Consider the following 230,686-nt stretch of genomic DNA (forward strand, 5'->3'; position numbering starts at 1 on the left):
CGGTTCTACAACTATTAAGCATTGGTTGAACGATAACAATATACCAACTAGGTACAGTAAAAGAGATGGTACATTTAAAATCAAGAATGCAAATACTGGTAAGATAACCCACAAGAAAAAAAGTGATGTTATCTGGTCGGATAAACAAGTACAGGATATTTTAAAAAATCCAATGTATAAGGGTAAAAGAAGGTGGAAAGATAAGTTGATTGATTGCCCTAAAATATTCAATGAGTTTTATTGGGAAAAGGTACAGGTGCAGTATGAGAAAAATAAAGATTCAAATAATACAGGAAAGAAGGTAGACCACTTGTATTTGTTGAAGGGTTTGTTAGAATGTGGTGAATGTGGACGTAATTATTACGGGCGTACCAGAATAAGTAAAAAAGATAATTACTACATGTGTTCCTCTAAAAGGTACAAGCAAGAAAAATGTACCAATAGGAGCATTAACATTGATGTACTGGAAAGTTTTGTATGGACTACCATCTTTGAAAATAGAACCATATTTCAAAAGGTACAAACAGCCTTTAAAGATGGTGGACTGGATAAAAAGAAGGTTGAGTTAGAAAACAAGATTAAAGACTATCAGAAGACCTTAAAAGCCCTCGATAAAGAGTATAAGAAATCTATAGATTTAGTAGTTAGGGGTGTGGTAGAAGAAAGTGATATTACAGAAACTAAAAATAGGGTAGTTAGGGAAACCAATAAGATAAATGAACATCTTACCAATGATGAGAACGAACTAAAGAGCCTAGTCAATGAAACATTTATATTAACTCAAATAAAACATGACTTAGATTTTGGTGTTCAAACAGGTATCGACTGGGGTATAATTAACGAGATTGTCGGAAACGGGCAATTTGAAGATATTACAGACCTAAAAAGGAGAAAGTTGGCAAAAGATAGATACGACCAGTTAAACAAAGATGTTATTGATAATAGAGAAAAATCCGCAATTGTTGAACATACCCCATACAACAAGAAGAAAGAAGTATTAACCAAGTACCTAAAGAGAATATATATACAATACGATAAGGAAAGTAAGATATACACCTTAAAAATTGATTACGACCTACCAATTGAAGATGAGAGCTATTATATAGATAGTAACTACATAGCAGCGTATGCCCCACAACAACAAAAGATAGTGGACTGGCATTTTATAGGTAGACACTTTACCAATGAAAAGATTGAAGATACATACAATCAGCTCAAAAATTACGTAAGTAACTGATATTAAGTTATTTGTATTTACTAGGGTAGGGTCTCCATTAGTTTATATGACATACTTTCTATTGTCGAACCCACTTTATAAGGTATTTGTCGGGGGCTTTACCAATGAAAACAGGTATTCGCACCACCTTCACACCCTCTTGTTGATAAGAAAAATGACCTCATGCCAACATCCTTACACGTACACGGTAAATAAGACTTTTTGGATATTTAAGTAAAGTGAAGGAAGCACAGACCTAATAAGCTAAAGACTGTCAACCATAGCCCTATTTTACCAATACTTTTCCATAAAGTCCATTTAGAGCCTAAGCTCCTAGATTCTTTATAACTTTCAAATTCCATGTTACCACTTGAATTTCGTCGGTTGAACATTTCTTCTTCTGACTTGTAATTATATCTTCCTCCAATTACAAAAAGAGGAAATCCAATAAAAAATGCAATGCTGAAAATTCCATGACCTACAAAAAAATCCCAAATAACTCCCATAAATTAATTTTTTGTGTTGAGCGAACAATTTAAAAAAAAATTAAAAGCTAAATGTAATTTGTTGAAAATTTGTTGATTAAGTAAGGGAATAGTACTAAGAATACCTTTAATCGAATATAATTACAAAACAACAACGAACGTTCTAGTAATGTAAAATATAGTTCTATCTTAGCTATATGCAATACATAACCTACTACAGAGTATCGACCAAGAAACAGGATTTAGGCTTAGAAGCCCAACAAACGATTATCAGAAATTACTTAAAAGATGATGATGAGGTACTGGCATCTTATAGCGAGAAGGAAACTGGTACTAAGAAAAGGGTACAGTTGGAATTGGAAAAGGCTATAGAACATTGTAAGCAAACTGGTAGTACTCTTTTAATTGCCAAATTGGATAGGTTAGCCCGTAACGTGTCGTTTATATCCACTCTAATGGACAGTAATGTTGAATTTAAGGCATTGGATATGCCACACGCTAATAAATTAACTATACACATCTTTGCAGCTATTGCGGAACATGAAGCCGAACTAATAAGCCAAAGAACCAAAGCAGCTTTACAGGAACTTAAAAAGAAAGGTGTTGTACTGGGTAAGCCCGAAAACTTTAATCAAGTTGGCAGGGATAAAGGGGTACGGACTAATAAGGCTAAGGCATCCAACAATGAGAACAACCGAAAGGCTAAGGCGTATATCAAATCTTTACTTGTACAGGGGCTAAATCATTCGCAGATAGCAAAAGAACTCAATACAAATGGATTTACTACAAGTAGGGGTAAGAGGTTTCAAGCCGTACAGGTGCAGAGGTTGAGCTAATAAATGAATTCTCTACTTCTATTTTATTATAATTTAACTTAAATTGTAAGAATAATATAATTCAGGATAAGAATGAATACAAATGGATGGTTGGGAGTTGTTTTAGCAGTCACTGGTTTAGCTTTTGTAATTTTAAAAAAGAATTACGAGTTCAAAAATAGAACGGATAGTGGTGTTGTTCAGTATACAAGTTCTTTTGTTGCCTTTTTGTGGTACTTGTTAGGGATGTTGGGTGGATTTATGTTTATTGCTGGTTTAGTTATGGCTATTTTTAATTTTGGTTTGAGTGGTAGCAGATTAAGATACTGGTAAAAGGAGTAGTTACTAATAATTTTTTCATAAACTAAACTATTTAGATGCCAACATTAGTTACCGAACTAAAGGAAGGAGCTGTGTACATATGAAAGGAAACTTAGTTAAACAATGTCAGACTAGGAACTGTAATGAAGGTTAAAGGATTAATTAATTTTAAAGTTGTTTAGAATGAGTAAATATACTTATGGTTGGTTAGGCTTAGTGGTAGGTATTGTTGGAATTATTATCCTAATAATTAAATACAATTACGAATTTAAAAATCGTACTAGTGGGGGGTGTTAGGTTTAATAGTTTTTTTTAGTTCTTTTCTTTCATATTTTATAGGTGGAGTTGGATTATCCTAACTGTAGGTGGTGTGCTTATGGGAATATTTATCTTTTCATTTGGTAAATGATATATAAATAATCTTTAAATTTTTTTATAAAACAATGCCGAGAACCCAATAAAAGACTAACATACTAAATAATATAAATACTACTCCAACCATACCTAAACAACCATACCTTTTTTCTTTTCTTTCCCTCTTTAATTTATTGTCGTAAGTTTCATATGCATTGACCCCAGGATTGTCATGTAATTTTTTTTTACGTTTATAATCAGCTTTTCTGCTCTTGTTAAACAGAAGTAAGCCAATTATGAAAAAAACTATACAAATTGCAAATAGTATAGGTTTATACTTTACCATAAAATTATTGTGTTTAATTTATATTGGTACTAATATACTAATTTTAAGAAATAATAAATTCGCTTGTTGTGGTTATCAAAGGCACTACCAACCAAACTACAGCGAACAATAACCATTCATACCAAACCATAGAGCGTTTATACATGAATTTTGGTTAAGGGAATTATCATTATCGGTTTCTAGATTTTTTAAAATTTCAACCTAAACTTATGGTTCACTATCTTCAATTTTTGGTTTACTTTTTTCTTCCTTTTCCTTCTGCTTCTTTATTTTTTCTGCTTCCTTGACTAATTCTAAAAAAGTTTCACCTTTATACTTAGTTTCTGCATCAATATAAATTTGATTTTTGTGATACCATAGGAAGAATCCTATATTCATCATAATTAAACCAAATAGAAACAGAATTTTCATTTCCCATGAATCAGAACTATTAATTAAGTACTCAATTTTATTCTTTTCTTTCTCTAGTTTATATTGCACATTATCGGCTTCAACTTTTTCTATGGCTAATTCAGCTTGTCGCAACGATTTTATAATTTCTTTTAGCTCTGTTGAATCTTTGGCGGAAATAATTACATTTATAGAATCAGTATTACGTTCTATATGGTACTTTTCTAGAAGTTGGTTATACTCTTCCCAAACTTTATCGTACCTTCTATTGAAGTTAGAGTTTTCATGATTGTATTGAATTATTAAGTCATTGGCATTGCTTCTTAAAGAAGTGATTAAATAAAGCGAAAACACAAAAATAATTAAACCGAAAATAGCCATGAACTTGTAGAGGTTATCGGTAGGAAGGTTAGGTACATTCATATTATAAAGCTATCTAAAGTTCTGGTTGACAGTGGATAAATTGAATTTTGGTTATTCACATAAGTATCAACAATATATTAATCATTTTACTCTCAACATTTCCCATCCATGATGAGGTATAGCCCAATACCCTAGTGAATCAATAATAAATATGCTAATTCCTGACGGGTAACGATGATATAAAGAGATGTTACCTGTATTACACTCATATTCAATATAAAAGCCTTTCATGCTAAGTGGTTTTTGAATTATACCTGCATCCTTTAAAGCTCCTTCATACCTTTCTTTGCCTATTTCCTTTAATAGGTTTTTTATAGCTTTTAAATCGTAATTTCTAAATACTAATTTGGACATTTTCCAAAATTATGGAATAAATCCTAATTAGGTGATTAGATTTAATATATTATTTTAACAACTTTATTTTTTGACTAAAACGGATATGAATAGATATATAAAGGCAATGGAAATTGGAATGGCTAATGAACAGAATGGTATTAGTTATTTTGAATTGGTAAAACAAATTGAAAAATTTCAAGGTTATAGTTTTGGAAAAGAGTCGGAATTATCATTCTTATTTTGGTTTTCACAAAATTTCAGTCGAAGTGACCAAAAAATTAAATCGACTGATATTAAAAATTATCGGCTTGTTTTGGATAAGAAATATGGTAAAACGGTGGCAGATGTGAATAAGGGGCAGATGGAACTGGCTAAGAAATTTTTAAGATATAAGTATTGGTTGGATGGTACGGCTTCCAAGCAATATTTGGATTATTTAGAACTACAAGAATCTCGTATAGCATCCACACAAGCCCGTAAACAGTCTAACATTTCAATTTGGATAGCATTAGTGGCAATTATTTTGAGTACAGCTTTGGGAGCTTATTCTATCTATTCAAGCCCTAAAACACCCTATGACGTAAAAATTATAGAGGATAAAACAAAAAACATAAAATTTGAAAAGGAAAATAAGCAACTAAAGGAAAAACTATATAAAGCTGAATTGTTAATTAAGGTATTAGAGAAGAATGACAGTTTAAACTTAGGTTAGGTAATTGGCACTTGTTAATAACTAAATTACATTTCCAATTAAATTGTAAAACAGAGGTAAATATTACATTGATATTGGGTAATAGTGGTAAATTTTAGATTCGATACTTCTTGTAATCTGTTAATAAGTTTGTTTCCTCCTAAGTGTCTAAAGTTGTTACCTTTACAAAAGAGAAATGCACCCGTAAAAGGTGCATCTATTGTAAGGAGGGTTAAACCGTTTACTAAACACTATTAGAGTAGTGTTAACATTTTTAGAAAGATGTGTAATAGTCTAAAGATGATAATGTAAAAGGTTCTTAATCCTCTTTTTTATTTATTCTTTATTGAGACAAATATAAAAATTAAAGTGGTCTATTGTACCACATTTGTTTACTACTTGTAAACAATTTTTTACTTGACATTGTTTTAGGTGGGTTTCCTTGTCAATGACTTTAATTGTGGTTCTGGTGGTTTGCTTATTGAATGCTAAATAAGGGTAGGCGTATAGCTCTAAAATCGATTATCTTTTCTTTTAGGTACAAATACCCTGCTCGATATAGTTGAGCGGTTATTGGGGGTAATGCTACTAGAATTTGCTATTTGAGTCATTCAACATAAACACGACTTTTTAATTTAATCACTAAACTTTACTTTTTACTTTCTATAGGCTTACCAACCGACTTTAGGAGGTGGTATTTATAAATATTGACCTAGTGCAAGAAGTTGTCCAACAAGAAGATAATTTATAAGATTTTAAGTACACTTTTCTTTGTTTAACTCGATTTTAAAAATGCAAAACCTAGTCCAACAAATGGTTAGCATTTAGGGTTTATGGTTACGTTCGCTGCGCTCTCTTTCTATTGTTTAACTCGATAGGAAAATGCACAATTTAGATAATTAATGTACTATCTCTTGTTTTACATATTTAAGAATTCAAAGTATCGGTAAATATTTGATTTTAAGTAGTTTATTTTTTTTTAATTATTGTAGCAAGTAGCTCATTCTAGTATATATACATATAAGATTGCACATTCAAATTTTAACAATGTTAACAAAAAGTTAAAGAATAAATTTTAAATAAACTCATTTAAAACTAGTAGGGAAACAGCTATAAACTATTAGTATATAGTTTTGGATATATTATTGTAATTTTGTATTTTTGTAAACTAATTAGTTAATTATATAAATTATTTTTACCAAAACGTATTTTGTATTAACTAATATGTAATATTTTAACATAATAATCCAAGAGTAGGTTTAGAACCTCGCCAACCGAGAATTACGGTGGTACATTACTTTAGTTAGTATGGATTAGGCAACAGCAAAATTAAATACCAAAAGTATAATAACCTCGGCTGTTAATTCAGTTCGGGGTTTTTTTAAGCCCAATTTTCAAAATGTAACCAAACTATGGAAAAACTAAGAATATTTATACAAGAACGTAAAGCATTTAATCATAGCTATTTAGCTAGGGAGTCCCAATGGGACAAACTTGATTTTTCGAAATGGATAAGAAACAAAATAGATGTAGTGCCACAACGGGTACTAGATAACCTTAAAAAGGTTTTATCTCTTTACGGTTATGAGTAGTGCTAACTGGTGGGAACAAACCCCTGAACAAGATGCTGTACTTATAGTAAAAATAGACACAATAATATCTAAAGCAAAGTATAGAAACAACCTTAAAAGGAATGGCAAGAGTAAGGAAGCTAAGCAACAAGAAATAAAAAATAAGTATAGAAACCAATTTAAAAAAAATGATTTTGAACAGAAGTGGGCAAAGCTAAAAGATAGTGGGTTAATTCAGCTGGATAACTTAGAATCAGTTGCAAAAGAAAACTATCATTTGTTTAACGGAGAAGCAGCAATATATGACCCAAAAGGTATAAAGTATATAAAAGTTAATTTACCTATAGGTAAAGTTGATTACTTCATTTATGGTACTTTCTTAAAAAAAATAGGTTTTCAATTTAGGTTCTGTAATCCTGACATTACTATTCAAGATTTAAACGATTATTTAATTCACCTTTTTACCACATATGTAAAAGCCACACCTAAAAAGAACTTTGTTTATGATATTGATTTAATCGAAAAGATAGCACAATCAATATTTGATGAAAGAAGTTATCCAGTATATAGTAAAATTAAAGTTTTGTTCAACTCTGATTACAATTTAAACGAGAATGAAAAACAAGGAATTAGAAATAAACTAAGTGGAGCATATAAATCTAGTCAGGGCTTAGATAGGGTTGAAAAAATAAGTCAGCAATCCAATCTAACCCAACAACAAATGGCAGATAAAATAAAAATTAGCTTAGCCACTTTTAAAAGAAAATTAAAGCTTTTAAGAGAATTACAAAAAGAGCAATTTCAAGAAGCAGCCTAAACCAAAATTAACCTACTTATTAATATGAAGCAACCAAAAGAACTACCCAAAATCTTCACAAAAAGTTCTAAAACTTATACTCAAATATGTAAAACCGATAATGTTTACCAGTATGAGGTTGCCGACAATGACCCAAACCACGAAAACATTTATTTTGAGGTGTTTTATAGACGAATAGCTAACGCCAAAACCTTTCCTAATGGTAATACAATGCCAGAGAGAATACTGTACCCCAATAACGAAGCCTTTGGTAATTGGGCTTGGTGTATTTCAAGGGGTAACGATTATTTTTCTGCACTTAGAATAGCAAAAAAAAAGTTCAGCTTTATTGACGAGAAGAAAAGAATAAAACAATCAGCATAGGTGAATAGAAAATGATAAATATTTTAATATGTCATTCTGTGCTTCTGATTTTTAAACATTTACTCCTAATTTACTTAGAGCTATGTTAATAGGTATCCATATTATAAGCTTGTGTAATTCGTAGTATAAAAAATACAGTAGTATTGCTCCTAAAATGATTGAAATATAGTTTAAAATTCCTTTTTCAGTCTTAATTTGTTGATAGAATAACTTTATAAAAAAAATGTCCATTAGGCAGATAAAGCTTAATATCATTGCGTAAATAGGAACTCCGAAGATAATAGCAATGAGTTTTATTGTTAGACCTAAAACACCTTCTTTTGAATCAAATTTTATATTGATTAATGAGGGAATGAATAATAATAAAGAATAAGCAAAGAATATATAGGAAATTTTAGACTCTAAGAAGTCCTGTTTTACTTCTGATATTTTTTCTTTAAGATTCATTTATTGAAAATAATAGAAACAGGGATTTTGACAAATAGTTTTAAGTTTTTAAGGTTTATAATTAGGGGTAAGGCTATTGTTGTGGGGTATGGTATAACTTTTATAAAGGGCGTTGGTGAAGTTTGAGTATAGGATTCTTTTATTTTTACTATCAATATAGTGATAAAATGGTGTTTTTAGGTGTAGGTAAAAAAAAGTTTACTAAAAATTAAGCAAACAAATTTATCATTCTTGTTCAATTTTATTCATAAAATCAACCAAACTTAAACCTAGTGCATAAGCCAGATTCACAGGAACAGCATTGCCTATTTGCTTATACTGTTGACCTTTTGCGCCCTGAAATTCCCAACTATCAGGAAACGTTTGAATTCTAGCACTCTCCCTAACAGTTAAAGGTCTTGTTTCTTTAGGATGACACCTTTCTGTTTGTTTCATAGCAGGTGAGCAAACTATGGTCAATGCTGGTTTCTTCATAGATAACCTTCTGGCTAATCCAGTTTTTCCACCTCCTAGAAAATAACTACCATTCATATATTCTCTTTGCAAGTCATCCGTCAAATTCTTCCAGTTTCCACCTTCTGGAACTTTTTCCATTATTTCTTTTTTTCTTTTCGGATATTCTACTCCTTCACTTTTACCTACATTTTTATCATACAACTCTCCCTTTTTAAAAGCATCGGAAACAGTCAGAACCTTATGATATTTACTAGGAAACGTATACTTCTCGATATTCTTTGCCAAATCATTCCTTATTCCAACAAGTATTAATCTCTCCCTTTTTTGTGGGACTTTATAATACATTGCTTTTAAAACCCTAGGCTCAATTAAAGTGTAACCAATATCTTTTATTGATTGTTTTATAACTTCAAGTGTTTTTCCCTTATCATGAGTGAAAAGACCTTTGACATTCTCTCCTATAAATATTTTCGGCTTTACTTCATTTATACATCTTGCAAAATCAAAAAACAAAGTCCCTCTAGTGTCTTCAAATCCTAATTTCTTCCCTGCGTGTGAAAATGCCTGACAAGGGAAACCACCCGTAACTATATCGACTTTATCTTTATATTCTAAAAAATCAACATTTTGAATATCATCCTCCAAGACATTCCATTTTGGACGATTGTATCTTAATGTTTTACAAGCATTTTTTTCAAATTCGTTCAACAAAACATGCTCAACACCAGCCATTTCCATTCCTAATGCCATACCACCTGCTCCTGCAAATAATTCAATTGAAGTGTATTCCCTGTTCGGCTTTATCTTAATAAATTCATCCCATTCAGAATTAAAGACTTCTTTAGCTATCTCAAATCTTAATAAACTTTGTTTATCATATTGTTTTACTCCATTAGACTTTACAGGAATAAGCTTGCCATTATTAGCCCAAGCATTCAATCGATGAATAGAAACATCTAAAAGGTTGCTAACCTCATATTCATTAAATAACTCCATTAATTAAAACTTAAATTTATTAAATCCTTCATATTTCTTGAATGATAATAGGTATATACTAGTTAGTAGGTCAGAGGATAATTCCTTCAATTCCTTAAAAACTGTATTTTCTTTACTTCTTAATTTAATACTATCAACAGCGTCTTTAATTACTGTAGGAAGAACTGAACATAATTTTTGAAAAGCAAGTTCATCTCCTGTCACAATTTCATAAAATTTATCTATTGAGACTCTTCTGATATTTTTGTTTGAGGGTTGTTTGACTCCATCTAATGTAATTACCCAAGGGATATTTTGACTTTTTTTAGCAATTATTTCAACTAAATAGCACTCGGAATCTGGATTTTTGATAATTGTACCTTGAAACCTCATAAAAGTCTTTGCGCCTGATGAGGAATTCATTGTATTATGTTTATTCTTCATTTCCACATAAATGTTATCCGTTACATTTTCAACGTCATAACCAGATTTAGGAACTTCCCATTTGTCGGAAAAATATTCGAATATATTTTGGTGGAAGTATCCAATTAGGTTGGAGTTCGTCTTGTCCAACTGTCTTAGAACTTCATTTTCAATTGTCTCTTCATACTTTTGGTCATAAACAATGGAGTCAAATGTTAACTTAATCGGGTCTATTAAATTCTTATTAAATTTTTTTAAATCCATCTCAAAACTGTAAGCCTGAACAGTCACAAGAACGTGATTGAATAAATCATCATCTGAAATAAACTCTAAACCATATTTACTCATATTTACTCATATTGATTTATGAAAAGAGACAAATTTAATCAAATACTTCTGAAGTTATTTAGTTCAAATAGCTGTTTACCTTAATTAATCAGATTCTTTTTAGTTCATTTCAATTGTAGCCTACAAAACAGATTATTATAAATTTTAATGTAAGAAGGAAATTTTATAGCCAAATTCATTTCGAATACTATTGAATAAAATAAATCTCTTTTTATTTTGAGTTAGCCGTTATAATTAAATTACTTTAGGTAGGACTTGGTTAATTTGATAGGGGGTACGGGTAATTGGTGGGGGTGTATGGCAGTACTTTTTTAATGGACGGGGGTGTTATAGATAAATATTCATTTTTGTTCTATTCTGCTATAGTGTGTAGGATGTAATATAAAAAAAGGAGGGGGTAGTTTTGAATGAATTATTGAGGTTTGGGGGTAGGTAGATATATTTCTTTGTTTAACTTGTTTATGTAGATTTATTTCTCGTATTTGTCGGAATGAATAGAGTAAGTGTTAAACCCTTCAAAGCAATTATTACCATAGGCTTACAAGTAGGCTATACCGATAAGCTAATTTCTAAAGCTGAAATAGTTGGTGCTATTCAATCATATCAAAACAGCCTAATTAAAGATAAAAGTATCTATCTTAGTGTTGCATTGTCTGAATGTGATATAGTGTTAAGTGGTCAATTAGAACCACATCTACAGCTAAGTATTATAAACTATCCTAAGTTTCCAAATCATATTAGTATACTTAAAAAAGAGGTTGAAAACCTTACCACTTTTCTGATGGACAAGTACAATCAAAACAGAGTTGTTATTGAGTATTTAAATGATGAAACGGTTATGTTGGAAAAATCGAAGGAGATAGATTTACGTATTAATAGTTTATAATCAACTGTTTAAATAGTATTACATTCAAATACTATTACAGATGTTGCTTTAGTAGGTGGTGGCTCATACCCACAACCCGGTGAAATTTCTCTTTCGCATAACGGAGTATTATTTTTAGACGAATTACCTGAATTTAAGCGTGGCGTATTAGAGGTAATGCGTCAGCCTTTAGAAGATAGGGAGGTTACGATTTCTCGAGCTCGTTTTACGGTAACCTACCCAAGTAGTTTTATGTTGGTGGCTAGTATGAATCCTAGTCCGGGTGGGTATTTCAATGACCCAGATGCTCCAGTAACTTCATCACCTGCAGAAATGCAACGGTATTTAAGTAAAATATCTGGTCCGCTTTTGGATCGTATCGATATTCATATTGAGGTTACTCCGGTTCCGTTCGAAAAGTTATCCGAAGAAAGAAAGGGTGAGAGTAGTGTCGAAATACGAAAACGTGTTACTGCAGCGAGGGAATTACAGACTGTTAGATTTGAATCCATGGAAAATGTGCACTATAATGCACAAATGAATACGAAACAGATTCGCGAATATTGTAAGCTAGACGATAAGTCTAAGGCATTATTGAAAAATGCAATGGAGCGTTTAAATCTATCGGCACGTGCGTATGATAGAATTTTGAAGGTAGCAAGAACTATTGCTGATTTAGCCGGTGAGCAGGCACTGAACGGTAATCATATTTCAGAGGCCATTCAATACCGTTCACTCGACAGAGAGGGTTGGTTGGGGTAAAATTTTAATTCATAAAGAGTTGTTCATTTAAGAATATAGCTCCTCATTATTAGTATCGTCTTCGTTATTTTTTGGTGCCGTAAAAATATCTTTGAGTATGTAACTGGTTACAATGGTTAGACCAAGGGTAAGGGTCGGTATTGCGTAATCCCAACTTAATAATTTCATGAGACCACCACAGATTAGGGTGATAACACCTATCACCATTACAAAATTCCATATGATTTCGGTCGTGCTATTCTTAACACGATCTTCTTTAGACATGAAGTAAGAAGTACCTTCCATCGCAAACCATGCTACGAAAGTAAATGCGGTGCCGATTTGAAAAAACAGCGTATGGGTAAAATCTAAAATAGTTAGTAATCCATTGGTCGTCCAAAAAAGTACCAATGCCATTTTAATTAAATCGACGGTCTTTTTTTCTTCCTTTTTCAAAAAACGCAGTCCATAAAGAATAAGAATTGCTGCAAAGGAGATGAAAATTATTCCTTTAGAAAATGGCCAGTCAAGTATTCGCATCACCATACCTATTAAAAGGGTGGCTATTGCTGCTCTAATCGGATTTCTAAATGCTTTTTTAGAATTTTCCATATCTGGATTTTTAGTTAATAACTTTAATGTTGGCTTTTAGACCTTGCATTATTCCGATGATATTGTTTACGGTTTCATTTAGGTAATACCGTACTACGATATGCGGAATTCTAATGGTTGTAAAGCCATTTTTGAAGGAGTGCATCGCTTCTTCTAAATTGTTGATAGCCTCGTGTTCGGTCAGCTTATCATATTCAGAGTCAATTTCAATATTAAGTTTTACACGAGAAATGGCGATATCGATAGATTTTTTACCATCCCACCATTCTAACATGGGGTTTACACCAGCTTCTTTCAGCGCATAATAAAGCTGAATAGCTTCTAAAGGTGTATTGTGTTTATTGATCAATAACTTAATACGTTCATGGTGCTTCATGCAAAGCTCTACGCCAGCACTCTCCATTGCATTTTTGTGATCTAAATAACCGAGTTCTTTGTTACATTCTAAGCAAATCATTAATAGGTTAAGTTTAAGGTTTGGGGATAGCTATAACCCAGTTATTTTGGGATTAGTATGTAATCTCGATGAACGACATCCAAGTTTTAGACGAACTGCATTTTTTTAGATAAACGGCATTTTGAAATGTTAAAATTGTGGTGAAATTGATTCTGGGTATGGTGAGAAAACTCAGATTATCCAATTATATTTACAAGAACTATAATTTAACTACATGTTCAAGAAATTAGGTCCGGGTGTACTGGTAGCCGCAGCGTTTATTGGTCCTGGTACGGTTACGGCATGTACCTTGGCAGGAGTCAATTTTGGATTTAGTTTACTGTGGGCCATGTTGTTATCTATTATAGCTACCTACGTTCTTCAAGAAATGTCTGCCCGTTTAGGTATCGTAACACAGAAGGGATTGGCAAATATAATCAAACAAGAGCTGCATAATCCTTGGATGCGTAATAGCGTCATAGCACTTATTTTTTCTGCCATTATTATAGGTAATGCCTCTTATGAAGCGGGTAATATAGGGGGCGCTACATTGGGTATGGAAGCTTTATTTGGATTGACCTATAGTAATCTATATCCTTTTATATTAGGCGGATTGGCTTTTATACTATTGTATCTGGGCAGTTACAAGTCTTTGGAGAAGGTCTTTATCGTTCTTGTCCTCATTATGAGTTTATCTTTTGTAATGACGGCAATTTTGACAAAGCCAGATATGTGGCAACTTATTAAAGGATTGTTCATGCCTACTATCCCTGAAAAAGGTATTCTTACTATTATTGCTTTGGTTGGTACTACGGTAGTACCTTATAATCTTTTTCTACATGCAGCATTGGTAAGTGAGAAGTGGAAATCGAAAGCCGATATAAAATTAGCTAAGCGAGATACGCTTGTTTCCATTATTTTAGGTGGGCTCGTTTCTGTCAGTATAATTATATCTGCTGCAGCAATCAATTCTACAGAAATAAATAATGTAATGGATATGGCAAAAGCTTTAGAACCGTTATTTGGTTCTGCAGCTTTGTATTTTTTAGGTATTGGTATGTTTGCTGCCGGTATTACCTCTGCGATTACTGCACCTTTGGCTGCTGCCTATGTAGCAAATAGCTGTTTTGGGTGGAATGCAGGTTTTAAAGATGCCAAGTTTAGAATGATATGGATAATGATTCTAATATTGGGAGTTTTCTTTTTATCCTTTGGAATTAAACCTATTGAGATTATAAAATTTGCCCAGATTACTAATGGCTTGTTGCTACCTATAATTGCGATCTTTTTATTATGGGTTGTAAATAGAGTGGGAGTGATGGGGAAATATAAGAACAACATGATGCAGAATATATTCGGAGGATTGATTATTCTGCTTTCCATTTTATTGGGTGCTAAAAGTATTTTAACTGTAATAGGTTTTTTATAGATGACGAAAAGAACTATAGATATTAATTGTGATGTCGGGGAAGGTGTAGATAATGAAGAAGCGCTATTTCCGCTTATTAGTTCTTGTAATATTGCTTGTGGTGGTCATGCGGGTTCTAAAAAGAGTATACTATTCTGTTTAGAGTTGGCAAAGAAGTATGGTGTAAAGGTTGGTGCACATCCATCGTATCCTGATAGGGAAAATTTTGGTCGTGTTTCAATGAATATATCTAGTGATGCATTAATCCAAAGTATAAAAGAACAATTACAATTATTTACTTCTTTATGTGATCAGATGCATGTAGTGTTGCATCATATTAAACCTCATGGGGCTCTTTATAACGATATTGCAAAAGACGAACATCTAGCGAAAACGTTTTTAACTGGTATAGAAGAATTCAAAAAAGGGGTAGTATTATATGTTCCTTATGGTAGTGTCATTCAAATATTGGCAACCAATCAAGGCTTTAAAATAGCTATAGAGGCCTTTGCTGATAGAAATTATAATACTGATTTAAGTTTAGTGTCTAGAAAAGAAAGTAATGCCTTAATAACCGACGGTAAAGAGGTATTGGCTCATCTATTAAGAATGTATAACGAGAAGGAGGTTAAAACGGTTATTGGAGATAATATTCCCATAAAAGCAAATACCTATTGTATTCATGGCGATACACCATCTGCATTGCAAATTTTGGCGTATCTTACAAAGCATCTTTCTTAACATAATCTACAAGTAAAATCGTGAATTCCCCTAAAATACATATCAAACCATTTGGAGTACATTCCGTTTTAATTGAATGGTCAAATGAGGTAAGTGAAATCATATTAGAAAAAATATTACATTTCGAACGCTTTTTAAGTAGAGAGGTGTTTAGTAATAAAGAGTGGGAGTTAGTGCCCGCCTATAATTCTCTTTTATTAATTAATAGAACGAAACAGATTGATTTTGAGAAAATTTCAAATGATATCAATAATTGGTATACGCAATTAAAAGAGTCACCGAAGCCTGATCGATACTTATGGCGTTTGCCCGTATCTTATGATGCGGAGTATGCGTTAGATCTTGATGAAGTTGCGATTACATTACATAAAACAAAAGAAGAAATTATTGCCTTGCATACTGGAGTAACATATACGGTATATGGTATAGGTTTTTTACCAGGGTTTATGTATTTAGGTGGTATACATAAAGATTTAGAATTACCAAGAAAAGCAACACCTAGACCAAAAGTGGTAAAGGGTGCTGTTGGTATTGCAGGTAAGCAGGCAGGTATTTATCCACAAGAATCACCCGGTGGGTGGAATATTATAGGCAATTGCTCAGTGCCCATTTTTGATGCTACGAAAGAGAATCCATGTTTTGTAAGTGTTGGCGATAAAATTCAATTTTATCAAGTATCTAAAGCAGAGCATAATCTGCATAAAATTGAAGCAGAAGTTGGAATTTATAAACCTGAAAAAATTAAAATAGATGCTTAGAGTTCTAAAAGCAGGTTTTTATACCACCGTACAAGATTCGGGCAGATTTCATTATAGAAATAAGGGTGTACCTGTTTCTGGGGTAATGGACGAAATGTCTGTATTTAAAATAAACTCATTGTTAGAAAATAATGAGTCTGCTGCCGTGTTAGAAATTACCATGACGGGACCAACACTTATTTTTGAAGAAGAAACATATATGGCGCTTGGCGGTGCAAAAATGTCTGCGACTCTTAATAATCTACCTATAAAAAATTATAAGGTTTATGAAATTAACGTCGGCGACATCTTATCTTTTGGTCGATTAGAAAAGGGCTTTCGGGCTTATCTAGGGGTAAAGGACGGTTTTACTACAAAAGAGGTATTAGGTAGTAAATCATTTTATAAGCCAATAACAAAGGCAAATAGACTTGCAGATAATGATATGGTTCCTTTTGAAGTACAAAAGCTTTTTCGACCTAAAATATCAGAAATAAAGGTTTCCTCATTTTTGGATGATTCCGTTTTAGAAGTAGGTAAGGGTCCGGAGTTTGATATGTTAAATGATAAGCAACTAGAGGGTATTTTTTCTAAAACGTTTACCGTAGCCCACGAAAATAACAGAATGGCGTATCAGCTGACTGAAACGATTGAAACGCATTCAATTTCAATGTTGACATCGGCAACGATACCAGGTACCGTACAATTGACTCCTGCAGGTAAATTAATGGTGCTTATGAAAGACGGACAAACTACTGGTGGTTACCCTAGAGTAATTCAATTGACCGATAAAGCAATCTGTATTTTAGCTCAAAAAAAAGGTGGAGATTCTATAAGTTTCAAATTGTTGTAGTTTGATACTTTTTTGAGCCATTTTGTGAATGTATTTTTTGTGAGCTGTATTTTCACTATTATTGTAGTATGAAATTAACGAATTTATTTATTGATGTAGTCATTGTCATTCCTAATCAGGGATGATATAGCTTTTCATTATGTAGAAAAACCTGTGTCAGATATATTTGATGCAGGTTTTTTTGTGTTTTACAAGTAATTAAAGACTGTTTTGAAGTATTGAATATGGGATTAAACATTGCTTTAAATGCTTTAAAATCAATTATTTAAGTAGTTTTTTTAGAAAGTGAATTTGTATTGTCAATTATTGTTAAAATTAGAAATTTTTATAAACTTTTATCTTTGATTAACTAGTACACAAAAAATCAAGATAAGTATACGAGATTTAGATTATGGAATTAAATAAATACAGTAAAAACGTTACTCAAGATCCAACACAACCGGCAGCACAGGCAATGCTATATGCAATTGGTTTTAAAGATGAAGATTTTAATAAACCATTGGTTGGTATTGCAAGTACTGGTTATGAAGGTAACCCTTGTAATATGCACTTAAATGATTTGGCGAAATTGGTCAAAGAAGGGGTAAACTCTAAAGAGACTGTAGGCTTAATTTTCAATACTATTGGTGTTAGTGATGGTATTTCTATGGGCACACCAGGAATGCGTTTTTCATTACCATCTAGGGATATTATTGCAGATTCTATGGAAACTGTAGTACAAGGAATGTCTTATGATGCATTGGTAACAGTTGTAGGTTGTGATAAGAATATGCCAGGAGCATTAATGGCAATGTTACGATTAAACCGTCCTGCAATTTTAGTGTATGGAGGAACAATAGCCTCTGGTTGTCATGAAGATAGAAAATTGGACATTGTTTCTGCTTTCGAGGCATGGGGAGAAAAGGTAGCTGGTACCATGGATGAAAAAAACTATAGATCCATCATCAAAAAATCTATACCAGGAGCTGGTGCTTGTGGTGGTATGTATACAGCAAATACAATGGCTTCTGCAATAGAGGCGCTGGGAATGTCTATGCCTTATAATTCTTCTAACCCTGCAATCAGTAATAATAAAGAAGAAGAGTGTATTGCAGCAGGAAAGCAAATGCGTTTTCTTATAGAAAAAGATATTAAACCTTTAGATATTGTTACCCGTAAGTCTTTAGAGAATGCTATTCGTTTGGTAACCATTATGGGAGGTTCTACAAATGCAGTATTACATTTCTTGGCAATTGCAAGAGCTGCAGATATAGATTTTACGCTAAAAGATTTTCAGCATATAAGTGATACTACACCATTTATTGCAGATTTAAAACCTAGTGGTAAATATTTAATGGAAGATGTTCATAGAATAGGTGGGATACCAGCTGTTTTAAAATACTTATTAGCAAATGGTCTATTGCATGGAGATTGTTTAACCGTAACCGGGAAAACTTTAGCGGAGAATTTAAAAAATGTTCCGGATTTAGAAGAAGGTCAAGATGTTATTATGCCTTTAGATAAGCCAATTAAGGCAACTGGGCATTTAAGAATGTTATATGGTAATTTGGCAGAGAATGGTTCTGTAGCAAAAATTACGGGAAAAGAAGGTTTGTTGTTTAAAGGAACGGCAAAAGTATTTAATAGTGAGTATGATGCTAATGATGCGATAAGAGGTGGTAAAGTAGAAAAAGGAAATGTAGTTGTCATTAGATATGAAGGTCCTAAAGGAGGTCCAGGAATGCCCGAAATGCTGAAACCTACTGCTGCCATTATGGGGGCAGGATTAGGTAAAGAGGTGGCGTTAATTACAGATGGTCGTTTCTCAGGAGGTACACACGGATTTGTAGTAGGGCATATTTCGCCAGAAGCACAAGAAGGTGGTACTATTGCTTTGGTTGAAGATGGAGACACAATTATTATAGATGCAGAAACAAATGCTATTAATGTAGAAGTTTCTGATGAAGAGTTGGCTAAGCGTAAAGAAGCATGGGTAGAGCCAGCTTTAAAGTTTAAGAAAGGGGTATTATACAAATATGCTCGTTCCGTATCTTCTGCTGCACAAGGTTGTGTTACCGATGAATTTTAAATAACACCGGCTAGATTTTAATTAATTCTAGAAGGATTTAATGTCAGGTATTTGTAACTCTTGAATGCGATACTTGAATTTGATTATTAATTATGGAAACAGTAAAAGAGAAGAAAAAAAGTACAGATTCCAAGAAAGCTATAAAGATTTCTGGAGCAGAGGCAATAATTCATTGTTTGTTGGCCGAGGGGGTCGACACAATGTATGGTTACCCAGGTGGTGCTATTATGCCCGTCTATGACGAGCTATATAAATTTCAAGATAAACTAACGCATATTCTTACAAGACACGAACAGGGTGCTACGCACGCTGCTCAAGGGTATGCTCGTGTTTCTGGTAGAGTTGGTGTTGCTATAGCAACTTCTGGACCTGGAGCGACAAATTTAGTTACTGGTCTTGCCGATGCGCAGATAGACTCTACTCCTATGGTTTGCATTACAGGTCAAGTTACAAGGCAACTGCTAGGTACAGATGCTTTTCAAGAAACTGATATTATTGGTATTTCTACCCCGGTAACGAAATGGAACTACCAAATAACCGAAGCTTCTGAAATTCCAGAAGTAATGGCAAAGGCTTTTTATATTGCCAAATCTGGTAGACCCGGTCCCGTTTTAATTGATATCACTAAGAATGCTCAAATAGACAAGTTCGATTTCTCTTATAAGAAATGTACTGGTGTTCGAAGTTATAAGCCGGTTCCTAAACCAGAAATGAGTGCCATACAAGCAGCTGCCGATTTAATCAACAGTGCTAAAAAACCTTTTATCGTTTGGGGTCAAGGTGTAATTCTAGGTCAGGCTGAGAAAGAATTGAAAGAATTGGTTGAAAAAGCAAATATACCAGCGGCTTGGACTATTATGGGTGCTTCTGCCTTAGATACAGCTCACCCTTTAAATGTGGGTATGGTTGGTATGCACGGTAATTACGGTCCTAATCTAATGACCAACGAATGCGACTTATTGCTTGCCATAGGAATGCGTTTTGATGATCGTGTAACGGGTAGATTAGAAGATTACGCCAAACAGGCAAAGGTTATTCACTTTGAAATTGACCCTGCGGAGGTAAATAAAAATGTGCATGCTGATGTTGCCGTTTTGGGAAATTCAAAGGATACATTAGGCTTGATCTTGCCATTAATAAATGAAAATAAGCATGAAGCTTGGCACAACATATTCAAAGAGAAATATAAAATTGAGTACGATACGATTATAAAAAATGATATTCACCCAACTAAAGATGGTTTGACTATGGGTGAGGTAATCGAAGAAATCAATTTGGCTTCAAATAATAAGGCGGTTATTGTTTCTGATGTTGGTCAGCACCAAATGATTGCTTGTAGGTATGCTAAATTCTCTCAATCTAAAAGTAATATTACCTCTGGCGGATTAGGTACAATGGGCTTTGCTTTGCCAGCTGCAATAGGAGCAAAAATGGGTGCTATGGATAGGGAAGTAGTTGCTATTATTGGCGATGGTGGTTTTCAAATGACCATTCAAGAATTAGGAGTTATTTTTCAACATAAAGTACCTGTAAAGATTGTTGTATTAAACAATGAGCATTTAGGTATGGTACGCCAATGGCAAGAATTGTTCTTTGAGAAAAGATATGCGTCGACCGTAATGGTAAATCCTGATTTTGTAAAAATAGCTGAAGGTTATAGCATTGAAGCAAAACGAATTTCTGAACGTAAAGATTTAAAATCTACTATTCAAGAAATGATGGCTTCTAAAGAACCTTACTTTTTAGAAGTCAAGGTAGAACAAGAAGATAATGTTTTTCCAATGATCCCTTCTGGTGCTTCGGTTTCTGAGGTTAGATTGAAATAACGGTTACATATAATCTCATGAACGATACTAACATACAGGACATTCCTAAAATACATACGGAGATAGCCCGTAAATCTGAGGAAATCGGATTTACGATGCCGTCAGACTTGTACGTTGGTAGCTTTCTCAAAACATTGATTGCTTCAAAACCAAACGGTCGATTTTTAGAAATAGGAACTGGTATTGGTCTTAGCCTTTCTTGGATGATAGAAGGTATGGATGCTGATTCTAAATTAATATCCGTAGATAACGATCAAGAGCTAATTTCTATTGCTACTAGTTATTTCGGCAATGATGATAGGGTTGAGGTTATTTGTAAAGATGGTACTGACTGGATCAAGGAATATTCAGGTGCAAAATTTGATTTGATTTTTGCCGATGCCTGGCCAGGTAAGTATAGTGAGATCGATGAGGTTTTAGACTTGATTAAAGTTGGCGGATTTTACATTATTGATGATATGACAAAACAACCCAATTGGCCAGAAGGTCATGAGGATAATGTGATAGCTCTTACGGCATATTTAGAACAACGTGAAGATTTACAATTGACCAAAATGAATTGGTCTACAGGCTTGATAATGGCCGTTAAGAAATAGTATAGAATAATTATAATGACACCATAAAATCCTTTTGTAAAAAGGAATAGGTAATTAAAGCTTATGGAAAATAAATGGTTTACAATATCGGTATATTCAGAAAATAATGTTGGATTACTGAACAGAATATCAGGTATATTTTTAAAGAGACATATTAATATAGAGAGTTTAAATGTCTCTAAATCAGAAATCGATGATGTTTCTAAATTTACGATTGTAGCTCATACAACAGAGAAATGGGTGCATAATATCGTCGGTCAGATCGAGAAGCAAATTGAAGTTATTAAAGCATATTACCATACTGATGATGAAACTATTTATCAAGAATCTGCTTTGTTCAAAATAGCATCGGGTCTTCTTTTTGACGAGCGTCAAATTCAGAACATCATAAAAGATAATAATGCACAGATTGTCACGGTATCCAGAGACTTTTTTGTTATCGCCAAAAGCGGTAGAAGAAATGAAATTGATGATATGCACGATCAACTAAAACCGTACGGCATTATGCAGTTTGTTCGCTCTGGCCGTATTTCGGTTACAAAAGATGAAATGAAAATTTCAGCGATACTAAAAGAATTTTAATAAAGAATCTAAACAATAATCAAATAAAGTAAATACAAAATGGCCAATTATTTTAATACGCTATCATTAAGAGATAAATTAACGCAACTTGGAAAATGCCGCTTCATGGATTCGTCTGAGTTTGCAGATGGTGTAAATGCTTTAAAAGGCAAAAAGATTGTTATCGTAGGTTGTGGGGCACAAGGGTTGAATCAAGGTTTGAACATGAGAGATTCTGGTTTAGATATTTCTTACACACTACGTGATGCTGCCATAAAAGAGAAAAGACAATCTTTTGTAAATGCATCTGAAAACGGATTCACAGTGGGTACTTACCAAGAATTGATACCTACTGCCGATGTTGTAATTAATCTTACTCCAGACAAGCAACATACTGCTGTTGTTAGCACGGTTATGCCATTAATGAAAAAAGGTGCAACGCTTTCTTATTCTCACGGTTTTAATATCGTTGAAGAAGGTATGCAAATACGTGAAGATATTACGGTAATAATGGTTGCTCCAAAATGTCCGGGATCTGAGGTACGTGAAGAATATAAAAGAGGTTTTGGTGTACCAACATTAATTGCGGTTCACCCAGATAACGATCCTCAAGGTAAAGGTTTAGAACAGGCCAAAGCTTATGCAGTTGGTACTGGTGGTGATAGAGCAGGTGTGTTGATGTCTTCTTTTGTTGCTGAAGTAAAATCAGATTTAATGGGAGAGCAGACTATTCTTTGTGGTTTGTTACAAACAGGTTCTATTCTTTGTTTCGATAAAATGATCGAGAAGGGAATTGATGCAGGTTATGCTTCTAAATTGATACAGTACGGATGGGAAACTATTACAGAGGGTATGAAATATGGTGGAATCACTCACATGATGGATCGTCTTTCAAATCCTTCAAAAGTGAAGGCATTTGAACTTTCGGAAGAATTAAAAGATATTATGCGTCCATTGTTTCAAAAGCATATGGATGATATTATGACCGGTCATTTCTCAAAAACAATGATGGAAGATTGGGCAAATGATGATAAAAACTTATTAACGTGGAGAGCTGCAACGGGTGAAACTGCTTTCGAGAAAACTCCTGCAGGTAGTCAAGAAATTACCGAGCAAGAGTTTTATGACAACGGAGTTTTAATGGTAGCCATGGTTAGAGCTGGTGTTGAATTGGCTTTTGAGGCTATGACTGAGTCTGGTATTATTGCAGAATCTGCTTACTACGAGTCTTTACATGAAACTCCCTTAATTGCGAACACCATCGCTCGTAAGAAATTGTTTGAAATGAACCGTGTTATTTCTGATACTGCAGAATATGGTTGCTATTTGTTTGATCATGCATGTAAGCCTTTATTAACAGATTTCATGAAGGGTATAGATACAGATGTTATTGGTACAAACTTCTCTGGAGATATTGATAACGACGTTGATAATGCACAGCTAATTGCTATAAACAAAGCATTACGTACGCATCCGGTAGAGATTGTTGGTACACGTTTACGTGAGTCAATGACAGCTATGAAACCTATCGTATAGATTTATAATCTTTTATAGATATACCGATTGTCCGGTTGAGTGCCTCTTAAAATTTGTAATCCTTTGTGGTATTACAGTTTCTAAAGAGCTGCCCTTAAACGGACAATTTAGGTTTTATACTAGTTTTCAAAAAAATCAATAATAGAAATCAAATAATATGAAAGGGACAAAGCCAGTATATTTTCCTAAATTAGATGATGTACTACAAGCTGCTCTGACCATTTCTGAAATTTCAGAAGTAACTCCGCTAACAGATAGTATTAGACTATCAAAACAGTTTAATTGTCAAGTACGATTAAAACGAGAAGATTTACAAAGAGTACGTTCGTATAAAATTAGGGGAGCTTTCAATAAAATAAGCTCTTTAACTGGAGAAGAACGCGCTAAAGGTGTTATTTGTGCCAGTGCAGGAAACCATGCACAGGGTGTTGCTTTTGCATGTTTTCACTTAAAAATTAAAGGGACTATTTATATGCCATCGGTAACGCCAAAACAAAAGGTTGAACAGACAAAACTTTTTGGTGGCGAATGGGTAGAAATTGTTTTGGAAGGCGATACGTTTGATGATGCTTCTTTGGCTGCAAGATCCTATGGTGATAAACACGAAAAGATATTTGTGCATCCGTTCGATGATCCTAAAATTATAGAAGGTCAGGCTACTGTCGGACTTGAGTTAATTTCTCAATCAAAAGCACCCATAGATTACCTTTTTGTATGCATTGGCGGTGGAGGTCTAGCATCTGGACTCATTAGTGTTTTTAGTGAGCTTTCGCCGGATACAAAAATTATTGGCGTTGAACCTAAAGGTGCTCCATCTATGAAAACGTCTATAGAAGCAGGAGAGGTAGTTGCGCTTGATCATATTGATAAATTTATTGATGGCGCAGCGGTCAAAAAAGTAGGTAGCTTAACCTATGCCATCTGTAATTATTATTTAGATAATATGATTACGGTCGACGAAGGCAAAGCTTGCCAAACTATTCTAGATCTCTATAATAGAGATGCTATTGTGGTAGAACCTGCAGGTGCTTTATCGATTGCAGCTTTAGATGATTATAAAGAAGAAATTGCTGGTAAAAATGTAGTGTGTATTATTGGCGGAAGTAATAATGACATTACTAGAACGGCAGAAATAAAGGAAAGAGCATTGCTATATGGAAAATTAAAGCACTACTTTATCATTAGGTTCCCGCAAAGACCTGGAGCCTTAAAAGAGTTTGTGGTAGATATTTTAGGACCTACGGATGACATTACCCATTTTGAATATTCTAAGAAATCTAGCAGGGAAAATGCACCTGCAGTAGTAGGTATTGAGCTGAAAAACCCTGAAGATTTAAAGCCTTTGATTGAACGTATGAAAACAAACAATTTTTATGGCGATTATATAAATGATAAACCAGATTTGTTTGAATATTTGGTTTAAACTACTTTTAATATATTAGATTCAATTTCTAGTTATTTATAGAAATCAATCCTAAGTACGATTATCAATCATAGTGTAAAATATAAAAGAAATGAGTGATATTAAAATTCCAGAAGAATTTCAGATTACATCAACAATAGACCAAAAGCATTATTTGGTCAACGGAGAATTAAAGGAATGGAAGGGTGAAACTACAGAAGTATTTTCTACTATTTCTTCAACTAAAGAATACAAGCCAACATTATTAGGTAGTATTCCAGATCTACAAGAGGCAGAAGCATTAGATGCTTTAAACGGAGCATTAAAGGCCTATGATAAGGGAAAGGGAATTTGGCCAACCATGCATGTGAAAGACCGTATTGAATGTATGGAGGTTTTTGTTACAAAAATGAAGACCAAAAGAGAAGAAGTGGTTAATTTGCTCATGTGGGAAATTGGTAAGTCTTTACCAGACTCTCAAAAAGAATTTGATCGTACGGTAGAGTATATTGAAGATACCATTGAAGATTATAAGCAGCTAGATCGTGATGCTGCTAAGTTTACGAAACACGATGGTGTGTATGCGCATATTAAAAGAGGACCGTTAGGGGTTGTTTTATGTTTAGGACCTTATAACTACCCGTTGAACGAAACTTTTGCATTGTTGATTCCTGCAATTATCATGGGAAACACCACCATATTTAAGCCTGCAAAACATGGCGTTTTATTAATTACTCCGCTTTTAGAAGCTTTTCAAACTAGTTTTCCAAAAGGGGTAGTCAATGTAATTTTCGGTAGAGGTAGAACTGTTGCTGCGCCAATTATGCAAACAGGTAAAGTAGATGTACTTGCTTTAATTGGTAATAGTAAATCTGCAAATGCCCTACAAGATCAACACCCTAAAAGTAACAGACTGCGTTTGGTATTAGGTTTGGAAGCAAAAAACCCTGCAATCATTTTACCAGATGCTGATTTAGATTTAACCATAAATGAATGTTTAGCTGGTACGCTTTCTTTTAATGGTCAACGTTGCACGGCATTAAAAGTGGTGTATGTTCATGAAGAAATTAGGTCTAAATTCAATGAAAGCTTCGCTAGAAAGGTAGATGAGTTAAAATTTGGAAATCCGTGGGAAGATGGAGTGAAATTAACTCCACTGCCTGAACCAGATAAGGCCGCTTATATTCAAGGTTTAATTGATGATGCACTTTCTAAAGGAGCAAAGATTATCAATAAAAAAGGAGGGAAGCATTTTGATAATTTTATATGGCCTGCAGTCCTATATCCGGTAACGAAAGACATGCGTGTGTACCAAGAAGAGCAATTCGGACCCATTATACCCATCGTACCTTTTACAGATATCGAAGAGCCTTTAGATGATATGGCAGAAAGCAACTATGGCCAACAAGTAAGCTTGTTTGGTAAAGATGTGTATGCACTTTCTCCGTTAATAGATACTTTGGTGAATTTAGTTTGTCGTGTTAACTTAAACAGTTCTTGCCAGAGAGGACCAGATGTATATCCTTTCACCGGAAGAAAAGATTCTGCACAAGCAACCTTAAGTGTTCATGATGCGTTGCGTTCGTTCTCTATTAGAACTTTTGTAGCGTTCAAAGACAATGAATTGAATACCGAAATTATTCAGAATTTATTAGAAGCTAAGCTTTCTAATTTTGTAAGTACAGATTATATATTATAATAGTACATAGTTAAGACTATAAAAAACCTCTCCTATTAATTAGGGGAGGTTTCTTTTTTACAGTTGCTGCTGATCTCATTTGCTCTTTCTAAACCTGAGTAAGGGTAATATGGTATCGTTTGCTCTTCTTTATTGAATAATATAATGGCACGTTCAACATCTTCGCAATAGGGAGCGATAGATTTACCAAAGAATTTTGCTGTTCCCATATCCCATTCCGTTTTTCCTAATAATACTCTTGGGTTGTTTGGTGCTATATCTTGTGCTTTTTGATAGATAGCCACGTTTTCACCCGATAAGGTCATACCGTATTTTGCACCGTCAAAAGCAATGTATGCTGTATTTAAAAGGGCATAAGAAATCATTATTTCTGGGTTGTCTTGCGATATTACCGATGCGTTGTCTAGAAAGCCTTTTGCTCTGGTTAGTTTGGAAGTTAATAGTGCTTCATCTTTTAATCCAAAACTGCTTATTATTTCTATTAATCCGGCATAATATGATGGTAACCAGTTATCGGTTTCTGCAGCCGCTATTCTTTCAAATAGTTGTATGGCTTCTGTATTTTTTTGTTGCTCCCATAAGGCAAATGCCTCATTCATCCCTTTTTCATAAGGTGTTTGGGCATTTAAGCTAAATGTAAAAATAAACGTGGCAATTAATAGAAGTGATTTCATGATGTATAGTTTTTTGATGTTATTTATTGTTATTCAAATATCTTTTTATTCCCTCGTATTTGATAAAATAGATGACCCAGTTGTAGGTTTTTTGTAGTGAACTGTAATTTTTAAAGGTTATCTAGTTGATTGTCATCTTTATTGTCACTTATCGTCCAAAAGAAACCAATGAAAAAGAAACGGTCTGTTGCAGGTGTAATGGTTCTTCTATCAAACATTCCATCTATATTGGCTTGGCTGGCGTATTGATATCCGTTTACATTTTTAGTTCCTAATACGTTACTTACAGATAGATATAATATTTTCTGCGGACTGATTAAATAAGCATAGTTGGCATTCAACGAATTGAAGCTTTTTGCCTGTTCGGTTAAGAATCCTCCTTTATTTGGGTCGGTATAGCTGCGACCCGAAGCATAATTATAACTCAAACCTACTTGGCTTTTCCAATCTTCTATCCATCGCTTTAAAACTAAAGATGCATTGTGTTTTGAAGCAAAATCAGGCGTAGCAGATGTTGGGTAGTTCTGGTAGTCCCTTTCAGTATCTAAGTAAGAGTACGACATCCAATACTCTGTATTTTTGATTGATTTATTATCCCTCCAGAAAATATCCAATCCTTTTGCAAATCCACTTCCAGAGTTATTATAGGAAGAAGTTGGCAGTGCGAACGGAGTATCATATTTTACTAAGTCTCCGTAATTTTTGTAGTATGCTTCAGCTCTAAAAATCTGTTTGTTTTTTACATATTGATAGTTGGCAATGTAATGGGTAGTATTCTCGGCAGTAAAATCAGAATTATATTTCAAGTAATCATTCTTCGGGTTTTGAAAGAACTCACCATATGCTAATGAGAATTGCGAGTTTGAGCCGGCTTTGTATGCTAATGATAATCTTGGTGAAATATTAAGCTCTTGCAATAGCTCAGAGTATTCTCCTCTAATTCCAATTTTAGTGGCGAATTTTTTGGAGAAGAAAATATCAGTCTCAACAAAACTGCTGAAAATATTATTATCGAATTCAAAATCATTTTCAAAGATAACATCTTGGTAGTCTTCTGTAAAATTGGTTATGAAATATTCTGCACCAAAGTTTAATTTATAGCGACTAGAAAAAAACTTTTTGAAAGCGATTTTTAGATGTGCTGAGTTTTCAACATCTGTAATGTCAGAATTATTATATTTTATTTCAGAGCGGTCATTGGCGAAACTTACTCCTGTGGCAATGCTCCAGTCTTTTTCTAAGAAATCTTGGTAAGACGTGTTGATGTAGAGATTTCTATTTTTAAGTCCGAAGCGAATACCATCTACTTCATTAATATCTTCTTGTGTTAAGTCAAAATTTACTGAACTATAGGCTCCGTAAACCTTTAGTAACCCGTCGTTATTGAATTTATATCGATACACAGCTTCTCCACCGATAGATTCAATAGGCTTGTGCCATTCATTATTATCAGGATACAGATTTTGATAAGGCGCTAAATTTATATAAGATGTGTTTAAACTCAGAGAACTCTTCTTCCATTTTTGGGTATTCCCAAGTCCTAGTCCCACAGTCATTATAGAAATTTCAGTTTTTTCTTCTTGTGGTTCACTTATACTATTTAAAAGTAGAACACTTGATAATGCTTGCCCGTATTCAGCTGAGTAACCACCTGTTGAAAATGTTATCCCCTTAAATAAGAAAGGAGATAATCTACCTCTTGACGGAATGTTATTTGCAGAAGGGGAGTAGGGCGTAAATACGCGCATATCATCTACAAAAATCTGAGTTTCTTCGGCATCACCACCTCTTACGAATAATCTACCATCTTCTGCTACGTTCGAGGTTCCCGGCAAGGTTTGTAATGCTCCCACGAAATCTCCAAGTGCTCCTGCAGTAGTTACAATATCTAGGGGTTTTAATGCTGTTACTTTGGCATTATCTCCAGCATTGAAGGTTCCGGCATTTACGGTAACGGCATCTAAGGTATTTACATCATCTTTAAGTTTAATTGTAATGCCCTTAAAGCTAGTGATGTCGGCAGATTTGGAATAGGGCTCAAATGAAATTGATGATGCAATCAATGTTTGTGTACCAGCGGTAGTAGTTTCAAAAGAGAATAGCCCTTCATCATTTGTAGCAGTACCATCATAAGTACCGTTTAGATACACGTTGGCACCCATAATGGGTATGCCCTGTTGGTCAATGACTTTACCTGAAATAGTGGATTGAGCAAATAAATTATAACTGCAAAAGGTAAGTAATAAAAATAATAGCGTCTTCATTGTTGATTATATTTTGATTGATGCCACAAATATGAATCGTTCTTTAAGGTTTCAATAAATTGGTTTTCTCAATTGTAGATTTTCTCTACTGAATTGGTGAAATTCACTATGAAGGGAAATTTAAGGAGGTTAATTTTTTACAGATATATGGTAATTAATGAGAGTTGTTAACGACATATGCGTTCTAACTTTGCTTTTTTAATTGCGTGGGTTAAACAGATTAATGTAGAAGAATTAAAATTTGAAGTATGGAAAATTTAAAATCAAATAAAAAAGCATTATTTGCTTTAGCTATAGGAGGTTTTGGGATAGGGCTTACCGAGTTTGTTATTATGGGAATTTTGACCGAAGTGTCAGGTTCTTTGGGTATTACAATTCCGCAAGCGGGTCACTTTATTGCAGCCTATGCTTTGGGTGTAGTAGTGGGCGCGCCGCTATTAACGGGTTTAGGTTCTAAACTTACACCTAAGAAAATGCTGTTCCTTTTAATGATATGGTTTACGGTATTTAATACTCTATCTGGACTAGCCACCGGCTATACCAGTTTGTTGTTTATGAGATTTTTATCAGGTATTCCGCATGGTGCTTTTTTTGGTATTGGTGCTGTAGTAGCTACCAAATTAGCCAAAAAGGGAAAAGGGGCTCAAGCGATTTCAATAATGTTTTCAGGTCTTACGGTTGCCAATGTAATTGGAGTGCCGATTGGTACTTATTTAGGACAACAGTTTAGCTGGAGTGTTTCTTTTTACCTAGTAGGCTTTGTTGGTTTATTAGCTTTAGGAAGTATTTACCTTTGGATGCCAAAGATAGAAGTTGATGAGTCGGAAGAGAAACTAAGTGTTTCGCAAGGATTAAAAAATACAGAACTCTGGGCTTTAATTGCGCTGACTACAATCGGTACTGGCGGATTCTTTGCATGGTACAGTTATGTAGCTCCACTAATTACCGATGTTGCCGGGTTGCCAAACCATTTTGTGGGCTATGCTATGATGTTGGCCGGTTTAGGTATGGTAGTCGGTAACTTTTTAGGTGCGAAGATGGCGGAATTGTTTTCTCCTTTGAAAGCGGTAATCATAAGTTTATCTGTGATGTGTGGTATTCTTGTTTTAAACATGTTTATTGCCACTAACCCATATTTGCTAATGATAATGACCTTTGTTATTGGAGCAATCTCATTTACGGTAGCAACCCCAATTCAGATGGCTATAATTAATACTTCTAAAGGCTCTGAGATGTTGGGGTCTTCTATGAACCAAAGTGCTTTTAACATGGGTAATGCTTCTGGCGCTTATTTAGCCGGGTTGCCAATAGCTTTTGGGTATGGTATTATTTATTCTAGTTTGGTTGGTGCTGTACTAGCTTTTTCCGGTGTTGCCATTGCGGTTGCTATTTTAATTGTTAGAAAGAGAAAAGAAATAAAATATAGAAAAATGGCGATGAGCTGTTAATCTTAAATAGATTATAAATTTCAAAAAGGAATATCAAAGTGATCTTCCTTTTTTTTGTGTTCAATTTTTAAGTTGTGCATGGAAGGTAGATAATCTTCAAGTCCTAAAATCAAGTTGTTCGGATGTTAAATTTTTCATTTTGCGTAGTTCATCGATAATTTATTCCATTTTACCACGTTGTTAGAGAACCAAAACCTACAATGCTGTGTCACGTACAAAACTATTTCTTGGAGCCATAATTATGGTTCTTTTACTTTTTGTTCTTACCGCTTCTTCATTTAAGCCAGAACATTCTAAAGCAATCATCGCTAATCCTAATCCCGTTAAAACTCTTGCAGAGAAGAGGGAAATCAAACTATATAACATTCGCCAAAAAGCATTGAACGATGCCTTGACCGATTATTTCAATAAAGCTATTGCCTCTGGTGATATCGTTGGAGCGGGAGTAAGTATTGTTAGTGGAGATTCTGTTATACTTTCTGATGGATATGGTAAAAGAAGTTTCAACAGTAAAGAAACTGTTAACGGAGAAACCTTATTTAGACTAGGTTCTATCTCAAAAGGTTTTACAGGCATTTTAGCTGCCAACTTAGAAAGTGAAGGTAAGCTACATTTTAATGATAAAGTGGCTGATTATTTACCAAACTTCCATTTTGGAAATCAAAAGAATACTCAAAAAATTGAGGTTGCCCATTTGCTTTCGCATACAACAGGTACTCCGTATCATAGTTATACGGATTTAGTGGAAGCAGGACTTTCTATGTCATCCATTAGTGAGAAGTTCGATAAAATAAACCCAATTGCATCACCTGGTTCTCAATATAGCTATCAAAATGCTATGTTTTCTGTAGCACAAGAAGTGATGTTTAAGGCGACCGGTAAAGATATTCAAACGCTATTAACGGATAAATTCTTTACTCCGTTAGGTATGAGTTCTGTTTCTATGGATCATAAAACATTAATGAGCAATGAGAATATTGCGTTGCCACATGTAAGAAGAGGGCGTAGTTTTAGAACTGTTTTACCTAGAGATAATTATTATAACGCAATTGCGGCTGGTGGAATTAATGCCAATTCTACAGATATGGCAAAGTGGATGCGTTTCTTATTAGGTCACAATCCTGATGTGATGTCCAAAGATGCTATGGCACAAGTATTCAAACCTTTTGTAGAATTAAACGGACATCGCAAATATTATCAAAAATGGCCGGGACATGTGAAATCTGGTTACGGATTTGGATGGAGAATACACACTGTAAAAGAGAACGAAAAGGCAGCTGTAGAAACGATTTGGCATCATGGGGGTAGTGTAAATAACTACAGAAATGAAATTGCACTTTTTCCAGATTCTGATTTAGGAATTTGCGTTTTGATCAACGGACCATCGAAATTGGTTAAAACCGTAATTCCTGATCTACGAGCAATAGTAAAGAGTATTTATGAACAAGAAATTGCAATAGCCACTAGTATTTAAGTATACGTAACTATCGGATATAAAAAATCCCTTTAATCATCGATTAAAGGGATTTTAATTTTTAAATAGATTTCTTAAATGTTGCTAGCTAACCAATCGCCAACTTCACTTGTTTTATAACTTTTACCACCATCGGCAAGATCTTCGGTAACATAACCTTCAGCTAAAGATTTGTTTACTACACGTCTAATTTCCTCCGCTTCTTCTGTCATATTCATGTCTTCAAAAAGCATAGCTGCAGAAAGTACTGTAGCTAATGGATTAGCGATGTCTTTACCAGCTGCTTGTGGGTAAGAACCGTGTATTGGTTCGTACAATGAAACTTTGCTACCAACAGAAGATGAAGGCATAAGTCCCATAGAACCTGCAATTACAGAAGCTTCATCGGTTAAAATATCACCAAATAGGTTAGCTGTAATAATAACATCATATCCTTTTGGCCATTGAATTAATCGCATAGCAACGGCATCAATAAACTCATAAGAAACTTCCACTTCTGGATAATCTTTTTCCATCGCTTGTACGGTCTCTCTCCAAAGTCTAGAAGATTCTAAAACGTTGGCTTTATCAACACAACATAATTTTTTAGAACGCTTCATAGCGAATTCAAAACCTTTTTTAGCTAATCTTTCGATTTCAAAACGTTGGTAGGTCATAGTGTCAAATGCCGTATTACCGTCATCTTTTCTTCCACGCTCACCAAAATAGATACCACCAGTTAATTCTCTTAAGATAATTAAATCGGTACCTTCAATACGTTCTCTTTTTAAAGGAGATTTATCAATAAGTGATGGGAATGTGAATGTTGGTCTTACGTTGGCAAACAAACCTAATTTTTGTCTCATTTTCAACAATCCCTGCTCCGGACGAACTTTTGCAGATGGATCATTGTCAAAACGTGGGTGACCTATAGCGCCAAAAAGAACTGCATCTGCATTTGCACAAATTTCATGCGTTTCATCTGGATAAGGTTCTCCGACAGCATCAATTGCTGCAGCACCAGTTAAAGCTGGTTTCCAAATAATGTTATGATCGTATTTTTTTGCTACGGCATCGCAAACTTTTACTGCTTGGTCAATTACTTCAGGTCCGATACCATCACCGGCTAATAAGGCAATATTTAATTTCATGGGTTAATCGCTTTACGCTCTGCGCTATGCGCATCACGCAATACTTTAATTGTATTACGTTTAAGCTGTTTATATTTTATTTATTAAATTATTTAAACTTCTTCTTACTTTGTTTACTTTATCATGAATTATTAAAAACTCTTCTTCTTGAATATAGTTTAGATCTTTTGCTAAAATCGTAAAATATTCTAATTCACTTGCTGATCCTCGAGAAATGATTAAAAAACGTTTAAACTCTGCGTCAGATTCCCTTCCACATCCTTCAGCTATATTTGCTGGAATAGATGAAGAAGCTCTTCTCATTTGACTTGTTAATCCAAAATTTTCATCTTTAGGGAAGTGTTTAGTTAATTTATAGATCTCTAAAGTAACTTCATGCCCTAATTCCCAAACATTATATTTTTTATAATCTCTCATCAAAAGCGTTTAGCGCATAGCGCTCAGCGTCCTGCGTTTAGCGCTCAGCGCTTAAATAATATTCAACATCTTCTCGGTAGCTTTAATGGCACTAACCGTTTGGTCTGAATCTAAACCTCTTGATGTAAATTCTTTTCCATCCAATTCCCAGGTAATAACCGTTTCGCATAATGCATCAGATGTACTTCCTGGTGGTATTCTTACTGCGTAATCGGTTAACTTTGGTAAAGGAATTTTCTTTCCAATGTACACTTTTTTAAGGGCATTCATAAAAGCATCATACTGTCCGTCTCCCTGTGCATGTGCCTCAATTACTTTTCCATCTATTTCTACAGATAGGGTAGTGGAAGGCATTAATCCCATGGCATGGGTAAGTACGTACGATTTTATAAATACTTTCTGCTTATAATCTGCAGTATCTAGAACATCAGAAATAATAAAAGGAAGGTCATCTTTTGTAACACGTTCTTTTTTATCTCCTAATTCTATAATTCTGGCAGTAACTTTTTTTAGCTCATCATTGTTCAATGTTAAGCCAAGTTCTTGCAGGTTTTTTTGAATATTAGCCTTGCCCGACATTTTACCTAATGCATACTTACGTTTTCTTCCAAAACGTTCTGGCATTAGATCACTGAAATATAAGTTGTTTTTACTATCGCCATCGGCATGTATACCCGCGGTTTGGGTAAACACATTATCACCAACAATAGGTTTGTTTGCCGGTATGGTAAAGCCTGTAAAGGCAGATACCAACTTACTTACTTTATATAAAGAGGTCTCGTTTACATTAATCTCTACTTCTGGTAGAAAATCATTGATAACCGCTACGGCACTTGCCATAGGTGCGTTACCAGCTCTTTCGCCCATTCCGTTTACTGTAAGGTGTAAACCATGGCAGCCAGCTTTTACAGCTTCCATAATATTGGCTACGCCTAAGTCGTAATCATTATGTCCGTGAAAATCGAAATGTAAAGTTGGATATTTCTGTACTATTTCAGACAAAAACGCATATGTTTCGGTATGCGTTAAAATGCCTAATGTATCCGGTAATAATATTCTTTTTACATTCTGAGTGGATAGAAATTCTAAAAACTCAAAAACATATTCTTTTGAATTCCGCATTCCGTTACTCCAATCCTCCAAATAGACATTATTGATAATACCTCTTTCAGTAGCTTTTTTAAAAATTTCTGCGATTTCAGAAAAATGTTGCTCGGGAGTTTTCTTTAATTGATACTTTAGATGGTTCATTGAACCTTTTGTCAGCAAGTTTTGAGAAATCGCTCCAGATTTCTGCATCCAATCTAATGAAACACCACCATCAACAAAAGTTAATACTTCTACACGTTCTAAATACCCTTTTTCGGCTGCCCATTCGGTGATTTTCTGAACTGCTTCTAATTCACCATCAGAAACACGTGCCGAGGCAACTTCAATACGGTCTACCTTTAACTCATCTAATAAAAGTTTTGCCAAGGTTAGTTTTTCCGATGCAGAAAAGGATACGCCTGAGGTTTGTTCACCATCCCTTAGGGTGGTATCCATGATTTCTAACTTTCTTTTTTTCATGTGTTCTAAATGCCATTTTCCGAATCGAAAAATGGCATTGGGTTAGTTAACGTAAATACTTTGTATTGTTTGTATATATGAGTTTATAGCGGAGTACTCTCTGCGAATGTCTCAATATCTTTTTTGATGTTCAATAAATAATCGATATCGTCAAAACCGTTAAGCATGTTGTTTTTCTTGTAGTCGTTAATATCAAAAGACTCACTTTCGCCTGTTGATAGTAAAGTGATTTTTTGCTCTTTTAAGTTAACCTCTAACTCTGTAGTTGGATCTGCTTCTGTAGCATCAAAGATTTTCTGTAAAAATTCGGCACTTACTTGTACCGGTAATACACCAATATTTAAACAGTTACCTCTAAAGATATCTGCGAAGAAACTTGAAACTACACATCTAAAACCATAATCATAAACTGCCCAAGCAGCATGCTCACGAGATGATCCCGAACCAAAGTTCTTACCACCTACTAATATTTTTCCGCTGAACTTATCTTGGTTCAAAACAAAATCTTCTTTTAAAGTATTGTCTTGGTTGTAACGCCAATCTCTAAAAAGGTTGTCGCCAAAGCCTACACGCTCTGTTGCCTTTAAAAATCGTGCAGGTATAATTTGGTCTGTATCTACGTTTTCTATTGGTAAAGGAACCGCAGTTGAAGTTAATATGTCGAATTTATCGTATGCCATTTTAATTTAGTTTTTTGTTGATAGTTGTTCGTTGTTGGGGAGTTAGTTTATAATTGTGAAAATCTACAATCAACCAACAACCACTAACCAGCAACCATTTCTTCCATTAGTTCTCTTGGGTCAGTTACTTTACCGGTTACGGCAGCTGCAGCAGCAACTAACGGACTAGCCAATAAAGTTCTTGATCCAGGTCCTTGTCTACCTTCAAAGTTTCTGTTTGAGGTACTTACCGCTAATTTACCAGCTGGTACCTTATCATCGTTCATTGCTAAACAAGCAGAACAACCAGGCTCACGAAGTTCAAAACCAGATTCGATTAAAATATCAAGTATACCTTCTTCTTTTATTGCCGTTTCAACCTTGTGCGATCCAGGAACCAACCATGCCGTAACATTGTCAGCTTTTTTTCTTCCTTTTACAATAGATGCAAAGGCTCTAAAGTCTTCTATACGACCATTGGTACAGCTACCAAGGAAAACAAAATCAATAGGCTTGCCCATCATGCTATCACCTTCATTGAAATCCATATACTTCAATGATTTTTGATATGTTGTGGCGCCACCTTGTACATCATTTGCCATAGGAATGTCGTTAGAAATTCCCATACCCATACCTGGGTTGGTACCATATGTAATCATAGGTTCAATTAGTGAACCATCAAAAGTTAATTCTTTATCGAAAATAGCATCTTCATCGGTATACAATGTTTCCCAATATGCCATTGCTTTATCCCAATCTGCACCTTTTGGAGTAAACTCACGTCCTTTTACATATTCAAACGTCTTTTCATCAGGAGCGATCATACCTCCACGGGCACCCATTTCTATACTTAAGTTACAAACGGTCATACGACCTTCCATACTCATATCTCTAAAAATTTCACCGGCATATTCTACAAAGTATCCTGTGGCACCAGAAGTTGTCAATTGAGAGATGATAAATAGCGCAACATCTTTAGGAGTAACCCCTTTGCTCATTTTACCATTTATATTAATACGCATTCTCTTTGGCTTTGGCTGCATAATACATTGTGTAGCCAATACCATTTCAACTTCAGATGTACCAATACCGAAAGCAATTGCACCAAAAGCACCGTGTGTAGAAGTATGTGAATCTCCACAAACAATAGTAGCACCTGGTTGGGTAATACCATATTCAGGACCTACAACGTGTACAATACCGTTTTTTGCATGACCTAATCCCCAATAAGAAATACCATATTCATTGGCATTTTCTTCTAACATTTTTAATTGGTTTGCCGAAAGTGGATCAGCAACCGGTAAATGTTGGTTAATAGTTGGTGTGTTATGATCAGCCGTTGCAAAAGTTTTCTCAGGATGCATAACAGGAATACTTCTGTTCTTAATTCCTAGAAAAGCAACTGGACTTGTTACTTCATGAACCATGTGTCTGTCAATAAACAGAACATCTGGACCATCTTGTATTTTATGTACTACGTGGGAATCCCACACTTTGTCAAATAATGTTTTTGTTGCGCTCATATTCTATATAATCTAAGTTCACAAATCTATTAAAAACAGGGGTTTCTTGGAAATTAACACAATTGAAAATTACGATGTTCAACGTGAAATGTGTTAGAAATAAAACTAACTAATATGCGTCCAGATATTCTTGTGCTTCACTAATTGGGCATACATATGTCTAATAATTAGATTTTCTGGTTTGCTTAAAGATGGGTCTTCTTTTAGCAATTGTAGCGCATAGAAGCGAGCCGATTTTAAGATGTCGTTATCCTTAACGATATCGGCTATTTTAAGATTTAATAGTCCGCTTTGTTGCGTGCCCATAATATCTCCCGGTCCACGTAGTTTTAGATCCACTTCTGCAATTTCGAATCCGTCATTAGTGGCTACCATGGTTTCCAGTCTTGTTTTAGCTTCCGCAGATAATTTATGACTTGTCATTAGAATACAAAAACTTTGGTCAGCTCCACGCCCAACGCGACCACGTAATTGGTGCAATTGCGAAAGACCGAATCGTTCGGCACTTTCAATAATCATTACAGATGCATTTGGTACGTTAACCCCAACTTCAATAACTGTGGTGGCTACCATTATTTGTGTTTCGCCACGAACGAATCGGTTCATTTCAAACTCCTTGTCCGCCGGTTTCATTTGTCCATGAACTATAGAAATCTGATATTTTGGCTGTGGAAAATCACGCGCTATACTTTCATAGCCATCCATTAAATCTTTGTAGTCCATGGCTTCAGACTCTTGAATTAAGGGGTAGACAACGTATATCTGTCGCCCTTTTTCAATCTCATCTCGTATAAACCGAAAAACTTTTAACCGGTTAGCATCATATCTATGTACGGTTTTTATGGGCTTACGACCAGGTGGTAATTCATCTATGACAGAGATGTCTAAATCACCATACAAACTCATTGCCAATGTTCTAGGTATTGGTGTTGCCGTCATTACCAATATGTGTGGCGGAAACTCATTTTTATGCCAAAGCTTAGAGCGCTGGGCTACGCCAAAACGATGCTGCTCATCAATAATAGCGATACCTAAATTCTTGTATTTTACTTTATCTTCTAAGAGAGCGTGAGTACCAATTAAGATGTTTAGCTCTCCGTTTTCTAATTGTTCATGTATAGGTTTACGTGCCGATTTTTTTACGGAACCAGTAAGCAGAGCACAGGTTATTTCTGTGCCTTCCAGTAGCTCAGATATGCCTTGAAAATGCTGATTGGCGAGAATTTCTGTGGGTGCCATAAGGCAAGCTTGAAATCCGTTATCAATTGCCAAGAGCATTGTCATTACAGCTACTATCGTTTTACCTGAACCTACATCACCCTGTAATAACCTGTTCATTTGGGCGTTACTTCCTAAATCTGATCGTATTTCTTTTATTACTCGTTTTTGTGCTCCGGTAAGTTCAAAAGGTAATTTGTTGGAGTAGAAATCTTTAAAGTATTCGCCCACTTCATTAAAAGGAAATCCCTTTATCTTTTTCTTTCGAGAAACGTTTTTGCCAATAAGTTGTAATTGAATAAAAAAGAGTTCTTCAAACTTTAATCGCCATTGCGCTTTTGCCAATAATTCCTGACTTTTAGGAAAGTGAATATTGAACATTGCTTCACTCTTGTTTATGAGCTTAAGGTCATGCAGTAATTTATCCGATAGGCTTTCGGTAAATTTTCCGTTGATTTCAATAAATAGTTGCTGCATCAATTTACTGATGACTTTATTGGTAATGCCTTTATTACTTAGTTTTTCGGTGGATGGATAAACGGGTTGCATATACACTTTTGTGCCTTGTTCATGCGCAGACAAGGGTTCCATTTCCGGGTGTGGCATTGAAAACGTGCCGTTATACCAATTACATTTTCCGAAGATGACATAAGGTATGTTCAGCTTAAGATTTTCTCGCAACCATTTTTGTCCTCTAAACCAAACCAATTCTATTTCGCCGGTATCATCTTTAAAACGGGCTACTAAGCGCGAACCCTTCTTTTGCTCAACTGTTTTTAAGTGAACTACTTTACCTATTATTTGAACATCGGCACTGCTACGTTGTAGCTGACTTATTTTATAATATTGGGTTTTATCGATATATCTATTTGGGAATAGATTCAGCAAATCTTGACAAGTTTCTATCCCCAATTCAGACTTTAAGGTTTCGGCCCTATTGGGACCAACACCTTTTAGGTACACTACGGGAGTTTGCAAGAAATTTGCGTTCATGGCACTAAAATAGGAATAAGCCCTTTAATCCACAAAGTAGAAATATCAATACTGCCTTAACTCATTTTGTTCTAAGGGTAACTTGCAAAATAGGTGTAGTTTACGTTTTTTTCAATTTTAATAAAGGTTAGGCAGGTGCTATTAAAAATAGTATGTTTGGTCTGATATCTGTTTATTATTCTACATGAAGAAATTAGTTTTAACCTTTTGTTTAGTCTTATCAATTTTCTCTTTTGGTCAACATCAAGATAAGGTAGATTTTACAAAAGCCAAGATTTACTTAAGTCCATTACCTAAGGAGAAAAAGATTCAAGGCGGAGTGATCTATCGTTTTAATGTGTTACAAAATGTTGATTCCGTATTTTTTGATGCAAAGAATATGGATTTTTCAAAAGTAGAACTTGATGGGGAAAAGGTAGATTTTAATCCTACAGAAAAGACAATTTCCATTAAACATAAATTTAAAAAGGGAGCATCACATAAACTGTTTCTTGAATATGTGGCAAAACCCAAACAAACGGTCTATTTTATTGGTTGGGATGATGAGCTAGAAGGAAATGAACAAACCTTGCCGGCAGGCAAGCAAGTCTGGACTCAGGGCCAAGGAAAATATACTAGTCATTGGGTTCCAAGTTTTGATGACATGGAAGAAAAGGTGGAATTTGATCTTACAATTGAAGCTGATAAGAAATATCAAGTAATTGCGAATGGTAAACTACTTCTAAAAACTGACAATGAAGAGGAAGATGCTATTTGGATATTTGATATGGAAAAGCCAATGAGCAGCTATTTATTGGCATTTGCTATAGGTAATTATGACAAACAAGTATTGAAATCTAATAGTGGTGTAACGATTGAAAACTATTATTATCCTTCCGATAGTCTAAAAGTGGAACCAACTTACAGGTATACAAAAAAGATATTTGATTTTTTAGAAAATGAGATAGGTATAGCGTATCCTTGGCAAGAATATAAGCAGGTTCCTGTACATGATTTTTTATATGCCGGTATGGAAAATACAAGCGCTACTTTTTTCTCTGATGCTTACGTTATTGATTCTACATCTTTTATTGATAGAAATTATGTAAATATTAATGCCCATGAATTAGCGCATCAATGGTTTGGTAATTTGGTTACCGAAAAAAATAGCGAGCACCATTGGTTGCATGAGGGTTTTGCTACATACTATGCCTACCTGGCTGAGAAAGAAATTTTTGGAGATGATCATTTTTATTGGAAGTTATATGAAACTGCCAAAACTCTAGATAATATTTCAGAAAAAGGAGAAGGGGAGAGCTTATTAAACCCTAAAGCTAGTAGCCTTACTTTCTATGAAAAAGGAGCTTGGGCTTTAGCCGTCTTAAAAGATAAAATAGGAGAAGAGAATTTTAAAATCGGAATTCGAAATTACTTGAATACATATAAGTTCCAAAATGTGACTGTTGCAGAATTTATTACTGAAATGGAGGAAACTAGCAATTATGATTTAAGTAATTTTAAAGCTATTTGGTTAGACGGAGACGGATTCCCAATGGATGCTGCGAAAGATTATTTAATGAAAAATAGTGCATCATTAAGAATGTACTATGTTTTAAAACATGATGATGAGAATAGTTTTGATTCCCCTGAAATTTTAAAAGATTCAGAATTAGCTACGGAATTGAAGTTAGAATTGCTTCAACAAAAAGGTAATTTTCCTGAATTAGATCTTTTGCCTTTAATTACTATTGAAGATATTAGAATACGGCAATTTTCTGCTCAGAAAATGGGTGTAATTCCTGAGGGTTTAAAAGAGTATGCAGAGCCGTTGTTATTAGATGATAGTTATATTACCAATGAGCTAATGCTTTATAATCTATGGTCTAGCTTTGATTATGATCGAAGTGTTTACTTAGAAAAAACTAAAAATATAGTTGGTTTGCCAAATATGAATGTGCGACTATTATGGCTAACATTGGCATTGTTTACACCAGATTATAATCCAACACAACAAACATATTATCACAATGAACTTGTCGGTTATACGAGCGCCATTTATAACCCTGAAGTTCGACAAACTGCGTTTCAATATTTATTTGAAATAAGCGCTTTAAATGATGAAGCCTATATTAATTTGATAAAGGCAACGAATCATCATTCTTGGCAGTTTAGAAACTATGCGAGACGTTTATTTGATACTTTATGGACTGATGAAGAACAGAAAAAAGAAATTGAAAAGGTAGCAAATCAACTAAATTCATCAGATTTGCGTTATCTTAAAACGAAATTAAAGTAATAATGAAAGCATTAGTTATTTCTGGTGGTGGTAGTAAAGGTGCCTTTGCAGGTGGTGTTGCCCAATACCTAATACAAGAGGAAGGAAGAAAGTATGATATTTTTGTGGGTACTTCTACCGGAAGTCTTCTGATTTCTCATTTAGCGCTAGGAAAGCTAGATAAGATTAAAGAAATATATTCTAATGTAAATCAGAAGAGCATTTTCAATAACTGTCCGTTTTTGGTTAAAAATATACGTGGTAATGAGGAAATATCTATAGATCACTGGAGGGTTTTGAAAAACTTTCTTCGCGGTAAAAAAACCTTTGGAGAAAGTGAAAACCTTAGAAAACTTATTGAAAATAGCTTAACCATTGAAGAATTTGAAACGTTAAAAAACGGTGATTCTGATGTTGTTATTACGGTTTCTAATTTATCGCTAAATCAAGTGGAATATAAATCTATTAAAGATTGCACCTACGAAGATTATTGCGATTGGATATGGATATCGGCTAATTACGTTCCGTTTATGAGCTTGGTTCGCAAAAATTATTGCGAGTACGCAGATGGTGGCTTGGGTAGTATTGTACCTATTGAAGAAGCTATAAAAAGAGGAGCAACAGAAGTAGATGTTGTTGTTTTACATACCGAGGTAAATTATATGAATAGAGTAGCATCTCGTAATCCTTTTGAGCTGATTACTACAATGTTGAGCTTTATTTTAGATCGAATTGAAAATCAAAATATTAGAATAGGAAAATTGGTTGCCAACCAAAAAAATGCAATAATCAACCTGTTTTATACACCTACAATATTAACGACCAATTCTTTAATATTCGATAAGGCAAAAATGACGCTCTGGTGGAAAAGAGGTTATCTATATGCAAAAAATAAGAATGAAGAAACAAACCCAATTGAACCAAATGAACATGAATAATGTTCATTAAAAAGTAGGCTTTTTCATATGTTAACAAACAAAAAAAATGCTTTCCATTCGGAAAGCATTTTTTTTATTGTTATACTGTTATCTTTAATTTTCTACCACAAATCGCCAATCTCTTTTTTAACAAAAGATAGGGCTGTAGCCGATGGCGAAGTTTTATCCATAGTTTCGTTCAAAATATCTTCTCTTAATTTATCGGCAGAATCGGTCTGACTCATTGCTGCTTTTCTGATCATTTGAATAGTTGCGCTTTTGGCTGCTTTAATAATATTCCAACATTCATCGGTCAAATAAATTTGCTGTGTAAGATTGTGGTCAAATTCAGTTTCTATACTTTTAATAAGCAAATTCTCATATGCCGCTTTATCTTTTGATTGTGGTGCCACACGCACTACTAAACTTGGTATTGCTATGCGTTCTAAAAATAGTGCCATTCTTTCGTAAGCCTGTAAACGTATAGGTAAAGTGTCTTTTTGAGAATCTTTATGTAAAAGAAAACGTCTTCTTCCTTCTTCGTTGTTGGTATGCATTCTAAAAAAATAGAAGGCAATTGCGCCAGTAACTACCGAAGGAATCAAATAAGCGAAAAGTTGAAAAATTTGGTCAGAGTTCATTTTTTAATTAGTTATGATATATGAAATAAGAACGTCCAAATTTTTCAATTAGTATAGCACTTCATCGATGAAATGCAAGTTATTTAATTTTTAACGTCTCCCTTCGCCATATCATAAAATGCTTTATAATCTGGTTGAAACTTAACCTGCAGCGATTCACGTAAGCCGCCATCTTTACCAACGGCAACAATTCGTTCTCCGTCAACACCAAAATCTTTGATTAAAATACTGGCAATTGCGGTTGCTTGCTGTATGGCGATGTTCATTTCACCTGTAATATTTAAACTCGCAATAGTAATTATACTTTTAGGGTTCGCATTTGCAACTTTCGCTACATTCTCGATCCAAGCTCTAGATTCGCTAGAAGGCGTTATGCCAACTCCGTCAGTAAAGAAATAATCTAATTTCTCAGAAATAACCACAGAACCATCTGCAACACCAACTTTTGCGTTTTCACCCAAAACTTGTTTTGTATTGGTTAGTATAACAACCGCAGTAGAATCATTGCTAGCAACGGCATCTGTTACCCCTTTAAGTTGCTTTTCTTTACGCTCTAAGGCCGCCATTGTCTTATTGATATTCTCTGAATTCTGACTAGACAAGGCAGCAAAACTATTTAAGTTCTTCATCAAGGTGGCATTAGCGTCTTGCAGCTCTGCTACCTGAGATTGATATTCAGTTGAGCGTTGATCGGCTAACTTCTCATTTCGTTGAGATGTACTTACCATTCTAGAAATGGAATCTAACTTGTATTTTAAATTTTGATTTTGTTCTATTAGCTCACTTTTTTTCTGAGCTTGGATAGAAGTTAAACCAATTAAAAAAATAGCTGGACATAAAAATAATCGTGTCATATAAATTGAATAGGTTAATCTAAATTTTGCCGCCAAGGTACGAACAGTCTTTTAATTGTTGAACTCCTGCGAACGGTACTTTTGCTTTATTATAACCGTAGGTAGATGCTAAACTTTTATTTAGGTCGTGGTCATCTACATTTACTTGTACATCGTCCATTGTAAATTGACTAGGGTGCTCATAACCGGTCGCATGCGTAATTTCTAAAAATTCTTTTCTAAACGTATTAAAATATTGAGCCAATCGATCAGATTTTAATGGTACGTTGATTCCTTTCTGCAGCCATTTACTTTGCGTAGCAATACCTGTAGGGCAGGTATTGTTATGGCAAACCTGCGCTTGAATACACCCAATACTCATCATTGCTTCTCTGGCTACATTAATACAGTCAACGCCCATAGCAAATGCCATGGCTGCTTTTGCTGGGAAACCAAGCTTGCCAGAACCTATAAATACAATACGATCGGTAAGGTTTCTATTTAAGAAAACCCTATATAAACTTGAAAATCCATAAACCCAAGGTAGCGAAACGTGATCTGCAAATGATGGAGGAGCGGCACCTGTACCACCTTCACCACCATCTACGGTAATAAAATCTGGACCTTTACCGGTCTCTACCATTAAATCAGCCAATTCTTCCCATTGATCCAATTTTCCGATTGCCCCTTTAATTCCTACAGGTAAACCTGTTTCATTGGCAATATCTTCTATCAGTGTCATTAACTCCCTAACATTCGAAAATGCTTTGTGCGTAGCTGGTGAAAGTACATCTTTACCAACTTCAACACCTCTAATTTCAGCAAGTTCAGGGGTAATTTTTGCTCCAGGTAGTACTCCGCCTTTTCCTGGTTTGGCCCCTTGAGATAGTTTTATTTCAATTGCCTTTATACACGGATTGTCCTCTACCAATTTTTTCATTTTCTCCATAGAGAAATTCCCGTCCTCTGATCGGACACCAAAATAACCGGTACCAAAATGGAAAACAATATCACCACCATGTTTGTGGTAAGGTGATAGACCGCCCTCACCGGTATTATGATAAGCATGGGCTTTTTTAACCCCAATATTCATAGCTTCAACTGCAGCTGCAGATAATGAACCAAAGCTCATGGCAGATACATTTACTACACTTGCAGGTCGATAAGGTTTTCTTCTGTTATTGTGTTGTCCCATAACTTTTGCACAGGGTATAAAGTTCGGTTCTGCAGCATTTGGGTGCCCAACAGGTACTTCATACCCCATCATTCTGTTTTTGATGAATATATGCTGGTGTGCATATAAATCTCTATCAGAACCAAAACCTTCGTAGTTGTTTTCTTTTTTTGCAGATGCATAGATCCAACCTCTTTCAATTCTATTGAAAGGCAATTCCTCTCTGTTGTTAGCAACAAAATATTGACGCATTTCTGGACCAATACTTTCGAGCCAATAACGCAAATGACCTACCACGGGAAAGTTGTGTTTAATGGTATGCTTTTTCTGAATAAAAATATCCCAGATAGCAACTATGAGAAGAAACAAAAAAATCCAAGTCCACCATGGTGGACTTGGAATACTATTAAAGAAATCGTTCATCAAAATTATCCTTTTATTTTAATATCTAAAAGTGGCGTTTTGTCACTATTCAGGTAATCTAGACTCATTTCTGTAAGCGTACGAACACCTAAAAGTAAACCGCTATCGTCAATTAAAAAATCTGGTGTATGGTGCGGAAATGATTCTGTTGTACCGGGAGTCATTCCTCCTAAGAAAAAGAAGAACCCAGGGGCTTCTCTTTGAAAATAAGAGAAATCTTCAGCACCAGTAACCGCTTTTTGAAATTGAACATTAGCATCGCCAGCTACTCTTTTCATGGTAGGTAACATTTGTTCTACTAATTCAGGATTATTATAGGTAATATCTGTAGCGTCTGTTATTGTACAAGTAGCTTCACCTCCGTATGCTTTGGCAATATCACTTACCATTTCAACCATACGCTTATTAAGCTTGTCTTTCATGTCATAATCTAATGTTCTGATTGTACCTATCATTTCTGCAGATTCTGGTATAATATTAAAGCGAACACCACTTTTAATTTTACCAACGGTAATTACCGCAGCTTCATTGGTTAATTCTGTTTCTCTACTTATGATAGTTTGTAAACCGTCAATAATTTTAGCACTGATCAATATTGGGTCAACCCCTGACCATGGTTGAGAACCGTGTGATTGTTTTCCTTTTACATTGATAACGAATTGCTGAGCGGCTGCCATAGTACCACCAGATTTATACTTAATAACCCCTACAGGAGTTTGAGAGTTAATATGTAAACCGAAAATTGCGTCAACTTTTGGGCTATTCATAACACCTTCTTTTACCATTAAAAGTGCCCCACCTTCTTCTCCTGGTGGCGGTCCTTCTTCTGCTGGTTGAAAGATGAACTTTACGGTACCTTTTATTTTATCCTTGTTTTTAGACATTACTTCTGCAACGCCCATTAAAATAGCAGTATGCGTATCATGCCCACAAGCATGCATAACACCTACTTTTTCACCCATAAATTCCGAAGTAACGTTAGATTTATACGGCAAGTCATTACGCTCTGTAACTGGTAAAGCATCAATATCTGCTCTTAATGCAACTACTTTACCAGGTAAGTCTCCTTTTAAAATTCCAACTACACCAGTATGAGCAACGCCAGTCTGAACTTCAATCCCCAAAGATTTTAGGTGCTTAGCAATTTTTTCAGCTGTTTTGTATTCACGATTCCCTAATTCTGGATTCTGATGAATTTCTCTTCTCCAATCAACTACCTTGTTTTCTATTGCCTTATAGTCTTTTTCAAGATTTGGACCTTGTGCCTGAACGGTAAAACCGAAAAGAACAAGGGCTAACACTCCTAGTTTTCTCATAATCAGTATTTAATGTTAATTGGTTCTCTATATTTCGGATGGTCATTTAGCCTAAATGTATCAACCGGTAAGTTCTTTATGCGGAATTAAAGTTTAAATATATTCAAAATGAAAAGAAATACCATCCATTGTTCACAAATCTAAAACACTTCACTTTTTCTATCCCTCAATAATGGCTAAATTTACGTCATTAAAAAAAGAAAATTTGAGCTCATTTATAGATGAATTGAACGATGCCCAAAAAGCTCCTGTTTTGCATAAAGACGGACCTTTAATGGTTATTGCTGGTGCAGGATCGGGTAAAACCCGAGTACTTACCTATAGAATTGCACACCTAATGGCGCAAGGTGTAGATTCTTTTAATATTTTATCATTAACATTTACTAATAAGGCAGCACGTGAAATGAAAGCACGTATTTCTAATATCGTAGGTGCTAGTGAAGCAAAAAATCTTTGGATGGGAACATTCCACTCCGTTTTTGCAAAATTGTTACGTATTGATGGAGATAAACTCGGTTACCCGGCAAATTTCACTATTTATGATACCCAAGATTCTCAGCGGTTATTGGCTTCGATAATCAAGGAAATGGGACTCGATAAGGATATTTATAAGTACAAACAAATTCAGAATAGAATTTCGTCTTTTAAGAATAGTTTGATTACCGTAAAAGCTTATCGTAATGATCCAGATTTGGTAGAACAAGATGCCATGGCAAAAAAACCTAGAACTGGCGATATCTACGAAAATTATGTGGATCGTTGTTTTAAGGCAGGTGCGATGGATTTTGATGATTTACTGCTACGAACCAATGAACTGTTAACACGTTACCCAGATGTGTTGATGAAGTACCAAGATCGATTTAGATATATTTTGGTTGATGAGTACCAAGATACCAACCATTCGCAATATTTGATCGTAAAGGCTTTGGCCGATCGTTTTCAAAATATATGTGTGGTAGGTGATGATGCACAAAGTATTTACTCTTTTAGAGGGGCAAATATTAGCAACATCTTAAACTTTCAAAAAGATTATGATAATGTAGGCATGTATCGTTTAGAGCAGAATTACCGTTCTACCCGTAATATTGTTAATGCCGCAAATTCGGTTATAGGTAAAAACCAAAACCAAATAGAGAAAGTAGTCTGGACAGCAAATGACGATGGTGCAGCTATTAAGATTCATAGAAGTACTACAGATGCTGAAGAAGGTAGGTTCGTAGCCAATTCTATTTGGGAACATAGAATGCAGCAACAAATGACCAATGGTCAATTTTGTATATTATATAGAACAAACTCCCAATCTAGGGCGATGGAAGATGCCTTGCGTAAAAGAGATATTCCGTATCGTATTTATGGCGGACTCTCATTTTACCAACGTAAAGAAATTAAAGATGTGTTGTCTTATTTGCGTTTGGTCATTAATCCTAAAGATGAAGAAGCTTTAAAAAGGGTGATAAACTTCCCGGCTAGGGGAATTGGTGGTACTACTCTTGATAGATTAGTTGTTGCTGCCAATCATTACAACAGGTCTATTTTTGAGGTGATGGAAAATATCGACAGAATAGATTTGAAGATCAATTCTGGTACAAAACGAAAGCTTCAAGATTTCGTAACCATGATCAAAAGTTTTCAGGTGATGAACGAAACTACTGATGCTTTTGCCTTGTCTGAACATGTTGCCAAAAAAACGGGTATTCTTTTAGAGTTTAAGAAGGATGGAACTCCTGAAGGAATCGGTAAAATGGAAAACATCGAAGAGCTTTTAAACGGTATTAAAGATTTCGTAGAAGGTCAAAAAGAAATAGCTGATGCTACAGGTAATATTAGTGAGTTTCTAGAAGATGTTGCGCTTGCTACCGATTTAGATAATGATACCGGTGATGATGATAGGGTAGCCTTAATGACCATTCACTTGGCAAAGGGACTCGAGTTCCCGTACGTATATATTGTTGGTATGGAAGAAGACCTCTTCCCTTCAGGTATGAGTATGAGTACCCGTAGCGAGTTAGAAGAGGAGCGAAGGTTATTTTATGTTGCCTTGACAAGGGCTGAGAAACAAGCATATTTAACATATACACAGAATAGATATCGCTGGGGTAAATTAATAGATGCAGAACCTAGTCGTTTTTTAGAAGAAATCGATGAAAAATTTGTTGAAAATTTAACTCCCGTAGATGGGGGTTATCGCTACAAATCGCTTATTAATGCTAATATTTTTGGTGAAGTAGATAAAAGTAGATTACGTCAAGATAAGCCTGTTAGAGGAACACCGCCTATAGTTGGTCAACCTAATTCAGGTCAACTAAAGAAGTTACGTAAGTTAAAACCGCAATTAGGTGAACCTGTGGGTAACACAAATACCATTGATCCAAATCTTACCGAAGGTTCATTGATTAATCATACTCGTTTTGGTCGTGGTAAGGTCGTGAAAATTGAAGGTGCCGGTAATGATAGAAAGGCAGAAATAATGTTCGATAAAGGCGATATTAAAAAACTACTACTTCGCTTTGCTAAATTAGAAGTGTTGGGATAGTTATGTATATTTAATAACGAAATGGTTTTTAATCTTAAATGGAATGGCAGAATTCATTAAAATATACGAAGAGAACCCAAACCCTAGAGATATTAAAAGGGTAGTGGAGGTATTGTGTAAAGGTGGCTTGGTTATTTACCCTACCGATACGGTTTACGGCTTAGGTTGTGACATTACAAACTCAAGGGCGCTTGAGAAAATTGCACGTATTAAAGGTATTAAACTAGCGAAAGCCAATTGGTCTTTTATCTGTACTGACCTTAGTAATCTATCTGATTATGTACGCCAAATTGATACCGCCACGTTCAAGATTCTCAAAAGAGCTTTGCCAGGTCCGTATACTTTTATTCTACCAGGAAATAATAACCTGCCCAAGGAATTTAAAAAGAAAAAAACTGTTGGTATTCGTGTGCCAGATAACAGTATTATTAAAGCATTGGTTGAGCAGTTAGGCAACCCAATAGTATCAACTTCTATTCACGATGAAGATGATGTATTAGAATATACTACCGATCCAGAGTTGATTTTTGAAAAATGGAATAATCTTGTAGATATAGTTATTGATGGTGGTTATGGCGGTAATATTGGTTCTACGATTATTGATGTATCAAATGGTGCACCTGAAGTTATTCGTGAAGGAAAGGGAAGTTTAGATATTCTTTGAACACTTTATCAAATAAATTTAAAGTATAAAAAAAGCGGCTCAATTGAGCCGCTTTTATTTTATATGACAATCAAATATTATTTGTTGATTGCAGGATCTTTCATTCCTTCTTCAATCATGCTATAGAACTGATCGATTTTTGGAAGAACAACTATACGAGTTCTTCTGTTTTTAGATTTCTCGGTTGAAGAAACAGGAATATATTCTGATCTACCAGCCGCAGTCATACGCTTAGGGTCAACATTGAAATCGTTTTGTAAGATACGCACAACAGCAGTAGCACGCTTAACACTTAAATCCCAGTTATCCAATAAAGAACCGTTACCTCTGTAAGGTACATTATCTGTATGACCTTCTACCATGAATTCAAAATCTGGCTTGTTATTTACAACCTTAGCAACTTTACCAAGAACTTCTTTAGCTCTACTAGTAACGTTGTAGCTACCGCTGCTGAATAATAATTTATCAGAAATAGATACAAATACAACACCTTTTTCAACGCTGATTTCGATATCGTCATCATCCATATTTCCTAAAACACCTTTTAAGCTCTGTACCAATGAAAGGTTAACAGAATCTCTACGTGTAATAGCATCGTTTAATTTACGAATAGTTAAATCTTTTTCTTGTAAGCTTTCTAAAGATTTTTCTAAGTTCTCAGCACCTTTGGTAGTCAAAGTTGTTAAGTTACCCATATTGTTAATCAAATCTTGATTGTTAGCTTTTAAAAATGCATTTTGATCTTCTAAAGTTTGTAGTCTAGAGGAAGCAGTTGCTTTTTCTTCTAAACAATCGTTTAATTTAACTGTAGCTGAGTTCAATAAATCTTGTGCACTTTTATGCTTAGCTTCAAGATCTGCATACTTCTTTGAAGATACACAAGATGAAAGTAAAAGCGTTGCTGCAAGACATCCTAATAATACTTTTTTCATAATTTAATTCTATTATAATTATTTAGTTGTTTACTCTAATTTCGCATCTAAGCGACTCCAAAATTATATAATTACAAAGTCACTTATTTAACACGTTAGTTAATCTTTTACTAAAATGTTAAAATTACTTATTCTATGTACGAAATAAGACCATACTATGGACTTCGTAGCATAATAATTCCTTAGAAATTGAGTTTTTTCTCTTTTACGGTACATTTTTCTAAACTGCCTGTAAAAGCTTAAATGTGCCCTAAAAATAGCGAAAAAGTGCTTAAATCTTAACTGAAAAAGAAAACGTATTGCCGCAATACCATCTAATAGCAATCGCAAGAAAATAATTATAAACGCTTTTCTTCTTGGTAAGTTTTTGGTGATAGAGAATAATGTGTTCCTAAAATTCAAATATGTTTTTTTAGGATTCATGTTACTTAGCGTTGAGCCACCTAAGTGATACACGCTCGATGATCCTACATATAATATTTTGTATCCATGGTTTTTTGCACGCCAACACAAATCTACTTCTTCCTGATGAGCGAAATAGTCTGCATCAAAACCCTTAAGTTCATGAAACACTTCTTTTCTGATAAACATACACGCCCCTGTGGCCCAAAAAATTTCTCTGGTATCATTGTATTGACCATTGTCACGTTCTAGAGTCTGAAAAACTCGACCTCTACAAAATGGATACCCTAACTGATCAATAAAACCACCGGCAGCACCTGCATACTCGAAGTGGTCTTTTTTAAGTAAATCTAAAATTTTAGGTTGTATAATAGCGGCATCGGGTATGTTGGTAAAAGCATCTTTAATTGGGGTCAACCAATTAGGCGTTACTTCTACGTCTGAATTCAATAGACAATAAATATCAGCATCGACATTTACCATGGCGTCGTTATATCCCTTGGCAAATCCGCCGTTTTCTGTATTCTGTATAATTTTTACTGATGGATAGTTGGCTTTGACAAAAGTAACCGAGTCATCTGTAGATGCATTATCGGCAACATAAATATCTGTATCAGCAGAATAATTGATAACAGACGGTAAGTACCTTTCTAAAAGCACTTCACCATTCCAGTTTAATATGACTACGGCTATCTTCAAAACAATCGCAAATTAACGGCTAAAATCAGGAATCTCTTGCATAAATTCATATTTTTCCGCAACAAAGTCTGTTTGACAATAATAATGTGAGAGTCCGTTCGTGACCATCAAGTAGGTAGCGTTCAATTTAAAATTGTATTGAGCAATCTGGTCGAAGGTCATTTGAGATATAGTAATTTCTGGAGCTTTGCACTCCACTAGTATGTGCAATTCACCATTTGTTTTAAATACGACCACATCATATCTTTTCTTTAAACCATTAAGTGTTATTTGCTTTTCTACGTTAATATGGTTCAATGGATAGTTCTTTTCTTGTATAAGAAATTGAACGACATGTTGTCTTACCCATTCTTCTGGAGTAAGAACCACAAATTTTTTACGTATTTCGTCAAAAATCAAGGTTCTATTTTCGCTATTTTTGACCCTGAAAGTGTAGCTAGGGAAATTTAGTCGCTGCATTATACAAAGTTGATGAATTTTTCTGAATGGATGAAGCAATACAAATAGTCAATGCAATTAAGAAAGGGCAGATTAGCCCTATTTATTTCCTGTATGGGGAAGAAGCTTATTTTATTGATAAAATTTCCGATTATATAGCTGCTAATGTGTTGAACGAAGAAGAGAAGGGGTTCAACCAAATGGTGCTTTATGGTCGTGATGTATCTATTGAAGATATCGTAGGTAATGCCAAACGATACCCAATGATGGCCGAACGTCAAGTGGTTATCGTAAAAGAGGCACAACATCTTTCGCGTACTATAGAGAATCTTAGTTCGTATGCAGAGAATCCGCAGCAATCTACCGTACTTGTTATCTGTTATAAATACAAGAAGTTAGATAAGCGAAAGAAGCTACATAAGATCGTAAAAAAGAACGGAGTAATTTTTGAAAGTAAAAAACTTTACGAAAATCAGGTTAGCGATTGGCTAAGAAAGCATTTGGTAAGCCGAGGATACACCATATCTCACAAAGCTGCTTTATTGCTTGTGGAGTACTTAGGTACAGATTTAGGTAAGATTAGTAAAGAGCTTGATAAGCTAAAATTAGTTCTACCCAAACAGACCGAGATAAACCCTCAGCATATTGAAGAGCATATTGGTATCAGTAAAGATTATAATAATTTTGAATTGAAAAGGGCTATTGGTGATAGAGACATCGTTAAAGCGACTAAAATCATCAATTACTTTGCTCAGAATCCAAAAGACAATCCGTTCATATTAACGATTACCTTATTACATTCATTTTTTACACAGTTGTTGCAGTATCACGGACTTTCAGATCATAATCCAAAAAGTGTGGCTAGTGCATTACGTATCAATCCTTATTTTGTAAATGAGATACAAACTGCGGCACGTAACTACCCTATGAAGAAAGTAAGCGGAATTATTTCTAGTCTGCGTGAAATGGATTTAAAAGGAAAAGGAGTAGGGGCAACACCAATGAAGGAAGCCGATTTACTTAAAGAACTACTTTATAAAATAGTATAGCCATTACTTTTTGTCAACTCCGAATTTACCCGGACCTAATAATGAAACAGTAACAAAGGCTACTAAGTAAAACAAAGCTTTTTCTTTAGTTCCAAAATCATCTGCACCATGAGTTATAAATGCTGCTACTGCCATAGTGATGGCTACTGGTATAGCTGCTAAACGAGTTTTAAATCCAATGATGATTAATATTGGGCAAATAAACTCACCGATTACAGCTAAAAATAAAGAGGGAGTTTCACCAATACCGATTGGATCTGCAAATTGAAAATCACCTGAAATTAGCTTTTGAAATTTTGGAAGTCCATGGGTTAACATCATGGCTGAAATTGCTATTCTAAAAAAAGCTAAGCCAATATCTTTTAATATGGTATTTTTCATTTATACAGAATATTTACTCTAAAAGTATCATTTTTTTTTGGTTTTTCTAAAATATGATAGCGCTCATAATGTATTAATTATAAAAATTTTATACCTAAATACAGGGTGGCTTAGTTATCAGTATGTTAAGATTTTATACGCAGCAATTAAAATAATTATATTTTTTTGAGCGAGAAATTTGTACACAAAAAAATCCCAAAATATATGGGATTTTTCTTACTTAATTTTTGAACATTATCTCAATTTCGGATAGTCATCAGGATTTACTTCATGCATTATCGCATATACCTTTTCAAAAATATCTTCTCTGTTCGGTTTAGAGAAATAATCTCCATCAGTACCGTAAGCAGGTCTATGTGCTTTTGCACTTAGGGTTTGTGGTGTACTATCTAAATATTTAAATCCACCTTGTTTTTCTACAATTTCATTTAAGAGATAAGCAGAACATCCGCCAGGTACATCTTCATCTATTACCAATAAACGGTTTGTTTTCTTTACGCTTTCTAAAACCTCCATTTTAATATCAAAGGGTAGTAAGGTTTGCGCATCTATTACCTCAGCATTAATCCCAACTTCAATTAATTCTCTTGCAGCTTTTTCAACGATACGTAGTGTTGATCCATAGGAAACCAATGTGATATCGCTTCCTTCTTTTAGGGTTTCAACTTTACCAATCGGTGTGCAGAATTCACCAAGATTTTTGGGCTTCTTTTCTTTTAATCGATATCCGTTCAGACTTTCTATAACCAATGCAGGTTCATCACTCTTTAAAAGTGTGTTATAGAAACCGGCAGCTTGTGTCATATTTCTAGGTGCAAGAATATACATGCCTCTCAGTAAATGGATAAGTCCGCCCATTTCTGATCCAGAATGCCATATACCTTCAAGTCTGTGACCTCTTGTTCTAATGATTAAGGGTGCTTTTTGTTTTCCTGCTGTTCTGTATAATAATGTTGCTAAATCATCTGTAAGGGTAGATAGCGCGTAAAAAATATAATCTAAGTACTGAATTTCGGCAATTGGTCTAAGTCCTCTTAAGGCCATTCCTATACCTTGCCCAATGATCGTAGTTTCGCGAATACCCGTATCTGCAACACGTATTTTGCCATATTTTTCTTGCATACCCTCAAGGCCTTGGTTTACATCGCCAATAGCACCTGTATCTTCTCCGAAAATTAAAATATTCGGGTATTTTTCAAATAGCTTATCAAAATTATCTCTTAGAATAACTCTACCATCTACTTGTTCTTCATCGTCATTGTATTCAGGAGAGATAGCCGTAACATTTGTCGCTTTGTTATCATTTTCGCTATATAAATGCGAGCTATATTTATGTTGCGATTCTTTTAGAAAGTTGGCAGTCCACTGAATTAGATCTTGCTTTTCTTGCGAATTTTCCCCTAGTAAATAGCGTAAAGATTTTCTTGCTGAAATTGCCAGATCTTTGCGTAGAGGCTCTTCAACCGCAATTAAATCATTTTTTAATTTATTAAGGAAATTCTTGTTGGCACTTTTAGAGGCTGCTTTTTCTATTATATTAATTAAAACAGACTTCTCGGTAAGGTTGTCTTTCAGGTACTCATCCCAAGCCTGTTTTTTAGCTTCTCTAACGGTACGCTTAATTCTTTTTTCAATAGAGTCTAATTCTTCGGTAGTTGCAATCCCCGATTCTATAATCCATTCTTTAAAACGTTTATTACAATCATGGTCACGTTCCCATTCTAATCGAACATTATCTTTATAACGTTCATGTGATCCAGATGTAGAATGACCTTGTGGTTGTGTTAATTCGCTTACATGTATTAATACTGGTACATGTTCTTGTCTTGCAATATCTGCCGCATTTTCATAGGTATGCATTAACGCGGTGTAGTCCCAACCTTTTACTCTTAAGATTTCATATCCCTTTTCGTTTTCAGTTCGTTGAAAACCAGATAGAATTTCTGAAATATTTTCTTTTGTCGTATGGAATTTTGCAGGTACCGATATGCCGTATTCATCGTCCCAAACACTAATGACCATAGGTACTTGTAGTACACCTGCAGCATTTATAGTTTCAAAAAACATGCCTTCACTAGTACTTGCGTTACCAATGGTGCCCCAAGCGATTTCGTTTCCGTTTACTGAAAATTTCGCGCTGTCAAGACCTTCCTGATTTCTGTATACTTTTGATGCTTGTGCCAAACCTAAAAGACGTGGCATTTGCCCTGCTGTACATGAAATGTCTCCACTACTGTTTTTTTGTTTTGTTAAATCTTTCCAACTACCATCGGCATTTAAGCTATGCGTTAAAAAGTGACCACCCATTTGCCTACCGGCACTCATAGGTTCTTTTTCGATATCTGTGGTAGCGTAAAGGGCATGAAAGAATTCTTTTGGTTGTAGTAAACCTAAAGCCATCATAAATGTCTGATCTCTGTAATAGCCACTTCTAAAATCACCATTTTTAAATGACTTTGCCATGGCTAATTGCGGTAGTTCTTTACCGTCACCGAAAATACCGAACTTGGCTTTACCGGTTAGTACTTCTTTTCTTCCCAATAAACTACAGGTTCTACTTAAAAAAGCAATTTCGTAGTCATTGATAATTTGTTCTTTGAAATCTTCAAAAGAAATATCATTACTGGTTTTAGAAGAAACATCCATGTATTATATGTGTTTATACAAAATTACCGAATCAAGTACTTTTTAGCAACGCTGTAACCAGTTAATTTATTCCATATTTTTCAACAAATTTGATATTTTATTGAAAATATCTGAATTTAAGCTAAAAATATTACTATCCGTATTGAGATTTGATAGTTTAAAACCATTTTCTTGTGAATAGTCCTGTTAAGGTTTTAGGACTCACCGTAATGATGAATCTTATTTTTTCACCATAGTTTGGTTGCGATACTTCCCAGCCGTTGTTTGAGTGAACCGGTAGATACAATTCAAAGTAATCGGTTACAAGATTTAAACGTACACCAGAGTCGTATACGAACTTGCCGTTAATACCTCTGTTTTTAACTATTCCGGCATCACCATATAATTCGATCCATTTCCATAGGTTGAAACTACCGTTTACCGTTGCCATCCAATCATTTGAGAATCTATATTGTTGATCAAGAAAAGATTTGAATCCGCCTTCGGCTATAATAATCTGCTGACTGTAAATACCAGAATCTTCCGATCTTCCTAAGTAACCATAATCGAAAAGGTAATCTGTAGGGCGGTCAAGGGCAAAACTAAAGAAATCAGTTTGCGTATTATTACTTAAAAACTTACCTGCAAAAAATCGAAGGTTCAATTGTCTATTATTATCAAATAATTTTCGATATTCATATTCAAACGACAGCTTGCTAAAACTGCCTGCTAATTGAAAATCTGCAAACCAGGAATTATAATCTAATATGCCATTATTTCTACTGGTATAACGTGCGTTAAATACACTATAATCTGGATTTTCCGGGTCGTTAGCCAGAGATATTAGAGCTGGATCAAAATCTCTAAAAATATTTACATACCTGAAAGACAGAAAATCTCTTTTATTTGATAATAAGTCTGCGGGCCTAAAGCCAAAACTTAACGAGGGTGTTACAGATGAGTATCTGGAGTTTTCATTAAAGTGAGAAGTGCCGGCACCGATATTATATTGAGCAACATACAACCCGCTTTTACTTAGGTATTTTCTATAACTGAATTTTCCAGAACCTACAAAAGCTTTCTCTCTGAAGGAATAAGAGGGAGAGAAATCATATACAAATGGTCTTTCTAGTAAGGTCTTGTTATAAAGCCGCATACCTGGGGTCCAGCCATCATAAATATTAAAACTCAATACCGGAACATAGAAAACCTGATTATAATATGGGTTTTCAGCATCTTTAAAGAAAGTAAACTTTAGTTTTTTGTTACTAGATAGAAACCCCTTTAATGATTTCCAGTTGTCTCGTTGATTAAATTCTGGTATTTTTTTGTCGTAATTTAGAACCAGCCTATCTTCTTGGTTATTAGGTATCGCAAAGGTTTCTTCAAACTCAATATTGCTAAACCAATATTCAGAAACCACAGAATCTTTTTTGAGTCCGAATACCGAAATAGGCACGTTCGTACCTTCCTTATTTTTTATAGTAACCAATAGCGAATCGGTGTCTTTCTGTACTTTTTTTATTTTGAAATCGATTTTGCGATCTGTAGATACGTAATCTTTAAAAAACCAATTAATATCTTGTTCGGTAGAGCGTTTTAATATCGATTCAAAATCATGAACCTTGACAGTATTTAGTTTATAATACTCAAAAAATGTTTTTATACTTTCATCAACATGTTCTTTTCCAATATAATCTGCCAAATAAGCTAAGCCTAAACCTGCTTTATACTTATTGGCGATTTTCTGGTTGAACTTTATAAGCGAATCGTTCGAGGTTTGTAGCGCTTGGTCTAAATTTTTACGCGCTGTTAAATTATATAGAAAAGGATACTGGTCATTGAAATCCATCTTTGCCAATTCAAAACTTCTGAAGCCCCAAATATTTGATAGTTTACCCATCATCTTTTGATCAGGGTAATATTTGTCTATATAGGCAATCATTAAATAGTTGGCGATAGCACTGTTCAACCATTGCTCTTTTCGCGGATTCAAGAACATAGTTTCTCTTAAAATACTGTTGATTGCCGTTTTCAAGAATTTCATTTCGAATTGAAATTGTTCTTCGTACGGGCGTATAAAAGAGGGTAGTTGGTTTAGACCATAAAGTGGGTCTTTGTTATAATCTAACTCGCTTACTAATATTTTCTTATGAGGGTAATCTCCTAAGTTTTGGTGGATAAAATTGGCGACTTTATTGATTGATAATCCCTGCCCAATAACACTATATCTTGGTGCTCTGATATCTGTTAAAAAAGTCATGTAAGGTGTGCGGTGTGTAAAAAAGTCTTTTTGCGGACTAAGTATTATTTCTCCACCACGTTGTCGGTTTCCTTTTAGTTGCGCGAACTGCCCATTTGGAAATTTTGACTCTGAGTCAATATCAAAATTAGAAGCAAGATTTAAGCTATCGGGATATTTAAAGTTAATGATGGTATTGGTTTCGTTCATATAAAGATCCTCTAGATTTTTATTTGAATACAGATGCCATTTACCGTCATATACAGCAGGTGTTAAGTACCAGTCTTTTAGGTAGTAATCGCCTCGGTTGCCATACCCATAGGGCGTATATTTATTTGGTGGTAGTTTTACCTTATAGGTGATGAAAACTTTAGTAGATGTGTTGGGTAGCAATATATTGTTAAGCGTGACCTTTAAAATGTCTTTACCTTCGGTACGGCTCCATTCAAGTCCGTTATAAGAATCGTCGACTACACTTATAATGGTAGTTTTACCTCGCTCATCGGCTTTGGCCAAATGCAGCGATTTTTTAAATTCTTGTGCAAACCTTTTCGCTAGTCCTGTATTTTTATCTGAGTAGGCATTCGCCCAATCATTAAAATAAATGACACCTAAGTTGTAATTAGACTTATTATAATAGGTGAACTCTTGACGAATATCGAGCTCTTTAGTATACTCGTTTAAAGTTACACTAAGGTCAGTTTCGTATTGAGCAAAACAACTAGTCGCATTAACAACTAATAATAATATACAGGAATAGAGAAATGAATGAGAATTACGTATCAAGGCTAAGATTAAAAATTAGGACTCATACTATGCCCTTTATAAAAGGTATCTATGATCTCAACAACTTCTTCTTCAGTGTCTACAATTTGAATAAGGTTTAAATCTTCGGGACTAATAGTTCCCATTTTAAGCATGGTGCCTTTTACCCAGTCCATAAGTCCGGTCCAAAAATCACTGCCCACAAGAATAATCGGGAATTTTCCAATTTTATGTGTCTGTATCAACGTGATGGCTTCAAAAAGCTCATCTAATGTTCCAAAGCCGCCAGGCATTACTACAAAACCTTGAGAGTATTTTACGAACATTACCTTTCTTACGAAGAAGTAGTCGAAATCTAAACTCTTATCATTATCGATATACGGATTATCATGTTGCTCAAAAGGTAGGTCAATGTTTAAACCTACAGATGTACCACCGGCAAGGTTGGCACCTCTATTACCAGCTTCCATAATACCTGGTCCACCACCAGTAATAACTCCGTAACCTGCTTCTGCAATAGATTTTGCAATAGATACCGCTAGTTTGTAATATGGGTCTTCTTCTTTTGTTCTGGCAGAACCAAAAATAGATACACATGGTCCTATTTTACTCATGCGCTCAAAACCATTTACAAACTCGCCCATTATCTTAAAAATGGCCCAAGAGTCATTGGTTTTTATTTCGTTCCAGCCTTTATGATGTTTTTCTGATCTCATTCTTTATTTAATATACTTTTAGATAGATTTTTTATCTAATTATTATTTTAATTCTCTTTTTAAAAACTTTGCGGTGTAGCTTTTCTTGTCTTTTGCAACCTCTTCTGGCGTGCCTTTCGCTACTAACTGCCCACCTGAGCGTCCGCCTTCGTAACCGATATCTATGATATAATCTACCATTTTAATTACGTCCATATTATGTTCAATAACTAACACGGTATTTCCTTTATCAGCTAATTTATTCAAAACATCCATTAAAACCCTAATATCTTCAAAATGAAGTCCGGTTGTAGGCTCATCTAAAATATAGAAGGTATTACCCGTATCTCTCTTAGAAAGTTCTGTTGCCAATTTTATACGTTGCGCCTCACCACCTGATAAGGTAGTAGATTGCTGCCCTAAAGATATGTAACCTAAGCCCACATCTTGTATGGTCTTTAACTTACGATGTATTTTCGGAATAAGTTCAAAAAATGATACAGCTTCGTTAATTGTCATTTCTAAAACATCTGAAATGGACTTGCCTTTGTAACGAATTTCTAGCGTTTCTCTATTAAATCTCTTACCATTACAGGTTTCACATTCTACATAAACATCTGGTAAAAAATTCATTTCAATAACACGCAATCCTCCACCTTGACAAGTTTCACAACGACCACCTTTTACATTAAAACTAAATCTACCGGGTTTGTAGCCACGTATAGATGCTTCAGTAGTTTTTGCAAATAGCGAACGTATTTCGCCAAATACACCAGTATATGTCGCCGGGTTTGATCTTGGTGTTCTACCAATTGGCGATTGGTTGATGTCAATAACTTTATCGATATGCTCTAGCCCCGTAATTTTCTTATACGGCATCGGTTTTTTAACGCCATTGAAATAATGAGCGTTCATAATTGGATAAAGCGTTTCGTTGATCAAAGTTGATTTACCACTACCGGATACTCCTGTAACGCCAATCATTTTTCCTAAAGGAAATTTGACAGTAAGGTTCTTTAAATTATTTCCTGTGCAGCCAGATAATACAATTTCATTGCCATTACCGGGTCTTCTCTTTTTCGGGACTTCAATCTTCTTTACACCGGTCATATAATCGGCAGTAAGCGTATGAACATTTTTCAATTCTTCAGGCGTACCTTGAGATATGATTTCTCCACCGTTTTTACCTGCTTTCGGACCTATGTCAATTACATGATCAGCCCTTTCTATCATATCGCGGTCATGTTCGACTACGATAACAGAGTTGCCAATATCTCTAAGAGATTCTAAAGATTTAATCAATCGTTCATTATCTCGCTGGTGTAAACCGATGCTTGGCTCATCTAGAATATAAAGTACACCTACCAATTGGGATCCAATTTGGGTCGCTAATCGAATACGTTGTGCTTCGCCACCAGATAATGATTTAGAGCTTCTGTTCAATGATAAATAATCGAGACCTACATCTAGTAAAAATTGAATTCTAGTACTGATCTCTTTTATAATCTCTTCGGCTATCTTTAGCTGATTACCGCTAAGTTTTTTATCTAAACCATTAAAGAATGCTGCTAATTCAACAATATCTAAATTAGCTAACTCGGCAATATTCTTATCTTCAATTTTAAAGTAAAGCGATTCTTTTCTAAGTCGGAAACCTGTACATGACGGACAAGTAATTCTGTCCATATATTCTTTTGCCCATCGTTTTATAGATGTTGAGGCAGCTTCTTCGAACTGATTTTTTATGAAATTAGAAATTCCTTCATAATCAATTTTATAGGTTCGTTTTACGCCCAATGTTTTCGAATCTACCTCAAAACTTTCTTTACCACCGTTTAAAAGAATCTCGATGGCTTCAGCAGGAATGGTATCTATAGGGTCTGTTATTTTAAAATTATAGCGTTCTGCTATAGTCTCGATCTGTTTAAATGCCCAAGATTTTTTATAATCTCCTAATGGGGCTATTCCGCCACCTTTAATAGATAATTTTTTATTAGGGAAAATCTTCTTCTCATTTACTTCATATACATGACCTAAGCCGCTGCAATAGGGGCACATGCCTTTTGGCGAGTTAAATGAAAATGTATTAGGTTCAGGGGTAGGATAGGAGATACCCGTTGAAGGGCACATTAAATCTCTACTAAAATACCTCGGTAAATCTGTACCTTCTTCTAAAACCATTAATACATTCTCGCCACTATACATGGCTGTATTTATAGTTTCGGATAAACGTTTATGAAAATCTTCGCTTTCAACTACTTTTAAACGGTCAATGACAATCTCTATATCGTGCACCTTGTAACGGTCCACCTTCATGCCTTTAACGATATCTTTTACTTCACCATCAACGCGAACTTTTACGAAACCTTGCTTTGCAATTTGTTCAAATAGCTCACGATAGTGACCTTTTCTTGATTTAATTATCGGTGCAAGAATATTTATTTTCTTTCCGTTATACGATTCAATAATCAAGTTCTTAATTTGTTCATCGCTATAACTCACCATTTTTTCGCCTGTGTTATAACTATGTGCGTCTGCTGCACGGGCAAAAAGTAGTCTTAAGAAATCATATATTTCTGTAATGGTACCAACTGTAGATCTTGGCGATTTGGAAGTCGTCTTTTGTTCAATAGCAATTACAGGCGATAAACCATCAATTTTATCAACATCTGGGCGTTCTAATCCGCCTAAAAATTGTCTGGCATAGGCAGAAAAAGTTTCGATATAACGTCTTTGCCCTTCTGCGTAAATGGTGTCAAAAGCCAATGAAGATTTTCCACTACCAGATAAGCCAGTTATAACAACCAGTTTGTCTCGCGGTATGGTAACATCTATATTCTTAAGGTTATGAACGCGTGCGCCCTTAACTTCTATATTTTCTTCAAAATTAATCATGTATTCATAGCAAAGTTGCAAAAGTACGATTTTGAGTGCTAATTACACACGTTCTTAAGTTCTTTGAAAAGACTGAATGTCTTAAATTATTGATGCAATCGCTTTATTGAGGTGTAATAGTATTTTATACCCATCAGATTACAAATGGAATAAAAATAATAGTAAAGTTCACAAATTTTTATTCATGCATTACAAATAATGGTACTGAAGTTTGGTGGCTTAGTACTTCAACAGAGTTGTTGAAAAATACTTGTTGAAATAGGTTTAAATTTTTCGCAACCAATGTCAACATTTCAATTTCATTTTCTGCGATATAATTTAAAATTGAATCTCTAACACTTTTGCCTAAAATATGATTAAAGCTATGTTTATCGATAAATAACTCTTTTAAATAATCATTGAGATAGGCTTGGTTAATTACCTGAGAATTTGAAAAATTGGGTTTAGATTGTGTAACATGAATGACGTCTAACTTTGCATTTGAAATTTCTAGTATTTCTGTAATAGAATTTAAAATAGGGTAGGTGTAGAAAAGATTAAAGTCTGTAGGAAAAGCAATGTTACTTGGCTTTTTGGTAATCGTATTTTCAGGTATTACTAATACATTACAAGCTACTTTGGTAATCACATTACCTGTACTAGTGCCAATTATAGATGCTTTTATGCTAGAAGCCCCTTTCGTGCCCATTACAATTAAATCTATCTTTTTCTCGTCAACGGTCTTCCTTACTATATCAATAAGATTACCATACTCTTCAAGCGAAATAAATTTGTGATCAGGGTTTGGGAAACACATCGCTATACGGTCAATGGTTTCGTTCAGTTTATCTAAAGCACTAAATTTTTCTTTTGCATTTATTGTCAAAAATGAATTTGCGGCGATATCAGAATTACCTAAATCATCTACATGCAATACATAAAAGGTGCATTTTATGTTTTCAAAAAAACACGCAGCATATTCAAGGGCGTTCCAAGAATTATTAGAAAAATCAGTGGGTATTAAAATGTGTTTCATTCAATCGACTTACTTTACAAAAGTAAATGGTTGATGAAACGTGATAAATGATATTTATCAGATATCGTTTAATTTACATATTGTAATGCTTTAATTTCTAATATTTGAATATTTCTACCTTCGACGGCTATTAGACCTTCTTTTTTAAATCCAGACAATGTACGTATTAAGCTTTCGGTCGCTATACCTGCAACACTTGCTAGATCATTACGCGATATTCTAATGGGCTCATCTGGTTTTGTATTCATGACATCGGCAAATTGTAACAAGGTTTGTGCTGTTTTTCTGCGTACAGAACTATAGGCCATTTGTAATAATTGAGCTTTTATATTCGAAATGTTTGCAGATAAGAGTTCCATTAGCTCCATAGAAATGGTCTTATTTTCGTTCAGTATTTCTTTTAAATTTTCTTTCGAAATACCTGCTAATTCAACATCCTCTAATGCTGTAGCAGATTCTTGATAGGGTACATTGTTTAAAAAGGAGGTGAAGCCTAAAAAGTCATCTGCCTTTGCCAAAGATGTAATCAGCTCTTTTCCGTCAGGATCCATATTGTAGCATTTTACAAGTCCTTTTAAAACAAGATAAATTTTGTTAGAACGGCTATTTTCTTCATAAATATGTTCTCCTTGCTTGAAATTTACTACTTCGCCATTGTCATCAAAGAAATTTTTAAGTTCATGAATGGTGCGCATTTCATTTTCAGAAACTCCGTGTTCTTTAGACGTTTCATCTTGCATGCGCATTAGTAGTTCGGCTTTTGCCAACCTACTTTTTACAGCACTCATTAGTTCCTCTTCTTCAAAGGGTTTGGTTAGGTAGTCATCTGCCCCAAGATCCATTCCCTTCCGTATTTCTTTATGCTCAGTTTTTGCAGATAGAAAAATGAACGGTATGTGCTTCGTTTTTTCGTTACTAGAAAGATTTTCGAGTACACCATAGCCATCAACTTCGGGCATCATAATATCGCAAATGATAATGTCTGGTAAATTTTCAATGGCGGCTGAAATACCTATTTTTCCATTAGGTGCCGTCATAACTGTATAACCCGCTAATTCTAAAAGTTCTTCGGTATTTTCTCGCAAGGCTTTATCGTCCTCAATCAATAAAATTCTTTTCATCTTCTAGTTGGTTTTTAATTTAGGTATACTTAGCGTAAATGTTGACCCTATACTTTCTGTACTTGAAAACTCAAGACTTCCACCTAAGTTCTCTATATGTTGTTTTGCGATATTTAAACCAATGCCGGTGCCTTGTGTCAATAAAGCGTTCTCTGCCCTAAAATAACGATTAAATATGTGTTTTTGCTCTTCTACCGGTATACCAATGCCTTCATCAATGACACTAATGGTATAACCTGTATCTTTGATATCCACCTTTATATCAATGGTGGAATCTTCTGGAGAGTATTTGATAGCATTATGTACTAAATTGGATAGCGCCAATTCTAAGGTCTTTTCATCGAATTGAATATTTAATTCATCAATGTTTTCTGGGTAGTGAATCTGTTGGCCAGACTTGAGCAGCATGTTGGCATTATATACTACCTCGTTAACGGTTTTACTAAGCGGAAATTCTTCGATTTTATAATTCACCTTACCAGATTCTAACCGTTCTACAGATAGAAAATCATTAAGTATGGTATCTAAATATTTTACCTTATTTTTTATTGTAGTTACGTGTTTATCTCGCTTTGGTTGCTGTTCTGTTTCGGTATATTTACCGAGTAAGGTAATCGATGTTAGTATACTGCTTAAAGGTGTTTTAAATTCATGCGATACTAATGATAAGAAACGTGTTTTAAGTTCGTTCAGTTCTTTTTCAACAGCGAGCGCTTCTGTTAGTTGATGGGTACGTTCTTCTACTATTTTTTCTAAGTTTTCTGTATAATTTTTTCTCTCTGTGATATCTAGAATAAAGGCAACAAATACTTTTTCTTTTCCTAGTTTCGATAGTTGTAGATGTACTTCAACTGGGTACGAAGTTCCGTCTTTTCTTCCATGTCTGGTTTCGAACTTAACTTTGGCAGTTTCATCATTAACTAATGGAGCTATCAAGGTATTGAATTCAGAAATATCCATATCGGGTTTAATGTCAACGGGAGTCATTGTGTATAACTCTTCAAATGAATACCCTATATTTCTTTGCGCTTCTTTATTTATATTCAAAAACTTAAACGTATCGGCATCAAAAATGAAAATTTCATTCAGCGATTCATCAAAAATTCGTGCCCAGTGGCTTAGTTCTTCTTCTCTATTTTTACGTTCTGTAATATTAATTACCAAGGCCATTACATAGGTAGCGCCATAAAATTCAAACGGATTCAAACCTGCCTCAACAGGAAATTCTTTGCCGTCTTTACATATGCCATATAGATTTCTACCATGCCCCATTTGGCGTTTATCACTTTTTGCGATAAAATTATCTACATGTGCACCATGACCTGCATGGTACCTTCTGGGTATTAGTATGTCTAAAGGTTTGCCAACTAGTTCGCCTTTCTCGTAACCAAACATTTGCAGCGATGACGTATTAGTGGCTACAATAATTTGATCAGCATTTACAACGATAATGCCTTCTGAAACACCTTCTGATAATAAATTAAAAATGTCACTATTTTCTTGAAAATCCTGCATATATCAAATATATCGATTACTACTGATTTTTGTCATATTAAAACTACATCCTACTTCATATTTTTACTTGAAATCAACTAAGACAAGACAAAATGGAAAATACGCCGAAAACAATGAACGGACTCTATGAAAATTTAGGTAAGCTATTTTATGCCGTGGCTATAAGTGATGGAACCGTGCATAATAATGAATGGGCTAAAGTCAAGGAATACGTAAAAGAAGATTGGTTGTATGTAGATGATTTTACAGACCGGTATGGTACCGATGCTGCAAACCAAATTGAAATTGTTTTTGATGTTTTAATGGAGTCTGAAAAAAGTAGTGAAGAATGTTTTGATGATTTTAAGGAGTTTTATAAAATTCATCCGCATGCATTTTCAGATAAAATAAAAACCTTGACCAAAAAGACGGCCAAGGCTATTGCAAGTTCATTCTCAGGTAATAATAAGTCTGAGTTAATAGTGTTAGCAAAAATAGATCTATTGCTAGATTAAGCTTGTTTCATTAGTTTCTTAATATCAGCATCTTTGTAGATTTTCTGAACCATTTTGCTGTACAAACTGGTAAATTTATCTTCGTTGATTAAGTTACCAAATAATGATTCTTGTCTTATAAAAGCTAGTGGGTCAGTGTTTGTTTTGCTTGCCGCCGCATGCAGTTGATCTTGCATAGCGTCAATAATTTCAATCGGGTTACCGTTTTTATCTATTCCCTTATCGCTGTAATAGCACCATGCAGCAATTACTAAAGTCGCAAATTTAATGCTACCGCCATTCGCTAAATTATCTTGAATGGTTGCAATTAAGAATTTCGGCAATTTTGCTGAACTCTCTGAGCAAATTCTGCTTACGCTATCTTTTATATTTGGGTTCGCAAAACGTTCTTGTAAACTATCTTTATATGCAGTTAAATCGATGCCTTCTAGTTTGTCTAAAACAGGAGTAGCTTCTTCATCCATGAATGCTCTTAAATAGGTAACGAACAAATCATCTTCCATACAAGCGTTAATAGTTGGGTGACCATGAATAGCTCCAAGAATACCCAATACAGAATGCCCTGCATTCAAAAGGCGAAGCTTCATTTTTTCATATGGCTTTACATCTGGCACGAATTGCACTCCAACTTTTTCAAATTCTGGTCTACCGTTAGAGAAATTATCTTCAATTACCCATTGAATAAATGGCTCGCAAGTTACAGGCCATTCGTCTTTTAGATCATAAGTACTTTCTAAATATTCAATGTCTGCTTGAGTGGTAACTGGCGTAATACGGTCTACCATACTGTTTGGGAAACTTACTTCTTTGTCAATATATTCAGCCAATTCTTTATCTTGTCTGTTTGCAAAAGCAAGTAGCATTTCTCTGGTTACATCACCATTGTGCTGAATATTGTCACAAGACATTACCGTAAAAGCTGGTAAGCCTTCTTCTTTTCTTTTTTTAATGGCAGCCGTTAAAAATCCGTAGATGGTTTTAGGGTCTTTCGGATGTTGTAATTCGTGCTGTACATCTGCATTCTCAAAATCAAATTCTCCCGTTGACGAATTAAAATTATAGCCACCCTCTGTAATCGTTAAGGATACTATTTTTGTATCAGGATGTGCCATTTGGTCGATAACTACATCGGGAGTGTCATGACCAAGTTTAAAGTCGATAATAGAACCAATTACTTGTGAATCTATCTTACCATCAGGATGCTTTACAATCAATGTGTAAAGTCCGTCTTGTTTTTGTAGCACATCATGAATCTTCTGATCACCCTTTCGAAGACCAATTCCGCATATACCCCATGCAGCAGCATCTCCCTTTTCTTGTAACAAATGGGTATAAAAGGCTTGGTGCGCTCTATGAAAACCACCAACACCAACATGTACGATTCCAGATTTTAATGATGCTCTATCAAAAGTAGGAATAGGTATTTGCTTGTTTATAGTCGCTAAATTCTCTTTGTTCAACATGATTTCTTTATTCATTTTTAGCTTTGTTTATTGATTTGCCACGTATTAATACCCAGTATGCTGTAACGAAATAAGTTACTGTACATACAAATGCATACGTATAGAAAATTTCTCTATTATTAATATAGCTGTTCTCATTTGCACTGTCGAATAAAACTGTACCTGCTAATATTAGCGTTATTATTAGGGCAACGAGAGATACCAGTTTTAAAATTTTTGAGAATGGGGTAGCGTCTTTCTTTGGCGTTGTTTCTAATTTACTTTTTTCTTCTTGAAAAGCCACAATTTTCTCATTACGAATTTTTTCTTGTTCTTCTGCTTCTGGGTATTTCTCTTTTGCTCCGTAACGACCAGCTAAAAAAGTATAAACTGCGATAGTGAAAATCCATGTTGGTATGAATAAATAGAAGAAAGACATTACATTAAAAGCATTCAAGCCAAAGCCAAATACCAGACCTAATCCCCATGAAACAATGGCTGGTGTACTAAAGGTTAATTTGCGGTATTGAGACCAATAACGTGTGTACCCAATTTTTGGAAATATCTGATGCTCTGCAAATACTATAGCACCAACAGGTACAACCAATAAACCTGCATACGTCAATAGCGGTAAAATCTGTGAGAATACAAATGGGAAACAGGCTATAGCGATGGTAATTAGACCAACAACTATGGTAGTTTTCTTTCGTGAGTGATTATGAAAAATTGCCTGTGCAGCTAAACCTGCTCTATATAGATTGGTAATTGCTGTCGTCCAACCTGCTACGATTACAATAACGAAACCAGACCACCCTAAGGCATAAAAAGCAACATCTCCTGGATCTAATTCGACAATCGATTTCCCGATGATTACTGCTGCACCGGCTCCCATAATTCCGGCAGCTATCCACGCAACATAATGCCCGAACATCATACCTGTGCTGGTTGCTAGACCGTACGATTTCTTTTTGGCGAAACGTAATAACGCCATATCTATTAATCCGAAATGGGTAATAGTATTTGCTGCCCATGCGAACCCGATTACTTCAACAAGTCCGATACCAGGTTCTCCGGCACTATCAACTCCTGTCCAAATGGATTGATCTCCGAGTGATATCAAATCGTTCCATCCGCTAGGTAACGTTGTTCCTAGTACATCTAAAGACAAAGCTGGTAATAAAACCATTGCACCACTGGTGAACATTACAAAAAGCCATGGTGCGCATATTCCTGAAAATTCAGATACTGCATTAAATCCGTATAAAGCAATAGAAACTACTACTAAACCTACGCAGAAAACGATGACCACAAACCACATATTGGTAGGGTACCAGTTTAATTGTGCAGGTATATCGAAAGCAAAGCGGACTGCAGTTGCAGATACGGTAATCATGGCGGCAGATATGACCGAGAAAATAATGACGTTTGCCCAATTGTAAAGCTTGGTCATAGAATCTCCAGCAATTTTATTGAGATAGGTGTATAAACTTAATCTTGTTTCTACGGCAATGGGTGAGGTTATGAATGTCCAGCTGAGAACTGCCAAAATATTTCCGATCAATAGACCCAAAATAATATCCATTGTTTTAGCCCCTAATGCTACGAATGTAGCGCCGATTACAAACTCGGTTGCGGCAACGTGTTCAGCGGCGTAAAGACCAGCAAAATGGGTCCAATCATGTAACTTATGTTTTGCAACGGGTAATTGTTCTTCGTTTAGGTTTTCGAACGCGGCGTAGTCGTTGTTTGTAGACATAAGTTGAGTTGGTAGTTAGTTTTATAAAAAAATAAGTTGAGTTCTGTTTAAGAACTTTTAGGTATCTGTTACCATTTAAACAGGCTTGCAATGTATTTATTTTTGATAATAACAATTGCTAAAATTTGTTAATCTTATTATTTCAAAACATAAGTAAAATAATATGATTTTGACGAAGTTGGGTTAAATTAAGTAGATAGGTGTTTGTTTTAAGTAGTATTAAGGTTTTGTATCATTAAAAAAGCAAATGAACTATCATGGTAAACTCTCAAAATAGTATTACCCTTAATAAAAGCTAATGTTATCTGCCTGTTCTATGGATTGTTAGCCAAGGTTATTTCTTTTTTCCGATAATATTCAATCCAAGTTTGTATTCTTCCAACAAACATTTTTAAATAATTCTCTGATAAAAACACATTAGACCAGTCATATCTTTGGGCTTGAATACCAAGATAAAATATAAAGACCGAGGTTCCCGCCTTGGGGATCAATCCTAATTCTTTATTGGATAATTGTTTGATTTTATTATATCCCTTTAAAAAACTCTGAACTTTTAATTCGTATTTAGTTTTGTCAGATGCTATGAGAAATAACTGTTTGCAAAAATACCCAATATCTAATATTTGCCATCCATTACCACAAAAGTCAAAGTCGAAAATGGTAATTCCTTTTCTTCGGTAATAGCCATGTTATCGTACCAAATATCCATATGAACAACTTCGTTCGGAATGTTTTTAAAATCTGAGTTTTTAAAAGTTTCTCCAAACTCCTTAATGTATTTCATTTCTGATAAATTCTCAGAAAAGAACTGTTGTAAGTACTCGTATGGTTTTTCTAAAAGTGTTTTTTTGTTATAAGAAATACGGTCAATATTTTTATCTGTAACAAGAGTGTGAATTTGTGCCATTAAAGCGCCAATTTGTGAACAAGTTTCATTATTCATAAATCTTACTTTTTCACCTTTTGCGAATGAGAATACTACCATGTATCTCTTTCCTTCTGGAGCATTTATTTCCTGTATCAATTCTCCATTGATATCTTTAATGGGATAAGAAATACTTAAATTATTTTCACGTAATAAATTTAATAGTTTTAACTCTTCTGTAATTTCAGATTTAGTTCTCCAATTGTGACTGTAAACTCTTAAAACATATTTAGAGATATCGTTTGATATGAAATAGGTATGATTCATTCCGGTTCTGAATAACTTACAGGCGTAACTATTATCCAGTCCGTATTTTTCTTGTGCAAATTCCCCTAATTCTTTTGCTGATATGGTACTTGCTGTGACCGGAAATACGTTCATACTTTTTTACTGTGGTTAGTTAATGTATATTTTAGCGATTACCTATCTTTCAAAATCACTAGTTTTTAGTCCATTATTGAATTTAATATTAGACCAGTTTACTGTTACCCAAGGTGAATCGCTAAATGCGGCTTCCCAAGTAGATTTCTTGTATTTTCGCTTAGTAGGGAAAAGCATTCCGTCAACATCTTCATATTCTAAGCTCATTAAATTCGGAGTTTCCATAGCGCCAAAGTCTGCTACTGTAAATAGAAACTGATCTACAAGAGATGTATTTTTATTAATGTAAAGCTGATAAATATCTGTTGGCTTCGAGTCTCCAAAATTGAAGGATACTTTTACAATTTCATAAGGAATTTCGTTTAAGGTTTTTTCGCCTAAATACTCATACGAAATACCTTTGTCCATTAACTTTTGAAACATGGTAAACCAATAGAAATTAGTAGGTCTGTTAAAAGCAACTCTTTTTAAGGCAATACTATCGTTTAGTATTTCTCCATTATGTTTTAACCAGAATTCTTTACCGTCATAACCTTGTTCAATTGTGCCCTGTAAGTCACTTAAGGTTCTTTGGTGCTGTTCGTATTTACCATATGATAGTTCACCATCGAAAATGTATTTCTCTGTTGAAATATCTGTTTTACCATCTGGTGTTTGATAGGTGTATGTGTACACAACATCTTTCTTACTACGAAGCGTTTTGTAATCGCCGACTTTTTCAAGCATTTTTGAAACTAATTCTTCTCCTTTATTCGTGAATTCAGGAGTTTGAATCGTTTCTTTTTTGGCAGTTTGTTCCCCTTTGCAAGAAGTGATTAAAATACTTAATACTAGTAGTGTAGCTATTTTAAATTTCATCAATAGTTTTTTAAAAGTAAGATTAAATTAATGCACCATTTGCAGCGATTACCTGCCCTGAAATCCATTTAGATTCATCGCTGGCTAAAAATAGTGCTACTCTGGCGATATCAATAGGTTGTGCCAATCTGTCGAAAGCATTCATAGACTTTAATTTATCAATGAACTCTTCTGATTTTCCATTTAAGAATAATTCAGTTTCTGTTGGTCCGGGTGCAAGGGCGTTTACAGATATTCCTCTTCCTATTTCTTTAGAAAACACTCTGGTCATTTGTTCTACCGCAGCTTTTGAGGCGGAATATAAAGCGTAAGTAGGAAACATCAATTTTACCGTAGTAGACGATATATTTATAATATTGCCATTATCTGATAATTTACTGTCCGCCTCTTGTAGCATATTGAAGACTCCCTTTACATTCACATCAAACTGTTTGTTGAAGTCTTCTTGAGTGTTGTCTTTCAATTTTTTGTTGAACATGACACCAGCGTTGTTTACCAATACGTCTACTTTACCAAATTCTTTAATAGTTTGGTCAAATAGCCGAGTTACCTGATCTCTATCGCTTACATCTGCTTTTATGGCAATAGCGTTGCCGCCATTACTTTTAATTTTAGCTACAGTAGCGTCTGCATCTTTTTCACTGTTTGAATGATTGACAACTATTTTAGCACCATTTTCTGCTAATAGAAATGCAAATTCTTGTCCGATACCTCTTGAGGCTCCTGTTATGATGACTACCTTATTTTCTAATTTCATTACGTTTCGTTTAGTTAGGGAATTTGAATAATTATTGAATTACAGCCCTTTCCACCAATCGCCATAGTTGTTCACCGAATCTTTTACAATAATCTCTTGCCCAATTTGAGGTGAAATAACGGTAATGTTCAGTTCAGCTGCTTTGGCTTCAACTCTTTTAATAGGGTCTGTCCATTCGTGTAGGGCAAGTTTAAAACCTGCCCAGTGAATTGGCATTATTTTCTTTGCTTTTACATCAATACCAGCTTGTGCGGTTTCTTCGGGCATCATATGAATATCTGACCACATTTTATTGTATTGTCCGCATTCCATTAAGGCAAGATCAAAAGGTCCGTATTTATCTCCTATTTCTTTAAAGTGATCGGCATAACCGCTATCGCCGCTAAAAAAGATATTCTCATGTTTTGATGAGATTACCCAAGAGCTCCACAAGGTGCTTTGTGCATTGTTTAATCCTCGACCAGAGAAATGTTGTGCCGGTGTACAGACGAATTTTAGATTTCCGAATTGTGTTTCTTGCCACCAATCCATCTCCGTGATTTTAGCATCAGAAACTCCCCATGCAGTCAAATGATTACCAACACCTAGCGGAGTATAAAAATGATTGGTTTTATCCTTAATTTTTAATACAGACTCGTAATCTAAATGGTCATAATGGTCATGAGAAAAAATAACTGCATCTATCTGTGGTAGTTGTTCAATTGCTATAGGAAATTCTTTATTGAAACGCTTTTCTCCTAAAAGTGGGTGAGGGGCTGCTACTGCACCGAACATTGGGTCAATTAAAATATTTTTTCCATCAATCTGTAATAAGAAAGAGGAATGTCCGAACCAAACCATTCTTGCTTCTCCGCTGTAATCTGCAATGTTTACAGAATCTATTTTTTGCGGAACTAAATCTGCTTTTGGGCGACCATTAGGCACCTTAGTAGTGAAAAATTTATAGGCTAAACTAAGCTTGTCAGAAAAGGCTAAGTCTTCTGGTACAGGTAACACATTACGAAATTTACCCTCTTTAAATTGTTGCGATTGCTCATAGGCTAATTTCTGTTCTTTGGTGCTATCGCCACCAAAACTTGGGTAAAAATTGGTAAATGCTACTATTGCAATAGCCAATACACCTATGATAATTAAAGTTGTAACCATTATTTTTTTAAGTATTCTTTTAATCATATTATGTTCTTAGACCTATGCCTTGTTTGCACATTAGCTTGAAGTCGCACTTCTATATATAATTATGCAAAGATAGTTTATCGTAATAACTGTATTTTAAAGAGAAATAGATTTTAGTAGCATTAAAATCTATAGGTAAAATTATCAATGTAATGAACCGTAACTGTATAGCAATCTAGATAATTGCTCAAAAGAAAGAGGTCAGGTATTAAAACCTGACCTTAGTTAAATTTGTTATGTTTTAAAAAAAAATTATGCTGTTTTAGGTTTCGGATTATCATAGTATTTCTTCTTCAACCAAAATGAAACCCGAACTAGAAATATCAGTGCCGGTACCTCAACTAACGGACCTATTACTCCTGCAAATGCTTGACCAGAATTGAGTCCGAATACCGCAATGGCAACTGCAATAGCCAATTCAAAATTGTTTCCGGCTGCCGTAAATGCTACTGATGCTGTTTTGTCATACTCTGCACCCGTTGCTTTGGTAAAGAAAAACCCAATAATGAACATTAAGGTGAAATAAATTAATAACGGAACTGCAATGATGAGCACATCCATAGGTATTTCAACTATTAATTCTCCTTTTAACGAGAACATGATGACAATGGTAAACAATAGCGCTATCAAAGTCATTGGTGAAATAGTGGGTATGAACTTATTCGTATACCAATCTTCGCCTTTGAGTTTTACTAAAATCAATCTGCTTAAAATTCCCATTAAAAATGGCAATCCTAAATAGATGGCTACACTTTCAGCTATAGTCCCAATAGAGATATCTACAATTGCACCTTCAAAACCGAAGTAGGGCGGAAGTACCGTTATAAATATCCATGCATAGAAACTGTAGGCAAATACTTGAAATATACTGTTTAATGCCACCAATCCAGCTCCGTACTCACTACTACCATCGGCAAGGTCGTTCCATACCAATACCATGGCAATACAACGCGCCAAACCTATAAGTATAAGACCAACCATGTATTCTGGGTAGTCCGATAAAAAGGTAATGGCTAAAATGAACATTAATACCGGACCAATAATCCAATTTAAGATTAAAGAGATAGATAGAATTTTGGTGTTTCTAAATACCTTCGGTAACAAAGCATAGTTCACTTTCGCCAAAGGCGGATACATCATTAATATTAAACCTATTGCAATAGGAATGTTTGTAGTACCACTATTGAAGGTATTGATGATATCCGGAAAGCTTGGAAAAAAGTAACCGATACCAACACCAAGTGCCATTGCGGCAAAAATCCACCAGGTTAGGTTTTTATCTAGAAAACTTAATTTTTTAGATGCCATTTTTACTTGTTGATTTGTGAGAATATGTAAAACAATTCTGTTGCGATTTGTATACTTCGTTCAGCATATTTTTCTGCTTGCTGCGGCGTGTTGTCAAACGCTTTTGGATCTTCAAAAGTGATGGGTACTCTTTTCTCTGCACCTGCAATAAAAGGACAACCACCATCTGCTTGCGAACAAGTCATTATTGCCGCAAACTGTGAAGCCGGATTAAAAGAATCTTCATAAGATTTTGAAAAACCAATTACCGGATGTTCATTCTCAGAATACTTAATGGCATAAACAGGATTACTGGTGTCCGATAATTTTTGAATCTGAAATCCTTGATTCTTTAATGTCTCTGCAACCATTGGAAACAATGCCGTAGCTTCTGTGCCACCAGAATAGCAATACACATTTTTAATATTAAAATAGGTAGCCATTGTCTGTGCCCATACTTGCGATAAATGACTTCTTCTAGAATTATGCGTACAGATAAAGTTGATTCTTATTTCTTGGTCATTGGTAGTTTTCTCTTGTATAAAATCTACCAATGGCTGTAAAACAACTTTACGTTCTGCCGTAATTGAATCTGGCTGTAACGCTTTAATTAAATCCTCAATTTCTGGTAACATGTTGGTTTCTGTAGTTATCATTTTTTCTAATGTTTATAGGTAGTTAACAGCAGTTTCCGTCAGGTGCACAACATGGTTCATTAGTAACTTCGGCAAGATTTAACTTTGGTTTCTCTGCAGGTATGCCACAATTATCTTTTGCCAAACAGTCTGTTTGTTTCGATGCTAAGATGAAATTAGTGCCGTCAAAATCAAGACCAAATTTCTCAATGGTTTGTCCCTGGTATTCAACTTCTATTTCTAAATCTTCTATGCCCAATACTTTTTCTGAAAGTTCAATAATGTTGATTAATTTTTCTGGGTGAAGTCTATGGTCATAATCATTGGCATTCCATAATTGAAAGTTTACTACTTCCTCATTACGAACAGTACCACCACAATCAATGAAGTTTTTGGTAATCTTGCCAACTTCAGTTACATGAAAATGGTTCGGCACCAATTCGCCATTAGGTAATTGAAAGGCTATAGTTTCTAATTCTGCTAAGTGATTTTTAATTTCTGATAGTTTCATAATTTTGATTTTAAATTATACGTTTTCTTTTTATTTGTTAATCGTAATAAAGCGATAAAAGAAGGTAAATTTTTTTAACAGCAATTTGTATTTGGAATATCTTGATCCAAGAATTTAATCATAATATCTTTCATGTTAGACCAATTGTCTTTATCTATACAGTAACAAACACTGGTGCCTTCTACATTACCCTTTATCAATCCTAAATTTTTCAATTCTTTTAAATGTTGAGAAATGGTTGGTTGTGCCAAACCTATTTCACTAACCAAGTCTCCGCATATGCAAGTATCTATTTTAAATAAGTACTGTAAAATTGCAACACGTGCAGGGTGACCAAATACTTTGGCGAAGAGAGAAATCTTGTTCTGCTCATCAGTAAACATTTCTGTTTTTGCTAATCCCATTCTTCTATTTAATTGTTTCATTGCAATATTACGATATAATAATAGTATAAAGCAATGAATAGGATTTATTTTTTGTTTTTTAACACTATTACCAACCACTAAGTTTAAATTATAATATATTCTTAACAGAGACTTAATACTATGTTTTTCAGTGATTAAATAAAACATAAGGCAATTGGGTAGGATAGTAATTTATTTATAAAATTTACTAATTACCTTGTGCAAACTTTTGAAAATGAGTAATTTCTATGTAACTTTTATCTAGAATTAAAACACTACAGAAAATGGCATTAACAAAAGAGACAAAAGGAAAGGGTACGCATATTACCGTTACGTTTACTGTTGGGGAAAATGAAGCTCCAAGTGCAGCAAATGTTATATTATTGGGTGATTTCAATAATTGGCAAACGAACGATAGTTCTTACCGAATGGAAAAAAAGAACGGGTCTTATGTAAAAAGCATAAAACTTGAAGCTGGTAAACGTTACGAGTTTAGATACTTGAGCGAAGATAAAGGCTGGTTCAATGATCATGCGGCAGATGCTTATGTGCCATCGCCATATTCAGGTATTGATAATAGTGTGGTAGATTTAACGGCTTTACCGGCGAAAAAGAAAGTGGTTAAAAAAACGGTAGCCAAGAAACCAGCAGTTAAAAAGCCAGTAGCAAAGAAACCTGCAGCCAAGGCCAAGAAAGACGATTTAAAAAAGATTGAAGGCATCGGACCTAAAATTGCATCTATCTTAACAAATAAGGGTATCGGCACTTTTGAAAAATTAGCTGGAGCATCTGTAAAGACTCTTGAAGAAATTTTAAAAGAAGCCGGACCACGTTATACTATGCATAAACCAGGTAGCTGGCCAAAGCAAGCTAAATTAGCTGCTTCAGGTGATTGGGATAAATTGAAAGTCTTACAAGATAAATTAGACGGCGGTAAGTAATTGCCAAAACTATACATAGCAAAAAGCCCTAAGATTTATTCTTAGGGCTTTTTGTTTACTTTAAAATCGTTTGATTAGAAGCTACTATTTCATTTTAGTTTGATAATCTACAATGAACTTCTTCATCATGCCTTGTAATTCTATTTTATCTTTTTTGCTCATTTTAATAATATTAAGCCAAGCGGTGCCAATGTTTTTAGGAGCAAAAGTTGAAAAGTTTTTGATGACCACCAAGCCCTTTTCTTTCGGATAAAATGTGAGTCCCTTTTTTGTGATTTTTATATTATTAGCGTCCATTTTTAGAACAGGAAATGTTAGCTGCATTGCATGTTGAATTTCATTATAGAAATAAACATTTTCTTGTGTAGCATTAATTTTTGCGTAATAATTTCTATTGCTTTCACTGTGTTCTTCTATATAAGTATTGATTGCTTCTACTTGAGTTTGTAATTCTTGAGCGTTACTTGTTTTTACAAATGCGACTATCAAGACAATAGCTAAAAGTACTTTTTTATACATGATGATTTATGGTTTAAGTTGGATTCAATAAACGTTTATGAGGTTATTTTGTTGTTTTAATTACAGTTGAGGTTATAATTTGATTTTGGCTGATTGGTGTGTGATTTATTATTTTAAACTGATTTGTATGATTAGTTTTTTTCTTTCAATTTCAACAATACCTCTTTTCCATGTTCGTTATCAGGATTTAACGCTATAGATTTCTCATACATTTCTATGGCTTCCGTTTTTTTATCTGCGATCAATAACGCTTCACCATAACTGTCATAAGCATTTGCACTATTAGGAAATAATAAGGTAGTTGTTTTAAATATGTCTAGAGCCTTGTCTAGTTCTTGAGTTTGTAAAAATGAATATCCTAAAGTATTTAAATCATGTTCTGAACGATTATGAACCTTAGTTTCAATTGATAACTCAATAGCATTGCCTAGCGCCTTGTGTAAAACTACATTTTGTTGACTTTTATCTAATGTTTCTGAATAGGCTTTAATAATGGCGTTGATAACTAATGCAGGATTATCATTAAATACAGCATGGCTGCTGCCTTCAGCTATAATATTAGTTACGTTATTGTTTTTCTCGCCTAAATCTACATGTACTTTTTTCCATCTCTCGGAATATTCTTTTGGATATACTGGAGCAGATTTATCAGGAAAAATATTGGTAACGGGAATGTTATCAGGAAACTGTGTGTTTCTTAATGAACGCATAATTTCGTTGTAATTGAAATTTAAGTAATAATCGCCAGTACCTTTTGGTATGGTGTTGATGTCTACAAACTTGTCTCTCATCGCTAAGAAATCATCGTTCCAGAAATCACTAAGAGTTGCATCTATTAAAACAATCGATTTCACTTTCTTTGGATGTTTATTTGCATATAGTAGATTGTATTGTCCGCCGTAGGAATGGGATACCAAAATAATATCATCACCGTACCCTAATTTTGCAAGTCCGGTTTCAAGCTCTTTTATTCCGTTTTCAATTCCGAAATCTGAATCATTTTTTAATGCCGAATTCAATTCACTCTGTCCAAAACCTGATCGGTCATAGGTGATTAATGTAGTACCAGTAACTTTATGTATTCTTTCTAAAATAGAAGTCCAAACAGAACTATCATCGCCACCACCAGCTTCAAAAAGAATAGGAGTTCCGACACCTTTCATTATATTGAAATGCATGTTGTAACCACCGATATCTACTGGTGTATCTATAGCTTGTGAATGCATAGTTAACGATATGGAGAAAATTACTAAGAAGGTAAAATAGAACTGTTTCATTTTTGGTTCGTGTTTAGTTCTGGTAATTTACATTATTTCAGCAGTAAAGTAGCGTAGTGGTAGGTAAAGAATATATGAATTTTAAACCTTGTTAAAATTGGGGATAGAAAGAATTTTATGTTTTGCTCAAAAGTCTGTAATACTTTTTAATTTGTTGATAGCCGTCACTTAAGCGTTCTCTTTGAAGTCAATTTTTCAATTCCATTTATTGTTTTGTACTTTTTTACCCAAAGTCCGTCTTTATTGTATTTAAATCTGAATTTTTCAATTTGAAACAAAGATGGTGCACCTATAATCGGAATTGGGAAAGTCTTTTCTGGAATATATTCGCGTTTTATTTCAATAACATTATTATTTGAATCATATCTATATCTATTAATTTCTATTTCCTGTACTAAAGAGTCTTTGGTATTTAAGTATTCAGAATATGCCATTTCTTTTGTTTTATTGCCAATAGCATCATATTCAAAGACCTCTTTATACGGAAGGAAACCAAATTCTTGAGTTCTTTCAACTATTCTTGGCTTCCCGAATTCATTAAAGTCTGAATATATTTCAATAGCACCTAAACTATGTTTTTTAACTAATAAACTATCTTGAAAATATAGTAGTTCATTTTCTATGGTATCATTGATTATGCCTTGATTTATGTCAAAAGTTCTGATTGTCCACTTTTCGTTTCCATCGTAAAAATATTTCCATTTACTTCTCAACTCCCTTCTGTAATAAACTTCCTCAACTGTTACAAGTCCGTTCTTCAGAAAACTTTTTGTCTTCCATTTACCCATTTCTAGATTTCTAACCAGATAAGAATCATACTTTTTAAGTTCTTCTCTTTCGTTTTTTTGACAGAATAAATAACCTGAGATTAAACAGAAGATTATATATGGTAGAGTTTTTTTCATAATCGGTTAAAATGGCTGAGCTTGAATGTTTGTTAAACAGTTTCAAGATAAGATAATCAGGTTATCCAAAGAGATAATAAATGAGAGATATTAAGAGCTCAGGCTAGAAACAAGTGTACTTAACTTGTTTAACGCTCACGACCGTTAACTCGATTGCCAATAGCGCTTTTATCCATTTTTTATTCCTTCATATATTATTTTACAAACTGATTTAAATTCAACACCTCAATTCGGTCAGATTTTTATTGAGAAAGTCCGCAGTTTTTTAAATGGGTTTTAAGCTAGTGTTTTATATTAAGGCATAAATGAACGCTTCCTCTTTATTACCTCCTTTTTCTAACGTTATTTCAGTTTTTATTCTTTGATATGCTATTCCTTCAAAATCATCTAATTCCTTCCAATGCTGGTCTAAATTATCAGAGTAAAATATATATCCTTTTATTTTTTCTATTTTGTTTTCAAGCCTTATCCCTGGAAAACCCATTTCCGAGCCCCAGCCTTCTTTAAATAACTCTCCTAAAACATATCCTTTTTTCCAATTCCCTCCTATTTTTTTCAATATATGTTCATTGGGTTTTTCAGGTCCTAAAGTTCCATAAACAAATAGCTTTTGCATTATCAATATCTTTTTAAAATTTTTAGATGTTTTTCAATTCCATAAACGTGCTCAAGCATTATTGGCAACAAATAAATATATGGGAAGTAGGGCAGAAAACAAGCAATTATTTTCGGTTTAGCCCGATGCCCGTATTGTTTATAGGTTTCCTAAGTTAGTATTCTGTTATCTTTTATGGTTTAACAAAAGAACAAAAGAGCAGAGTAAGGTTATTATAGGTTTAGGAACTTCAGATTCCGTCAACAAAGAAAATCCCTGCTCTTTTACTATTCAAATACAATCAGTTCATTAGGTCATTGGAACCTGTTTCTAGGATGATGTATAGCATTAGTGTTTGTTCTTTGTTGTGCTTAGTGTTTTTTTGCGTTCAGATTAAATTCCTTTATCGCAAAGTAGCATCTTTCACAGACCAATTTAATTTTAGCAAATTCCATAGATTCATCACTCCATCCGTCCGTTTTAAGACGTTCTCTTTCGCATTCCTCACACCAAGCTTGGAGGTCATCATCTTCGTTCAATTCCATTCCACGATACGTGTCAAAAGCTTCTTCAAATCCAGTTTTATATTCCGTATTCAAGTGTTGACAAATAAATGCTTTCCGTAATTTTCCGTGCGCACTACATTCTATTAATTCACTTTCAATTTTTTCGACTTCTTCTTTTGATATTTGTTCGGTTAATAAAAAGTACACTTCTAAATGGTCAGAAATAACACGATAAGTACCAATTCCTCCAATTATGTCAAAAGCTATTGATGTTAATTCCCAACCTGTATATTTATCTCCATCGAAGTGCGCATTGATAAGATTTTCATATTTCTTTTTTTCTCCGAGTTCTTTAATCTTTAGTGTCCGAAATTTTCTCGGTTCAACAGAGTCTTCATTTGCCCAAGCCCACATCCAAGTGTTTGTATTCTGAGAAAATGTACCAACAGGAATATATAGAAAGTATATTTCTTTGTCGTCACTATACAATTTTAGTGTTTCGCTCGATTGATTATAAAACCAGCTAGCGTAGTTATCGGTGTCAAATTTCTCTCTAAAATCGGGTTGAATAGCAGAAAGTTTATCTACCGCCTTTTGAGCGTATTTTACGTATTTCAAAGGTCTAAATATCAATAGAATTTCGTTTTTTCAACATTAAGCACAACGGTCTAGTATAAGAATAGTAGCGGTTTTAGAAGCACAACCCTTTTCGTTTACGACCATTTGTAAATATAAAAAAAGCGACTTTGGTAAAGCACCCAAGCCGCTATTAATTTTATACATTGTTGTGGCACTTTTTTTATCCGTACACAGCGTCTTTAGCTGTTTCTCGGTTCGTTTCCAAGTCCGATTTTACGCTTTCTAATTTCATTCCGATTGTCATTAATGCAACTTTTCCAAGTGGTAATCGAAGTGTTGGATTTTCTGAATTTACCAAGGCTATAATTGCTTTTGATGCTTTAATTGGGTCGCCTTCCTGTTTTCCGTCAACTCCTTTTAATTTGGTTCTAAATGCTCCTGCTGTATCGGAATAATCGTCAATTACAGTTGAAGCTTGTCCAAGTCCATTTCCAGCAAAATTTGTGCGGAATGGTCCGGGTTCAATTATGGAAACCTTTATGCCTAAAGGTGCAACTTCTTGTGCCAAAGCCTCGCTAAAACCTTCTAAAGCAAATTTGCTTGCATTGTAAATACCAAAACCTGCAAATGCCTTAATTCCTCCGTGCGAAGAAATCTGAACAATGTTGCCACTCTTTTCCTTGCGCATATATGGCAAAACGGTCTGTGTCATTTTTAGAGTTCCAAAAAAGTTAGGTTCAAAGACAGTTCTAACCTCTTTTAATGATGTTTCTTCAACTGCACCAACAAATCCCATTCCTGCGTTGTTGACTAAAACATCAATTTTTCCGTATTCGGAAATAATATTTTTGATGTTTTCCTCGATGCTCTTTTCATTGGTAATGTCCAATAAAATTGCTTTTGCGTTTTTAGTATTGCTTTTATTGAATTCGTCAACTTGCGATTGGTGGCGGAAAGTACCAATAACAAAATCGTCTTTTTCAATTACGGATTCGGCAAGTGCTTTTCCCAATCCGCTCGATATTCCTGTGATTAGCCATATTTTATTTTTCATAATTATATTGTTTTTTGATATTTGATAAAAGTGTTTTTTGAAAATTGCTAATGGTTGTTTCCATTGTTTCCCTGTTTTTGTCTTGAACTTTAAAAACAGCATCAAAGCTAACTTTGTAGCTATTTGTTTTAAATGGGATTATTTTTATTGTTGCCTTGTAGCCTGATATTGGCATTGGTGTTTCTAACATTTCATAAACTATGATATGTTTTTCATTATCCAATTTTGTTACCTTTTCTACAACTTCTAATCCATTGGATTTTAAGGTCAACGTAATAACAGAGCCTTTGCCATTTCCAACCATTGCAGTTTTTGAAATAATTTCTGGAACCAATTTGTCTAAATTAGCAAGGTTTGAAATTGCAGTCCAAACTTCGTCCATATTCCTTGTCATTTCAATATCGTTTGTTACTTTGACTTTATTAAAAGTTTGTCCATTTACAAAGCTTGTGGCACAAACGATAACGATTGATAAAAATATAATCTTATACTTGTCCATAGTTCATAGCTTTTTTGACTGTTCCTAATTGGAAATACGTAATTACCGCAAATAATAGGGTTGGCAACAACCATATGCCATTACCAATAAAATCGTGTGCAATGTGAAAAGCCACAATATTAAAAATTACAGGTAAAAGCAAAAGCCAACCTAAAAATCTGGTTTTAGGAACAATTAGTAAAATTCCTCCAACAATTTCACCAATGGCGACTACCACGAATAAATAGGAAGTGAACATTGCACCCATAAAAGCTTGTGCTGTTGGGTCTACTGGTGGTTCTACTGGTATGAAACCGAAGAATTTGTTGAGTCCGAAGATTACCATTAAGATTGCCAAGAACACAATTGAGATATTTTGAATTGTATTTTTCATTGTTTTATTTTTTTAAAGCGTTAATAATTTCTGAAACTTCTACTCGATTTCTGTAATCGCCACCTAAAGATTTTGCAAAAGAGACAGTTGCATCTTTTTCGATAACAAATACAGCTGGAATTGGCAATTCTCTCGAATCGTCAGAATAATGTGCATCAAAGTCAAAGCCGAGTTCGGTCATTGTATTTACTGGTGCATCTGCATTTTTGAAAACAGTTGTATATTTTCTTGCAACAATATTTCCATTATCGCTCAAAACCTTAAAATCAAGTTCGTTCTTTTCCTTTACGTTTAAAGATTCATCAGGTGTTTGTGGTGAAATGGCAACTAATTCTGCACCTAAATCGTGAATTTTAGTTAATGATTTTTGATAGTGAGCTAATTGAAGATTGCAATAGGGACACCAAGAACCTCTGTAAAAAGTAATTACAACCTTGCCATTTTTAAGTAATTCTGAAAGTTTTGTTGTTTTATCCGTTGCGTTTGAAAGTGCAAAATCTGGTGCTTTATCGCCAACTTGTAATTTCAAAATGGAATTATGGTTGTATTGTAGTTTCTCCGCATCTTGGTCGAAAACGCCCAAAGCATCTTTAGGAAGCATTGTTCCTAAATTTGTACGTAAATCTTTTAGGTTTTCTTGGTAAGAATTTGTTTCTGTGTTCATTTTTCTTTGTTTGATATGAAGCCAAAATTGACTTTACAAAGGTGTGGCAATGTGCCAACTTTAAAAATGAACTGGTTTAGGAAATACTCTTGAACTAGATTAAGTTTTTGAAGTAAGGTTTTTTCTGATTTTAGATAGAAACTCTGGTGTAAACCCTAAATAGGAAGCTATAACCTTTTGAGGAACTCGTTTTACAATATTTGGATAGCGTTCCAAAATTTCCAAATAACGTTCTTCTGCGGTCATACTCAAATTGGATAACGCTCTTTTTCTAGAAAAAGCAAATGCTCTTTCAGTTGTGATTCTAAAATATTCGCTCAATCCGTGAATCTCTTTGCAAAGACCTTCAATATCGTCATAAGTCATTTGAAAAATGGTAGAATCTTCTAAAGCCTCAACAAATAGCGTGGCGGGTGTTTGGGTAATGTAGCTGTAAAAATCGCTCACGAACCAATCTTCAATCGCAATTTGTACCGTGTGTTCTTTTCCCTCGTTGTCAATAAAGTAAGAGCGAAACGAGCCTTTCACGACATAATTCCGATATTGGCAAACGTAATTTGGTTGGTCAATAAATTGACGTTTTTTGATTTTGGTCGTTCGGATTATTCCAATAAGTTTTTCCGTTTCCTCTTCGTTCAGAGTAACGTATTTACTTATGTTTTCTAATATGTTTTTGTATTGTTCCAATGTTTTTTAAATGTTCGTTAAGGGACATAGTTTACACAAGTTAAAGATTAGGGTTTACACTAAATTAATTTCTAATCTTGTTGCTTGTTCTTTATTTCTTAAATTGTTTTCATCAAAGAAACCTAAAAATACGTTTCTATAAAATACCCTCCAAATACCGTTTCCCATTTCTTGAACACCTACATATTTGCCCATTAACGAAGCTGTTACGTATACCCAGTAATATGATTTCCATCTGATAGATCCATTCTGTGTTACTTTAAGAACTTTGTATTTGGCATCATAGTGAAAGTCAGGTATTCTTTCCAGGTCTTGTAGAAAAGTCGTGCATATCGGCAGGTGTCTTCATGTTCAAAGCTTCATGAGGCCTTATGTTGTTATACTCCTTTACAAAGTGGTTCAAACGTCTTTGTTGTGCTTTTAGGTCATAAGCGGAAGGTTTTGCACAAGCGGCTTTTAGATCTCGGTGCATGCGTTCATGTCTACCGTTTTGTTCTGGATGTGCAGGATCAGAAAAGACAGGAGAAATTCCCAGTTCTATAAACCAATAGGAGAGCTGGGTAAAACGTTGAATGGTACGCACGGAACCAAAAGGACTACCATTGTCGGTATGTATTTGCCTAGGTATCCCGTATGTTCTGAATACCCTTGTGAACTCGGCCTTTGCAGACTTTAGATTTTCATGATAATGACCTTTGGCAGTGAACAGGAACCGGCTTTTGGAGTCTGCGATCGTGAGTGGATGACAGTATATTTTATTGCCCATTAAAAACTTTCCCTTATAATCTGCGCTCCACACTTCATTACAGTGTTCAGGGTCGAAAATCGGGTATACCGGTTTTACTCTTCGCATCCGTTTTTGTGGACAAACCAAACCATTATTTTTTAAGATTTTATGAACCGTGACCACAGAGGGGACTTCTTGAGCCGTAAAATCTTTAAACAACAGTTCCCTTAATTTTTTGGCTCCCCAATGCCTGTGTTTTTTCTTGAGTTTTAGAATACCCTCAATGATATTCTGACCGGTTGCATTAGGATGTTTCCCGGGCGCTCTGGACCGCTCTTTTAATGCCTCAAAACCTTGTTCCTCGAACCTGCTTATCAACTTATATGCCGTTGGCCTTGAGATTTTAAAGCTTTTGCATAATTCTGTAATGGTGTATTTTCCTGTACGCCATTCACAGATAAATTCAATTTTTTGTTCCATAGTCGTTGTTTCTTTCCAAGGCATAATAATTTGATTTTATTCTCAAATTATAACCTTAAAAGTGTAAACTATGTAACTTTAACTTTGTAAAGGATGTCCCTTTAACATACCCCATTGAAGATAACGGTTGAGCTATGAACAGTACGGGAGCAAACTAGCGTTTGCTTTCCGCCACGCACAAAGCGAAATCTTTTGGTTTGTTTTATTTTTTTTTGTGTCAAAGCGAAATCCCAAAGATTTCGCGACATTATAAATGTACTCAGACCTTGGCGTTTAAAACCCAAACCCGTATTGTTTATAGGTTTTGTTGTAACCAGTTTTATTCCAGAGTGCTAATTAAATCCGAGTATAATTTCCATTCTTTATCCTCAATTATTTTGTACTCAAATTCTCTTTGGTTCCCATTCTCTTTGATAAATTCCAAAAGTCCAACTGCACCCTCTTTTTCATTTGTAACAATATTAAAGACTCTCTCTTCGTTGAAGGTTGTACGACCAACATAGTAATTGGATATCTTGTTTTGCGTCAAGTTATTTTCAATAAACATTTCAAAATTGTCAAGAACCTCCAATTCATCTTCCGAGGGTAATTTAGAGGCATCTTCAATGGCGTATTTTGTTTTGATTTCAATGAAATAAAAGAATTCTTCTTTATGAGGAAACCTTTCGAATGCTTTATTTGCAACAATTAGTTTAGGTACGCCGTCAATTATTAAATCGTTTGTGCCATATTCTTCAGGAACTACATAAGTATCTCTTTCTATTGGTTGGTTTTTGTCAGCATTACCAACATCAAATCCATCGTATGACGTTACATTGAATTCGTCTGCAACTGCATATAGACTTTTATTCAGTTCGAATAATGAATTTGCATCATGAATTTCAATTCTTTCCATATGCAACCAGTATTCTCCTGTATCATCTGGATAAATGTGAACATATTCAAATCCGTCTTTTTTTAAATGTTCCGATACTTTTTCTAATTGTTTTGGCTCAACATTAGTGAAGAAATACCCATATAACATTTTGATGTCCGTATCAACTCCGTTTGAGTGCATGTTTGTATACATTTCTTGGACTTTCTCGAATGTAATCATATTGGAATTCTGTTTGTTTTGTGATTTTCCTTTACAAGAAGTTAGAAGAATTGTAATTAGTAGTAGAATTATTTGTTTGGTCATTCTTATAGCTTGAAGGCTTGTTTAAATTGGTTACAACAATTGTATAAAGTAACAAGTTACTTTATATCTATTTTATCCGTAATGTAAGAAATTGAAAAAACAAAAGAAATATTTACTTCATCAAATTGATTTCAGCAATACTTTTTATTCTATTTCGCTCTAAGAAAGCGTCAATAGTTTCAAAGTGTTCAATAACACGTTGTTCTTTAAATTCAAACACTTTTTGTGATAAACCTTGGAGAAAATCTCTATCGTGAGAAACTAATATAAGTGTACCATCAAACGTAGATAAGGCTTCTTTAAGTACATCTTTAGATTTCAAATCTAAGTGGTTGGTTGGCTCATCTAATATTAAAAGGTTTACGGGTTCTAGCAATAGTTTCACCATTGCCAATCGCGTTTTTTCTCCGCCGGAGAGCATGCTTACCTTTTTATCGATATCATCACCACTAAACATAAAACGACCTAGAATATTCTTAATTTGGTTACGAATATCCCCAAAAGCAACTTCATCTACTGTTTGAAAGATGGTTAAGTCAGGATCTAGCAATGACGCTTGATTTTGGGCAAAGTATCCGACTTTTACATTATGACCAAGTTGGTAGGTGCCTTCTACGGGAATTTCGCCCAGGATGGCTTTTATCATGGTAGATTTCCCTTCACCGTTTCTGCCTACAAAAGATACTTTTTCCCCTCTTGCAATAGACATATTGGCATCTTTAAAAACCACATGTTGATCATAAGATTTAGAAATATCTTTGACTGTTACAGGGTAATCACCTGAACGTGGTGCTGGTGGAAAACGTAATTTCAATGAAGAGGTATCGATTTCATCTATCTCTATAATTTCAAGCTTTTCTAACATGCGCTCTCGCGATGTAACCTGATTGGTTTTTGAGTAGGTACCCTTAAACCGTTCTATAAATGCCATATTATCGGCAATGAACTTTTGCTGCTCTTGGTATGCTTTTATTTGATGAGACCTGCGATCTTCTCGTAATTGTAGATAATGGCTGTAGTTTGCCTTATAATCATAAATACGCCCCATAGTTACTTCTATGGTGCGGTTGGTAATATTATCAATAAACGCCCTATCATGAGAAATCACCATTACGGCATTGGCTTTATTCAACAAAAAGTCTTCTAACCAAATTACCGATTCTATATCAATATGGTTTGTTGGCTCATCTAACAGAATTAAATCTGGTTTTTGTAGTAGAATTTTTGCCAATTCTATACGCATACGCCAACCTCCACTAAACTCATTGGTTTGTCTGGTGAAATCTTCTTGTCTAAAACCTAATCCCTTTAATGCCTTTTCTACTTCTGCATCATAATTAACTTCATCAAGTGCATAATATTTTTCGCCAAGATCAGATACTTTTTCAATGATGCTCATATAGGCATCACTCTCATAGTCTGTTCTAGTCTCCAGTTCTTTGTTCAGCTTGTCCATTTCATCGCGCATGCTAAAAACATGCTTAAATGCTTTGGCTGCTTCTTCAAAAACAGTGCAATTATCTTCTGTTAATAAGTGTTGTGGTAAATACGCGATAACCGCATCTTTGGGTACACGAACATTGCCTCGCGTACCTTTTTGCTCACCAGCGATAATTTTCATCATGGTAGATTTACCTGCTCCGTTTTTACCCATTAGGGCTATTTTATCGGTTGGGTTTATTACAAAAGATACGTCACTAAATAGGTTAGTGCCACTGAATTCAACGGCTAGGTTATCTACTGAAATCATGCTATATATTTAAAATGCAAAACTAATAATAAGTTGTGGTGCTTGTTACTAACTGCATTAAAAAGTTATAACCGTTCTAACCAAAAAGCTACTTCTTAGGTACTGGTCTTGTTGCTTAACCAATTATAAATTAAAAGTACTACTGCCAATAATAGAAGTAGGTGAATTAGTGCTCCCATAACTTTAAATACAACGAAACCTAATACCCAACTTATGACCAACGCGGCGATTAAAAAGTATACTATATTTTTCATGTTTATTTATTTAAGGTCCAGTTCATAATTTCATCGTGAATCTCTTGTTCAGATTTCTTTCTTCTTTTTGCAATAGCGCTTATTTGGGCTTCAACCCCATCTAGCTCTCCGTTATCATCTATATCTTGTGTTTCAGGAAAATTCGCCAAATATTCATCTTTTACTGCCATCCATTGCTTTTCTATATGTAAATCATATTTAGATGTTGCTACTCCGCCATTATTTACGGGTTCATCAAAGGTTTCATTTAAATCTTCGTTTTGAGATATTCCTTTATTTTGAGGAGTATCATTTTCTAGTCCCCCAGTACTTTTTGTTTTGTGAATGCTTTTATCTTCTGTAATCATCTGTATATTTTTAATTATTACTACTAACAGCAAGGTAGCAACACGATCAGATATAGATTTGCTCTAATATTACATTAATTGACCGTATAAAATTGAAGGAGTAAAATGATGATATAATCGAAGGAGTGGGAATTAATTAGTTAATGCCTTTTTTTTTGACTTTAAGCATTTTTGCCGCAGAGGTGTAACCGCCTTCGGTACCATCAACAAAATGAGAGTGACTGGTTTTTCTATCCAATACGTAACAAGACATTACAGAGGCGTGCGTTACATGAATACCATATACTATTTTATGCTCGCTTTCTAATTGGTTTAGATAATCTACAAACAGATCTATATTGTCTTGTTCAGCAGTAAAAATCGTATTGATCATACCATCTAACATAAATGAATGCGATAACTGACCAACTTGTTTCAGATATTGTTTTCCGCTTTTAGAGAGGCTAAAGTATAGCCGGCCAATGTTGGTTATAATCCAGTTTTTAACAAAGTAATACCAATTTTTATCCGCAAGGCTTACGCGCATTTCTTCCCATATTTTAAACAGGCTGGCATCAAGTTTTAGACGTTCACTTTTTATAGGTTGCCTTTCGGTAAAGGTTCCGAAAATGTCATCCATCTTCCTTAAAATGGCTCTATAATTGTCTCTTTGAAATTCTTCTTCGGTGGCTTCTAATAATAAACAGACCACCTTAGCTCGATTTAGTTCGGGGTTTACTTCTTCCCATCTGCATTCCATACCTTCTAAGTTCAAAAGGTTTTTATTAAAGTTTGAAATAGTAGGGGCTATAAAGTTCGATTTTATAATTTTTTCAGCTTTATGTAAACCGTTGCCCAAAATTATAGGTATTGTTAGCCGTTCGGTAAGTTGGTGTTTTGCTATTTTAAGATGACAATTTTCCGTTACAAGGTCTTTAACCGAAACATGACCAACTCTTAATACCAAATTGGTTTTTCTTTTAATATGTACGCTATAGTTGTTTAGTACCGCAATTACGTTGTTAAGTAGGGCGGTCGGTACTAAAAAAGTAGCGCCATCCCCACCAAAGAAATAGGGAATCTCTATATAGTGTTTAAATTTGCGAACGGTGTTCAATACAGAAATAATACTACCGGTAGCCGTTAAATTTACCTGGTGATGATTACCATTTTGTACTGCCTGGGTAGAGTTTTGTATGTCAACAACTACCACATGCCAAGAAATTGGCACATCTGTAAACGCAGCTTCTTTTTCTAGTAAATCTACCAGTGGTTTTTTAGACTTCCTTAGCTCAGTGTAGAATTTGGTATTTTTCATTTGCTAGTTAGCAAGTCGAATTTTCTAAGTGAAATTACAAGTTTATTCTCGTATTTAGTACAAATTTAAATGCACGTGTTAATTATATGATCTAATTGTTAATCGAAATAGTGCTTTGCTTACTTGTGAATGCCTATAATACTCCACATTAGGTGTTTTACCTTCAGATGTTTTTTACATGAGATTTTCTCCTTCGGATAAAACAGGTATTTTAAATTTGAATTGAGAATACGTGTGTAAACTTTATCATATAGTATTAGTCCGGATAACATACTCCTTTAACGGCAATACTTCTTGTGGCAAGTCTGGTGAAAATTGATGTTTTTTCTAAAGATGAAATAGTTGGATGGTAGTAGGTATTTAAATGCTGCATGCTGCCAGTGTAATTATTGAGCGTAATTTTTGGGTAAGTAGAAGCACCATAAGTAGACAATACAATCCTCAAAATTCTTCATCTCAAACCTACCTACTTTTTATGGCTACTTAAATTCTCAATAGAGTTAATTGGCTTTTGGCATACTACCTATTTTTGCATGGTTGGTAAACAATATTTCTTTTCTTCTTTTATGCATTTTCAAATACGTTAGGAAATATTTCTTAGAAATGTTCATCACCAAATTTAGATAGCAAAAAGGTATATAGACTGAGACCAAACAATAACTTTAAGAGAGTATTATACTTATTTATTTTACATCAATTTGATAAACAACTACATGCGTTCAAAAATCATATTCTTAATATTCCTTATAGGTCACTGTACCATTTTTTCGCAAAATGCAGATGAGCTAAAGCCGAATTCGAAAAACGAGGTGTCTCACTCTTTCTATATTACTTCTAACGTAGGAAATGTTTCATTAGAAGAGGCAAAGAAAGTATTAAATGAAATTAATACGGCTTCTAAGAACGATAGCAATGCAACTTTGCTGCTTATTGGCAACGTTGTCAATAAGGATGGTTTTTCTGCAAAAGAGAAGCATCAATATGCAACTAAAGCGTATTTGAAACCTTTAATGCAATTATGGGATGATTTTAATGGTAGCGTTATTTTAACGCCCGGAGAAAATGAATGGTTAAAAGGAGCACCACAAAGTATTGATGATTTAGAATCTTTCTTGCAAGATAATAGCAAAGCTAAATTTTGGCCCAACGATGGCTGCCCCTTAGAACGAGAAACTATAAATGATGATGTTGTTTTAGAAATGGTCGATTCTCAATGGTTTTTAGAAGATTGGGATCATCACCCATATATCAATCAAAAATGTGAAATTAAGACCAGAGATCAATTTTTTGCGGAGTTTAAAGATGACCTAAAAGATAGCCAAGGCAAAACTGTGATTGTAGCAGTTTATCAGCCTGTAATGAGCAATACCAAAATTTCTATGGCGAACAAAATGGGTGGGTTTACTCCAGAGTCATATCAAAACAAAGAAAATAGAAATTTACGAGGTCGATTAGAAACCATAGCAAGTCAGTTTAATGATGTCATATTTGTTTCAGGTAAAGACCGAAATTTACAGTATTTAGAAGATGATGGTATTCCTCAAATTATTAGCGGTGCAGTAGGCAAAACAGAAAAGGCAAGAGCACCTAAAGAAGAACATTTTGAATCTAGTGCCAATGGGTATGCCAAGTTAACCGTTTATAAAGATGGTAGTACCGAAGTTGATTTAGTTGAAATAGAAAATGGAGCATCAGAAGTTGCTTTTACCAAAAAGATTAAAAGAGAGCGCCTTTCTTTAGACGATGTTTCTTATCCTAATAAAATAAATGCAACTACAGCAAAGGCTTCTATTTATACGAAAGAAGAGACTGAGAAAAAAGGATTCTATAAATGGATGTGGGGCGATCACTATAGAAATCTTTACAGTAAAGAGATTGAAGCGCCGGTATTACAAATAGATGCGCTGCCCAATAATGTAAGACCAATTTCTGAAGGTGGTGGTACGCAATCAAGATCATTAAGGTTTATCGATGACAATGAGAATGAATATACCTTACGTGCATTGCGTAAAAGCGCATTACGTTTTCTGCAGACCAATGCCATCAATACTCATTACGTTGAAGATTACCTTGATAATACCGTTGCAGAACGATATTTGATGGATTTTTATACCACAGCACACCCATATGCACAGTTTGCCATGAATGACTTGTCTGAGACGTTAGACGTGCTTCATTCAAACCCAAAAATATATTACGTACCTAAACAAAAAGGATTAGGTATTTATAATAATGATTATGGTGATGCACTATTTATGTTCGAGGAACATGCAGGTGGTGAGAATAAAGACTTTGAAACTTTTGGTAGCCCAGATGATATTATTAGTACTACAGATCTACGTTTTGAGTTGATGGAATCTAAAGATTCATATGTAGATGAGCCAAGTTTTATCCGTGCTCGTTTATTTGATATGCTGGTTGGTAATTGGGATCGCCATCAAGATCAATGGCGTTGGGCACAATTTAAAACAGAAGATGGTAAAAAGAGATACGAAGCCATACCTCGCGATTGGGATCAAGCTTTTCCTAAATATGATGGAACTATTATTGGTATGCTAAAATTCGCATTTCCGTTGCTTCGTAAAATGGAAAGCTATGATGCCGATGTAAAAAATGTAAAATGGTTTAATCTTTCTGGTTACCCGATGGATAAAACTTTTATAAAAAATGCGAAGTGGAACGATTGGAAGAAACAGGTAGATTTTATTCAAGAAAATTTAACTGATGCAGAAATAGATGCCGCTTTTAATACCTTGCCTAAAGCAGCCCAAGACGGTAGTATAGATGAAATTAAAAAGAACTTAAAATCGCGTAGAGATGGTTTACAAAGTATTGCTAAATCTTACTACGAATACTTGAATAATTTCGAAGTTATTATTGGTACAGAAGACGATGATAATTTTTTAATTACTAGAAAACCGAACGGTGAAACAGATATATCTATTTCTAAAGACACTATAGTTTATAAGAATACATACAATGCAGAACAGAACAAAGAGATTTGGGTATATGGTTTAGATGGTAAAGACACGTTTACCGTAGATGGTGATGGAAAAGATTTGATTAATATTAGGATAATAGGAGGAAAGAAAAATGATACCTATGATTTTAAGAATACAAAAAAAGTGAAGCTGTATGATTTTAAGAGCAAGAACAACACCATTGTAAATGTTAACTCAAAAAAATGGCTTACAGATTCTTATGATATTAATACCTATGACTATCAGAAAAGAAAATATAATGAAAACATTGTTTTCCCTAGTATAGGTTTTGATGGTGATACCGGTTTTAGAATCGGACTAAAAGACCGTTTTACAACCTATGGTTTGGCTAATAATCCATTTAAATCGCAACATACCATTGGTGCTGAATATTTCTTTGCCACAAGCGGATTTGCAATCGACTATAATGCAGAATTTGCACAAGTTTTTTATAACTGGAATTTAGGTTTCGATGCACGATATGGGAGTCCTAATTATACGATGAATTATTTCGGTGAGGGTAATGAGTCAACATATGATTCAGATTTAGACCGGGATTTTAATAGGGTGCGTATACGACAATGGAGGATTTCTCCTTATCTAGTTCACAAGAGTGAAAGTAGTAGTTATTATTTTAAATCTACATTAGAATCTTTTGATGTATCTAATGACAACGAACGTTTGGTTGGTCAAGCATTTGCTTCAGATAATGACGTGTATGAGCAGCAATTGTATTTGTCGGGTGAAGTAGGGTATGGGTACAAGAACCAGAATAACCCAGCTTTTCCTAGTCGTGCCATGTCTGTTGATATCGCTGCAGGTTATAAATCTAGTATTAACGGATTTGATAACAGTTTTGCTTATATAAAACCTTCGATAGCTTTGACTTATCCATTGCACCCAAGTGGCATTGCGGTAATCGCTACTAAATTAGCAGGTGAAGCTATTATTGGTGATACCTACGAATTTTACCATGGTGCCGTAATAGGTGGTAACACAAGTTTAAGGGCATATAGAAATGAACGATTTAATGGTAAATCTGCTTTTTACCAAAGTACAGACCTTAGAGTTGGTGTAACACGATTTAAAACTAATTTTATACCGCTACAAATGGGTGTAAGTACTGGGTTTGATTATGGTCGCGTATGGTCAGATAATGATAACGCTACAAAATGGCATAATAATTACGGAGGATCGGTTTGGATATCTGGTTTTAGCGCCTTAACAGGTAATCTAGGTTTCTATCATGGTGGTGATGGCAATAGGCTGGTATTTAGTTTAGGTTTTAACTTCTAATATTAGATATCATTTTTATCCTTATGAGTTTATATGAATTGAATTATTGATTATAAATGTGTTATTTTGCTTTAGGATGTCTGATATTTTTTAAGCTTTTCTTAGAACGTATTTAGTAATAGTTTTGTAAAATAAATTACAAGCGACTATCTAAAGCGATATATATCACCCTTCATGAAATTGACCTTAAATTTTATTACATCTATTTGCTGTGTTTTTATATTCTTTTTAAGCTTTTCTGTCGAGGCTCAGTTGGTGAATATTGAGTCTAAACGTATGCACACCGATTCTTTACGATTTGTTTTAAATAGCGATTTGCTTTTCAACTATACTGATAACAATGGGGAATATATTCTTCAGGTAAGTTCAAATGTTACCACACAGTTTAAGTCTAAGAACCTCAATAGCATTTACTTCTTTATCGGTAATGTAAACCTAATACGATCTAAAGATGAAGATTTTCAGAATTCATATTTTTTACATGCGAGGTTTAATCAAAAGTTGACTAAGGTAATTCGTTTTGAAGCCTTTATTCAAAATCAGAATAATCAAAAATTAACTATATCTGAACGAAATTTATTAGGTGCTGGTTTACGTTTAAAGTTATTCTCAAAAAATGGTTCACTTGCCTATTTTGGAAACTCTTACATTTATGAAATTGAATCTGTAGATGATTCGGATCAGAAATTCTACAATCATAGAAATAGTAGCTATATCTCTTTAAATCAGAATTTTAAAAAGTATAATTTAGATATTACTGGTACTTTTTATTTTCAGCCTTTGTACAAGAATATAAGTAACCATAGAATTCTGAGTCAGTTTAAAGCAGAAATGCCGTTAACAAAAAGAATAAGTTTTTCTGCACTTTATAATTACTCCGTAATCAATTTTAATTCGACTTTAGAAGACAACCGTTCATCTAATGTAAGTTTCGGACTAACGTTGAATTTATAGTAGTTTATGAATAGATTCTATTTAGATCATTTGAGTGATGAACTCAAATAAACTTACCTAGAAAACGAATACTTAAATTATTTCTTTTCCAATTCTAAATATATTTTACCCAAAAACTAGATAATTGTATTTCTGCTTATGTATTGGCAAGGCTTATAGCACAATTTTTTTCAAACCATGAATAAATAAAACGACGCATAAACTGAATAAGTGTAATCTACATTATTCTAAAAAGTGACTCGTGAATTTTCAAATAATTCTGTAAATAAATAGATTTCGGGGGTTCATTTTGAATTGGATTTACTCGTAAATAATTCTACTGCCTGCTTTTTTTAATTAATAATTTAGAAAATCAACCAGTGTCGCATAGATTTTAGAATTTGATTAGGGACCTTTTGAAGACAGATTATGTTCTAAATCGTGTTCACTTTCGTGTTCAAAATGTATTGATACGTAAAATTTGAGCATAAAAAAACGGTCTAACTTTCGCTAAACCGTTAATAATGTGCCTTTTATTCTGTAGCGAGAGGGGGGCACGATCCCCCGACCTCCGGGTTATGAATCCGACGCTCTAACCAACTGAGCTACCTCGCCATATTATTTTTTAAACGGCTGCAAATATAGTGGTAATTTATTTGTTCTTCAACAAAACTTGATGAAAAAAATAATACCCTACATTTATTTTTTTATCATTTAGAAATATATATATTGCCCGCAATAAAGTAGCATGAACATGAGCGATAAAATAAAATTTGAAATAGAGTTTGTAATACAGTCTTCACCACAGATGTTATATCAGTACCTAGCAACACCATCTGGACTGTCAGAATGGTTTGCGGATAATGTAAATTCTAGAGGTGAGAAATTTACTTTTATATGGGACGGAGCTGAAGAAGAAGCTAAGTTGTTAAAAAGAAAAACCGATGAATTCGTGCGTTTTTCTTGGGAAGAGGCAGATGATGATAGCTTTTTTGAGATGAAAATAATTGTTGATGAAATCACTAAAGATGTTTCATTATTTATAACTGACTTTGCTGAAGATGACGAGGTTGAAGAGTCTAAAATGCTTTGGACGAACCAAGTATCTGATTTAAAACAGGTTTTGGGTTCATCATAGAAATACCCTTATTTACAGTATCTTTGAGCCTTAATTTTTTAAGGCTTTTTTTATGTTCAATTTTAATGGTGAGCTTCTTGAGGATAATACATCTTTTTTAAACGAAAAGAATAGGGGAGTACAACTTGGTGATGCCGTTTTTGAAGAGTTACGAGTGGTTAATGGTGATATTATTTTTTTAGAAGACCATTATTTACGTCTAATGTCTTCTATGCGTATTCTTAGAATGGAAATACCAATGAAATTTACCATGGAATTCATGGAGGAAGAAATTCTTAAATTATTTTCTGAAATTGAATTAAAAGAAGCGAAACAAATAAAATTTACCGTTTTTAGAAATAGTGGAAATGATTTTTCTAATTCCGATAACAGTATTTCTTACTTTATATCTAGTAGTCTATTGGCAAGTCCGTTTTATATTCTAAACGAAAAACCTTACGAAGTAGAGCTTTTTAAAGATTTCTATAAGAATTCTAGCATGCTATCTAATTTAGATACCAACAATAAGATTATTAATGTAGTAGGCGCTATCTACGCACAAGAAAATGATTATCAAGATTGTTTGTTGCTAAACGAGAGAAAGCAAGTTATAGAAGCTCTAAATGGTAATTTGTTCGTTGTAAAAGGTAATCAGATTAAGACAGCCCCTGTAACAGATGGTTGTATTAATAGTATTCTAAGAAAGAAACTTATTGATATGGTTTCAAAACTCAATGATTTTGAATTTCTTGAGGAAAGTATATCACCTTTTGAGCTTCAAAAAGCAGATGAGTTATTCTTAGTAAATAATATTGAAGGTATTGTTTCTATTACAAGATATCGAAAGAAAGATTTTGTAAACGTTACGGCTAAACAATTAATAGGTAAATTAAATGCAGCTGCTAGAATGTCTTTGAGCACCAGTGCCTAATTTAGGCTAGGGTTTTCTGGAGCATTGGACCAAAGTAGATAATCACCACCTAATTGTATCATATTCTCTTTCCAAATTGCTTTTGCGGCTTTTTGAATAATTCTACTTTCATGCTCGTTTTCAACAACAATCCATGATTTTGAAGTCAGTTCTTCGTCTAATTGTAAAGAAGACCAACCGGAATAGCCAAGAAAAAAACGAATATCATCTTCAGAAATAATCTCTTTATTGATGAGTTCTACGGTAGTTTCAAAATCACCGCCCCAATAAATACCATCAGAAATTTCAACACTATTATCTATTAAGTGCGGCACTTTATGTATAAAGTATAGATTGTCTTGTTCAACCGGACCACCATTATAAACCTGAAATGGTAATTCGATTTCTGTTACCAATTCATTTATTTGATATTCTAATGGCTTATTTAAAATAAAACCAACAGAGCCATCATTGCTATGTTCGGCTAACAAAACGACAGACCTATTGAAAGAAACATCGCCTGTTAACGATGGTTCGGCAATTAGTAATTTTCCTTTGGTTGGCTTTAAAGCGATCATAAATATGGTATGATTATAAACCTAAAGTAAGACAAATCCTCTTAAATGCAAAAACATATAAATAAAAAAAGCGCCTATTAAGGCGCTTTTTATAAATTTATCTGTGTAAAATTAGTTTACAGCTTTACCTAAATCAGCACCAGCTTTAAACTTTACTACATTTTTAGCAGCAATTTGGATAGTTTTTCCAGTTGATGGATTTCTACCTTCTCTTGCATTTCTTTTAGATACGGACCAAGAACCGAAACCTACTAAAGAAATTCTATCTCCTTTTTGAAGAGACTTCTCAACATTCCCCAAGAAAGATTCCAATGACTTTTTAGCCGCAGCTTTTGTGATGCCAGCGTCAGCTGCCATTGCATCGATCAATTCTGTTTTGTTCATAATGTGATAATTAATTGTGATTAAATAATTTATACCTACTAACAAATTTATATGGATTTCTGAGCAACACAAGTAAAACAAGGGGAAATCCCTTATTTTGTTGATAACTCAGCGTGTTTGTTGATAAAGTAGGTTTTTTTCTACGTTTCTGCCAGCCCAATAACCACGGGGCTTTACCCCATTTTTGCATTTTTTTCCAAATTAAGGCCGTTCAACAGATCCCTTACAAGCATCCGTTTCTTGCCTTGAAGTTGTATTTCATCGAGATTTAAGTAGCCATCTTGTACTGCAACTTTCATCTCCTTTTTAGTAAAAATCAGCGTTCCAGTAGAAAATTCATGTTCTTCATCTTCTATGGTCGCTGCATAAATTTTCGTAATAATAGTTTGGTCACCGTTTGTCAAAGTTGTCCATGCTGCTGGGTACGGACTCAAACCTCTAATAAAGTTGTAGATAGTCTCTTTAGGCTTGCTCCAATCTATTTCACAGGTTTCTTTATACAGCTTATGTGCATCTTTCAGGTCTTCTGAATTTGGTTGTTTTGTGGTTTCAAAATTCCCTTCTTCTATTCTTGCTACAGTTTTTATGACTGTTTCAGCTCCTAAGTGCATTAATTTATCATGCAAGTCTTCTGCATTATCGGTTATTTCGATTACCATTTCATCTTGCATTATTATGGCGCCAGTATCTATCTTCTCATCAATAAAGAAGGTGGTAACTCCGGTTTTTGTCTCACCATTAATAATAGCCCAATTAATAGGCGCTGCACCACGGTACTGAGGTAGAAGCGATGCATGTAGATTAAAGGTTCCGTATTTTGGCATATTCCAAACAAGCTTTGGTAACATTCTAAAGGCTACAACTATTTGTAAATTAGCATTTAAAGATTTTAGGGTGCTTAAAAAATCAGTGTCCTTTAAATTTGTTGGTTGTAAAACCGTAAGGCTATTTTCAACAGCGTATTTTTTAACTGCAGATTCGTTTATCTTTCTGCCTCTACCAGCGGGTCTGTCTGGTGCCGTAATAACACCTACTATATTATATTCCTTTTTTACAAGCATGTCTAAAATGCCTACAGCAAAATCAGGGGTGCCCATAAATACAATTCTCAATGCTTCCATATTATAATAGTTGGTATTCGTTTATAGTGTTTAATGTTATGTAATTGTCTTCTAATAGTTCTTGTATTGCAGCAATAACTATAGTTTGGGCAATATTTAATTTTGTTTGAATCTCTCGAGAACTAGCATCGGTTTCTTTTAGATACTGAATAATCTTTATTTTGGCATGTACAACATCTGTATTGCCCAACTTTTGACTGATACATACATCGCAAATTCCACATTCTTTTTCTTGAACTTCTCCGAAATAACCCAATAATTGTATGCTTCTGCAAATGGTTTCATTTTCAATAAAGTTCAACATCTTGGTCACCTTATCAATTTTTAGTTGATTTTGTTCCTCAATATTTTTTGCGAACATATTAATGGTGCGGTCATCATCTCGTGGTACCAAAAACAGCATTTCTAAATCACTTGAAACACTGGTGTATTCAATGATTTCATCTTTTGCAAGTTGCTCAAAGTTTTGATGTATTACAGATTCTGTTAACGATATTTTTTTAGACAGTAAATAGGTGTTTATTTGAGTGTCGAATTCAAATAGTCCGCCATAGGTACGTAATACCACTTTAATGAAATCGGCAAGTTTAGAGTTTTTATCTATATATCTGTATAGTGTATCCTTATCTGTAATGAACTTGATGGTTATTTTCTTTGAAAAATTTTCTGAGAGAGAAATCACCGAATTTCGATCCAAGAGCTGTAAAGCATTATAAGTTAAAAAGGTATTTAACTTATAGATACTACAGAATTCATTAAAGTTAAGATGGAATTTGGCTTCCGTAAACTCTCCGTATCCTATTTGAAAAAATGTATTCAACTTTCGATAAATCATTTTAACATAAGAAACATCTGGTAAAATTTCAATGAATTGCTTTTTTACTAAAATCTTATCGGTAATATTCGTTAAAAGAATGGCTTTTGCAAAATCACCATTTCTACCAGCTCTACCTGCTTCTTGAAAGTAATTTTCTACACTATCTGGTATTTGATAATGAACTACTAATTCTACATCTGGTTTGTCTATACCCATACCAAAAGCATTGGTAGCAACCATAATGGTAACTTTATCATTTAACCAAAGATTTAGCCGTTCGGTTTTTGTTTTTTGATCAACGCCACCATGATAAAAAGTTGCTTTTAAATTATTCTTTAGTAAATACGTAGAAAGTTCTTCTGCTTTTCTTCTGCTTCTAACATATATAATAGAACTATGTTCAATTTGTTGGCAATAGTGTTTTAGATGGCCATTTTTGTCTTCGGTATCTATCACCTCAAAACCTATATTTTTTCTAAAAAAGGAATCTTTTACTACAAAAGGATAATTTAAATCTAACGAAGAAATAATGTCTTCGCTTACTCTTTTTGTTGCCGTTGCCGTTAAGGCGACCATTGGGGGAGTAGGGTGTAGTTCTCTTAAGATGGAGCAACTTAAATAGGCCGGTCTAAAATCATGACCCCATTGAGAAATACAATGTGCTTCATCTATAACGAACAAAGAAACGTTCATGGCTTTTATGCGTTCTTGAACAAGTTCTTGTTGTAATCGTTCTGGTGATAAATAAAGAAATTTATAATTGCCATAAATACAATTATCCAATAATTTATCTACTTCGGTAAATTTTAATCCGCCTTTTAGACCTATGGCTTTAATGCCTAGTTTTTGCAGGTTGTCTACCTGGTTTTCTATTAAAGCAACTAATGGGGAAATGACGATACAAATACCGTCTTTCATCAATGCCGGTACTTGAAAGCATAACGATTTTCCACCTCCTGTGGGTAATAAACCTAACACATCTTGACCATTAGATATGGCGTTGATGATTTCTTCTTGGGAGCCTCTAAAACTGTCAAAACCCCAATATTTAAATAATATTTCTTTTGGTGTATTATTCACCCGCTTTTTTTATAAAATCCACTACAAATTGTAAACGATTTTCAATAGTACCAAAGGGCACTTCAATTGGTCGGTATCCTAACTCAATATACGTATTTTCAAGTTGTTCGTGAATACCACATGCTTGTTCAAAGTTCTCCATTCGCTCATTGTCTTGAACGTAGATTTCTTTCCAGGGGGGTAAAATCAACACTTCGTCATATCTATTTTCCATACATAAATCAGCATATTTTTTTTCTGTAGGCTGATTAAAATAGCTCATATATGCAATAACATCAGGTAGCCCGCGATCGTAAAACAAATGTTCCTTGTCTATGTGCTGACCATTGATAAAATGCTGTAATCGGGCATTGATCAATTCATCATTGAAGCTTTTTGCATCTTTAACGAAATCAATAGGGTTTACTAATTTATCATCTAAAGATACATCACCCAATGCATCTAAAGTCATGGTTCTGATTACCTCATGAAAACAGTGATAACCATTTTCTTCAAGTGATGATATCAATACCGTTTTTCCAGTTCCTGGACCGCCTGTAACAACTATTCTCTTACTTTTCAAACTCATCATTTATGAAAGCAAAAGTACGTAAACCAACAGTATTAAAAAACTGGCACATTACACTTATCTTTGCATAAAACACTAGTTATGGACGAAAATAACCCTGTAGAATTTTATAAGAAATTAAAGGAACAATTAACTGAAACTTCAAAATGGCCATCTGACTATCTATATAAATTTATTGTAGAGACGAATACAGGTAAGATTGATAAAATCAATGACATTTTTGACAACACAGGTGCAGTAATCAATTTAAAAAAATCGAAAAATGGAAAATATACCAGTATTTCTATAACGGTAAACTTGGCGAGTCCGGATCAGGTTATTGAAAAATATAAAAAAGTAGGCGAAATAGAGGGTGTTATCTCCTTGTAAAATAGCATTTCATCTATAATTTTCTTAATTTGGCATCGTTATAAGAATACCTCTCAAATACATTAAGCTAAAATTTTCAATTTGCAATTAGTAGAAAACCTAGAATATAATACAGAGCGTGAACATTTGATTATACCCGAATATGGTCGTCATTTTCAAAAAATGGTGAACCATGCGATATCAATTGAAGACCGTGAAGAAAGAAATAAAGTTGCGCAAGCAATCATTAGTGTAATGGGAAACATACAGCCCCATTTGCGCGATGTACCCGATTTTCAGCATAAACTTTGGGATCAGTTGTTTATTATGGCTGATTTTAACTTAGATGTAGATTCACCATTTCCTATTACTTCGAAAGAGGTATTACGAAAAAGACCTGATTCTTTAGAATATCCTCAAAACTTTCCTAAATATCGTTTTTATGGTAATAACATTAAACTGATGATTGATGTTGCCGTAGAGTGGGAGAAAGGTGATAAGCGTTCTGGTTTAGAGTATGCTATCGCTAATCACATGAAAAAGTGCTACTTGAATTGGAATAAAGATGTGGTTGATGATAAAGCCATTTTTAAACATTTGTTTGAATTGAGCGATGGTCGTATAGATTTGGCTGCCGAAGGAGAAAGTTTGACCGATAGCGGACAGTTTCTTAAGAATAGAGTTGCAAAAACACCTCGTTCAAACAATTCAGGAAAGAAAAATCAAAGAAATAATAATAATAACCGCAGTAAAAAGCGGTTTTAAATTTCCACTTCTCTAGATGGGAACATTCAAAATTGAAGGAGGGCACCAGTTATCTGGCGAAATAACCCCTCAAGGAGCAAAGAACGAAGCACTTCAAATACTTTGCGCGGTACTACTTACAGACGAAAAAGTAACAATCAACAATATACCAGATATTGTTGATGTCAATAAATTGATATCACTGTTAGAAGATTTAGGAGTAAAAATTCAGAAAAAAGGCAAAGGCTCTTATACTTTTAAGGCAGACGATGTTAATCTAGATTATTTACAATCAGATCAATTTAAAGAAGATGGTAGAGGTCTAAGAGGCTCTATTATGTTGGTAGGTCCCTTATTAGCACGTTTTGGGAAAGGGTATATACCTAAACCAGGTGGTGACAAAATTGGTCGTAGACGTTTAGATACACACTTTGAAGGTTTTATAAAACTGGGCGCCAAATTTCGTTACAATCGCGAAGAATATTTTTACGGTGTTGAAGCTGAAAAGTTAAAAGGTACCTATATGTTGTTAGATGAGGCTTCTGTAACAGGAACAGCAAATATTGTCATGGCAGCTGTTTTAGCAGAAGGGCAAACGACAATATATAATGCTGCATGTGAACCTTATTTACAGCAACTTTGTAAAATGTTGAATAGAATGGGCGCCAAAATAACTGGTGTTGGGTCTAATTTATTGGTTATCGATGGTGTAGATAAATTAGGCGGTACGGATCACCGTATGTTGCCTGATATGATTGAAATAGGTAGCTGGATCGGTTTGGCTGCAATGACCAAAAGTGAATTGACTATTAAAGATGTTAGTTGGGACGATTTAGGTCAAATACCAACAGTATTCGGTAAACTAGGTATTAGGCTGGAAAGAAAAGGAGATGATATTTACATTCCTGCTCATAAAGACGGATACGAAATTCAAAACTATATTGATGGTTCTATTTTGACCATTGCAGATGCACCTTGGCCAGGATTGACTCCTGATTTATTGAGTATCATTCTTGTTGTTGCTACACAATCTAGAGGAGAAGTTTTAATTCATCAGAAAATGTTTGAAAGCCGTTTGTTCTTCGTGGATAAGTTGTTGGACATGGGAGCTAAGGTTATTCTTTGTGATCCACATAGAGCTACAGTAATTGGTCATGATTTTCAGTCTACTTTAAAAGCGACAACGATGACATCACCAGATATTAGAGCAGGTGTTTCATTACTGATTGCGGCTTTATCGGCAAAAGGTACTTCTACTATTCATAATATTGAACAGATAGATCGTGGTTACGAGAATATAGACGAAAGACTACGTGCAATAGGTGCTAAAATCGTTAGGGTTTAGGCATTTATTCATTAGATATAAAAAACTCCATAATTAGGTTTAGCCTTATTATGGAGTTTTTATTTTATATCATTTGAAATTACTTTTCTACTATTGTACCATCTGGATATTTAGCAAAACGACCTCGCTTTATCTCATGCACATGATCAGGGTGCCGCCATGGCCAACCACCAAACTTCGTAGTTCTAAACTCATTCATCGCATTTTTTAATTCTTCATCAGTATTCATTACAAACGGACCATATTTCGCCACAGGCTCGCCAATAGGTTTACCTTGTAGTACAAGAATACTAGCTTCTTTTTCAATAGCTTTTAATATAATTTCTTCAGATGCCACTACGTCAATACCATGATTGGGAGTTATTGTTTCACCCAAAATTTCTAAAGAATATCCTTCATAGAAATAAATGGTTCGTGTTGAGCCTTCATTCGCTTTTGGTAATTTGATTGAGCCATTGGCTTCAATTTTTATATTCCAAATTGCAACATCATTATCTGTCTCTGAAGCCCATGAATCTGGTGCAGGTTTTAATGCTTGTTCAGAATCGAAGCTACCGGCAATAATCTTAACTGTGGATTGCTCTAATTTTAATACCGGAATATCTTCATGCCATAGCATTTTAAAATGTGGATCTACAAATTTGCTTTTGGCGGGTAGATTCAACCATATTTGAAACAGCTCTAAGGTGTTTTCTTTGTGGGTATGAATCAACGGAAACATTTCTGAATGTTGTACTCCGCTACCAGCAGTCATCCATTGTACATCTCCTTCTCCAAATCGTCCTGCCGCACCCAAGGAATCTGAGTGATCACAAAATCCCTTGTTCACTACTGTAATTGTTTCAAATCCGCGATGCGGATGTGCAGGAAATCCTGGTATGGTGGTACCATGATACATTCTATAGCCATCTTTAATTTGAAAATCGTTCCCTAAATTTCTGCCTTCTAAAGAATCAGCCGGACCTAGTTCGCCATTTCCTTTAGGGTAGTTATCTAAATGATACACGCAGAATAAAAATGGATCTTGCGTTTGCCATGGAAAACCTAATTGAAAAATCTGCTTTATTACGCTATTCATAATTATGTGTCAATTATTATTATTCTAATGTACCGCGTCGTTAATCTCAACCCAATTATTTTCTGGGTCTTTTAGATATATCTGCCGCACTCCGTCTGCTCTTAAGGTTACCGTATTTTCTTTTCCTGGCCAATCATAATACGTTATGTTTTTTTCTTCAAGAGAAGCAATTAATTCATCTAATTTTTGGGTAGCCAAGCAAAGGTGTACACTTTTACTATGTTCCATAGCCACGCTATCTTTACCTATTAAATGTAATTGTGAATTTCCTTGTATTACAAACCACTTAAATCCCGATGGGGCAGAAGGGTGCGGTATCTCTTTTAGGTTTAGCACATCTTTATAAAATGCACCTACTTTATCTAAATCTTTTACAATTACCGAGTAATGGTCGTACTGAAAATCGAATGATTGTGCAGAGACAAAAGTGCCCGTGATTAAAAATAATAATGCGATAATTTTTTTCATTGTTGTTGTTTAAGTATGATGGTTCAAGTTACTTAAAAATGAAAGAAGCTATCTGTTACGATAGCTTCTTTTTATTACTGTTTTATTCTCCATCTAACGGTGGTGGACCATCGATCATTGGCTCATAAACTTCATCACCTTTACGGGTTTTGAACTCTTCTTTTACTTTGGTAACCAATTTCGGATTTTGAAATAAGTCTAACATTGTCATGCCCATTGCTTTAGATGCATGAATCATTCCTTTGTGACCGATAGACATTCCGCCGCAAGCTACAACAGCCCAAGAATGCCAAGGTGTACCTGTAGGTGCTACAGAAACCCCTAAATTAATATTAGGTACATTCCAGCTAACATCACCTACATCTGTAGAACCACCGCCGGGGTTTTCTAATGTTTCTCTTAATGGATGAACGGTACCATCAAAACCAACCTCTGGTTTACCGGTTGCTTTTTGAATTGCTTTACCAAAAACCGTTTCTTCTTCAGTATAGGTAATCGGGCCTAGTAATTCTAAATTATTTTGCATGATTTCTCCGCCAGAGCGGTTAACCAAAGTTTCGTAAATACCTGATACCAATGAAATTTTATACTCTACATTCGCCATAATCGCAGCACCTTCAGCCATGGCTTTTACACGCTCGTAGGTAGGTAACATTTTTGATCTTTTAGGATCCCTAACACGAACCCAAAGCTTGGCGTAATCAGGTACTACGTTTACAACCTGACCACCATCTTGTATATGATAATGAATTCTAGAAGATGGTAAAATATGTTCTCTATAGTAGTTGATACCTGTTGTGTATAATTCTAACGCATCAGAAGCGCTACGACCGTTCCAAGGATCCATTGAGGCATGTGCTGCCTGACCGTAAAACTCAACTACAAAATCGATAAGTGATAATCCGCTTTGTACATCGGCTTCAATACCTGCAGATGGGTGCCAGCTAACGTTGACATCGACATCATCCCATAATCCGGCTTTTACCATCCATACTTTTGCAAAGTATTTTTCTTCAGCTGGTGTGCCTAAGAATTTTACGGTTCCTTTTATTTTACCGGCATCCATTAGTTCTTTAATCGCAATTGCAGATCCAAGACTAGCTGTACCGAACATGTTGTGTCCGCAACCATGACCTGCAGCTCCTTCTTTAAAAGGTTCTTTTACGGGAGATGTTTTTTGAGAAATTCCCGGTAGGGCATCAAATTCGCCCAAAATACTTATTACAGGGCTACCAGAACCATACGTTGCGGTAAAAGCTGTTGGTATATCGGCAACACCTCTAGTAACGGTCAATCCGTTCTTTTCAGCATAATCAGCTAATATTCTTGAAGATTCTGTTTCATCAAAAGCAGTTTCGGCAAGTGCCCAGATAGAATCACTAATTTTAATTAGTTCTTCTTTGTGTTTTTCGACAGAAGCGATAATTAGGTTTTTGTCTTTGCTCATTTTCTGAGAGAAAACGGAAGCACTCATGCATAAACAAAGTGCCAATAATACTGTTTTTTTCATATTAGTCGTTTTGGTTGTTAGTTCCCTAATCATTAGTAGTGTTAAACTTCAGATTAAAGTCCTAGTAAATATACCAAAATAAAATGCTAGATGTCACTTTGTAAATGAGGGCTCTAATTGCGTATATCTAAGTTCGACTCATTTTTAATGAATTATTTTGGATTCAAAAATTGAGAGTGCAATCACTTGTAAATAATATAATTTAATGCCCAATTTTTCGTTATTACTCAAATCCCAAAGTTTTAAAAATTTCGAACTATGAAAAACCTAGCCTATAAAGTAGTCTTGATCACAGCATTTTTTTCAATAATGGCGTGTAGTTCTACCAATAGAATGACGATGGGTATTACCCAACCTGCTCAAGTACCGATACCAAATGATGTGATTAATATTGGTATAGTTAATAGAAGTAGTGCTTCAGAAAAGAATAAGGTTGTAGATAATATAGATAAGATTCTATCTTTAGAGGGACTTAATTTGGATACCGAAGGCGCTCAAAATGCCGTAACGGGACTCAAATATGAACTAGAGCGTAGTAATAGATTTGATGCTGTTAAGGTAATTGAGAATCAAAAGGACATAGAAAAGGGATTAAGTATTTTTCCTTCAGAAATTTCTTGGGAAATTGTTGATAGAATTTGCAAGGAAAATGGCGTAGACGTTTTATTTTCATTAGAATTTTATGATACTGATACCGCAGCCGATTATGAAATAACGACGGTTAAAATTCCTAATAATTTAGGCATTGAGGCAAACGTACCGGGACATAGAATAAAACTAAATACAGCAATTAAGAACGGATGGAGAATCTATGACCCGTCTAATAGAACAATTATAGATGAATATGTTTCTAATGACAGACTATTTTCTTCGGGTGAGGGAATCAATCCTGTAAAGGCATTAGAGGCTGTTATTGGCAGAAAAGAGGCTGTTTTAAGTGTAAGTTCTAAATTAGGTGCGAACTATGCTCTTTTTACAAGACCTGAAAAAATTCGTATTGCTAGAGATTATTTTATAAAAGGAAGTAACAATTTAGAAATTGCCGATAGACGCGCAAAAGCTGGTGATTGGGATGGTGCTGCAGATTTATGGAATGCCGATTTAAACAATGCCAAAAGTAAAGTAGCCGGTAGGGCATATTACAATATGGCAATTAGCAACGAAATTAATGGTAACCTGAACAAGGCAATAGAATACGCTTCTAAAGCCTATACAGACTACGAAAATAAAGATGCTTTACGTTATGTGAATTTGTTAAAAAGAAGAGTTGTAAATCAGCAAGAGCTAAATCGTCAATTGGCGAAATAATCTTAGCTAACGGCTTCTTTATATGTTGTTAAACAGCGTTCTCTAGCCATTTTGTGATCTACCATTTTTTCTGGGTATTTGTCGGTGCCAAATTCTTTAATCCAGGTTTTTATGTATTCTTTGTTCTTGTCGAATTTATCGACTTGTGTCATAGGGTTGAAAATTCTAAAATAGGGTGCAGCATCAACACCGCTGCCTGCTGCCCATTGCCAATTACCTACATTTGAACTCATTTCATAATCTAATAGCTTTTCAGCAAAATAGGTTTCTCCCCAACGCCAATCTATTAAAAGGTGTTTGCATAAAAAGCTTGCTACCAACATGCGCACACGATTATGCATGTAACCTGTTTCATTTAGTTCCCGCATACCGGCATCCACCAAAAGATAGCCAGTGTTTCCAGTTTTCCATTTTTCGAACTCCTCTTCATTATTTCGCCATTCTATACGGTCGTATTTTGATCTAAAAGCGTTGTCAACAGTATGTGGAAAGTGGTAAAGAATGGTCATGAAAAATTCTCTCCAAATCAATTCGCTCCAAAAAACCTTATTATTTTCGGCGATTGCTTTTTTCATCATTTTACGAATCGATACAGTGCCAAATCGTAAATGTGGACCTAAGTGAGATGTTCCGTTCTCTTTCGCTGGAAAATTACGTGTTTCTTCATAATTATCAATGAGAGTAGGGGTTACATCGTAGTGGGGTACTTCAATATTAGATTTTTCAAAACCAATATCATTTAACGATAAATTGGGTAAACGAGAGTTTTTAATCAAATTAGCTATATGCTGACTCGTGTAGTGAATCACCAAATCTTTATCGGCACTAAAATGCTCTTGCCATTTATTCTTATAAGGTGTGTAGACTACATATGGATTTCCGTCACCTTTAACAATCTCTGATTTTTCAAAAATAACTTGGTCTTTGAATGTTTTAAATTCAATTGAATTCTCCTTTAAAAAACCAGCTATTTTTTCATCTCTTTCTTTTGCGTAAGGCTCATAATCTCTATTGGTATATACAGACATTACCTCGTATTCTTGAGTAAGACTTTTTAAAATATCTACAGGTTTGCCAAAATACATAGCTAAAGAGCTATCATTTTCTTCTTGTAATTGATTTCGCATGTTTTGCAAAGTCTCATGTATAAACGTAAGTCTTGCATCATCTTTCGGTAATTTTGAAAGAATTTCTTGATCAAATATAAAAATAGGCAGTACTGGATGGTTCCCTTTTAAAGCTTCAAGAAAGCCGACATTGTCGTCCAATCTTAAATCTCTTCTAAACCAAAATATAGATACTTTTTTTGACATTTAATTGACGTTTAAAGTTGAAAGTCCGCCATCTACGCCAATAATTTGTCCGGTCATCCAGGTACTCTTATCACTTAAAAGAAAGACCGCAGCATTAGCAATATCTTCAGGATTTCCAACTCTTTTTAACGGGTGACGATCGCTCATCATTTCACGTTTTTTATCATTGTTTAAGAGTCTTTTGGCTAGTGGTGTATCTACCAAGGATGGTGCTATAACATTTACCCGAAGTTTAGGTGCATATTCTGCTGCCATTGACTTTGCAAAACCTTCAATAGCTCCTTTAGCAGCAGCTACGCTAGTATGAAAAGGCATGCCTGTGCCTACCGCAATAGTACTAAAGAAGACCATGCTTGAGTCGTCGTTCATCAATGAAATTATTTGCTTTACGATTTTTACCATGGCAAAGAAATTAAGTTCCATGTCATCTTTTATGGTGTCTAATGACATCATTTTAAATGGCTTTAGATTTATACTGCCAGGGCAATATACAAATCCGTCAAGTTTTTCGGGTAGTTGAGAAATATCTAGTTCGTCTTTAGTTACATCGAATTCGATATGAGTTATGTTTTCGTGCTGCAATTGTTCATCTGTTCTTGATGCAACGAATACATTATGCGTTTCTTGTAATTCTTTTACCATTGAAAGTCCAATACCATGAGACCCTCCAATTAATAGTATATTTTTCATTTAAAAAGATTTTAGTTGAAGTTGATTTGGAATGTTGGGAATTGTCCCGAAAAGTTCTTTTAATTTTTGCTCTCGGAATTTAAAAATTTCCATCAGCTGTTTTTTTACGATGATAGGATGTGCTAGCTGACCTAAAATTCCAAATGGAATTTTGTAGTCTATGATATCTTCCATAATTACGCCCTCATCAATTTCTTTTATAAAGTGTTTGTGATGCCATAAATCATATGGTCCAAATCTTTGCTCGTCAACAAAATAGTTTCCTTCATTTACATGGGTTATTTCGGTGACCCATTTTGTAGTGTATCCTGGAAAAGGAGATACCTTATATTGTATTATTTGACCAGGAAACATTGCCCTATCTGTACCCGATAGAATATGAAACCCCATACGCTCTGGAGTAATAACTTTTAAATTTGTTGGGTCAGATAAAAACTCCCAAGCTTGTTGCTTAGAAATTGGTAAGGCCTGTTGTGAATGTAGTTGGTATAATTTCATAGAAATGTATGGTCAATGCTATAATTTACAAATGTCTAACATAATTCAAAAATAGTTAAACAATTTTAAAATTGTTTAACTATTAACTTAAAAATTAACTTTATCGATTAAATTGAATTTAGGTCACTTAAATACAAGTGGTTAACTTTATTCTAGTTTATTTTGCACCTATGAAATTATTCCTTCAACAGTTGATGTTTGGTCTACTACTTATTTCTACTGCTCAGGTAACTGCTCAGGAGAATGTGCAAACTGTAGGTAATTTACCAAATGAAATATTTGAAACCTCGGGATTACTCTATTTTAATGATTATCTCATAACTCATAACGATTCTGGTAATGAAGCCGTTTTGTTTGAGCTAGATACCTTATCACTTACAATTCAAAGAAGGGTTACCATTAGCAATATTTCTAATATCGATTGGGAAGCACTTTCCCAAGATGAAGATTTTATTTATATCGGTGATTTCGGTAATAATGTAGGTGGCAGAACCGATTTAGCTATACATAGAATTTCTAAGAATGATTACTTAAGTTCAAATATGGTTACCGCGACCACGATTAACTTTTCATATGAAGACCAGCAGAATTTTGAAAACAATGGCAATAGCGATTGGGATGCAGAAGCCTTTGTTGTTATTGATGACAATATTTTCGTATTTACAAAACAGTGGCAAAGTCTTGGATCTGTCGCATATCAATTGCCGAAAACGCCTGGTACACATATAGCCAGTAGAGTGGCAGCTATAGAAAATGTTGGTTTGGTTACTGATGCTAGTTATGATACTGAATCTAACAGACTGGTACTTATCGGTTATTCTTCGATATTGAGTCCGTTTGTTGGTATCGTTGAAAATTTAAATTTGAATGGAGTTTTTGAAGGATACACTCAACAATCTCTAGGTCTTAATTTTGTTCAGGCAGAAGGATTGACACAAACGACGTCGGGAAGTTATTTCTTTTCTTCAGAATATTATTTTAGGCAAACACCAACAATAGAATCACCATCCCGATTGTTTACATTTCAGATTCCTGTTGATGTGCCTGAGGAACCCGAAAATCCTGAAGAACCAGAGACACCAGAAGAGCCCGAGACACCAGAAGAGCCCGAGACACCAGAGAATCCTGAAAACCCAGTTGAACCTGAATTACCCGATAATGCTTCGGGCGATGAACGACTGGTCATTTACAGAGACGGACTTTCCCAATTATATTATTATTCTATAGCCACCGATAAATCTGTATTCGGACAAGTAATTTACGACATAACCGGTAAGCAGGTTTGGCAGAATTCTGGCGAAATTAAAAAGAAGGGTGTCATATCTCATCACCTTGAATCTTCAATTTATTATTTGGCATTATACTTAGAAGACCGAGTAGTTTCAACCTCATTTGCAGTTTATTAAATTCAATGGCAAGTATTTAAGAATTTGTTAACATTTCTACCTCTCCTTTATAAGTAGTTTTGCGATAAATAACTAATCAGCAAAATAATTATGAACAAAGTAGTACTATTTTTATTAGCAATTGTAGCTTCCTTAACTGTTGAGGCACAAATAAATACACCAGCACCTAGTCCCGCAGCTAAATTAATGCAGACAGTTGGTTTAACAGAGGTAAGTATTGACTATTCCAGACCTTCTATGAGAGGTAGAAAAGTATTTGGTAACCTAGTACCTTTTGATCAATTATGGAGAACTGGTGCTAATGGTTACACTTTAGTAACTTTTGACTCTGACGTAACTATCGGTGGTAAGGAAGTAAAAGCAGGAACATATTCTATTTTCACTAAACCAGGAGCTTCTGCATGGGAAGTATTCTTATACACCGATGTTGTTGGTGGTGGCACTCCAAGTAATTGGGAAGAAAATAAAGTAGTGGCTCAATTATCTGCGCCTGTTTATCCTATAGAAATGCCTATCGAAACTTTTACAATTTCTATTGATGATGTCACCGGTAATGGAGCCAATATTGGTATCATGTGGGAGAACACGTATATAGCAATCCCTTTTACTGTACCTACAGATGCTACTGTAATGAGTAGTATTGATAAAGCTTTAAATGGTCCGTCTGCTGAAGATTACTATGCAGCTGCTGTATACTATTCTAGTGAAGGAAAAGATATTAACAAGGCCAAAGAATGGATGAATAAGGCAATGTCTATGACCGAAAAGCCTGCATTCTGGCAATTAAGACAGCAGTCTTTAATATTAGCGAAAGCCGGTGATAAAAAAGGAGCGATCGAAGCTGCTAAAAAATCATTAGCAGGTGCAACTGCTGCTGGTAACAATGATTATATTAAAATGAATAATGATTCATTAAAAGAATGGGGTTCTAAATAAATAGCACCTTTATAAAACTTAAAAAGTCCGTGTTGTGAAACACGGACTTTTTTTATGGAAAATTTTGGAGTAGTTATTCAAATACTTTAACCCCGTCATCAATTGCTAAATGGTAATATTCGGCATCGATACCAGTTTGCTCTTTATACTGTTTTAGCATAGACTTAATACTGGCATCTAGTTTTTCTGTTAACATTAGGTTTATGGTACAGCCGCCAAAGCCGCCGCCCATCATTCTAGATCCTAATACACCATCTAAATTTTCACCAATCTTCACCAAAGCATCTAACTCGCTGGTGGTTATTTCGTATTGGGTAGACATTGCCCAATGACCCTGCCTAAGTACATTACCGACTTCTTGTGCATCACCATTTGTCAATGCTTTGATCATTTTGCGAACACGGTCATTTTCTTCGATAACATATTTTGCACGTTTACAGTCTGTTGCATCGGCTACATTAGATACTTTTTTTACATCTTCAAGTGTAACGTCCCGTAAAGAGGTAATCTCGGGTCTATATTTCTGAACTTTTTTTACGATATTCTCACAAGATATACGGCGCTTGTTGTATTCAGAATCTACTGCTAAGTTGTGTTTTATATTAGAATTCACTAACACCCAGCTAAAACCCTCTAAATTAATGGGAATGTAATTGTGACTTAAATCTTTACAGTCTAAGAAAAATGCATTTCCTTTTTTTCCGAACAGAACTGCATATTGATCCATTAATCCGCAATTTAGTCCGATTTTATGTTCAGCCTCTTGTGCAATCAATGCAATTTCTTCTCGTAAAATATCTTGACCAGATATCTTGGTTACTGCATAGATAAATCCGCAACAAAGCGCAGCAGAAGAAGAGAGACCGGATCCAATAGGAATATCGCCACCAAAAACACAATCAATCCCTTTTATTGGATAATTCTTGGCTACTAAAATTTCAATTATTGCCTTAAAGTAGTTTCCCCAAAAAGATTCAAATTTTTCATGATTACCATTTAATTTGAATTCTATTTTTTCTGGTTGAGTTAAAAAGGTCTCTATACGAATGGTATCATCATTGTTATTAGATACGGCAAAGTATATTCCCTTTTCAATAGATGCCGGCAATACTAGACCTTCATTATAATCTGTATGTTCGCCTATTAAATTTATTCTACCGGGAGCTTTTATGAGAATAGGGTCATTACCATAATTCTCTATAAAATAAGACGCAATTGTTTTATCTATCATTAAAAATCTTCTGAAATACTTTAATTTTTAGCTTGTGGTCAAAGGCTTTTTAAGCATTCGATCAAAGGCTTCAAATATAAATGATATTAATATGACTATAGCGGCACCAAAGAAGTTAAGCCATAGATATCCTAATTTTTCTTGTCCAGATGGATAAATATGTATCAAGTAGTAGTAAATAATACAAATAATTACCTGTGTTACCACTGCTGCAAAGAATACAGCATTCCCTTTTATAAATTTAAAGAAGAATGCAATTAAGAAAATACCTAGTACATTGCCATAGAATATACTACCAATGATGTTGACTAATTGAATTAAATTATCAAATAGATTCGCTACGCAGGCAATTAATATGGCGATAATACCCCAAGCTAGGGTGAAGAATTTAGAAGCTTTTACATAATGTTCTTCAGAAAGATTTTCGCTTGCTCTATTACGTTTATATAAATCTAAGGCGGTAATAGTACCAAGAGCATTTAACTCTGAAGCTGTTGATGACATTGCTGCAGATAAAATTACAGCTAATAGCAGCCCAACTAAACCTGTGGGTAAATTATTAAGTATGAAGTGTATAAATACATAATCTTTGTCATTCGTCTCGACAACTTCATTCGCTTGACTTATTAGCGATTTTGCAGCTACACGATTAGTGCTATCTTTTTGGTTGATACGTATAATCTGCATTTTTGCCTCTTCTACAGCAGAATATTCTTTTATTTCTAATGCAGCAGAAAATTTGTTCTGAGCTATTCTTTTTTCGGCTTCAAGGGCTATTTGACCTTCTTGCAAGAGTTCATAATCTTCTGCATAACTAGATTCCATAACTGCTTGTGTTGCAGACGGATTAAAGTTTAACGGGGATGGATTATATTGATAAAAAACAAATACCATTACACCTACAAGAAGAATAAAGAATTGCATTGGTATTTTTAAAACAGCATTGAAAATAAGCCCTAATTGACTTTCTCGGATAGATTTGCCCGATAAATATCGTTGCACCTGACTTTGATCGGTACCGAAATAGGCAAGAAAAAGAAAGAGTCCGCCTGTTATACCGCTCCAAAAAGTATATCTGCTTGAGGTGTCTAGATCAAAATTTAGTATTTCTAATTTATTACTGGCACCGGCAATTTTCATAGCCTTGCCAAAAGTAATATCAGACGGTAAGTATCCTAATATAAAAAAGAAGGTAATGAACATGCCCGTCATTATAATAAACATTTGCTGTTTTTGAGTAACACTAACAGCTTTTGTTCCACCAGACACAGTATATATAATTACTAGAGTTCCAAGAATAATATTTAATGTACGTAAATCCCAACCAAGTACGGCCGATAATATAATAGAAGGGGCGAAAATGGTAATACCTGCCGCTAATCCTCTTTGAATTAAAAATAATATTGCCGCTAAAGAACGCGTTTTCAAATCAAACCTACCTTCTAAAAATTCATAGGCGGTGTATACCTTCATTTTATGGTACAGTGGAATAAATACCATACAGATGATAATCATGGCAAATGGGAGTCCAAAATAGAACTGTACAAAGCCCATACCATCGTGAAAAGCTTGACCCGGAGTAGATAAAAAGGTAATAGCACTGGCTTGTGTTGCCATAACAGATAAACCTATTGTCCACCATTTAGAATCGTTACCAGCACGAACGTAATCATTTACGTTTTTGCTTCCCTTGGTTTTCCAAACTCCGTAAACGACAATAAAGAGTAGTGTGCTGGTAAGAATAATCCAATCTAATCCTTCCATATTAATTAAATGAAGTCATTACGTAATAGAAAATAAGAACATATATAAAATTGAGCACTAATACAATGCTGTACTCTTTTTTCCAAGTTTTATTTTCGTCGCGTTCTTTGTTCATCCTTTGAATTTCGCTTTTGTTTCCACCTTTTCTTTGCCTACAGATAACATATTTGAGAATAACTTATATGCCCCTGGTACGCCTACTGGTAATTCTCTGAAAAAGCTTAGTCCGGTATAAATATAGTTTCCCTTTCCATATTTAGCAATTAACAAACTACCTTTTAAAGAATCTTCTCCTTTATCGTGCATTTCTAAAATAGGGGTGAACTCATCGCTCCACTTATTCGGAAAATACAGACCACGTTCTTGAACCCAACCCGTAAAGTCATTATTATCGATTTCATTAGGGAAATGTACTAGCGAATTATCTTTAGCAATTATTTCTACTTCTGAGTTCTCATTGGTAACTCTATCGCGAGAAATTTCCAACTCATAAGGCGCTATATTTTCGAACTGCGATCCCCATCTACTTGCCGTATTATATTGAACAATTACTGTACCACCATTTTTGACATAATCTAGTATAAATCGTTGTTTAAATTTTAATTCGTCTACCACATTATAGGCTCTAATACCCAAAACTACAGCATCAAACTTTTTTAATGATTCTTTAGTGATTGTAGTTGGGTCGATTAATTGAACATTGTAACCAATTTGTTCTAAACTGGTAGGTACTTCATCACCAGCGCCCATAATATAACCAATATTTTCTCCTGCTTTTTGAATATTTAATCGAACTACTTTTGTTTCTGAAGGCAGTAAAATAGTTTGCGTAGGTACATGGTCATAAGCGATAGTTACCATTTCTTTGGTAATTTCTTTACCGTTCAATTTTATAATAGGGGAGATAGTGCTTTCATTTTCAGTAGGTGGCGGACTCAATAAAAAGAAAACTGTTTGCTCATCGCCTTTTTTATTTATTGAAAAAGGTTGCGATTTTTCATCGACTTGCCAACCTTCGCCGTGTTGTAATTCTATTGTACCACTAATACTGTCTTTATGGGCTTTAATGGTAATAGGAATTCTTTTTTGACTGGCATCTGCGAAAATTAAAACCTTATCGGCGAAATTCGCCGTAGCTTCTGGCACCACTTCAAAAGGTTGATAGATTTCTCCTTTATCTGGCTTTGCATATTTGTAGATAATTGGTTTAGAAATAGGAATCGCTACGCCGTTAATTTCTAGATTAAAGGTTGCATTGAAGGCTCTTGGTGTTTCGGGTTTTCCTATAAGATTGGCATCGTTTACAGTATAGGTACCCAATGTGCCTTTATCCATTAACCAATACGGACTCGTAAATTTTGTTGTGGTAGGTATTTCTAAAACGACTTTTTTATCAAAGGATTCATTATTATTTAATGCAGTTTCATCTATCGCTAAATCTTGATTATTAAAGAATATTGATTTCAATTTAATAGTCAAATCACTTCTATTTAATGCTTGTATTTGAACATCTACTTTTTCTCCTGGGTTGGTGTAAGATGCTGAAGTACTAGCTTCAACATGTAAACCCGAAATTGCAGAGATAATAGTTGTTAATTCATTGGTCTTAAGTTTTTTCCAATGTTCGTCGGTTGATTTTTGAAGTAGTTGATATGCTTCTAGCAAGGCTGGTAAATGACTCGTAGGATTCTTGAAATTAAAATTCTCTTGTACCTTATATAAAATGTCACCTATTGCTTTGCCTCCATCAATTCTAGACCAGCTTGTGTCGATACCATCAAAAATGTTTGTTTTGTCATTTGGTAAATCGCCTTTTAATAATTCAACGTATTCATCTTCTGAACCTCTTGCAGTTAATCTGCCAAAACCTTGACATAAATGTTGACTGCTTGCTAAAGAAGCTATTTCATTATTAGACATGCCTATCATCGGGTAGTAAGTGCCTACATCCATATTCAGCATTTTAGATTTGTCTGCCTCTTTAAATTTTTCTTCACTACCGTAAAACCACCAAGAGGTATTGAAAAATAATCGTTTTGGTTGCCAGATATTTGTTGTAGCTAATTGTTCAGGATATGCATTTGAGTCATTTGCTAGATCAAAGGCTTCAAAACTTAGCATCGCAGAAGATGTATGGTGCCCGTGAGTACTACCAGGTGATCTGTGGTCAAATCTGTTAATAATGACGTCGGGCTTAAATTTTCTAATGGTTCGAACGACATCACCTAAAATGGCTTCTTTGTTCCAAATTTCAAGTGTTTCATCTGGGTGTTTTGAATAGCCGAAGTCATTAGCGCGACTAAAAAATTGTTCGCCACCGTCAACACCTCTAGCGGCAAGTAGCTCTTGGGTTCTTAAAACGCCTAAAAGTTCACGCAATTCGGGTCCGATTAAATTTTGCCCCCCATCCCCTCTAGTTAATGATAAATAGCCTGTTCTTGCCTTTGTATTGTTAGCGAGGTAAGAAATTAATCGGGTATTCTCATCATCGGGGTGTGCAGCAATATACAGCGCTGTGCCAAGAAAATTTAATTTTTCAATAGATTGGTAAATGTCAGCGGTAGAAGTATTCTTTGGTGTTTGTGCTGTAAGGTTGCCATGTACAAAAAAACTACAGGCTAGTAACCCTAATAAATATCGCATTTCAAGTTGGTTTTGGTAGTAATTCCAAATATAATAAGATTAGTACCTACGCTTGCTTTTTTTAACGACTTCTTTAACAGAATCAAATAATTTGCTCTTCCTCTTCTTCAATATTTAAAAATTCGCCTTGCTGGTAGGTTGAAATCAAAATAACCCCTTTTTGTAGTAAAAGGTTATTTGGGTAGGTTAAAATTTCGCCGTTATTTCTTCTTAGGTGTAAATGAAAAGCTCTAATATCTTCTATTACAAATTGATCTAAATCGGTATTGTTAGGGTCTAGTAATTCTTTATCAAGAATGCGAATTGTATTTCCTATTTTAAATGGGAACGAAAAGAAGATGATGACCCCTGCGGTGATGTTACTTAAAATAGACCATTGCGCAAATAAAGCCACACCTATTACTGCAAATACAGAAGAAAGCATAACGCCTAAATCTCTGTAGTTAACACTCCATACAAGTGTTAACGCAACCATAGCGATAATAGTCAATGCTATGTTGATGAATTTCAATATTAGATTGGTTCTAACGGGATTGTAATCGCTGATTTTGCTCACCTTTCTTACCGCTGTGGTGAAAAGGAATTTTAAAACAAGGATAACAATTAATACAATGAGACTGTATATTAATTCATTATGATGATTATCAAGAAATTCTTTCATATGCTATAACCCTAAACTATCGCGCAAAGATAAATCCTTATTCGAATTTTGTTGCCAATAGGGTGTTGTAATCCTGTTAATTCTTGTTGCTTTAGAAGTTAATACTTTTGACTTTTCACCATAACCGTCTTTATAGGTATCTGTCCAACTTTCTATCATGTATGGAAACTTGTTTTCAAAGTTGATTTTTAAGGAGCGCTGAAGCTCAGGATACTTTATTTCATAAGTACTTATACCACCTTCTTCAGTTAAGGAAGATATTGCCTTATAGGCTTTTAGCTCTTTATGTGTTAGTCTGATAAATTCTAAAGAGGGAACCATACTCATTTCACCTATTGGTAAATCTGAAGGATTAATCCTGATTTTGTTCCAGATTTCGTTTTCAAGATTTGTTTTTTCCATATGATAATCTTGATCACCCTCAGATTCAAAATACGAGTGACTCATAATTTTAAAATCATCTTTGTTGTTCAACTGTGCGTACACATGACCACACCATTCTTGAGATGAAAATGATAATTTAAGTGCATGCTGGTTGTCATGTACAGGGTAAAAACTACTCGTCATAATAGAGTAGGGGTAAATACCTGTTAAATAGTTTTTAGTAAAATTTAGTTTTAAAACCGGAATGTTATTTTTATTGCTATTATCTGCTTTTACTTGAGCATCGGGTAAAAATGGTTCGGTAACATATATCATTACCGCATTACCTTCTCTTAATTCACCATATCTAGCTTGTTCTAAATTATACGATGTAATTTCTGCAGTACCATTATACCAGTACTTTTTAAATTCTTCTGAAAGCTGTTTTTTAGGTAGCTCTTTATCTACTCCAGCTGTGGACATGGCTAAAGTTTTGCTGGTATCTTGTGGTTTTTCTTTACAACTAGTAAATAAAATTAGTAAAGCGAAAATGCTATAGAATGCTGTGTTCAATTTTAAGTTTTTCATATCTACCATTTTTTAGAGTTGTTTACATTTTATTATGCCAATTCTGACAAAGTGTTATACACCATTTGGGTGGGCAGGCCTACTACATTGGTATACGAGCCTTTTATTTCTTCAATACCGATCAGCCCTATCCATTCTTGAATACCATAAGCGCCAGCTTTATCAAAAGGTTCATATTCTTTAATATAATGGCGTATTTCTTCTTTTGATAAGTTTTTGAACTTAACCTCGGTAATGGAATGTTGAACTATCTGTCGTTCAACTGTGGTGAAACAAACAGAGGAAATCACTTGATGCCAAGCTCCCGATAATTTTTTAAGCATTAATTCGGCTTCATCGCTGTCTTTTGCCTTTGCTAAAGATTCATTATTATACCAAACAACGGTGTCAGATGTAATTAAAATATCTTTAGGTTGCAATTCTGCTTTAAATATTTCTGCTTTTAATACCGCTAAATAATCTGATATTTCAGCACCCTTTAATTCTGGCGGATATACTTCATCAACAGATTTTAAGCGTACTTCAAAATCGAGCTCCATATCCTTGAAAAACTGATGTCTTCTTGGGGATCCAGATGCTAAAATTAAATGATAATCTTTCAATTTATTCTGCAACATAAACTAATCGTTTGCGGCACTAAAATGGTTTGACCAATCTCCACGTACTTTTAAAACCTGTTCAATGACGTCACGTACACAACCATGACCACCATTTATGTGAGATATATATTGACTCACACTTTTTACTTCAGCAACCGCATTTTGCGGACAAGCAGCTAGAGCAACCGCCTTCATTGGTGGAATATCCGGTATGTCATCACCCATGTATAAAATGTTCTCGGCTTCAATATGGTAGATGTCCATATATTCATCTAAAGCATCCATTTTATAATGAGCTCCCATGTAAATATCGGTTACTCCTAGAGCACGTAATCTAGTACGTACGCCTTCATTTGTTCCGCCAGTAATTATACACACATTATACCCTTTATTCAAAGCTACTTTTAAGGCATAACCATCTTTAACACTCATTTTACGCAATAATTCTCCCTCACTCGTAATTAAAAGACTACCATCTGTAAATACCCCATCAACGTCAAATACAAATGTGGTAATATCTTTTAAATACTCTTTATAACTTTTTTCCATGCTTTTCTTTAATTGCGTTGCTTAATAGGGTGTATAGTTCCCGTTGGTGTTTATCTTTTATAACTTGTAAATGATTGTGCAAAGTTTGTTGGTCTCCACGCTTTGCAGGTCCCGTTTGGGCTTGCATAGGTGTTAACGTGTCTAATTTTGCAGCAGTTTCTTTAATTAACGGCTGTAATAGTTTAAAATCAATTTTATGTTCTTCGCATATCTCGGCACCAATCGTATACATGTAATTGGTGAAATTATTTACAAATACCGCTGCCACATGCATTGTTTTTCGCTGTTCTGAATCTATTTCAACTACCGTTTTGCTTAATGTTTCGCCAAGCTGTTTTAATAGTTTAAGGTCTTCTTCATGTGTTGTCTCTATACAAATAGGAATGGCATCAAAATCAATAATCTTACCTTTTGTAAAAGTCTGTAGTGGGTAAAAAATGCCCGTTCGTTTCGCAGATTTTATGGCCTCAAGTGAAGTTGCACCTGATGTATGCACTAAAAGTCCATCAATATCTTTAAAATTATTGGCAACTAGTTTTATGGCATCATCTGAAACTGCAAGTATATACACATCTGCAGCTTCAATTCTATTAAAATTTGTGCTTGACAGAAGAGTACTGTTGACAAATGCCAAATGTTTTTGGTTTCTACCAATTACCTGCTTAACGGCTACATCACTTGATTTTTCAAAAGCTTGATAAAGATTTTGAGCCACATTTCCTGTACCAATTATTACGACGGATATCATACCACAAAAATACAAAGTTTATAATAGTCTTGTTATATTAAAATTAACAGTTTTGTTGAAGTTTAAAAGCGGCAAAAGGCATCTGTAAATGATGAAAAGACCTTATTTTTGCATCTTGAAAATCAACTCCTATCTTCCATGACGGAAATGTTCAAAAAAATATTCTTCTCCACGCGTTTAATGTCCATCTTATTTATCGTTTTTGCCACAGCAATGGCATTCGGTACTTTTATTGAAAGTTGGTATAGCACAGAAACCGCACGAATTTGGATTTATAATGCCTGGTGGTTCGAGGTTATCATGGTATTCTTTGTAATCAATTTTTTTGGTAATATCTCTAGATATCGTCTTCTGCGACTAGAGAAATGGCCCGTTTTAGTGCTGCATTTATCTTGGGTATTGATTATTATCGGTGCTTTTGTAACACGTTATATAAGTTTTGAGGGTATGATGCCTATTCGTGAAGGAAAAACGGAAAAGGTTTTCTATTCAGATAAAACGTATTTAACGGTTTATGTAGATGGTGAAATTGAAGGTGAAGCACGAAGAAAGGTATTGGAAGATGACTTGATTGTTACTCCCGAAGCTATAAAATCTAACCTGCCATGGAAAGCTGATTTTAATGGGGAAGATTTTGAAGTTTCTTATGTTGAATTTATAAAAGGAGCTAAACAAGGTTTATTGCCAGATGCTAACGGAACCAAATTTCTTAAAATAGTGGAAGCTGGTGATGGTGAACGTCATGACCACTATTTAGAAGATGGTAAGGTTGCTAGTATACACAATGTTCTTTTTGCTTTGAATAATAAAACCGATGGTGCCATCAATATAATGACCACAGATTCGGTCTACCAGATTCATTCTCCTTTTGATGGTAACTATATGCGTATGGCTGATCAGTTTCAAGGTGTTTTGGTGAAAGATAGTTTGCAACCTTTAGCATTGCGTTCGTTATATAATACTGCGGATATGCAATTTGTTATTCCAGATTCTGTAACACAAGGTTCATATGGTATCGTTGAAATACCAGATGCTGAGAAATCTAAAATAGACCAAGATGCAATTGTTTTTGATGTTACTGCTAACGGAGAAACCAAACAAATTAAATTATTAGGGAATAAAGGACCTTCAGATTTTAGTGAGAAAGTGAATGTTGGCGGACTCAATTTTTCTATACGATATGGATCTAAAGTATATGATTTGCCCTTTGGTATTAAATTGAATGATTTTATCGCCGAAAAATATCCTGGTACGGAGAAAGGGTATTCTTCATATATGAGTAGAGTAACTATTGAAGATGAGCGTCCTTTTGACTATGATATTTTTATGAACCATGTTTTAGATCATCAGGGATATCGCTTTTTTCAATCTAGCTTTGATCCCGATGAAAAAGGTACTGTTTTATCTGTAAACCACGATTTTTGGGGTACTTGGATCACCTATATTGGTTATTTTCTTTTATATATCGGTTTAATGGGGATTATGTTTTTTGGTAAAACGCGCTTTAAAGATTTGGCTAATTCTTTAGATGAATTGAAAATTAAGAAGAAAAAAATGTTTGGTGTTATCGCTGTTCTAATGGCGTTTTCATTCTCGTCTTTTGCACAAGAACAACATACGCCAGAAGAAGGTCATCAACAGGGGCCAAGTAAAACACAAATAGATTCTTTACTCGAGGCCAGTATGGTCAGTAAAGAGCATGCCGATAAATTCGGTAAACTAGTGATACAAGATGATGGTGGGCGAATGAAGCCCATCAATACTTTTTCATCGGAACTTCTTCGTAAGTTAAGTCTGAAAGACACTTATTTGGGATACACTTCTGATCAGATTTTGCTTTCTATGATGATGAACCCTGCTGTTTGGTATAATACGGAGTTTATTGCGTTAGATAAGAAATCGCAGAACGATAGTATTAGAAATGTTATAGGTATCCCTTCAGGGCAGGAATATGTAAAGGCTACCGATTTCTTTGATTCTAAAGGGCAGTATAAATTAGAACCTTTTTTAAGGGAGGCAACGGCCACTGCTAATCCGAATAAGTTTCAACAAGATTTTAAAGATGCCAATATTAGGTTGAGTCTTTTAAACCAAGCTTTAGGGCAAGATATTGTTAAGATATTTCCATTATTAGATGATGAGAATAACAAATGGATTTCAGCAGTAGAGTACCGAGGGGGACAATACGAAATTAGAGATTCACTATATTCTAACTTTGTAAAGAATGCTATGCCATATTATCTAATGACTTTAGGCAAAGCGCAACAAAGTGGTGATTATACGTCGGCTGATAAATTACTAGGAGCCTTTCAACAAAATCAGCTAAATCACGGTAGTGAGGTTTTGCCATCTGAGCAAAAAGTGAATACAGAGGTTATTTATAACAAGTTGAATATTTTTAATAGACTATATAAGTATTATGCACTTGTAGGGATATTAATGTTTTTTACACTTGTTTTCCAAATTTTTAAAGACCGTTCTATTTGGAGGATAGCTATTTACTTCTTTAAAGGAACGATATTGCTGCTTTTCTTATGGCACACTGCCGGATTGGTCTTACGATGGTATATTTCTGGTCATGCCCCTTGGAGTAACGCTTACGAAAGTATTTTGTATGTGGCATGGGCTACCATGGGTATGGGATGGGCTTTTGGTCGTAAAAGTGATATGACATTTGCAGCATCTGCTTTTGTTACATCTATGCTTTTATGGATAGCGCACCAAAGTTGGATCGATCCTTCTATTGCCAATCTACAGCCTGTTTTAGACAGTTATTGGTTAATGATACACGTTGCAGTTATTGTTGGTAGTTACGGACCTTTGACGGTGGGTATGATCTTAGGTCTGGTATCATTGATATTGATGATTTTGACCACCAAGAAAAATAAGAAACGAATGGCAATCAACATAAAAGAATTGACCATAATTAATGAATTGGCTTTAACCACAGGACTTGTGATGCTTACCATTGGTAACTTTTTAGGAGGGCAATGGGCAAATGAAAGTTGGGGTCGTTATTGGGGTTGGGATCCAAAGGAGACTTGGGCACTGGTTTCAATTATGATTTATGCCTTTGTAATTCACACACGATTAGTGCCGGGATTAAGAGGTAAATGGACGTTCAACTTTATGAGTGTTGTTGCCTTCGGTAGTATTATGATGACCTATTTCGGGGTAAACTTTTACTTGGTAGGTCTACATAGTTATGCCAGTGGAGCACAAGTAATTACACCAACATTTATATACTACTTAGTTGCCGGAGTATTAGCGCTAGGCGGAATTAGCTATTGGAGGTACAAAGTCAACTATAGTAAGTAAGATTAAATACAACGCATTAAAAAGCCTCATGGAATTTCCATGAGGCTTTTTTATTTCTAGTAGTTTGTGAAAATTTAGTTTTGATTATCAAGTAAATCCATTAGTTCTTCAGCAGCTACCTTTCCTTTTTCTTTTAAGAAGTCTCTAGGAGTGTTATCGCCTAATTCAAAAACAATAGCAGGCATATTTTGGTTTACATAAAAGTAATTACGCGATACCATAGTTGGCTTAATATCTGTAGAAGGCTTTACATTAGTGTGTTTTTGAGGTAGTCTTTTGGTGATATTATTGATCCAGTCGAAAACAATTTTTCCTTTCTCACCAGTAATCGTAGTGTCTATAGGGTAGTAAATATCGTCCCAGGTGGAATGGAAATCTGCACCGAAAACAAACTCATAACCCTCAGATTCCTTCTTTACCAAAAAGTCTCTTACACTTCTTGTTTCTGGTTGATTGAAATCTTGCCAATCTCTATTCAAATCTATACCGCCCATATTATGACGCCAGTTGCCATTATCAACTCCATCAGGATTCATTAGCGGTACAACAAATAAATCATAGTTTTCTCTAAACTTTTGAGCCTTTGGCGAGTCTCCGCTCAAAGTTTCAATAAAAGACTTCATGGCAAGAAACCCTGTAACTTCTGGTGGGTGCTGTCTAGAAATAACCATAACAGCTTTTTTGTGTACACCGTTACTAACTTCCATTAAATTCATTGCCCTATTTTCTCTACTTTTTCCTATTTCGTAAGTAGATATATAATCTTTGGTGGTTAAAGAATCTATCCAACTTTTTACTCTTGTGGATCCGTATAGTTCTTGAGCGGTGATGTAAGTTGGTTTTTCGCTAATAGCTACTTTTATTTCTACCATTTCTGGTACTGCCTTAATTCCGAAATCACCCGTTCCTTTATTTATTCCTGTAAAATTGGTACTATCTAACGGAGTAAAGTTTTCGCCATCAGTACTAATTTTTGGGTAGTATCTACTCCTAGAATCTTGATAAGTCATTTTAATAGTGATGGTCTTAGGTGTTTTTGACCAAACTTTAAATGCATACCACGGACTCACATTTACCGGTGTGTTTTCAGCCGTAATTAGTGCTGTATAATGATTGTTTCCGTCAGAAGTTATTCCGTTTAACCTTCCGCTTTCAAAATCATTGCTAAAGAAGGTTGTGTCTTCATTAAACGTCCAAATTCCTTTCCATTGTTTTTGAACAGGTTTAGATAAGGTAGAAACAACGGCACTTTTTCCCTGACCTTGATATCCTTGTGTTGCAGGTTTTTGGTTTTTGCATGCTACAAATGCTAGTGTGAACAAAGTGAAATATGCGAGTTTGTTTTTCATCCGTTTAAATTCAAATTGGTTTTGGTGTGCTGAAGTTTAAATCTAGAAACAAAATGGGAAAATAGATGTACTTAAAAGGAAATAGATTGAAGTATTTCGTAATTCTTAATTACTCACTCTATATAATAAAGTTTTGACAGTAGAATAATGATGATTTAAAAACTAGCGCATAAATTTTAATACATTTTGAAAGTTTAATATTTGTTTTGAGACCTAAGTTTTATTGTTTTAATGATAACATACAGATGTAGTATAGTGTGCTTGTTTACATTCTATTTTGTTACCTTTATTTTTTATAATTATTAGCATATGAATTCGAATAAAAAAGGCTTGAACACTATTTGTACCCACGTAGGTGAATTAGAAGATACACAACATAAAGGAGCCATCTCTCCTTTATACATGAGTACTTCTTATGCTTATGAAGATGTTGATGTAAAACGGTACCCTAGGTATTTTAATACGCCTAACCAAGAAGGACTTTGTAAGAAGGTTGCAGCATTAGAGCATGCAGAATCGGCACTTATATTTGGTAGCGGTATGGCTGCAGTAAGTACGGCTTTATTGGCTTTTTTAAGAGCAGGTGACCATGTGGTTTTACAACAGACTTTATACGGCGGAACATATAATTTGGTGAACGAAGAGTTTTCTAAATACGGAATAGAGTATTCTTTTACAGAAGGTTGGAGTGCCGAAGCGTTTGAAGCTCAAATTAAAGAGAACACAAAGGTCATTTATATAGAAACACCTTCTAATCCGCTGTTGACCATTACCGATTTAGAGGCTGTTGCTACCATTGCAAAAAAACACGGAATCACAACTTTGATTGATAATACATTCGCTAGTCCGGTAAATCAAAACCCAATTGATTTCGGAATTGATGTTGTAATACATAGTGCTACCAAGTATATGGGTGGTCACTCAGATATTTGTGCAGGTGCAGTTGCTTCAACGACCGAGCATATGGAGCGTATTTTTCATTTGGCAAAAAACTTTGGTGGTAGCCTTAGTGATTATACGGTTTGGCTGCTAGAAAGAAGTATGAAAACAATGGGTATTCGTGTAAGAGCACAAAATGAAAATGCATTGGCAATGGCACATTTTCTTGACGAATTAGATGATATAGAAAAAGTATACTACCCTGGTTTACCATCGCACCCTGATCATGACATTGCTAAAAAGCAAATGAAAGGATTTGGCGGTATGTTATCGTTCGAATTGAATGCTACTTTGAATGCATCTCAATTTCAGAAGGCATTACAATTAATAAAACCGTCAATGAGTTTAGCTGGGGTAGAGAGTACGCTTTTATCACCAACACAAACTTCTCATGCGCTGATGAGTGCAGAAGTTAGAGCAGAACAAGGTATAGCTGACGGATTAATTCGTTTTTCTGTAGGTATTGAAGAAGTAGACGACTTAAAGCATGATATTTTACAAGCTTTAGAAAGTTTAAAATAATTACATCAATTAGAATTAGCATATCATGAAGTTGGATATTTTAGTATTTGGGGCGCATCCTGATGATGCAGAATTAGGGGCAGGTGGTACCATTGCCAAAGAAATTGCATTAGGTAAAAAAGTAGGCATTATAGATTTAACCCGTGGTGAATTGGGTACAAGAGGTTCTGCTGAAATTCGTGATCAAGAATCAGCGAATGCAGGAAAAATTTTAGGCGTAGCAGTTCGTGAAAATTTAAGATTCAGAGATGGTTTTTTCGTAAACGATGAAACCCACCAACTCGAGATTATAAAAATGATTCGTAAATACAGGCCGCAAATTGTTTTGTGCAATGCCATTGATGATCGACATATTGATCATGGCAAGGGCAGTAAGCTTGTTAGTGACGCTTGTTTTTTAAGTGGTTTAAGACGTATAGAAACAAAAATAGGGGAGGAAAGCCAACAAGAATGGCGCCCTAAATTGGTGTATCACTTCATACAGTGGAAGAATATTACTCCCGATTTTGTAGTAGATATCAGTAATTATATTGAAGCTAAGACCGATGCGATTTTAGCATATAAATCTCAGTTTCATGATCCAAAAAGCAACGAGCCGGAAACACCTATAAGCAGCAAAACCTTTATCGAAAGTATACATTATAGAGCTAAAGATTTAGGTAGATTAGTGGGTGTTGATTATGCCGAAGGTTTTACGGTCGAAAGAATGGTAGCGGTAGATTCGCTAGACCATTTAATTTAAGCAGATTCTTTATATTGTTTCTGTATTCTTGGTATTGTAAAGTAAAAACTAGAGCCTTTTCCTAAGGCACTATGTACCCAAATTTTACCATTGTTTTTTTCGACCATTTCTTTACATAAAGATAATCCTAGACCGGTACCTTTTTCATCATTGGTACCGTAGGTAGTGTGGTTAGAGTCTTTTTCAAATAATTTATCTATAATATCTTCGCTCATACCCATTCCATTATCCTTCACGTATATCTCGCAAGTTTTAATTTTTTGTATGGCACCTATAATAATCTCTCCGTTATTAGGAGTAAATTTTAAAGCATTGCTTAAAAGATTTCTAATGATAATGTCTATTTGATTAGGGTCTGACCAAATTTGACAATTAGGTTCAATTCTATTTACTAACGTAATAGACTTAGCTTCAGCAATCTCAGATAATAATGCAATATTCTCTTCTACTATACAATCTAAGTTAGTTACAGAATGTCTTGTAATTGATCCATTCATTTGTGTTTGACCCCAGGACAGTAAGTTGTTAAGGGTGAATGATATAGTGTCGATATCTACTTTTAGTTTCGGTACAAAATTCAAGAATTCTTCCTTACTCATTTCTCCTTCTTTAAATAATTTTAAGAGCCCTTGAAATGCACCTATTGGTCCTCTTAAATCATGCCCGATGATAGAGAATAATTTGTTTTTTGTTTGATTAAGTTCGTTTAGATAAGCTTGCTTTTCTTCTAAATCTGCTTTTTTGTTTCTAAGCTCTAAGTTTAATTTTTTCTGTTCTTTTTCATTTCTATGGATAAGAAAGGTAATAATAGCGAAGATTATAAGTATTACAATAAAAACGTAAATGTATATATTTCTTTTTGCTAAAGCTTTTTCATTTTCAATAATTAATTGCTGCCTTTGTTGGTCATATTCGACTCTGGTTTTAAGCATATTCAATGCTTTTTCATTATTGGTTGCTGATAAAGACTCATAAGTAGCTTGATAAATTTCATGATACCAAAGCGATTTCTCGAAGTCTTTTTTGTTCTTGAATATTTTAGCTAATTTGTGCGTGCTATTTTTGATTCCGCTTCTTAGTCCGATTTTTTTAGAAAGGTCAAATGCGTTTAATGCATATACTTCAGCTATACTATCTTTCTCAAGATTTAAATATGCCTCAGTCATACCATTTAGCAAATCTATTTTTCCGCGATCATCTTCTATTTCTTTATGTAAAAGTTCACTTTGTTTATACCAGTAAAGAGCCCAAGTGTTTTTATTCTTTTTTAAATATATTTTCCCTTTAATTTCATAACAGTATGCTAGCCATTCTAAAATTCGTTCTTTTTCAAAAGTGGCTATACTAACATTAACATTATACATGGCATAATCTAACTCGTTCATTTCTGCATAAGTAGACGCGATATTACTTAATGTTTCAGCTAGAAATATAGGATTGCCTATATCTTGATGAATGTCTTTAGATCTTTGTAAAAACACCATGGCTTGTTCATAATCTTTTTGTTCTAGATACAAATGGGCAATATTGTCGTTTACAATAGAAATAATATTTTTATAATCATTTTTTTCTGCAATTTCAATGGTAGCCAAATACCATTTTAAAGCTTTTGAATATTCACCCTTATAACCATATTCTTTTGCTAAGTCATTTAAGATGCTAGCTTTTAGTAAATTATTATTATGTTGATTAGCGAGATTATATGCCTTTGTAAAGTTTGAAATAGCCTGGTCTATTTTTCCTTTGTCAGAATAATACCCTCCTAAAGAATGGTAAGAACTTATCTCTCCATTTATAAAATTTGCCTTCTTACTTAGGTCTAAACTTTTTTTGCTAAGTGTTAGTAATGTATCTAAATTATGATAGCGATATTCTGCAGCAAGATCAATTATATTTTTAATATAAAGCGTATCCTTGGGGCTGAAAGAAGTAGAGTTTTTTAGATCTTCTAGTTCTTTTATCAATGTATCTCTTTTAGAACTTTGTGCAGAAATACTGTTTGTAGACAAGCTTAATAAAAAGAATACCACGATGCAGCCTTTTAGAAGGCTATCTTGCAAAAATGGTTTTAGTATTCTAAGATTCATAAAGCTCGCTCAGTAATGCGATTCTAAAATTAGCTTAGAACTTTAGGGAAAAGCAATAAATGTTGTGAAACGCGATTTATTGTGTGTTTTATCGTTTTAAAGATGTAGTTGGTCGATGAATTGAACTTTGAGGAGGGGAATATTAATCTAATTTTATACTAATTTCTAAACGTAATCCGCCTATTTAAGAGTGGCAGGATGAATAGGAGGAGCAAATTCAGAAAAAATTTAAAGCATATCTACAGGTAATTCGACTATAAATTGACTACCCTTGTTCGGTTGACTTTTTACTATTATTTCTCCATTGTTTTTAATAACCATTGCTTTTACCAAGCGCAGTCCCAAACCAGTTCCTTTTTCAAAATTTGTACCATATTTAGAGAAGTTTTCGGTATTGCTAAAAAGCTTTTGAACATCGGTTTCAGTCATTCCAACACCAGTATCAGAAACTTGTATTACTAAATTTTTATTTTTTATTTCTGTTGTAATAGTAATCATACCTTGATTCGGAGTGAATTTAATGGCATTATTGATTAGGTTTCTAAAAATAATATTGAATTGTTGTTGATCGGCAAACACTTTATGTTTTGCAGCAACCTGGTTATTGATTATGATAGACTTTTTGTTTATCTCATTTCTGTACAATTGTAATATGATATCTAGTTCATACTTCACAGAAATGCTTCTTACATTAATAGTACTACCTTGCATTTGTGTTTTTCCCCAATGCAATAAGTTGTCCATGGTAAATTGGACTTGTTCTAGGTCTTCCTTAAGTTGTGGAGCAAATTTTTCGAAATAAACTTTACCTTCAGAGTCTTCTAAATAAAGCGTAAGAATCTCATTTAATGAATTAATGGGTCCTCTTAAGTCATGACCGACAATTGAAAACAGATGATCTTGATTAGCGTTAATTTGAGTAAGACTCTCTTGATTTTTGTTTAAAATTTCTGCTTGGCTAGCTAATTTTTTATTTAGAACTTTTTCTCGCTTATTGACTTTTAAGATTATGAATACAATGATCATTAAAGCAAATAGTCCTATAAGTGACCATTTTACGTATTTACGTTGCTGATTCAAAGCTAATGCGCTCTGAGCTTTTAAATTTTCGGTTTCTTTCTCTAAATTTAATTTAGCATTAAGCATCGTTAAATCATGTCTGTTTTTTTTCTTGAAATTGTCGTTAGAAAGTTTTTCGGTTAATTCAAGATATTTTAAAGATTCGGCTAGGTTATCTTGACTTTTGTTAATTTCATATAATGTTCTATATGCTTTTTCTAGACCTTTTTCATAATCAGAAGAAACAAAAAGCGGTACACTTTCATTTATACTCGCCTTAGCTTTTACTAAATTATTTAGTCCTAAATATGATTTTCCGAGACCATATTTTACTTCAGCCTTTGCTTTGACATCATTGAACCCATCATGCATATTTAAAGCTATCTGATAATTCACTAAAGCATTTTCAAAATCATTTAATTCTAAATAATATAAACCTAATGTAGAGTAGGTCCATGCCAACCATGTTAGCTGCTTATTTTTTTCTAACAGCAAGAATGTTTCGTCTAATTCTATCTTTGCTTGTTCTAAATTGCCTAACTCTATATTTAAGAATGCCATATTACTTAGCAGCATAGCTTCTTTAGTTGGGTCTTTTAATTTTTTAACGAGTTTAAAGGCTACAGCGTAATATTTTAAAGCCTCCTCAGGATTATCTAGGCGATTAAAAATAGTGCCCAAATTCATATTCATTCGAAACAAGTAAAATTGATCACTATTCTTTTTTGCTATAGCTAGCACATGTAAGAATTGAGTGTAAGTAGAAGGATAGTCATTTTTGAAATAATATCCTTGTCCAAGAATATTATAAATTTTCATTTCTGTTTTTGGATAATTCTTTAAATCAGGATTTTTTATGGTCTCTAAACTGAAATCAATTGACTTATCTGTTTGAGCTGTGTATAAGTATATAGTTGCAAGATTTGCCAAGGCTTCAAGCTCACCTTGAATATATTTATTTTTCTTACTCAGTGCAAGTGATCGTTCTGCATTTATTAGCGACGAGTCTTGTTCTATAAGTCTTTGGTAATAAGAGAGCTGGTTTAAATTGTCAATATAAATAGGTGAGTTCTCTGAAAAATTAGGTGAATTAACTAATTCTGATATTTTTTCATGATAATAATTAATACTGTCTTTTTGGGCTAGAGCAGTAAAAAAGCTGGTACATATAAATGCAAATAGTAAAAAATTATGCTTATAATTTGATATAGAATGCATTAGGAATATGATATGATCTTAATAGGTTGTGTTAAATAAAACTTCAAGTTAGAAAAATTATTATAAATGATTCTTAAAATTAATTATTTATTGAATTTTCAAATTATTATTTGTTAGAACTGTTTAAAAAAATTATCTTTGCACTCGCTTACAAATGGTGGTTGTAGCTCAGCTGGTTAGAGCATCGGTTTGTGGTACCGAGGGTCGCCGGTTCGAACCCGGTCTTCCACCCTAAAAGCAGATAAAAAGTCTTAGATTCATTTCTAAGACTTTTTTGTTTTATACCATTTGCTTATCTAAGAAAAAGCATAAAAAAACCTCGAAATCTTTATGATTTACAAGGCTTTTTTATTGTTAAGTGGCTGATTTTTAATCGACTTTCAACTTATTTTCTCTGTTAGCAATTTCCCATGCCGTATAAAAAATTAATCTAGATCTGTTTTCTAAAAGGTCGTAGTTTATTTTATCTGGCGTATCACTTGGTTTATGGTAATCAGCGTGAGTACCGTTAAAGTAAAATATGATAGGAATATTGTTTTTCGCAAAATTATAATGGTCACTTCTGTAATAGAAGCGATTTGGATCGTTCTCATCATTATACGTATAATCCAATTCAATATTCATAAATTTTTTATTTACCTCTTCAGAAAGATTATGAAGTTCTAAACTTAATTTATCTGAACCTATTAAATAGATATAGTTGCGGTCTCCTTCACGTTCTGGGTCTATTCTACCAATCATATCAATATTTAAATTGGCAACAGTATTCGCTAGCGGAACAATTGGGTCTACATCGGTGTAATATTGAGAACCTAACAATCCTTTTTCTTCACCAGTAACGTGCAAGAAAACAATAGATCTTTTAGGTCCATTCCCTGCATCTGCAGCTTTCTTAAAAGCTTCGGCAATTTCTAAAAGCGCAACAGTACCAGAACCATCATCATCTGCACCGTTGTTAATATCACCATCACCAGTGATACCTATATGATCTAAATGCGAAGAAATAACTAAATATTCATTCGGCTTCTCAGAACCTTTTAATATAGCTACAACGTTTTCCGATGAAATTTTATCATTAGAACTCTCAAAATCCAATTGTACTTTTTTACTTAAAATTTGTGGCTTATCATCTGTGTCAATAGTAGCTAAAATATTTTTTGCAAGAGTTTGGTCAATGAATAAGTTGTAGAATTCAGGAGCGCTATTATCTACTACTTCCATTCTGCCACTATTATTGGTTTTCATTGATTCGAACCTGCGCTTAAATCGACTGAAATTACCAGCATCATAATATAGCACACCAATAGCACCTTTATCCATAGCAATTTGAACCCTTTTAGTCAAAGATTCAGACATATTGCTCCAGTTAGATGTTTCGGTAGTACCAGAAATCACAAATGTGCCATCAGCATTTTTTGGCTCACCAGACTTCATTAAAACAATCTTACCTTCTACATTAAGGTCATTGTAATTAGAATAGGAATCATCTTCTATTCCATAAGCTGCATAAACAATATTATCGGTTGATGTGTTGGCTGCAGAAAAAGTTAATACATGCTCGCCAACAGCGAAATCCGTACCGTCAACAGTTAATTTACCAATGGGTAGTTTGCTAATTTCTAATGGTACTTCTTGAAAATAATTACCATCTTTTTTAGCTGCAGGTATACCTAATTTTTCATATGCTGCTTTTAAATATGCTATTGCCTTTTTCTGGCCCGGTTGACCGGTTTCTCTGCCTTCGAATTCATCTGAAGCATAAATGTATAGGTGCTCTTTTAATTCTGCTTCAGTAATTGTTTCTGCAAATGAAATTTCAGATGCGACTGATGATGCTTCTTCTGTTGCGGCATCGGTAACTGTTTTTTGAGAAGAATTACATGACATGGCCGTAGCGACCAATAGAAATAGTGTTTTTTTCATTTTTATAGTAATCAAATTTCTCCAAAAATAATCAAATCTTATCTAGTTTTAAAAGGTAGATTTTAGAATCAATATTTTGGATAATTTTTATTTATTTAATGCTGCTTTAATAGCAGATTCAACCAATGGCTCCATTACCTTATAGCCTTCAACTGTAGGGTGTACTTCATCTTCGGCGTATATTTTTGGTAAGCCATTTCGTTCATCGACCATGGCAGAGAAATAATCTAAATAAATATGTCCATTAGCATCAGCATACTCTTTGATCATTTTGTTCAGTTCAATTATTTTACCTGATGGTTCTAAACCTGGTTTCCATGGGTAATCGTAAGCGGGTAGGGTAGAAGATAAAATTACTTTGATACCATTTGCATGAGCAAGTTCTGCCATACCTTTTATATTATCCATGATCATTTCTAAGGTTGACGGACCTGTATTGCCTGCAATATCATTAGTGCCAGCTAGTATTGTTACTACTTTCGGATTCAGATTAATTACATCTTGTCTAAAACGAATAAGCATCTGTGGTGTCGTTTGTCCACTAATACCACGATTTATGTATGGTTTGCCCTCAAAAAATTCTGGTCGCTTATTTAACCAACCTATAGTAATGGAGTTGCCCATAAATACAACTCGATCTTCATTATTTGATACTGCTTGTACTTCGGCATTAGCTTCTTCGAAACGCTTTAAATCTGCCCAGTCTTGTGCATTAATTGTTGTTAAACCTAAGAATGATAACATACAGGTTAAAATTAAGTTGTTTGCTCTTTTCATGTTGTTGGTTGTTTACGCTTGTTGAATTTGACTTTGTTCTTCTCCAGTCAATGGTACATTTTTAATGATGTGATCTTTATTTGGTCTTTGCACCGCTAAATAGGCTAACAAACAAATCGAGATTACCAGTGGTAATGCGTTACCTGTATTATAATAGGCGAAGAGACCAATAAAGGCAGGCATTTCAATAAGTGCATATTTTATATGTAAGGCAGATTGATATTTTTTTAATTTGTCTTCTAGTCGTGTGTTTAACTGAATTTTAGAAGTCCTTTTTTTAAATATCCATTGACTACCAAAATAACCTAACATAGCAAATATGGGTACGGCATATAAAAATACACTCCCAGCATTACTGTCTGTATTGAAGGTGTTGATTTGAAAAATCACCCAAATGGTAAAAATACTTAAGCCAATAAGTAAGAATAAATGCATGATAGAAAGGCTCTTGATAAAATTTTTTAGTTCCATATAATTTTTAAAATTGTAAGATAATATAAAATACAGCTACAGAGAATTTAACCTACTAATAGTAACGATTTTTATACCATATGCATGATATAGAATTTTATCTTTGCACGGTATGAAAAATATACTCATAATGATTGTTGCTACTTTAACACTACAAAGTGCATACGGTCAAATAGAACAAGATAAAGTGCTTCATTTTTTAGGAGGAAATCTTTATGGATTGGTTGGAGCCGGAGTAGCTAATGAAATTTCTGATGGTGATAGACCCTGGACGTTTATTGGTGCTGTAGGTGGTAGCTTGTTAATTGGTTTGGCAAAAGAAAGTATTGACCAAAAGCAATATGGAGGTTGGAGCAATGAAGATTTATTGGCTACTGTGTTGGGTGGTGCTACGGTGGGAATTACAATCGATATTTTTAAAAAGAAAAAACAACGTAAAAGAGAACAACTTTATAGAGATGCTATTAAATCTGCCGATGTCAGATTTCAAAAGAAATTCCCAATAGAAACAACAGAAATAAATTCATTGCTTGTATTGGGAATGTCTAGTACTGTTTTAGAAAAATAAATTTCTGGCGATTTTTAATATTTCGCACTTCTATCGGTTGCGACGGTACGTTTAATAAAATCGCGAATATCATCATTTGCGGTTTTCAGATCTTCTCTTCTTAAATACATCATGTGCCCTGATCGATAGCCCTTAAAGCTGAATCTATCTTTCATACGCCCGCTTGGATCTACTTGCCACATGGTATATTTCGCATTAAAATAGGTAGTAGCACCATCGTAGTATCCAGATTGTATCAAAACATTTAAATATGGGTTCTGTGCCATTGCCAGTCTTAAGTTATCTCTTGTATTATCGTTTTCATTATTCCAAGGGTGTACAGGGCCGAATAGGTTATATTTTACATCGGTCTTAAAATTCAATTCTTCTTGTAAGTAGTAATTAATTGCCGGTGTAAAACTATGTAGCCATGATGTTAATTCAGAATTGTAATCTGGCTTCATGCCTGCCAATTGTTTATCAATACCTAAGTATCTTGAGTCTAGGCGACCTACGGTATAACCACTTTTATCTTTTAAAAGATTTTTCCAAAAGAAAGAGGTAGGTACTACCAAGTTTTGATCAAGAATATCTTTTTTATTTAATCCTGAATAATAGGCCATTTTATCTGCAATAGCTTCTTTTTCGGTAGTTTCTAGGAATCCGCCTTTTGCCAATGCTGGCATTAATTTATCTATCGTGTACGCTTCCGATTCTGGTAAAATTTCTAGTAAATCTTTACTTTGCAATGCTGGTGGTAACATTTTATGATGCCATGCAGCGGCTGTAAAATAGGGTAGGTTTATTGCATCTGCTACTGGTCCGGAATTACGGATTACTTTATAATCGGCCGGCGAAACCATTATTACACCATTTAGGTACATCCATTGTTGTTCTTGTAATGCTAATGAAAGTCCCATCACACGGGTTCCTCCATAACTTTCACCAATGATATATTTTGGTGAACGCCATTTATTGTTCCTAGTAACAAAGGTGTTCAACCATTCTGCTAAATACTTGATATCGGCGTTAATTCCGAAGAACTTATCCCTATCAACTTCTTTTCCGCTTGCAGGTATGGTTCTGCTGTATCCTGTATTAACAGGGTTGACATATACAATATCGGCTATGTCTAAAACCGAATACGGATTTGCACTTACACCATATGGTTGTACTGGGTAACCTTCATCATCGATCTTTAATACTTTTGGTCCTGTATACGCCAAATGCATCCAAACAGATCCAGAACCTGGTCCGCCATTAAACGATATTAATAATGGTCTAGCTGCGCGATCTTTAATATTATTTCTAGTGTAATAGGTGTAATGTAAAGAGGCAATAGGTTTCGCGTTTTCATCCCATACCGGTTGTGTACCTGTTTGCGCAGTGTACGAAAAAGTTGCTCCATTTATGGTAGCAGTATGTTGTGTGGTAATTACGGTGTCTATGGGTAATTCTCTAGACTGGGCAACGCTAAAGGTGGCTGCCAAACAAATTGATAGTTGTAGAAGTTTTTTCATGGTTTGATAAGGTTCTGTTGTTGAACGAAAATAAACATAAAAGCTCAATAATTACTTAAACAATAATTGATTGAACTGTTAATGTCAATTCTTCATTATTGAAGATTATTATACATAATACGGCACTTAATAGTACTGTATATTCTAAATATAAAATTCATTAAAGGTTTGATGATTTTCAATGAATTTTATTTAATTTTCTAAAGCATTAAAATAGACACATGAAGAAATTATCAAGACGCTCATTTAGCGGTATAGCTGCCAAAGGAATATTAGGAACAACATTGTTAACTAACATGCCACTTGCAAAAGCATTTACTGCAAAACCTATAAATAAAAAGTTAGGTATTGCTTTAGTCGGTTTAGGAAGTTATAGCGAACATCAACTTGCACCATCGTTATTAGAAACAGAACACTGTTATTTAGCTGGTATTGTGACGGGAACTAAAGAGAAAGAAGGCATTTGGAAAGAGAAATACAACCTGTCTAAAAAGAATATTTATAATTACGACAATTTTGATACTATAGCAAAAAATGATGCTATTGATGTGGTATATGTTGTTTTACCTAATAGTATGCATGCCGAATTTTGTATTCGAGCAGCTAAGGCAGGCAAGCATGTTATTTGCGAAAAGCCAATGGCTGTAAGTGTTAAAGAATGTGATGCTATTATAAATGCTTGTAAAGAGAATAATGTAAAATTAGGTGTTGGTTATAGAATGCAGAGCGACCCTTATACCAATGAGGTAAAGAAATACGTGAAAGAGAAAACTTTTGGAGATGTGCTTTTTGTTTCTTCGGATGCCGGATATATTTCTAATGGCAACCCTGATCAATGGCGATTAAATAAGGCATTGTCAGGTGGTGGTGCTTTAATGAATATGGGCGTATATGCGATACAAACCAGTATTTATGGTACGGGGCAGAATCCTATTTCCGTTTCTGCACAAGAGTTTAGTACACGACCAGATTATTTTAAAGATACCGATGAAACTATTACCGCACAATTTAAGTTTGCCAATGGTGCCGTTGCACATATGATGACTTCGCACAATGCAAATGGTAATCGTTTAAAATGTCATTGTAGTAAGGGTTGGTTTGAGTTGGACCCTGCTCATAGCTACGGACCAATAAGTGGGCGAACATCAAACGGAAATACTATAGAATTTCCATTTAAAAAACAACAAGCTTTACAAATGGACGATTTTGCTAAGCATGTGTTATTAGGTTCTAAAAACATCGCGCCTGGTGAAATGGGAAAAAGAGATATGATAATCGTTGAAGCTATTTATAAATCAATAGCAGAGGGCGGTAAAGAACAAACGCTATCTTTAGGTGATTTAGGTATAGTATCGTAACATATTGTAAATCATAGATTTTATATTTAAATTAACTTGAATTTCAAGTTTAGATCACTTCAAATTCAAGTTAATTTTACATGTTAACATAAACATAAACTTCTCTTCATCAATTGCTAATTTTCAGTGAACCTTTCTAAAAAGTTGTCTCTATAGTTTTGCCCTTGTAACCTAAAAACTATATTGATAATGAAAAAATCGAAAAATTTACTAATTAAAGCCCTTTTCCTTTCTTGTTTAGGATTAGCTGTAATGAGCTGTGACGGAGAAGATGGGGTAGATGGTACCAATGGTATAGACGGTGTTGATGGTGCTGATGGTGTCGATGGCGCTGACGGAGCCGATGGTGCTGACGGTCAAGATTTAACTTTGGCGGAATCAATTCCGTTAACAAGCTCTGTAACTCCTAATGAGCTATTTGAATTAAAAGGTGCGTTTAGCGGTTCTGCTGAATTGAACATGATTATGTCATCAGCAGATATATTAGAGTCCGATTCTACTTTTGTGTATGGGTCTTATATGGATGGTGCTGCACTTTACCCTGCTGAAGATGGTAATTACGCATTGATCAACAACTTAGAAGCAGATTATTCTATTGCAAGAATAATGTTGAACTCTGAATTACAACCTTTACAAGGTGATTATATAGTAAACTCTACTGCTACAGCATTTACAGCTATGTGTTCTGGTTCTTCTATAACAGTTGAAGAGCACGGTTTTGGTCCTCTTTATCTTTCTGGTGGAGAATGGGGCGGTAATGCTAAAGGTGTTTACAAAGTTAATCCTTTTAGAGCTAAAGAAGATAGGGTAGAAGCTGAAAGACTACCTGCATTGGGTGAGTGGTCAACTGAAAATGCAGTTGCTATAGGCAAAGATGCATATGCTTCGCAAACGGTTATTTTTATGGGTGATGATGACAGCAATAACACTTATCCTCAAGCACACTTTGGTATGTATGTAGGTCAAAGAGGTGATCTTTACGGTGGTAAACTATATGTTTTAAGAGGTACTAATCCTGTAGAATCTGCTCCTGGTGAAGGTGGTCAGTTATTTGAAATGGGAATGGCTCAAGATATTGAGTATGATGTTGAATGGGTAGAAGTTACCGAAAGAACAATAGATGAGTTAAACCAGGAAGCAATTGATTTAAATGCTATTGGTTTTCAGAGAATTGAAGATATCGATTGGAGAAGAGGTACTGCCGAAGCTCAAAGAGAAGTTTATTTTAATGCAACAGGTAGAATTCGTGGAGATAATCCAGATCTTAACTTAAGAGGTACAGGTTTTGGACGTGTTTACAAGCTTGTTCTTGATGCTGATGATCCAACGGCTCCTGCTAAATTAACTGTTGTTGTAGACGGTGATTTAGAAGGTGGTAAAGGTGACGGAATGCATTCTCCTGATAATATTTTAGTGACTGAGAACTATGCTTACGTTCAAGAAGACCCTAATGGTTATGCTGATTTGAATGCGGATATTACAGGTTTTGCTAAACTATGGCAATTAGACTTAAATACTGGTGATTTTGTAGAGGTGATGGAATGTAACCAAACTTATGCATCTAGTGTTGGTATTGGTAATACTGATAGTATGTGGGAAATTACAGGTTTAATAGATGTTACCGATATTATCGGTGCTTCTGAGCCAACATTTATCGGAGGTGCTCAGGTGCATGGATGGAATTTCAGTACAACTCCTGATACTGCAGTAAGAGCTGACGGACTTAAGTTTGTTGATCCAACTGCAATTAGTGAAGGTAGTGCTAGTTTAGAGGGTTCTGTTTTGTTCAAATTGACAGGCTTACCTAGATAAGTGAAATAATTTAACCAATTACAAAGGTTCCCTTAACTGGGAACCTTTTTTCTATTTATAAATTTTAAAATATAACATGAGAATACTGCATAATAAATGGATAGTTGTTGCTCTTTTTGGTTTTTTTCTTTCATGTAAGGATCAAGAAACCAAGCCATTATTGGCTATTAACTCTAATGATACATCAATGTTTAACGATGCTATTCGAGAACATTACTTTATTACATTAGATAGTACTTCTTATTTTATGCAGCAAATAGATACTTCTAATACTCTGTCAAAGAATAAAACTCTGTTTCTTAAAAGTAGAGCATGGTATAAAAGAGTAGAGCCTATGCTGATTGCTTATGACTATGAGAATTATATTTCAATGAATGCACCTAATCTGCTAAAAGTTGAAATTGATGACCATCAAGACATTAAAATCCTTAAACCGAAGAGCTTTCAAGTTTTAGAAGAGTTGTTATATGCTGAAGAAGGGTTCACAAACAAAGAATTACAAAATGTTTTAGAATATTTAAAAATTAGAATTCCATTTGTACGTAAAAATCATATTCTCATCAAGCAAAGAGATAGGCATCATTTAAAAATGATTCGCGATGCTATTGTAAATATCGCTACAAAAGGTATTACTGGATTTGATTCCCCTATGTTGGCTAACTCCCTAAATGAAGCCATCTATAATTACGAAACTTTACAACATGTTTTGGCTATCTACAAAGATGCTTTTGCAAATAAAAAATTGTACACGCAATGGGAAGACGAAATTACTGCTACCACTGATGTACTTAAAAATGGGAATTTCGATGATTTTGATCGATACTCTTTCATAAAACTGCACACTAATAATCAATTGGGCTTAGTGGCTAAAACCGCGCAAGATTGGAATATTGAATTGAGTAAATCTCGGGCGCTAGACCCCAAAGTTACTAGTTTATTTGACAAGAATTTTTTTAATATGAAAATGTTTTCTACCCAAAGAGCGCCAGATATTACTGAAGAAAGAATTGAACTAGGTAGACAGTTGTTCAATGATAAAGATTTATCTGGATCCGGTACTATAAGTTGTGCCACTTGCCATGTAAAAGAGAAAGCATTTACTGATGGTCATAAAATTGCCAAAGGGATAAACGGACAAGATTTGCAACGCAATTCACCAACCTTAACCTATGCCGTTTACCAACGTTCTTTGTTTTATGATGGTAGGGCAGACGGACTTGAAGATCAAATTGTTGGTGTTACGAACAACCAAAATGAGTTTCATATTGATTTAGAACAATTAGAAGAGAAAATTCAAGCAAAATCAGCGTATAAAGTTCAATTTGATTCGCTTTACGATGGAAAAATCACAGACATGAATGTTCGTAATGCTATAGCAACTTACATAAGAAGTTTAGCACCTTTCGATTCTAAATTCGATAGAAACATGAACAATATTGAAGATAACATGACAGCTGAAGAGATTAAGGGATTTAACCTTTTTATGGGTAAGGCTGCGTGTGCTACTTGTCATTTTCCACCTGCTTTTAATGGTACCGTTCCACCAAAATATATGGAGAGCGAATTCGAAAATCTTGGAGTACCTAAAAACGCTAGTTTCGAAAATCCTGTTTTAGATGATGACTGGGGTCAGTACTACCCATATGAAGTAGAGGAGAAGAAACATTTCTTTAAAACGTCAACGGTACGTAATGTTGATTTAACTGGACCATATATGCATAACGGTGTGTATAAAACTTTAGAGGAAGTGGTAGAGTTTTATAATGTTGGTGGTGGATTAGGCATGGGCTTAGATGTACCGTATCAAACCTTACCGCCAGATTCTTTAAACTTAACTGAAGTAGAATCGAAAGCAATTATAGCTTTTATGAAAACATTGACGGATCAGCAATTTGAAAGTATAAATTAGAACTTCTCAAAGACTCCTAATCCGAATAGGGCAAAATCATATTTAACTGGATCCAATGGGTCCAGTTTTCTTAAGTTTTTATCCAATTCTGCAAGTGCTTTTGCATCGTTTTGCTTCCGTTTTAAAAGCCCTAGTTTTCTGGCTACATTACCAGAGTGTACGTCTAATGGACAGGATAATTTTGAGGGATTAATATTTTTCCAGATGCCGAAATCTACATTGGTAGAAGCGTCTCTTACCATCCACCGTAAAAACATGTTAATTCTTTTTGCCGCAGAACCTTTTAATGGGTCAGAAACATGCTTTGTGGTACGTTGCTCATACGGTAATTCAAAAAATATTTTCTTGAATTCTGAAATTGTGGGCTGTAAGCTGTCCTTGCCTTGATGTTTTGTAAAAACTCCCTCTAAACCCTTATGATTGGTGTAAATGTTTTTAAGACTCTGAATAAAATAGGTGAGATCGATGTCATTGAAAGTTCTATGAACGAAGCCAGCTAAATTTTCAAGATTTTCATCGGTATGGTTTAGTACAAAATCGAACGGACTTTGCCCCATTCTTTCTATAAGTTTATGCGAATTATTGATAATGCTTTTTCTGTTTCCCCAAGCTATGGTAGCGGTTAAAAAAGCACTTATTTCAATGTCTTCTTTTGTGTTAAAAAGATGTGGAATCTGTATAGGATCTGTTTCTAAGAATTCAGGATTATTATACTGAATAACCTTCTCCTCTAAGAATACTTTTAATTCACTTTTTGTCATTCAATGGGTATATCTAAAATTTGCATTATCAGTATGGGTACTATGAGCACCATATTGTAACAAGCGTGCAGTGCCATTGACCAAACTAGTCCGAATTTAACACGTATATATCCTAATAGAAAACCAACACCAATTTGCGGAGCGACTAATAATGGTGAAAACAGTAATACTTGCGTACTCATTTCAAAATTACTAATGTGCATGAAGCCAAAAGCGATAGTGAATACATAGAAAGCATATTTGAAAAATTTTGAATCTTTAAAAAGAATTAATGGTCCTCTAAAAAGTAATTCTTCAAAAAAAGGAGCCACTACTACTGCTAAGAAGAAAATAAGTAAAGGGGTGTAGTTCTCGAACAAATCGTCCATTGCATGTTTGCCCATCTCAAGTTGAAGTAGATTTTCAGCTAAACTGGCAACTATTAATAGCACAATACTTGTGCATAATGCTATAAGCAATAATTTAAAAAAAATTCTTAATTTGTTTGAGAATGAAGTTGTAATATCCTGTTCATAAACTGGATTCTTTACAAATAATAAAAGTTCTTCTAGCATCTGTTTTCCCTTATGCTAAAATGATTTCTTTATCTACAATTTTACCATCTACCATGGTTAGTTTTCTGTCTGCCATTTCTGCCAGTTCGCTGTTATGGGTAACGATAACAAAGGTTTGTCCGAATTTTTCTCGCAATTCAAAGAATAACTTATGAAGATTATCGGCACTTTCAGAATCTAAATTTCCACTAGGTTCATCAGCAAAGATTATTGATGGGTTGTTGATCAAGGCTCTGGCAACTGCTACGCGTTGCTGTTCTCCGCCAGATAACTCAGACGGCTTATGATTATAGCGATGCGACAGACCTAAGAACTCTAATAACTCTTTTGCTCTAGCTTCTGCTTCTGCTTTAGGCGTTTTTTTTATGAATGCCGGTAAACATACATTTTCAATGGCCGTAAATTCTGGAAGCAATTGATGAAATTGAAAGATGAAACCAATATGTTCATTTCTAAATTTCGCTAAATCTTTATCATTCAGATTGGTAGTTTCAATGTTATTGATAAGTAGCGTACTATCCTTACGGTTAGATTGAACATCTAAAGTTCCAAGAATTTGTAATAATGTGGTCTTTCCTGCACCAGAGGCACCAACAATTGAAACGATTTCTCCCTTTTTAATATGAAGATCAACACCTTTAAGAACTTCTAATTCTCCGTAATATTTATGAATGTTAGAAGCTTTTATCATATTAAAGTTTGTGTTTAGTGTATTGTTATACTGAAATTCAAAATTAATGAAAAAGGAGCACGCTTAAAATAGTATTTCTCTTTAAGTTGCGTTTACTGCTAATATGCAGCATTTAATGAATCAAGATTTAATTATGAAATATTTATGTTGGATGATAAAAGAAAATACTAAATTTGTTCAACTTAAATTTAATTAGGTTAAACACAAATATAATTTATGTCCCCATATAGAAATTTAGAAGAGTACAATCTTGAAATTACCGATGAAGTTAAAAGTAGGTATTCATCGATTATTGAAGAAATTGGCGAAGATGTAAAAAGGGAAGGTTTGGTTAAAACCCCAGAACGTGCAGCTAAAGCTATGTTATTTTTAACCCAAGGGTATCAACAAGATCCTGTTGAGATTTTAGAAGGGGCAATGTTTAAAGAAGATTATGATGATATGGTTATTATAAAGGATATTGAATTGTATTCTTTATGTGAGCACCATATGTTACCATTTTTTGGTAAAGCACATATTGCATATATACCTAATGGTCAAATTGTTGGCTTAAGTAAAATACCTCGTGTAGTCGATGTTTTTGCAAGAAGGTTACAAGTGCAAGAAAGGCTAACACACGATATTTTAGAGTGTATCAATAATACTTTGAAACCAAAAGGTGTTGCTGTTGTAATTGAGGCTTCGCACATGTGTATGATGATGCGTGGTGTTCAGAAACAAAATTCGGTAACTACCACATCAGGATTTAGAGGTCAGTTCGAAAAAATTGAGACTAGAAACGAATTCTTGAAATTAATTAGTGCAAAACTTTCATAGTAAATCTCGTACGTATTATTAATTAATTTTTAAAATGTGGCATCTTTGTTGTATTCTTAATTTAGAATAACTAATTTTTCGATATGTCAATTTTAAAAGATAAAAAATACAAACAACTTTTTATGGGGTTGCTTTTTGACGGTATTGGTATGCTGTCTTTCGTTATACCTTTTGTAGGTGAATTTTCAGATATAGTTTGGGCACCCCTTGCTGGTTGGCTCATGACCAGAATGTATAAAGGTAAGGTAGGGCAAGCTGCGGGTGCATTTACTTTCTTAGAAGAGATTATACCAGGGTTTGATATTATACCATCATTTACACTGATGTGGTTATATACTTATATTTTTAAAGGAGCCAAAAAAGGACAAACTATAGAAGTCTAAATCTCACTTTTTATTTTACTAAATACCTTAACTTTAACTCAAATAACTTGAGTTTTGAAGAGAAGAAATTTTGTTGCAAAATCTAGTTTAGGTGGTCTAGCTGCCTTATTAGGTGTAGATATAGTTTATAAAAATGTAATGCCAGCTGGTTACACTCCTGTAGCCCTACAAGATTCAGATCCATTTAAATTATTTAAAAAAGACAAGGGTATGGTCGTTTTAAACGATAAACCCTGGAATATTGAGGCTCAAGCCCATCTATTAGATGATAGGGTTACACCCAATAAATCTATTTTTATTCGTAATAACGGCCTCATTCCTGAAGAGATTGATGTTGAAAAATGGACTCTTACCATAGATGGCGAATCTGTTCAACAGGAAAAAACGTATTCCCTTGCAGAGCTTAAATCGAAATTTAAACATCATACCTATCAATTAACACTTGAATGTGGTGGTAATGGTAGAAGTGAATTTGATCCACCTGCTAAGGGGAACCAATGGACCATTGGTGCTGTTTATTGTGCTAGCTGGACAGGTATTAGATTGCGTGATGTTCTTGAAGATGTAGGCATTAAGGATGATGCCGTTTATTTTGGATACCACGCTGCAGATGTACATCTTAGTAGAGACCCAACAAAAGAACCAATATCTAGAGGTGCACCTATGTCTAAGGCTTTGAAAGATGAAACTATTTTAGCTTTTAAAATGAACGGAGAAGATATTCCATTAGCGCATGGGTATCCGTTAAGGGTAATTGCTGGTGGTTGGCCTGCTTCAGTTTCGGGAAAATGGTTACAGCGTATCAGTATTAGAAATATAGTTCATGATGGAACTAAAATGACGGGTACGGCTTATAGAGTTCCATGTAAACCCGTTGCTCCTGGTGAAAAAGTTGCAGATGAAGATATGTGCATCATAGAATCTATGCCAGTTAAGTCTTTAATAACATACCCTAAGTCTGGGGCAACATTATCTAAAGGGAAAAAACTGAATATAAGAGGGCACGCATGGGCAGGTGAATTAGAAGTTTCTAAAATGGAATATTCTATAGACTTTGGTGCTACATGGAATACCTGTGTCATTGAAAAACCTGCGAACCGTTTAGCTTGGCAACATTTCTCTGCATCTATTTCTTTTCCGCAAGAAGGGTATTATGAGGTTTGGGCAAAAGCTACCGATGCTAATGGTGTTAGTCAGCCAATGCTATTACCTGGTTGGAACCCAAAAGGATATTTAAATAATGCTTGTCATAGAATAGCCGTAAAAATTGCATAGATGAAAGAGCAAAATCATGGCAAATTAAAACGCGATTTTAAAAGTCTGTATCGAAAAATATTATTAGCAAGTGTTGTTGTAGCTATTGTTGGTATTGCTTTGATATATTTTATGGTAGACCCAAGTCTATCAGCTTTTAAGGCTAACGAACCAGATACAGAAATTGTAGATATGCCTGTTGAAGATGACTTCGATAAAATTGAAAACGGTATTCACTCACGAACTGGTTTTATTGATGCGCCTGGCATGACCGAGACTATTCAGAATTGTACCAATTGTCACTCATCAAAACTTGTTATTCAGAATAGAATGAATGCAGAACGATGGAAAACGACAATTAAATGGATGCAAGAAACCCAAAACTTGTGGGATTTAGGAGAGAATGAAGCTGTGATAATCAATTATCTAGTAACTAATTACCCTCCAAAAAAAGTGGGTAGGAGAGCAGTTTTAACAGATATTGAGTGGTATCAATTAGAAGAATAAATTTAAAATAGAAAGCCTTTAGTGAAATACTAAAGGCTTTTAAATTCTAAAAGATTTTGTGTTATTCTACAATAACAGGAAATGTCTGCGCTATGTCAGTTTCTCCACCAGCATCAGCTGTAGTACCGTCGTTTGGTTTTTTAGGCTCATGACGCAAAGTAATGGTAATTGCACCGGAACCAGCATCGCCAGTAGTTAATTCAAATTCAATACCTACTGGGTTACCGTTTCCATCACTATCAGCATAAGTAACTTCCGTCAAAGACCCTGTAAGACCAAAGAAAAACTGGTGCTCATCAGATTCTTCAGCCACTTCTTCAGTAATATCCTCTGCTGGAGTTTCCGTTTCGTTTAATAATACAATACTACCTGTATAGGTTGTGTTTGCAGTTAAATTATCTGCCGTTATAACAGGTTTATTTGGTCCGTCACCATCTAAATCTTGAGATTGAAGTGTTGCAGTACCAGCAGCACTAGTTAAAGTAACAGTCATTGTAGTGATAATTTCTTCTTCGTTTACTACTTCTGGTGTATCATCATCACTAGAACATGATGTTATAACTGTTGCCATTAAGCTTAATGCTAAAACTGTTTTTAATGTTTTGTTTCTTTTCATAGTTGTACTTGTTTTCATTTGTTAGTAATTATTAATAGTTAAAGATTAGACGCATACTTATATTTCTGCCCATGTCATCTACAAAATATCGTTGGCGATTTAGATAATCACGATAATTGGTATTTAATAGGTTGCTCGCACTTAAACCTACAGTTAAATCATTTTTGTTTTTTAGGGTAAAGGATGCTTCGGTATTTAGTGATAAAAGATGATAAGCATCTGGTGGTGTATTGATATCCAATATCACATTTTCTTGCTGTTCAGGCGAAAAGACCTCAATATTATCTGGGTATCTTGTTTGTTCGAATACAAACTGACTTTCTAGACTTACTAGAAAATTATTCCATTTAGGGTTTGTGTATGTAATACTATTCGTAAAATTGGCAGCAGGTATATTTATTAGTGGCGTGTCTGTTTCTGTATCAGTACCTCTTACCCATGCAAACTTGTGATCGGATCTGATTTTAGAAGACCAGTTGTTGTATAATGATGCATCAAGACCTAATAGAACGGCATCAGTCTGGCGATAAGACCATAAAGGAAAAGCACCTCTTATGGTGAATTCTACACCCGTTGGCTCAACAAGTATAAAGTTTTGAATGCTATTTAGAAAAGGAGCGAAGCTATAGCCCCATGTACTGGTATTTCTTTCTAAGGATGCGGAGAGTTTAGATGACGTTTCGCTTTTAATTCTTAAATCGCCCAATTCTATACGTGCTGCAGAGTGATGTAGCCCATCACTAAATAACTCTGAAGGATTGGGTGCTCTTTGCGAGTAAGCATAATTAAAACGTAAATGATCTTTATCGTTTATTTCATAATGAAACCCAGCGGTACCAGAGAAATTATGGTAGTCAAAAATAGGATTAACAAGTAATTGTGTGCCTAAGTCCTCAATAATTATATCGGCAAAATCTACATCATAGCCGCGTTCTTCCCATCGGGAAGTTCTATAGAATTTTTTTGAATCAATTCTGCTAAAGTCATAACGAGCTCCAGCATCTAAAGTCCAATCACTATTAAGTTCATAGCTACCAATAGCGAAAAGTCCAAAATCGTATTTATCGTAATCTGGTATCAATCTTCTTACGCCCGTATCAGGGTTTGCAAAATTGGATTGAAATCTACCTAGAGCACCCACTTTAAGGTCAAAACCTTCTTTAGCGTCAAATTTTAAATTGGTTAAAATTGAATGTGTAGTCAATTTTAAGTCTAACGACGCTTTATCTGAATCATCACCTACACGAATATCATATTCGAATCTTCTATTTTGTTGAAAATCATATTGCGTTGTCCATTTTCCAAAACCTTCAAATCTTCGGTAATAACTAAGTTTTCCTAAATGATGTGTTACCTCTTGGTGGGGTTGGGTAATATCATAAGTAAAATCATTTATTATACCTGGTACATCACTATTAATAGCGTTAATCAAATCATCCACATTACCAATATGAGAAGCTCTTAATATGCCAATCTCTGAGTTGAAATAAGAATAATATCCTTCCCATCCTTGTTCAAAATCACGTTTTCCAATATTTAACGATAAACCAGTTTCGTTGATTCCGGTATTTGAAAGTATATAATCTGGGGCTTCTAAGTCGCCTAATTTTTTGTAAGAGCCTTGGGCCTTAATATATAAACCAGATTTGTACGATTTGGTCAACGAAGATGTAAGGTTACCACCGCGTCCATTAGACGATAGATTTAATTGCGTTTTACCAAAAAGGGAATCTGTTCTAACAACAGGTAAAGGCTCTAATACAATTACTCCTCCTATAGCATCACCACCATATTCAATTGCTGCAGCACCTTTTATGACGCTAATATTTTGGTTGGCATTGACATCGACATTTGGGGCATGCTCTTCGCCCCATTCCATGTCTTGCATGCGAACGTTATTGTTTAGAATTAAGATTCTACTTCCATTTAAACCCTGTATTACGGGTTTAACTATATTACCACCAGTATTTAATGTCGATACTCCTGCAATTTTCTTTAGAGCATCGCCTAGGCTGTTTCCGCTATTACGCTCTATATCTTTTACTGATAAAATATTCTCTTGACCAGAATTGGTATTCTTTGGTATGTCACCAATTACTTTTACTTCTTTTAGCTCTTCTAAATGATGTTCAAGTCTAATTTCTGAAAAGGTATCTCCATTAATGGTTACCGTAATAAACTTGGTAGTACATTCTGGATGCGATATTTCCAATTCTAAAACTCCGTCACACAGATTTTTAAAAGTAAATTTTCCATTTTCTTTAGAAACCGTAGAAAGGTTTTTACCAGTGACATTAATAGTTGCGCCACTCAACGTACTGTTGTCATGGAAATCAACTATTTCACCTATTAATATTGAATTGCAATCTTGAGCATAAATTATTGAGCTACAAAAGATTACGAAAACATATAAATAATTTTTCATTATATAAGTTTTTCGAAAGTATGTACCGATTCTAAAAGTAAATCGATTTAATGATGGATAGTGTACTAGTCTTGGAAGGGGGGAGGTCTGCCGAAAGTGACATACCTAAAATAAAATGAAGGTGCCTCTAAAACTAAAGGCGTAAGTTTCTTTTTGATAAAAAAAATAAATGGTAAAAGAATTAATAAGAGAATGGCAACAAAAGTAAATTCAGAATTTTGACTCTGAACTGCCATATCGCAAATGCTACAATTCTCAATGGTATCAACAGAATTGTCATCATGGGAGTATACATGAAATGAAGTCACCTTAATTAGCATAAGGCAAAATAAGATAAATACAGAGAAATATGTAAATATTGACTTCTTCACATCGCTAAAGTACTAAAAGAAGTAGAATTGAATGTTAAAGAAAACCTAACAAAAATTTTTAGAATAAGAATCCGAGTCCTAATCTTTTGAGCATCTTTTTTTCAAAAGCCCAAAAGAATTTGAATTGCCCAAATAACCAGCCATATATTACCAATAGTATCTGATAAAAAGGGAAAATCAAAAGAATTCGTAAAATCCAATACATAGTTGTTCCCCACCATGCATCTGAAAAATTAGTTTGTTGCAGGCCAATTAAATTTAAAAAAGGTTTTGCAACATAGACTGAAGAGGATCCTGTAATTGCAAATACTATAAAAATTATGGTTAATTGAAAATTGCTGGTAATGCCCCAGCGCTCTTTTAATTTTTGCATGACATGTGTTGAATGCCACAAATATACTTTTTAAATACGGGGTATAAAAGGACCTAACCGTTGATTATATTTTCTTTGAAAATAGATGAAATAATTATACAGTTTGTAATTTACATCATACCCGTAATCTATTTGATTTGAGTAATCTATGCGCAATTCATATAAATTGGGGTCAAATCGAGATGGCTGCATTACTCTGTTATTCCATTCTGTAACCATGATGTAGTTTCTATTTTCAAGAAAATTTTGAGAATAATAACCCTCAGGCTTAGCAATTGAACTTAACCAAGTATTAAAGCCAGGTTCAATAATTATTATCTCGTATTCGGTTTCATCACTAGAAATGGTAATAGTGTCGCCTTGAACTTGCTTGAACGCTTGTTCTTCATCGCTGGAAATAGATAATGATTCTTTAGTGGTGCCACAGCTAAATAAAAAGGAAGTAATCGCTGCTAGAATAAATAAATGTGGAAAGATAGAATGTTTCTTTTTCATAGAATATAAGATACAAAAAAACCCGCTGCTTCTGCAAACGGGTTATATAAATAGAATCTTAATACTTTACTTACCGAAAAGACCTCCTAAAAGACCTCCAAGACCTCCTTTACTTTTGTTGCCACCCATTACCATACCGGCAACGTCGTCTAGTATGCTACCATCGCCGTCTGCATCTAATAAAGAAGTAATCAGGCTTTGGTTTTCTTGTGGTTGTCCACCTAACATGCTACCTAAAAGAGCATTCATGCCAGTACTATCACTTACGTTACTTTGTGCCGTTTGCTTTCCTATCATTCCCATAACTATAGGAGCTGCTATTTTTAATATTTGCGCAACTGATCCCGCATCTATTCCAGATTTAGCACTTAGAGCACTTTCTACTTGAGGTTGTTTGTTACCGAATACATGACCCAAAATGCCAGCACCATCTTCCATTACACTATCGTCAACACCACCGCCAAAGAGACCCCCTAAATTATCTAAGATCCCACCAGAATGTTTACTAGATAATGCGCTCATTAAACCTTGAGCACCCTCTGGGGTGGATACATTTTTTTTCATTGCACCAAGAATAAGTGGCATAGCCATACTTAGTACATTTGCGGTTTTATCTGCTGGTTGGTTGGTTTGACCTGCAACTCCGCTAATTAATTGTTGACCCATTGGGCTATTTAATAAATCTAATAATCCTGCCATTATAATAGTTAATTTAATGTTTATGTTGTAAAATACGAAAAAGGGCCAAGAATATTGCCTTTTAAGCCTCTATTTTAATAGCGATATAATTTGGTCGGCCAATTCTAGTCCGATTCTTTCTTGAGCTTCAAGAGTTGCTGCACCAATATGTGGCGTTAACGATATACTAGAATGCATCAATATTTTAATTTCTGGTGTTGGTTCAGATTCATAAACATCTAAACCAGCAAAGGCAACAGAGCCATTTTCTAATGCTTCAATAAGGGCAACTTCATCTAAAACACCACCTCTAGCAGCATTTACGATACCTACACCTTTTTTCATTTGAGCAAATTCTGCCTTACTTAAAACATAGTCGTCTTGCCCTGGTATATGTAAAGAAATATAGTCAGCTTCTTTTAATAAGTCAGTTTTACTACTGTTCTTTAGTTTAAAAGCTACTTTTTGACCATCGAAAAATGAAAGTTCAATTTCAGCTTGTTCAACTTCAGGATCGCTATACAAAACTTTCATACCTGCTCCTATGGCTAACTTGGCCGTTGCTTGACCAATATTACCGAAACCAAATAGACCTAAAGTCTTACCTCTAAGTTCGGTGCCTTTTGAATATGATTTTTTTAAACCTTTAAAGTTACTATCACCTTCTAAAGGCATATTTCTGTTTGCGTCATATAAAAAACGAACACCACCGAAAAGATGTGCAAATACTAATTCTGCTACCGATTCTGACGATGCCGCTGGGGTATTAATGACATGAATATCTTTACTTTTAGCATAATCGACATCAATATTGTCCATACCTACACCACCACGACCTATTAATTTTAAGGTAGGGCAGGCGTCAATTAACTCTTTTCTTACCTTGGTGGCACTACGTACCAATAAGGCATCGATTTTATGTTCGTTTATATAGTTTGCTAACTGCTCTTGTGCGACAGTTGTGGTTAAAACTTCAAATCCAGACTTCTCTAGTTCGGCAATACCGTTTTGAGAAATACCATCATTAGCTAATATCTTCATATGTTTTTATTGATAATAGAGATTTTAATATTTCAAGTCTTTTTTGCCCTTAATGCAGGGATAAACCTCGAAATTTTAAGTTGATTTTTTAGAAATGCCTCTAGGGATTACCTAGAGGCATTTGGCTGAAATTTAAATGTGCTAAGGAGCGTAATCGAATAAATTAAATTGATTATCCTTTACGTTCCATTTCACTCATTACATCTACCAATACACCTACACTTTCTAAAGAAAGTGCATTGTACATGCTTGCTCTGTAGCCTCCCACAGAACGATGACCGTTTAAACCATTAATTCCTGCTTCTTTTAACATGTTGTCAAAAGTTGATTTTAAAACTTCATCGGTTAAATTGAAAGTTGCATTCATTAAAGAACGGTCTTCTACATTTGCATAACCTTCAAAAACAGGATTCAAGTCTATTTCAGAATATAATAATCTGGCTTTTTTCTCATTTACTTCTTCAATGGCAGCAATACCTCCAAGATTTTTAAGCCATTCTAGAGTTAACATTGAAGTATATACGGCAAATACCGGTGGAGTATTAAACATACTATCTTTTGATATATGCGTTTGATAATCAAGCATTGAAGGAATTTTTCTGGAAACCTTACCTAATAAATCTTCTTTTACGACAACTAATGTTGCCCCAGCAGGACCCATATTTTTCTGTGCGCCGGCATAAATTAAGTCGAATTGAGAGAAATCTAAAGTCCTAGAGAATATGTCTGAGCTCATATCACAAATTAACGGACAATCGGTTTTCGGAAACTTCTTGAATTGAGTTCCGTATATCGTATTGTTCGATGTAATGTGTAAATAATCTAAGCCCGTTGGTACAGAATATCCTTTTGGTATGTATTTAAACTTTTCATCTTTAGAAGAGCCTACTTCAACCACCTCGCCAAATAATTTTGCTTCTTTAATTGCCTTATCGCTCCAAGTACCGGTATTTAAATAACCTGCTTTTTTCTCTAATAAGTTATATGCAACCATTAAAAACTCTAGGCTTGCACCGCCTTGTAAAAAGAGTGCTTGATAGCCTTTGTCTTTAAGGTCAAGTAGTTCTAATGCTAATGATCTTGCGTTTTCCATTACGGCAACAAAATCTTTACTTCTGTGTGAAATTTCTATAAGTGAAAGTCCTGAGCCATTGAAGTCCATAACCGCTTCAGAAGCTTTTAACAATACTTCTTTTGGTAATATACAAGGACCAGCGCTAAAATTATGTTTTTTCATTTTGTTTGTAATTTAAGGATGCAAATGTCAGGATTTTTTAAGAATTTTAGGTAAAGAACCGTATTTAATTCAATGATGTACTTAACAAGAAATTAACCGTATCTATACCATCTGCATAATCATTTAATGACGGTTTCTGAGTTTGCCCAAACGAGATTTCATTTTCTATAAAGCCGGATGATACGATACATTGAATTTTATCTTCTTCAGATTTTAACATGGTTTTTAATGTAGGTAAATCTTCGTAATATTCATAAAACAAAGAGGCGATAGGGGAGCCAAAGCTTTTTTCTTCCTTCAAAATCAAGAAACCATTGTCTAAAATTTTGAATTCGCTCATCAAATAAACTGCTTTATTGTAATCATAATTGTTCGCGTATTTATTATGGTTTATAATATCGCTATGTAAAAACATAGCTTTAAAAAATGTATCAATGTCGTATCCTTTCGGAATATAAATTTTAGAGACACTTCTACACCCTAATCCAAAATATCTAAAAATATCTTCACCAAGAGCAGTTAATTCCTCACTAGTCTCATCACCTTTTAAAACGGCTACCGAATTTCTGTTTTTACGAATTATATTCGGTTTTTTGCCAAAATAAAACTCGAAGTATCTCGCGGTATTGTTACTGCCTGTTGCTATTACTGCATCATAGTTTTCCAGTTTTTCTTTTGTAAAGGTTACCCTGTCTTTAAAAAAAGGTTCAATTTCTACAAGGTAATCAATTAGCAGCGGGATTAGTTTTTGGTCATTACTAGATAGCTTGACCAATGCTTTATTTCCTGTAACCAATACACAAAGTAGGTCATGAAATCCTACTAAGGGAATATTGCCCGCCATGATTAGTGCTATGGTCTTTTCATCGTTAGCCTCAATATCATAACCATTTAACCAATTTTCTAGATTGCTGCGGGTTAATACATTTGACCATTCTTGAAACGCATGAACACAGTTTTCTTCAGAAAACCAACCATTATAATGTTGTGCTCTTTCGGCTTCAGTTTTAAAACGTTCGATCCATTTGTCATTTAAATGTTCAGAAACTGCGTTTGTTTCAATTAATTCACAAAATGTTCTTAGAAAATTTCCAAGTTTAACAAAAGCTTCTATACTAAGGTTGCTATGGGTCATTATATTTGTATACTAATTCACTAGGAATTACCTTTGTGCAAAAATAAGCATGCCCGTTCTTTTTTGGGCATTTTAATGAAGAAGAAATTATGGCAATTATTATAACTGACGAATGTATAAATTGTGGGGCTTGTGAACCCGAATGTCCGAATACGGCAATTTATGAAGGTGCTGATGAATGGCGTTACAGTGATGGCACCTCTTTAAAGGGTGGTGTTGTATTGCCTAATGGTAAAGAAGTTGACGCAGATGAAGTTCAAGAGCCGATAAGTGATGAAGTGTATTATATCTCTCCAGATAAATGTACCGAATGTATGGGCTTCCATGAAGAGCCACAATGTGCTGCCGTTTGCCCGGTTGATTGTTGTGTGCCAGATGATGACCATGTAGAAACTGAAGAAGTGCTTTTGGCGAAGCAACGTTTTATGCATCCTGAATAGCTATATTCTTTGTTATTTTTCGACAGACATATACTTTAGTGTCAAAAGCATATGTTTTTCTGTCTATGGTATGCAGTAGTTCGAAATTCGATAGTAATAAATTTGTTTGAATTTCTTGATGTGTGAAGGTTCTAAATATAGCAGAATCTTCACCTATTAGAATTTTATTTTTTTTGCTAGTTTCGTAGTATTTTGATTTCCAAGAGACTAAATGGCTTTTGGTCGATTCTTGTCTTTCCCAAATAGATGCTCTTTCAAAAGTTTTATTATTGACGCTAGAATAATGAATTATTTTTTTATTCTTTAAAATGTATGGCATAAAATGCGCTGCATCGATACAGTCAAAAATGAAAATTCCATTAAGTATCAAAGCTTTGTGAACGGAATTAAAAGTGTTTTGAATATCTATATCTTCAATTAAATAACTTGTTGAACGTCCTGTAATAAGAATGGTACTAAACAGAGTGGTGAAATTTAACTTTCTCATATCACCTTGTACAAAATTTCCCTTTTTATATTTTGTCTTGGCAATTTCTAACATTGCCTCACTGTAATCTAAACCTGTGTAATCTAGAAAGTCGCTGGTAAATGATTCAGATAAATTACCTGAGCCACATGCAATTTCTAAAATTGAGATGGCATTATGCGTTTTGCATAAGGTTTTATAGAAATCATACTCAGCTTTATAATCTACAAAACCTTGATATATTTCATCATAAACCCAAGCGAGATTCTTTCCGTATAAATTATTCATAATGCAAAAAAAAGCTACCTAAAAATAGGTAGCTTTTTGCAAATAAAACTAAATCAAACTAAAATTTATAATTCAATGATAAGTTGAACATTGTACCCAATTGGCTAAAATGATACCCATCATACGTCATTTGAGAATAACGTTGGTTGAAAGTAATCAAGTTAGATTGGTTCTGTACCTGCGCTGGGTCAGCTAAAATAGCATTTCCTGCAGCATTTTTAGACTGGAAACTCCATTCTGGTAATACATTGAAAATGTTGTTTACGTTTAAGGATAAAGTCAATTTATCACTAGCACTGTAGTTAATCCCTAAATCAGTAACCGTTTTTGGTGTAAACTCAGTGAATAAATTCTCATCTAAACCTTGTTGTTGGAACTTCGTTTTACCAAAATAAGTGTTATTCAAAGAAAACCCGAACTTGTTAATATCGTAGTTGATTCCAAAAATCCACTTCGTTATTGGGCGAGATGTGAATAATAAGGCAGCTTGAGTATCGTTAAATACAGATTGTCCAGAATTAGCTACTAACGGAATATCATTTACTTCACCGTCAAGCTCATTTTGAATGGTATAGTTACCCGATAAGTTTAAATCTAAAGTACCATTACCTAGTTCAAGACCTCTATAACCAAGAACAACATCAATACCGGAAGTTTTAGTATCTATAGCGTTAGAAAAGAAACTTACATCAGAAAGGTTGTTTTGAGCTAAAAGAATATCTAAAGGATTTGCAGCATCGCCACTAGCACCGATTTCTGTACCAAGAACAATACGATCTTTTACCGCAATACTGTAATAGTCGAAAGTATAGCTGAATTTATCTACTTTACCACCAAAACCTACAGTGAAGTTTTGAGAAGTTTCAGCGTCTAATGGATCGATACCCAATAATTTAGCTTGAGTAGAGGTATTGTTGATTAAACCACCCACTTGAATACCTTGACCAGGAATAAAGCTATATTGTGCTTTTTGTGTGTGAATTTGGTGAAGCGTAGGAGCTCTAAATCCTGAAGAGATAGAACCTCTTAAAGTGAAAGCGTCGCTAAACTTGTAACGTGAACTAAATTTGTAAACAAAAGCGTTACCAAAATCAGAATAGTTTTCTGATCTAATTGTACCACTTAATAAGAAAGCATCAGTTACATCATAATCTAAACTAAAGTATCCACCAATATTGTAACGATTGAATTTACCGGAGTTTTGAGGTGCAGCACCAGCAAATGAATCGGCACCACCACCATCGTAAGAAGCAAGCTCACCTTCGATGATTTCAAAAGTCTCCGTTCTAAACTCAGCACCAAGTCCAATACTAACTTTGTCAGAAAGTATTCTTGAAATATCTATGTTACCTACGTTGTGAGAGAATTTAGTTCCTCCTGGATCGAATGACTGCTGACTATTTTCTCTGTATAATTCTGACCCTTCAGAAATTTCACCGTCATCAACAGAACCGTTTCCGTTTGCATCAATAAATACAGAAGGTGAATAAACAATATTTCTATTGTGTGACTGATTCACTTTATACGTTTGTGAGTTTCCACCTGTAGTGAAACTAGCATCTATATTCCAATCATTGATAGTAGATTTAAAACCAAGTGTTGCATTATAATCACTTAATAAACCTTCAAAAGTAGGAACATAACCGTCGTAACCACCAGCTGTATTTGGATTGTCACCAGGGAAGAAGTCTGCTAAATAAGGGAAATCATCTACAGTTCTCCAGTAAGGAGTTCTATAATTTGCAAAACTATTTACTGCTTTGTAAACGTAAGCAGCGTTACCATACAGACTGGTGTTCTCACTTAAATCGTAACCCATGTTTACAGAAAACTTCGCAGCAGCTGTTTCAGGTGATCCATTTATGTTATTAGCATCTGGGTTTCTGCTTAAAAACTCTTGTACGTCTGCAATATCGGCTCCAAAATCACCAGCCTCACCTGCAGCGTCAACAGTACCTGGTCTGTTGGCTAAATTTACTTTAGAAAGATCTACTGTGTAGTTTATGAAACCTTTATCTTCTCCAATTGAAGAGCCATTGTTTATAGCAACACCGAACATTTCACCGTCACCTTCAGATGTAATACCAGTTCTAATTGTTGCAGATCCATCGTTAGGAGTATCTTTTAATATAATGTTCATTACCCCTGCAATTGCATCAGAACCGTATTGAGCAGAAGCACCATCTCTTAGTATTTCAACTCTTTTGATAGCATCTGTTGGTATAGCAGAAATATCAGCACCTGTTTCACCACGACCTGGAGAGGTTTGCGTGTAAAGAAGTGCACTTAAGTTCTTTCTTTTACCATTAATTAATATTAATGTTCTAGATGGTCCCATGTTTCTAATTTCATAAGGGTCTAATAAAGATGTCGCATCGTTTACAGGTGTTTGTACCGTGTTAAATGATGGAATTCTGTATTGTAACGCTTTATCAAAAGTAACCTGACCTGTAGAAGTTAATTCTTTAACACCTACAACATCAACTGGTAGCGGAGTGTCTGCATTACTTCTAGGTGCAGTACGTGATCCAACAACAATAAATTCATCTAGTTGCATACCTTCGGAAAGTTGTACGTTAATGGTAGTTTTACCAGCTGTAGAAACTTCTTGAGTTGCAAAACCAATATAGCTAAATACTAATTTTGTATCATCGGTTACATTAATAGTGTAGTTACCATCAAAATCTGAAGTAGTACCGTTTGTAGTACCTTTTTCTATAATGTTTACGCCTGCTAATGGCATTCCAGAACTGTCTGTAACGTTACCAGAAATTGAATTTTGAATAACTTTATTAAGTGTCGTGGCAGTTATACCATTATTGTTTATCGTGTTAACCTTAAGAACTTTTGCTCTTTCTGGTTTTTTATGATAAACAACATAATATTTGTTACCTAAATATTCAAAATCGAAACTTGTTTTACGCTCCAATTTATTGATTATCTCATCTAATACCGGGAATTTATATTCCTCAGGATTTAAACTGGTAGTTGATACCAGTGTAGGGTTGTAAGTGAAAAACACTTCGTGTTTTGCACTGATTTCATTAAGAAACTCGCTCAGGGTAACGTTTTCTTTAATTTCATTAGAAGCCTTCATGCTTATACTACTTGAAAAAAGTAGCACCGCAATCAGCATTCTCACTAGTTTGTTTGTTCTCATAAATAAATAGTTTAGTTAATAAATAGGGTTTTCTAGTACGCGTAAAATATTTCCTTTGTTAATAATTCTTGTTCCTGTAGCCTTTTCTATAGCGGCGATACATATTTTTAAATTCTGATTAGGAATACCGCCTGAAATGGGTATTTTTTTTAATTCGTTCGATGAATATTGAACTTCTAGTCCGTAAGTAAGCTCAAGGTTTAACATGACATCTTCAAGTGGTATTTCATTAAAAGCATATGTGCCACCTCGCCAAAGGGCATATGGGGTTTTTATATCAACTCTTTTATGAATTATCTTTTTACTTTCTTTTGAAAATGATACCATTTCACCCGGGATCATTTTAGTAACTTCTCCATTTATGAACTCCAAATGAATAGATCCTTCATCTAATACTACATTTGTTTTTTGCTTTCTTGTATTTACATGAAAATGTGTACCTAATACTTCAACTTTTAGGTCATTTGTTATTACCCAAAATTTTGCATTTGTACTAGGTATTGGTTTTACCTTAAAATATGCTTCCCCTTTTAAGTGTAATAATCTCGGGGTTTCTTTATCATAAGATATTTCAGAATTGCCATTAAGCACTACAGATGTTCCGTCTGGTAATTTTAAGTCAATGATTTCTCCATAATTTGTTTTATGAACAGTTTGAGAATCATTGGTGTAATAGGAGTAGCTTGTCCAGCTTATTAACACTAGTAATACTGCGGCAGCAGCAGTTAGTAATGTGGTGTGTGATTTCTTTTTGTATGCTGGTTTCTTATTTGAAACGGAGTCTAACCTTATTTCTGGTAAGATGCTTAAAAGTACTTCGTTTACTTTCTCTTTACTAGGATAGTCTTGGTTGAAGTTGATTCCGTTTATTATAGCCTTAGCATTTTCTACTGTCTCTACATAATCCGGATTATTTTGAATCCAATTATTCCAGTATGTTATATCGTTTTTGTTGATACCTCGTGCCCAATTCTCGAATGATGCATCCGTCAAGAAATAATTTAAATCGAATTTATTTTTGTTATCCATTTGGTAAGGTGTTCCATATATAAGAGATGTAATTCTCAAAAATATACCCTACTACAGTTAACTTTTTTTCAAAATATTTTTAATCTGTTGATTTTCAGATGATTTTCGAAGTTTAATTAATGCCTTTTGTAATACATTTAAAACGCTTTGGTAGTTCATATCCATAACTTCAGCAATGTCAGCGCTGCTCATTCCGCTATAATATTTTAAATATAACACCTCTTTTTGTCTAGGAGATAGATTATTAATAAGGTGGGCTAGGGTAGAAGTGCATAGAAATTGTATCTCTTGGTGAATAGAGATTTCTTCAGCTGAAAATGTAAAATTGTTTTTAAAGAGTTGTGCTTCTGATATTGGCAGATTATTCTGGTTTTTTTGTAATTGTTTAATCAGTCTTCGTTTAAAGGATACAAATAGGTATGCCTTTAAGTTCTTAATAGTGGTTTCTTTTTCTCTTTCCTCAAAAAGTTGAATAAAAAAGTTTTGAAGACAATCTTCGGTAATTTCTTGATTGTTACTCAGCTTTAAGCCGTATACATGTAACTGCGGATAATACTTTTTAAAAAGGATACTAAAAGCATTAGTCTCGCCTTTTTTAAAGAAGTACCATATTGTTTCATCTGAATGAAGTTCCATATATTCTCATGAGTTCTACTGCCAATGTAAGAATTATTTCTTAAAATATGTTAAAAGTTATGGTTTTAACTATCATCCGTCTAAAATAATTGAATTTTAAATAAATATATTGTACTCAACCATGTTATAATAATCATTCAAAATTCAATAGAGAATGTTGAAGTAAAAACTATATTTTTGCACCCTCGAAATATTAGTAATTATGAAAGCAGGTATTGTAGGATTGCCAAACGTAGGTAAATCAACACTTTTTAATTGTTTGTCTAATGCAAAGGCGCAGAGTGCAAATTTTCCGTTTTGTACAATTGAACCTAATATAGGTGTGGTAAATGTGCCAGATGCACGTTTAGAAAAATTAGAAGCGTTAGTGAATCCTGAAAGAGTTTTGCCTGCTACGGTTGAAATCGTTGATATTGCCGGACTAGTAAAAGGTGCTAGTAAAGGGGAGGGATTAGGAAATCAATTCCTAGGTAATATTCGTGAGACCGATGCTATTTTGCATGTATTACGTTGTTTCGACAATGATAATATTGTGCATGTCGATGGTAGTGTTGACCCTATTAGAGATAAAGAAACTATAGATATGGAGCTTCAATTGAAAGATTTGGAGACCGTTGATAAGAAATTAGAGAAAGTTAAAAGAGCTGCTAGAACGGGTAATAAAGACGCTCAAAAAGAGGAAGCTGTATTGTTAGCTGTAAAAACAGGTCTAGAAACAGGTACTTCTGTTAGGGCCATCAAAATTGATGACGAATCGAGACTAGAGTTTGTTAAGCCCCTTCAGTTTATTACAGATAAACCGGTAATGTATGTGTGTAATGTTGATGAAGATGCCGCGGTTTCTGGTAATACTTATGTTGATAAAGTGAAAGAAATGGTAGCTGCTGAAAATGCAGAGGTAATTTTCTTAGCTGTTGGTACCGAAGCTGATATTACCGAATTGGAGTCTTATGAAGAGCGTCAAATGTTTTTAGAAGATTTAGGCTTAGAAGAGCCTGGTTCTGCTAAACTTATTCGCGGAGCATATAAATTGTTAAACCTAGAAACTTATTTCACTGCAGGTGTCAAAGAAGTTCGTGCCTGGACAATACCTATTGGCGCAACTGCACCTCAGGCAGCAGGTGTTATACACACCGATTTTGAAAAAGGCTTTATTAGGGCAGAAGTTATTGCCTATAATGACTATGTAACTTTCGGTAGCGAAGCAAAAGTTAAAGAGGCTGGTAAAATGAAAGTGGAGGGTAAAGAGTACATCGTTAAAGATGGCGATGTAATGCACTTCCGTTTTAACGTTTAATATTCATAAATAGTCAACCGATTTCTTAGCAGTCTTACTTCTTGTTCTAATCGGTTGACTTTTTCTAACATATGGTTTAAGGTGTCTATACCTTCCATATTAATACCTAAGTCTTTTCGTAATCTATATATGCGCTCTATTTCTGTAATAAAGTGCGATTGAACGTACAACTTATTTTCAATTCGTTGCACCTCGATCATTTCAAACTCTAAAAGGTCATCTATAAATTCTAATGGAGTTTGTGTTTGTTCGCAATATAATTCTATCTGTATATAATTTTCTGAATCCATATTATCGTAATTCTGAAAGTTGTTTGAATAATTCTTTTTCCTTATCTGAAAGCTTGGTTGGCATGGTCACTTTATAGGTAATAAATAAATCTCCATTTGCCCCCTTCTTTTTATAAACAGGCATACCTTTTCCTTTTAACTTGACTTTCGTGTCGTTTTGGGTTTCTGGTTTTACTTTTAGCTTCACTTTTCCTGTCAACGTTTCTACTTCAATTGAACTGCCTAATATGGCGTCATATAAAGAGATAGATTCATTTTTATACAAATCGTTCTTTACTCTTTGAAAGTTGGTGTTATTGTTAATTTCAAAGGTCAGGTATAGGTCTCCATTTGGTCCGCCATTTAAACCTTCGCCTCCGTAGCCAGAAATTTTTATGGTTTGCCCGTCTTCGACACCGGCAGGTATGGTTATTCTAATCTTCTTAGTACCTAAATCAAGTGTTTGTTTTTGATCTTCAAGAACGTCAAGCAAGTTCAATTTTAGTGTCGCGTTTAGATCTTGGCCTTTAAATTGTGATGACCTCTGTCTGCCTCCTCCACCAAAACCTTCACCAGCTCCGCCGAACATTGACTCAAAGAAGTCTGAAAAATCTTCTTGGGATCCTGCAGAACCAGAATAGTTTCTTCTACCACCAGATGTTGAACTACGTTGATTTCTCTTGGCTTCTTCAAAAGCATCGGCATGTTGCCAATCTTTTCCATATTGGTCATACTTCTTTCTTTTTTCAGGATCGCTTAAAACTTCGTTCGCTTCATTTATGCGTTGAAATTTTTCATGAGCCTTTTTGTCATTCGGATTTAAGTCTGGATGAAGTTTGCGAGCCAATTTTCGATAAGCCTTTTTAATATCGGATTGCGAAGCTTTCTTGTCAATTTCAAGTATTTTGTAATAATCGATAAAATCCATAAGTATTCAAAATCTACTTTAAAGATATAAAAAGCAATAAAGTATTCCTATGACGTAAATCATTCTTTAAATAAACTTTTTGCTAATTTTTTACCGATTCTTTTCTGTCAAAAATGTTGTACTCACTGTAGCTATCAACAAAGAAGCTTTATTTATTGTTAATTACTTTAACAAGTAGGTGTTTTATCTTTTACCGAGTGGTGCTATCTTTAGCGCAACTTTCTTAAACTTTTTTAAATGTCCCAAGACACTACTCAATATACTGAAGATAATATACGCTCGCTCGATTGGAAAGAACACATCCGATTACGACCAGGTATGTATATCGGTAAATTGGGTGACGGTTCTTCTGCAGATGATGGTATTTATATTCTACTGAAAGAGGTTATCGATAATTGTATCGATGAATTTGTAATGGGTGCAGGTAAGACCATTGAGATATCTATTAAAGATAAAGTGGTCAAGGTTAGAGATTATGGTCGTGGAATACCGCTTGGTAAAGTAGTTGATGTAGTTTCTAAAATGAATACCGGTGGTAAGTATGATAGTCGTGCCTTTAAAAAATCTGTAGGTTTAAACGGGGTAGGTACCAAAGCAGTAAATGCATTGTCCAGCTTTTTTGAAGTGCAGTCCTCTAGAGATAATCAGTTAAAAACGGCACAGTTTAGTTCTGGTAATCTTGAAAATGAAGTAGGACCAGAAGAAACGAGCAAAAGAAAGGGTACTAAGGTTACTTTTATACCTGATGAGACCATTTTTAAAAATTACAAATATAGAAATGAGTATGTAGAACGCATGCTTAAAAACTATGTGTACCTAAATCCAGGATTGACTATTGTTTTTAATGGTGAGAAATTTCATTCTGAAAACGGACTTAAAGATCTTTTGGAGGATAATAATAATGTGGATGATATGCTTTATCCTGTTATCCATTTAAAAGGGGAAGATATAGAAGTTGCCATTACACATAGTAGAACACAGTATAGCGAGGAATATCATTCTTTCGTTAATGGTCAGCATACAACGCACGGTGGTACACACCAGGCTGCTTTTAGGGAAGCTATAGTAAAAACAATACGTGATTTTTATGGCAAAACGTATGATGCATCAGATATTAGAAAATCTATAATCTCTGCAATTTCCATTAAAGTGATGGAGCCGGTTTTTGAAAGTCAGACCAAAACCAAATTAGGGTCTACCGATATGGGAGGTAATTTCCCTACGGTACGAACTTATATCAATGATTTCGTTGGTAAATATTTAGATAACTATCTTCATAAAAATGCTGATACTGCCGAAAAGCTTCAGCGTAAGATCATGATGGCAGAGAAGGAGCGTAAAGAGCTTTCGGGTATACGAAAATTGGCGCGCGATCGAGCTAAGAAAGCTAGTCTGCATAATAAAAAGCTTCGCGATTGTAGGGTGCATTTAGGTGATATAAAACATGATCGTAGATTAGAGACTTCTTTGTTTATTACTGAGGGAGATTCTGCATCGGGTTCTATTACAAAGTCTAGAGATGTAAATACACAGGCGGTATTTAGTTTAAAAGGTAAGCCGCTGAATTCGTACGGTATGTCTAAAAAGATTGTTTACGAAAACGAAGAGTTTAATCTTTTACAGGCTGCTTTAAATATCGAAGAATCCATTGAAGACTTGCGTTACAACAATATTATAATCGCTACCGATGCCGATGTCGATGGTATGCATATTCGCTTATTATTGATTACCTTCTTCTTGCAGTTTTTTCCTGAGTTGATAAAAGAAAATCACCTTTATATTTTGCAAACTCCTTTGTTTAGGGTTCGTAATAAAAAGGAAACTATTTATTGTTATAGTGATGAAGAGCGTCAAATGGCAATTAACAAACTGACCGGTAAACCTGAAATTACTCGATTTAAAGGATTGGGTGAAATATCACCAGATGAGTTTAGACATTTTATTGGTGATGATATTAGGTTAGAGCCCATTATGCTAGATAAGGCAATGTCCATTGAAGAGCTATTAAGTTTCTACATGGGTAAAAACACACCTGATAGACAAAAATTTATTATCAACAACCTTAAAGTTGAAGTAGATATAATTGAAGATAAAGTAGTATAAACTAGATTAATACGATTGCTTCTTAATGGAGGAAAATGACGATTTGAACGAGGAAATAAACGAAAACCTTTCCGAAGAGAATAATGAACATACAGATTCATCTGATGCATTAACCAGGGTATCTGGCATGTATAAAGATTGGTTCTTAGATTACGCTTCTTATGTAATATTAGAACGAGCGGTACCTGCTATTGAAGACGGATTCAAACCTGTGCAACGTCGTATTATGCATTCTTTAAAAGAGCTTGATGATGGTCGCTATAACAAAGTGGCTAATGTAGTTGGTCATACCATGCAGTATCACCCGCATGGTGATGCCAGTATTGCAGATGCCATGGTGCAGATTGGCCAGAAAGACCTTTTAATCGACACGCAAGGTAACTGGGGTAACATTCTGACAGGTGATAGGGCTGCTGCGTCAAGATATATTGAAGCAAGACTCTCTAAATTCGCTTTAGAAGTTATATTTAGTCCCAAAATTACAGAGTGGCAAGCTTCATACGATGGCAGAAAAAAAGAGCCCGTAAATTTACCTGTGAAATTCCCTTTATTATTAGCTCAAGGTGCAGAGGGTATTGCTGTTGGTCTGTCCACCAAAGTACTTTCTCATAATTTTATTGAGCTTATTGATGCTTCTATAAAACATTTAAAAGGACAGAGATTTAAAATTTATCCAGATTTTCCGACCGCAGGTATTATAGATGTCACGAATTATAATGACGGACTCAGAGGTGGTAAAATTAGGGTGCGAGCTAAGATATCTCAGTTAGATAAGAATACATTAATAATCAATGAGATACCTTACGGTACTAATACTGGTAGTTTAATTGATTCTATTTTAAAAGCCAATGATAAAGGCAAGATAAAAATCAAGAAAATTGAAGATAATACTGCCGCAGATGTTGAAATTTTAATTCATCTTCCTTCAGGTATTTCACCAGATAGAACTATCGATGCATTGTATGCTTTTACAGCGTGTGAATCTTCTATTTCTCCACTAGGTTGTATTATTGAAGATAATAAGCCCCTGTTTATCGGGGTCACAGAAATGCTTAGAAGATCTACCGATTCTACAGTAGAATTATTGAAGCAAGAGCTTGAAATTCAGCTTAGGGAATTAGAGGAGCAATGGCACTTTGCATCACTTGAAAGAATCTTTATTGAGAATCGAATCTATCGAGATATTGAAGAAGAGGAAACTTGGGAGGGTGTAATAGCTGCAATCGACAAAGGTTTGGCGCCATTTACAAAGCACCTGAAGAGAGCGGTTACCGAGGAGGATATTACCAGGCTTACCGAAATACGGATAAAGAGAATTTCAAAATTCGATTTAGATAAGGCTCAGCAATATTTAGAGAGTTTGCAAGAACGTATTGCGGAAGTCAAGCATCATTTGGCTAATCTCATTGAATTTGCAATAAACTACTTCAAAAATCTTAAGGAAACTTACGGCAAAGACAGAGGTCGTTTAACCGAAATTCGCGTTTTCGATGATATTGAGGCGACTAAAGTTGCTATTAGAAATACCAAACTCTATGTCAATAGAGAAGAAGGTTTTGTTGGTACTTCTTTAAAGAAAGACGAGTATGTTACCGACTGTAGCGATATAGATGATATTATAGTCATTACCGGCGATGGTCAAATGATGGTGTCAAAGGTTGATTCCAAAATTTTTGTAGGTAAGGGCATCATTTATGTTGCTGTTTTTAAGAAAAAAGATAAGCGTACTACGTATAATTTGGTCTATAAGGATGGTAAAGGCGGTCCTACTTACATAAAGCGCTTTAACGTTACCAGCATAACCAGAGATCGGGTTTATGATTTGACTACAGGTAAAGCTGGATCTCAAGTATTATATTTTACAGCTAACCCTAATGGTGAGGCTGAAGTGATAACTGTTTTACTTCGTCAGGTTGGTAGCATTAAGAAGTTGAAATGGGATATTGATTTTTCAGATGTACTTATTAAAGGAAGAGCCTCTAAAGGAAATATTGTTACTAAGTATTCTGTTAAGCGAATAGAATTAAAAGAGAAAGGGGTTTCTACTCTTAAGCCTAGAAAAATTTGGTTTGATGACGTTGTTCGAAGGTTAAATGTTGATGGAAGAGGAGAATTGCTTGGAGAATTTAAGGGAGATGATTTAATATTAGTTATCAATCAGAAAGGAATAGCTAAAACATTTCTTCCCGTATTGACCTCTCATTTTGATGATGACATGATTGTGTTAGAAAAATGGATTCCAGAAAAACCTATTTCTGCTATTTACTGGGAAGGAGAAAAGGAGCGTTTTTATATTAAAAGATTCTTGATAGAAAACGAAAATAAAGAGGAATTGTTTATTTCTGAACATCCAAAATCATACTTAGAGCTTGTTTCTACAGACTGGAAACCAATGGTTGAAATTGAATTTCCTAAGCCTAGAGGTAAAGAAGCTAAGGATAATGAATCTGTTGATGTTGAAGATTTTATATCGGTTAAGGGTATTAAAGCTTTAGGTAACCAGTTTATTACTGAAAAGGTTAAAAATATCAATCTTCTTGATCCTTTGCCATTTGAACCAGAGGTTCCTGAAGAAGTTGAAAATATTGAAGTTGTAGATGAAGAATCTTTAGCATCTGGTGATGATGCTGAGAATTCTAAAGGTGAAGATGGTGCATCTGCAGGTGAACCAACATTATTTGATTAGTCAGAGTTATGAAAAATTTTTTTGAAGAGTTTAAGAATTTTGCCGTTAAGGGCAATATGATTGATTTAGCCGTCGGTATCATAATTGGCACTGCATTTAATAAAGTTGTAAGTACCATAGTTTCTGCTATTATTATGCCGCCACTTTCATTATTAACAGATGATGTTAATCTTTCAAATAAAAAATGGATTCTTAGAGAAGCCGATGGTGCGATAGAAGAAGTTGCGATAGGATATGGTGAGTTAATAGAATCATTAATAGATTTCGGAATTATAGCTTTTACCATTTTTGTTATGGTGAAATTTATAAATAGGTTTAAAGAGAAATCTGAAGATCCAACAAACAAAGAGGTGGAAACCCCTAAAAATATTGCCTTGTTATCTAGTATGGAGCAGCTATTGAAAGAGCAAAACGCCATACTTAAAAATAAAAAGTAATTAAACTGTTTAATTATTGAGTTGTCTTATCGTAAGATAGAATGTTAAGATTAGACAAATTGGAAGAATACTTGCTTTTATAACTACCTTTACGAAAATTTTGAATTAATGGATTTCACTAACCCCCTGGTGTATGGCGCACCAGCCTTTATTGCCTTTATTTTATTAGAATTGACCTATAGCAAAACTCATGGAGATGATGATCTTTATGATTGGAAAGATTTTGCAGCTAGTAGTGTTATGGGAATTGGATCTGCCATAATCGGTCCTTTATTAAAAGTAATTTTATTAGTTGTTCTTTTTGAGTATGCTTACGAGTTATTTAACCCTTTGGTTGATGGTGTAAGAACAAATATTATGGGGTATAAGTCTTTTGGCTATGCTTGGTATGTTTGGTTACTTTGTCAATTAGCAGATGATTTTACGTACTACTGGTTTCATAGAGCAAATCATGAAATCCGTATTCTTTGGGCGGCACACATAGTACATCACTCTTCAGATAATTTTAATCTTGGTACTGCTATCCGTAATGGTTGGTTTACTTTACTTTACAAGCCTTTTTTCTATGTTTGGATGCCTATTATTGGTTTTCCTGTAGAAATGGTAGTAGTTTGTTTAGCAATTGAGTCTTTCTGGCAGTTTCAATTGCACTCTCAGTATGTTCCAAAAATGGGTTTCATCGAGAAAATATTCAATACTCATACAATGCATCAAGTGCATCACGCGCAGAATGTAGAGTATTTAGATAAGAATCATGGCGGATTTTTAAATTTCTTTGATAAGATTTTTGGTACTTGGAAAGAATATGATGAAAATATTGATGTAAAATTTGGTGTTATTCATGCTCCAAATTCTAACAACCCTATAGTAATTCTTACTCATGAGTTTAAAGATATTTGGGCAGATACTAAGAAGTCTAAAAAAATAAGTGATAAGCTGATGTATATTTTCGGACCTCCAGGATGGAGTCATGATGGTAGTACAATGACAGTAAAACAGCAACAACGATTATTTGAAGAACAAAAGCAAGCTAATCCTAGTGTTACCTTTGATAGACCGAATTAATGGTTTAAAATGGGCTTAAATCGACAGCTTAATTAGTATTCTAACAATATTTTAAAACCAAATAGTCAGCATGAAGTAATTGCTTTATGCGGACTATTTGGTTTTCGCTTTGTAATATTTGTTCTTTTCTATTCTCTCTTTTCTCTGTTCTCCTTGTGTTATTAGCTAATAAATGAATCTAATTCTCTATATGCTATGTGCCTATTTGCATACTCTGTGACAGAGTTGGTGAAAAGCATCATAATAATGACAGAGATAAGCGCTGCAACTGCCGCTAGAACAAGTTCATTGTTTGTGTTTGGCGATATACCATTATTCATTGCCGTAGCGGTTAAATAACATCAAACCAGAAAACTATATTTATAACTATTATTTGAAGCACAGTGTTAATTAACGAGTCGGATTTTGCTTTTTTTGCTTCCCACTCTTGATGACCTTTGTGTTCTACTATTTCGTGTATTTCTTTGTGAAGGCTCAGGTTTACCTCTAGCTATAGATATTAAAATAATGTTTTCAATACCTAAAACGATTTCTAAGAACGTTAAATCTATAGGGCTATCTAACTATCTCGAGAGAAAATTTCAAGTATGGTTGGTTTATGGGTTAGTTAATTTTATGGCGGTTCCAGTTTTAACTATTAGTTGCTTATTGGGGTCTTTTACGGCACTTTTATATTGAAAAGTATATGAAGAATCTGTTGTACTTATTATTTTGTAGTGAATAGCAGTTTTACTGCGTATGTCTTGTAGAACGAATTCGCAGTCATTAAACCATCGAACAGTCGCGCTATCGATTTTATTTTCGTAATAATCTACACTGTAATCTTTAGTTCTAATGAATTTGCCCTCTTTTAGGGTATCGCCAATCTCATAAGTGAACTTAAAAGATCCTGTTTTATATTTTTCGCAATCACGTTCAGGTTGGTAGCATGAACCAAGAATAACACAAAGCATAACGGTTAAAGAAATTTTTTTCATCATGTTGCAAAATAATGAAAATAGGAGTGAAGTGGCCTTAAAAAAGAAAAGAAAAATTTGAAGTGTAGCGTTACTTAAACTCAGTGTATGTTTTAAATGTACCATCGGTATAGAACATTACTATTCGTTCCAGTTTTTTTCTACTCTCCATATTTTCACTTTCCTTCTTAATAACTTCTTTAGGGCGAAAGTTCGTGTTTTCAGTTTTAGGAAAGGTGCCTTTTCCGTATAACAGCCATTGTATATCTACCTCGGAAAATGCTTCATCGATTTTCATAATAAACTCTAAGCTTGGTTTGTTTCTACCGCTTAATAAATGTGAAATACTAGATCGTTGTACAGCAATTAGGTCTGCTAACGCTGCAGCTGATAATTCGTTGTGCGCTAAAATTTTCTTTAATCTTGAAACAAAAGATATAGAATCTAACATGTTTACAAAGTTAATAAATTCTATAAAATTTTATCTACAATTGTATTTTACACAATGGTTATGCTGAAATTTTTTTAGATTATATATTTATATAGACTATTATAAAGTACTGATTTACAATATTTTAATTTGAATTTTAAATAATAGGTTAAAATTGTAAATTTTTAAAAGCGAACCTAAGGTATTTAATAGATTGTTAAGTTTACAATTGTAAACAAAGGCTGTAGTATTTTTACAATCCATTAAAGTTTAGTGATGATGAAAGATTTGGACTATAATAAAATTAGTGTAACTACAGTTTCAGGGCGATACATTACCTATGATCATATCAGTGAATTTTTGTCTTCGTTGCCTGGTAGATTTGTAATTAAAATAGAAGGAGAATCTGTAAGAAAAGAATCGATAAAAAGCATCACATTTGGTGACGGACCAAAGAAGATTCTAATGTGGTCTCAAATGCATGGTAATGAATCAACGACTACTAAAGCTGTAGTCGATTTGCTAAGTTATTTTAATCAAGAAAGTACTGATGTTTTAAAACTTGTTAAAGAATGTACTATAAAGATTATCCCGATTTTGAATCCGGATGGGGCTCGTGATTACACAAGAGTAAATGCCAATAAAATTGATCTTAATAGAGATGCTCAAAATTTATCTCAACCAGAAAGTCGCATCTTAAAAAAAGTGTATGACAAATTTGAACCTCACTTTTGTTTCAACTTACATGATCAGCGCACTATCTTTAATGTAGGTGAGACGATCAAGCCTGCAACAGTTTCATTTTTGGCACCTGCTTTTGATCATGAACGCAATAACTCGCCATCTCGAAAGATGAGTATGAAGTTGATTGCCGCGATGAACAGTAAGCTTCAAAAAGAGATTCCTGGTCAAATAGGAAGGTATGATGATGGATTCAATGATAACTGTGTTGGTGATGCATTTCAAATGAAGAATACCCCAACCATATTATTTGAAGCGGGTCATTATGAGAATGACTATGAGAGAGATATAACAAGAAAATTCATTTTTAAAGCGATTTTAAAAGGTATTAAAACTATAGCCAATGATAGAATAGATGAATTCACGGTCGATCAGTACTTATCTATACCTGAAAATGGAAAACAATTTGTAGATATCATCGTAGAAAATATCGATTATAAAAGCAATCATTTAACTAAAAGTAAAATTATTCCTATTCAGTTTAAAGAGTTACTTATTTTAGGTAAGGTAAAGTTTAAACCAGAATTACATATATTCGAAAAAGAACCTAAGGAGTTTTTTGGACATAAAACATTGAATTGCAATGATGCAAATGATATGTTATGGCTAAAAGAAAATGATTTACTGAAGCTGTTATCGTGATATTTTTTGTCTTATTTCTTTAAATATGTAATATTGTTTACGTTTTCATTAAATAAAATCAAGTTTCAATGAATTTAATGCGATAATTTTTTATTTTTGGCAAAAATTTTACAACTATGGGCAAAGTCAAATTAGACGAAATAGACCACCAAATTCTGGATATGTTGATTGACAACACCAGAACTCCTTTTACTGATATTGCAAAAAAACTTCTTATCTCAGCTGGTACAGTTCATGTCAGAGTTAAAAAAATGGAAGAAGCAGGAATAATTAAGGGTTCATCACTTACCTTAGATTACGTAAAGCTTGGTTATGCTTTCATTGCTTATGTTGGTATTTTTCTTGAAAAAACACACCAAACTAAATTTGTGCTTGAGCGTTTAAATCAAATTCCGAACGTTACTATCGCACACATAACTACAGGTAAATTTAATATTTTCTGTAAAATAAGAGCTAAGGATACTACACATGCTAAAAATATTATCTTTAAAATTGATGATATTGATGGTATAAGTAGAACTGAAACAATGATTTCATTAGAAGAAAGTTTTAATGATAAGAAGCGTTTAATGCATACTATTTTTAATGAGTTATAAATAAGAGTTATTCAACTAACTCCAAAATTGCCCAGTTATCTATTGTAATTGGGCTTTTTAATTTTCAATACTTAAATTTTTTAAATGAGAGTTAAAGACTTACAAAAAGACGAATTGCAATTTTTTTATGGTACTTATCTGAAAACGCTTGATGACCATGAAGATGTAATGTCTGCGCTTTTAAAAGGTAGAAAAAGTTTTGAAGATTTGGTTCATAGTTTAACCGATGAACAATTTTTGTATAGTTATGGTGACGGTAAATGGACGGTAGCTGAAGTTTTGGTTCACTTAATTGATACGGAACGCGTATTTCAATATCGAGCCTTTAGAATTTCTAGAAATGACAAAACACCGTTGCCAGGTTTTGATCACAATCAAATTGTTCCAGAAAGTAATGCCAATAGGCGTACAAAGGAAGATATATTAAAAGAATATCTTTCTGTTCGTGAAGCATCGATTAGTTTGTTCGAAACTATACAAAATGACCATTTAAAAAGGATTGGTACCGCTAGCGGTATTCCTTGGTCTGTAGCTGCACTAGGCCTGGTGATAAGTGGTCACCAAAAACATCATGAAAATATATTAGAAGAACGCTATTTCAATTATTCTAGCTCGTCTTGAGTTTTTGTTTCAAAGTTTAGGTAAAGTGCTTTCGTCAAATCTTCAGATTGCATAATCTCTTCTGGTGTTTTAGATTCTAGTTCTTTTTCTAAATTCACTTCAAAGTTTGCAATGAAGTTAGAAAGGCTTTTGCTTATTTTAACTAAATATAAAGTGTCGTCGGTTCTAATTTCTACAGCTTCGACGTAATCGCCCTTAATATTTTTAAAACAAATGATATCTTCATCGCCATAACCATAAGGGTAGGTTTCTATTAATAGTGCTGCTAAATGGTGATCTAATTTACGGTAATCAATAAGTCGTCTTGTCATAACTAATTTATTTATAGCAGTTTGTGTTTTAACTATAACTAAACTAGTAATTATACTCACATATGAGTTTGTAGAGTTGTGAAAGTGCTATTTTGCGTATGTGAAGTTTTTAAACTTTGTAGTAAGCGAATGCTTCAGCAAATAATTCTACAGGAATTTCAATATCGAATACGGGTTCACCAATAGATTTCAATAGAACAAAATTCACCTTACCATGAGAGTTTTTCTTGTCGTACTTCATAAGCTTCAAAATATTCTCAATATCCTCATTTGAAAATTCTACTTTATCATATCTATTTAAAAAAGTAGTTTTTATATCGGCTAAAGATTCATTTGACAGTTCTAATAATTTATTAGAGAGATATCCTTCTAGAATCATTCCTATGGCAATTGACTCTCCATGTAATAACATTTCTTTTGTTTCGTTCTCAAGAAAATAAGATTCTATGGCATGACCAAGTGTGTGTCCGTAATTTAAAATCTTACGTATGCTTTGCTCTGTAGGGTCTTGAAGTACTACTTTGTTCTTAATTTGGATAGAAGTAAGAATATGACTTTTCATATCTTCTAAACTAGTGGTATTCTTCAATGCGTTCCAGTAAGAGGTATCTTGAATAAGACCGTGTTTCAGCATTTCTGCAAATCCGCTTCTAATTTGTCGTTCTTCTAAGGTGTCTAGAAAATCGGGCTCAACAAGTACCATAACTGGTTGATTGATAACCCCAATTTGATTTTTTAAAGCTCCTAAATCAATGCCTGTTTTGCCACCAACCGAGGCATCTACCATAGATAATAGGGTAGTGGGTACATTTATAAAATCTATCCCCCTCTTAAATGTAGAGGCTATAAAGCCACCCATGTCAGTTAATACTCCACCACCTAAATTTATTAAAATACTTTTACGGTCGGCTCCTAATTCAGATAGAGCTTCCCAAACGCCAACACATGTTTCTATGTTTTTGTTGATTTCACCCGATTCTATTTCAATAATTTCAAACTGATAATCGCCGTTAATTTCTGCCATAAAATTAGGCAAACATAACTCGTGTGTATTCTCATCTACTAAAATAAATATTATAGAATACTTTTTTTTTGTTAAGTGTTCGTTCAATGCCTGAAAAGCATTTTCGTTGAAATATACTGCGTAAGAATCTGAAATTATAGAATCCATTGAAAATATAGCTTTGTATTAATGACTATTTAAGCGCAAAATAAAGGTTATTTTAAGTCTTAGGATTATAAATTCTGTGATTATATTTGAGCATTATAGAAATAATAGAAAATGGAACCAATTTTTGAAAATACCGCAACGGCATTTGCTTTAAAATCTGATTCAGAATTAGAAAGAGCTTATTTTCTTTTTAAAATGATATCAAATGAACCTTTAGTGAAAATGGGTTCGGTCATTACCAATTTTGCTTTTAAGGCTCATTTGCCTGTTGAAGGATTAATTAGAGCCACGGTTTTTGATCATTTTTGTGGTGGAATAAATGAACGCGATTGTTTGCCCGTGGTTGAACGTATGTGGGGAAAGGGAGTATGTTCTGTTTTAGATTATTCTGTAGAAGGTAAAGAAGAAGAAGATCCTTTTGATTCGGCGACAGAAATAATTCTAACAATTTTAGATTTCGTAAAAGAAAAAGAAGCTATACCATTTGCTGTTTTTAAGCCAACAGGTTTTGGAAGATTTGCATTGTACCAAAAAATTGGAGAAAAGAAACAGCTTACTAAAGATGAAGAAGCAGAATGGCAACGTGTTGTTAACAGATTTGATAAAGTTTGTAAAAAGGCACATGACCTCGAAGTTTCCTTGCTTATTGATGGGGAAGAAAGTTGGATGCAAGATGCAGCCGATAATTTAGCTGAAGACATGATGCGTAAATACAATAAGAAAAAAAGAATTGTATTTAATACGCTACAAACCTATAGATGGGACCGATTGCCATACCTAAAATCATTACAAGAACGTGCTGCTAGAGACGGATTTTTAGTCGGTATGAAAGTTGTTCGTGGTGCTTATATGGAAAAGGAAAATGACCGCGCCAAAGAAAAAGGGTATACTTCACCCATTTGTAAAACAAAAGCTGAGACTGATGAAAATTTCAATGCTACTATTGAGTATATGATCGATAATCTTGATACGCTATCTATTTTTTCTGGAACACATAACGAAGACAGTTGTTATCGTTTAATGGAAATGATGGAGAAAAAAGGTATCGATAAAAATAATGAGCATGTTTGGTTCGGACAGTTATATGGTATGAGTGATCACATATCGTATAATTTAGCGGCAAACGGATATAATGTTGCCAAATACTTGCCATTTGGACCAGTACGTGATGTGATGCCTTATTTAATAAGAAGGGCTGATGAAAATACATCGGTAGCTGGACAAACAAGCAGAGAGCTTTCATTATTAAAAGCAGAAAGAAAACGCAGAAAAATTTAGGAACTTATTGTAACTCTACTTTTTCAATAGAAGCCTTTTCTTTGCAGTTTTTAACGGTAAATCTATAATCTCGTTCCTTGTACTCTGATTCAACAACATAGGTTCTACAAGGAACAGATTTTGTATCACTTTTACTAAAATCAACATCTCCTTCGGTTAAAATATAACGAATGCCAATGGAATCTAACTCAAATTCTTGAAGCTTTTGTTTTGCCTCATCACTATAATACATAGATTTAGATCTAATGTCTTTTAATGTTCTACAATCAGGTAAGTAGCAAAAATATACTCCGGTTTCTTGAGATTTCTTTTTCATAAAAAAAGTAAGAAATACAATGCCTATAGACAAGCCTACCAAGAAAAACCCTAACCTTTTAAGAAAATCTACATTCATAATTCTAAGTAATCAATAATACCGCGAAATTATGCCTTTTAAAATGGATAGGAAAACGATTGCCTTGAGTATTCTAAAAAATCAGGAAATTAATATCACTGTATTGTAGATCGAACCATTCACCAACAGATTTGTTGGTTAAAATACCGTGATACATGTAAAGTCCGTTTCGTAAGCCTTTGTCAAATCGAAGTGAATTTTCCAATCCGCCGTCCTCACCAATTTTTAATAAATAGGGTGTAAAAATATTGCTAATACTTACAGATGCTGTTTTTGGATATCTTGACGGAATGTTAGGTACACCGTAATGAATAACACCATACTTTTCTTTAGTAGGTTTATTGTGGGTTGTTATTTCGCTGGTTTCAAAACAACCACCTGTATCAATACTTACATCAATAATAACTGCACCTTTCTTCATATGTTCAACCATTGTGCTAGATACAACAACGGGAGATCTATCTTTTCCTCTAGTTGCCCCAATAGCCACATCGCATCTTTTTAGTGCTTTTAAAAGATTTTTTGGTTGAATGGTAGAAGTGTAGACCGTTTGTTTTAAATTAGTCTGTATATTTCTAAGTTTTGTAATTGAGTTGTCAAAAACTTTGACGTTTGCACCGATGCCTATAGCAGATCGCGCAGCAAATTCACCAACGGTACCTGCGCCAATTATAACCACTTCTACAGGTGGCACACCGCTGATGTTGCCAAACATTAAGCCGTTCCCATTATTATTTGCTGCCATCAATTCAGCAGCAATTAAAACTGAAGAAATACCGGCAATTTCACTTAATGAACGTACTGCTGGATATTTACCTTCTTCATCACGAATGTATTCAAATGCAATAGCGGTAATTCGTTTTCTAGCTAATTCTTCAAAATATTCTTTGTATTGTGTCTTAATCTGAAGGGCAGATATAATAGTTGTCTGCGGATTTATATATTCTATTTCTGTTAGGGTAGGAGGCTCTACTTTTAAAATTAGCGGACACGCAAAAACTTTCTTGGTGTCACGAGTAATTTCTCCGCCAGCAGTAACATAATCAGCATCAGTATAATGAGCACCTTCACCAGCGCCAGACTCTATTAATACACGATGCCCGTTAGCTGTAATTGCATTTACGGCATCTGGTGTAAGGCATATTCTTTTTTCTTGGTATTGGTTTTCTTTAGGTATACCAATGTATAATTCACCTTTTTGACGCAAAACCTCGAGGGTTTCCTCTTGCGGAATTAATTGGTATTTACTAAAAGGGGAAGTGGGTTGGCTCATAACTTAATTGCTCTTTATTCAAATCATTGACTTGAAACTCAAATGTACAATTTTTCGAGAAATGAATTTTTGAACAAAATTTTATTATTAAGAGACCTAGGTTTTAAAATGTAGCCAATTTTGTAAACGGTCTTGAAAACTCTTGAGAAAACTCTCTAAATTTCCTGTAGATAATTTTTCATTTATATCTTCAGATATGGTTGGGATTTCATCATGTTGTGCATTTATAATTTTACCTTCCGAATCAAAATTATCTTTATTATCGTACCCTTTATTTTTAAGTTCTTCTAATTCAGCTTCGATTGCTTCTAAATCAATGCCATGTACGTGCTTATCATACAATTTAATCCGGATAATATATACGAAAGGAATGGTTATCATGCAAATAGGTATCAACCACCAAATGTTATCAGTATCTACGACATCATCAGAATCATATAAAACTTCAAATAATTGAAAAGCATACATTGCAATTGGTATGATAATAATATGATACCACCAGTCTCGAGAAGTAAGAAACCAAAAAATCATTAAATAAAGAGGAACAACTTTAGTTGTTAAAAACCATACGTAGGTTTTGGCGTCTGAAAAACCGTTACCTCCTAATATAAAACCAAAAAAAGTTAAATCTCCATTGGAATTATAGGGTAAATATTCATAGCCTTTATATAAGAAAGGAGAAATCGCTATAAAAAAGACTAGTAAAGTTTCTAAAAAAATCTTCTTTTTAGCTTTCTTTTTTTTGACTTTCTTTATCATTTGCATTATAATATTACTATATGCTAACGAAGTAATGACTTAAATATTATATAAAAAAAAAGAGCAATAAAATTGCTCTTTAATTTTGAAGAATAATTTCGAATTATATTCTCTTAGTAATCTTTTTCTTTTCAATATTTAATTGCTGATTATCAATATCAATAATCGGTGCAGTCATTGCTAAAAGGAATACACCTAATGCGATTGATGCTAATAATGTTTTTTTGTTTTTCATGTTCAAGGGGTTTTGGTTATACTAAATATTTAGCTCTCCTACAAACGTAAGAAAAAATATACAATTAAATTACCTTTTGTCGTTAAAATTACATACTTAATCTGATTTTTTATACTTTTTATCGAATTGTTGGTTTTTCATCGAAAAAATGCAATAAAGAAGTGGTCTGAACGATATATGATTTTTAGTTAACAATTCAAAAAGCAACCTTGATAGCAATTTCCTTAATTACGAAAGCGTTAATTTTCTTGTTCGTTCATCAATAATTTCAATTTTAATGTTCTGAACATCATTAGGTATAAGGTTTGGAATCTTTTCCGGCCATTCCATAAATATCCATCCTTTTGAAGCTAAGTAATCATCTAAACCCATATCCATGGCTTCTTCTTCACTATTCAAACGATAAAAGTCAAAATGATACCCAAGCAACTCTCCTGATTCTAGTGCATATTCATTGACCAATCCAAACGTAGGGCTACTAACATTATCACTACTACCTAACTCCTTTATGAGTGCTTTTATTAATGTTGTTTTTCCTGCTCCCATGGGGGCATAAAATGCCAACATCTTGCTGCTTGCTGATTTAATAATCTGTTTCGCAATGCTGTTTAATTCACTTTCAGTATAAATGAATTCCATATTATAATTCTATTTAGGTTCCAAAACTACAAAAGGTATGATCATTTCTTCTAATGAAACTCCCCCATGTTGGTAGGTGTTTCTATAATAGCTTACGTAGTGGTTATAATTATTTGGGTAGGCAAAGAATAAATCATTTTTTGCAAAAATATAAGAACTACTCATATTTATACTTGGTAGGTAAATAGATTTTGGAGCCTTTGCAGCAAGTACTTCATTTTTTTCATACGTTAGACTTCTACCGGTTTTATAACGAAGATTGGAACTTGTATCTCTGTCGCCAACAACCTTAGAGGGCGATTTTACATTAATGGTTCCGTGGTCGGTCGTAATGATTAATTTCATTCCCAAGGTCTGTGCTTGCTGTATGATTTCTAACATCGGTGAATTCTTAAACCAACTCGTAGTCAATGATCGGTAAGATTTATCATTTGAAGCTAGTTCTTTAATTACTTCCATTTCTGTCTTAGCATGTGAAAGCATATCTACAAAATTGTATACGATTACCGTTAAGTCGTTATCTTTTTGCGATTTAAAATTCTGACTTAAATTTTTGCCTTGCTTAAGGCTACTTATTTTATGATATTCCCATTTTAAATCTAAGCCTAGCCTTTTTAACTGTGCATCTAAAAATTTGTCTTCAAACAAATTTTTACCACCTTCATCGGTATCATTTTTCCACCATTCAGGATATTTTTTCTCCATGTCTAGGGGAGTCAAACCAGAGAATATCGCATTACGTGCATATTGTGTAGCAGTTGGCAATATGCTATAGTATGAGTCTTCTTTCTTCTTTTTATAAAAAGAGTTGACCGTTTCTTCAAAAGCATACCATTGATCGTAGCGTAAGTTATCTACTACTATCAACAAGGTTTTTGAATCTTTGATTTCGGGTGCAATCCACTCTTTAAATATCGTGTGAGACATTATTGGCGCATCTGAGTCTGTGAACCAACCTTCATAATTACGTTCTACAAACTTTCCGAATTGTTGATTTGCTTCCGTTTTTTGAGATTCTAAAATTTCAAACATTCCGCTGTCCTCAATTTCCTCTAACTGCAATTCCCAATAAATTAGTTTCTTATATAAATCTGCCCATTCTTGATACGAGTTGACCATTGAAAGATCCATGGCTATCTTTCTAAATTCTTGCTGGTAGTTGCTAGTGGTCTTTTCTGAAACTAATCTTGAGTGGTCTAAATTCTTTTTTAAGGATAGTAGAATCTGATTCGGATTCACAGGTTTTATAAGATAATCGGCGATTTTAGAACCAATAGCCTCTTCCATTATAAACTCTTCTTCACTCTTGGTAATCATTACAACAGGTAAAGAGCTGTCAATAACCTTAATTTCAGATAAGGTTTCTAAACCAGAAATACCAGGCATATTTTCGTCTAAAAAAACAATATCTACCCTAGTTTTAGATAATTCTTCTAAAGCTTCTTGCCCACTTAAGCAGGTAATAACTTCATAATTTTTTGCTTCTAAAAAGATGATATGGGGCTTAAGTAGATCAATTTCATCATCTACCCACAATATTTTTATTTTGTTCATTGAATTATTATTTGACGATAATCAAATTCTATGCTAATGCTTTTGTATAACTTTGAAATGTTAATTTCAGAAAAGACGACGTTATCTTGAAGACATCAAACAAATTGAAAATCTTTAATGATCCAATTTACGGATTTATTAGAATTCCCAACACGCTCATTTTTGACCTCATTGCAGATCCCTACTTTCAAAGGCTTCGCAGAATATCTCAAATGGGATTGTCCTATTTAGTGTATCCTGGGGCACACCATACCAGATTTCATCATGCACTAGGCTGTATGTATTTAATGCAGAAATCAATTCAAGTACTTCGTTTTAAGGGAGTTGAGATAACTGAAACCGAGGAAGAAGGACTTTTGTGTGCTATTCTTTTACATGATATTGGACACGGACCTTTTTCTCACGCTATGGAACATAGTATTGTAGAAGGGGTAAGTCATGAATTTATTTCGCTTCAATTTATGCGAGATTTGAATGAGCGATTTAACGGAAGTTTAACGGAGGCTATTTCTATTTTTATCGGTAATCATTCGAAAAAATTTCTAAATCAATTGGTTTCTAGTCAATTAGACATGGATAGGCTTGACTATTTAAAGCGTGATAGTTTTTATACAGGTGTCGCTGAAGGTAATACCAATGCTGAACGATTAATTACCATGTTAAATGTCGTTGATGGCAATTTGGTTATTGAAGAAAAAGGAATTTATTCGGTAGAAAAGTTTTTAATGGCGCGTCGTTTTATGTATTGGCAAGTATATCTACACAAAACAGCAGTTGTTGCCGAGCGCTTACTGATTAATATTTTAAAGAGAGCTAGATTTTTAATTGAAAAAGGCGAGACCTTAAATTGTAGTAGTGCCTTGCAGTTTTTTTTAACCCATCATATCGATATTAATAATTTTAATATAGACACTTTGGCGAAGTTTGCCAAATTAGATGATGTTGATATTCTCTCTGCCTTAAAAGAATGGCAATTTTCAGATGACTTCGTGCTGGCTTCTCTTTGCGAGATGATTATCAATAGAAAATTGTTACATATTAAGGTTAAAAAAGAACCTATAACTGATAGTAAATTCTTAATACAATTAAATAAAGTAAAAATACAGTATCATCTTACAGATGAAGATGCGTCATATTTTGTGTTTAAAGGCGAACTTATGAATAAGGCGTATGATAGGCAGCATCAGACAATCAACATTTTAAGAAAAAACGGAAAAATTACCGATGTTGCCAAATTATCTGATCACTTAAATTTAAACGCGCTTTCTAAAACGGTGACCAAATATTATATCTGTTATCCAAAAGAAGGTGTTTAACAATTTTTCTTACTTTTACGCTCATGAAATTTACAGCAGGTCAGATTGCAGGTATCTTAGAAGGAGAAGTGCATGGAAATCCAGAAATAGCCGTACATAAACTTGCTAAAATCGAGGAAGGCGAAGAAGGTTCCCTTACTTTTTTAGCTAATCCGAAATATACTTCATTCATTTACAAGACAAAGGCATCGGTTACGATAGTCAATAAGAGTTTTGTTCCAGAACAAGATTTATTTACCACTTTAATTAAGGTTGAAGATGCGTATAAATCGTTTTCTAAATTACTAGAATACTATAACCAGGTCAAAAACAATAAGATAGGTATTGAAGAACCGATTTTTAAGTCGGATACTGCAACCTATGGTGCCGATGTCTATATTGGTGCTTTTGCGTATTTAGGAAATAACGTAACCTTGGGGGATAATGTTAAAGTATACCCCAATGTTTACATTGGTGATAATGTAAAAATTGGTAATAACGTAATACTTTTTGCAGGAGCCAAGGTGTATTCAGAAACCATTATCGGTAACAATTGTGTTGTTAATAGTGGTGCAGTGTTAGGTGCTGACGGATTTGGTTTCGCGCCAAATGAAGATGGTGAGTTTGTAAAAGTGCCTCAAACCGGGAATGTTATTTTAGAAGATAATGTTGATATAGGTGCTGGTACTACAATTGACAGGGCTACTTTAGGTTCTACGATTTTAAGAAAAGGAGTGAAGCTAGACAATCAAATACAGATTGCACATAACGTTGAAATTGGCGAGCATACGGTTATTGCTGCCCAAACCGGTATAGCGGGTTCTACAAAAATAGGAAAGCATTGTATGATTGGTGGGCAAGTAGGTATAGTTGGTCATATCGTTATTGGTGACAATGTAAAAATTCAGGCACAATCAGGTATAGGGAGAAATGTCAAGGATAATGAAGTGCTGCAAGGGTCACCAGCATTAAATTATGGTGATTACAACAAATCATATGTTCATTTTAAGAATTTACCGAGAATAATAAGTAGAATCGACACCTTAGAAAAGAAAGATTGACGATGAGTACAACAAACAACAAACAAAGAACAATTAGTAAAGAAGTAAGCCTAACGGGAGTTGGCTTGCATACTGGAAGCAATGTTACCATTAAATTTTTACCTGCAGATGAAAACCACGGTTATGCATTTAAAAGGGTAGATTTAGAAGGGGAACCAATTATACCAGCCGATGCTAACCTAGTTATAAACACACAAAGAGGCACCAATTTGGAGAAGAATGGTGTTAAAATTCAAACTTCAGAGCATGTTTTGGCAGCTTTGGTGGGTCTTGAAATAGATAATGTACTAATTGAGTTGAACGCTGCAGAGCCACCTATTATGGATGGTTCTTCTAAATTCTTTGTAGAAGTTTTAGAGAATGCCGGTATCGTTGAGCAAGAAGCTGAACGTGAAGAGTACATTGTTAAAGATGTAATTTCTTTTAAGGATGAAGAGACAGGTAGTGAAATAACTATTATACCATCAGACGAATATCAATTGATGACAATGGTTGATTTTGGAACTAAAGTTTTAGGAACCCAAAACGCTACATTAGAAAAACTTTCTGATTTTAAATCTGAAATTTCAAATGCCCGTACCTTTAGTTTTCTACACGAGTTAGAAATGCTTTTGGAAAACGGACTAATAAAAGGTGGTGATCTAAACAATGCTATTGTTTATGTAGATAAGGAAATTTCTCAAGCTACCATGACGAAATTAGAGAAGGCTTTTGATAAGAAGAAGCTTTCTGTTAAGGCAAACGGTATTTTAGATAACCTAACATTACACCAGCCTAACGAAGCAGCAAGACATAAATTATTAGATGTTATTGGTGATTTAGCTTTAATTGGTACACGTATACGTGGTAAGGTAATTGCAAACAAGCCTGGTCATTACGTAAACAATCAATTTGCGAAGAAGCTTTCACAAATTATCAAATTAGAAAAACGAAATAAAGTTCCGAAGTACGACTTAAGTTTACCTCCTTTAATGGATATCCATAAGATTATGGATATGTTACCGCATAGACCTCCATTTTTATTGATAGATCGTATAATCGAGCTGTCGGAAGAGCATGTAGTGGGTATGAAAAATGTTACCATGAACGAACCTTTCTTCGTTGGGCATTTTCCTGGAGCACCAGTAATGCCGGGTGTACTTCAAGTAGAGGCGATGGCGCAAACAGGTGGTATTTTAGTTTTAAGTACGGTACCGGATCCAGAAAATTATTTGACTTTATTTATGAAAATAGATAAAGTGAAATTTAAAAGGCAAGTATTGCCAGGCGATACATTAATATTTCACTGTAGTTTAATTACACCGATTAGAAGAGGTATTTGTCATATGCAAGCTTATGCATATGCAAATGACAAATTGGTAAGTGAAGCTGAATTAATGGCGCAAATAGTTAAAAGAACATAGAATGAATCAACCTTTAGCCTATATACATCCAGGAGCTAAAATTGCTAAAAACGTAGTAGTTGAACCTTTCACAACTATCCATAATAATGTTATCATTGGTGATGGTACTTGGATTGGGTCTAATGTGACCATAATGGAAGGTGCTCGCATTGGTAAAAATTGTAATATTTTTCCTGGTGCAGTAATATCTGCTTCTCCACAAGATTTAAAATACGATGGTGAAGAGACTACCGTTGAAATCGGTGATAACACTACTATTAGAGAATGTGCTACCATACACAAAGGTACCTCTGACCGTATGAAAACAGTCATCGGTAAAAATTGTCTAATAATGGCATATTGCCACGTGGCTCATGATTGCTTAGTAGGAGATAATTGTATTTTCTCAAATAACTCTACCTTGGCAGGTCATGTTACTATTGGCGACAATGTAATATTGGCTGGGTTGGTAGCTGTACATCAATTTGTGTCGGTTGGTCAACATGCTTTTGTAACGGGAGGATCTTTGGTAAGAAAAGATGTTCCTCCTTATGTAAAAGCAGCAAGAGAGCCTTTATCTTATGTTGGAATCAATTCTGTGGGATTAAGAAGAAGAGGATTTGTATCTGATAAAATTAGAGAAATTCAGAATATCTACAGAATTCTATATCAAAAGAACTATAACAACACGCAAGCAGTTCAAATTATTGAAGCAGAAATGGAAGCAACGCCAGAGCGTGATGAAATATTACAATTTATTCGTGATTCACAACGCGGAATTATGAAAGGGTATTTCAGTAATAACTAAATTTGAGGTATTAAATAATTAGATTTTAATATTAATTATTTAAAAAAAAAAACAATCAGTAACTAGTAGGAAATAACGAATAACGAAAATAAAATAATGGCTTCTACATCAGATATAAGAAAAGGACTATGCATAAGATATAATAACGATATCTATAAGATTATTGAATTTTTACACGTAAAACCGGGTAAAGGTCCTGCATTTGTGCGTACTAAATTAAGAAGTGTCACAAATGGTAAAGTATTGGACAACACGTTTTCAGCTGGTCATAAAATTGATGATGTTCGTGTAGAAACACGTTCTTATCAATACTTGTATCCAGAAGGTGAAACATATCACTTTATGAATACTGATGATTATAACCAAATAACGCTTCAAGAGAGTTCTTTAGATGCTCCTGGCTTATTGAAAGAAGGTGAGATTGTTACCATTTTATTCAATACCGAAGATAGCATGCCGTTATCTGTTGATATGCCCGCAAGTGTAGTTTTAGAGATAACTTATACCGAACCTGGTGTAAAAGGTAATACTGCTACGAATGCAACAAAGCCAGCAACAGTAGAAACAGGGGCAGAGGTAAATGTGCCATTATTTATTAACGAAGGTGATAAAATTAAAGTTGATACTGCTACAGGTTCTTATATGGAACGTGTTAAGGAGTAGTACTTTCTTTATAATTCACTAATTAGAGACATAAGACAGTCAATTGAAATTTCCAACTACTTTTTCATTAAAACAGATTGCTGATATATTATCGTGCGAATATGTTGGTCAAGATGATTATCCTGTTCTAGGCATGAATGAAATTCATGTTGTAGTAAACGGTGATATTGTTTTTGTAGATCATCCAAAGTACTATGATAAAGCTTTAGAGTCTAAGGCTAGTGTTATCTTAATAAATAAAAAGGTAGACTGCCCTGAAGGCAAAGCATTGTTAATTTCAGATGATCCCTTTAGAGATTTTAATAAATTAACTACATTCTTTCAGCCGTTTGTGCCAAATAGCCAGACAATTGCTGCTACAGCGAAAATCGGGAAAGATACCGTTATTCAACCCAATTGCTTTATAGGTAATAATGTTGAGATAGGTAACAATTGCCTTATACACTCAAACGTTACCATTTATGATAATTGTGTAGTAGGTAATAATGTTACTATACATGCAGGTAGTGTTTTAGGTGCTGATGCATTTTATTATAAAAAACGTCCTGAAGGTTTCGATAAGCTAATATCTGGCGGAAGAGTTGTTTTGAAAGATAATGTAGATATCGGAGCTCTTTGTACAATCGATAGAGGTGTAACCGGTGACACTACAATAGGTTTTGGTACCAAACTAGATAACCAAGTTCATGTAGGTCATGATACCGTAATTGGTGAGAAGTGTTTAATTGCTTCACAAACCGGTATTGCTGGTTGTGTTATTATAGAAGATGAAGTTACGATTTGGGGACAAGTAGGAACCAATAGCGGAATAACAATTGGTGCAAAAGCGGTAATAATGGGGCAAACCGGAGTTACAAAATCAGTGAAAGGTGGTAAGAGTTATTTTGGTACTCCTATCGAAGAATCACGTGAAAAGTTGAAACAATTAGCCTATATCAAGAAGATTCCAGAAATAATTAAAAAAATGGATAAGAAATAAGGGTGTACATGCTATAAAAGTCATTAACAACTTATATTTTTGTTCCAATCAAAAAATAAAACTACAGTAGTATGAGCGTATTAGTAAATAAGGATTCAAAAATAATCGTACAAGGTTTCACTGGTAGTGAAGGTACTTTCCATGCCGGACAGATGATTGAGTACGGTACTAATATCGTAGGTGGTGTTACTCCGGGTAAAGGAGGACAAGAACATTTAGGAAAACCTGTATTCAACACGGTTTCTGAAGCTGTTGAGAAAGTAGGTGCAGATACTACTATCATATTTGTTCCACCAGCTTTTGCTGCAGATGCCATTATGGAAGCTGCCGAAGCAGGTATTAAAGTTATTATTACAATTACAGAAGGTATTCCTGTTGCCGATATGGTTAAGGTTGCCAACTATATTAAGAATAAAGATTGTCGTTTAATCGGCCCTAACTGTCCTGGTGTTATTACTCCAGGTGAGGCTAAAGTTGGTATTATGCCAGGTTTTGTTTTCAAAGAAGGTAATGTTGGTATTGTATCTAAATCAGGTACATTAACTTATGAAGCTGCTGATCAAGTAGTACGTCAAGGTTTAGGTATTACAACTGCAATCGGTATTGGTGGTGATCCAATTATTGGAACTACAACTAAAGAAGCTGTTGAACTTTTAATCAATGATCCAGATACTAAGTGTGTGGTTATGATTGGTGAAATTGGCGGACAATTAGAAGCTGATGCTGCACAATGGTACAAAGCTAGTGGTAGCAAAAAACCAGTTGTTGGTTTTATCGCAGGTGAAACTGCTCCTGCTGGTCGTACTATGGGTCATGCTGGTGCAATTGTAGGTGGTAGCGATGATACTGCGCAAGCTAAAAAACAAATCATGAGAGATTGTGGTATTCACGTTGTAGATTCTCCAGCAGAAATTGGTTTGAAAGTAAAAGAAGTAATGGGTTAAGAACTCATATTTTTCATATAAAATCCCGTTTATAGCGGGATTTTTTTTAGCCTATAAATTAAACAAAAGGTATATTTGGTAAACATCGGTTTAAAATAACGGACTTATGAAATTATTAGAAGATAAAAATGTAATTATTACAGGAGCAAGTAGGGGTATTGGTATGGGTATAGCCCAAGTTTTTGCTGATCACGGTGCAAATGTTGCATTTACATATAGCTCTAGCGAGGCGCCAGCTCTTGAATTAGAAAAAGAATTGAAAGCAAAAGGTGTAAATGCTAAAGCTTACAAAAGTAATGCTGCTAATTTTCAAGAAGCTGAAGAATTGGTTGCAAAAGTTTTAGAAGATTTTGGTGGTAGAATCGATGTTTTGATTAATAACGCAGGTATTACTAAAGATAATCTGTTGATGCGTATGTCTGAGGCTGATTTTGATACTGTAATTGATATCAACTTAAAGTCTGTATTTAACATGACAAAAGCTGTACAACGTACTTTGTTAAAGCAACGTAGTGGTTCAATAATTAACATGAGTAGTGTTGTAGGTGTTAAGGGTAATGCCGGACAGACAAACTATGCTGCATCTAAGGCGGGTATGATTGGTTTTACTAAATCTGTAGCTTTAGAATTAGGATCTAGAAATATTAGATGTAATGCAATTGCACCAGGTTTTATTGAAACAGAAATGACAGATAAGCTTGATGAGAAAACTGTTCAAGGTTGGAGAGATGGTATTCCTCTAAAACGTGGTGGTTCTACTGAAGATATTGCAAATGCTTGTCTTTTCTTTGCATCAGATTTGTCTGGATATGTTACTGGTCAAGTATTGAATGTTGATGGTGGTATGTTAACCTAAGTCAAAAACAAACTCGGGAGGAACGCTATTTTTTATTTCCCTTTTAAGAACAACTTTAGTTTATACATGGAAAGCATAACGGTATTGTATATTATTCTTGCTGCTATTGTAGCATTGGGTATCGTTGTTTTTCAATACATATATAAGCAGAAGGCTAAAAGCAAAATTCATTGGCTTTTAGCCTTTTTGCGTTTTACAGGTATTTTCGGATTGTTGCTTTTGCTGATCAATCCGCAGTTCTCTCAAAAATCGTACACCTTAGAGAAGCCTAATTTGGTAATATTGGCTGATAATTCTACATCTATTGAAGAGAGCGCAGCGCAATTAAATGAAATACTGTCTGAAATAAAGTCATCAGAAGATATTACGGATAGATTTAAAGTTACCGATTACAGTTTCGGGACTGATTTAGAAATTTTTGATAGTCTTTCTTTTCAAGAGAAAAACACCAATATCTATAAATCGCTATCTGCGTTAAAAGATGTGTATGCACGCGAACAGACAGTTACTATTCTATTGTCTGATGGAAATCAAACCATTGGGCAAGATTATAGCTATTTTAAATCCAACCAAAATAATAGTATCTACACGGTAGTTTTAGGCGATACTACCAAATATAAGGACATTTCGGTGGGGACTATTCAAACCAACAAATACGCTTTTTTAAAGAATAAATTTCCGTTAGAAACCTTTGTTTCATATCAGGGTAATAGTGCTATATCGGAAACTGTTTCTATAAAAATGAATTCGAAAGTTGTTCATAAAGAGAATGTGAAATTAACTTCTCAGAACAATTATAAACCTATTTCTATTGAGGTAGAGGCGAATACCGTGGGAATAAAAAATCTGGTCGTTGAAGTTTCTCAGTTGCCAGAAGAACGAATTATTAAGAATAATAGAAGAACTACAAGCATTGAGGTCATCGATGAGAAAACTAAGATTGCTATAATTTCAGATATTCTGCATCCGGACTTAGGGGCGCTTAAAAAGGCTATTGAAAGTAATGAGCAGCGAAAAGTTTCAATTCTAAAATCTAATGTTGCAAATAGTATTTTAGAGGATATTGATTTATTTATATTTTATCAGCCTACAGCTAGATTTCAGAACTCTTTTAAATATGCCAGAAGTAAAAATGCAAACACCTTTATCATCACCGGCACACAAACAGATTATTCATTTTTAAACAAAGCCGATGTCCCTTTTGAAATAGAGAATGGTTATCCGCAGCAGGAAGTATTCGGTTTGTTGAATAATGCTTTTACAAAATACGATATTTCTAAATTTGATTTGACAGATTTTCCGCCATTAGTTAGTGATGCTGGTCCAATTCTTATTACTTCGCCTTACGAATCTTTATTGGGTACTCAGATAAAAGGGCTGAATATTCAGCAACCATTGTTGTCGGTAATGGAGAAAAATTCTCAGAAAAGTGCACTATTAATGGGGGAGAACCTTTGGAAATGGAGAGTGCAGACTTATAGGAATACAAATGAATTCGTCAATTTCGATGAGTTTATTGGTAATTTTATTAGATATCTAACTAGCACAAAGAACAAATCTAGACTAAACGTTGATTATGAAAAGATGTACGAGGGTAGTAGTAAAACCGTTATAACGGCGACGTATTTTGATGAAGCGTTTTTATTTGATTCAAATGCAAAAGTGAAAATTAAGGTAACGAATACAGAAACTAAAAAGGTTCAAACGAACCCAATGGTTTTAAAAAATGGATATTTCGAAGCAGACCTATCTAATTTAATCGCTGGGTCATATGAATTTGTGGTTTCCGTAGAAAATGAGTCAAAAAAAGAGACCGGAAAATTTACAATTTCTGAGTTTGATATGGAAAATCAGTTTGTATCAAGCAATAATGTAAAGTTAGAAAAGTTAGCTGTAAACTCCGGCGGAAAATTATTTTATCCTTCTCAAATAGAAGAATTACTAGCAGATTTGAAAGAAAATGATGCTTATGTACCTACCGAGAAAAGCACTGAAAATATCGTATCTTTGATTGATTTCAGAATGCTTTTGGCAATTATAGTTTTTGCCTTTGCAGCAGAATGGTTTATAAGAAAATATAACGGATTAATTTAAATAGACATTAATGGATAAGTTACCTAAGATTGCGTTACCCGCAATATTTATTTTTATTGTAATAATTATTGCAATTTCAAAATCAACAGTTACAATAGACTCTGGTCAAGCAGGTGTTTTGTACAAAACTTTTGGTGGTGGTGTTGTAACCGATGAGCCACCTATGGGTGAAGGGTTTCATTTAGTAGCACCTTGGAACAGGGTTACTGTTTATGAAGTACGTCAACAAGAGGTTCTTGAAAAAATGAATGTACTTTCTAGTAATGGTCTTGATATTAAATTGGAGGCTTCTGCTTGGTTTGAGCCAATTAGAAATGATTTAGGAAAGTTACATCAAGAAAAAGGTGAAGATTATATTTCTAGAGTTCTTTTACCAACCATACGTTCTGCTGCACGTTCAGTAGTTGGTCGTTATACGCCAGAGCAATTGTATTCAAGTAAAAGAGATGCTATTCAGCAAGAAATATTCGATGAGACTCAAAAAATAGTTTCTGGTCAATATATTCAATTGAACGAGATTTTAGTAAGAGATGTTACCTTGCCACCTACAATTAAAGATGCTATCGAGAGAAAGTTAAAGCAAGAGCAAGAGTCCTTAGAATATGAATTTAGACTAGTTACCGCTAAGAAAGAAGCTGAAAAAGTAACTATCGAAGCACAAGGTAAGGCAGATGCGAACAGAATTTTAAGTGCTTCTTTAACAGATAAAATTCTTCAAGATAAAGGTATCGATGCTACATTGAAATTGTCTGAATCGCCTAACTCTAAAGTAATTGTAGTTGGCGGCGGAGATTCTGGGTTACCTTTAATTTTAGGTAATAACTAAAACACGTAGATGATTATTTTTGTTTCATTTTAAACTTTTGTTTTGTGAAATGGAAAATACCTTTTACTTTTACAGTATTATGAAAAACAGAACTACACATCATCATTTCCATATTCACGCTCAGGCGAGGTAGGAATGTATTGTAGTAGTACAACATATTTAAAAACCCGTTTGAGCAATCAAACGGGTTTTGTATTTAAATCTCTTTTGATTGCCAAGCATTAAAAAAAGAAAATGACTAAAATTAGAATTGCTATTCAGAAATCGGGAAGACTTAATGAGGAATCCCTACAAATTTTAAAAGACTGCGGAATTTCCATTGATAATGGTAAAGACCAGTTAAAAGCTTCTTCAAGAAACTTCCCTATTGAAGTTTTTTATTTAAGAAACGGAGATATTCCTCAGTATCTAAGAGACGGAGTGGTTGATATAGCTATTATCGGCGAAAATGTATTAGTAGAGAAAGGTGAAGATATTATCATTGCAGAGAAACTAGGCTTTTCAAAATGTAAAGTTTCTTTAGCGGTTCCTAAGTCGGTGAAGTATAATTCGGTTAAAGATTTTGAGGGTAAGCGTATTGCAACTTCATACCCGAATACTGTATTGAACTACTTAAAAGAAAAAGGCGTGAAAGCCGATTTACACATCATTAGTGGTTCTGTTGAAATTGCACCGAATATTGGGTTGGCAGATGCTATTTGCGATATTGTTTCGAGTGGCAGTACCTTATTTAAAAACAACTTAAAAGAGGTTGAAGTAATGTTGACAAGTGAGGCGGTTTTAGCAGTGTCTCCCAAAATAAATGAAGCGAGAAAAGAACTTCTAGAAAAGTTACAGTTTAGAATTCAGTCGGTTTTAAGAGCTAGAGGTTCTAAATATGTTTTATTGAATGCACCTAATGACAAATTAGACGGTATTCTAAAGCTTTTGCCAGGAATGAGGAGTCCGACAGTTTTACCTTTGGCAGATGAAGGTTGGAGCTCGGTACACACTGTTATCAACAAAGACAAATTTTGGGAGGTAATCGACGAGTTAAAGAAAGCCGGAGCAGAAGGTATTCTTGTTTGCCCAATTGAGAAAATGGTATTGTAATTAGGTTTTTAGCTTATAGCCTTTTGCTATTAGCTATTCTAATTTTTAATGTTTTGCCAGAAGCCAAAAGCTTAGGGCTATTAGCTAGTTAAAGAAATGAATAAAATATATAATCCCAAAAGGCAAGATTGGAAAGACGTTCTTATGCGTCCGACCCAAACTGTTGCCGATATTGAAGGATTGGTCAACACTATTTTTGAGGAAGTAAAGCTTGGCGGTGATCGAATCTTAAAAAAGTATACCGAGCAATTTGACAAGGTGAACTTAGAGAATCTTTTGGTTTCAGAAGATGAAATTAAAGAAGCCAAAGCATTGGTTTCAGAAGATCTAAAAGCTGCTATTCAATTAGCGAAATCGAATATAGAAGTATTTCATACTGCTCAGAAAACGGGTAGGGTTGAAGTGGAAACCACAGCGGGAGTTTCTTGTTGGCAAGAAAAAAGACCTATTCAGAAAGTGGGACTTTATATTCCTGGCGGAACGGCTCCTTTGTTTTCTACTATCTTAATGTTAGCGGTACCAGCAACTATTGCAGGTTGTAATGAAATTGTTTTATGCTCTCCTCCGGATAAGGCAGGAAAGCTGAATCCTGCTATTTTATATACGGCAGATTTATGCGGAGTAACCAAAATTATAAAAGTAGGGGGAATTCAAGCGATTGCCGGAATGACTTTTGGAACAGAAACCATACCACAGGTGTATAAAGTTTTCGGACCAGGAAATCAATATGTAACCGTAGCAAAGCAAATTGCAACAAAACACGGAGTTGCAATAGATATGCCTGCGGGTCCTTCAGAATTATTGGTGGTAGCTGATGATTCTGCGAATGCTGCTTTTGTCGCTTCAGATTTATTGAGTCAGGCAGAACACGGTGTTGACAGTCAGGTGATTTTGGTTTCTACATCTAAAGAAATGATTGATGCGGTAGAGAAGGAAGTAGCTCTGCAATTAGAAGATTTACCGCGTAAAGAAATCGCCAGACAAGCAATTGCAAATAGTAAATTGATTTACGTTAATAATGATCAAGATGCTATTGATTTAATAAATGAATACGGACCAGAGCACTACATTGTTTGTGTAGAAAATGAAGATTTCTATATTGATAATACGCTGAATGCTGGTTCTGTTTTTATAGGTAATTACACTCCAGAAAGTGCTGGTGATTATGCTTCTGGTACCAATCATACCTTGCCAACAAATGGATATGCTAAGCAATATAGCGGTGTAAATTTGGATAGTTTTATGAAAAGCATGACTTTTCAGAAAATAACAAAAGAGGGTATTCAAACCATTGGTAATGCAATTGAACTGATGGCGGAGGCTGAAGGATTAGAAGCTCATAAAAATGCAGTTACTTTAAGATTACATAGTTTAAAATAATGTCATTTAGGCTACGCTCAATGACCAACACCATATTGAACTAATGAGTTTCAACTTAGATAAAATAACACGAGAAAACGTAAAGGGCTTGAGTCCGTATTCTTCTGCACGAGACGAATACGTTTCAGATGGTTCTACCATGGTTTTCTTAGATGCAAATGAGAATCCGTTTGAAAACGGAGTCAATCGGTATCCTGATCCTCAACAAAGAGGCTTGAAAGCGATATTGGCTGAACAGAAGGGTATAAAGGAAGAAAATATACTTTTAGGTAATGGTAGCGATGAAGTTTTAGATTTGTTGTTCAGAGCTTTCTGTGAGCCTAAACAAGATAATATCATTACACTACCACCTACATACGGAATGTATAAGGTACTTTCTGGTATCAATCTAGTCGAAAATAGAGAAGTGCTATTAACGCATGAATTTCAGCCAAATGTTGAAGAAATCCTAAAAACGATTGATAGCAACACGAAACTATTATTTATCTGCTCACCAAATAATCCTACAGGTAATAGTTTTTCAACTAAGGTTATAGAAGAACTTTTAAAGTCCTTCGACGGATTAGTAGTAATTGATGAGGCATATATTGATTTTTCGTCTGAAGAGAGCTGGACATCAAAACTGGCTGAGTTTCCGAATCTGATTATCACGCAAACTTTATCAAAGGCTTATGGTATGGCGGGTATACGATTGGGTATCTGTATTGCATCCGCAGAAATTATTGCTGTAATAAATAAGATTAAACCTCCGTATAATGTAAATCAACTTACGCAAGAGAAAGCTTCTTCTCGTGTTTTGGATATAGATGCTGTTAAGAACGAGGTGAATCAGATTTTAGCGGAGCGAGCAAAATTAGAAGAGGCTTTAAAAACAGTTTCTTTTGTTGAAAATATTTACCCTACCGATGCAAACTTTATTTTGGCAAAGGTAGATGATGCTACACTTAGGTATAATCAATTATTAGCTAAAGGGGTTGTGGTACGGAATCGAACAACACAGCCATTATGTGCAAATACACTGAGATTTACAGTAGGTACGTCTAAAGAAAACAATAGTGTAATTACTGCTTTAAAAGAATTATCCAACTAATATGGAAAATAAAAAAAGAGTACTATTTATAGACCGAGATGGTACTATAATAAAAGAAACAGTTGATGAGCAGATAGATGCTTTTGAAAAAATGATTTTCTATCCAAAGTCATTTACTTTTCTGGGTAAAATTGCAAAAGAATTGGATTATGAATTGGTGATGATTACCAACCAAGATGGTTTGGGTACAGATGTATTCCCAGAAGATACCTTTTGGCCAGTTCATAATTTCATTCTTAAATCCTTTGAAAATGAGGGGGTTGTTTTTGATAAAGTTTTTTTAGATAGAACTTTTCCACATGAAAATGCCAATACTAGAAAACCTGGCACTGGCTTATTGACCGAGTATTTTTCTGATGATTATGATCTTGAGAATTCCTTTGTAATTGGTGACCGATTAACCGATATGGAATTGGCAAAAAACTTAGGTTCTAAAGGTATATTTATTAATGATGAAACCAATTTAGGCACAGGAGAAATTACAGTAAAACGTGATGAATTAGATAGCCATATTGCTATTGAAAGTAACGATTGGGAGAAGATTTATGAGTTCTTGAAACTGAATGATAGAACTGCAGAAATTCATAGGAAGACCAATGAAACGGATATAGCTATAAAACTAAACCTAGATGGTACGGGTAAGAGTGATATAAAAACCGGATTGGCATTTTTTGATCATATGCTAGATCAATTGGCTCGTCATGGGCAAATGGATTTAATGATTAAAGTTGATGGTGATTTAGAAGTTGATGAGCACCATACTATCGAAGATACTGGTATTGCTCTTGGTGAGGTATTTCATATGGCTTTAGGAAATAAACTAGGTATTGAACGATACGGGTTCTGTTTACCAATGGATGATTGTCTAGCACAATCTGCGATAGATTTTGGCGGCAGAAACTGGTTAGTATGGGATGCAGACTTTAAACGTGAAATGGTGGGTGATATGCCTACGGAGATGTTTCATCATTTCTTTAAATCGTTCACTGATGGAGCAAAAGCAAACCTGAATATAAAGGCAGAAGGCACCAACGAACATCATAAGATTGAAGCCATTTTTAAAGCTTTTGCAAAAAGTATTAAAATGTCAGTAAAGAGAGATGTAGAGAAGATGGTGTTACCAAGTACGAAAGGAGTCCTTTAAAAATAGTACTAAGTATTAAGTACAAAGTATTGAGTCTTTTTAAGATTTGCTTTGTACTTAATACTAAGTACTTAATACTAGTTTTAATGAAAATTGTAATTATAAATTACGGAGCAGGAAATATTCAGAGTATCAAATTTGCTATAAAACGCTTGGGTTACGAAGCGGTTTTAAGTAATGATGTTTCTGAAATACAACATGCGGATAAAGTGATATTCCCAGGGGTTGGTGAGGCGAGTAGCGCCATGCACAAACTGCGTGATAGCGGATTGGATAAACTGATTCCAAACTTAAAGCAACCTGTTTTAGGTATTTGCTTAGGTATGCAATTAATGTGTCATTCATCTGAAGAGGGAAATACAACAGGACTCGGAATCTTTGATGTTGATGTTGTCAAGTTTGATAACACAGTCAAAGTTCCTCAAATTGGGTGGAATCAGATTACGAATCTGAAATCCGAATTATTTAAAGGTGTTGAGGAAAAAGAACATATTTATTTAGTACATAGTTTTTATGCGCCATTGTGCTCTGAAACAATTGCTGAATGTACTTATGGTTTAGATTACAGTGCTGCATTGAAAATGGATAATTTTTACGGTACTCAGTTTCACCCAGAGAAATCTAGTGATGTGGGAGAGAAGATATTAGAGAATTTTTTAAAGATGTAATGAAGAAAGATTACTTTATTTCAAAGGATAAAAGTTTATTGAATGTTGAAGAAATTCAAAAATTCATAGCAACTTCTTATTGGGGTAATGGTCGAACTTTAGATGAAGTAAAATTAACTATTGAGAATTCATATTGTTTTGGAATATATACACCTGATAATAAACAAATTGGATTTGCTAGAATAGTTACCGATTATATTTACTTCGGATATTTCATGGACGTGATTATTCTAGATAAATTTCAAGGTCAGGGTTATGGTAAGATTTTGGTTCATGCAATATTAGAAGATACTACCATCAAGAAACTTAAAACATTAGCATTAAAAACAAAGGATGCGCATCATTTATATGAGCGATACGGATTTGACAAAATAGGAGATTCACCTTTGTGGATGTCCATTGATAGACAAATATTACAATAGACAATGAGAATAATACCTGCTATAGATATCATAGACGGCAAATGTGTTCGCCTTTCAAAAGGTGATTACGACACCAAGAAAATATATAATGAGAATCCGTTGGAGGTTGCGAAGGAGTTTGAAGCTCACGGAATTGAATATTTACATCTGGTTGATTTAGATGGTGCAAAGTCAAAGCATATTGTAAATCATAAAGTATTGGAGCAAATTGCATCTCAAACTGGTTTACGAATTGATTTCGGAGGGGGATTAAAAACTGATGATGATTTGCGTATTGCTTTTGAAAGTGGTGCCAAGCAAATTACTGGCGGAAGTATTGCCGTAAAAGACCCTGATACTTTCCTTGGTTGGATAGAAAAACATGGTGCTGATAAGATAATTTTAGGAGCAGATGCTATGGATGAAAAAGTAGCGGTTTCTGGTTGGTTAGAGGAATCTAAAGAGGAACTCATTCCTTTTATACAATCGTATCAACAAAAAGGAATTCAATATGTAATTTGTACCGATATCAGTAAAGATGGTATGCTAGAAGGTCCGTCGTTTGATTTATACAAAAAGATAATTGCCCAAACTGATGTCAGTCTGAGCGCAGTCGAAGACCAATCTATGTTACAAATAAAACTAATCGCCAGTGGCGGAATATCAAGTTTTGATGAATTACCTAAATTAGCAGAAATGGGTTGTGAAGGTACAATCATTGGTAAGGCGATTTATGAAAATAGAATTAGTCTTAAACAACTGGAAACTTATATTTTAAGCAATGGATAAGGAAGAACGCTTAGTTGAAGAGATTGTTGAAAATGCGATGTATCGTATGGACGAAAGTACGCGCATGATAAAGAAAAGTCTTGCTGAAATTTCAGAAGAAGAAATTTGGCAGAAGCCTAATCCTTCTTTAAACAGTATGGCTAATCTCATTTTACACTTATGTGGTAATATGACGCAATATGTCATTTCTTCCATAAGCGAAATTGAAGATAATAGAAATAGAGACGAAGAATTTTCAGTCAATTCTGGTTTAACGAAAGTGGAGTTGTTACATAAATTAGAAGATACAGTAGACTCGGTAAAACGTGTTATTTTTAATTCCACAACCGATAAGTTGATAAAAGTAAGATCAGTACAAGGAATGTCTTTTTCGGGAGTTGGTGCAATTATGCATGCAGTGGAGCACTATTCTTATCATACTGGTCAGATTGCTTTTTATGTGAAGTTGATCAAAGAAAAGGATTTGGGATTTTATGACGGAGTGGATTTGAATATTAAAAATGATTAAAAAGTATCAAGTACAAAGTATTGCTTGATATTATGTGTGATATTTATTGAATACTTAGTGCTATTTAGGTAGTACTTAATACTAAAAAAATATGCTAGCTAAGAGAATTATACCTTGTTTAGATATCAAAGACGGTAGAACCGTAAAAGGTGTCAATTTCGTTGACTTACGTGATGCAGGCGATCCTGTTGAACTGGCTGAAATTTATAGTCGAGAAGGTGCCGATGAATTGGTTTTCCTAGATATTTCAGCAACGGAACAAAAAAGAAAAACTTTAGCAGATTTGGTATATCGTGTAGCCGAAAAAGTAAATATTCCGTTTACTGTTGGTGGCGGAATTTCATCTGTTGAAGATGTTGATGTTTTGCTACATAACGGTGCAGATAAGGTTTCTATTAATTCCTCTGCAGTTAAGAATCCGCAATTGATTAATGATTTGGTTGCTAAATTTGGGTCGCAGTGTATTGTTGTAGCCATAGATGCTAAACAGATTGATGGCGAGTGGATTGTTCATTTGGTTGGTGGTAAAGTACCGACCGATAGAAAACTATTTGAATGGGCAAAAGAAGTAGAAGAACGCGGAGCAGGAGAAATTCTATTTACCTCAATGGATAATGATGGTACTAAAGACGGATTCGCAAATGAAGCATTGGCAAAATTGTCTACGGAGTTAAATATTCCGATAATTGCTTCTGGAGGTGCAGGTAATAAACAGCATTTTACTGATACCTTTGTTGAAGGTAAAGCAGATGCGGCATTAGCAGCAAGTGTTTTTCACTTTAAAGAAATAGGCATTCAAGAGTTGAAACTTGAGCTGCAGGAGAACGGGATTCCGGTTAGGGTTTAGTTTTCAGTGCTCGGTTGGCAGTATCAGTTGGCAGTATGAGTTGGCAGTCGCAGTGTTCAGTTTTGATTATTGCACTTCGGCTACGCTCAGTGACCGTATTAATATTATAAAATGCAATGTCATTCTGAGCGCAGTCGAAGGCTTGGGAACATCTATTTCACATCGGCGACAATCAGTGACCGATTTTAAAATTGAAGGTTTAAAATAGAATAAAAATAAAATTAGAATACAATACATATGGAGTTTAATACACCAAATTGGGAGAAAATGAGTGACGGATTAGTACCTGCCATTATACAAGATGTTCGTACTAAGAATGTATTGATGCTGGGCTACATGAATGCCGAAGCTTTGAAGAAAACTACTGATAGTGGAAAGGTTACATTTTTTAGTCGCTCTAAGCAGCGCTTATGGACTAAAGGAGAAGAAAGCGGAAACTTTTTGAATTTAGTTGCTATTAAAAATGACTGTGATAATGATTCTCTTTTAATTACAGTGAATCCTGTGGGTCCTACTTGTCATACAGGAACAGATACGTGTTGGAATGAAGAAAACAATTCTCAATTCGGATTCTTTTCTGAGTTAGAAGATACTATTAAAGAAAGACGAACTACTGCCGACGATAGTAAATCTTACGTAGCTTCTTTGTTTAAAAAAGGTATTAATAAAATCGCACAAAAAGTAGGGGAGGAAGCTGTAGAAACGGTTATAGAGGCAATGGATGATAATGATGACTTATTCTTGTACGAGAGTGCAGATTTACTTTTTCATTACTTAATGCTATTACAAGCAAAAGGTTTTACACTTAAAGATATTGAAGCAGAACTAATGAATAGAAAGAAGTAGAGTCTATAGGTTCTAATCATACTTTATTTGCTTATGATGCAGTTTGTCATTCTGCAGTAAACGTATCATTATCCTTGTCCTCAATCCAGTTGTATTCTATTTCCCAAGCTACATTTCTGGCAAAATCTAATCCGTGTCGGTCGGCTAAAAAACCTAAAGCCATATCCATACCGGCACTTACACCAGAAGATGTATAGTAGTTTTCATCTACCTTCCAACGAGCTTGCTTGTCCCATTCTACATCGGGTCCATTGGTAACTACCCATGCAAATGCACGTTTGTTAGAGGTGGCTTGTCTTTTATTTAGAAGTCCAGATTTTGCTAATAAAGCACTTCCTGTACATACAGTCATTACATATGTGCTTGATAGGCTTATATTTTTAATAGATTCTATTAGCTCTTTATTTTTCACTTCTACTCTTGTGCCTAAACCACCAGGTATTAGAAAGGCAAAGGGCTTTTTATTAATATCTGCTAGCTTCTCTGTCATAATAGGAACCTGATGTCTATTGGTAATAATACCGCCTTCAAGTGAATAAAATTTTAAGGTATATAAATCGGTTAATCTTCCAAATATTTCAGCGGGTCCAAATACATCAAGGGTTTCATAGTTGTCGAATAACAAGAATGCAATTTCTTGTTTATCAGTTGAACTTATTTGGTTAGATTTTTTTTGAGCAGAAAGGCTTAAACTGAAAACTAATATAATTGCAATTGATTTTATAAACGTAGTAAACATCTGCAAACCTGTTTTTTAATTATTATCTAAAAGGAAACTCTCGTTCTAAAATAAGATAATATTTAATTTATTTTAAGGGATTACTTCTTGATATTGCGAATACCTGGCATTATTATCAATACCATAAAAAAAGTGGTGAAATTTTTCAGAAATAGAATATTAAAATACTCGTTCCATAACAACAAAATCGATTCCGCCTTTAACATAGGTTTTTTCAGTTATTGTCATTCCGAATTTAGTATAGAAATCAGTTTTATTTTGTCTCGCATTACACCAGATTCTTGTTAGAGATTGGTTAGCGGCAATTTGCATTATTTCATTTAGAAGTAAACTTCCATATCCTTTGCCTTGGCAATTTTCTAATGTAGCAAATTTTCTGAACTGGGCCTCTCCGTCATTAATAAATAACGAGATTACCGAAATTAATTCGTTGCATAATACTAGTCCGTAATGTAGACCTTCATTGTCATTAGGTAATTTTACGTAATCTAAAGGCTTAGTTGGCCACATTACCTGATGTCTAATTGACAAGGTTTGCTGAGAAGTTATTTCAATTATTTTAAGGGACATATTAGAGAGCAACAAGTTACCCAAATGTAATCAGGATTTATGGGTTATTCTAACACTAAATTGTCTTGAACATTTCCTATAGAAACCCACTTAAATTTTATGGGAGACCAATTGTCTTTATTTTTATATGAAGTATTATTCTTTATATAAACGGTGTCGTCTTTAGTAAATACGTGCTGGGTATTAATTACTTCTTGCGAATAGACTTTAGTAGGTTTCTTGTTTTTGATCAAACCGATATTTTTTTAATAAAACCCATAATTCTAAATTTTGTTGTGTTAACTATAAGTTAATTAGTTTTAAACTAGATTATTAGAGGTGTCTTTTGCTCCCCATGAATCTAAACTCAACAGAATATTTTCAAGCGATTTGCCACGATTACTTAAGCTATATTCCACTTTTGGAGGCACTACCGGGTAAACCTCCCGGGTTAATAGTCCATCTTTTTCTAACTCTCGTACGGTTTGGGTGAACATCTTATTAGAAATTCCTGGTACTTTTTTCTGAAGTACTCCAGAGCGTATTGGTCCCTCAAGAAGATGAAATAGTACAATTGGTTTCCATTTGGTACCGATTAAGTTCATGGTATGGTCAAGCGGACAATAATTTTTTGAATTCATTTTTAATATAACTATTTGTAAAACAGCAATTAACTCTTTTTGGTAACTATAGTACTTTTAAGTAAGTTATTGCTTATAAGGCAAATATAGATTTATTTTGTATTAAAATTAGAACTATGGATAAGAATAAAGAATACCCAAAATCATTTTCCCATATTGGTATTACCGTACCAGATTTAGAGAAAGCAGTAGAATTTTACTCAGAGGTAATGGGATGGTACGTTATCATGAAACCGTCTAAAATTAAAAAAGAGAAAGAGACCGCTATCGGTATAATGTGTATTGATGTTTTTGGTGATGATTGGGAAGAGTTTGAGATTGCCCACATGTCTACTTCAGATGGTATAGGTGTTGAGTTATTCTCTTTTCCTCATGGCGTTAAGGAAGCTCCGGAGTTTAATCCTTTTAATACCGGTTTGTTTCATTTTTGTATTCAAGACCCAAATATTGAAGATTTGGTAGCTAAAATTGTGGAATATGGTGGTAAGCAAAGAATGCCCATTCGTGAGTATTATCCAAAAGACAAGCCCTACAAAATGTGTTATGTAGAAGATCCTTTCGGTATTGTATTTGAAGTCTATACTCATAGTTATGAATTAACGTATTCTTCTGGTGCTTATACCGGATAAGTTTTACTTACAAAGCTAAAAAAGCGATTAATGTTAAATAATACATTAATCGCTTTTTTATTTCAACGTCTTCATTACTAGGTGTATATAAATTTTATATATTTAACCTTCCCTCAGACTATTTCATTTTAAAACCACCATCACACTATGAAATCATCTGCTATTTTTCTTAGAATATTCTTATTAGCCCTCATATGGCTGCTTTTTACTTCATTTTTTAAATTGCCAAATTCTCAACCTATAACGGAAGAAGATAATTTGGAAGTTTTGGAATTAAATACGGACGGACTCTACTATGCAGAGTTTTACGATTATATTTTCCGTGGTCATTTTGAAGAAATTGATGTTAAGAGGGATGACATGCAATTTCTGTTGATTTTTGATCAGTAATTAAGAGCTTATGGTGCACAATGTTCTGGTACTTTACCAACAAATAAAGTGCAAATTATGAATGAAGAATGTGCTACCGAAGAAGTGACAACTAACGGGTATGGTACAGAAGTTAGTAGAATTTGTGTAAAATACGTTTGGGTAGGAAGCGGACTTTATGCAAAACCTGAATTGTATGAGGCGTATGCAGAAATCGATCAAATACAACGATCAAAAGGATTAGGTACCATGATGGAAATGATTACCGACCCCAATAGTATGGGTAATTCGGTAGATATGATTCATAAAATCAACGGACTTAAAGGTGATATGCTAAAAATTTTTAAACTTAATGCTTGTGGTAGTCCGGGTTTAGAACGATTTGAAGAAAACTTGAAACTCTTTGCCCTCGACAAACCTAGCATACGAATGGAGAAGGCTAGTAAATATACTACAATGAAAAAGTCTGGCGGACCAACTGGTGACCAGAACTATCATAAACTTATTGATGATTTGGTATACGATCAGTCTAAAACATGGTCTTTTAATAGATATACAGCTGGTAGTATTTCTAGTGTTACAACATCAACTCGTGATAGTGAAGGCAGACCAATGGAAATAAGTGCTAATTATAGCTTTTCTGGGTTTAGCGGAAATAGTAAAGGGTCTGTGCGTATTACTTTTAAAAACGGATTGCCTAAGTGTATCTATTTCTATGATTTTCCGCGTAATTGTAAAACACCTAACAGTAGTATTTTATCATCTTATGCAGAAGGGAAATATGCAGATTAGCAAATTTAGACTTTAGTTAGTTTAGGTTAATTACTATTTATTATTATACTTTTCAATAAACCCTAATGTTATAAAACGATAATAGTCTAGTTCAAAGTCTTCTTTCTTTAAAAATTTGATAGTTGTTTTTGCCATGATTACTGGAGTTACTTTGTGTTTTCTTAAAGATTCCATTTCTTGTGTAAATTCAAATAGCCTTGATTCTTTATATTTTTCAGTGAGAAAGATTTGGTTGGAGCAATCAATCATTCCATGGATATCTGAAGGGTCATCTCTGTCTAAAAATTCAACTTTTTTAAAAAAATTAAAGTTGTTATTAAATTCATAGGTATTAGTCTTAGCAATTTTTTCGTAGAATTTCCAATAACTAATTGGGGCACTCGATTCTAATATTCCTTCTTTAATTAAGTGTTCTTCAAATTCTCTTATTATTAAAATTGTTTTAGCTTTCTCTTCTTTTGACAAAGAATCTATCATACAATTATACAAATCATTTTCTACCCTGTTGGGTTTACTATTACAGGATAGAATAAGTAAACTAATAAAAACAACAAGAATTTTTAATTTCATTTATTAAATAGTGATTTAATCTTTTTTAAGAAAAGATTATTCTACTTCTTATCCATCTCAAGATAATACTCTTGCAATGTAAAAAATGCTTTCTTTTTCATGCCTTGCTCAGAAATCAATCCTTTTCTATTAAAATCATCTTGAATTCTTCTTAATGGACGTCTTGATGAACGGAAATCCATCAAAATCCATGGAGATAATCCTGACATAAAATCGATATTTTTCATCATCTCAATATTCGATTTGAACAATGCATCTTGGTATTCTTCGGTCCATCTTTCATTTGCATCGCCATGTAATCCGTATAAAGCGCCACCACCAATTTCACTCATGATCATTGGTTTATTGTAAGCACTTGCCCACTTAATGCTACTGCACGAATCTACATCGCCATAGTACCATCCGCAGTAATTATTAATACCGATAACATCAACGACTTCACCTAACGGGTCTTCAATTAAATTACCATCATCACCCTTGCCTTGCGTATCTAAAGCTGCCGTAATTAATCGTGTATCATCTAATTGTCGTGCTTTCTTGGCTAGGTTACCAATAAATGATAAACGTGGTTCACTTTCTGGTGTCTCATTTGCCATAGACCATAAAACCACTGCAGCTCTGTTTTTATCTCGGGAAATCATCTCGGTCAACTGATTTTCAGCATTAGCGTAAGTATCTTCATTTTCGAACTGAATTGTCCAATACACGGGGATTTCTGACCAGATCAAGAAGCCCATTTTCTCTGCCTCTTTCACCATTGCCTCGGAATGTGGATAATGCGCCAGTCGCAGAAAATTACAACCCAGTTCTTTTGCCCAATTCAATAGTACTTTACATTCTTCAGCAGACACTACACGACCTGTTTTAAAGGCTGCTTCTTCGTGAATGCTAATACCTTTTAAAAAGGTTTCCTTACCATTGACCAATATTTTTGAGCCGTCTGTAGAAATATTTCTAAATCCAATTTGATTGACTACTTTATCAGTACTGGTTTCAATAATTACCTCATATAATTTAGGAGAATTTGGTGACCATAATTTTGGTTTGGCATTAATTGAAAAAGAAGCTTTACCATTGGTAACTGTTGCCTTTACCGTTTTCTTAAGTTCCGGTATTTCAATGCTTACCGGATCACCATTATTTGCATTTGCCATTGTTACCCAACCACTAATTTTAGTTGTAGTTTCTTTTTCTAATTGAACCGAGTAATCTTCTATATGACTTTTAGGTACGTTTATTAAATGAACTGATCTAGTTATACCGCCATAGTTCCACCAATCTTGGTTAACCGTTGGTACATTTTCCTTTTTACGTTTGTTATCGACTTTAACTACAACAAAGTTATTTCCTTCAACGAGCTTATCGGTTACATTGAATTGAAACGGAGTGTAGCCACCAACATGTTTACCTAATTTTTCTCCGTTCAAATAAACGATTGCTTCGTAGTTTACGGCTTCAAAATATAGAAAGCTTTCTTGATTAGAAGTAGGGGTATAGGCAAAATCTTTCTTGTACCACAATGTACCTTCATAGTAATAAAGCTTATCCATTTGGGTATTCCAATCACCTGGAACATTTAATTGTAAACTGGTGTCAAAGTTATATTCAATAAGGTCTGACGGAGATTGCACTTTTGCATTCTTAAAATAACCTTTATCATATTCTTGCAGTCTGTGGTTGTAAAATCCGTTTTCTAATGGATCTACAATAATATCCCATTTGCCATTTAGAGATGTTTTTTGTCTGGCATCTATATTTTGAAGTAGATACGCGTATTCAGTTTCTTGAGCGGCTATTGATATGAAGAAAAATATAAAGAAAAGGAGTGCAATGTTGTCTAGTCTTTTCATTTAGTAAGCTGAGTTATTAATTAGGTTCGGAATTTACCGTTTTAATTAAAAAAACAGCGCACATTTTGAAAAACAATATGGAATTTAGCCTATGGCTGTCAATGTTAGTATTTTCTTAAATATTCATTTTTGGTGCAACATTTTTAAAAGGATATAGTCATATTGCGGTATTCATCAATTAATTAAACAAACTACATGATTAAAAAAGGAAAGCGTAAAGTACGCTTAAGGTGGCTTAGCGTCACCAGTATTATTATTTTATTACTTAGTTATACGCCGGTTGTAGCTCAAGAAAACTATACTATTAGCGGTAAAATATCTGATATTGATAACGGAGAAACTCTTTTTGGGGCATCTGTATTTTTAGAGGGTACGACCATTGGTGTAGTTACCAATGAGTACGGATTTTATTCTATTACCGCACCAAAAGGGGAGTACCGCTTGTTAATTACGTATATGGGCTATGCCGATATTAAACAAGTTGTAAATCTTAATAGAAATCAGAATTTCAATTTCGAAATTTCTGAAACTTCCACAAAACTAGATGAAGTAGAAGTTACGGCAGAAGAATCTGAAATTGCCGTATTACGAAAACCAGAAATGAGTGTTCTTAAAATGAACATTGAAACGGTAAAACAAATGCCAGTGGTTTTGGGCGAAGTCGATATCCTGAAATCTTTACAGATGTTACCTGGTGTTACCAATAACGGAGAAGGTACTGGCGGATTTCATGTTAGAGGTGGTGCCGGCGATCAGAACTTGGTTTTATTAGATGAAGCTATTATCTACAATACATCGCATATGTTCGGTTTTTTCTCGGTCTTTAATGCAGATGCCATTAAAGATGTAAAACTATATAAAGGTGGAATTCCTGCAAGATATGGTGGTCGTGTTTCGTCTGTTTTAGATGTACGCCAAAAAGATGGTAACAGTAAACGATTTGCCGCTACGGGTGGTATCGGTATCATCTCTAGCCGTTTGGCCTTAGAAGCTCCTTTATTTAAAGAAAAAGGGTCTTTTTTAATTGCTGGTAGAAGCTCATATGCCAATTTATTATTAAAGGCTGCCGGAGAAGATAATAGTGTTGGATTTTACGACTTAAACTTAAAGACCAATTATAAAATCAATGCGAACAATAGGCTTTTTCTTTCTGGTTATTTTGGAAGGGATTCTTTTGAACTAGGGGATACTTTCAGTAATTCTTACGGTAACGCTACCGGAAATCTTCGTTGGAATCATATTTTTAACGACAAGCTATTTTCAAATCTTTCGGCTGTGTATAGTAAGTACGATTATAAGTTAGGTCTTACTTTTGCTGAATTCGATTGGGTTTCGTCTATTACCAATTACAATCTTAAATATGACCTAAAGTATTACTTCAGCGATAAATTTAAACTGGATTTTGGCGCAAGCGGAATATATTATGAGTTTGATCCAGGCGAGATAAATCCAACATCTGAAACCTCGGCTGTAAATCCGTTATTATTAGATCGTAAAAAGGCTATCGAAAGTGGCCTATATATAGACGCCGAACATAAATTGACAGAGAAGTTGACCGCTCAATACGGATTACGCTATAGTTCATTCTCTAGACTTGGTGGTCAACCAATGACAGAATATGCCAATAATCAACCAGTAGTCTACAATGCAGACTTAGGCATTTATGAACGTGGTACCGCAGTTGGCGAAACCGTGTATGAAAAGGGAGATGCCATTAAAACCTTTGGTAATTTAGAGCCTAGAGCTTCATTGGCATATTCCATAAATGACAATTCTTCTTTAAAAGCTGGGTTCTCTAGAGTGGCGCAATACATTCACTTATTATCGAATACTTCATCTGCCACACCGTTAGATGTTTGGGCACCAAGCGGTCAGTATATCGATCCGCAATTATCAAATCAGTATGCATTGGGGTACTTTCGTAATTTTGCAAACAAAGCCTATTCTATGGAGGCGGAAATCTATTATAAGAATACTGATAATAGAATCGATTATATAGATGGTTCAGACCTTATTGGACAGAATACGATTGAGACCGAAATACTAAAAGGGGAATCTAGAGCATACGGATTAGAATTATTATTCCGTAAAAATGAAGGTGACTTTACGGGTTGGATTGCTTACACACTTTCTAAATCTGAACAACGTACGCCTGGTGGAACTGCTGGCGGACCGGGAATCAACGATGGTGATTGGTATAACACTCCGTATGATAGAACGCATGACATCTCCATTTCAGGTTCATATAAATTAAATGAAAAATGGAGTTTTGGAACCAATCTAGTTTTTCAGACCGGTAGACCGGTAACGTACCCAAATGGACAGTATGAGTATGAGGGAGTTTCCATTGCCAGTTATGCCGATAGAAATTCTGATAGATTACCGGCGTATCATCGTTTAGATGTATCAGTGAATTATAAACCGAACAAAAAGCCCGATGCTAAACTAAAAGGGGAGTGGGTATTAGGTATTTACAATGCCTATAACCGTAAGAATGCAGCTTCTGTTTCATTTGGTCAGAATATAGAAACTGGAGCAAATGAAGCTACCAGAACTGCTATTTTCGGTATTGTACCATCTATCACTTATAACTTTAAATTTTAAATCGATGAAAAACTATATAAAACTATTTTTAGCGGTATGTACTATAAGCGTAGTGAGCTGTGAAGATGTTATCGATGTTGATGTACAGACCGATACCTTGCGTTTGGTAGTAGAAGCTTCGTTAGATTGGGAAAAAGGAACTACAGGTAATGATCAGAGCATTACATTACGTACGTCTACACCATTTTTTGACACCCAAAGTACCGATGTTATCGGAGCAGAAGTTAACGTGACCAATAATAGTACGGGTGAAGTGTACCCTTTTACTGATCAGAATAATGGCACCTATACAACCACTACATTTGACCCTCAGATATACGTAACCTACACCTTAGAGATTATATATGATGGTGAACGCTTTACTGCAGAAGACACATTGCGACCTGTACCAAATATAAAGGAGGTCTACCAAGATACGGAAGACGGATTTGATGATGAAACTATAGAACTGCATATTGTGTTTGATGATTTTCAAGATGAAGGAGATAGTTACTTTTTTAAGTTTGAAAGACCACAAGATCTTTTACCAACACTAGAAGTAGGAGACGATGAATTCATTAACGGAAATGAGGTAGATTGGTGGTACGAGATTGACGATGATGAAGATGAGGAAATAAAACCATTATTACCTGGTGATATAGTAACTATAAATATGCACAGTATTTCTAGACCCTATTATAATTATATGGATATCGTAATTGATCAACTTGGCGGGGTGGGTATTTTTGAATCTACACCAGTTGAAGTAAAAGGAAATTGTATTAATACTACTGACCCAGAAAATTACGCTCATGGTTATTTTAGAGTTACTCAGAAAAATTCGGTGATATATACGGTAGAGTAGAAGATGCTGAATGTATTAATAGAAAAGCCAAGTCTTTTTAGGGCTTGGCCTTTTTGCTTTTAGATTATGTGTTTAGATTAGTATTGGCTCAGATAAAAGAAGAATTTGTTTGTCCTTGCTTTAGTTCTTTGTTATGGTGCGTTTTTTTTCACACTAATTGTCCATTCAGACGTGTCCAATTCCATAATTTCGCATCTACTCCAATTCATAAACTCTTCACATTCAAACTCTAATTTATCTCCATTCCAGTTTTTAAATTGAATATGAGCCATTTTAAATGGACTTTGAATTATGTCCATTTCCGATATTGATTTTCCCATTTTTAGAACTTCATCGTAATCATAAAAGATGAAAATGCCATCAGGCGTAACTTCCATTCCTTGAAAATTGGGTTAATCTTCAGTTTCTATTATGTTATATTCTTGAAAATCCAGTCTATATAGATAATCTGACGTCAGAACAATTATTTCATTTAGTTGTGTTGAAACTTTTACAGCTTTCGGTAAGCCACGAAATTGTCCAACAGTTTCAGTTCCAATATCATCCGTAAACTTAATCCAAGTCCAAGATTGAGAGTTCCATGGACTTTCCATATCGTAAATCCGTTCCTTAAATTCTCCTGAGTATGGTTGGTTTATTATTTCTACTCTCACAATATTAGATTAATTTTTTTTTGAATTTAAGAATTCAGATGTCTTACCGTTCCAATAACATTTTTCACATCTACCATTTTTAAATTTATGCTTACAGTTTTCATATCCATATAAAAAATGCGAACAGTTAGGGCATAAGGCTTTCATTTCTGAACTATTTATATAAAATTCAGAACTACATTCATTACATTTTTTAATTTCTTGTTTCATTTTGCAATGCACCACAACGTACGGATATATGTACAATTACACATATCCCAATTTTAAAAGTAATCTAATTCGCACCCAATATAAAACCTAATTCTTAACAGTTATAAACAAATAATTAACGGTCTCTTTTCAAATTTTAAACTCACCACCAAACAATAAAAAACTTCTCAAATTCAGAATCACCTTTCTTCATCCAGATCATAGGAGAGCTTTTGTTTTCAAGTCTTTCTTCAATTATTTCAATAACAGCATCATGAGAAACCCATGCTACTTCTTCAAAAGGATTAAACACCCACTCACTTTTAGTAGGTATGTAGAATTTACATTCAATAAACTCCGGAGAATTGAATTTTTCCATTGGTAACCAATAGCCCACATTGCAACGGGAGTTTATTGGTGAAATATCTAAGGAAGCGGTTTTATAGGGGTGAAACAGTTGTGCTTTGTAGCAAACTTGTTGTTTAATGTTTGTAGTATCTATTCCTTCCGTTAAAAGTGCAGAACGCCCAACATCTGTATGTAATAATAAAAACTGTTTGTTCTTAATTTTCTCTAGTTTTTTATAAAAAGCATCACTTCTATTTGGTCCTACTAATTGATGAATAGGATTCTCAATTGCTGTATCTATCAAGTAAAATTTATAGGTAAGTTCAACATGTATCAGTTGTTGCGTGGTTGCCTCTTTGAGTATGAAATCTATTTCTCCAATGGTCTGTTTTCCGTCTCTTATAGGCATATTATGCAATAACACCTCATATTCATCACTTGCATCTAAAAGTTGCTTACATACATATTCCATTTGATGTCCCAACCGTAAATTTTCAGGTATTAGGATAGGAGATAAGTCGGTTAATTCAATAATCGGGAATTTAAACTGTTGAATTCCAAACTGCTTATATTTCCAAATTGGTGGAGTGCAAAGAAAGCCTTTAAACTGTTTTTTTACTTGTTCGTTTAACATCACTCGCCTAATATAAAGGAAATAAAAACTTTTGTCCTTTTTTATTAAACGCTAAGGAAAATTAATTACAAGTAATTTCACTAAAATTCATACTTGATATAGCATCAGATTTACTAACTGAAGAATTAAAAAGTACAAACTTATCAATAGCATGACCAGATGATCTTGCAGATATTTCCATAATATAAATGCCTGGCTCATTAAATTCTACAAAAACGTTATGTGCATTATTATCAAATGTGCTAGACTGCCATTTAAAGTCTAAATTATTTCCACTTCTGTATATTTTAAACCAGCCATCTTTAGATGCACCTTCTGGATTTGGTGTTTTGCCAATATCACGAGGATAAACGATACTTGTTCCATCTCCGTTTTGTGCATAAAAATCGGTGGCATCGTTAAATCGTAACCATGTATCGTTATGGTCTGAGCCGTTATCACCTATTTTAATGGCAGAATTCCATAAAAATTGATATGTACCTGAATTTTCAATTTTCAGTTTATAAGTAGCTATTCCGTTTCCTGGATTGCCTAAGCTTTGTTCTCCTTCCCAAACCATAAAAGTGACTTCTGAATCAGTACTACCTTCAGATTTCAATTTCCAATCTTCGGTAAATACAGCATTTTCAAATTCGATAAGTAATAGTCCGTCTTTTTCATTAAAAATAAAATTGGTTGGATTATCACACGCTATTTGCTCTGGAATGTCTTCGGTTGTTACTTCTGGTTCTTCCTCTTCAGTTGGACTTTCTGTAGATTCCGTTTCTAAAGATTCTGATAAACTATCATTGGTACAGCTTGTACCTAATACGAATATCGCTATCAAAACATAAAAAAAATTAGAGCTCAACTTAAGTAACATATCTATGGAATATATAATTATAATACTGTGTAGAGAATAACGATTTATATGTACGGTATATTTTTAATGATTTTGTTTTTCGATGAAATTCAGCGATTATCTTTACTTTCATTAATCTTTTCAAATAAATAAATACTTGGCAACCTTAAACAACAACGTTAACATTTCCCAAAAGCCGTGGGCATCCACCGTAAAAGTGTTAATTTTATAGTATGGCTATGAATGAAAGAAAAGGGTTCCGCTTTGAAACTTATGAAGCACCCGAACAATCGATTTTTGATAAGCTGTTTGATATTTTTCAAGAGCTTATTACGCATACATCCGGAGATTTTGACGAAGCTATAGATTGGTTACGTGAATTGGATAAGGAGTATGAACTTACTACGGAAGATTATACCATTGAAGACTTTATTGAAGATTTAAAGGCAAAGGGTTACATACGCGAAGAGTTTAAAGATGGCGGTGGTGATGCCCAAGATGGCGAAGAAGGTTCTGGTGGTGGAGACATTTCTATTACCGCAAAAATGGAACGCATTATTCGTCAACGTGCTTTAGATCAAATTTTCGGTAAACTGAAAAGGAGTGGTGCCGGTAATCATAAAACCGGTAAATCGGGACAAGGAGATGAGCATACTGGAGACTTAAGAGAGTACCGTTATGGCGATGGTCTAGAAAACATATCTATGACAGAGAGTATTAAAAATGCTCAGATCAATCATGGTATGGGTAATTTTCAACTGAGTGAAGATGACCTTGTTGTAGAAGATACGCAGCACAAAGCGCAAATGAGTACTATTCTAATGATAGATATTAGCCATAGTATGATCTTGTATGGTGAAGACCGTATTACTCCCGCTAAAAAAGTGGCGATGGCTTTGGCAGAATTGATTACGACGAGATATCCGAAAGATACACTTGACATTTTAGTTTTCGGTAATGATGCCTGGCCCATACCGATTAAAGATTTGCCGTATTTAAAAGTAGGTCCTTATCATACCAATACCGTTGCGGGATTACAATTAGCGATGGATATGCTTCGTAGAAAGCGCAATACCAATAAGCAGATTTTTATGATCACCGATGGTAAACCTAGTTGTCTACGCATGCCTGATGGTACCTATTATAAAAATAGTGTAGGTCTAGATGATTTTATTGTGGAGAAATGCTACAATATGGCGCGACAGGCACGTAAGTTGCATATTCCTATCACGACTTTTATGATTGCCCAGGATCCTTATTTAATGCAGTTTATTCGCCATTTTACCGAAGCAAATAAAGGCAAGGCATTTTTTACCGGATTAAAAGGATTGGGTGAAATGATATTTGAAGATTACGAAGCTAATAGAAAAAAAAGATTGAAATAAGACTAAGAAAATTTTATGAAATTAGATTATAAAAAAATACATACACTAGGGGAGTTAAAAGTTGCCGGATATAAAACAAAGAGTGTAAAAGACGAATTACGAGATAACCTTATTGAGAAAATTAAGAAAGGAGAAGATGCTTTTCCTGGAGTTTGGGGTTATGAAGATTCTGTTATTCCTGAATTGGAACGTGCCATACTTTCTCGCCATAATATAAATTTGTTAGGTCTACGTGGTCAGGCAAAAACACGTTTGGCGCATTTAATGGTGAATCTGTTAGATGAATATATTCCGGTTGTAGAAGGTTCGGAAATCAATGACGACCCCATGAAACCGATGTCTCGTTTTGCAATGGAACTCATCAAAGAAAAAGGTGATGACACTCCTGTTACTTGGATGCATAAGGATGAACGTTTTGCTGAAAAGTTAGCCACTCCCGATGTTACGGTAGCAGATTTAATTGGTGATGTAGATCCTATTAAGGCGGCGAACTTGAAATTATCTTACGCAGATGACAGAGTGATTCACTTCGGAATGATTCCTCGTGCGAACCGTTGCATATTCGTAATCAATGAACTACCCGATTTACAGGCTCGTATTCAGGTTTCTTTATTTAATATATTGGAAGAAGGAGATATTCAGATTCGTGGTTTCAAACTGAGATTACCGTTAGATATTCAGTTCGTATTTACAGCTAACCCAGAAGATTATACCAATAGAGGTAGTATTGTTACTCCGCTGAAAGATAGAATTGGTTCTCAGATTTTAACGCATTACCCAGATGATATTGAAATTGCTAGAAAAATTACAGAGCAAGAAGCGAAGTTAGATTCTCGACAAACAGATGCTGTCTATGTACCAGATTTAGCAAAAGACTTGTTAGAGCAAATTATTTTTGAAGCTCGAGATAGTGAGTATGTAGATGCTAAAAGTGGTGTAAGTGCCCGTACTAGTATTACCGCCTTTGAAAACTTATTGAGTACTGCAGAACGCAGATCATTATTAAATGGTGGTAACCATACGATGGTTCGCTTAAGTGATTTCTTGGGTATTATTCCGTCAATTACCGGAAAGATCGAATTGGTTTACGAAGGTGAGCAGGAGGGAGCAGACGGAGTTGCGGCTATATTAATTGATGATGCCGTTAAATCTTTATTCCCTAAATACTTTCCTAAAATCAATAAACTGGAGCGAAAAGATGAAGAAACCGTTTATGACGAATTGTTGCATTGGTTCTTTCAAGGTGAGGGAATTGAGTTAATGGACGATTTTACCGATGAAGAATACAAACGTGCTTTAGATAGTATTCCCGCATTAAATCAGTTGTTAAAAGAACACCAACCAGAGTATGAGGTTAAAGATGTTTATTTCTTAAAAGAGCTCTTACTCTGGGGATTGGTCTCCTACAAAAAATTGAACAAACAGCGCTTTACTGATGGATTTGAATTTAAAGACTTGTACAGTAGTTTCTTAAAAGATATTTAGTAAAAAAGCCCTATCCAAATCGGATAGGGCTTTCTCTTTTTCACAGCAAAATTAATATTATTGTAATTGATAAGCAGGTAGTTTAAATATGAAAGAACTTCCTTCATAGGGTTTGCTTAAAACTACTATGGTTGTATCATGTAAATCCATAATTTTTTTGACGATGGCTAAACCTAATCCTAGTCCTTGTTTCCTGGTATGTTCATCAACTTGTTTGTAGCGATCAAAAATAAAGGGTTGATCATTTACGGGTATTCCGTTACCAGTATCGGTTATATTTATTTCAATCTGATTACCCATTTTCACCAGACCTAAAGTAACCTTACCATTAGGCTCAGTATATTTAATGGCATTTTCAATTAAATTCTGTAGCGCTCTTTCAACCAAACCTATATCTGCGTAAACCATACAGTTGTCTTCAGGGTTCTCTAATTGTAATTGTATTTGATTCTGTTCAGCCAATAGCTTGAATTTAGCTATTAGATCATGCGATAGTTCTGTAATTGAAAATGGCTCTTTAATAGGGGTTACTTGTTCAGCCTCTAATTTTGAATATTCAAATAACTGATTAATTAGACTTGAGAGCTTGTCTATATTATTATGTGTAATCTGTAAATATTCTTCTTTTTGAAGCTCGGTAAGCGAGTCTTTCTTAATCTGTAGTGTTTCAATATACCCTTTTAAAACAGCTAGCGGTGTACGTAAATCGTGAGAGACATTTGCAATTAACTCTCTTCGTAGATTATCTACAGATTTCATTTTATCCATGTTATCTACAATGGTATCTGCCATTTCATTAAAAGACAAGGCTACCACTTCAATATCTGATTGCTCAGGATTTTTTATTCTAATATCTAAATCACCTTCTTGAAATTTACGTACCGTCTGGGTAATTATTCGAAGGTTTTTGGTTAAAAACCAAATGCTTAATATTCCTACTAGAGCTGCAAAAAGCATGGTTAATACTATTGCACCTATACTTAGTTTGGTAAAATACGTTCCGAAGAGGTTATCACTTATGAGTGCTAATTCTTTACCTGCTACGATAATATAAATATAGCCTTCATGACCATCGACAGAAAAAGGTGCGGCAGAAAAGATATTTTGAGTATCAGAGTTCAGAGGGTCATCACCTAAAATAAATTCATCGCCCTTGGTTTCAATAAACTTATGTATTGGTTCTAGAGATACCGACTTCATCGGCTCATTGTCATTGTGTTCGAGCACCACAGAATATAGAATGTCACCAGATTTGTCTAAAAGATAAACTTCGATACCACGATTTACAGCCATCATATCGTGCATAAGATCTCCGAAAAGTTCTTTATTTACACTGCCATCTTCTAAAAACGGAGCGGCATTTTGAAACTTTTCTTGAATTACATGGTTTGCCACATTGGCATTAATACGCTGTGTAATAGCTTGGTTGTAATTCAACGTTAGGTAGCCGGTAATGAAAATATACGAGGCTCCCATCAGCACAATCAAAAATATGAAAGCGCCCCATAGTTTCTTTACTAATTTCGGAGTAAGGGTTTTATTGTTATCTATCATGCCATTATCTCTTCATTAAATTTATACCCAACGCCCCAAGTCGTTAAAATGTAATTTGGGTTTGCCATATCAGATTCTATTTTGGCTCGTAACCTGTTGATATGAGAATTTACGGTGTGCTCGTAGCCTTCGAAATTATATCCCCATATAATATTTAACAATTCGGTTCTGGTATAATTTCTACCAGGGTTCGATGCCATTAACACTAATAATTCAAACTCCTTGGGCGATAATTCAATTTTATAATCACCTAAAACTACTTTTCGCTTATCAATATCAATTGAAAGTCCTTCTGCCAAAATAATTGAAGTATCTGGCTGTTTCAGTTCCACTTTATTAGATCTGCGAAGTACTGCCTTAATTCTTGCTAAAAGCTCTCTAATACTAAAAGGCTTCGTCATATAATCATCTGCACCTATCTCTAAACCTAAAACACGATCTATCTCTTCAGATTTAGCGGTTAACATAATTACAGGCGTGTTTTTGGTGGAACGAAGCTTTCTACAAATCTCAACTCCGTCTAAGCCGGGTAATGTAAGATCTAAAAGAATTAGCTCATAATCGTTCTCCAAGGCTAAGTTTAACCCTTCGTTACCGTCCATCGCCATAGTGGTTTCATAACTAACATCAGAAAGATGTAGTTCTAATAGCTTAATGATTTCAAGATCATCTTCAATAATAAGTATACGTTTCATAATCAATTACGAATAAAGAAAAAAAGTATCACAGAAAAATCACAATGAATAGAAAATAGCCTATTTCATTGTAATTTAGCTGATAAGTCAGTCGATTATTACCTTGATAATTACAGCGCTAGCTGAATTAAATAGCATTTTTTCGTTATAATTCTGAAGATTAAAAGCAATTGTAGAGAAAACATTTTGTGATTGACATCACTTATGACAACATATTCCAAATAAAAAGCCCTAGATAATTACTTACCGAGGGCTAAATATATTTTTAAGTTTTAGTTATTTCCAGTGGTCAACATGTTGATTCATATCATCGAATATATACGTACCAACCATTTCTTTTCTATATACTACCGCTAAAAGTGTTACCAGTAATAAGACTGCGTATAATGTCAGCATTAAATATCCGATAGGTAAGAAGGTGTCAGGTATAAGATGATTTTCAAAATCAGAGTAACTAGACAATACAATAATAGTTTCTACCAATTTATATAGATATACTAATGATATGATATAAAGAATATATTCTAAAGTTCGCATTGGTGGGTCACTTAATTCTTTCTCTTTAATTTTAAACCAGAGTACATATAGAAAGACGAAGTGTATAATGGATAAAATAGGAAATATGTAATTATCAATTTTAAAAAAGTAAAACTTATTGGTATATAATCCATAAAAACTAAAGATATTCAATAAAAAAAGTACGACAATTGAAACAATTAAGGTTCTTTTCCAAGTAAATAATCCTTTGATAGAATTCATAAAATTTAGTTTTTATGGTCTAAGGGTAACCATAGTTTCGCTGCAAGTAATGGTATGATTTTGGTTTTGTCCAAACAAATCGACAAAAGGCTAACTTTGTTGTTCAAGACCTTTATTTTAAGGTAACCGCACACTAATATTACTATATTTTTTAAACATTAACAATAATTTACCTATAATAATTCTGTAGGAATTAATAGTGTAATAATCTATCTAAAACTGGGTTCTACAGGTGATGGGTAAGAAGACAATTTATATGATGTGTTTAGTAGTTATGAGAATGTAATTACATTTACAAAATGAAGAAACAGCGTTTTTGTTATTTAGTACGTCTGCAATATTTAGGCTTTAGATTTAATGGTTGGCAGGTGCAACCTAAACTACGTACCATTGTAGGCATGCTCGATAAGACTTTCACCTTTTTATACCCCGATATATCCTATAAAATTTTGGGTGCTGGTAGAACCGATGCAAAAGTTTCTTCATTAGATGGTGCATTTGAACTTTTCGTTGAAGAACCTTTAGAAGACTTAGATGTATTTATACAGGATTTCAATAAAAACCTTCCCTCAGATATTCGTTTACTTTCAATAGCACCTATTGGTCAAGATTTTAATATTATAAAGGATAGTAAAACGAAAGAGTATAATTACTTCTTTTCCTTCGGATGCAAAAATCACCCGTTTAGCGCACCTTTTATTACAAATTATCTAGACCATCTAGATTTGGAATTAATGAAGCAGGGAGCGTCTCTGTTTCAAGGCATGCATGATTTTAGCGTATATACGGCATCGATAAAATCTACTACAATTGCAGTTCGAGAAATTGAATCTTGTTGTATTGTTCCCAATGATATTTTAACAGCTAACTTTTTTCCTGAACACAGTTACATTTTAAAAATTAAAGGAAAAGGTTTTATAAGGTATCAAATTCGAATGATTATGGGCGCATTGGTGCAGCTTGGTAAAAATGAGCTTACTTTAAAAGAAATTAAGGCTTCTTTACTTACAGGGTCTACTCATAAACTAAATACTATTGCACCTGGTTCTGGTTTAATTTTAAACAAGCTTCAGTTCAATAACTAGTTTGTAGTTTAATATATTTATAAAAAATTGTTCATGGCAGTAAATAAGAAGCTCAACTTCCCTAAACGTAAAAAGAAAAAGTCTCGCCAGCAGAATAAGCTAGGTAAAGCACCGGGTACCATAAGTTACATGGGCGATAAAGAGCTTAGTGATAGTATAATTTACAGCACAACCTATAACTCTGATGGTTTTGAAACTGCCGAGTTTACAAACTTAGAGCACTTTTTTAAAGAGGAACGAGCAGATAAAATATCATGGGTCAATGTTGTTGGTATTACTGACGAACCTTTTATCGAAAAAATAGGCAAGCACTTTAATTTGAACCCTTTGGTGCTTGAAGATATCGTCAACACTGAACAAAGACCCAAGATCGATGAGTATGAAGATTATATTTTTGGGGTCTTTCGAATGTTATACATTTCTGAGGAAGATGAAATTGTCGGCGAGCATATAGCAATAGTTTTACATGAAAATACAGTTTTAGTTTTTCAAGAAGTGAAGGCTGATGTTTTTAACGGACTACGAGAGCGTATTACCGGTAAACTTGGTCGTATTAGAACTAGGGGAGCAGATTACCTGTTTTTTGCTTTACTAGACGCTATGGTAGATAATTACTTTTTAGCCATTGAAAACTTGAATAATAGAATAGAGAACCTAGAAGAAGAAGTGTATCAGAATCCTGAACCGATAGTCGCTAAAAATATTCAGCTACTTAAAAAAGAGGTTTTAAAAATTAGAAGATGGATTTATCCTGTCAAAGAATTGATAAGTAGATTGATAGATACCGAAAATAAGCTCATTACAAAAGACACGAAACTATTTTTACGTGATGTATTGGATCACACCATGGAAATTAATGAAAGCTTACAGATATATAGAGAAATGTCTATGAGTTTAATGGAAATGTATATGAGTAACATGAGTAATAAAATGAATGAGGTGATGAAGGTGTTGACCATTATGGCATCTATTTTTATTCCTTTGACCTTCATTGCAGGTATCTACGGTATGAATTTTGACCATATGCCCGAGCTTCATTATAAATACGGATACTACGTGGTTTGGGCTGTTATGATTATTCTCTTTATAGGAATGATGTTTTATTTTAAAAAGAAAAAGTGGTTGTAATCTTCATTCACAAACTTTCGTTTATTAGATAGTACAACAAAGCATTTCCATTAAAGATTAATTGTAATGGGTCATTCCTATTGCTACACATCATATATCTTGCTTATATCTAAAATATTAGATATGAGTGATTTAAGTACAGTATAGTGTTGTGTTTAAGTCTATTATTAACTACTATAATATATATGAAAATGAAAACTATTTATATGTCAATTGCGGGACTGTTCTTAATGACCGGCACTTTATTGGCACAGAATCAAAATCAAGAAGTATTGAATACCAAAATTTCTAAATCATACACCATTAACGACGGAAAGAAACTGGTAAAGAATACGGTAGTAATTACAACGAAAAGATTAAATACAGTAGAAAATGCTGAAAAGGACCAAGGAAAAGTAAACCAAGATAGAATAGTGGATAGTGTTTCGACCATTATTAAAACAGTTCAAATAGACAATGATGATGACGATGCTTTCGATGAAAAAATTGTCTTTAGCTATGAATCTAAAACTCCAGAAGATTTTGTTTTAGTTTCTAAAAATGACGAATTGGTTGTGGCCATGAATGAAGGAGAAAACTTAAAAATTGTTGAAAATTTGAGTTTAAAAAGTAAAGCGGCTTTAGATAATAAGACCACCTACATTTTTACTAATGAGCATGGTGAGAATTTAGAATTTCTAGTACAAGAGTACAGTAAATCAGTTGATACTGCGATGCTAAATGAATAGTACTTCGCTTTCATTTTAAAACAAAAAAGAGCCGTCTACACGGCTCTTTTTTTATATCCTATTTTGAAAAATATTATAATTCAAATAATTCTGATGATAAGTAGCGATCTCCGCGATCACAAACTATAGAAACAATTACACCATGATCTAATTCTTGAGCTAAGCGTAGTGCAACCGTCGCTGCACCGCCACTACTCATACCTGAAAAAATACCTTCTTCTTTTGCCAATCTCCGAGCCATATTTTTAGCCTCCAGTTCATTGACTTCCATGATGCGGTCTACTTTCTTTGGATTAAATATTTTTGGTAAATATTCTTGAGGCCATTTTCTTATACCTGGTATACTGGCATTATCGCTTGGCTGGACACCTACTATTTGCACATTGCTGTTTTTCTCTTTTAAGAAAGTAGACGTACCCATTATTGTACCTGTCGTACCCATCGAAGAAACGAAGTGGGTGACTTTACCATCGGTATCTTGCCATATTTCAGGACCTGTTGTATTATAATGAGCTTTCCAGTTATTTTCATTTCCGAATTGGTTCATCATTATATAACCTTCATTGGTAACCTTACTTTCCGCATAATCTCGAGCGCCTTCAATACCCACATCAGCAGACGTTAAGGTTACTTTGGCACCATATGCCCTCATGGTCTGGACTCTTTCCTTGGTAGCATTCTCTGGCATTACCAATTCAATATCTAGTCCGTATACACCAGCTATCATAGCTAAAGCAATACCGGTATTTCCACTGGTAGCTTCTATTAATTTATCGTTAACTGTAAAATCGCCATTGTCAAAACCGGTTTTAATCATATTGTAAGCAGCGCGATCTTTTACACTACCACCTGGATTATGACCTTCTAATTTAAAATACAGAGAAACATTAGGGTTTGTATTGAGAACTCGGGACTTTACTAGCGGAGTATTGCCAATAAGAGATAATAAGGTATTAGACATGTGGTAATGTTTTAATTTTTATTTCAGGTGTGTGAAAAACTGTGGAATGTGGTGGTACCGAGGCGGTAATCCAAGCGTTTCCTCCTATAACACTATTGGCACCAATAACGGTATCACCACCTAAAATAGTGGCATTTGCGTAAATGGTAACGTTATTATCTATGGTTGGGTGACGTTTGGTTTGCTGTAAGTTTTTAGCAACAAAGAGTCCGCCCAAAGTTACGCCTTGGTATATTTTGACATCATTCTTTATAATTGCAGTTTCACCAATTACAACTCCGGTACCATGATCAATATGAAAAGACTTTCCTATTTGTGCACCTGGGTTAATATCTACACCAGTTTGCCTATGCGCATATTCTGTCATTAATCTTGGTACTAAAGGAAAACCCGTTTTATATAACTCGTGAGCTAATCTATATACTGAAATGGCATAAAAGCCTGGGTAAGCCATATACACTTCTTCAATTGATAATGAGGCGGGATCACAATTTACCGTCGCTTCAGCATCAAGATTTAAGCTCTCTAGAACTAAAGGAAGTTTCTCTACATAATTCTCCCAAACCTTCTTACAAGGTTTATCGCTTTCCCAACAGGCTAAATTAACAAGTTCATCAAATTGCTTTTCAAGTACATCTAAACTTTCTGCTACTGGTGTTTCAATATCAAACAACATATAAAAAAGAAGGTCGGTAAATTTCTCCGTATTCTTTTTTAAACGAAATCTTAAATTCGGTTGTTTTTTGTGGGTATTAATCTTTTCGATTATAGATCGATGGTCCATGGGTCTTCATTAATTCATCAAAATTAACCAAATAACTAAAAGTACTTCTCTTCTTATGGTTAACTTTAGCTTAAAATCACAAGAGTTAGGTCGTATGTTAGAAACGAAGATTACAAAAAGCACTTTTCAATTTTTAAATAAGCTTAAGAAAAACAATAATCGAGATTGGTTTACAGAACATAAGGCGGAATTTAAAGCCGAGGAAACTAAAGTAAAGAGCTTTTTTAATCATATACTTGAAAAGCTAAAGACACATGATGAAATTGAAAAATTAAAAGTATTTAGAATTTATAGGGATGTTCGTTTTTCAAAGAATAAAACTCCTTATAAAACTAATTTCTCTGCTTCGTTTTCTAGAGCAGGTAAGCATCGTAGAGGTGGGTATTACTTGCAGGTAGCACCAAGTAACAGTTTTGTTGCTGTCGGATTCTGGAATCCTGAAAAGGAAGACTTATTGCGAATAAGAAAAGAGTGGGAGATAGACACTAGCGATTTGACGGACATTATCAATGATAAAAAATTTAACGCTATTTGGGGACCATTAGTTGGCGATGAATTAAAAACTGCCCCGAAAGGTTTTGATAAGGAAGATCCTAACATTGAATATATACGCAAAAAGCAATATATTTTCGTTAAGAATTTTACCGATAAAGAAGTCTTATCAGATGATTTTGCTAATAAGGTAAATGACAGTTTTGCTGCAATACGACCTTATTTCGATTTAATGAGTAATATTCTTACCACGAACCTAAATGGCGAATCACTTTTGGATTAAATCATATTTTTCAAAAAATTGAATTTGATCTTGCAATCTTTTAACGACCATATTCATCATTCTTTTATTCAGCGCAGACGAGTTTTGAATGTAGTTTTCGTATTCATCTACGGTAAAATGACCTATAATCATTCCTTTTAATGAATTTCTATATTTGATGTCTTTTTGTATGGCTTTTGCTATATAATCTAACCGTTTTTCAAGTTTTAGCTCGTAAAAGGTATTTTTCATTTTTTTAATGTAATTCTGAAAAGAAGCTAATAACAAATCGTTCTGAAATTTTATTATTGGTCGCAATGTTTCATTCTGAAACCGCTCATCATCACTCATGTCGGGCATTATTTTGGCAGAGGTAATTGTTGGTCGAATTGATTGCAATTGCTGTTTCCTGTCCATTTTTATGATTTTATTTAAAGGTACGTATTAGATAAAACTCATAATTATCACCGTAAAGAAGTTTTTAACCTGTTATGAACATTATTGTTTAAAGCAATAATTTGCATTGTAAATTAAAGTAATCATAAATCTCACTATCGACTATT

At 34.3% G+C, this 230,686-nt stretch carries 220 protein-coding genes, 2 tRNA genes and 1 pseudogene (1 of these 223 only partly in view); 92 read left to right on the forward strand and 131 right to left on the reverse strand.

Annotation, left to right across the window (positions count from 1 at the left end; translation table 11 throughout):
• Nucleotides 1-1,237: the 3' portion of a recombinase family protein gene (locus tag CLV90_RS09920; protein ID WP_133687331.1), read on the forward strand. 557 nt of this gene lie to the left of the window's left edge; only the last 1,237 of its 1,794 coding nucleotides appear in the window; its start codon lies off the left edge, out of view; the stop codon is at nucleotides 1,235-1,237.
• Nucleotides 1,238-1,446: 209 nt separating this feature from the next.
• Here the strand turns inward: CLV90_RS09920 and CLV90_RS09925 are convergent, their stop codons facing one another.
• A complete protein-coding gene (locus CLV90_RS09925; protein WP_133687332.1) occupies nucleotides 1,447-1,722 on the reverse strand; it encodes a hypothetical protein in 276 nt (91 codons plus the stop codon).
• 176 nt (nucleotides 1,723-1,898) lie between these two features.
• Here CLV90_RS09925 and CLV90_RS09930 point away from each other — a divergent pair, with 176 nt between their 5' ends.
• Both CLV90_RS09930 and CLV90_RS09935 read left to right on the forward strand, forming a co-directional pair.
• A complete protein-coding gene (locus CLV90_RS09930; RefSeq protein ID WP_133687333.1) occupies nucleotides 1,899-2,537 on the forward strand; it encodes a recombinase family protein in 639 nt (212 codons plus the stop codon).
• 72 nt (nucleotides 2,538-2,609) lie between these two features.
• The gene (locus tag CLV90_RS09935) at nucleotides 2,610-2,849 is read left to right on the forward strand and encodes a hypothetical protein (protein ID WP_133687334.1); all 240 of its coding nucleotides are present in this window, start codon (nucleotides 2,610-2,612) and stop codon (nucleotides 2,847-2,849) included.
• A gap of 421 nt (nucleotides 2,850-3,270) precedes the next feature.
• On the opposite strand, the gene CLV90_RS09940 is transcribed toward CLV90_RS09935, so the two are convergent.
• From CLV90_RS09940 to CLV90_RS09950, 3 genes are all read right to left on the reverse strand, one after another.
• A complete protein-coding gene (locus CLV90_RS09940; protein WP_133687335.1) occupies nucleotides 3,271-3,537 on the reverse strand; it encodes a hypothetical protein in 267 nt (88 codons plus the stop codon).
• Between the two features lie 207 nt (nucleotides 3,538-3,744).
• Nucleotides 3,745-4,350, reverse strand: a complete 606-nt coding sequence (locus CLV90_RS09945) for a hypothetical protein (protein WP_133687336.1) — start codon at nucleotides 4,348-4,350, stop codon at nucleotides 3,745-3,747.
• 81 nt (nucleotides 4,351-4,431) lie between these two features.
• Nucleotides 4,432-4,704, reverse strand: a complete 273-nt coding sequence (locus CLV90_RS09950; protein ID WP_133687337.1) for a hypothetical protein — start codon at nucleotides 4,702-4,704, stop codon at nucleotides 4,432-4,434.
• An 85-nt stretch (nucleotides 4,705-4,789) separates the two neighbouring features.
• On the opposite strand from CLV90_RS09950, the gene CLV90_RS09955 reads away from it, so the two are divergent.
• The 4 genes from CLV90_RS09955 (at nucleotide 4,790) to CLV90_RS09970 (ending at nucleotide 8,128) form a co-directional block, all read left to right on the forward strand.
• Nucleotides 4,790-5,398: a hypothetical protein gene (locus tag CLV90_RS09955; protein ID WP_133687338.1), complete on the forward strand. Its 609-nt coding sequence runs from the start codon at nucleotides 4,790-4,792 to the stop codon at nucleotides 5,396-5,398.
• 1,391 nt (nucleotides 5,399-6,789) lie between these two features.
• A complete protein-coding gene (locus CLV90_RS09960; RefSeq protein WP_133687339.1) occupies nucleotides 6,790-6,969 on the forward strand; it encodes a hypothetical protein in 180 nt (59 codons plus the stop codon).
• Complete coding sequence (locus tag CLV90_RS09965) at nucleotides 6,962-7,765, forward strand: C48 family peptidase (protein WP_133687340.1); 804 nt, start codon at nucleotides 6,962-6,964, stop codon at nucleotides 7,763-7,765. Before CLV90_RS09960 ends, CLV90_RS09965 begins: the two co-directional genes overlap by 8 nt.
• A gap of 24 nt (nucleotides 7,766-7,789) precedes the next feature.
• Nucleotides 7,790-8,128, forward strand: a complete 339-nt coding sequence (locus tag CLV90_RS09970) for a hypothetical protein (RefSeq protein ID WP_133687341.1) — start codon at nucleotides 7,790-7,792, stop codon at nucleotides 8,126-8,128.
• 51 nt (nucleotides 8,129-8,179) lie between these two features.
• Here the strand turns inward: CLV90_RS09970 and CLV90_RS09975 are convergent, their stop codons facing one another.
• The 3 genes from CLV90_RS09975 to CLV90_RS09985 form a co-directional block, all read right to left on the reverse strand.
• Nucleotides 8,180-8,575, reverse strand: coding sequence for a hypothetical protein (locus tag CLV90_RS09975; RefSeq protein WP_133687342.1), 396 nt, complete (start codon nucleotides 8,573-8,575; stop codon nucleotides 8,180-8,182).
• Between the two features lie 225 nt (nucleotides 8,576-8,800).
• Nucleotides 8,801-10,027, reverse strand: coding sequence for a DNA cytosine methyltransferase (locus tag CLV90_RS09980; protein ID WP_133687343.1), 1,227 nt, complete (start codon nucleotides 10,025-10,027; stop codon nucleotides 8,801-8,803).
• A gap of 3 nt (nucleotides 10,028-10,030) precedes the next feature.
• A complete protein-coding gene (locus CLV90_RS09985) occupies nucleotides 10,031-10,777 on the reverse strand; it encodes an Eco47II family restriction endonuclease (RefSeq protein ID WP_133687344.1) in 747 nt (248 codons plus the stop codon).
• A 490-nt stretch (nucleotides 10,778-11,267) separates the two neighbouring features.
• On the opposite strand from CLV90_RS09985, the gene CLV90_RS09990 reads away from it, so the two are divergent.
• Nucleotides 11,268-11,663 (forward strand): hypothetical protein, encoded by a 396-nt coding sequence (locus CLV90_RS09990; RefSeq protein ID WP_133687345.1) that lies wholly within the window; start codon nucleotides 11,268-11,270, stop codon nucleotides 11,661-11,663.
• A gap of 27 nt (nucleotides 11,664-11,690) precedes the next feature.
• A pseudogene (locus CLV90_RS09995) lies at nucleotides 11,691-12,404 on the forward strand (YifB family Mg chelatase-like AAA ATPase); the annotation flags it as partial.
• Nucleotides 12,405-12,431: 27 nt separating this feature from the next.
• Here CLV90_RS09995 and CLV90_RS10000 read toward each other — a convergent pair.
• Complete coding sequence (locus CLV90_RS10000) at nucleotides 12,432-12,995, reverse strand: hypothetical protein (protein ID WP_133687346.1); 564 nt, start codon at nucleotides 12,993-12,995, stop codon at nucleotides 12,432-12,434.
• A gap of 10 nt (nucleotides 12,996-13,005) precedes the next feature.
• The gene (locus CLV90_RS10005; RefSeq protein ID WP_133687347.1) at nucleotides 13,006-13,452 is read right to left on the reverse strand and encodes a hypothetical protein; all 447 of its coding nucleotides are present in this window, start codon (nucleotides 13,450-13,452) and stop codon (nucleotides 13,006-13,008) included.
• A gap of 214 nt (nucleotides 13,453-13,666) precedes the next feature.
• Between CLV90_RS10005 and CLV90_RS10010 the strand changes: the two genes are divergently transcribed.
• From CLV90_RS10010 to CLV90_RS10060, 11 genes are all read left to right on the forward strand, one after another.
• Nucleotides 13,667-14,860: an Nramp family divalent metal transporter gene (locus CLV90_RS10010; RefSeq protein WP_133687348.1), complete on the forward strand. Its 1,194-nt coding sequence runs from the start codon at nucleotides 13,667-13,669 to the stop codon at nucleotides 14,858-14,860.
• The gene (pxpA, locus tag CLV90_RS10015; RefSeq protein ID WP_133687349.1) at nucleotides 14,861-15,580 is read left to right on the forward strand and encodes a 5-oxoprolinase subunit PxpA; all 720 of its coding nucleotides are present in this window, start codon (nucleotides 14,861-14,863) and stop codon (nucleotides 15,578-15,580) included.
• Nucleotides 15,581-15,600: 20 nt separating this feature from the next.
• On the forward strand, nucleotides 15,601-16,338 hold the full coding sequence (gene pxpB / locus CLV90_RS10020; protein WP_243835344.1) for a 5-oxoprolinase subunit PxpB: 738 nt from the start codon (nucleotides 15,601-15,603) through the stop codon (nucleotides 16,336-16,338).
• The gene (locus CLV90_RS10025; RefSeq protein WP_133687351.1) at nucleotides 16,331-17,170 is read left to right on the forward strand and encodes a 5-oxoprolinase subunit C family protein; all 840 of its coding nucleotides are present in this window, start codon (nucleotides 16,331-16,333) and stop codon (nucleotides 17,168-17,170) included. The genes pxpB and CLV90_RS10025 overlap by 8 nt, the downstream gene beginning before the upstream one ends.
• A gap of 391 nt (nucleotides 17,171-17,561) precedes the next feature.
• Nucleotides 17,562-19,238 (forward strand): dihydroxy-acid dehydratase, encoded by a 1,677-nt coding sequence (ilvD, locus tag CLV90_RS10030; protein ID WP_133687352.1) that lies wholly within the window; start codon nucleotides 17,562-17,564, stop codon nucleotides 19,236-19,238.
• A 92-nt stretch (nucleotides 19,239-19,330) separates the two neighbouring features.
• A complete protein-coding gene (gene ilvB / locus CLV90_RS10035) occupies nucleotides 19,331-21,064 on the forward strand; it encodes a biosynthetic-type acetolactate synthase large subunit (RefSeq protein ID WP_133687353.1) in 1,734 nt (577 codons plus the stop codon).
• A gap of 17 nt (nucleotides 21,065-21,081) precedes the next feature.
• Nucleotides 21,082-21,660, forward strand: coding sequence for an O-methyltransferase (locus tag CLV90_RS10040; protein ID WP_133687354.1), 579 nt, complete (start codon nucleotides 21,082-21,084; stop codon nucleotides 21,658-21,660).
• 63 nt (nucleotides 21,661-21,723) lie between these two features.
• Nucleotides 21,724-22,242 (forward strand): acetolactate synthase small subunit, encoded by a 519-nt coding sequence (gene ilvN, locus CLV90_RS10045; RefSeq protein ID WP_133687355.1) that lies wholly within the window; start codon nucleotides 21,724-21,726, stop codon nucleotides 22,240-22,242.
• Between the two features lie 39 nt (nucleotides 22,243-22,281).
• Nucleotides 22,282-23,757 carry a ketol-acid reductoisomerase gene (gene ilvC, locus CLV90_RS10050; RefSeq protein WP_133687356.1) on the forward strand — a complete coding sequence of 492 codons (1,476 nt, stop codon included), beginning with the start codon at nucleotides 22,282-22,284 and terminating at the stop codon, nucleotides 23,755-23,757.
• Between the two features lie 157 nt (nucleotides 23,758-23,914).
• On the forward strand, nucleotides 23,915-25,180 hold the full coding sequence (gene ilvA / locus CLV90_RS10055; protein WP_133687357.1) for a threonine ammonia-lyase: 1,266 nt from the start codon (nucleotides 23,915-23,917) through the stop codon (nucleotides 25,178-25,180).
• Between the two features lie 91 nt (nucleotides 25,181-25,271).
• Entirely contained in the window at nucleotides 25,272-26,858 is a 1,587-nt protein-coding gene (locus CLV90_RS10060; RefSeq protein WP_133687358.1) for an NADP-dependent glyceraldehyde-3-phosphate dehydrogenase, read from the forward strand.
• Nucleotides 26,859-26,893: 35 nt separating this feature from the next.
• Here CLV90_RS10060 and CLV90_RS10065 read toward each other — a convergent pair whose 3' ends face one another.
• Together CLV90_RS10065 and CLV90_RS10070 are read right to left on the reverse strand one after the other, a co-directional pair.
• Nucleotides 26,894-27,532 carry a tetratricopeptide repeat protein gene (locus tag CLV90_RS10065; protein ID WP_133687359.1) on the reverse strand — a complete coding sequence of 213 codons (639 nt, stop codon included), beginning with the start codon at nucleotides 27,530-27,532 and terminating at the stop codon, nucleotides 26,894-26,896.
• A gap of 110 nt (nucleotides 27,533-27,642) precedes the next feature.
• Nucleotides 27,643-29,796: a TonB-dependent receptor gene (locus tag CLV90_RS10070; RefSeq protein ID WP_133687360.1), complete on the reverse strand. Its 2,154-nt coding sequence runs from the start codon at nucleotides 29,794-29,796 to the stop codon at nucleotides 27,643-27,645.
• A 248-nt stretch (nucleotides 29,797-30,044) separates the two neighbouring features.
• On the opposite strand from CLV90_RS10070, the gene CLV90_RS10075 reads away from it, so the two are divergent.
• Both CLV90_RS10075 and CLV90_RS10080 read left to right on the forward strand, forming a co-directional pair.
• Nucleotides 30,045-31,244 (forward strand): MFS transporter, encoded by a 1,200-nt coding sequence (locus CLV90_RS10075; protein ID WP_133687361.1) that lies wholly within the window; start codon nucleotides 30,045-30,047, stop codon nucleotides 31,242-31,244.
• A gap of 205 nt (nucleotides 31,245-31,449) precedes the next feature.
• A complete protein-coding gene (locus CLV90_RS10080) occupies nucleotides 31,450-32,718 on the forward strand; it encodes a serine hydrolase domain-containing protein (protein ID WP_243835346.1) in 1,269 nt (422 codons plus the stop codon).
• Between the two features lie 74 nt (nucleotides 32,719-32,792).
• Here CLV90_RS10080 and leuB read toward each other — a convergent pair whose 3' ends face one another.
• The 6 genes from leuB to recG all read right to left on the reverse strand — a co-directional run bounded on the left by leuB (nucleotide 32,793) and on the right by recG (nucleotide 40,227).
• Complete coding sequence (gene leuB / locus CLV90_RS10085; RefSeq protein ID WP_133687362.1) at nucleotides 32,793-33,848, reverse strand: 3-isopropylmalate dehydrogenase; 1,056 nt, start codon at nucleotides 33,846-33,848, stop codon at nucleotides 32,793-32,795.
• A gap of 69 nt (nucleotides 33,849-33,917) precedes the next feature.
• Nucleotides 33,918-34,265: a four helix bundle protein gene (locus CLV90_RS10090; RefSeq protein ID WP_133687363.1), complete on the reverse strand. Its 348-nt coding sequence runs from the start codon at nucleotides 34,263-34,265 to the stop codon at nucleotides 33,918-33,920.
• Between the two features lie 51 nt (nucleotides 34,266-34,316).
• A complete protein-coding gene (locus CLV90_RS10095; RefSeq protein WP_133687364.1) occupies nucleotides 34,317-35,834 on the reverse strand; it encodes an alpha-isopropylmalate synthase regulatory domain-containing protein in 1,518 nt (505 codons plus the stop codon).
• 83 nt (nucleotides 35,835-35,917) lie between these two features.
• Nucleotides 35,918-36,514 carry a 3-isopropylmalate dehydratase small subunit gene (gene leuD / locus CLV90_RS10100; RefSeq protein ID WP_133687365.1) on the reverse strand — a complete coding sequence of 199 codons (597 nt, stop codon included), beginning with the start codon at nucleotides 36,512-36,514 and terminating at the stop codon, nucleotides 35,918-35,920.
• 83 nt (nucleotides 36,515-36,597) lie between these two features.
• A complete protein-coding gene (leuC, locus tag CLV90_RS10105) occupies nucleotides 36,598-38,016 on the reverse strand; it encodes a 3-isopropylmalate dehydratase large subunit (RefSeq protein ID WP_133687366.1) in 1,419 nt (472 codons plus the stop codon).
• A gap of 105 nt (nucleotides 38,017-38,121) precedes the next feature.
• Complete coding sequence (recG, locus tag CLV90_RS10110) at nucleotides 38,122-40,227, reverse strand: ATP-dependent DNA helicase RecG (RefSeq protein ID WP_133687367.1); 2,106 nt, start codon at nucleotides 40,225-40,227, stop codon at nucleotides 38,122-38,124.
• 184 nt (nucleotides 40,228-40,411) lie between these two features.
• Between recG and CLV90_RS10115 the strand changes: the two genes are divergently transcribed.
• Nucleotides 40,412-42,502 carry a M1 family metallopeptidase gene (locus CLV90_RS10115; protein WP_133687368.1) on the forward strand — a complete coding sequence of 697 codons (2,091 nt, stop codon included), beginning with the start codon at nucleotides 40,412-40,414 and terminating at the stop codon, nucleotides 42,500-42,502.
• Between the two features lie 2 nt (nucleotides 42,503-42,504).
• A complete protein-coding gene (locus CLV90_RS10120; RefSeq protein ID WP_133687369.1) occupies nucleotides 42,505-43,419 on the forward strand; it encodes a patatin-like phospholipase family protein in 915 nt (304 codons plus the stop codon).
• Between the two features lie 101 nt (nucleotides 43,420-43,520).
• Here the strand turns inward: CLV90_RS10120 and CLV90_RS10125 are convergent, their stop codons facing one another.
• From CLV90_RS10125 to CLV90_RS10140, 4 genes are all read right to left on the reverse strand, one after another.
• Nucleotides 43,521-44,039, reverse strand: coding sequence for a DUF7935 family protein (locus CLV90_RS10125; RefSeq protein WP_133687370.1), 519 nt, complete (start codon nucleotides 44,037-44,039; stop codon nucleotides 43,521-43,523).
• Between the two features lie 83 nt (nucleotides 44,040-44,122).
• Nucleotides 44,123-44,893, reverse strand: coding sequence for an OmpA family protein (locus CLV90_RS10130; RefSeq protein ID WP_133687371.1), 771 nt, complete (start codon nucleotides 44,891-44,893; stop codon nucleotides 44,123-44,125).
• Between the two features lie 19 nt (nucleotides 44,894-44,912).
• A complete protein-coding gene (locus tag CLV90_RS10135; RefSeq protein ID WP_133687372.1) occupies nucleotides 44,913-46,469 on the reverse strand; it encodes an FMN-binding glutamate synthase family protein in 1,557 nt (518 codons plus the stop codon).
• Nucleotides 46,470-46,474: 5 nt separating this feature from the next.
• Nucleotides 46,475-47,785 carry an amidohydrolase gene (locus CLV90_RS10140; RefSeq protein WP_133687373.1) on the reverse strand — a complete coding sequence of 437 codons (1,311 nt, stop codon included), beginning with the start codon at nucleotides 47,783-47,785 and terminating at the stop codon, nucleotides 46,475-46,477.
• Nucleotides 47,786-47,990: 205 nt separating this feature from the next.
• Between CLV90_RS10140 and CLV90_RS10145 the strand changes: the two genes are divergently transcribed.
• Both CLV90_RS10145 and CLV90_RS10150 read left to right on the forward strand, forming a co-directional pair.
• Nucleotides 47,991-50,318 (forward strand): ATP-dependent helicase, encoded by a 2,328-nt coding sequence (locus CLV90_RS10145; protein ID WP_456237897.1) that lies wholly within the window; start codon nucleotides 47,991-47,993, stop codon nucleotides 50,316-50,318.
• 43 nt (nucleotides 50,319-50,361) lie between these two features.
• The gene (locus tag CLV90_RS10150; protein ID WP_133687375.1) at nucleotides 50,362-50,982 is read left to right on the forward strand and encodes an L-threonylcarbamoyladenylate synthase; all 621 of its coding nucleotides are present in this window, start codon (nucleotides 50,362-50,364) and stop codon (nucleotides 50,980-50,982) included.
• Nucleotides 50,983-51,059: 77 nt separating this feature from the next.
• Here the strand turns inward: CLV90_RS10150 and CLV90_RS10155 are convergent, their stop codons facing one another.
• The 3 genes from CLV90_RS10155 to CLV90_RS10165 all read right to left on the reverse strand — a co-directional run bounded on the left by CLV90_RS10155 (nucleotide 51,060) and on the right by CLV90_RS10165 (nucleotide 53,474).
• Nucleotides 51,060-51,914, reverse strand: coding sequence for an OmpA family protein (locus CLV90_RS10155; protein ID WP_133687376.1), 855 nt, complete (start codon nucleotides 51,912-51,914; stop codon nucleotides 51,060-51,062).
• A gap of 99 nt (nucleotides 51,915-52,013) precedes the next feature.
• A complete protein-coding gene (locus CLV90_RS10160) occupies nucleotides 52,014-53,015 on the reverse strand; it encodes a glycosyltransferase family 2 protein (protein WP_133687377.1) in 1,002 nt (333 codons plus the stop codon).
• Nucleotides 53,016-53,027: 12 nt separating this feature from the next.
• Nucleotides 53,028-53,474: a type I restriction enzyme HsdR N-terminal domain-containing protein gene (locus tag CLV90_RS10165; protein WP_133687378.1), complete on the reverse strand. Its 447-nt coding sequence runs from the start codon at nucleotides 53,472-53,474 to the stop codon at nucleotides 53,028-53,030.
• Nucleotides 53,475-53,500: 26 nt separating this feature from the next.
• Between CLV90_RS10165 and holA the strand changes: the two genes are divergently transcribed.
• Nucleotides 53,501-54,502: a DNA polymerase III subunit delta gene (holA, locus tag CLV90_RS10170; RefSeq protein WP_133687379.1), complete on the forward strand. Its 1,002-nt coding sequence runs from the start codon at nucleotides 53,501-53,503 to the stop codon at nucleotides 54,500-54,502.
• A 3-nt stretch (nucleotides 54,503-54,505) separates the two neighbouring features.
• On the opposite strand, the gene CLV90_RS10175 is transcribed toward holA, so the two are convergent.
• The 8 genes from CLV90_RS10175 to CLV90_RS10210 form a co-directional block, all read right to left on the reverse strand.
• Nucleotides 54,506-54,883: a DoxX family protein gene (locus CLV90_RS10175; protein WP_133687380.1), complete on the reverse strand. Its 378-nt coding sequence runs from the start codon at nucleotides 54,881-54,883 to the stop codon at nucleotides 54,506-54,508.
• Nucleotides 54,884-55,117: 234 nt separating this feature from the next.
• Nucleotides 55,118-57,529, reverse strand: coding sequence for an alpha-ketoacid dehydrogenase subunit alpha/beta (locus tag CLV90_RS10180; protein ID WP_133687381.1), 2,412 nt, complete (start codon nucleotides 57,527-57,529; stop codon nucleotides 55,118-55,120).
• 157 nt (nucleotides 57,530-57,686) lie between these two features.
• Nucleotides 57,687-60,536: a metalloprotease gene (locus CLV90_RS10185; RefSeq protein ID WP_243835348.1), complete on the reverse strand. Its 2,850-nt coding sequence runs from the start codon at nucleotides 60,534-60,536 to the stop codon at nucleotides 57,687-57,689.
• An 8-nt stretch (nucleotides 60,537-60,544) separates the two neighbouring features.
• Nucleotides 60,545-61,231, reverse strand: a complete 687-nt coding sequence (locus CLV90_RS10190) for an LOG family protein (protein WP_133687382.1) — start codon at nucleotides 61,229-61,231, stop codon at nucleotides 60,545-60,547.
• A gap of 42 nt (nucleotides 61,232-61,273) precedes the next feature.
• On the reverse strand, nucleotides 61,274-64,105 hold the full coding sequence (uvrA, locus tag CLV90_RS10195; RefSeq protein WP_133687383.1) for an excinuclease ABC subunit UvrA: 2,832 nt from the start codon (nucleotides 64,103-64,105) through the stop codon (nucleotides 61,274-61,276).
• 178 nt (nucleotides 64,106-64,283) lie between these two features.
• Complete coding sequence (locus CLV90_RS10200) at nucleotides 64,284-65,120, reverse strand: universal stress protein (RefSeq protein ID WP_133687384.1); 837 nt, start codon at nucleotides 65,118-65,120, stop codon at nucleotides 64,284-64,286.
• Nucleotides 65,121-65,188: 68 nt separating this feature from the next.
• Nucleotides 65,189-66,241 carry a response regulator gene (locus CLV90_RS10205; protein WP_133687385.1) on the reverse strand — a complete coding sequence of 351 codons (1,053 nt, stop codon included), beginning with the start codon at nucleotides 66,239-66,241 and terminating at the stop codon, nucleotides 65,189-65,191.
• Nucleotides 66,242-66,244: 3 nt separating this feature from the next.
• Nucleotides 66,245-67,756, reverse strand: coding sequence for a sensor histidine kinase (locus tag CLV90_RS10210; RefSeq protein WP_133687386.1), 1,512 nt, complete (start codon nucleotides 67,754-67,756; stop codon nucleotides 66,245-66,247).
• 92 nt (nucleotides 67,757-67,848) lie between these two features.
• Between CLV90_RS10210 and CLV90_RS10215 the strand changes: the two genes are divergently transcribed.
• Nucleotides 67,849-68,250, forward strand: a complete 402-nt coding sequence (locus CLV90_RS10215) for a hypothetical protein (RefSeq protein WP_243835357.1) — start codon at nucleotides 67,849-67,851, stop codon at nucleotides 68,248-68,250.
• Here the strand turns inward: CLV90_RS10215 and CLV90_RS10220 are convergent.
• From CLV90_RS10220 to CLV90_RS10265, 10 genes are all read right to left on the reverse strand, one after another.
• Nucleotides 68,247-69,728, reverse strand: a complete 1,482-nt coding sequence (locus CLV90_RS10220; protein WP_133687387.1) for a mannitol dehydrogenase family protein — start codon at nucleotides 69,726-69,728, stop codon at nucleotides 68,247-68,249. The two genes, CLV90_RS10215 and CLV90_RS10220, sit on opposite strands and share 4 nt — an antisense overlap.
• Entirely contained in the window at nucleotides 69,721-71,448 is a 1,728-nt protein-coding gene (locus CLV90_RS10225; protein ID WP_133687388.1) for a purine-cytosine permease family protein, read from the reverse strand. The genes CLV90_RS10220 and CLV90_RS10225 overlap by 8 nt, the downstream gene beginning before the upstream one ends.
• 616 nt (nucleotides 71,449-72,064) lie before the next feature.
• A complete protein-coding gene (locus CLV90_RS10230; protein WP_243835359.1) occupies nucleotides 72,065-72,754 on the reverse strand; it encodes a phosphotransferase in 690 nt (229 codons plus the stop codon).
• Nucleotides 72,755-72,796: 42 nt separating this feature from the next.
• Complete coding sequence (locus tag CLV90_RS10235; protein ID WP_133687389.1) at nucleotides 72,797-73,612, reverse strand: DUF6503 family protein; 816 nt, start codon at nucleotides 73,610-73,612, stop codon at nucleotides 72,797-72,799.
• A 22-nt stretch (nucleotides 73,613-73,634) separates the two neighbouring features.
• Complete coding sequence (locus CLV90_RS10240) at nucleotides 73,635-74,369, reverse strand: SDR family oxidoreductase (protein ID WP_133687390.1); 735 nt, start codon at nucleotides 74,367-74,369, stop codon at nucleotides 73,635-73,637.
• Between the two features lie 39 nt (nucleotides 74,370-74,408).
• Nucleotides 74,409-75,542, reverse strand: coding sequence for an MBL fold metallo-hydrolase (locus tag CLV90_RS10245; RefSeq protein ID WP_208295118.1), 1,134 nt, complete (start codon nucleotides 75,540-75,542; stop codon nucleotides 74,409-74,411).
• Nucleotides 75,543-75,794: 252 nt separating this feature from the next.
• Complete coding sequence (arsB, locus tag CLV90_RS10250) at nucleotides 75,795-76,850, reverse strand: ACR3 family arsenite efflux transporter (RefSeq protein ID WP_133687391.1); 1,056 nt, start codon at nucleotides 76,848-76,850, stop codon at nucleotides 75,795-75,797.
• Between the two features lie 2 nt (nucleotides 76,851-76,852).
• Nucleotides 76,853-77,485, reverse strand: coding sequence for an arsenate-mycothiol transferase ArsC (locus tag CLV90_RS10255; RefSeq protein ID WP_133687392.1), 633 nt, complete (start codon nucleotides 77,483-77,485; stop codon nucleotides 76,853-76,855).
• A 22-nt stretch (nucleotides 77,486-77,507) separates the two neighbouring features.
• Nucleotides 77,508-77,975 carry a DUF6428 family protein gene (locus CLV90_RS10260; RefSeq protein ID WP_133687393.1) on the reverse strand — a complete coding sequence of 156 codons (468 nt, stop codon included), beginning with the start codon at nucleotides 77,973-77,975 and terminating at the stop codon, nucleotides 77,508-77,510.
• A 74-nt stretch (nucleotides 77,976-78,049) separates the two neighbouring features.
• Nucleotides 78,050-78,379, reverse strand: coding sequence for an ArsR/SmtB family transcription factor (locus CLV90_RS10265; RefSeq protein ID WP_133687394.1), 330 nt, complete (start codon nucleotides 78,377-78,379; stop codon nucleotides 78,050-78,052).
• Between the two features lie 284 nt (nucleotides 78,380-78,663).
• On the opposite strand from CLV90_RS10265, the gene CLV90_RS10270 reads away from it, so the two are divergent.
• Complete coding sequence (locus CLV90_RS10270; RefSeq protein ID WP_133687395.1) at nucleotides 78,664-79,320, forward strand: helix-hairpin-helix domain-containing protein; 657 nt, start codon at nucleotides 78,664-78,666, stop codon at nucleotides 79,318-79,320.
• Nucleotides 79,321-79,404: 84 nt separating this feature from the next.
• On the opposite strand, the gene CLV90_RS10275 is transcribed toward CLV90_RS10270, so the two are convergent.
• The 19 genes from CLV90_RS10275 to CLV90_RS10355 form a co-directional block, all read right to left on the reverse strand.
• Nucleotides 79,405-79,839, reverse strand: coding sequence for a hypothetical protein (locus CLV90_RS10275; RefSeq protein ID WP_133687396.1), 435 nt, complete (start codon nucleotides 79,837-79,839; stop codon nucleotides 79,405-79,407).
• 131 nt (nucleotides 79,840-79,970) lie between these two features.
• A complete protein-coding gene (locus CLV90_RS10280; RefSeq protein WP_133687397.1) occupies nucleotides 79,971-81,116 on the reverse strand; it encodes an alpha/beta fold hydrolase in 1,146 nt (381 codons plus the stop codon).
• A 164-nt stretch (nucleotides 81,117-81,280) separates the two neighbouring features.
• Nucleotides 81,281-82,021 carry a hypothetical protein gene (locus CLV90_RS10285; RefSeq protein ID WP_133687398.1) on the reverse strand — a complete coding sequence of 247 codons (741 nt, stop codon included), beginning with the start codon at nucleotides 82,019-82,021 and terminating at the stop codon, nucleotides 81,281-81,283.
• Between the two features lie 289 nt (nucleotides 82,022-82,310).
• Nucleotides 82,311-82,637 carry a gamma-glutamylcyclotransferase gene (locus tag CLV90_RS10290; RefSeq protein WP_133687399.1) on the reverse strand — a complete coding sequence of 109 codons (327 nt, stop codon included), beginning with the start codon at nucleotides 82,635-82,637 and terminating at the stop codon, nucleotides 82,311-82,313.
• Between the two features lie 350 nt (nucleotides 82,638-82,987).
• On the reverse strand, nucleotides 82,988-83,740 hold the full coding sequence (locus CLV90_RS10295) for a DUF6882 domain-containing protein (protein ID WP_243835367.1): 753 nt from the start codon (nucleotides 83,738-83,740) through the stop codon (nucleotides 82,988-82,990).
• Between the two features lie 36 nt (nucleotides 83,741-83,776).
• A complete protein-coding gene (locus tag CLV90_RS19540) occupies nucleotides 83,777-83,905 on the reverse strand; it encodes a hypothetical protein (RefSeq protein WP_279586548.1) in 129 nt (42 codons plus the stop codon).
• Between the two features lie 16 nt (nucleotides 83,906-83,921).
• Entirely contained in the window at nucleotides 83,922-84,755 is an 834-nt protein-coding gene (locus CLV90_RS10300) for an oxidoreductase (protein ID WP_133687401.1), read from the reverse strand.
• Nucleotides 84,745-85,254 (reverse strand): SRPBCC family protein, encoded by a 510-nt coding sequence (locus CLV90_RS10305; RefSeq protein WP_133687402.1) that lies wholly within the window; start codon nucleotides 85,252-85,254, stop codon nucleotides 84,745-84,747. The genes CLV90_RS10300 and CLV90_RS10305 overlap by 11 nt, the downstream gene beginning before the upstream one ends.
• Nucleotides 85,241-85,627, reverse strand: coding sequence for a DoxX family membrane protein (locus CLV90_RS10310; protein WP_133687403.1), 387 nt, complete (start codon nucleotides 85,625-85,627; stop codon nucleotides 85,241-85,243). Before CLV90_RS10310 ends, CLV90_RS10305 begins: the two co-directional genes overlap by 14 nt.
• A gap of 4 nt (nucleotides 85,628-85,631) precedes the next feature.
• Nucleotides 85,632-86,291, reverse strand: coding sequence for a peroxiredoxin-like family protein (locus CLV90_RS10315; protein WP_133687404.1), 660 nt, complete (start codon nucleotides 86,289-86,291; stop codon nucleotides 85,632-85,634).
• Between the two features lie 99 nt (nucleotides 86,292-86,390).
• Complete coding sequence (locus CLV90_RS10320) at nucleotides 86,391-86,819, reverse strand: Crp/Fnr family transcriptional regulator (protein WP_407943378.1); 429 nt, start codon at nucleotides 86,817-86,819, stop codon at nucleotides 86,391-86,393.
• Nucleotides 86,820-87,032: 213 nt separating this feature from the next.
• Nucleotides 87,033-87,173 (reverse strand): hypothetical protein, encoded by a 141-nt coding sequence (locus CLV90_RS19255; RefSeq protein ID WP_166638564.1) that lies wholly within the window; start codon nucleotides 87,171-87,173, stop codon nucleotides 87,033-87,035.
• Between the two features lie 97 nt (nucleotides 87,174-87,270).
• Nucleotides 87,271-88,209: an integrase core domain-containing protein gene (locus CLV90_RS10325; protein ID WP_133687406.1), complete on the reverse strand. Its 939-nt coding sequence runs from the start codon at nucleotides 88,207-88,209 to the stop codon at nucleotides 87,271-87,273.
• Nucleotides 88,210-88,504: 295 nt separating this feature from the next.
• A complete protein-coding gene (locus tag CLV90_RS10330; RefSeq protein ID WP_166638565.1) occupies nucleotides 88,505-89,281 on the reverse strand; it encodes a DUF695 domain-containing protein in 777 nt (258 codons plus the stop codon).
• Between the two features lie 196 nt (nucleotides 89,282-89,477).
• Nucleotides 89,478-91,115 (reverse strand): ABC-F family ATP-binding cassette domain-containing protein, encoded by a 1,638-nt coding sequence (locus CLV90_RS10335; RefSeq protein WP_133687408.1) that lies wholly within the window; start codon nucleotides 91,113-91,115, stop codon nucleotides 89,478-89,480.
• A 95-nt stretch (nucleotides 91,116-91,210) separates the two neighbouring features.
• A complete protein-coding gene (locus tag CLV90_RS10340; RefSeq protein WP_208295119.1) occupies nucleotides 91,211-91,369 on the reverse strand; it encodes a lmo0937 family membrane protein in 159 nt (52 codons plus the stop codon).
• A 2-nt stretch (nucleotides 91,370-91,371) separates the two neighbouring features.
• Entirely contained in the window at nucleotides 91,372-91,716 is a 345-nt protein-coding gene (locus CLV90_RS10345; RefSeq protein WP_133687409.1) for a hypothetical protein, read from the reverse strand.
• Nucleotides 91,717-91,852: 136 nt separating this feature from the next.
• Nucleotides 91,853-93,013: a DUF3095 family protein gene (locus CLV90_RS10350; protein ID WP_133687410.1), complete on the reverse strand. Its 1,161-nt coding sequence runs from the start codon at nucleotides 93,011-93,013 to the stop codon at nucleotides 91,853-91,855.
• 256 nt (nucleotides 93,014-93,269) lie between these two features.
• Nucleotides 93,270-93,458: a hypothetical protein gene (locus tag CLV90_RS10355; protein ID WP_133687411.1), complete on the reverse strand. Its 189-nt coding sequence runs from the start codon at nucleotides 93,456-93,458 to the stop codon at nucleotides 93,270-93,272.
• A gap of 268 nt (nucleotides 93,459-93,726) precedes the next feature.
• Here CLV90_RS10355 and CLV90_RS10360 point away from each other — a divergent pair, with 268 nt between their 5' ends.
• Nucleotides 93,727-97,290, forward strand: a complete 3,564-nt coding sequence (locus tag CLV90_RS10360; protein ID WP_133687412.1) for a BamA/TamA family outer membrane protein — start codon at nucleotides 93,727-93,729, stop codon at nucleotides 97,288-97,290.
• A gap of 174 nt (nucleotides 97,291-97,464) precedes the next feature.
• A complete protein-coding gene (locus tag CLV90_RS10365) occupies nucleotides 97,465-98,244 on the forward strand; it encodes a DUF481 domain-containing protein (protein ID WP_133687413.1) in 780 nt (259 codons plus the stop codon).
• Between the two features lie 520 nt (nucleotides 98,245-98,764).
• On the opposite strand, the gene CLV90_RS10370 is transcribed toward CLV90_RS10365, so the two are convergent.
• Nucleotides 98,765-98,838: transfer RNA gene (locus CLV90_RS10370), tRNA-Met, on the reverse strand.
• 139 nt (nucleotides 98,839-98,977) lie between these two features.
• On the opposite strand from CLV90_RS10370, the gene CLV90_RS10375 reads away from it, so the two are divergent.
• The gene (locus tag CLV90_RS10375) at nucleotides 98,978-99,361 is read left to right on the forward strand and encodes an START-like domain-containing protein (protein ID WP_133687414.1); all 384 of its coding nucleotides are present in this window, start codon (nucleotides 98,978-98,980) and stop codon (nucleotides 99,359-99,361) included.
• A gap of 52 nt (nucleotides 99,362-99,413) precedes the next feature.
• Complete coding sequence (locus tag CLV90_RS10380) at nucleotides 99,414-100,271, forward strand: aminotransferase class IV (protein WP_133687415.1); 858 nt, start codon at nucleotides 99,414-99,416, stop codon at nucleotides 100,269-100,271.
• Here CLV90_RS10380 and CLV90_RS10385 read toward each other — a convergent pair.
• The 5 genes from CLV90_RS10385 to CLV90_RS10405 all read right to left on the reverse strand — a co-directional run bounded on the left by CLV90_RS10385 (nucleotide 100,268) and on the right by CLV90_RS10405 (nucleotide 104,792).
• Nucleotides 100,268-100,828, reverse strand: a complete 561-nt coding sequence (locus tag CLV90_RS10385) for a YqgE/AlgH family protein (protein WP_133687416.1) — start codon at nucleotides 100,826-100,828, stop codon at nucleotides 100,268-100,270. The two genes, CLV90_RS10380 and CLV90_RS10385, sit on opposite strands and share 4 nt — an antisense overlap.
• A 111-nt stretch (nucleotides 100,829-100,939) precedes the next feature.
• Nucleotides 100,940-101,212, reverse strand: coding sequence for an HU family DNA-binding protein (locus tag CLV90_RS10390; RefSeq protein WP_133687417.1), 273 nt, complete (start codon nucleotides 101,210-101,212; stop codon nucleotides 100,940-100,942).
• A gap of 173 nt (nucleotides 101,213-101,385) precedes the next feature.
• Complete coding sequence (gene fmt / locus CLV90_RS10395; RefSeq protein ID WP_133687418.1) at nucleotides 101,386-102,333, reverse strand: methionyl-tRNA formyltransferase; 948 nt, start codon at nucleotides 102,331-102,333, stop codon at nucleotides 101,386-101,388.
• Between the two features lies 1 nt (nucleotide 102,334).
• Complete coding sequence (locus CLV90_RS10400) at nucleotides 102,335-104,230, reverse strand: RecQ family ATP-dependent DNA helicase (protein WP_133687419.1); 1,896 nt, start codon at nucleotides 104,228-104,230, stop codon at nucleotides 102,335-102,337.
• Complete coding sequence (locus tag CLV90_RS10405) at nucleotides 104,223-104,792, reverse strand: AAA family ATPase (protein ID WP_166638566.1); 570 nt, start codon at nucleotides 104,790-104,792, stop codon at nucleotides 104,223-104,225. Before CLV90_RS10405 ends, CLV90_RS10400 begins: the two co-directional genes overlap by 8 nt.
• A gap of 87 nt (nucleotides 104,793-104,879) precedes the next feature.
• Between CLV90_RS10405 and CLV90_RS10410 the strand changes: the two genes are divergently transcribed.
• The 3 genes from CLV90_RS10410 (at nucleotide 104,880) to murA (ending at nucleotide 107,235) form a co-directional block, all read left to right on the forward strand.
• Nucleotides 104,880-105,167, forward strand: coding sequence for a DUF493 family protein (locus tag CLV90_RS10410; RefSeq protein ID WP_133687421.1), 288 nt, complete (start codon nucleotides 104,880-104,882; stop codon nucleotides 105,165-105,167).
• An 81-nt stretch (nucleotides 105,168-105,248) separates the two neighbouring features.
• Complete coding sequence (locus tag CLV90_RS10415; protein ID WP_133687422.1) at nucleotides 105,249-105,911, forward strand: DUF4290 domain-containing protein; 663 nt, start codon at nucleotides 105,249-105,251, stop codon at nucleotides 105,909-105,911.
• A 16-nt stretch (nucleotides 105,912-105,927) separates the two neighbouring features.
• Nucleotides 105,928-107,235, forward strand: coding sequence for a UDP-N-acetylglucosamine 1-carboxyvinyltransferase (gene murA / locus CLV90_RS10420; protein WP_133687423.1), 1,308 nt, complete (start codon nucleotides 105,928-105,930; stop codon nucleotides 107,233-107,235).
• Nucleotides 107,236-107,314: 79 nt separating this feature from the next.
• Here the strand turns inward: murA and CLV90_RS10425 are convergent, their stop codons facing one another.
• The 3 genes from CLV90_RS10425 to CLV90_RS10435 all read right to left on the reverse strand — a co-directional run bounded on the left by CLV90_RS10425 (nucleotide 107,315) and on the right by CLV90_RS10435 (nucleotide 110,291).
• Entirely contained in the window at nucleotides 107,315-108,313 is a 999-nt protein-coding gene (locus CLV90_RS10425) for a pirin family protein (protein ID WP_133687424.1), read from the reverse strand.
• A 24-nt stretch (nucleotides 108,314-108,337) separates the two neighbouring features.
• Entirely contained in the window at nucleotides 108,338-108,781 is a 444-nt protein-coding gene (locus CLV90_RS10430; protein WP_133687425.1) for a VOC family protein, read from the reverse strand.
• 82 nt (nucleotides 108,782-108,863) lie between these two features.
• Nucleotides 108,864-110,291, reverse strand: a complete 1,428-nt coding sequence (locus CLV90_RS10435) for an amidohydrolase (protein WP_133687426.1) — start codon at nucleotides 110,289-110,291, stop codon at nucleotides 108,864-108,866.
• A gap of 258 nt (nucleotides 110,292-110,549) precedes the next feature.
• Here CLV90_RS10435 and CLV90_RS10440 point away from each other — a divergent pair, with 258 nt between their 5' ends.
• Complete coding sequence (locus tag CLV90_RS10440) at nucleotides 110,550-111,599, forward strand: DUF6340 family protein (protein ID WP_133687427.1); 1,050 nt, start codon at nucleotides 110,550-110,552, stop codon at nucleotides 111,597-111,599.
• Nucleotides 111,600-111,601: 2 nt separating this feature from the next.
• Here CLV90_RS10440 and CLV90_RS10445 read toward each other — a convergent pair whose 3' ends face one another.
• From CLV90_RS10445 to CLV90_RS10455, 3 genes are read right to left on the reverse strand one after another with little or no spacing between them, the layout of a single operon-like run.
• Complete coding sequence (locus CLV90_RS10445) at nucleotides 111,602-112,912, reverse strand: cryptochrome/photolyase family protein (RefSeq protein WP_133687428.1); 1,311 nt, start codon at nucleotides 112,910-112,912, stop codon at nucleotides 111,602-111,604.
• Nucleotides 112,913-113,602, reverse strand: coding sequence for an SDR family NAD(P)-dependent oxidoreductase (locus CLV90_RS10450; protein ID WP_133687429.1), 690 nt, complete (start codon nucleotides 113,600-113,602; stop codon nucleotides 112,913-112,915). It lies immediately after the preceding gene.
• Entirely contained in the window at nucleotides 113,603-114,100 is a 498-nt protein-coding gene (locus CLV90_RS10455; protein ID WP_133687430.1) for an SRPBCC family protein, read from the reverse strand.
• A 170-nt stretch (nucleotides 114,101-114,270) separates the two neighbouring features.
• Here CLV90_RS10455 and CLV90_RS19440 point away from each other — a divergent pair, with 170 nt between their 5' ends.
• Together CLV90_RS19440 and CLV90_RS10465 are read left to right on the forward strand one after the other, a co-directional pair.
• A complete protein-coding gene (locus tag CLV90_RS19440) occupies nucleotides 114,271-115,506 on the forward strand; it encodes a hypothetical protein (protein WP_133687431.1) in 1,236 nt (411 codons plus the stop codon).
• 90 nt (nucleotides 115,507-115,596) lie between these two features.
• Nucleotides 115,597-116,442, forward strand: coding sequence for a DUF2911 domain-containing protein (locus CLV90_RS10465; protein ID WP_133687432.1), 846 nt, complete (start codon nucleotides 115,597-115,599; stop codon nucleotides 116,440-116,442).
• 73 nt (nucleotides 116,443-116,515) lie between these two features.
• On the opposite strand, the gene galK is transcribed toward CLV90_RS10465, so the two are convergent.
• The 8 genes from galK to CLV90_RS10505 all read right to left on the reverse strand — a co-directional run bounded on the left by galK (nucleotide 116,516) and on the right by CLV90_RS10505 (nucleotide 125,588).
• Nucleotides 116,516-117,673 (reverse strand): galactokinase, encoded by a 1,158-nt coding sequence (galK, locus tag CLV90_RS10470; protein WP_133687433.1) that lies wholly within the window; start codon nucleotides 117,671-117,673, stop codon nucleotides 116,516-116,518.
• A gap of 27 nt (nucleotides 117,674-117,700) precedes the next feature.
• On the reverse strand, nucleotides 117,701-119,437 hold the full coding sequence (locus CLV90_RS10475) for a sodium:solute symporter (RefSeq protein WP_133687434.1): 1,737 nt from the start codon (nucleotides 119,435-119,437) through the stop codon (nucleotides 117,701-117,703).
• Nucleotides 119,438-119,548: 111 nt separating this feature from the next.
• Entirely contained in the window at nucleotides 119,549-122,080 is a 2,532-nt protein-coding gene (locus tag CLV90_RS10480; protein WP_133687435.1) for a PIG-L family deacetylase, read from the reverse strand.
• Between the two features lie 82 nt (nucleotides 122,081-122,162).
• A complete protein-coding gene (locus CLV90_RS10485) occupies nucleotides 122,163-122,741 on the reverse strand; it encodes a mechanosensitive ion channel domain-containing protein (protein WP_133687436.1) in 579 nt (192 codons plus the stop codon).
• 3 nt (nucleotides 122,742-122,744) lie between these two features.
• Entirely contained in the window at nucleotides 122,745-123,692 is a 948-nt protein-coding gene (locus CLV90_RS10490) for a septum formation inhibitor Maf (protein ID WP_133687437.1), read from the reverse strand.
• Between the two features lie 32 nt (nucleotides 123,693-123,724).
• The gene (locus tag CLV90_RS10495) at nucleotides 123,725-124,309 is read right to left on the reverse strand and encodes a Maf family nucleotide pyrophosphatase (RefSeq protein WP_133687438.1); all 585 of its coding nucleotides are present in this window, start codon (nucleotides 124,307-124,309) and stop codon (nucleotides 123,725-123,727) included.
• 3 nt (nucleotides 124,310-124,312) lie between these two features.
• A complete protein-coding gene (locus tag CLV90_RS10500) occupies nucleotides 124,313-124,840 on the reverse strand; it encodes a KdsC family phosphatase (RefSeq protein WP_133687439.1) in 528 nt (175 codons plus the stop codon).
• Nucleotides 124,824-125,588: a Rossmann-like and DUF2520 domain-containing protein gene (locus CLV90_RS10505; RefSeq protein ID WP_133687440.1), complete on the reverse strand. Its 765-nt coding sequence runs from the start codon at nucleotides 125,586-125,588 to the stop codon at nucleotides 124,824-124,826. The genes CLV90_RS10500 and CLV90_RS10505 overlap by 17 nt, the downstream gene beginning before the upstream one ends.
• Nucleotides 125,589-125,726: 138 nt before the next feature.
• Here CLV90_RS10505 and ccsA point away from each other — a divergent pair, with 138 nt between their 5' ends.
• Nucleotides 125,727-128,906 (forward strand): cytochrome c biogenesis protein CcsA, encoded by a 3,180-nt coding sequence (gene ccsA / locus CLV90_RS10510; RefSeq protein WP_133687441.1) that lies wholly within the window; start codon nucleotides 125,727-125,729, stop codon nucleotides 128,904-128,906.
• Between the two features lie 74 nt (nucleotides 128,907-128,980).
• Here the strand turns inward: ccsA and CLV90_RS10515 are convergent, their stop codons facing one another.
• On the reverse strand, nucleotides 128,981-130,255 hold the full coding sequence (locus CLV90_RS10515; protein ID WP_133687442.1) for a M14 family metallopeptidase: 1,275 nt from the start codon (nucleotides 130,253-130,255) through the stop codon (nucleotides 128,981-128,983).
• 309 nt (nucleotides 130,256-130,564) lie between these two features.
• On the opposite strand from CLV90_RS10515, the gene CLV90_RS10520 reads away from it, so the two are divergent.
• Nucleotides 130,565-131,716, forward strand: coding sequence for a trans-sulfuration enzyme family protein (locus tag CLV90_RS10520; RefSeq protein ID WP_133687443.1), 1,152 nt, complete (start codon nucleotides 130,565-130,567; stop codon nucleotides 131,714-131,716).
• A gap of 25 nt (nucleotides 131,717-131,741) precedes the next feature.
• Nucleotides 131,742-132,458, forward strand: a complete 717-nt coding sequence (gene bshB1 / locus CLV90_RS10525; protein WP_133687444.1) for a bacillithiol biosynthesis deacetylase BshB1 — start codon at nucleotides 131,742-131,744, stop codon at nucleotides 132,456-132,458.
• Here the strand turns inward: bshB1 and CLV90_RS10530 are convergent.
• Nucleotides 132,455-134,545 carry an ATP-binding protein gene (locus tag CLV90_RS10530; RefSeq protein WP_133687445.1) on the reverse strand — a complete coding sequence of 697 codons (2,091 nt, stop codon included), beginning with the start codon at nucleotides 134,543-134,545 and terminating at the stop codon, nucleotides 132,455-132,457. The genes bshB1 and CLV90_RS10530 overlap by 4 nt on opposite strands.
• Before the next feature lie 228 nt (nucleotides 134,546-134,773).
• Nucleotides 134,774-136,822 carry an ATP-binding protein gene (locus tag CLV90_RS10535; RefSeq protein ID WP_133687446.1) on the reverse strand — a complete coding sequence of 683 codons (2,049 nt, stop codon included), beginning with the start codon at nucleotides 136,820-136,822 and terminating at the stop codon, nucleotides 134,774-134,776.
• Between the two features lie 156 nt (nucleotides 136,823-136,978).
• Here CLV90_RS10535 and CLV90_RS10540 point away from each other — a divergent pair.
• Nucleotides 136,979-137,054: transfer RNA gene (locus tag CLV90_RS10540), tRNA-His, on the forward strand.
• 137 nt (nucleotides 137,055-137,191) lie between these two features.
• On the opposite strand, the gene CLV90_RS10545 is transcribed toward CLV90_RS10540, so the two are convergent.
• From CLV90_RS10545 to CLV90_RS10555, 3 genes are all read right to left on the reverse strand, one after another.
• Nucleotides 137,192-138,745, reverse strand: coding sequence for a M28 family peptidase (locus CLV90_RS10545; RefSeq protein ID WP_133687447.1), 1,554 nt, complete (start codon nucleotides 138,743-138,745; stop codon nucleotides 137,192-137,194).
• An 87-nt stretch (nucleotides 138,746-138,832) separates the two neighbouring features.
• Nucleotides 138,833-139,522 carry an SGNH/GDSL hydrolase family protein gene (locus CLV90_RS10550; RefSeq protein WP_133687448.1) on the reverse strand — a complete coding sequence of 230 codons (690 nt, stop codon included), beginning with the start codon at nucleotides 139,520-139,522 and terminating at the stop codon, nucleotides 138,833-138,835.
• 12 nt (nucleotides 139,523-139,534) lie between these two features.
• A complete protein-coding gene (locus tag CLV90_RS10555; RefSeq protein WP_166638567.1) occupies nucleotides 139,535-139,993 on the reverse strand; it encodes a hypothetical protein in 459 nt (152 codons plus the stop codon).
• Nucleotides 139,994-140,105: 112 nt separating this feature from the next.
• Here CLV90_RS10555 and CLV90_RS10560 point away from each other — a divergent pair, with 112 nt between their 5' ends.
• Entirely contained in the window at nucleotides 140,106-140,561 is a 456-nt protein-coding gene (locus CLV90_RS10560; RefSeq protein WP_208295120.1) for a hypothetical protein, read from the forward strand.
• A gap of 14 nt (nucleotides 140,562-140,575) precedes the next feature.
• On the opposite strand, the gene CLV90_RS10565 is transcribed toward CLV90_RS10560, so the two are convergent.
• Nucleotides 140,576-142,060: a S10 family peptidase gene (locus tag CLV90_RS10565; protein WP_133687450.1), complete on the reverse strand. Its 1,485-nt coding sequence runs from the start codon at nucleotides 142,058-142,060 to the stop codon at nucleotides 140,576-140,578.
• A gap of 221 nt (nucleotides 142,061-142,281) precedes the next feature.
• Here CLV90_RS10565 and CLV90_RS10570 point away from each other — a divergent pair, with 221 nt between their 5' ends.
• The 3 genes from CLV90_RS10570 (at nucleotide 142,282) to CLV90_RS10580 (ending at nucleotide 147,139) form a co-directional block, all read left to right on the forward strand.
• Complete coding sequence (locus CLV90_RS10570) at nucleotides 142,282-143,418, forward strand: Gfo/Idh/MocA family protein (protein WP_133687451.1); 1,137 nt, start codon at nucleotides 142,282-142,284, stop codon at nucleotides 143,416-143,418.
• 189 nt (nucleotides 143,419-143,607) lie between these two features.
• Entirely contained in the window at nucleotides 143,608-145,230 is a 1,623-nt protein-coding gene (locus CLV90_RS10575; protein WP_133687452.1) for a PhoX family protein, read from the forward strand.
• A 76-nt stretch (nucleotides 145,231-145,306) separates the two neighbouring features.
• Nucleotides 145,307-147,139: a cytochrome-c peroxidase gene (locus CLV90_RS10580; RefSeq protein WP_133687453.1), complete on the forward strand. Its 1,833-nt coding sequence runs from the start codon at nucleotides 145,307-145,309 to the stop codon at nucleotides 147,137-147,139.
• Here CLV90_RS10580 and CLV90_RS10585 read toward each other — a convergent pair.
• Genes CLV90_RS10585 through CLV90_RS10595 form a run of 3 tightly spaced genes read right to left on the reverse strand, consistent with a single transcriptional unit; the run spans nucleotide 147,136 to nucleotide 149,145 of the window.
• The gene (locus CLV90_RS10585) at nucleotides 147,136-147,900 is read right to left on the reverse strand and encodes a TIGR02757 family protein (RefSeq protein WP_133687454.1); all 765 of its coding nucleotides are present in this window, start codon (nucleotides 147,898-147,900) and stop codon (nucleotides 147,136-147,138) included. The genes CLV90_RS10580 and CLV90_RS10585 overlap by 4 nt on opposite strands.
• Nucleotides 147,897-148,454 (reverse strand): CPBP family intramembrane glutamic endopeptidase, encoded by a 558-nt coding sequence (locus CLV90_RS10590; protein ID WP_133687455.1) that lies wholly within the window; start codon nucleotides 148,452-148,454, stop codon nucleotides 147,897-147,899. Before CLV90_RS10590 ends, CLV90_RS10585 begins: the two co-directional genes overlap by 4 nt.
• A gap of 10 nt (nucleotides 148,455-148,464) precedes the next feature.
• A complete protein-coding gene (locus tag CLV90_RS10595) occupies nucleotides 148,465-149,145 on the reverse strand; it encodes an ABC transporter ATP-binding protein (protein ID WP_133687456.1) in 681 nt (226 codons plus the stop codon).
• A 216-nt stretch (nucleotides 149,146-149,361) separates the two neighbouring features.
• Here CLV90_RS10595 and folE point away from each other — a divergent pair, with 216 nt between their 5' ends.
• From folE to CLV90_RS10615, 4 genes are all read left to right on the forward strand, one after another.
• The gene (gene folE / locus CLV90_RS10600) at nucleotides 149,362-149,961 is read left to right on the forward strand and encodes a GTP cyclohydrolase I FolE (RefSeq protein WP_133687457.1); all 600 of its coding nucleotides are present in this window, start codon (nucleotides 149,362-149,364) and stop codon (nucleotides 149,959-149,961) included.
• Nucleotides 149,962-150,044: 83 nt separating this feature from the next.
• Nucleotides 150,045-150,344 carry a hypothetical protein gene (locus CLV90_RS10605; RefSeq protein ID WP_133687458.1) on the forward strand — a complete coding sequence of 100 codons (300 nt, stop codon included), beginning with the start codon at nucleotides 150,045-150,047 and terminating at the stop codon, nucleotides 150,342-150,344.
• 54 nt (nucleotides 150,345-150,398) lie between these two features.
• A complete protein-coding gene (locus CLV90_RS10610) occupies nucleotides 150,399-151,619 on the forward strand; it encodes a sulfite oxidase (protein ID WP_133687459.1) in 1,221 nt (406 codons plus the stop codon).
• The gene (locus CLV90_RS10615) at nucleotides 151,620-152,105 is read left to right on the forward strand and encodes a monoheme cytochrome C (RefSeq protein ID WP_133687460.1); all 486 of its coding nucleotides are present in this window, start codon (nucleotides 151,620-151,622) and stop codon (nucleotides 152,103-152,105) included.
• 61 nt (nucleotides 152,106-152,166) lie between these two features.
• Here CLV90_RS10615 and CLV90_RS10620 read toward each other — a convergent pair whose 3' ends face one another.
• The 9 genes from CLV90_RS10620 to CLV90_RS10660 form a co-directional block, all read right to left on the reverse strand.
• The gene (locus CLV90_RS10620) at nucleotides 152,167-152,721 is read right to left on the reverse strand and encodes a type 1 periplasmic binding fold superfamily protein (RefSeq protein ID WP_133687461.1); all 555 of its coding nucleotides are present in this window, start codon (nucleotides 152,719-152,721) and stop codon (nucleotides 152,167-152,169) included.
• A 31-nt stretch (nucleotides 152,722-152,752) separates the two neighbouring features.
• Complete coding sequence (locus CLV90_RS10625) at nucleotides 152,753-155,146, reverse strand: TonB-dependent receptor (protein WP_133687462.1); 2,394 nt, start codon at nucleotides 155,144-155,146, stop codon at nucleotides 152,753-152,755.
• Between the two features lie 65 nt (nucleotides 155,147-155,211).
• The gene (locus tag CLV90_RS19600; RefSeq protein ID WP_407943379.1) at nucleotides 155,212-155,517 is read right to left on the reverse strand and encodes a DUF2645 family protein; all 306 of its coding nucleotides are present in this window, start codon (nucleotides 155,515-155,517) and stop codon (nucleotides 155,212-155,214) included.
• Between the two features lie 58 nt (nucleotides 155,518-155,575).
• Nucleotides 155,576-155,890 carry a DUF6787 family protein gene (locus tag CLV90_RS10635; RefSeq protein WP_133687464.1) on the reverse strand — a complete coding sequence of 105 codons (315 nt, stop codon included), beginning with the start codon at nucleotides 155,888-155,890 and terminating at the stop codon, nucleotides 155,576-155,578.
• 30 nt (nucleotides 155,891-155,920) lie between these two features.
• Nucleotides 155,921-156,385 carry a DUF6146 family protein gene (locus CLV90_RS10640; protein ID WP_243835369.1) on the reverse strand — a complete coding sequence of 155 codons (465 nt, stop codon included), beginning with the start codon at nucleotides 156,383-156,385 and terminating at the stop codon, nucleotides 155,921-155,923.
• Between the two features lie 66 nt (nucleotides 156,386-156,451).
• On the reverse strand, nucleotides 156,452-157,084 hold the full coding sequence (locus CLV90_RS10645) for a DUF937 domain-containing protein (RefSeq protein WP_133687465.1): 633 nt from the start codon (nucleotides 157,082-157,084) through the stop codon (nucleotides 156,452-156,454).
• Between the two features lie 69 nt (nucleotides 157,085-157,153).
• Nucleotides 157,154-158,104, reverse strand: coding sequence for a D-2-hydroxyacid dehydrogenase (locus tag CLV90_RS10650; protein WP_133687466.1), 951 nt, complete (start codon nucleotides 158,102-158,104; stop codon nucleotides 157,154-157,156).
• A gap of 172 nt (nucleotides 158,105-158,276) precedes the next feature.
• Complete coding sequence (gene serC / locus CLV90_RS10655; protein ID WP_133687467.1) at nucleotides 158,277-159,341, reverse strand: 3-phosphoserine/phosphohydroxythreonine transaminase; 1,065 nt, start codon at nucleotides 159,339-159,341, stop codon at nucleotides 158,277-158,279.
• Between the two features lie 64 nt (nucleotides 159,342-159,405).
• Nucleotides 159,406-160,476 carry an acyl-CoA reductase gene (locus tag CLV90_RS10660; protein ID WP_133687468.1) on the reverse strand — a complete coding sequence of 357 codons (1,071 nt, stop codon included), beginning with the start codon at nucleotides 160,474-160,476 and terminating at the stop codon, nucleotides 159,406-159,408.
• An 89-nt stretch (nucleotides 160,477-160,565) separates the two neighbouring features.
• Here CLV90_RS10660 and CLV90_RS10665 point away from each other — a divergent pair, with 89 nt between their 5' ends.
• Nucleotides 160,566-160,916, forward strand: coding sequence for a 4Fe-4S dicluster domain-containing protein (locus CLV90_RS10665; protein WP_133687469.1), 351 nt, complete (start codon nucleotides 160,566-160,568; stop codon nucleotides 160,914-160,916).
• Here the strand turns inward: CLV90_RS10665 and CLV90_RS10670 are convergent.
• From CLV90_RS10670 to CLV90_RS10685, 4 genes are read right to left on the reverse strand one after another with little or no spacing between them, the layout of a single operon-like run.
• Nucleotides 160,900-161,670, reverse strand: a complete 771-nt coding sequence (locus CLV90_RS10670) for a class I SAM-dependent DNA methyltransferase (RefSeq protein WP_133687470.1) — start codon at nucleotides 161,668-161,670, stop codon at nucleotides 160,900-160,902. The genes CLV90_RS10665 and CLV90_RS10670 overlap by 17 nt on opposite strands.
• Before the next feature lie 58 nt (nucleotides 161,671-161,728).
• Nucleotides 161,729-164,830 (reverse strand): TonB-dependent receptor, encoded by a 3,102-nt coding sequence (locus tag CLV90_RS10675; RefSeq protein ID WP_279586549.1) that lies wholly within the window; start codon nucleotides 164,828-164,830, stop codon nucleotides 161,729-161,731.
• Between the two features lie 15 nt (nucleotides 164,831-164,845).
• Complete coding sequence (locus CLV90_RS10680) at nucleotides 164,846-165,859, reverse strand: FecR family protein (protein WP_133687471.1); 1,014 nt, start codon at nucleotides 165,857-165,859, stop codon at nucleotides 164,846-164,848.
• Between the two features lie 57 nt (nucleotides 165,860-165,916).
• Nucleotides 165,917-166,495, reverse strand: coding sequence for an RNA polymerase sigma factor (locus CLV90_RS10685; RefSeq protein ID WP_133687472.1), 579 nt, complete (start codon nucleotides 166,493-166,495; stop codon nucleotides 165,917-165,919).
• A gap of 202 nt (nucleotides 166,496-166,697) precedes the next feature.
• Here CLV90_RS10685 and ychF point away from each other — a divergent pair, with 202 nt between their 5' ends.
• Complete coding sequence (gene ychF, locus CLV90_RS10690) at nucleotides 166,698-167,792, forward strand: redox-regulated ATPase YchF (protein WP_133687473.1); 1,095 nt, start codon at nucleotides 166,698-166,700, stop codon at nucleotides 167,790-167,792.
• Here ychF and CLV90_RS10695 read toward each other — a convergent pair.
• Nucleotides 167,789-168,082 carry a chaperone modulator CbpM gene (locus CLV90_RS10695; RefSeq protein ID WP_133687474.1) on the reverse strand — a complete coding sequence of 98 codons (294 nt, stop codon included), beginning with the start codon at nucleotides 168,080-168,082 and terminating at the stop codon, nucleotides 167,789-167,791. The two genes, ychF and CLV90_RS10695, sit on opposite strands and share 4 nt — an antisense overlap.
• 1 nt (nucleotide 168,083) lies before the next feature.
• Complete coding sequence (locus CLV90_RS10700; protein ID WP_133687475.1) at nucleotides 168,084-168,989, reverse strand: DnaJ C-terminal domain-containing protein; 906 nt, start codon at nucleotides 168,987-168,989, stop codon at nucleotides 168,084-168,086.
• Between the two features lie 237 nt (nucleotides 168,990-169,226).
• On the opposite strand from CLV90_RS10700, the gene CLV90_RS10705 reads away from it, so the two are divergent.
• The 4 genes from CLV90_RS10705 (at nucleotide 169,227) to CLV90_RS10720 (ending at nucleotide 175,280) form a co-directional block, all read left to right on the forward strand.
• Nucleotides 169,227-171,092 carry a DNA topoisomerase IV subunit B gene (locus CLV90_RS10705; protein ID WP_133687476.1) on the forward strand — a complete coding sequence of 622 codons (1,866 nt, stop codon included), beginning with the start codon at nucleotides 169,227-169,229 and terminating at the stop codon, nucleotides 171,090-171,092.
• A 25-nt stretch (nucleotides 171,093-171,117) separates the two neighbouring features.
• Nucleotides 171,118-173,778 carry a DNA gyrase/topoisomerase IV subunit A gene (locus CLV90_RS10710; RefSeq protein WP_133687477.1) on the forward strand — a complete coding sequence of 887 codons (2,661 nt, stop codon included), beginning with the start codon at nucleotides 171,118-171,120 and terminating at the stop codon, nucleotides 173,776-173,778.
• 8 nt (nucleotides 173,779-173,786) lie between these two features.
• A complete protein-coding gene (gene mscL / locus CLV90_RS10715; RefSeq protein ID WP_133687478.1) occupies nucleotides 173,787-174,215 on the forward strand; it encodes a large-conductance mechanosensitive channel protein MscL in 429 nt (142 codons plus the stop codon).
• Between the two features lie 108 nt (nucleotides 174,216-174,323).
• On the forward strand, nucleotides 174,324-175,280 hold the full coding sequence (locus tag CLV90_RS10720) for a sterol desaturase family protein (protein WP_133687479.1): 957 nt from the start codon (nucleotides 174,324-174,326) through the stop codon (nucleotides 175,278-175,280).
• Between the two features lie 596 nt (nucleotides 175,281-175,876).
• Here CLV90_RS10720 and CLV90_RS10730 read toward each other — a convergent pair.
• Together CLV90_RS10730 and CLV90_RS10735 are read right to left on the reverse strand one after the other, a co-directional pair.
• A complete protein-coding gene (locus tag CLV90_RS10730; RefSeq protein WP_243835370.1) occupies nucleotides 175,877-176,260 on the reverse strand; it encodes a hypothetical protein in 384 nt (127 codons plus the stop codon).
• A gap of 67 nt (nucleotides 176,261-176,327) precedes the next feature.
• The gene (locus tag CLV90_RS10735; protein WP_133687480.1) at nucleotides 176,328-176,687 is read right to left on the reverse strand and encodes a helix-turn-helix transcriptional regulator; all 360 of its coding nucleotides are present in this window, start codon (nucleotides 176,685-176,687) and stop codon (nucleotides 176,328-176,330) included.
• Between the two features lie 255 nt (nucleotides 176,688-176,942).
• Between CLV90_RS10735 and CLV90_RS10740 the strand changes: the two genes are divergently transcribed.
• The 3 genes from CLV90_RS10740 to CLV90_RS10750 all read left to right on the forward strand — a co-directional run bounded on the left by CLV90_RS10740 (nucleotide 176,943) and on the right by CLV90_RS10750 (nucleotide 179,266).
• Complete coding sequence (locus CLV90_RS10740) at nucleotides 176,943-178,049, forward strand: M14 family metallopeptidase (RefSeq protein WP_243835371.1); 1,107 nt, start codon at nucleotides 176,943-176,945, stop codon at nucleotides 178,047-178,049.
• A 116-nt stretch (nucleotides 178,050-178,165) separates the two neighbouring features.
• The gene (locus tag CLV90_RS10745; protein ID WP_027066901.1) at nucleotides 178,166-178,645 is read left to right on the forward strand and encodes an Lrp/AsnC family transcriptional regulator; all 480 of its coding nucleotides are present in this window, start codon (nucleotides 178,166-178,168) and stop codon (nucleotides 178,643-178,645) included.
• Nucleotides 178,646-178,729: 84 nt separating this feature from the next.
• Nucleotides 178,730-179,266, forward strand: a complete 537-nt coding sequence (locus tag CLV90_RS10750; protein ID WP_133687481.1) for a DinB family protein — start codon at nucleotides 178,730-178,732, stop codon at nucleotides 179,264-179,266.
• On the opposite strand, the gene CLV90_RS10755 is transcribed toward CLV90_RS10750, so the two are convergent.
• A complete protein-coding gene (locus CLV90_RS10755) occupies nucleotides 179,248-179,577 on the reverse strand; it encodes a hypothetical protein (RefSeq protein WP_133687482.1) in 330 nt (109 codons plus the stop codon). The two genes, CLV90_RS10750 and CLV90_RS10755, sit on opposite strands and share 19 nt — an antisense overlap.
• Nucleotides 179,578-179,686: 109 nt before the next feature.
• Nucleotides 179,687-180,748: a 3-dehydroquinate synthase gene (gene aroB, locus CLV90_RS10760; RefSeq protein WP_133687483.1), complete on the reverse strand. Its 1,062-nt coding sequence runs from the start codon at nucleotides 180,746-180,748 to the stop codon at nucleotides 179,687-179,689.
• 111 nt (nucleotides 180,749-180,859) lie between these two features.
• Between aroB and CLV90_RS10765 the strand changes: the two genes are divergently transcribed.
• Nucleotides 180,860-182,026 carry a proline dehydrogenase family protein gene (locus tag CLV90_RS10765; RefSeq protein ID WP_133687484.1) on the forward strand — a complete coding sequence of 389 codons (1,167 nt, stop codon included), beginning with the start codon at nucleotides 180,860-180,862 and terminating at the stop codon, nucleotides 182,024-182,026.
• A gap of 4 nt (nucleotides 182,027-182,030) precedes the next feature.
• On the opposite strand, the gene CLV90_RS10770 is transcribed toward CLV90_RS10765, so the two are convergent.
• From CLV90_RS10770 to porX, 6 genes are all read right to left on the reverse strand, one after another.
• Entirely contained in the window at nucleotides 182,031-182,420 is a 390-nt protein-coding gene (locus CLV90_RS10770; RefSeq protein WP_133687485.1) for a DUF4258 domain-containing protein, read from the reverse strand.
• Nucleotides 182,421-182,493: 73 nt separating this feature from the next.
• Complete coding sequence (locus tag CLV90_RS10775) at nucleotides 182,494-183,693, reverse strand: alanine dehydrogenase (RefSeq protein WP_133687486.1); 1,200 nt, start codon at nucleotides 183,691-183,693, stop codon at nucleotides 182,494-182,496.
• 96 nt (nucleotides 183,694-183,789) lie between these two features.
• Entirely contained in the window at nucleotides 183,790-184,452 is a 663-nt protein-coding gene (locus tag CLV90_RS10780) for a hypothetical protein (RefSeq protein ID WP_133687487.1), read from the reverse strand.
• A gap of 103 nt (nucleotides 184,453-184,555) precedes the next feature.
• On the reverse strand, nucleotides 184,556-184,687 hold the full coding sequence (locus tag CLV90_RS19545) for a hypothetical protein (RefSeq protein ID WP_279586550.1): 132 nt from the start codon (nucleotides 184,685-184,687) through the stop codon (nucleotides 184,556-184,558).
• A 228-nt stretch (nucleotides 184,688-184,915) separates the two neighbouring features.
• Nucleotides 184,916-185,326: a tRNA (adenosine(37)-N6)-threonylcarbamoyltransferase complex ATPase subunit type 1 TsaE gene (gene tsaE / locus CLV90_RS10785; RefSeq protein ID WP_133687488.1), complete on the reverse strand. Its 411-nt coding sequence runs from the start codon at nucleotides 185,324-185,326 to the stop codon at nucleotides 184,916-184,918.
• A gap of 9 nt (nucleotides 185,327-185,335) precedes the next feature.
• A complete protein-coding gene (gene porX / locus CLV90_RS10790; RefSeq protein WP_133687489.1) occupies nucleotides 185,336-186,880 on the reverse strand; it encodes a T9SS response regulator signal transducer PorX in 1,545 nt (514 codons plus the stop codon).
• 86 nt (nucleotides 186,881-186,966) lie between these two features.
• Here porX and CLV90_RS10795 point away from each other — a divergent pair, with 86 nt between their 5' ends.
• From CLV90_RS10795 to hisIE, 20 genes are all read left to right on the forward strand, one after another.
• Nucleotides 186,967-188,196 carry an HD domain-containing protein gene (locus CLV90_RS10795; RefSeq protein WP_133687490.1) on the forward strand — a complete coding sequence of 410 codons (1,230 nt, stop codon included), beginning with the start codon at nucleotides 186,967-186,969 and terminating at the stop codon, nucleotides 188,194-188,196.
• 23 nt (nucleotides 188,197-188,219) lie between these two features.
• On the forward strand, nucleotides 188,220-189,236 hold the full coding sequence (gene lpxD, locus CLV90_RS10800) for a UDP-3-O-(3-hydroxymyristoyl)glucosamine N-acyltransferase (RefSeq protein WP_133687491.1): 1,017 nt from the start codon (nucleotides 188,220-188,222) through the stop codon (nucleotides 189,234-189,236).
• Nucleotides 189,237-189,238: 2 nt separating this feature from the next.
• Nucleotides 189,239-190,639, forward strand: coding sequence for a bifunctional UDP-3-O-[3-hydroxymyristoyl] N-acetylglucosamine deacetylase/3-hydroxyacyl-ACP dehydratase (locus CLV90_RS10805; protein WP_133687492.1), 1,401 nt, complete (start codon nucleotides 189,239-189,241; stop codon nucleotides 190,637-190,639).
• Nucleotide 190,640: 1 nt separating this feature from the next.
• Complete coding sequence (gene lpxA / locus CLV90_RS10810; protein ID WP_133687493.1) at nucleotides 190,641-191,426, forward strand: acyl-ACP--UDP-N-acetylglucosamine O-acyltransferase; 786 nt, start codon at nucleotides 190,641-190,643, stop codon at nucleotides 191,424-191,426.
• A 96-nt stretch (nucleotides 191,427-191,522) separates the two neighbouring features.
• On the forward strand, nucleotides 191,523-192,089 hold the full coding sequence (efp, locus tag CLV90_RS10815) for an elongation factor P (protein ID WP_133687494.1): 567 nt from the start codon (nucleotides 191,523-191,525) through the stop codon (nucleotides 192,087-192,089).
• A 43-nt stretch (nucleotides 192,090-192,132) separates the two neighbouring features.
• Entirely contained in the window at nucleotides 192,133-193,068 is a 936-nt protein-coding gene (locus CLV90_RS10820; RefSeq protein ID WP_133687495.1) for a UDP-3-O-(3-hydroxymyristoyl)glucosamine N-acyltransferase, read from the forward strand.
• 71 nt (nucleotides 193,069-193,139) lie between these two features.
• A complete protein-coding gene (gene sucD / locus CLV90_RS10825) occupies nucleotides 193,140-194,012 on the forward strand; it encodes a succinate--CoA ligase subunit alpha (protein WP_133687496.1) in 873 nt (290 codons plus the stop codon).
• Nucleotides 194,013-194,118: 106 nt separating this feature from the next.
• On the forward strand, nucleotides 194,119-194,868 hold the full coding sequence (gene fabG, locus CLV90_RS10830) for a 3-oxoacyl-[acyl-carrier-protein] reductase (RefSeq protein ID WP_133687497.1): 750 nt from the start codon (nucleotides 194,119-194,121) through the stop codon (nucleotides 194,866-194,868).
• 66 nt (nucleotides 194,869-194,934) lie between these two features.
• Nucleotides 194,935-196,962 carry a VWA domain-containing protein gene (locus tag CLV90_RS10835; RefSeq protein WP_133687498.1) on the forward strand — a complete coding sequence of 676 codons (2,028 nt, stop codon included), beginning with the start codon at nucleotides 194,935-194,937 and terminating at the stop codon, nucleotides 196,960-196,962.
• Between the two features lie 10 nt (nucleotides 196,963-196,972).
• Nucleotides 196,973-197,788, forward strand: coding sequence for a prohibitin family protein (locus CLV90_RS10840; RefSeq protein ID WP_133687499.1), 816 nt, complete (start codon nucleotides 196,973-196,975; stop codon nucleotides 197,786-197,788).
• Between the two features lie 234 nt (nucleotides 197,789-198,022).
• Nucleotides 198,023-198,880 carry an ATP phosphoribosyltransferase gene (hisG, locus tag CLV90_RS10845; RefSeq protein WP_133687500.1) on the forward strand — a complete coding sequence of 286 codons (858 nt, stop codon included), beginning with the start codon at nucleotides 198,023-198,025 and terminating at the stop codon, nucleotides 198,878-198,880.
• A gap of 96 nt (nucleotides 198,881-198,976) precedes the next feature.
• Nucleotides 198,977-200,260, forward strand: a complete 1,284-nt coding sequence (gene hisD, locus CLV90_RS10850) for a histidinol dehydrogenase (protein ID WP_133687501.1) — start codon at nucleotides 198,977-198,979, stop codon at nucleotides 200,258-200,260.
• Between the two features lie 43 nt (nucleotides 200,261-200,303).
• Nucleotides 200,304-201,350 (forward strand): histidinol-phosphate transaminase, encoded by a 1,047-nt coding sequence (gene hisC, locus CLV90_RS10855; RefSeq protein ID WP_133687502.1) that lies wholly within the window; start codon nucleotides 200,304-200,306, stop codon nucleotides 201,348-201,350.
• Between the two features lies 1 nt (nucleotide 201,351).
• Nucleotides 201,352-202,494 (forward strand): bifunctional histidinol-phosphatase/imidazoleglycerol-phosphate dehydratase HisB, encoded by a 1,143-nt coding sequence (hisB, locus tag CLV90_RS10860; protein WP_133687503.1) that lies wholly within the window; start codon nucleotides 201,352-201,354, stop codon nucleotides 202,492-202,494.
• Nucleotides 202,495-202,580: 86 nt separating this feature from the next.
• Nucleotides 202,581-203,162, forward strand: coding sequence for an imidazole glycerol phosphate synthase subunit HisH (gene hisH / locus CLV90_RS10865; RefSeq protein WP_133687504.1), 582 nt, complete (start codon nucleotides 202,581-202,583; stop codon nucleotides 203,160-203,162).
• A complete protein-coding gene (locus tag CLV90_RS10870) occupies nucleotides 203,162-203,584 on the forward strand; it encodes a GNAT family N-acetyltransferase (RefSeq protein ID WP_133687505.1) in 423 nt (140 codons plus the stop codon). Before hisH ends, CLV90_RS10870 begins: the two co-directional genes overlap by 1 nt.
• A 3-nt stretch (nucleotides 203,585-203,587) precedes the next feature.
• Nucleotides 203,588-204,352, forward strand: a complete 765-nt coding sequence (hisA, locus tag CLV90_RS10875) for a 1-(5-phosphoribosyl)-5-[(5-phosphoribosylamino)methylideneamino]imidazole-4-carboxamide isomerase (protein ID WP_133687506.1) — start codon at nucleotides 203,588-203,590, stop codon at nucleotides 204,350-204,352.
• Entirely contained in the window at nucleotides 204,345-204,860 is a 516-nt protein-coding gene (locus tag CLV90_RS10880) for a DinB family protein (protein WP_133687507.1), read from the forward strand. The genes hisA and CLV90_RS10880 overlap by 8 nt, the downstream gene beginning before the upstream one ends.
• Nucleotides 204,861-204,951: 91 nt before the next feature.
• Entirely contained in the window at nucleotides 204,952-205,707 is a 756-nt protein-coding gene (hisF, locus tag CLV90_RS10885) for an imidazole glycerol phosphate synthase subunit HisF (protein ID WP_133687508.1), read from the forward strand.
• A 237-nt stretch (nucleotides 205,708-205,944) separates the two neighbouring features.
• Nucleotides 205,945-206,553: a bifunctional phosphoribosyl-AMP cyclohydrolase/phosphoribosyl-ATP diphosphatase HisIE gene (gene hisIE, locus CLV90_RS10890; RefSeq protein ID WP_208295121.1), complete on the forward strand. Its 609-nt coding sequence runs from the start codon at nucleotides 205,945-205,947 to the stop codon at nucleotides 206,551-206,553.
• A gap of 46 nt (nucleotides 206,554-206,599) precedes the next feature.
• Here the strand turns inward: hisIE and CLV90_RS10895 are convergent, their stop codons facing one another.
• From CLV90_RS10895 to CLV90_RS10905, 3 genes are all read right to left on the reverse strand, one after another.
• Complete coding sequence (locus CLV90_RS10895) at nucleotides 206,600-207,292, reverse strand: DJ-1/PfpI family protein (RefSeq protein WP_133687510.1); 693 nt, start codon at nucleotides 207,290-207,292, stop codon at nucleotides 206,600-206,602.
• A 159-nt stretch (nucleotides 207,293-207,451) separates the two neighbouring features.
• The gene (locus tag CLV90_RS10900; RefSeq protein ID WP_243835372.1) at nucleotides 207,452-207,862 is read right to left on the reverse strand and encodes a GNAT family N-acetyltransferase; all 411 of its coding nucleotides are present in this window, start codon (nucleotides 207,860-207,862) and stop codon (nucleotides 207,452-207,454) included.
• 299 nt (nucleotides 207,863-208,161) lie between these two features.
• Nucleotides 208,162-208,482: a winged helix-turn-helix transcriptional regulator gene (locus CLV90_RS10905; protein ID WP_133687511.1), complete on the reverse strand. Its 321-nt coding sequence runs from the start codon at nucleotides 208,480-208,482 to the stop codon at nucleotides 208,162-208,164.
• 116 nt (nucleotides 208,483-208,598) lie between these two features.
• Here CLV90_RS10905 and CLV90_RS10910 point away from each other — a divergent pair, with 116 nt between their 5' ends.
• The 3 genes from CLV90_RS10910 to CLV90_RS10920 all read left to right on the forward strand — a co-directional run bounded on the left by CLV90_RS10910 (nucleotide 208,599) and on the right by CLV90_RS10920 (nucleotide 210,272).
• Nucleotides 208,599-209,111, forward strand: a complete 513-nt coding sequence (locus CLV90_RS10910) for a lactoylglutathione lyase family protein (RefSeq protein ID WP_133687512.1) — start codon at nucleotides 208,599-208,601, stop codon at nucleotides 209,109-209,111.
• A 147-nt stretch (nucleotides 209,112-209,258) separates the two neighbouring features.
• Nucleotides 209,259-209,501 (forward strand): hypothetical protein, encoded by a 243-nt coding sequence (locus tag CLV90_RS10915; protein ID WP_133687513.1) that lies wholly within the window; start codon nucleotides 209,259-209,261, stop codon nucleotides 209,499-209,501.
• 57 nt (nucleotides 209,502-209,558) lie between these two features.
• On the forward strand, nucleotides 209,559-210,272 hold the full coding sequence (locus tag CLV90_RS10920) for a hypothetical protein (RefSeq protein ID WP_133687514.1): 714 nt from the start codon (nucleotides 209,559-209,561) through the stop codon (nucleotides 210,270-210,272).
• Between the two features lie 33 nt (nucleotides 210,273-210,305).
• On the opposite strand, the gene CLV90_RS10925 is transcribed toward CLV90_RS10920, so the two are convergent.
• Both CLV90_RS10925 and CLV90_RS10930 read right to left on the reverse strand, forming a co-directional pair.
• The gene (locus CLV90_RS10925; protein WP_133687515.1) at nucleotides 210,306-210,842 is read right to left on the reverse strand and encodes a hypothetical protein; all 537 of its coding nucleotides are present in this window, start codon (nucleotides 210,840-210,842) and stop codon (nucleotides 210,306-210,308) included.
• A 41-nt stretch (nucleotides 210,843-210,883) separates the two neighbouring features.
• On the reverse strand, nucleotides 210,884-212,692 hold the full coding sequence (locus CLV90_RS10930) for a glycoside hydrolase family 2 protein (RefSeq protein ID WP_133687516.1): 1,809 nt from the start codon (nucleotides 212,690-212,692) through the stop codon (nucleotides 210,884-210,886).
• A gap of 195 nt (nucleotides 212,693-212,887) precedes the next feature.
• Between CLV90_RS10930 and CLV90_RS10935 the strand changes: the two genes are divergently transcribed.
• Nucleotides 212,888-215,296: a TonB-dependent receptor gene (locus CLV90_RS10935; RefSeq protein ID WP_133687517.1), complete on the forward strand. Its 2,409-nt coding sequence runs from the start codon at nucleotides 212,888-212,890 to the stop codon at nucleotides 215,294-215,296.
• A 4-nt stretch (nucleotides 215,297-215,300) separates the two neighbouring features.
• Entirely contained in the window at nucleotides 215,301-216,140 is an 840-nt protein-coding gene (locus CLV90_RS10940; RefSeq protein WP_133687518.1) for a DUF4249 family protein, read from the forward strand.
• Nucleotides 216,141-216,271: 131 nt separating this feature from the next.
• Here the strand turns inward: CLV90_RS10940 and CLV90_RS19445 are convergent, their stop codons facing one another.
• The 4 genes from CLV90_RS19445 to CLV90_RS10960 form a co-directional block, all read right to left on the reverse strand.
• Complete coding sequence (locus CLV90_RS19445) at nucleotides 216,272-216,517, reverse strand: hypothetical protein (RefSeq protein ID WP_243835373.1); 246 nt, start codon at nucleotides 216,515-216,517, stop codon at nucleotides 216,272-216,274.
• A gap of 15 nt (nucleotides 216,518-216,532) precedes the next feature.
• On the reverse strand, nucleotides 216,533-216,793 hold the full coding sequence (locus CLV90_RS19450; protein ID WP_243835378.1) for a hypothetical protein: 261 nt from the start codon (nucleotides 216,791-216,793) through the stop codon (nucleotides 216,533-216,535).
• Between the two features lie 352 nt (nucleotides 216,794-217,145).
• Complete coding sequence (locus CLV90_RS10955) at nucleotides 217,146-217,964, reverse strand: DUF1853 family protein (RefSeq protein WP_133687520.1); 819 nt, start codon at nucleotides 217,962-217,964, stop codon at nucleotides 217,146-217,148.
• A 61-nt stretch (nucleotides 217,965-218,025) separates the two neighbouring features.
• Nucleotides 218,026-218,790 (reverse strand): hypothetical protein, encoded by a 765-nt coding sequence (locus tag CLV90_RS10960; RefSeq protein ID WP_133687521.1) that lies wholly within the window; start codon nucleotides 218,788-218,790, stop codon nucleotides 218,026-218,028.
• Between the two features lie 248 nt (nucleotides 218,791-219,038).
• On the opposite strand from CLV90_RS10960, the gene CLV90_RS10965 reads away from it, so the two are divergent.
• Together CLV90_RS10965 and CLV90_RS10970 are read left to right on the forward strand one after the other, a co-directional pair.
• The gene (locus CLV90_RS10965; RefSeq protein WP_133687522.1) at nucleotides 219,039-220,190 is read left to right on the forward strand and encodes a vWA domain-containing protein; all 1,152 of its coding nucleotides are present in this window, start codon (nucleotides 219,039-219,041) and stop codon (nucleotides 220,188-220,190) included.
• Between the two features lie 15 nt (nucleotides 220,191-220,205).
• Nucleotides 220,206-221,675 carry a MoxR family ATPase gene (locus CLV90_RS10970; RefSeq protein ID WP_133687523.1) on the forward strand — a complete coding sequence of 490 codons (1,470 nt, stop codon included), beginning with the start codon at nucleotides 220,206-220,208 and terminating at the stop codon, nucleotides 221,673-221,675.
• A 57-nt stretch (nucleotides 221,676-221,732) separates the two neighbouring features.
• On the opposite strand, the gene CLV90_RS10975 is transcribed toward CLV90_RS10970, so the two are convergent.
• From CLV90_RS10975 to CLV90_RS10985, 3 genes are all read right to left on the reverse strand, one after another.
• Nucleotides 221,733-223,229: a sensor histidine kinase gene (locus CLV90_RS10975; RefSeq protein WP_133687524.1), complete on the reverse strand. Its 1,497-nt coding sequence runs from the start codon at nucleotides 223,227-223,229 to the stop codon at nucleotides 221,733-221,735.
• Nucleotides 223,226-223,924: a response regulator transcription factor gene (locus CLV90_RS10980; RefSeq protein ID WP_133687525.1), complete on the reverse strand. Its 699-nt coding sequence runs from the start codon at nucleotides 223,922-223,924 to the stop codon at nucleotides 223,226-223,228. Before CLV90_RS10980 ends, CLV90_RS10975 begins: the two co-directional genes overlap by 4 nt.
• 276 nt (nucleotides 223,925-224,200) lie before the next feature.
• On the reverse strand, nucleotides 224,201-224,683 hold the full coding sequence (locus tag CLV90_RS10985) for a hypothetical protein (protein WP_133687526.1): 483 nt from the start codon (nucleotides 224,681-224,683) through the stop codon (nucleotides 224,201-224,203).
• A 299-nt stretch (nucleotides 224,684-224,982) separates the two neighbouring features.
• On the opposite strand from CLV90_RS10985, the gene CLV90_RS10990 reads away from it, so the two are divergent.
• The 3 genes from CLV90_RS10990 (at nucleotide 224,983) to CLV90_RS11000 (ending at nucleotide 227,624) form a co-directional block, all read left to right on the forward strand.
• Nucleotides 224,983-225,768: a tRNA pseudouridine synthase A gene (locus tag CLV90_RS10990; RefSeq protein ID WP_133687527.1), complete on the forward strand. Its 786-nt coding sequence runs from the start codon at nucleotides 224,983-224,985 to the stop codon at nucleotides 225,766-225,768.
• A gap of 33 nt (nucleotides 225,769-225,801) precedes the next feature.
• Nucleotides 225,802-226,896, forward strand: a complete 1,095-nt coding sequence (gene corA / locus CLV90_RS10995; protein WP_133687528.1) for a magnesium/cobalt transporter CorA — start codon at nucleotides 225,802-225,804, stop codon at nucleotides 226,894-226,896.
• Between the two features lie 191 nt (nucleotides 226,897-227,087).
• Nucleotides 227,088-227,624 carry a hypothetical protein gene (locus tag CLV90_RS11000; RefSeq protein WP_133687529.1) on the forward strand — a complete coding sequence of 179 codons (537 nt, stop codon included), beginning with the start codon at nucleotides 227,088-227,090 and terminating at the stop codon, nucleotides 227,622-227,624.
• Between the two features lie 73 nt (nucleotides 227,625-227,697).
• On the opposite strand, the gene cysM is transcribed toward CLV90_RS11000, so the two are convergent.
• Nucleotides 227,698-228,585: a cysteine synthase CysM gene (cysM, locus tag CLV90_RS11005; protein WP_133687530.1), complete on the reverse strand. Its 888-nt coding sequence runs from the start codon at nucleotides 228,583-228,585 to the stop codon at nucleotides 227,698-227,700.
• Nucleotides 228,578-229,369: a serine O-acetyltransferase EpsC gene (gene epsC, locus CLV90_RS11010; protein WP_133687531.1), complete on the reverse strand. Its 792-nt coding sequence runs from the start codon at nucleotides 229,367-229,369 to the stop codon at nucleotides 228,578-228,580. The genes cysM and epsC overlap by 8 nt, the downstream gene beginning before the upstream one ends.
• 55 nt (nucleotides 229,370-229,424) lie before the next feature.
• Here epsC and CLV90_RS11015 point away from each other — a divergent pair, with 55 nt between their 5' ends.
• Complete coding sequence (locus CLV90_RS11015; RefSeq protein ID WP_407943380.1) at nucleotides 229,425-230,144, forward strand: DUF2461 domain-containing protein; 720 nt, start codon at nucleotides 229,425-229,427, stop codon at nucleotides 230,142-230,144.
• Here CLV90_RS11015 and CLV90_RS11020 read toward each other — a convergent pair.
• Nucleotides 230,130-230,540 (reverse strand): glyoxalase, encoded by a 411-nt coding sequence (locus CLV90_RS11020; RefSeq protein WP_133687532.1) that lies wholly within the window; start codon nucleotides 230,538-230,540, stop codon nucleotides 230,130-230,132. The genes CLV90_RS11015 and CLV90_RS11020 overlap by 15 nt on opposite strands.
• Between the last annotated feature and the right edge of the window lie 146 nt (nucleotides 230,541-230,686).

It is taken from the genome of Maribacter spongiicola, from assembly GCF_004364165.1.
GTDB classification, from domain to species: Bacteria; Bacteroidota; Bacteroidia; order Flavobacteriales; family Flavobacteriaceae; genus Maribacter; species Maribacter spongiicola.

What these genes read in the sequence shown, in the direction of transcription:
- CLV90_RS09925 (WP_133687332.1), bottom strand. Translation starts at nt 1,722, where the DNA reads ATGGGAGTTATTTGGGATTTTTTTGTAGGTCATGGAATTTTCAGCATT.
- CLV90_RS09930 (WP_133687333.1), top strand. Translation starts at nt 1,899, where the DNA reads ATGCAATACATAACCTACTACAGAGTATCGACCAAGAAACAGGATTTA.
- CLV90_RS09935 (WP_133687334.1), top strand. Translation starts at nt 2,610, where the DNA reads ATGAATACAAATGGATGGTTGGGAGTTGTTTTAGCAGTCACTGGTTTA.
- CLV90_RS09940 (WP_133687335.1), bottom strand. Translation starts at nt 3,537, where the DNA reads ATGGTAAAGTATAAACCTATACTATTTGCAATTTGTATAGTTTTTTTC.
- CLV90_RS09945 (WP_133687336.1), bottom strand. Translation starts at nt 4,350, where the DNA reads ATGAATGTACCTAACCTTCCTACCGATAACCTCTACAAGTTCATGGCT.
- CLV90_RS09950 (WP_133687337.1), bottom strand. Translation starts at nt 4,704, where the DNA reads ATGTCCAAATTAGTATTTAGAAATTACGATTTAAAAGCTATAAAAAAC.
- CLV90_RS09955 (WP_133687338.1), top strand. Translation starts at nt 4,790, where the DNA reads ATGAATAGATATATAAAGGCAATGGAAATTGGAATGGCTAATGAACAG.
- CLV90_RS09960 (WP_133687339.1), top strand. Translation starts at nt 6,790, where the DNA reads ATGGAAAAACTAAGAATATTTATACAAGAACGTAAAGCATTTAATCAT.
- CLV90_RS09965 (WP_133687340.1), top strand. Translation starts at nt 6,962, where the DNA reads ATGAGTAGTGCTAACTGGTGGGAACAAACCCCTGAACAAGATGCTGTA.
- CLV90_RS09970 (WP_133687341.1), top strand. Translation starts at nt 7,790, where the DNA reads ATGAAGCAACCAAAAGAACTACCCAAAATCTTCACAAAAAGTTCTAAA.
- CLV90_RS09975 (WP_133687342.1), bottom strand. Translation starts at nt 8,575, where the DNA reads ATGAATCTTAAAGAAAAAATATCAGAAGTAAAACAGGACTTCTTAGAG.
- CLV90_RS09980 (WP_133687343.1), bottom strand. Translation starts at nt 10,027, where the DNA reads ATGGAGTTATTTAATGAATATGAGGTTAGCAACCTTTTAGATGTTTCT.
- CLV90_RS09985 (WP_133687344.1), bottom strand. Translation starts at nt 10,777, where the DNA reads ATGAGTAAATATGGTTTAGAGTTTATTTCAGATGATGATTTATTCAAT.
- CLV90_RS09990 (WP_133687345.1), top strand. Translation starts at nt 11,268, where the DNA reads ATGAATAGAGTAAGTGTTAAACCCTTCAAAGCAATTATTACCATAGGC.
- CLV90_RS10000 (WP_133687346.1), bottom strand. Translation starts at nt 12,995, where the DNA reads ATGGAAAATTCTAAAAAAGCATTTAGAAATCCGATTAGAGCAGCAATA.
- CLV90_RS10005 (WP_133687347.1), bottom strand. Translation starts at nt 13,452, where the DNA reads ATGATTTGCTTAGAATGTAACAAAGAACTCGGTTATTTAGATCACAAA.
- CLV90_RS10010 (WP_133687348.1), top strand. Translation starts at nt 13,667, where the DNA reads ATGTTCAAGAAATTAGGTCCGGGTGTACTGGTAGCCGCAGCGTTTATT.
- pxpA (WP_133687349.1), top strand. Translation starts at nt 14,861, where the DNA reads ATGACGAAAAGAACTATAGATATTAATTGTGATGTCGGGGAAGGTGTA.
- CLV90_RS10025 (WP_133687351.1), top strand. Translation starts at nt 16,331, where the DNA reads ATGCTTAGAGTTCTAAAAGCAGGTTTTTATACCACCGTACAAGATTCG.
- ilvD (WP_133687352.1), top strand. Translation starts at nt 17,562, where the DNA reads ATGGAATTAAATAAATACAGTAAAAACGTTACTCAAGATCCAACACAA.
- ilvB (WP_133687353.1), top strand. Translation starts at nt 19,331, where the DNA reads ATGGAAACAGTAAAAGAGAAGAAAAAAAGTACAGATTCCAAGAAAGCT.
- CLV90_RS10040 (WP_133687354.1), top strand. Translation starts at nt 21,082, where the DNA reads ATGAACGATACTAACATACAGGACATTCCTAAAATACATACGGAGATA.
- ilvN (WP_133687355.1), top strand. Translation starts at nt 21,724, where the DNA reads ATGGAAAATAAATGGTTTACAATATCGGTATATTCAGAAAATAATGTT.
- ilvC (WP_133687356.1), top strand. Translation starts at nt 22,282, where the DNA reads ATGGCCAATTATTTTAATACGCTATCATTAAGAGATAAATTAACGCAA.
- ilvA (WP_133687357.1), top strand. Translation starts at nt 23,915, where the DNA reads ATGAAAGGGACAAAGCCAGTATATTTTCCTAAATTAGATGATGTACTA.
- CLV90_RS10060 (WP_133687358.1), top strand. Translation starts at nt 25,272, where the DNA reads ATGAGTGATATTAAAATTCCAGAAGAATTTCAGATTACATCAACAATA.
- CLV90_RS10065 (WP_133687359.1), bottom strand. Translation starts at nt 27,532, where the DNA reads ATGAAATCACTTCTATTAATTGCCACGTTTATTTTTACATTTAGCTTA.
- CLV90_RS10070 (WP_133687360.1), bottom strand. Translation starts at nt 29,796, where the DNA reads ATGAAGACGCTATTATTTTTATTACTTACCTTTTGCAGTTATAATTTA.
- CLV90_RS10075 (WP_133687361.1), top strand. Translation starts at nt 30,045, where the DNA reads ATGGAAAATTTAAAATCAAATAAAAAAGCATTATTTGCTTTAGCTATA.
- leuB (WP_133687362.1), bottom strand. Translation starts at nt 33,848, where the DNA reads ATGAAATTAAATATTGCCTTATTAGCCGGTGATGGTATCGGACCTGAA.
- CLV90_RS10090 (WP_133687363.1), bottom strand. Translation starts at nt 34,265, where the DNA reads ATGAGAGATTATAAAAAATATAATGTTTGGGAATTAGGGCATGAAGTT.
- CLV90_RS10095 (WP_133687364.1), bottom strand. Translation starts at nt 35,834, where the DNA reads ATGAAAAAAAGAAAGTTAGAAATCATGGATACCACCCTAAGGGATGGT.
- leuD (WP_133687365.1), bottom strand. Translation starts at nt 36,514, where the DNA reads ATGGCATACGATAAATTCGACATATTAACTTCAACTGCGGTTCCTTTA.
- leuC (WP_133687366.1), bottom strand. Translation starts at nt 38,016, where the DNA reads ATGAGCGCAACAAAAACATTATTTGACAAAGTGTGGGATTCCCACGTA.
- recG (WP_133687367.1), bottom strand. Translation starts at nt 40,227, where the DNA reads ATGAACGCAAATTTCTTGCAAACTCCCGTAGTGTACCTAAAAGGTGTT.
- CLV90_RS10115 (WP_133687368.1), top strand. Translation starts at nt 40,412, where the DNA reads ATGAAGAAATTAGTTTTAACCTTTTGTTTAGTCTTATCAATTTTCTCT.
- CLV90_RS10120 (WP_133687369.1), top strand. Translation starts at nt 42,505, where the DNA reads ATGAAAGCATTAGTTATTTCTGGTGGTGGTAGTAAAGGTGCCTTTGCA.
- CLV90_RS10125 (WP_133687370.1), bottom strand. Translation starts at nt 44,039, where the DNA reads ATGAACTCTGACCAAATTTTTCAACTTTTCGCTTATTTGATTCCTTCG.
- CLV90_RS10130 (WP_133687371.1), bottom strand. Translation starts at nt 44,893, where the DNA reads ATGACACGATTATTTTTATGTCCAGCTATTTTTTTAATTGGTTTAACT.
- CLV90_RS10135 (WP_133687372.1), bottom strand. Translation starts at nt 46,469, where the DNA reads ATGAACGATTTCTTTAATAGTATTCCAAGTCCACCATGGTGGACTTGG.
- CLV90_RS10140 (WP_133687373.1), bottom strand. Translation starts at nt 47,785, where the DNA reads ATGAGAAAACTAGGAGTGTTAGCCCTTGTTCTTTTCGGTTTTACCGTT.
- CLV90_RS10150 (WP_133687375.1), top strand. Translation starts at nt 50,362, where the DNA reads ATGGCAGAATTCATTAAAATATACGAAGAGAACCCAAACCCTAGAGAT.
- CLV90_RS10155 (WP_133687376.1), bottom strand. Translation starts at nt 51,914, where the DNA reads ATGAAAAAAGTATTATTAGGATGTCTTGCAGCAACGCTTTTACTTTCA.
- CLV90_RS10165 (WP_133687378.1), bottom strand. Translation starts at nt 53,474, where the DNA reads ATGCAGCGACTAAATTTCCCTAGCTACACTTTCAGGGTCAAAAATAGC.
- holA (WP_133687379.1), top strand. Translation starts at nt 53,501, where the DNA reads ATGGATGAAGCAATACAAATAGTCAATGCAATTAAGAAAGGGCAGATT.
- CLV90_RS10175 (WP_133687380.1), bottom strand. Translation starts at nt 54,883, where the DNA reads ATGAAAAATACCATATTAAAAGATATTGGCTTAGCTTTTTTTAGAATA.
- CLV90_RS10180 (WP_133687381.1), bottom strand. Translation starts at nt 57,529, where the DNA reads ATGGATGTTTCTTCTAAAACCAGTAATGATATTTCTTTTGAAGATTTC.
- CLV90_RS10190 (WP_133687382.1), bottom strand. Translation starts at nt 61,231, where the DNA reads ATGAGATCAGAAAAACATCATAAAGGCTGGAACGAAATAAAAACCAAT.
- uvrA (WP_133687383.1), bottom strand. Translation starts at nt 64,105, where the DNA reads ATGATTAATTTTGAAGAAAATATAGAAGTTAAGGGCGCACGCGTTCAT.
- CLV90_RS10200 (WP_133687384.1), bottom strand. Translation starts at nt 65,120, where the DNA reads ATGAAACACATTTTAATACCCACTGATTTTTCTAATAATTCTTGGAAC.
- CLV90_RS10205 (WP_133687385.1), bottom strand. Translation starts at nt 66,241, where the DNA reads ATGAAAAGAATTTTATTGATTGAGGACGATAAAGCCTTGCGAGAAAAT.
- CLV90_RS10210 (WP_133687386.1), bottom strand. Translation starts at nt 67,756, where the DNA reads ATGCAGGATTTTCAAGAAAATAGTGACATTTTTAATTTATTATCAGAA.
- CLV90_RS10215 (WP_243835357.1), top strand. Translation starts at nt 67,849, where the DNA reads ATGGAAAATACGCCGAAAACAATGAACGGACTCTATGAAAATTTAGGT.
- CLV90_RS10220 (WP_133687387.1), bottom strand. Translation starts at nt 69,728, where the DNA reads ATGAATAAAGAAATCATGTTGAACAAAGAGAATTTAGCGACTATAAAC.
- CLV90_RS10225 (WP_133687388.1), bottom strand. Translation starts at nt 71,448, where the DNA reads ATGTCTACAAACAACGACTACGCCGCGTTCGAAAACCTAAACGAAGAA.
- CLV90_RS10230 (WP_243835359.1), bottom strand. Translation starts at nt 72,754, where the DNA reads ATGAACGTATTTCCGGTCACAGCAAGTACCATATCAGCAAAAGAATTA.
- CLV90_RS10235 (WP_133687389.1), bottom strand. Translation starts at nt 73,612, where the DNA reads ATGAAATTTAAAATAGCTACACTACTAGTATTAAGTATTTTAATCACT.
- CLV90_RS10240 (WP_133687390.1), bottom strand. Translation starts at nt 74,369, where the DNA reads ATGAAATTAGAAAATAAGGTAGTCATCATAACAGGAGCCTCAAGAGGT.
- CLV90_RS10245 (WP_208295118.1), bottom strand. Translation starts at nt 75,542, where the DNA reads ATGATTAAAAGAATACTTAAAAAAATAATGGTTACAACTTTAATTATC.
- arsB (WP_133687391.1), bottom strand. Translation starts at nt 76,850, where the DNA reads ATGGCATCTAAAAAATTAAGTTTTCTAGATAAAAACCTAACCTGGTGG.
- CLV90_RS10255 (WP_133687392.1), bottom strand. Translation starts at nt 77,485, where the DNA reads ATGATAACTACAGAAACCAACATGTTACCAGAAATTGAGGATTTAATT.
- CLV90_RS10260 (WP_133687393.1), bottom strand. Translation starts at nt 77,975, where the DNA reads ATGAAACTATCAGAAATTAAAAATCACTTAGCAGAATTAGAAACTATA.
- CLV90_RS10265 (WP_133687394.1), bottom strand. Translation starts at nt 78,379, where the DNA reads ATGGGATTAGCAAAAACAGAAATGTTTACTGATGAGCAGAACAAGATT.
- CLV90_RS10270 (WP_133687395.1), top strand. Translation starts at nt 78,664, where the DNA reads ATGGCATTAACAAAAGAGACAAAAGGAAAGGGTACGCATATTACCGTT.
- CLV90_RS10275 (WP_133687396.1), bottom strand. Translation starts at nt 79,839, where the DNA reads ATGTATAAAAAAGTACTTTTAGCTATTGTCTTGATAGTCGCATTTGTA.
- CLV90_RS10280 (WP_133687397.1), bottom strand. Translation starts at nt 81,116, where the DNA reads ATGAAACAGTTCTATTTTACCTTCTTAGTAATTTTCTCCATATCGTTA.
- CLV90_RS10285 (WP_133687398.1), bottom strand. Translation starts at nt 82,021, where the DNA reads ATGAAAAAAACTCTACCATATATAATCTTCTGTTTAATCTCAGGTTAT.
- CLV90_RS10290 (WP_133687399.1), bottom strand. Translation starts at nt 82,637, where the DNA reads ATGCAAAAGCTATTTGTTTATGGAACTTTAGGACCTGAAAAACCCAAT.
- CLV90_RS19540 (WP_279586548.1), bottom strand. Translation starts at nt 83,905, where the DNA reads ATGTATAAAATTAATAGCGGCTTGGGTGCTTTACCAAAGTCGCTTTTT.
- CLV90_RS10300 (WP_133687401.1), bottom strand. Translation starts at nt 84,755, where the DNA reads ATGAAAAATAAAATATGGCTAATCACAGGAATATCGAGCGGATTGGGA.
- CLV90_RS10305 (WP_133687402.1), bottom strand. Translation starts at nt 85,254, where the DNA reads ATGGACAAGTATAAGATTATATTTTTATCAATCGTTATCGTTTGTGCC.
- CLV90_RS10310 (WP_133687403.1), bottom strand. Translation starts at nt 85,627, where the DNA reads ATGAAAAATACAATTCAAAATATCTCAATTGTGTTCTTGGCAATCTTA.
- CLV90_RS10315 (WP_133687404.1), bottom strand. Translation starts at nt 86,291, where the DNA reads ATGAACACAGAAACAAATTCTTACCAAGAAAACCTAAAAGATTTACGT.
- CLV90_RS19255 (WP_166638564.1), bottom strand. Translation starts at nt 87,173, where the DNA reads ATGGGCAAATATGTAGGTGTTCAAGAAATGGGAAACGGTATTTGGAGG.
- CLV90_RS10325 (WP_133687406.1), bottom strand. Translation starts at nt 88,209, where the DNA reads ATGCCTTGGAAAGAAACAACGACTATGGAACAAAAAATTGAATTTATC.
- CLV90_RS10330 (WP_166638565.1), bottom strand. Translation starts at nt 89,281, where the DNA reads ATGATTACATTCGAGAAAGTCCAAGAAATGTATACAAACATGCACTCA.
- CLV90_RS10335 (WP_133687408.1), bottom strand. Translation starts at nt 91,115, where the DNA reads ATGATTTCAGTAGATAACCTAGCCGTTGAATTCAGTGGCACTAACCTA.
- CLV90_RS10340 (WP_208295119.1), bottom strand. Translation starts at nt 91,369, where the DNA reads ATGAAAAATATAGTATACTTTTTAATCGCCGCGTTGGTCATAAGTTGG.
- CLV90_RS10345 (WP_133687409.1), bottom strand. Translation starts at nt 91,716, where the DNA reads ATGATTACAGAAGATAAAAGCATTCACAAAACAAAAAGTACTGGGGGA.
- CLV90_RS10350 (WP_133687410.1), bottom strand. Translation starts at nt 93,013, where the DNA reads ATGAAAAATACCAAATTCTACACTGAGCTAAGGAAGTCTAAAAAACCA.
- CLV90_RS10360 (WP_133687412.1), top strand. Translation starts at nt 93,727, where the DNA reads ATGCGTTCAAAAATCATATTCTTAATATTCCTTATAGGTCACTGTACC.
- CLV90_RS10365 (WP_133687413.1), top strand. Translation starts at nt 97,465, where the DNA reads ATGAAATTGACCTTAAATTTTATTACATCTATTTGCTGTGTTTTTATA.
- CLV90_RS10375 (WP_133687414.1), top strand. Translation starts at nt 98,978, where the DNA reads ATGAGCGATAAAATAAAATTTGAAATAGAGTTTGTAATACAGTCTTCA.
- CLV90_RS10380 (WP_133687415.1), top strand. Translation starts at nt 99,414, where the DNA reads ATGTTCAATTTTAATGGTGAGCTTCTTGAGGATAATACATCTTTTTTA.
- CLV90_RS10385 (WP_133687416.1), bottom strand. Translation starts at nt 100,828, where the DNA reads ATGATCGCTTTAAAGCCAACCAAAGGAAAATTACTAATTGCCGAACCA.
- CLV90_RS10390 (WP_133687417.1), bottom strand. Translation starts at nt 101,212, where the DNA reads ATGAACAAAACAGAATTGATCGATGCAATGGCAGCTGACGCTGGCATC.
- fmt (WP_133687418.1), bottom strand. Translation starts at nt 102,333, where the DNA reads ATGGAAGCATTGAGAATTGTATTTATGGGCACCCCTGATTTTGCTGTA.
- CLV90_RS10410 (WP_133687421.1), top strand. Translation starts at nt 104,880, where the DNA reads ATGGACGAAAATAACCCTGTAGAATTTTATAAGAAATTAAAGGAACAA.
- murA (WP_133687423.1), top strand. Translation starts at nt 105,928, where the DNA reads ATGGGAACATTCAAAATTGAAGGAGGGCACCAGTTATCTGGCGAAATA.
- CLV90_RS10425 (WP_133687424.1), bottom strand. Translation starts at nt 108,313, where the DNA reads ATGAATAGCGTAATAAAGCAGATTTTTCAATTAGGTTTTCCATGGCAA.
- CLV90_RS10430 (WP_133687425.1), bottom strand. Translation starts at nt 108,781, where the DNA reads ATGAAAAAAATTATCGCATTATTATTTTTAATCACGGGCACTTTTGTC.
- CLV90_RS10435 (WP_133687426.1), bottom strand. Translation starts at nt 110,291, where the DNA reads ATGAAAAAAACAGTATTATTGGCACTTTGTTTATGCATGAGTGCTTCC.
- CLV90_RS10440 (WP_133687427.1), top strand. Translation starts at nt 110,550, where the DNA reads ATGAAAAACCTAGCCTATAAAGTAGTCTTGATCACAGCATTTTTTTCA.
- CLV90_RS10445 (WP_133687428.1), bottom strand. Translation starts at nt 112,912, where the DNA reads ATGTCAAAAAAAGTATCTATATTTTGGTTTAGAAGAGATTTAAGATTG.
- CLV90_RS10450 (WP_133687429.1), bottom strand. Translation starts at nt 113,602, where the DNA reads ATGAAAAATATACTATTAATTGGAGGGTCTCATGGTATTGGACTTTCA.
- CLV90_RS10455 (WP_133687430.1), bottom strand. Translation starts at nt 114,100, where the DNA reads ATGAAATTATACCAACTACATTCACAACAGGCCTTACCAATTTCTAAG.
- CLV90_RS19440 (WP_133687431.1), top strand. Translation starts at nt 114,271, where the DNA reads ATGAAATTATTCCTTCAACAGTTGATGTTTGGTCTACTACTTATTTCT.
- CLV90_RS10465 (WP_133687432.1), top strand. Translation starts at nt 115,597, where the DNA reads ATGAACAAAGTAGTACTATTTTTATTAGCAATTGTAGCTTCCTTAACT.
- galK (WP_133687433.1), bottom strand. Translation starts at nt 117,673, where the DNA reads ATGATAGATAAAACAATTGCGTCTTATTTTATAGAGAATTATGGTAAT.
- CLV90_RS10475 (WP_133687434.1), bottom strand. Translation starts at nt 119,437, where the DNA reads ATGGAAGGATTAGATTGGATTATTCTTACCAGCACACTACTCTTTATT.
- CLV90_RS10480 (WP_133687435.1), bottom strand. Translation starts at nt 122,080, where the DNA reads ATGCGATATTTATTAGGGTTACTAGCCTGTAGTTTTTTTGTACATGGC.
- CLV90_RS10485 (WP_133687436.1), bottom strand. Translation starts at nt 122,741, where the DNA reads ATGAAAGAATTTCTTGATAATCATCATAATGAATTAATATACAGTCTC.
- CLV90_RS10490 (WP_133687437.1), bottom strand. Translation starts at nt 123,692, where the DNA reads ATGAAAAACTTAAAATTGAACACAGCATTCTATAGCATTTTCGCTTTA.
- CLV90_RS10495 (WP_133687438.1), bottom strand. Translation starts at nt 124,309, where the DNA reads ATGTTGCAGAATAAATTGAAAGATTATCATTTAATTTTAGCATCTGGA.
- CLV90_RS10500 (WP_133687439.1), bottom strand. Translation starts at nt 124,840, where the DNA reads ATGGAAAAAAGTTATAAAGAGTATTTAAAAGATATTACCACATTTGTA.
- CLV90_RS10505 (WP_133687440.1), bottom strand. Translation starts at nt 125,588, where the DNA reads ATGATATCCGTCGTAATAATTGGTACAGGAAATGTGGCTCAAAATCTT.
- ccsA (WP_133687441.1), top strand. Translation starts at nt 125,727, where the DNA reads ATGACGGAAATGTTCAAAAAAATATTCTTCTCCACGCGTTTAATGTCC.
- CLV90_RS10515 (WP_133687442.1), bottom strand. Translation starts at nt 130,255, where the DNA reads ATGAAAAACAAACTCGCATATTTCACTTTGTTCACACTAGCATTTGTA.
- CLV90_RS10520 (WP_133687443.1), top strand. Translation starts at nt 130,565, where the DNA reads ATGAATTCGAATAAAAAAGGCTTGAACACTATTTGTACCCACGTAGGT.
- bshB1 (WP_133687444.1), top strand. Translation starts at nt 131,742, where the DNA reads ATGAAGTTGGATATTTTAGTATTTGGGGCGCATCCTGATGATGCAGAA.
- CLV90_RS10530 (WP_133687445.1), bottom strand. Translation starts at nt 134,545, where the DNA reads ATGAATCTTAGAATACTAAAACCATTTTTGCAAGATAGCCTTCTAAAA.
- CLV90_RS10535 (WP_133687446.1), bottom strand. Translation starts at nt 136,822, where the DNA reads ATGCATTCTATATCAAATTATAAGCATAATTTTTTACTATTTGCATTT.
- CLV90_RS10545 (WP_133687447.1), bottom strand. Translation starts at nt 138,745, where the DNA reads ATGAAAAAAACACTATTTCTATTGGTCGCTACGGCCATGTCATGTAAT.
- CLV90_RS10550 (WP_133687448.1), bottom strand. Translation starts at nt 139,522, where the DNA reads ATGAAAAGAGCAAACAACTTAATTTTAACCTGTATGTTATCATTCTTA.
- CLV90_RS10555 (WP_166638567.1), bottom strand. Translation starts at nt 139,993, where the DNA reads ATGGAACTAAAAAATTTTATCAAGAGCCTTTCTATCATGCATTTATTC.
- CLV90_RS10560 (WP_208295120.1), top strand. Translation starts at nt 140,106, where the DNA reads ATGAAAAATATACTCATAATGATTGTTGCTACTTTAACACTACAAAGT.
- CLV90_RS10565 (WP_133687450.1), bottom strand. Translation starts at nt 142,060, where the DNA reads ATGAAAAAACTTCTACAACTATCAATTTGTTTGGCAGCCACCTTTAGC.
- CLV90_RS10570 (WP_133687451.1), top strand. Translation starts at nt 142,282, where the DNA reads ATGAAGAAATTATCAAGACGCTCATTTAGCGGTATAGCTGCCAAAGGA.
- CLV90_RS10575 (WP_133687452.1), top strand. Translation starts at nt 143,608, where the DNA reads ATGAAAAAATCGAAAAATTTACTAATTAAAGCCCTTTTCCTTTCTTGT.
- CLV90_RS10580 (WP_133687453.1), top strand. Translation starts at nt 145,307, where the DNA reads ATGAGAATACTGCATAATAAATGGATAGTTGTTGCTCTTTTTGGTTTT.
- CLV90_RS10585 (WP_133687454.1), bottom strand. Translation starts at nt 147,900, where the DNA reads ATGACAAAAAGTGAATTAAAAGTATTCTTAGAGGAGAAGGTTATTCAG.
- CLV90_RS10590 (WP_133687455.1), bottom strand. Translation starts at nt 148,454, where the DNA reads ATGCTAGAAGAACTTTTATTATTTGTAAAGAATCCAGTTTATGAACAG.
- CLV90_RS10595 (WP_133687456.1), bottom strand. Translation starts at nt 149,145, where the DNA reads ATGATAAAAGCTTCTAACATTCATAAATATTACGGAGAATTAGAAGTT.
- folE (WP_133687457.1), top strand. Translation starts at nt 149,362, where the DNA reads ATGTCCCCATATAGAAATTTAGAAGAGTACAATCTTGAAATTACCGAT.
- CLV90_RS10605 (WP_133687458.1), top strand. Translation starts at nt 150,045, where the DNA reads ATGTCAATTTTAAAAGATAAAAAATACAAACAACTTTTTATGGGGTTG.
- CLV90_RS10615 (WP_133687460.1), top strand. Translation starts at nt 151,620, where the DNA reads ATGAAAGAGCAAAATCATGGCAAATTAAAACGCGATTTTAAAAGTCTG.
- CLV90_RS10620 (WP_133687461.1), bottom strand. Translation starts at nt 152,721, where the DNA reads ATGAAAAGAAACAAAACATTAAAAACAGTTTTAGCATTAAGCTTAATG.
- CLV90_RS10625 (WP_133687462.1), bottom strand. Translation starts at nt 155,146, where the DNA reads ATGAAAAATTATTTATATGTTTTCGTAATCTTTTGTAGCTCAATAATT.
- CLV90_RS10635 (WP_133687464.1), bottom strand. Translation starts at nt 155,890, where the DNA reads ATGCAAAAATTAAAAGAGCGCTGGGGCATTACCAGCAATTTTCAATTA.
- CLV90_RS10640 (WP_243835369.1), bottom strand. Translation starts at nt 156,385, where the DNA reads ATGAAAAAGAAACATTCTATCTTTCCACATTTATTTATTCTAGCAGCG.
- CLV90_RS10645 (WP_133687465.1), bottom strand. Translation starts at nt 157,084, where the DNA reads ATGGCAGGATTATTAGATTTATTAAATAGCCCAATGGGTCAACAATTA.
- CLV90_RS10650 (WP_133687466.1), bottom strand. Translation starts at nt 158,104, where the DNA reads ATGAAGATATTAGCTAATGATGGTATTTCTCAAAACGGTATTGCCGAA.
- serC (WP_133687467.1), bottom strand. Translation starts at nt 159,341, where the DNA reads ATGAAAAAACATAATTTTAGCGCTGGTCCTTGTATATTACCAAAAGAA.
- CLV90_RS10660 (WP_133687468.1), bottom strand. Translation starts at nt 160,476, where the DNA reads ATGACCCATAGCAACCTTAGTATAGAAGCTTTTGTTAAACTTGGAAAT.
- CLV90_RS10665 (WP_133687469.1), top strand. Translation starts at nt 160,566, where the DNA reads ATGGCAATTATTATAACTGACGAATGTATAAATTGTGGGGCTTGTGAA.
- CLV90_RS10670 (WP_133687470.1), bottom strand. Translation starts at nt 161,670, where the DNA reads ATGAATAATTTATACGGAAAGAATCTCGCTTGGGTTTATGATGAAATA.
- CLV90_RS10675 (WP_279586549.1), bottom strand. Translation starts at nt 164,830, where the DNA reads ATGAGAACAAACAAACTAGTGAGAATGCTGATTGCGGTGCTACTTTTT.
- CLV90_RS10680 (WP_133687471.1), bottom strand. Translation starts at nt 165,859, where the DNA reads ATGGATAACAAAAATAAATTCGATTTAAATTATTTCTTGACGGATGCA.
- CLV90_RS10685 (WP_133687472.1), bottom strand. Translation starts at nt 166,495, where the DNA reads ATGGAACTTCATTCAGATGAAACAATATGGTACTTCTTTAAAAAAGGC.
- ychF (WP_133687473.1), top strand. Translation starts at nt 166,698, where the DNA reads ATGAAAGCAGGTATTGTAGGATTGCCAAACGTAGGTAAATCAACACTT.
- CLV90_RS10695 (WP_133687474.1), bottom strand. Translation starts at nt 168,082, where the DNA reads ATGGATTCAGAAAATTATATACAGATAGAATTATATTGCGAACAAACA.
- CLV90_RS10700 (WP_133687475.1), bottom strand. Translation starts at nt 168,989, where the DNA reads ATGGATTTTATCGATTATTACAAAATACTTGAAATTGACAAGAAAGCT.
- CLV90_RS10705 (WP_133687476.1), top strand. Translation starts at nt 169,227, where the DNA reads ATGTCCCAAGACACTACTCAATATACTGAAGATAATATACGCTCGCTC.
- CLV90_RS10710 (WP_133687477.1), top strand. Translation starts at nt 171,118, where the DNA reads ATGGAGGAAAATGACGATTTGAACGAGGAAATAAACGAAAACCTTTCC.
- mscL (WP_133687478.1), top strand. Translation starts at nt 173,787, where the DNA reads ATGAAAAATTTTTTTGAAGAGTTTAAGAATTTTGCCGTTAAGGGCAAT.
- CLV90_RS10720 (WP_133687479.1), top strand. Translation starts at nt 174,324, where the DNA reads ATGGATTTCACTAACCCCCTGGTGTATGGCGCACCAGCCTTTATTGCC.
- CLV90_RS10730 (WP_243835370.1), bottom strand. Translation starts at nt 176,260, where the DNA reads ATGATGAAAAAAATTTCTTTAACCGTTATGCTTTGTGTTATTCTTGGT.
- CLV90_RS10735 (WP_133687480.1), bottom strand. Translation starts at nt 176,687, where the DNA reads ATGTTAGATTCTATATCTTTTGTTTCAAGATTAAAGAAAATTTTAGCG.
- CLV90_RS10740 (WP_243835371.1), top strand. Translation starts at nt 176,943, where the DNA reads ATGATGAAAGATTTGGACTATAATAAAATTAGTGTAACTACAGTTTCA.
- CLV90_RS10745 (WP_027066901.1), top strand. Translation starts at nt 178,166, where the DNA reads ATGGGCAAAGTCAAATTAGACGAAATAGACCACCAAATTCTGGATATG.
- CLV90_RS10750 (WP_133687481.1), top strand. Translation starts at nt 178,730, where the DNA reads ATGAGAGTTAAAGACTTACAAAAAGACGAATTGCAATTTTTTTATGGT.
- CLV90_RS10755 (WP_133687482.1), bottom strand. Translation starts at nt 179,577, where the DNA reads ATGACAAGACGACTTATTGATTACCGTAAATTAGATCACCATTTAGCA.
- aroB (WP_133687483.1), bottom strand. Translation starts at nt 180,748, where the DNA reads ATGGATTCTATAATTTCAGATTCTTACGCAGTATATTTCAACGAAAAT.
- CLV90_RS10765 (WP_133687484.1), top strand. Translation starts at nt 180,860, where the DNA reads ATGGAACCAATTTTTGAAAATACCGCAACGGCATTTGCTTTAAAATCT.
- CLV90_RS10770 (WP_133687485.1), bottom strand. Translation starts at nt 182,420, where the DNA reads ATGAATGTAGATTTTCTTAAAAGGTTAGGGTTTTTCTTGGTAGGCTTG.
- CLV90_RS10775 (WP_133687486.1), bottom strand. Translation starts at nt 183,693, where the DNA reads ATGAGCCAACCCACTTCCCCTTTTAGTAAATACCAATTAATTCCGCAA.
- CLV90_RS10780 (WP_133687487.1), bottom strand. Translation starts at nt 184,452, where the DNA reads ATGATAAAGAAAGTCAAAAAAAAGAAAGCTAAAAAGAAGATTTTTTTA.
- CLV90_RS19545 (WP_279586550.1), bottom strand. Translation starts at nt 184,687, where the DNA reads ATGAAAAACAAAAAAACATTATTAGCATCAATCGCATTAGGTGTATTC.
- tsaE (WP_133687488.1), bottom strand. Translation starts at nt 185,326, where the DNA reads ATGGAATTCATTTATACTGAAAGTGAATTAAACAGCATTGCGAAACAG.
- porX (WP_133687489.1), bottom strand. Translation starts at nt 186,880, where the DNA reads ATGAACAAAATAAAAATATTGTGGGTAGATGATGAAATTGATCTACTT.
- lpxD (WP_133687491.1), top strand. Translation starts at nt 188,220, where the DNA reads ATGAAATTTACAGCAGGTCAGATTGCAGGTATCTTAGAAGGAGAAGTG.
- CLV90_RS10805 (WP_133687492.1), top strand. Translation starts at nt 189,239, where the DNA reads ATGAGTACAACAAACAACAAACAAAGAACAATTAGTAAAGAAGTAAGC.
- lpxA (WP_133687493.1), top strand. Translation starts at nt 190,641, where the DNA reads ATGAATCAACCTTTAGCCTATATACATCCAGGAGCTAAAATTGCTAAA.
- efp (WP_133687494.1), top strand. Translation starts at nt 191,523, where the DNA reads ATGGCTTCTACATCAGATATAAGAAAAGGACTATGCATAAGATATAAT.
- sucD (WP_133687496.1), top strand. Translation starts at nt 193,140, where the DNA reads ATGAGCGTATTAGTAAATAAGGATTCAAAAATAATCGTACAAGGTTTC.
- fabG (WP_133687497.1), top strand. Translation starts at nt 194,119, where the DNA reads ATGAAATTATTAGAAGATAAAAATGTAATTATTACAGGAGCAAGTAGG.
- CLV90_RS10835 (WP_133687498.1), top strand. Translation starts at nt 194,935, where the DNA reads ATGGAAAGCATAACGGTATTGTATATTATTCTTGCTGCTATTGTAGCA.
- CLV90_RS10840 (WP_133687499.1), top strand. Translation starts at nt 196,973, where the DNA reads ATGGATAAGTTACCTAAGATTGCGTTACCCGCAATATTTATTTTTATT.
- hisG (WP_133687500.1), top strand. Translation starts at nt 198,023, where the DNA reads ATGACTAAAATTAGAATTGCTATTCAGAAATCGGGAAGACTTAATGAG.
- hisD (WP_133687501.1), top strand. Translation starts at nt 198,977, where the DNA reads ATGAATAAAATATATAATCCCAAAAGGCAAGATTGGAAAGACGTTCTT.
- hisC (WP_133687502.1), top strand. Translation starts at nt 200,304, where the DNA reads ATGAGTTTCAACTTAGATAAAATAACACGAGAAAACGTAAAGGGCTTG.
- hisB (WP_133687503.1), top strand. Translation starts at nt 201,352, where the DNA reads ATGGAAAATAAAAAAAGAGTACTATTTATAGACCGAGATGGTACTATA.
- hisH (WP_133687504.1), top strand. Translation starts at nt 202,581, where the DNA reads ATGAAAATTGTAATTATAAATTACGGAGCAGGAAATATTCAGAGTATC.
- CLV90_RS10870 (WP_133687505.1), top strand. Translation starts at nt 203,162, where the DNA reads ATGAAGAAAGATTACTTTATTTCAAAGGATAAAAGTTTATTGAATGTT.
- hisA (WP_133687506.1), top strand. Translation starts at nt 203,588, where the DNA reads ATGAGAATAATACCTGCTATAGATATCATAGACGGCAAATGTGTTCGC.
- CLV90_RS10880 (WP_133687507.1), top strand. Translation starts at nt 204,345, where the DNA reads ATGGATAAGGAAGAACGCTTAGTTGAAGAGATTGTTGAAAATGCGATG.
- hisF (WP_133687508.1), top strand. Translation starts at nt 204,952, where the DNA reads ATGCTAGCTAAGAGAATTATACCTTGTTTAGATATCAAAGACGGTAGA.
- hisIE (WP_208295121.1), top strand. Translation starts at nt 205,945, where the DNA reads ATGGAGTTTAATACACCAAATTGGGAGAAAATGAGTGACGGATTAGTA.
- CLV90_RS10895 (WP_133687510.1), bottom strand. Translation starts at nt 207,292, where the DNA reads ATGTTTACTACGTTTATAAAATCAATTGCAATTATATTAGTTTTCAGT.
- CLV90_RS10900 (WP_243835372.1), bottom strand. Translation starts at nt 207,862, where the DNA reads ATGTCCCTTAAAATAATTGAAATAACTTCTCAGCAAACCTTGTCAATT.
- CLV90_RS10905 (WP_133687511.1), bottom strand. Translation starts at nt 208,482, where the DNA reads ATGAATTCAAAAAATTATTGTCCGCTTGACCATACCATGAACTTAATC.
- CLV90_RS10910 (WP_133687512.1), top strand. Translation starts at nt 208,599, where the DNA reads ATGGATAAGAATAAAGAATACCCAAAATCATTTTCCCATATTGGTATT.
- CLV90_RS10915 (WP_133687513.1), top strand. Translation starts at nt 209,259, where the DNA reads ATGAAATCATCTGCTATTTTTCTTAGAATATTCTTATTAGCCCTCATA.
- CLV90_RS10920 (WP_133687514.1), top strand. Translation starts at nt 209,559, where the DNA reads ATGAATGAAGAATGTGCTACCGAAGAAGTGACAACTAACGGGTATGGT.
- CLV90_RS10925 (WP_133687515.1), bottom strand. Translation starts at nt 210,842, where the DNA reads ATGAAATTAAAAATTCTTGTTGTTTTTATTAGTTTACTTATTCTATCC.
- CLV90_RS10930 (WP_133687516.1), bottom strand. Translation starts at nt 212,692, where the DNA reads ATGAAAAGACTAGACAACATTGCACTCCTTTTCTTTATATTTTTCTTC.
- CLV90_RS10935 (WP_133687517.1), top strand. Translation starts at nt 212,888, where the DNA reads ATGATTAAAAAAGGAAAGCGTAAAGTACGCTTAAGGTGGCTTAGCGTC.
- CLV90_RS10940 (WP_133687518.1), top strand. Translation starts at nt 215,301, where the DNA reads ATGAAAAACTATATAAAACTATTTTTAGCGGTATGTACTATAAGCGTA.
- CLV90_RS19445 (WP_243835373.1), bottom strand. Translation starts at nt 216,517, where the DNA reads ATGGAAGTTACGCCTGATGGCATTTTCATCTTTTATGATTACGATGAA.
- CLV90_RS10955 (WP_133687520.1), bottom strand. Translation starts at nt 217,964, where the DNA reads ATGTTAAACGAACAAGTAAAAAAACAGTTTAAAGGCTTTCTTTGCACT.
- CLV90_RS10965 (WP_133687522.1), top strand. Translation starts at nt 219,039, where the DNA reads ATGGCTATGAATGAAAGAAAAGGGTTCCGCTTTGAAACTTATGAAGCA.
- CLV90_RS10970 (WP_133687523.1), top strand. Translation starts at nt 220,206, where the DNA reads ATGAAATTAGATTATAAAAAAATACATACACTAGGGGAGTTAAAAGTT.
- CLV90_RS10975 (WP_133687524.1), bottom strand. Translation starts at nt 223,229, where the DNA reads ATGATAGATAACAATAAAACCCTTACTCCGAAATTAGTAAAGAAACTA.
- CLV90_RS10980 (WP_133687525.1), bottom strand. Translation starts at nt 223,924, where the DNA reads ATGAAACGTATACTTATTATTGAAGATGATCTTGAAATCATTAAGCTA.
- CLV90_RS10985 (WP_133687526.1), bottom strand. Translation starts at nt 224,683, where the DNA reads ATGAATTCTATCAAAGGATTATTTACTTGGAAAAGAACCTTAATTGTT.
- CLV90_RS10990 (WP_133687527.1), top strand. Translation starts at nt 224,983, where the DNA reads ATGAAGAAACAGCGTTTTTGTTATTTAGTACGTCTGCAATATTTAGGC.
- corA (WP_133687528.1), top strand. Translation starts at nt 225,802, where the DNA reads ATGGCAGTAAATAAGAAGCTCAACTTCCCTAAACGTAAAAAGAAAAAG.
- CLV90_RS11000 (WP_133687529.1), top strand. Translation starts at nt 227,088, where the DNA reads ATGAAAACTATTTATATGTCAATTGCGGGACTGTTCTTAATGACCGGC.
- cysM (WP_133687530.1), bottom strand. Translation starts at nt 228,585, where the DNA reads ATGTCTAATACCTTATTATCTCTTATTGGCAATACTCCGCTAGTAAAG.
- epsC (WP_133687531.1), bottom strand. Translation starts at nt 229,369, where the DNA reads ATGGACCATCGATCTATAATCGAAAAGATTAATACCCACAAAAAACAA.
- CLV90_RS11015 (WP_407943380.1), top strand. Translation starts at nt 229,425, where the DNA reads ATGGTTAACTTTAGCTTAAAATCACAAGAGTTAGGTCGTATGTTAGAA.
- CLV90_RS11020 (WP_133687532.1), bottom strand. Translation starts at nt 230,540, where the DNA reads ATGGACAGGAAACAGCAATTGCAATCAATTCGACCAACAATTACCTCT.